Here is a 182070-nt window from a genome sequence, read left to right on the forward strand (position 1 = left end):
ATTGCTATATTCACACACTAAACACAAATAGCATTTAAACGAAAGTCAAATTTAATTGATATATGGGACGCAACTTATTAAAAAGAGAACAAGCGATAACCTTTGTTAAGGAAACATTTTCAACACATCTAAGACAAGCGTTAAACTTAATACCGATATCGTCTCCCTTGATTGTTTTGGACGGTACAGGGATTAATGACGATCTCAATGGAATAGAACGACCCGTTTCTTTTCCTATAAAATCATTAAACGAAGAAAGAGCAGTCGTAGTACACTCTCTTGCCAAGTGGAAAAGAGTACGTTTAAAGGAACTCGAACTCGAACCCGAAGAAGGACTAATTACAGATATGCGGGCTTTGCGTCCCGATGAAGACTATTCCCCCATACATTCTATCTACGTAGACCAATGGGATTGGGAGAAAGCCATACATACCAAAGACAGAAATCTTAATTATTTAAAAGAAACCGTCAAGAAAATATATTCGGCATTACTAGCCACAGAAAACGCGGTCGAACATCAATACCCGGAACGCAAAGCAATACTTCCTGATGAAATTTATTTCATTTCTTCCGAAGAGCTATTGGCGAGATATCCGGACTACACCCCCAAAGAAAGAGAAAATGCAATTGCCAAATCCTATGGTGCAGTATTTATCTACGGTATCGGTGCAGAGTTATCCAACGGATTTGCACACGACGGTCGCGCAGCAGATTATGACGACTGGAGCACATACAATGATGCCGGTTACAAAGGATTAAATGGAGACATCCTTGTGTGGAACCCTTTAATTAATAGCGCTTTCGAATTATCATCTATGGGTATCCGTGTTGATAAAACGGCTTTACTCCGACAACTTGAGATTCGTAACTGTATAGAGCGAAGTAAACTATCCTTTCATCAGATGCTCTTGAGTGATCTCTTACCGGAATCTATTGGAGGAGGTATAGGGCAGTCTCGCGTATGTATGTTTATGTTAAAGCTAGCACATATAGGTGAGGTCCAGGTCAGCATTTGGGATCCTGAGCGCAAAGAAAAACTAGCCAACGAAGATATATTTCTACTCTAATGCAAAAGGTCGGATTTTAAATCCGACCTTTTGCATTATTTCAACAGATTCACCGCATAAAGATCCTTACGTCTATCTTTCAAAGTTTTAACTGTACCATACTCGTGCAGATCCCTCAGTGCATACAGATCGACATCAGCGATTAATACCATTTCCGTATTCGGAGTTGCTTCAGCCTTGATCGCATTATTGGGAAAGGCAAAATCTGATGGTGTAAACACTGCCGACTGAGAGTACTGTATATCCATATTATTTACCCGTGGGAGATTACCAACCGACCCCGCTATCGCGACATAACACTCATTTTCGATCGCGCGGGCCTGTGCACAATGTCGTACACGCATATAACCATTTTGTGTATCCGTCATAAAAGGAACAAAAAGAATCTGCATCCCTTGATCAGCCAATATACGGCCCAGTTCCGGGAACTCCACATCATAACAGATCAAAAGACCTACCTTACCACAGTCCGTATCAAATACTTTAACCTCATTCCCTCCAGCCATACCGTAGTATTTAAATTCATTAGGCGTAATATGGACTTTGCGGAAAGAGTCCATTTTCCCGCTACGGTGACAAAGGTAAGATACATTATACAATTTATTCCTTTCATACAACGGCATTGAGCCTGCTATAATGTTAACATTATAAGAGACTGCAAGCTGTTGTATTTTATTAGCGATCTCCTTCGTTTGTCCGGCCAACTTTTCCATCGCTTCTCGTTCAGGAAGATCATTATAATAACGCATCAATGGCGTATTGAAAAACTCCGGAAACAAAGCGAAATCAGCACCATAATCACTGACTGCATCCACAAAGAACTCGACTTGATCGTAAAATTCATTCAGATCCGTAAACAATCGCATCTGCCATTGAATCAATCCCAAACGAATGGTCTGCTTAGACGCAGAATTGGATCGTGCATCCGGTTCATAATAGATGTTATTCCATTCCAACAGCGTAGCAAACTCCATGGATTCACTGTCCTCAGGAAGATAGTTCTTAAGTATTTTTTTTACATGAAAATCATTGGACAGCTGAAAAGTAAGTGTAGGATCGAAGATCTCCTTACGTTTCACCTTCTCGATATACACACGAGGGCTCATCTCTTCCGCAAAATTAAAGTAATTAGGGATACGTCCTCCAGCGACAATACTCTTTAAATTCAACTCCTCGCACAGTTCCTTCCTTGAATCATACAATCTTCTTCCCAGACGTAAAGACCTATAATCAGGATGTACAAATACTTCAATGCCATACAAGGTATCACCTTCATAGTCGTGCTTAGAGAATTTACCATCATCAATAATCTCATAATAACTATCGTAGATATTACTTTTCTTGGAATTAAGAATAATAGAAAGTGCACAGGCGACAACATGTCCATTTACTTCGACACACAGCTGTCCTTCAGGAAAAACATCAATCAGATCTACTATATTCTCACGGGTCCACAGCTCCCCTACCCCCTGATAAGCCTCAGACATAGATTTTTTAAGATCATTATAATCCTTCTTTGATAACGATCTTACTTTAATATCCATCATATCTTAAATGTTAACAATTTTCAATACTAATCTACATTCAAAAGTGATACCACTTATATCAAAAAGCGTCTTGTTCAGCTCGTATTATAAAAAATACAGCCCAACAAGACGCTACAGCACCCCAAATTGAATAGAACTAAGCTTCGCCTTTAGTTCCTCCAAAGTTTAAAGGAAAGGGAACATCTTTTGAGGATATCGCACCATTCTGACCTTCAAAACGGTTGACATTATCCTGTAAAGCGACCAATAAGCGTTTAGCATGTTCAGGTGTCAATATTATCCTAGACTTTACCTTAGCCTTTGGAATACCAGGCATGATACGCACAAAATCCAAAACAAACTCGGTGTTCGAATGCGTTATAATAGCTAGATTCGAGTAAATCCCCTCAGCAATTTCTTCGCTCAATTCAATACTAATTTCGTTATTATCGCCATTTGGCGTATTATTATCGTTATTCATTTTTTTATGTTTTTTTTGTTTAGAAGGTTAATAAAGTTTAGGACGTTAATATCCTACAACCCTAGCACCTCGTAACTTGATAACTTTTTAACCTTGTTAACTTCTTAACTTGATAACCTTATTACCTATTTCGTAAAGCTTCTAAAATCCTGACCGTCAGTAACGGTTAAAACCATCTCATAAATCAGACGGATCACATTATCCACATCTTCTTTATGGATCATCTCTACCGTCGTATGCATATACCGTAATGGCAGCGATATCAAAGCAGACGGCACCCCACCATTAGAATAAGCAAATGCATCCGTATCCGTACCTGTATACCTAGAAGAGGCCTGTCTTTGGAAAGGAATTTCATTTTTCTCGGCTACCTCTACCAAAAGACGATTCAAGTTAATCTGCACGGCAGGAGCATACGATACTACAGGCCCCTTACCACAAGCCAAATCCCCCTGAGTGATCTTATTGATCATGGGAGTTTGCGTATCATGTGTTACATCCGTAACGATCGCTACATTAGGCTTGATATAGTCGGCAATCATCTCCGCTCCACGTAAACCAATCTCTTCTTGAACAGAGTTTACGATATACAGACCAAAAGGCAGTTTCTTCTTATTCTCTTTCAACAATCGTGCTACCTCTGCTATCATAAAACCACCGGCACGATTGTCCAATGCCCGACCTACATAATACCGGTCGTTAAGCACCATAAATTCGTCCTCATAAGTCACCACAGAACCTACATGTATACCTAGCGCCTCAACTTCTTCTTTTGAAGTACACCCGCAATCTAAAAAAATATTCTTTAACGTAGGAGCTTCTTCCTTTTCACCGGAGCGTGTATGAATAGCCGGCCAACCGAAAACAGCTTTTACAATACCTTTGTCGGTATGGATATTTACGCGTTTAGACGGTGCTATTTGATGATCAGAACCACCATTACGAATCACATAGATCAAACCATCCTTCGTAATGTAGTTGACAAACCAAGATATTTCATCCGCATGCGCTTCGATTACCACTTTATACTTTGCTTTCGGATTTATGATCCCGACCGCTGTACCGTAATTATCGATATAAGTTTCGTCAACATAAGGCTTTAGGTAATCCAACCATAGGCGTTGCCCAGCCCACTCAAACCCCGTAGGTGAAGGATTATTTATATATTTCTCAAAAAATGCTAGTGACTCTTTGGTCACAACAGATTGATGTTTGACTTCTTTACTACTCTTCTTTGCCATATCTAGTTACTTTGCTCCCAAATTAAAAATAATTATGCTAATCCAAAAATTCTATCCTAACAATTGGCGAATGCCAAGCATTTTATCTAAGTTTACTCCGCTAAAAATTACTATATGGATTTTATTTTTAATGCTATTCACTGGAATATAGATCAGGAATTATTTAAAATCGGTTCATTCGGAATCCGATATTATTCCCTTTGTTGGCTATTGGCTTTCGCTGTTTCCTATATATTAATGCTTAAAGTATACAAGCGAGAAGGCAGAACTCAAGAAGATCTGGACAAGCTCAGTATTTATATCTTCTTAGGCACATTGATCGGAGCACGTGTCGGACATTGTTTATTCTATGAGTTTGACGTGTATATCACCAAGCCCTGGATGATATTTCTTCCTTTCCAGGTAGACGCCACTGGGGAATGGCATTTTACAGGTTTTCAAGGTTTAGCCTCCCACGGTGCTGCGGTAGGGATACTTACTGCACTTTACTTGTATGCTAGAAAAACAAAAACTGGTTTTGTATGGATTGCGGACCGATTAGTCTTAGTCGTACCATTGGCTGGGGCTTTCGTACGTCTAGGGAATTTTTTCAATTCCGAAATCGTCGGTAAACCGGCAGATAGCAGCCTTCCGTGGGCCGTAATATTTGAAAATGCAGGCTTGACCCCCGCCGAATTAAACATGTTACCTCGGCATCCGGCTCAGTTATACGAAGCGATTGGATACGTCATTTTATTCTTTATACTTTGGTCTATGTACCAAAAAAACAAAGATCCCAAACCAGGTCTGTTATTTGGTATATTTCTCGTCATCTTATTTGGTATTCGTTTCTTTGTCGAATTTTACAAAGAAAATCAAGAAGAATTTGAAGCAGGTATGCTATTCAATATGGGACAGTTGCTTAGTATTCCATTTATTATAGCTGGTATATACCTGATTTTCAGAAAACAAAAAAGCAATACCGTAAAATAATAATGAAAAGCCCCGCAAGGGGCTTTTATTTTGAATTAGACATGCACAAAAGAAACGACAAAGTAATCCTTCTCGTATTAGGCCTTTTATCGGCTATAGGTCCGTTTTCGATAGACATGTATCTTCCTGCTTTCGAAACCATAGCCCAGGATTTCGAGACATCCATAGACAAAGTCCAGCTATCGTTAACAGCCTTTTTTATCGGAATTGCAGTAGGTCAGATTATATATGGTCCCCTTCTAGATCGATTCGGTAGAAAGAAGCCAATGATTATCGGTCTCATCATATATATTATTGCCTCGGTATTCTGTGTCTTTACAAAAGACATAGAAAGCCTGATCCTTCTTCGCTTCCTACAAGCCCTAGGCAGCTGTGCAGGAATGGTGGCTTCTCGAGCAATGGTCCAGGACTATTACGAACCTAGAGAAGCCGCCAGAGTATTCAGTTTACTTATGCTAGTAGTAGCCATATCTCCCATACTAGCTCCTTCCGCAGGAGCTTTCTTAATGGAACACCTCGATTGGCACTATATATTCATCACACTCTGCGCTATTGGCACATTGATTATCACAGGCACCGTTTTCTTCCTTCCAGAGAGCTATAAAGGAAATCCAGACTTTTCACTCCTTCCTCCCGCTATTATCCGTCAATATTGGAGTGTATTTATAAATAGAACATTTATCAGTTATTGTTTGATTGGGGCTATCGCTTCGGCAGGACTATATGCTTATTTAGCAGGATCTTCCTTCATTATACAAGAACTATATGGTCTTTCAAAGAAAGAATATGGATTAGTATTCGCTTTTGTGGCTTCCGCGCTGATTCTAGCTACACAACTCAATCGTTGGTTACTAAAACGCTGGACAATGTCCGAAATCAGTAAGATTGCTAATATGGGTCAAGCCTTGGTAGGACTCGCTATGCTCTTATGTCTTTGGACACAAACCTTAGACCTACAGATATTGATTGCACTGGTTTTTGGATACCTGTTATGCCAAGGATTTATTTTCCCCAACACGTCAGCAATGGCACTCTCTCCTTTCAAAGATACTGCAGGTAGTGCTTCAGCCCTTCTTGGCTGTTTACAGATGGGATTGGGTGCACTTTCCTCAGGTATAGTAAGTCTCTTTCACGATGGCACAGAAACACCTATGCTACTTGTCATGTGCAGCTGTGCCTGTATAGCACTACTTATCCATCTTTTTGCTGTACCTTCATAAAAAGGAAAAAGGCCAAATAACCTGGAGTTCGATTAATGCAATAATAGCAATAATAATCCAACTAAGTTTAATAGACTTAGATTAGACTCTCTATAGCCAACCGGTAGCTATCTAAACCAAACCCTAGGATAACACCTTTGCAATTCTTGGAAAGATAAGAGTGATGTCTAAAAGTCTCCCGTTGATGTACGTTAGAAATATGCACCTCGACAACAGGTGTATTTATAGCAGCTATAGCATCCGCTAAAGCTAGCGATGTATGGGTATAAGCACCGGCATTGATCACCACCCCATCAAATTCGAATCCTACTTCATGCAGCTTATCAATCAGAGCTCCCTCTGAGTTATTTTGAAAGTAATACAAATCCACCGTCGGATACTTTGCTCTCAACGTTTCAAAATAGACTTCAAAAGATTGATCGCCGTATATGCTTCTCTCTCTAACCCCTAAAAGGTTGAGATTCGGACCATTCATTATTAATATCTTCATCATGCGTAAAAATAATTACTAAAGATATTAAATATCACCATAAAAACTACGGAACGACGAACGAAGTCCAAACGATATCACGCCTGATTTCTGGGTAGCCTGATCCGCTATCTTACGATACCGCTGCGTATATCCCAACTCAAAGCGTAAGTTATATTTAGGATTCAATACGTAAGAAGCCTTCGCATCTGCATAATACAGATTATTCTTTACCCCCTGTCCGATTTTATTGCCGTACATATTGGGGATGGTTGTATAAGACTGGAAGATATCACCGCCCATATTTGTACCATCGGCAGGGTCAGTACCATACAAACTATACAATCCCTGTAAAGAAAAATCAAATCGCTCCCAGGAATAATTGGCAATTCCGACCAATTCTCTAAAGTTTGCACCACGGGGATGTGCCAAAGGCTCGCCGTGATTGCTATAATTAGACGTTGAAGAAAAATGTTGGTAGGTATAGGGTCTAGCAAGATTGTATTCGCCCAGAAAGTTCAGATTTTTAACACCAAAGGCGTCAAATCCTCTCACACCGATCTGCGCTCCCCATTTGTTGTGCGCATAACCATTATTTGCAAAAAACTCTTTAGCGGTAAATTCACCCAGCAAGAATTGTCCATATACCGACACTTTATTCAATACTTTATACTTCGCATTCAAGCCTAAAAACATTTTATCCGGTGAAGAAGAGTTATTCGATTCGACAGGACGTAAAAAGATAACGGGATTGAGGTAATTAAAGTCGAAACCACGGTGTCCCCCTTCATTTTCATTAGCCCAGGTAATTGCCTGAAAAAAGCCCACCGACAAACGATTTGTCGCATTATAATCCAAGTATTGAAAAGCACCCCATTTAATTCCATCACCCAATCGAGCCCCTGGATTATTAAGGTCGACCCTAGGATTCTTTTGATCCAACATATAAGCCCATACCGATGTATACTGTACATTACCAATGGTACCGGTTAGTTTTAGGTGGCTGTAATTTGAAGAAAAATCAGACAACAGCATCGAACGATAACCATCACCGATATGATTTTTATCATAAGCTATCGTTGTTTGAAAATAGGGGCTAAAATCATAGGTAAGACTTGCCGTCGCATACATCCAGTCCTTTACATTTTTTGATTGGTTTTTTACTGTACCATGGCCCGGCATCACCCCATTAGCCTGTGCGTAATCATCAATATATTTCGGAAACACACCTTGATTTTCGAAAAAATTGGTATAAAAAGTAAGCTTATCTCCAATCGTAAGACCAGCCTGAAAACCTCTCGTATTTAACCATGTAGTACGTTTATCAGTATCAATCAATTCCGATCCGATTTGAAAATCAGGCAAAAAATCCATGTAAAACGTATGGTCTTCCTTTTCCACCTGCACCAGATGTTCACTAAATAGCTTGCGCATAAACCAATTATCAGAAGTCGTACCATTTGCAGATCCAAGCGAATCCTTACGTTCCAAAAGTCTTCCTTTAAACAAGAACGGTTTTGATGCGCTATGCAACCTTGTATCAGGACTGTACAAAATGTCGCTATATTTTTGAGTGTGTTGAAATGAATAGGGCAGATTACTTACCTGAGCTTTTAAGGCAATTGCCCCTCCCGACATAAATAAAGCCGCCAATACATACTTCGTCATATTTCAAATCTTTAAAATATTTGCTTCCTATTATCAAAATCTATTCCCAAAACCCGAGGCAAAGGTAACTTTTTTTGGAAAGATTTGATTATATAAGATTTTAAGGAATAAAATACAACTTCGCTTTGCTTATAATTTAATCAAATTTTAATGGAGGTAACCCCTCCCTTTTTCTGTTTTCGTTAATCTCCTTTTCTGAAATATAAGGTAAATCATACCGATCTGGATGATACCACAACTCACCCCATTCCCAAAACCGCCATAGATCCATTCTAAATCTACGGTATAATTGCTTGTCTTTTGTATCAGGATGATTCTTCAAATAGCTACCGAACACTCTATCTCTTCCTTCGTAAGATTTGCCTTTTAATTTATCCTCTGAATAAAAGAATGCACCATTGTGATTCGAATAAAAATAATTCCGTTTTAAAAAATAGCCAATCACCGTGACATTCAAAAAATAAACCAATAATCCAAATAAACTAAGGAAAGTTAGTAACCGTATTATATTCTTTTTTTTCATATGTGTTTAATTTTATTTCCAATGGTCATATGGAATATCCAAAGTATATTATGCACATTTTGTTGCAATTGGTGTCCATGCTGCTTCGCGGTCATTCGTGTTTGTGCAGTCTGTTCTACATGGATATTTCATAGGTGTATAATTATTTTATGATCCGCCAGCTGGCGGATCGGTTTTGATTTTCATCTGTCATTAGTTTGCGCCGACTTGTCGGGATGGAATATCCAAACTATATTATGCACATTTTGTTGCAATTGGTGTGCATGCTGCTTCGCGGTCATTCGTGTTTGTGCAGTCTGCGCTACATGGATATTTCATATATTTTTTCTTTTTTTAACAGGGACCATGGCTATTGGGTACAGATTGATTATTGGCCGTACTTATTCTGGTATCACCAGCACTCATTAATTGGCGCATAGGCCCGGCAAGGCCAGCAGGAGTAAAGGCGTCTATAACTACATAATCAGGAGGAGCAGGACTCGGACTAACATTTAGTATTACAACCGATTTCATTTCAAAAGGGACCGTTATTCCTCCAGCTGCACATGCATCCTTCACAAACTTTACACAGTTATTGTCAAATGCATGATACCAAGCAGGTGGAATCTTTATATAATCCCTGACCTGCCTAAACTTATTGCCATCATTGCCTATATTAAATTCCATCTTGACAGTGTATTTCAATGGATCATTTAAATTCCCATTATCCACCAATTTTGATGGCCCCGAAAACTCCTTAAAAATATTAGCACCTTCCGGATAAAATCCCAGCACTTGAGTAACAGACTGTCCATTAGAACCGATCTTTGTTAAACCAATAGCAGCATGTCCCACACCATTACCAAAAGCTTCAAAATGATCATCAGCATCGCCAGGGTTTGCTTCCTGCACATAAACAATAATTTTATAATTGGCTCCAAGTCTAAAGATTCTCATTGATACACATTAGAATTATATAAAGAGAAAAAATGACCACCTTCTAATCAAACACTATTGGAGGTAACCCCTCCCTTTTTCTGTTTTCGTTAATCTCCTTTTCTGAAATATAAGGTAAATCATACCGATCTGGATGATACCACAACTCACCCCATTCCCAAAACCGCCATAGATCCATTCTAAATCTACGGTATAATTGCTTGTCTTTTGTATCAGGATGATTACGCTGATAATATTGTAAAAGTTCTTGGCTACTTACATATATTGATCCTTTATGAGGTTCGGTAATCATATAAGTGCCATTATAATTGCAAAATTTATGATACCGTCTTATAAAATGATGAACTATAGTAAAATTTGTAATATAGACTACTAATCCAAATAAACTAAGGAAAGTTAGTAACCGTATTATATTCTTTTTTTTCATATATCAATAATTTGATTTTGGTTGTTATTAGCTTGCCCCGACTTTTCGGGATGGAATATCCAAACTATATTATGCACATTTTGTTGCAATTGGTGTGCATGCTGCTTCGCGGTCATTCGTGTTTGTGCAGTCTGCGCTACATGGATATTTCATATATTTTTTCTTTTTTTAACAGGGACCATGGCTATTGGGTACAGATTGATTATTGGCCCTACTTATTCTGGTATCACCAGCACTCATTAATTGGCGCATAGGCCCGGCAAGGCTAGCAGGAGTATAGGCGTCTATAACTACATAATCAGGAGGAGCAGGACTCGGACTAATATTTAGTATTACAACCGATTTCATTTCAAAAGGGACCGTTATTCCTCCAGCTGCACATGCATCCTTCACAAACTTTACACAGTTATTGTCAAACGCAGGATACGAAGCAGGTGGAATCTTTATATAATCCCTGACCTGCCTAAACTTATTGCCCTCATTTCCTATATTTAATTCCATCTTGACAGTGTATTGCAAAGGTTTACTTAAATTCCCATTATCCACCAATTTTGATGGCCCCGAAAACTCCTTAAAAATATTAGCACCTTCCGGATAAAACCCCACCACTTGAATAACAGACTGTCCATTAGAACCGATTTTTGTTAAACCAATAGCAGCATGTCCCACACCATTACCAAAAGCTTCAAAATGATCATCAGCATCGCCAGGGTTTGCTTCCTGCACATAAACAATAATTTTATAATTGGCTCCAAGTCTAAAGATTCTCATTGATACACATTAGAATTATATAAAGAGAAAAAATGACCACCTTCTAATCAAACACTATTGGAGGTAACCCCTCCCTTTTTCTGTTTTCGTTAATCTCCTTTTCTGAAATATAAGGTAGCTTATATTGATCTGAAAAATAGTAGAAATCACTCCACTCCCAAAACCGCCAAAGATCCATTCTAAATCTACGGTATAACTGTTTGTCTTCGATATTTGAATTTTGGCTTAAGAAATGAGCATATGACTTAGACCTTTGACTATCTGTTTCTCCTTTCAACCTATTTTGATAATAATAGTATGTTCCATTATAGTTGCTGAACTCGATTACTCTAATAAAAAATATCTTTAAATCTGTAAAATTTGTAATATAGACTAATAATCCAAATAAACTAAGGAAAGTTAGTGAACGTATTATATTCTTTTTTTTCATATATCTATAATTTGATTTTGGTTGTTATTAGCTTGCCCCGACTTGTCGGGATGGAATATCCAAACTATATTATGCACATTTTGTTGCAATTGGTGTGCATGCTGCTTCGCGGTCATTCGTATTTGCGTAGTTTTCGCTACATGATTACACCTTTCTTGGGGTCAATTATACGCTCCGCGACAGGAACAACTGGGATAGAAAATATATTTTCATCAGTTTGCTTATAAGACTTCCAATCTACAACTAACTGATGTCGGTTAAATAAAGGATTGTCCCCCCCCCGGTTGTAACAGGGTTAATCTGAGACTCGTAAAATGCCTTAGCTTCCGCAATGTTAAGTGCATCTACAAAAACATAAACACATGTATTGCAACTATTTAGAGTAAAAAAAAGTATAACTAAGGAAAATAGTGGCTTAAATTTTATATTCATAACTAGCTTAAAATAAGGTAAGTATTGTTTATAATGTCTGACCTAAAATACCAAATAAATAGTATACTACAAAATCATTTAGTAAAGATACCGCGTTTTACGTCGATGACCTACACACCCCTAACTACCTCCTAATAAACACATTGAAAAATACATAATATCGCTCTCCATTTTTTTATTTATAGAACCTGATTCTACATCAAAGCTTTCCAAATAGTGTTCGCTTACCGGGGTAAAAAGCATTCTTTGTCCAAGAAATAGATCGTAGGCTACACAGTCTTGATTTTTTTACTTAAAAAAACTCTTTCTCAAATCAACAAGACAAAATAACGATGCTAAAACGTTTTTTGTTGTTATTTTAAATAAATTATTGCATCTTGCTTTCTAAAGTTGAATCCTAAAAACCACATAAATTATAATGAAATACTCATGTTTTGCAAAGCACAAACAGTCATGATTATTCCATATGGCCATTAAAAAACAAATTAAATACATATGAAACGCAGAACTTTCATCCAGCAAAGTGCCGTATTAGGAGCTAGCGTATTAGCTAGCAAACTCTCTTTTGCTACAGCGGCAAATACGTTCCCCAATGTACGAGTAGCTGCAGACAAAAGACATTTCAGTAGCCCGGTCATTGAAGATGCCATCAAAGAGTTCCAGAAAAACGTAAAAAACCCAGAACTAGGGTGGTTGTTCAACAACTGTTTCCCCAACACATTGGATACCACTATATACGATGAGTCTACAGCCAATAAGAAGCTTACCTACGTGATAACAGGTGACATTGATGCCATGTGGCTTCGGGATAGCAGTGCCCAAGTATGGCCTTATATTCCTTTTATGAAAAAGGATCCTAAGCTTAAAAACCTTATCCTGGGCTTAATCAACAAGCAGTCCCAATGTATCAATATCGATCCATATGCCAATGCTTTTTACAACGACCCTACTAAAAAAGGAGAGTGGTTTTCAGATCACACAAAAATGAAGCCCGGCATACACGAACGTAAATGGGAGATCGATTCACTATGCTACCCTATCCGACTAGCACACCGCTATTGGAAAGAAACAGGAGACACTACGCCATTCGACGCAGACTGGGTAAAAGCACAGGAAAACACTTATCAGACTTTCGTCGAGCAGCAGCGAAAAGAGAACTTAGGGCCTTACAATTTTTCGAGAACTACCTCTCGTGGTACGGATACATTACAGGTAGATGGATGGGGGTATCCCGTCAACCCTGTTGGTTTGATCTGTTCCAGCTTCCGGCCTTCAGATGACTGTACAATATTCTTATTCTTGATACCGTCCAATCTATTTGCGATAAAGAGCCTACGCCAATCCGCAGAGATTTTACGTAAAATCAATAATATAGAACTAGCAAGCAGGATGGAACGTTTAGCAAATGAAGTTGAGCAGGCAGTACAAAAATATGGTATTATTGACCACCCACAACACGGGCGTGTATACGCATTTGAGGTCGATGGCTTCGGAAGCTATATGATGATGGATGATGCCAATGTCCCTTCTCTCCTTGCATTACCTTATCTCGAATCGGTAGATGTCAAAGACGAAGTATACCAACGTACAAGAAACTACATCTTGTCAAAAAATAATCCGTTTTTCTTTAAAGGTACCGCAGCAGAAGGCGTAGGCGGACCACATATAGGCCGGGATATGATATGGCCTATGGCAATCACTATGCGCGCTTTTACATCAACCATTGACGATGAGATACGTACATGTATCAAGACATTGGCAGCCACGCATGGAGGTACCGGCTTTATGCACGAATCCTTCCATAAAGATGATCCTAAAAAATTCACCCGTCATTGGTTCGCCTGGGCAAATACACTGTTTGGTGAGCTGTTATGGAAAACATATAAAGAAAAACCACATTTATTGGTTTAAAATAACGTTACATTTAATTTTTTTAAGGAGATTTGTACCATGAGTAAGGTACAAATCTCCTTATTTTTATAGCATATGATTAGCGGACCTATTGGCATTTTTGATTCGGGCTACGGTGGATTAACTGTATTTAAAGAAATACAAAAGCAACTACCTCAATATGATTACATATATCTGGGGGACAATGCCCGCGTGCCTTATGGCACCCGCTCCTTCGAAGCCGTTTACGAGTTTACCAAAGAATGCGTATTCAAACTATTCGACCTAGGTTGCAATTTGGTCGTCTTGGCTTGTAATACCGCATCAGCCAAAGCACTACGTACCATTCAACAACACGATCTTCCTCCAGGCAAAAAAGTATTGGGAGTCATACGTCCTACGACCGAGGTCGTAGACAAATACACCAAGACCAACAAAGTAGGCGTTCTAGCCACGCAGGGGACTGTTCTTTCCGGATCTTATAAAATAGAAATCCATAAATTTCATCCCGAAATTGAGGTCTTTCAACATGCCTGTCCCTTTTGGGTTCCACTGGTTGAGAACAATGAGATTTATAGTGAGGGGGCTCACTATTTTGTGCAGAAAGACATCGCCAGCATCTTATCCCTTTCAGATAGTATTGATACCTTAATCCTCGCCTGCACTCATTACCCTTTATTACTCCCTATTATTAAAAAGTATGTCCCGCAAGGCATAAATATACTTTCTCAAGGTTCGTTAGTAGCGAAAAGCCTGGCCGACTATCTCCTACGACATCCCGAAGTAGAAAATTTGTGCCGTAAAGGAGGCCAACTTACATTCTACACCACGGATAGCGCAAAAGAATTTGAAGAGAAGGCTACCATCTTCTTTGGCCAAAAAATCCAGGCAGACCATATTAAAGTATAAAACCTGCCTGAAAATCTGGAGATAGAATTACATCTTGGCATCCATCAACTTATCGGTCTTTGACGATGGAGCACCCAATTTCATTTTGATAACAAAAGCCCGGTTTGATTTAAATTGCTCAGGTAATAGGACATCATAATACGTATTTTTATCGAGATCCAGACCGACATCTGAATGCTTGACCTGTAACGACTTATTATTCGACAACAACGATGCCTCAACGGGGACTTCTTTGGTCTTTTTAGGAACAGCTATACGTACAATATTATTTACCGGTCTACTTATCACCGTGAGATACAGAACATCTCCTTTTTGGGTATAATAGCCTAACTTTGAAACCGGTAAATCGGCATGCCTAACGCCGTAGACAGCCTCCCCGTTTACCTTCATCCAATCACCCAACTCTTTCGCTATCTTATCCTCACCCACATGCATTTTACCATCACCATCAGGTCCAAAATTCAAGACAAAATTTCCATTCATAGAGACAGAATGCATTAACATATCAATGATATCATCAGTTGTCTTAATGTATAGTCCAGACCAATCTTTCATGTATCCCCAACCGTTAGGAGGTATCGTCATGACAGCATCCCAATCGTTACCATCTAGCCATTCAAACTCCTGAGGCAACTTGCGTTCCCAGCCCTGCTCATAGTCCCCAAGTAGCCTACCATTGGTATCAAAGTGTCTAGACCCGTTTTCATCATTTCTAAAGCGGGAACCAATAACCAATCCAGGGTGACGGTCTCTTAATTCCTTTTCCAGTTTATAGGTAAAGTCATAGGCTGATTTCCAGGAAGCATCCCAAGTGCCATCAAACCAAAAGCCTTTGATTTTTGAATAGTTATCAGATAGCTCTATCAATTGGTTGCGCGTATAATCCAAAAAACGGTCAAAACGTTGTTTTTCATCCGCTGTTTGGGGTACTTTACCCATATAATCAGGATTATTCCATTCCAGAATAGAGAAATAAAGATACACGTCTATTCCTTCAGCAGTATACGCATCCACTACCTCTTTTACGATATCTTTACCATACGGGGATTTTGTAATATTATATTCCGAATATTTAGTAGGCCATAGCGCAAATCCGTCGTGGTGTTTGGTTGTAAATATCATATATTTAGCACCCATTTCTTTCGCCTGCTTCGCCCATTTCTTTGCATCAAAGTCCTTCGCTGCAAATTGTTTGTACAGGTTATCATAGGTATTTTTCCAATCCTTTGGAGCAGTTGGTCCGCCCCAACTACGGATCCATTCAGAGGCAGCAGCACCACCACGGGCACTTACCCCTTCCCATTCATTTCCAGGGATAGCATACACCCCCCAATGTATAAACTGCCCCAAACCGTAGTCACGGAAAGCCACCATATTCGCATCGGTACGATGTGCAGGAGTAATCGGCCCATATTTAAGCTGAACCTGCTGCGTGGGCTTTTTCTTTGGCCCAGTCCATTGTGCATGTACAGCTAAACTAGCCATCAGCAGCGATGTTGTAAGTAATAATGTTCTTTTCAGTATTCTCATAATAAATTTAGTATTCAGGATAAAATTTAAAGTCCAACATGTTCATCTTTAGTTACCGATGGTTCACCAACGGCCCTTTTGTATTTGGGATCGTAGTTCCATTTGATTTCATCCCTCGTAACGGTACCATTTGCTGAGCTTTTAACTTCGGCAACAACAGTATTCTCTCCTAATTCCAACTTGACATTTTCAAAAATATAATGAACAGCTGTCGTACCCATTTTATAGCTTTTTACTTCCTTTCCATTCACCTTAAGTACAGGTACCCCTTGATTCGAATACACGGTTATTGGTGTAATCTCATTCCCCCTATTTACCACTCTTCGTTGTGTTATATATACTACAGCAGCTTTACTCCAATTGGCTTTATACCAATAGAAAGCGTCTTTTTTCACCTTTCTATCAAAGGTTACAATACCTTTATAGTTACGCGGATTGACATTTAAACCAGTAATTGGTGTAGCAAATTCAAACGTATTCCATAAGTAAGACCCTAATAAAGTTGGGGTTTTAGCGATAACGCCCCAATTGATCTCGTGGAATCTAGTGGCAAAATCTTCTGGAAAGAAATCGGGCCTACTGAACTGATTACCAAAATTGCCAGTTACCTCCGCTTGATCTTCAATAACAGCCTCCGCGCCATACTCCGAAAAAATCAATTTATAATCTTTAAATTCCTCAGAAATACGCTTTGCCCAGGTCTCAACATCATCATTTTTTTCCGACTGATTCTCTAACTCTCCGTTATACCAACCGAAGTAATGATTGATTCCCTGCACATCGGCATTGTTATTGACCGCATGATTAACCACGTTATACCCACTTACCTGAACGGTGTATCGGTCAGGATCTTCAGATTTCGCCAGATCATGTAGTTTTGTAGTCAGCTCCACTGTATACGTATTGGGGGTATAAACTTCATTATGTAGGCCCCAGATATAAATCGACGGATGATTAAAATTTTGGCGTATCAGCTCTTTCATTTGCTGCAGAGCATTGTTTTCTTCATACGTGGTTACACGATTTACAAAAGGAATCTCTGCCCATACGATCAATCCCAGGCTATCACACTTAGCGTAAAAATATTCCGATTGCTGATAATGCGCCAGACGGATACTTGTAGCACCCATTTCCTGAATAATAGCCAGGTCTTCATCGTGATCTGCATTACTCAAGGCTGATCCCTTCCCCAGTCTGTCCTGATGGCGGCAGACACCGTACAACGGGTACTTTATGTCATTCAGAAAAAAGCCTTTACTAGCGATTAGTTCAAACTTCCGGATACCCAGCGGCTCCACGATTTCATCAATCACCTGATTATCCTTCTTAATCTGCGTCACGACCTTATACAGATAGGGATCGTCCAATCCCTGCCACAGGTGCGGATTTTTAACATTAATCTCATACTTTACTTCTTGTCTGCCCTGAGGCAATAACGAATATGGCTCCTTGTAAAATGCCTTAACCTTGCCATCCTTTTCATATATGGTCGTTACGACCTCGATTGGCTGTATTTTTCCGGTCTTATTCTCTACTTTTACATTAAAGCCGATATCCGCATTTTTCTTGGATACATTTTTCTGGGTAATGTATACGCCTGAAGACGCAAAATCCGAAGTTGCAATACTTACAGCATCCGTTACAATCAGTTCTACAGGACGATAGATTCCACCATACATCGGAAACAGCGTATGGTTGACAGGAATAACCTGAGGCGTGGCCTCATTGTTCACTTTGACCAATAACTCATTTTCCTGTCCGTATGAAATCATTTCGGTCAGTTCAAATACGAAGGCCGAATACCCCCCTTGGTGACGACCTACAAATTGATAACTATTTGTTAGGGTCTGTTCCGTATAATTGACGGATCCCTTTTCTTGCTTGGTCACAGGAGCTTTTGTATTTAGGTATACCTCCGTATTCGTATTCACACCTTCAAACTTGACAAATACCCGCTTCCCTTTCCAAGATGCTGGCACCGAAAATGACTTTCTATAATAAGCATCTCCAATATAAAACCGTTCGTTGCGGGCAAAGCTACCTACCTTGATATCTTTCAACTGCATATCGTTGGCATTCCAGGTATGAGGTACCTGTACTGTTTGCCATTTGCCTTGAAATATGGCACCAAATTGCATTCTCTCATCGGCAAATGGCCCCTTCTTAAACGCCCAGTCCGAATTAAAAGGAATAACTTCTCGCGCAAAAGACCATTGAAGCAAACAAAACAAACACAAACTCAATAAGGAAGTAATTCTCATGTTTTAGATCGTAATAATAAATTTAGCTATAAAATTGTTTAAGGGTCACTCTCAAATATAATGACTACCGTATGAAAGTAAAAACAACAAGATTATCATCCTTGACTTTTGAGCGTTAAAACCTGCAAAATACACCTCCCAAAACCTATAAAACGAAACTATATCGTTTGAGTGGAATTTCGTAAAGTAACCGGAATGTTGCATTACTTGACAGGTATGGCGATATTCCACGATTTTGTTCCTTTATCGAACCCTCCAGATTCATCCATTGTGGCGAAAAACAAACAAATAAGCTTTTAATTATTTGTTTTTCCAGAAGAACAGGTCTACAAATTCGGAATCGATATACTTCCATACAATGGAAAAGTCCCTTTTTTAGGAGAGTCTAAATAGAAAAGCCTTCGAACAATGATTGTTCGAAGGCTTTTCTATAAAACCGATACAAATACTACCTATTCTGCAGGGCCAGGGCGTACAATTTCATCTGTTTGACCATAGACAACAAACCGTTCGCACGTGTTGGAGAAAGGTGATCCTTAAGCCCTATCTGATCGATAAAATACAAATCCGTATCAACGATTTCTTTCGGGGTATGCCCCGACAATACTTTGACCATCAAACTCACCAAACCTTTTGTAATCAACGCATCACTATCGGCGGTAAAATAAAGTTTTCCCTCTTTCAGTTCTGGGTACAACCATACTTTAGATTGACAGCCTTTGATAATATATTGGTCCTGTTTGTACTGTTCTTCAATCAGAGGTAACTCTTTACCTAACTGAATGATATATTCATATTTTTCCATCCAATCCGAATAGAAAGCAAAGTCTTCAATTAATTCGTCCTGTATCTCGTTTATTGTCATTTTCATTAAAAAGTTAGAAAGTTAAGGAGTTAGATACCAAGTACCAATCACTACTTTAGCATACTTAAAGCCCTTCTTAGTCCAGCCACCAAGGTATCCACATCTTCTTTGGTATTATACATAGCTAAACTAGCACGTACTGTACCAGGTATCTGCAATTGATCCATGATAGGTTGTGCACAGTGATGTCCTGTACGTACGGCAATTCCCAATTTATCTAAAATCACACCGATATCATAAGGATGTACACCGTCTACCACAAAAGAAATAACTGAAGATTTTTTGTCTGCCGTACCGATAAGACGAAGCCCTTCAACCTCGTTCAATCGAGCTGTGGCATAAGCCAATAGTTCATCTTCATAAGCCTTTATATTATCGATACCTATTTCCGTGATATAATCAATGGCAGCAGCCAGACATATACCTGCTTCAATATTAGGTGTTCCTGCTTCAAATTTAAAAGGCAATACATTGTATGTAGTCTTCTCAAAAGACACATCTTTTATCATATCGCCCCCACCTTGGTAAGGTGGCATCGCATTTAACCATTTCGCTTTACCATACAATACACCCACCCCTGTCGGCGCATACATCTTATGTCCAGAGAAAACCAGAAAATCTACATCCAATTTTTGAACATCAATTGCGATATGCTGTACTGCCTGTGCAGCATCCAATAGCACCGGTGTTCCATTTTCATGAGCCAAAGCGATAATCTCTTCTACCGGGTTAACAGTACCTAGTGCATTAGATACATAAGTGACGGAAACAATTTTCGTTTTTTCGGAAAGCAGCTTACGATAAGCCTCCATATCCAAAACACCACGTTCATTCATTGGAATCACCTTCAGTACAGCTCCCTTCTCCTCACACAACATCTGCCAAGGCACGATATTCGAGTGGTGCTCCATAGCCGAAATAACGATCTCATCTCCCGCGCCAATAAATGCTTTACCATAACATTGGGCGACCAAATTGATACTATCCGTAGTTCCTTTCGTGATAATAATCTCGACCTCTTCTTCAGCATTTATAAAGTCTTTCACTTTACGTCTGGTTACTTCAAAAGCATCCGTAGATATCTGGCTTAAATAGTGAACTCCCCGATGCACATTCGAATTCATATCCGAATAATAATGAATGATGGCATCGATCACCGACTGCGGTTTTTGCGTAGTCGCACCATTGTCCAAATATACCAAAGGCTTACCATTCACCTCTCGCTTTAACAATGGAAAATCAGCACGTACTTTATGTATATCAAATGTTTTCAAGACGTTTCTATGTAAATTTTGAGGTACAAAGTTACTATATATATAACCAAATAGTATCAAGATAGTGTATTCTTTTTGGTTTTTTACCATATTCCATAGTGTTATGAAAGGTATGTCATTTTTTTAAGGAGGTTTAAAATATCTTTTGTCCTTGCCAGGACAGGCCCTTCATTATTTTTCATTGTGTTTGTTTTTTAAAGGCATTCAAGAGCCTCTTCGAGGGTTTGCTTGATCAAAAAACGAAGCAAAAAAATCAAGACGGTGTACCCAATGTTCATCACAGCACGTAAAGCTATCAAGACGGTTTCCTAGGTCTCCATTGCGCTTGCCCATCCCGTGACTGGAACCGAGCTTGCGAGCTCACTGTAGGTAAATCCATATCTACTGCAAGATGTATCGTTGTGAAACGATAGCTTTACGGCCTTTGACTCCATATGCTACAAGGCTCTTTTTAATCAGTTTACATTGGTTGTTCGCGCTTCCTGACAGTTTAGCAAATGCCACCTTGGTGGGTTGCCAATAGTAGGAATGGTGATCCGTTGTGGCAAGCCGGCACAGTGACGAGTTTTTTGCATACTTTTTTGCGGAAAAAAGTATGGGCCAGTCACGGCCTAAGTGACAAAAGCAATGGTTCTTATAAAAACCCTATATACCCCCAAACCATACAATCAACCCAAAATTAACACATAAAGGTTTTTTTGCATGCATTATTGAATACAAAGCATTTTATGTAAATTTGTACTAATTATGCAAGAGAAACCCTTAAATATACCAGAAGGATCAAGGAAAGAAGTAATGACTTATCTAGAGCCTTTCATGCTCAACGAGATGAGTGAGTATTTAAAGCCTGTGGAGCAGATGTGGCAACCTGCCGATTTTCTCCCAGACTCCTCACGCAGTACCTTTTTTGAAGAGGTTAGGGATCTACAGGAAAGTGCAAAAGAACTTCCTTATGATTTGGTGGCCGTACTCATTGGTGATACCATCACCGAAGAAGCTTTACCAACCTACGAATCTTGGTTGACCATGGTGGAAGATGTAGAGAAAAACGAACAAGGTGGTTGGATGAAATGGGTTCGTGCCTGGACTGCTGAAGAGAACAGACACGGAGACTTGCTGAACAAATATCTCTACCTTTCAGGTAGAATCAACATGCGCGAATTTGAGATGAGCACGCAATATCTAATCGCTGATGGTTTTGATATTGGTACAGGTGCAGACCCTTACCGTAACTTTATATACACCTCTTTCCAAGAGCTTGCTACTAACGTTTCCCACCGCCGTGTTGCGGGAATATCCAAAAAAAGCGGAGATAAATTATTAGCCAAAATGTGTGGTGTTATTGCAGCCGATGAAGCAAGACATGCCAAAGCCTACATGTCGTTCATCTCAAAAGCAATGACCGTAGATCCAAGTGAAGTTATGTTGGCTTTTGAAGATATGATGCGCAAGAAAATTGTAATGCCTGCACACTTCTTAAGAGAATCAGGAGGTCCCCAAGGCGGAGCTTTCGCACATTTTTCAGATGCTGCACAACGTCTAGACGTCTATACGGCCCTAGATTATGTCGAGATCCTGAAAGAGCTCATCAACGAATGGAAAATCGATCAAGTAGCCGGATTGAATGAACAAGGGGAAAAGGCCAGAGATTATTTAATGAAACTACCGGATCGTTTGACGAGATTAGCCGACCGGATCAAAATACCAGATCTACAATACAAATTCAAGTGGATATATGGATAAAAGGAAAAGCTTCCGTCACTTATAAATGACGGAAGCTTTTTTATGCAACACACAAAAATCCTGTCCTAAGACAACTTCCTTTAGATTAGCAATATGGTAAATTTGCTAGTATAAACGATGAAGTTATGAACAATTTCTACAAAACTATCTACATCAATACAACCGTAGACAAAGTGTACAACGCATTAACCCGGCAAATCTCTTTGTGGTGGACGGTAATGTTTACCGGAAATGCCGACCACCAAGACTGTAGTTTTACCCTCCGATTTGGCAAGAATGTCTTTAAAACCATGCAAGTAAAACAACTGTCACCGGCCAGAAAGGTCGTTTGGGTTGTTACCGATGCTTTGCTGAACATTCCCGAGCTCAAAAATAAAAAAGAATGGATAGATACGATCATCATTTGGGAAATCGCTCCTCAGATAAATGGCAGCAAATTGCAGTTGACCCACCAGGGCTTACACCCAGCTGTTGAATGCTATACCATATGTGCGGATGGTTGGCGACAGTTCTTAAGCAGCCTACAACAATTTCTTGAAACAGGCAAAGGGAATCCCTATCAGACATCAAATTAAATCAGTAATACCTACCCCAATTTTTGAATAATACCCTTTACTGAATCAAATTCGATCCCTTTTCAATATATATAAATTCAAAACAAATAAAAACCTTTAAAATCTGTTCTTCTCTCATCAAGACATCGTCTCGAAGCAGCCCCCCATCCAACAAAGCCTCTGGGACTCCATCGCAAGAATAAAAACTTTTTTTTCACCTCATTCCAATCGCAAAAGAGATCAATAACCTCTGTATGTGAAATGTCACACCAATCAATTAATGAGTGCAGCCTTACACCCTTTGGGATAAAACCAACCGTACATTTTAGATAAGTCTTAACCTCAATATCAATCAGCTGATACAGTAGAAGCAAACCGGTATAATCCACCAGCAAAAGAGGAACACACTAAATCCTATGAGCCGGAGCCAAACACAATGATTAGCTTATTAAAAGCAATTAGAACTATTAGAAGAGACCAAACAACTTCAATCTGAAAAAATCGCGCGGTTAGAGAAGGAGTTAGCTGACTCAAAAATATAATCCTATATTGAATCACTCGTAAAAACATTCACTAAATGTGATACAGACCAAACCATCGGATAAACTAAAGCAGACTCAATGGACACAAAATGCAGCAGCTGATTTCGGAACGGCAAGTGCAGCAAGAGCGGTAATACCCCGTGCTTTTAGAGCAGTACATCGCGATATGTACGACAACGAAATGCACAACAAACTGGTTCAATACATGCTCCGAGTACTGCGTGGAAATAAGAAATGCAAGCAAGGTTTATTACAAGTCAAACACAGCAACATCCAACGGTTGGTCGACTTTCAGTTTAACAATAATTGCCATATCTATGACCGAATCTACTTTACGCCGCAGATAACATTTGCAAAAAAGGCAGTAAGACGGTAGAACTCCCCGCATTGGATGCGCAGCGAAACTTCAATATACCGAATAAATGTAGTCACCTCATCATGTAAATTGATGTCATAGCCATAGATTTTAGCATAAAACAGAGCACCTCTATTGGAAATATAGAGATCAAGTTAGCGCGTTATAGCGAAAATGATTCACATGTCAGTCCACAAACACATGTTTTCGAGGTCAAGAATAAACAATACGACTGCGTCCTGATAAACATGTCGACAATTTACCTTACACAGGAAAGTGGTTTTGATGCCCTACTTAACACCGCGAAACCTTTAATCCTGTAGGAATTATCGCCGCATACAATATAGGCTCATAATACAACAAAGCCTACCCTTAATCATTTTGACAGATAGGCGCCGTCATTGCCATCGAGCTAATAAGAAACCCATCCCTACTATAACAACGATAGTACCGATAAATGTCTCCGACAGTATTACGCTGGTATGACTTTTCATACCGTCAAAGTGAAAAACAATAATTATATTTGTCACACTAATTATTGTTATGCTAAACGAAAAATACAACCAGTACTCCTTTATACTGGATAGGACAGCGAAAAAAGTAAAACAATATGCACAAAGTGCATTTACGTTGTATCAGTTTGACCTTACAGTAGATCAGTGGACTGTACTACGTACGATTTTTGAAAAACCTGATCTGACGAACAAAGAAATGGCAGAGCTGTGCGGTAAAGACCAACCTACACTAACTAGAATCATTGATTTATTGATTAAGAAAGAGCTTGCTGAACGGATAACAAATACGTCGGACCGCCGGGCTTTACACTTGCAGATTACAGCAAAAGGAAAAAGTAAAATACAGGAAATTGCACCTAAAGTAGCTCACTTCCGCATGCAGGCATGGAAGAACCTGAACGACGATGATTTCGCTCAATTTACTAGGATATTAAATACCATATACGATAACTTAACACAAAAATAAAATCATGATACAAACGGATATTTGCATTATTGGTGCCGGGCCCGTAGGCCTATTTGCAGTTTTTGAAGCTGGTTTGTTGAAAATGCGTTGCCATCTGATCGATGTGTTACCACAAGTAGGAGGTCAACTCTCTGAGATATATCCACACAAGCCCATTTACGATATCCCTGGATACCCGATTGTCAAAGCACAGGAGCTGATAGACAATCAGATGGAACAGATAAAACCCTTCGACCCCACATTTACATTGGGCGAACGCGTAGATAAAGTGGAGAAGCAAGAAGATGGTTCTTATATCGTGACCACTTCCGATAACACACAGGTGCACTGTCAGGTCATTGCAATAGCAGGTGGTTTAGGTTGTTTTGAACCGAGGAAACCCGAACTGGAGGGTATTACAACCTTCGAACGTAGGGGGATAGACTATATGGTCAAAAATCCGGAAACCTACCGAGACAAAACGCTTGTCATTGCAGGTGGTGGCGATTCAGCCCTCGATTGGACAATATATCTAAGTGATTACGCAAAAAAAGTGACATTAGTACACCGTAGCGATAGCTTCCGAGGTGCACCGGACTCCGCTGATAAAGTATACGATCTGGCACAAAAAGGAAAAATCGATTTATTACTTTCTCATAACCTACTGAGTGCCCACGGCAATGGATCGCTATCGCATGTTAAAGTTGCAAATAAAGGAAAAGAAGAGTTCTTACTGGAGACAGACTACCTAATACCGCTATATGGGCTAACCCCGAAATTAGGACCAATTGCAGATTGGGGGTTAAACATCGACAAAAATGCAATAGAAGTCAACACGTTCGACTATTCGACTAATGTAGAGCGCATATATGCCATAGGCGATATCAACACCTACCCTGGCAAGCTAAAATTGATCCTATGTGGATACCACGAAGCAACACTGATGGTACAATCCGCATTTAAATATGTTTATCCCGATCAAAAACTAAGTTTTAAATATACAACTGTCAACGGAGTGAATGCTTTTTAGGGAAAAGTGATAAAGTTATAAGGTTACATGGTTATAAAGGTTACAAGGTTTTAAAAGACAAATAAATTAACTACCATACCCCTATAACTTCATAACCTCTATAACTTCATAACTACCATAACTACCAAAACTCAATTTAATAAAAATGGAAAACCACATCATCGAAATAGAAATTGAAGACCGCGATGGCAGTACAGAGACCATCGAAGTCCCTACGGATGTCAACTTAAGTTTAATGGAAATTCTCAAAGCATCCGGCTATGAAGTGCTGGCAACCTGTGGAGGGATGGCACTATGCGCCACCTGTCATGTCGAAATCAAAGCGGGGGCAGGCCAACTTCCCCATGCTGAGGATCAAGAGCTTGACATGCTAGACACCCTACCTGATACGGATAGCAACAGTAGGCTAGCCTGCCAAATTCGATTAACGGATCAAAATCAAGGGCTATCGATTAGACTACGCGGTGCATTGCAATAAAGTGTGTACAAAAAACACTAAGACATTCTTGTTTAAACAACTAGAATTGCCTTTATAGACTAGTCAACGCTGTTTTAATTGCAAAAACAAGGGCATATCAATAAAATTTTGCTATTGAAATATTATATTTTTTTAAGATATTTGCATTAAAATTTAAAACAATAAAACTAAACGATATATGTTGTTGAATCGTACAGAACGTTCTTTCCCTCGGGTAATCATTATTGGTGGAGGCTTTGGAGGTGTGGAAGTTTCGCGTAAGCTTAAAGACAAAGAGGTGGAAGTAGTGTTGATCGATCGAAACAATTTTCACGTGTTCCAACCGTTAATGTATCAAGTCGCTACGGGAACCTTAGCCGCTGATGCCATTTCTTTTCCGATCCGTAAAATGTTCAAATCACAGTCCAATTTCCGATTCCGTATGGCGGAAGTACTGCGTATTGACAAAGACAAAAAAGAAGTACACACTTCGGTAGGAACTTATGATTACGATTACCTGGTTATTGCAACCGGTGCAACATCAAACTTCTTTGGTAATACGGAAGTCGAAAAATACTCTCTTCCAATGAAAAGTATTCGAGAAGCTCTAAATATCCGTAGTTATGTATTACAAAATCTCGAAGAAGCAGTACTTCGCAAAAACATTTCTGATCGCGAACGTTACCTTAACTTTGTAGTAGTAGGTGGTGGTCCGACAGGTGTCGAGCTTTCCGGTGCTATCGCCGAAATTCAATTGCACATGCTGAAGAAAGATTATCCAGAACTTTCTGAAAATGAAATGAAGGTATATCTTGTAGAAGGTACAGGCAAAATATTAGGCGCACTTTCAGAAAAATCATCCCGTGATGCCGAACGCTACCTAAAAGAATTGGGAGTCAAAGTAATGGTCAACACACAGGTGACAGGTTACGACGGTAATACGATCACGTTCAACAACGGCGAAAGTATCGCAACCAAAACCGTTATATGGGGAGCAGGAGTAAAAGGACAATTCCCAGAAGGCATACATGCTGATTACATCGAAAGGGGAAATCGTATCCGAACCAATGGACAGTGTCAGGTAGAAGGATTTGATGGTATTTACGCTATCGGCGATGTATCAGCAATGATTACCGAGGAGACACCTCGCGGGCTTCCAGGTGTAGCACCAGCAGCACAGCAACAAGGTAAATACGTTGCCCAACACATCATGAACATCCTTTCTGGAAAGCCTAACGAAGAGAATTTCAAGTACTTTGACAAAGGGTCTATGGCTACAGTCGGCCGTAACAGAGCTGTTGTAGATATGGGTAAATTCCATATGAAAGGATTCATCGCATGGATGACTTGGATGTTTGTCCACTTGGTATCCATCTTCGGGTTCCGCAATAGATTAATAACTTTTGTCAACTGGACACTCAAGTTCTTCACGAAAAACTCAGGAATCAGATTGATTACACATCGTTACGACAGACCGCAACCAGTCAATAACGCAAAAGAACAGAAAGTTTAAGACCAGTCAAAGCAAGACCATTTTAACAGAAATAATAAAGGGGGGATTTTATAAAATCCCCCCTTTATTATTGATGACCCGATGTTAGTTAAAAGGTAATCGAATTGAGCTTTTTATCCACTAACAGACCGTCGACAGCCTTCAGATTAAAACTTACATTCCGTTTTGCTTTCAACTTAATCTTAAACAAAACTTCAGAGCCATTTAACGTCTCTTTGTTTCCAAGATTCACAAAAGTAGGGTACAAAAATTTACTACCATTGGTATGAAGACGGTCATTGGTATAATTATTCATCGTCTTCATATGGAGCGACTCCACACCTACAAATTCAAAATCTCCATTATTGTAAGGCAAGGCAAAACTAAGTGCATTGACAGCTTTGAGGTTTTCTCCCGTTACGCTCACCTCTACAATCTCTCCAGCTTTCAATACAGTTCTAGAGGGGAGCAATTTCAACACACCAGCTACCTGCTCGTCTTTGGCAGGCTTAGCCCCTCCTTCAATAACAACTGCGACATTCGAAATATCATAGGCATCTATTAGATTATTTTTATTCACATCACCATTACTTACATAACCCTCGAAATCACCATCTCCCATCCGTAATCCCGTATAATTAATATACGACGTCAGGTCATTCTGATCAATAAGACGGTCATTATTGATATCCCCCGGCAAATAACTCGAAGATCCCGGAACCTTAAAAACATAAAGCTCCCGACCAGATCCAAAGCCACCTACAGCTTCTGTAACCGATATTTTAATAAAACGCGCTACGGGGTGATTATTGAAATTAAAGCGCTTCATTTCCCCATCGCGCTTCCATTCAAAGCTACCTGCTTCTGTCCAGTTGCTTTTATCGTTACTATAAGAAACCGTCCCCTTTTGAAGGATGCCGTTTCCGCCATCTGTCCTCGGAAGATACTCAAACTTGTCTAACTGGTTGACGGACCTAAGATCCAAAACCAGCTCAAATGGAACAGCTTTTTGTCCCCATTTGGTATGCCACATATCTCCCTCATCGTAGTTAAACAGCTTATTGATTCCGCTTCCACCCTGATTATCCACCGACGTTTCAGCTTGAATGCCTTCGATAGCAAACTCCAACGGATTAGCTTTAGTTTTAGCCGTAAATGTACTCCAATCCGACACACCCGACCTATTCACCGCTCTAATTTTAAAAACATAGTCACTTTCTGCTTCCAGATTCTCGAAAAGTAACTGATTCCCCTGGATTGTCGAGTAAATCAAATCGATAAACGCAATTTCATAATAGTCGGCATTTGCTATCTTTTCCCATTGTGGCAACAATGTATAGGCTTGCCTACTACTATCTGGCACTACCGCTTTAGGCATAGCCAATGCTCCTGTCTGTGACAGGTATTTATCCACCGGTGCATACTCAAAACCGTCGACCTGTATTTCAAGGGTTGTCGCAGAAACATCTTGTTTACCAATACGCACCAAGACCATTGGATTTTTGATCAGACTGGTTTTCTCAAACTCGGAACCTTTAGTAGCAAATTGGTTTAAATCCGGCTGGGCATCATAAAAGTAAACGTTGTCCGTGTTATTAAACGCTGCCAACGAATGTACTTCCTGAAGCTTTACACCTTTTTTATTCACCTTCACAACAACTTTTTTGGGCGCTTCTGTTACATTGAAACGGACCTCCGTAGATTTCATTCTTTCAAATCCCTCAAAATCACCTTCGGATGGGGCAATCGTGAACAAGGCTTTATTTCCCGCCAAGACCGAAGTAATTTTCGTATGCACACCTTTTCCATAACGATAAGCTTCGGTCTTACCATCATCGTCATACTCCGTAAAATTCGAATTTCCGAACGGATAAACTTCATAAATACGGTGATCTTTCTTTATCTCCAATATGTTATTGTTCGGACTCGTCAATGGAATAATAGCCCCGTTTTTCACAAAAACAGGTAATTTCCAAATGGGAGTTTTAAAATCGTTAATAACACGGTTTCCCTCGTACTTATCGCCAGTGAAGTAATCTATCCATTCCCCCTCTGGCAGATAGATACCGTTGCGGATATCGTTACCTTCCTCATCTACATTTGTCTCTTTATAGATAGGCGCGACCAAAAAACTCGGTCCATACATATACTGATATTGTGTAGACTTGCCTAAAGTATATGGATTTGCCTGTTCTAAGAACATAGCCCGTATCATAGGTAGACCATCGATGGCCTGCTTAGCAAGACTATAGCTATAAGGAACCAGTTGTGATTTCAATTTTAGGTAAAAGCGATTGATCGAAGTAGCGGGTTCGCCCAACGCATGAGGGTATTTCTCATTGGAGCCCCAGCCGTCCATATTTAGTTCCATAGGCGTCCAGGTTTTCCACTGAAAGTCCCGAATATTGACCTTAAAATTTTTACCACCAAAGATCCCATCCATATCGGAAGTAATATTTGGTTGGCCTGAAAGCCCGGAGCCTATATAGGTAGGAATATGGAATCGTATGTACTCCCACACCCCTCCTGTCTGATCACCAGACCAGATTCCCGCATAACGCTGAGTTCCTGCCCATCCATCCAAAGAGATGATAAATGGACGTGCATTATTACCGTAGTAAGGCATAGTATGTCCTACATCTGCCACTCCATTCAAACCAAAGGAATACCCCGGGCCTACCCATGCTACGTCCGTCTTTAGCACACGTACCCCTGCATCGCGCACCTCTTTTACAATATCCCGCTGTAGTAAAGCACTAATACTATCCTTGGGGTGCAGATCAGACTGTGTCCACAACCCTATTTCCACGCCATTTTTACGCGCGTAATCACCAAATTCTTTTAGATTTTTGATATTCCCATCCAGCGTTTCAGTTTGACCATATCCTGCCCCATAGCCATCGTTGGGCAATATCCAACCCAAAGGCATATCATGAGCTTTATAACGGTCGATAACCGCCCGAGCTGAAAACTGGTAATTATTTTCTGCTCCATTCAATGATTCTTTAACACCGCCATTATCCTTTTGGCTCTCTTTATAACGCTTACCATCCTCGAAAAGAATTCCTTTTTCGTCCGCTATCCAGTAGTCTCGGTTATAGGCATTCAAGTGCCCCTGGTACAAACCAAATTTTGGTAGTAGAACAGGATTGCCCGTCAATTGATAAAAGTCATTCAACAAAGGAACAGCGCCATCGCTTATCATAAAAAAGACATCCAAATAGTCCGTATCGTGAGACAGACGCATGGTTCCTTTTGACTTCGCACCAAAGGCATAACTACCTTTTTTAAAAGTATGCCACATAAAACCATAGCCGTTGGTTGACCAAAAGTAAGGTGTAGGCGATGCCACGCCACCATCCGTCCAACTATTCTGGTTTTCAATCGCTATAGTTTTTCCTTTATGTGAAAATCTCCCATTCTGAACTCCCCCACCAAAAAAATACTCCTCCTCACCTTCCTTCAATTCGATGGTCACTTGCTTTTCTTCGAAAGTAATAGGTTTTAGGCTTTCTACAACTACCCGGTTATTCTGCCTGTTTAAAATCCGGAAATGCGAAGTCTCTTTGTCTATTGTAAATTCAATATCCTTTGTCGTTATCGTTACCTGATTCCCAGTTTCCTTTACTTCGAGTTGATCGACACCTCTGCGGGGTTGTTCAACCAGAATCTTGGCTTCCGGTTTTGCTTCCGGATCGCGGATGATTCCTCCCTTTACATCCTGAAACATTCTGAAAACATGATTACCATAAAAATCCAAAGTCAGTCTCTGAAGGTTGTCATATACAATCTCTACTGTTGTCGGATTTATTTTCTGAACAGCAATAATCTTACTGTTTTTATCGATACGCTGTACGCTAACAATAGGAGGATTTGCACTGAGTTTGGCAGGTTGAAAAATAAATGGAGAAGCCAATCCTACCAACAAACTGACTTGTGCTTTGGCAATCCAAAAAGATACCTTCATACGCGTGGTTTATAATAATGAATAGCCATTTTGTATTGTAATCCATGCGATACAAACACTTGGCTTTTATATTTAACGAAACAATAATACAATAGTATCTCCAAGTAAAAAAGCGTCAACAGGATGCAAACGATTGTCTAATAATAATGTTGCATACGCACTATCCTACCCCAAGTAATAAAAATAAAGAAGAAATCCTTCCTATAAAAAAAGAGATGTATTCCGAAACAACTTAAGTTTATTAACTTTGAATAACCTTCAAAATAGAATAGATATGGACAACAAAACGATAGCGCGCACCTTTAAGCTTTGCGGACAACTCATGGAACTACACAATGAAAATCCATTCCGTAGTAAAGCCATAGCTAGTGCTTCGTTCAAGGTGGACAAGCTACCCTTCCAAGCAGCAGAAGCAAGCCTGGAAAAACTAAGTGAGCAGCCGGGAATAGGAAAAAGTACTGCCGAGAAAATAAAACAGATCGTAACCACTTGTACTTTTCCCGAATTGGATGAACTTTTGACCAAAACTCCGGAAGGGATCTTAGAAATGCTCAAAATCAAAGGTCTTGGACCTAAAAAGATACAGATTATATGGAATGATCTAGCTATAGAGACCGTAGGTGAGCTTTATTACGCCTGCAATGAGAATCGCCTCATTGAAGCCAAAGGCTTCGGCTTAAAAACACAAGAAGATATTAAAAAGGCCATTGAATTTTCGATGGCAAACCAAGGCTGGTTTTTATATGCAAAAGTCATTGCATCAGCAGACACTGTATTAACGCATCTCAGAAAAGCCTTACCCGACAACCAAGTAGAGTTCACCGGTGAATTCCGCAGAAAATGTGAGGTACTGTCACAGGTAGAACTAATTATCGATACCGATATCGCGACTATCCGTAAGGCCGTGACTACACTCCAAAATGAAGTAGCTATCGAAGAAGACACCGATCAGCTTTCATTTAAGGATGAAAATACCTGTCCTTTCGTTATTTATTCCTCTACCCCTTCGTCCTTTGCGCACGACTGGCTGATACGCACAGGATCTGAAGATCATTTGGCTCTTTTAAAGGCGCTGAGCACAGCAATACCTACGGGCGATACAGAAGCTGATATCTATAAAAATCTGGGCTTAGACTACATCCTTCCCGAACTGAGAGAAGGTCTAGATGAGGTCAGCCTCGCTCATAGACAACAACTACCGCAACTTATCGAGTTTGGTGACCTGAAAGGCACGCTGCACAACCACTCCACCTACTCGGACGGCGTTCACTCGTTAAAAGAAATGGCACTATATTGCAAGGATAACTTGGGGCTTTCCTACTTCGGGATATGCGATCACTCTAAGACTGCCGTGTATGCAAACGGCCTGACGGTTGATCGCTTAGAACAACAGTGGGCGGAAATTGACAAACTCAATACCGAACTTGCCCCCTTCCGGATATTCAAAGGTATCGAGAGCGACATCTTATCCGATGGATCTCTTGATTATTCCGATGATATCTTGGCTAAATTTGACTTTGTTGTCGCTTCTGTACACAGCAACCTAAAGATGGATGAGGAAAAAGCTACTGCTCGTCTCATCAAAGCCATTGAAAATCCATATACGACCATATTGGGGCATCCTACAGGAAGGCTTCTTCTGGCACGTGCGGGCTATCCCTTAGATTTCAAAAAAATAATCGATGCCTGTGCTGCAAACCAAGTCGTCATTGAAATCAATGCGAACCCACTACGCTTGGATTTGGACTGGCGTTGGCATCGATATGCATTAGAAAAAGGCGTAATTCTCTCCATTAACCCCGATGCACACCGTACCGAAGGTTTACTAGACATGCATTACGGTATACACGTAGCCCGTAAAGGGGGCTTGACAAAAGAAAGGTGTCTGAATGGCTTTACGCTGCAAGAAATTTCGACTTATTTTACAAATCGCAAGGTTAAAATTTAAGAACACCGCTTATAAAAAAAGCCATCCGTTTGTTTCGGATGGCTTTTTTTATAAGCGGTAAAGTAAACTACTTATCCTTCAATACTTGGAATAGTAACCACTTCGTTAGTATCTGCTTCATAATTTACTTCAGGGAAGTTAAAGCCGAACAAATGGAAGAATTCGTCACGGTACCCTTGAATATCCGAAATTTCCTCTAAATTTTCTGTCGTCGCTTGTTCCCAAAGTTTCGCAACTTCTTCCTGTACATCATCGCGCATTTCCCAATCGTCAACACGGATACGTCCTTTTTCATCCAAAGCAAGTTGTCCATCAGCACTGTAAAGGCGCTCTGCAAACAAACGTTGCATCTGCTCAATCGTACCCTCATGGATTCCTTTTTCTTTCATTACTTTATAAAGCAAGGAAATGTACAAAGGAACTACAGGTATAGCCGAGCTTGATTGCGTAACCAATGCTTTATTGACAGAGACATATGAAACTCCGTTAAGATCTTTTAACAAGTCGTTGATCACAGGAACTGTACCTTCTAAATCATCTTTTGCTTTACCAATCGTACCGTTTCTGTAGATAGGGTAGGTAAGCTCAGGACCGATGTAGGAATAAGCTACAGTTTTTACACCGTCTGCCAATACACCCGCAGCCTTCATATCCTCAATCCAGAATTTCCAATCCTCGCCGCCCATTACTGCAATCGTGTTAGCAATATCTTCTTCGTTCTCCACCGGTTGAATCGAAATATCCGAAACCACACCCGCATGAAAATCTACTGTCTTATTGGTAAAAGATTGTGCTATAGGTTTTAAAACAGAAGCATGTGCTACACCTGTTTTAGGATGTGTACGTCTTGGAGAAGCCAAAGAGTAAACAATTAAATCTACTTGACCTAAATCTTTCTTGATCAACTCTATAGTCTGCTTTTTGATATCATCTGAAAATGCATCGCCATTGATACTCTTAGCATACAAACCTGCCGCGTGCGCTTCTTTTTCAAATGCAGCAGTATTATACCATCCAGCAGTACCTGGTTTACCCTCTGCAGCTGGTTTTTCGAAAAAGACACCGATAGTAGCTGCATCTGAACCGAATGCAGCACTGATACGTGAAGCCAAACCAAAGCCAGTAGAAGCTCCTACGACCAATACTTTCTTAGGACCATTACTTATTTTACCTTTCGATTTAACATATTCAATTTGGTTTTTCACATTTTGTGCCGTTCCTTCAGGATGTGAAGTCAAACAGATAAAACCTCTTACGCGTGGTTGAATAATCATATTTAATACTTAGATGTTAATGATGTTAACAAAGGTACAAACTTATATAAAATGCTTTGAATTCAAGCAATAGGTCGCACAAAAAGTTAACAAGGACATAAAATCAAAAGGCTTTCGAAAACGAAAGCCTTTTGATTTTATTGCTACTTTACGTGTGCTCTAAGCATCCATGCTGTTTTTTCATGCTTGGCAAGCACACCCACCAAAAAATCTTCCGTCCCGGCATCACCATGTTTATCCACCACATCAATATATTCACGGATGGTAATGATCAGGCTTTCATAATCTCCCAGTAACTCCTTAATATACCCTTGACTATCATTCTTACCATACTTCATCTCTGTAAGCTGCGTCAATTCTAAAAACTGCTTCATCGTGCCTACAGCATAGTGTCCAATAGCCCGCACACGCTCAGCGACCTCATCGATCAATTCAGCTAATTCATCATACAATCCTTCAAAAAACAAATGTTGTGCATGAAAATCTACGCCTTCAATATTCCAGTGTGCGTTACGCACCTTAATGTACAACACGTTTTCATCTGCCAACAACTTGTTCAATAGAGCCGCCACAGCAGCTGTATCTTTTTCTTTAATTCCTATGTTTGCTTTCATATAATTGTATTTAATTGTTAATGATTAATGTTTGTCCACTTCATGCCCCGTAACTTTGTCACTTTTATAACCTTGTCTCCCCTATCAACCTTAATAAGCACTAGCCTCATTCAATTTCTTTAAGCTTTCAGTATCTAGGCTGATATCGATTGCCTGTACAAAAGCATCCAAATGTGCTCCTTTAGTTGCACTTGCAATAGGAGCTGTAACCGTTCTTTGCGCCAACAACCATGCTAATGCTACCGCCGACACGGATATTCCATAAGTTAGCGATACATCATCCAATGCCTTCAAGATACGTCGCCCACGTTCATTCCAATATTTCTTCTGAATCCCCTCTCCCCGAACGGACTTTCCAAAATCAGCATCCGAAGTATACTTGCCTGTTAAAAAACCACTCGCTAATGAATAATACGGAATAACACCAATTTGTTTTTCAAAAGCTATTTTTTCGTACAAATTTTCGAATTTCGCACGATCATACAGGTTGTATTCAGGCTGTAATGAGACATAAGAAGCGATCTGTTTAGTATCCGATACCTCTAAACTCTCTATAAGACGCTCAGGAGATATATTTGAAGCTCCTATATAACGTACTTTTCCAGCATTAATCAAATCCTCATAAGCCCTTAAAGTCTCTTCTACAGCAGTAACCTCATCATCATAATGCGTTTGATAAAGGTCGATATAGTCCGTTTGCAATCGACGTAGCGAATGTTCAACCTGTTCTTTGATATAAGCACCCTGGACATTCGGCTTCGTATCATAGCCGAATCGTCCCCCCACCTTTGTCATAAGAACAACCTTATTCCTACATCCACGCCTGTGTAACCAATTTCCAATTATAGCCTCAGACTCACCTCCTTTGTTCGTTGGAACCCAATGTGAATAGTTATTAGCCGTATCAATCGCATTAAATCCCAAATCTAGAAAACTATCCAAGATATTGTAAGAACCCTCCTCATCTAATGTCCAGCCAAATACATTTCCACCAAAAATCAAAGGTGCTATAGTAAGAGAAGAGCTTCCCAATTGCCTTTTATCCATCATAAATCTATCGTTTTTCAAATATTACAAGTTACCGATTTTTCGAGTCATTTCAGAACTTACCATGTAATATTTAAGTCAGTTAATGATGCTATGATCATGTTCTCTTGTGGTCTACCTATCGAATTCACCTCATAATTAGATAATTAAACAACTTCATTCCTTGTTAACTCGATAACTTATTAACTACTTAACATATTTCTTTCTACTTTTGCACTTCATAATACAGGAATAACAAAATGAATAATTCGAATCCCTTTTTCCACCTTTTCAAACAAGATATCACCTCGCTGGAAAAACCAGATAAATTCACTTTCCCCTTTTGTTATGAACCACATCCATTAAGTCTAGTAGCCGCTCAAGAACTTCAAGACTATTTAACGCATCAACAGGATTTTGAACACAATTTTGGACTAGTAGACGGTCAACAAGGTAGCCCTATTGGAAAAATGTTTGGAGTACTCGTTGTTGAAGATCAACAGGGAACATTGGGGTATTTGGCCGCCTGCTCGGGAAAACTAGCTGGAACAAATCTACACAAACACTTGGTACCCCCTCTTTTCGATATGCTCGATCCCGAAGGATTTTTTCTTCAGCAAGAAGCAATAATCAACAAACTCAACAGAGAAATCGAAATCCTGGAAGAAATGCCCGACATCCCATTGTTACGTCAACGGCTACAAGAAACACAACAGCAGACAGCAGAAGAATTAAGCAATCTACGCACACGCCATAAACAAAATAAAAGCCAGCGGAAAACAATACGTCACGAACAAAAGCCGCTGCTATCCGAAGAAGATTATAAGGTACTAGAACAGGATCTCGTTAAGCAGAGCTACAGGGATCAACACGAGTATGATGTCTTAAAGCAAAAAAGTAAAGATATTATTGCTTTTCTAGAAAACCAACTGCAGGATCTACTGGTCCGGATATCAGACAAGAAGGAAAATCGAAAACAGCTTTCTGCCAATTTGCAGCAGCAACTCTTCGATCAATATGTTTTTCTCGACGCAAACGGTCATAAAAAGTCCCTGCTTCCAATTTTTGAAGAAGCTATTCAGATGCTTCCTCCTGCTGGTGCCGGAGAATGTGCTGCGCCCAAGCTGCTCCAACACGCCTACCTCAACAACCTCAAGCCGGTCTGTATGGCCGAATTCTGGTGGGGGGCATCACCTGCATCGGAAATACGCAAGCACCGGTATTTCTACCCAGCCTGCAAAGGGAAGTGCGAACCTATCTTAAACCATATGCTACAGGGACTACCACTAGACCCCAGCCCTCTTCTTGAAAATCCTGCAGACAACAAAGAGTTGCCTATCATTTTTGAAGACAACGATATAATTGTTGTAAACAAACCGGAAGAATTTCTTTCTGTCCCGGGCATTCATGTTCACGATTCGGTTCAGACACGCATTCTACAGCGTAATCCCGAAATAACAGGACCACTCATCATACATAGGCTTGATATGTCCACTTCCGGTATTTTAGTACTTGCAAAGAACAAAGAAGCACATCAGTTTATTCAAGACCAGTTCATCCGTCACACCGTAAAGAAAAGATACACCGCAGTGCTCGATGGTATAATTAATGAAGAAAAAGGTCTGATTGACTTCCCATTGCGTGTAGATCTAGAAGACCGTCCGCGACAAATGTTATGCTACGAACATGGCAAAAATGCACAAACGCAATATCAAGTCGTAGCGGTAGAGGGAAACAGAACACGCATTCACTATTTCCCATTGACAGGGCGCACACACCAACTACGCGTACATTCAGCGCACCAAAAGGGGCTCAACACACCTATATATGGAGATGATCTTTACGGCAGACGAGCGAACAGGTTACATCTGCATGCCGGATATATTCAATTCATACATCCCACTACAAAACAAAGCGTTAGCTTCGAGATCAACGACCCTTTCTAATAAGAATTATAGAATATTGATGCATTTCCTTAACTTGGAATAAATTTAAAACACCAAATGGAAGCACTACGATATGCCTATCAACACCCCCTATTAGAAGCCAAAGACTTTGAATTAATATGCGATGCACATGAAAAGAAAAGTCTATCAAAAGGAGACTTCTTGTTACAAAAGGGGCAGACCGCCAATGAATACCATGTGATCGAAGCTGGGCTAGTCCGCTCCTATCTCTACGATTATGAAGGCAATGAGATAACGATTGATTTTAAAGGCAATAACGAAGTCGCCATTGAGGTAGCATCACTTTTCCAACGTGTACCTACGCAGGAGTACATACAATGTCTCACCGACTGTACCCTTTGGAAAATTAAATTTGATGACTTTCAAGATCTTTTCCATCAAATACCAGCAATGCGGGAGTGGGGCCGCGCATGGATGGCTTTTGAGCTGTACCTAAGCAAAAAGAGAGCTACTGAAATGATTACAGAACCTGCGACAAAGCGATACCTTCAACTCATGCAGGAAAGACCCCAAGTAATCCAACAGGCACCGCTCAAACACATCGCAACCTACCTAGGCATCACCGATACCTCACTGAGCCGTATACGAAAGGAAATCGCACATATATAAACACACAATCACCGAATAAACCTATGTACAAGATTATCCCATGTTTAATAATCCTATTGATGAGCATTGCCTGCCAGAATCATCCTAAACAGCAGCAAACCGAAGACCGAGTTGCGGAGACAAAGAAAGAAAAGGAAAACCTTTTAAAAAGCAGATTAACTGCTCTGGGATTATTACCTGAAAATCTCAACGTCCTATTGCTAGCCTATAAAAGTTCAGATAAACTGGATTTATATGCCAAGAAAAAGACAGACACATCCTATACCCTATTACATACCTACCCAATATGTAAACGCTCAGGTGTGCTAGGTCCCAAAAAAGCAGAAGGAGACAAACAAGTCCCCGAAGGTTTTTATCATATCGATCGATTCAATCCCCAAAGCTTGTACTACCTATCCTTAGGGCTCAATTACCCCAACGAACTGGATAAAAACTTAGGATACACCGGATCCGATATTTTTATCCATGGAAAATGCGAAACCGTAGGCTGCTTGCCTATGACCGACGATCTTATCAAAGAAATATACTGTTATGCGCTATGGGCCAAAGAAAATGGACAGAAACAGATTCCTGTATACATCTTCCCGTTCGAGATGACGGATGAAAACATCGAAAAACATAAATCCGAAGTCGATGAAGCAACTTTAGCATTCTGGAATAATCTAAAAGAAGGTTATGACCTGTTTCATAAAAACTCAAAGGAACTCCAGTATTCCGTACAGAATGAACGATATGTGTTTGATTAGATCGCTGCGTATATTTTAAATGAACCATTAAAATATCTTTTGTCCTTGCCAGGACAGGGCCTTCATTATTTTTCATTGTGTTTGTTTTTTAAAGGCATTCAAGAGCCTCTTCGAGGGTTTGCTTGATCAAAAAACGAAGCAAAAAACTGACCGTAGGGAGCTCATGGACACCAAAATCAACAAAAGTCCATAAATCAAGACTGTTTAGCCTATGTTCATCACAGCACGTAAAGCAATCAAGGCGGTTTTCTAGGTCTCCCGGTTATTGGCCTACCCAAGACTGGAAAACCTTATCTATTGCAAGATGTACTGCTGTGCTACGATAGCTTTACGGCCTTTGACTCCATATGCTACAAGGTCGATCGTTCTACTTTACATTGATTGTTCGCAATTTCTTACACTTTTGAAAATGTCACCTTGGCGGGTTGCCAATTGTAGTAATGGTAATCTGTTGTGGCAAGCCGGCACAGTGACGCGCTTTTACCTCCTTTTGGCAAGACAAAAGGAGGAGCCAGTCGCGGCTTGAGCGACAAAAAGATATCGATAATAAACCTTCCTTAAACTTCTCCCCCCTCATCTCCTTAAGATTCAAAATATTTATCCCTCCCTGTCCCCTTATTCTCCTTAAATTTTAGCAGTTTTGCAGCACTAAAATAATATCACGGTGCCGAAAAAGAGTCCTATAATCGTTCTTAAGAGAATATCTTACCTATTTACTGGATTAATTGCCACAATATTATTGGCAATGCTTATCCTCCCCTATTTTTTCAAAGATCAAATCAATAATACCCTCAAAGAAATCGCTAATAAAACAATCCAAGGTACACTTGATTACCGTGGTGTCAATGTTAGCTTCTTTACTCATTTCCCATCATTGACCACCTCTATACATGATGTACAACTCAAAGGATCCGCTCCATATCAAGACAGTACACTACTGGCTCTAAAAGAGGTCAGCATCGGAGTTGATCTAATATCGCTATTCAGCGACAAGATTATTTTGGACAAGCTGATTTTGAGCGAAGGAAAGATAAACGTATTGGTGGATTCGCTGGGGGCGGCAAATTATAACATTTACAACAGTACAGACAGTACAGCACAAACCAATAGCGATTCCACAGGTGGTCAAATTGCGTTTAAATTGTTACGATTAAAAAATGTAGACCTGCATTACTTTGATGCTTCAATACCAATGGAAATTGAAGCCCAAAATATAAATTACGAGGGCAAAGGTGACTTAAGCTCCGCTATTTTTGACCTTAAGACCGATGCTAAAATTGAAGCTTTTTCATTCACATTCGACAACGAAAAATATGTAGAGCACAAGAGTATTGATGCACAGCTTATCACCCGCATCAATACCAACGACCTTTCTTTTCTCTTTGAGAAAAACGATATTCGTATCAACCGGCTTCCGGTGCGCTTTAAAGGAGCTTTCGCCTTCCTTTCCAACGGATATCACTTAGATTTCAAGTTAAAATCACAGGAAAGTACGCTCAACGAACTCCTATCGTTAGTTCCTACGGCCTACGCAAACTGGCTCAAAGACACGCAGGTAAAGGGTACATCAGAAGTCTTTATGAATCTGGAAGGTGACTATATCGCAGACGAACACAAAATGCCCAACCTAAGTCTGGGGCTAATCATCAATGATGGCTACCTATCCTACAACAATACAAAGACACCTATTACGGCTTGGAGTGCCAAGTTCAGAGTAGATCTCCCTCAGCTCAATCTAGACTCCTTGGCAATCGACCTGAAACAATTTGAATTCAAGGTCGCAAATGGATTTTTCAAAACAGAAGGACAGATTAAAGGAGTCGATCCCATGCAAATTCATTCAACAGTAAACAGCTCACTTGATTTAGGAAATCTATACCAAGCGATACAATGGCCAGATTTCAGCTTTGCTGGACAATTGGATCTAGATGGACATGTTGAAGGCACTTACTCGACAGATACATTGACCTATGGACTACGAAATAAAAAAGAAGTATACATATCATCCATTCCCACATTCAACATAAAAAACTCGTTGAAAAATGGCTATTTCAAACTAACGGCCTTACCCGTAGCAATAGAAAGAATAGCCTATTCGCTAGAGGCCTCAGGAACAGACAATCAGATCAAAAACGCAAAAATTGCGATAAAGGACATTGATATCGCTTCCCTAAACAATTTCATAAAAGGACATGCTGATATCAAGGATTTTCAAAGACTCCATCTCGATGCAAACATTCAGGCCGACATTGACCTTTCAGACATTAAGAAGATATACCCTATTGAAAGTGCTGAAATTGCCGGAAATGTATTTGTGAATATTATCTCGCAAGGCTTCATGGATCTGAAGAAAAATGTGATCCCCGAAACGAGTGCAACGGTTACGATGAAGAATGGCTATTTCAAGTCGACAGCCTATCCGATCCCATTGGAAGATATTCATGTAGAGACTTATATCAACAGCAAGAAAGGTTCCTTAGGCGATTTGAGCATAAAGATCCTTCCTGTTTCATTCAAACTGGCGAGCGAACCATTTTTCTTGCAGGCGGATTTTCAAAACTTCAACAATATCAAATATGCAGTTCAATCTAAAGGCAAGCTTAATCTGGGATCTATCTATAAGCTTTTTGCAAATGAAGGAACAGATATTGATGGCTATATCCGTACAGATATCGATCTAGCTGGATTGCAAAGTGATGCTATGCAGGGTCGATACAATAGGCTGAAAAATGAAGGGCAGGTGGATATCGGCAGTATAAGAGTCAACACAGAGCTCCTACCTCAGGATATTTATATTAAAAGCGGGAAATTCTCTTTCAAACAAGAAAAGCTCAATTTTGATAAGTTTGTCGCCCAGTATGGAAATAACGAAATCAGCATAAAAGGATATATCAATAATATCGTCAACTACCTGACCTTAAATACAGATATCCTTAAAGGCAGCTTCAATCTGCACAGCAGAAAAATTACGTTAGACGACTTCATGGCCTTCAGTACACCTAAAACAATGTCTAGTACATCGAATAGCAACTCAGGAGTGATATTGTTACCACAATTGCTCGACGTCGAGATCCTTGGCGCTGTAGATCAAGTCTATTACGAAAAAATTCTCCTCAAGAACTTCAAAGGCAATCTAAAACTAAAGTCCGGTAATCTCGCTATCGACAATACTGGTTTTGAACTCGCAGGTCTCAAAACAGACATGTCCATAAAATATCGTCCGCTAAATCCTTACAAAGCGCGATTTGATTTTACAGTGAAAGCAGACAGTTTTGACATTCAGCGGGCCTATCAAGAAATACCGCTATTCCAACAAATGGTAACTTCTGCTAAAGATGCCCACGGCATCATTTCTTTAGATTACCAATTGGCAGGACTGTTAGATGGTACGATGTCTCCTATCATGCCTTCGATACAAGGAAAAGGAACATTAAACCTGGATAAAATCCGATTTAAAAACTTCAAATTATTGAATGGTATCAGTCAGGCAACCTCGAAAGAAGGCTTTCTCGATGCAGATCTCAAGAAAGTTAAAATCCCTACCTTCATCAAGAACAATGTAATAACGATCGAACGTACGAAGATGAAAATGGCAGGATTTCGCCCCCGTTTTGAGGGACAGGTCACCTTGGATGGCAGGATGAACATCGGCTTTAGATTAGGACTGCCACCCTTCGGAATATTAGGTATCCCAATGCGAATCAACGGGACATCCGAGAATTTCAAAATAAAACTAGGGCGCTACAAAGAAGATGATCTGGACACTGAGATGGATGAGGAGGATAAAGCGAACTATGAGGCCTCTTTAAAAAAGGATAGCGTATCCAATAATTGATAAAGAAAAAGCCTATTTATTTTTAGGCTCTTTCTTCGGAAATCCCGAATCAAATACTTTGTCCCAAATAGCAGAACTGACTCCAAATCCTTTTTCCGGATCCGAGTAGTGATGCAACATGTGGTGGTCTTTTATTTTCTTAAACAATCCTGACTTAAAATTAGCATGGTGCATCGCATAATGACATTCGTCATAAATCAGATAACCGAATAAAAATCCCGCAAAAAAAGATGCTAATATAAATTCAGGAAAGAAAACATAAAAAATAAAATATATAATAGTCGCCATAGGAATACTCGCCGATAGCGGCATCACCAAACGTAGTCTATCTTTTGGATAATCATGGTGTACCCCGTGAAAAATAAAATGAATACGCAATCCTATTTTACTTTTGGGCACGAAATGGAATACCCAGCGATGCAGGATATATTCGGCAAATGTCCAAAATGCTAAACCCAGTAAAAAGTAAAGTAAAATACTACCAACAGACATGTCGCCAACCACATACGATTTGCGAATAAAATAGATGATAACCGGTATCCAAAAAATCAAGGGGACCGTAAAATGAACCTTGGTCAACGACTCTAGAAAATCGTTTTTAAACATCCGGGTGGATTCTGTTGAATTTGAAACGTAGTTTTTCTTTGCCATAACATCAAATAATCCAATTATCCCCTACAAAGTGATTTACAAATAGAGTTAACACAAAATTAATATTCGCAAATAACATTCGAAAGACTTATTCGTCATATTTATGTCCAATTACTGACTTTTATACCAATAAGGTTAGTTTTATGGGGTCAACGAACATTTCTTTGATATGCCCCCTTTCAATGCCGAAAATCACAAAGAAATTTGTAATTTTACCAAGTTAGAAACACCCCTTAAGACAGACTTAGCATAATTAAAGTAACGTAAATGATTGATGAAATAAACGGTTCTGAAGAGAACAATTTAGAAAACAACCAACAACAGGACACTGAACAAGCCAGCAACACGATTCCACTATCAGGACTGTACGAAACTTGGTTTCTAGACTATGCATCCTATGTTATATTGGATCGGGCAGTTCCTCATATCAACGATGGATTTAAACCCGTACAGCGTCGTATTCTTCACTCTTTGAAAGAAATGGACGATGGTCGTTTCAACAAAGCTGCTAACGTCATTGGAAACACGATGAAATACCACCCACATGGTGATGCTTCTATTGGAGATGCTATGGTACAGATCGGTCAAAAAGACCTTTTGATTGACTGCCAAGGTAACTGGGGTGATCCAGTAACCGGTGATTCGGCAGCAGCACCACGTTATATTGAAGGACGTCTTTCTAAATTCGCGAATGAGGTGGTATTTAATCCAGATACTACAGATTGGCAATTGAGTTATGATGGACGGAATAAAGAACCTATTACGCTACCTGTCAAGTTTCCTCTACTCTTGGCACAAGGAGCCGAAGGTATCGCAGTAGGTCTAGCGACCAAAATCATGCCGCACAACTTTATTGAACTAATAGATGGCTCCATTCAAGTACTTCAAGGCGAACGACCAAATATATTCCCCGACTTCCCCACAGGAGGTCTAGCTGACGTTTCCAACTACAATGAAGGACAACGCGGAGGGAAAATAAGAGTAAGAGCCAAAATCGAGGAGCGCGATAAAAAAACACTTGCCATCACCCAAATCCCTTTTGGTACCACCACAGGGGCTTTGATCGAAAGTATAGTCTCGGCCAATGACAAGGGAAAAATTAAAATCAAAAAAATAGAGGACAATACAGCTGAGAACGTAGAGATTATCGTTCACTTAGCCCCGGGCATCTCTCCAGATGTCACTATAGATGCGCTATACGCCTTTACATCCTGTGAATCGTCAATATCACCCAATACCTGTGTCATCAAGGAAAGTAAACCTTACTTTATGAGTGTCAATGACATTCTTATTGAAAACACAGTACAAACAAAGGCCTTATTAAAACTTGAACTTGAAATCCGTCTCCGCGAATTACAGGAGAAAATTTTCTTTAGTAACCTCTTAAAGATCTTTATCCAAGAGGGAATGTACAAGCATCCGGATTACGAAAATTCTGGAGATTTCGACACTGTAGTTCAAGTGTTGACTCGTCTTTTCACACCTTACTTCGACCAGTTCTACCGAGAAATCGTTGCCGAGGATTATAAAAAACTCATCGATAAACCAATGAGTAGCATCACTAGATTCGACGTTAAAAAAGCCGACGAACAGATGAGAGCACTGGAAGACGAGATTAAAGAAGTTAAGAAAAACCTTAGACAACTTACCGAATTTACAATCGCTTGGTTTGAACGCTTGCGCAGCAAATATGCCAAAGGACGTGAACGCAAAACCGAGCTACGTGTATTTGATAAAGTAGAAGCTGCCCAAGTTGCTTTAGCCAACGCTAAACTATATGTCAATCGCGCCGAAGGTTTTATCGGAACAGGTATGAAGAAGGATGAGTTTGTCTCTGACTGCTCAGACATTGATGATATTATTGTCTTCCGCGAAGATGGTAAATACAGTGTAGTCAAGGTGCAAGATAAGGTCTTTGTCGGAAAAGATATTATCCACGTCGCCGTTTTCAAAAAAGGGGACGAACGCACCATATACAATGCTATTTACGTAGATGGTCCTAATGGAACTACTTATATAAAAAGATTCTCCGTAACCGGTGTAACAAGAGACAAAGACTATGATATCACTAAGGGAACAAAAGGGTCCAAGCTGTTATATTTCTCAGCCAACCCCAATGGAGAAGCCGAAGTAGTAAATATCCAACTCAAGCCGCATACCAAATTACGGAAGACCACATTTGATCAAAATTTTGCAGAGATCGCCATAAAAGGAAAAAATTCGATGGGAAATATTGTTTCCAAATACCCCGTAAAGAAAATAACCTTCAAAAGTGCGGGAGTTTCGACACTTGCTGGACGCAAAATATGGTATGACGACATATTAAAGCGACTCAACGCAGACGAAAGAGGTAAATTCTTGGGTGAGTTTGATGGGGATGATAAAATATTGCTCATCTTTAGCGACGGTTCTTTCGAGTTATCCAATTTTGATCTCAACAATCACTTTGACGAAAAAATGATCCGAATAGAAAAACACTATCCGAATCATGTATATACCGCAGTACACCAAGACGGGAAGTCCGGTGCATACTATGTCAAACGGTTCGTGTTTGAGGATGTTCAGGTAGGCAAACGCATCTCCTTCATCAATGAAGAACCTGGATCTAAATTGATCTTATTGACCAATCATCCAGATCCAATAGTAAAAATTGATCAACTTAAAGGCAAGTCCCAAGTACCGGAAACAATAGAACAACCGCTGAATGAATTAATAGATGTAAAAAAAATCAAAGCTCAAGGAAATAGACTATCCTTTCATAATGTACACAAAGTCACCAGCCTTCGTGAAGAAATTGACCTAGCGGTAATTCCGGAAAAGGAAACAGATACGATTCCTTTTGAAATTACAAATCCAGAAGATATCCAGACCGACAATGACGGTCAGATCGGCCTATTTCAATAAAAAAACAAGAGGAGCTACATACGGCTCCTCTTGTTTTTGCCGCTGCCCACTACCAACTATTGACTTCACACAGCCCAATTATAGTTTTATTCCTGTTTTTCGATTTTAATCAAACTGTCAATAAAAAACCGCAAAAACATTTAATTAATACACTAAAAATTGCATTTCTTTGCATTTTTGTTGTAAATTAGACGTTGATTAAAGAGGCCTTCCACTATTGAGATTATGATTATGACAAAAAAAATCGCATACTTTTGTTTTCCTATATTAACTGTATTTTCATCGCTTGAAATCGCTGCTCAAGTTGATTCTACTACATACAAAATTGTTGTTGCTTCCATAGAAGCGGGAAAGTCAAAGTTTGCTCCAGATAAAAGAACGAAGTTAATCGAATTGACCACCGCAGACCTCCAAAAAAATTCATTTGTAGTACAAACAACCGAAGTCAACGCGGTTCCTTTTTTGGAAGAAAAGTTACGAAATAGTGGGGCGCAAATAAAAATACAACTCTATCCCGATACTTCGGTAGGGACAAAGTCGACAGGGATTATAAACTTATCGGTAGCTAATCTACGTACAAAACCAGGGCACGCCTCTGAAATGGCTTCTCAAGCTCTTTTAGGGACACAGGTAGATATTCTACAACGATCCAAAGGAGAATATAGAGTACGTACACCTGAAGGTTATATCTCCTGGGTCCCCACCTCTTCGGTAGTAGCTATGTCATCCCCTGAATTACAAAAGTGGAAGGCACAGAGAAAAATCATATACATCAGTGACTTTGGGAAATCTTTATCAAAACCAGATCCTAAAAGTGTACGCGTATCAGACTTAGTATATGGTAATATTCTGGCATTGCAAAAAGAAACCACTCAGTATTACGAGATAGCCTATCCCGACGGACGAATTGGATACGTACCTAAAAGCGAAGCTACCGATCTAAATACCTGGATAAAGTCTAGAAGCCTTACCGCCGACAACGTATTAAGTAGTGCCCAAAGCATGCTGGGACTTCCCTATCTTTGGGGAGGGACATCTGTCAAAGGAGTAGATTGCAGCGGTTTCACAAAAACCGCTTTCTTTATGAATGGCTATGTAATACCACGAGACGCTTCCCAACAAGTATTAGTGGGTGATCCAGTCGACATTCTAGACCAAGAGGGGCATTTTGATCCTTCCAAAGCATTAAAGAATCTAAAACCCGCCGACTTGCTGTTCTTTGCTGCCGGAAAGGCCAAAAGCCCCAATGCTCGTGTCACACACGTAGCACTATATATCGGCAATGGCGAATTTATTCATTCCGCAGGGACGGTACGCATCAATTCTATACTGAAAGATGCAAACAATTACGATGACTTCCAAACGAGGACTGTGGTTGCTGCCAAACGTTACGTAGGATCAAACGATAAAGCAATCGAACGCGTGCAGGACAATTCATTTTATAAAAAATAATTATTTAGCACAATCATAACACCATGAACACCACAGATTGGCAAACAAAGAAAATGGGGAAATTCACGTTGCGCTTTAGGCCTTATACCTTAGAAATGCGTCACGTTTTTACAGTTGCATCATTTAGTAGAACGACTACTCCCGTGGTATTGACCGAAATAGAATACGACGGCATCATTGGATATGGCGAAGCAAGTATGCCTCCCTATTTGGGCGAGTCACAGGAAAGTGTTTGCACTTTTTTACGAAAAGTAGATTTATCAGCTTTTTCATCACCGTTCGAGACAGAAGAGATCCTTTCTTATGTAGATCTCTTGGAAGAGAAAAATACAGCAGCCAAGGCATCTATTGATATCGCATTGCACGATTTATTGGGAAAAATAATGCAACAGCCCTTTTACAAGATATGGGGATTAAACCCCAATCGAATCCCCCCTACCTCATACACTATTGGTATCGATAGTGAGGAGATGATTCGTAAAAAAGTAAAAGAAGCGGAACAATTTAAGATATTAAAAGTGAAATTGGGTCTCGATACGGATAAGATGATTATTGACACCATCCGTTCGGTCACCGATGTACCCTTATGTGCCGATGTAAACCAGGGTTGGAAAAATAAAGAAGAAGCATTGGAAATGGCTTACTGGCTTAATGAAAGGAATGTAGTATTTTTAGAGCAACCTATGCCGAAAGAAATGCTAGATGAGAATGCCTGGCTTACCGCCCACTCCCCCATTCCAACCATTGCAGATGAGGGTTGTCAACGGCTGATCGATATACCGAAACTGCAAGGCGTGTATACAGGAATAAACATCAAATTGATGAAATGCACAGGAATGCGTGAAGCAAAACGGATGGCCGAACTAGCACGTGCCTTGGACTTGAAAGTCATGCTGGGGTGCATGACCGAGACCTCTTGTGCAATATCCGCTGCAGCACAGCTTGCACCACTAATCGACTGGGCAGATTTGGATGGAGCATTATTAATCGGTAATGATATCTATAGTGGAATGATAGTACAAGATGGTCAGTGTATACTGCCTGATCGTCCGGGGATAGGGGTATTGAAAAACGCCTAACACCAGAACCAAAAAAATCTCCGACCGTTAAGTCGGTCGGAGTAACCATACAAACTTAATAATTATAAACTAATAAGCCTTATTCATGAAAATTCATCTACTCACCACACTATGTGTGATGGCTAGCGCCGGTTTACAGGTTGTAAATGCGCAGCAGGTTTCAGTAGCTGGGAAAGTGACCGATCAAAATGGCACTCCACTTTCAGGAGTGACAATCACGGTCAAAGGGACCTCTACTGCAACTTCAACAAACTCCAGCGGTCTATTCTCTTTGAATACAGACCAAAATTCAACATTATTAATTTCTGCTGTTGGATACAGCCCGCAGGAAATAGAGGTAAGAGGCAGAAAGACGATAAGAATAACACTGCTATCAGGAGAAGAGGATATAGAAGAAGTTGTTGTAACAGCTCTAGGGATCCAAAGATCTCAAAAATCGTTAGGTTACTCTACCCAGAAAATTGGAGGAGATGATTTGACTTTCACAAAGGAAACTAACGTTTTAGGATCTCTAGCGGGAAAGGTCGCCGGTGCTCAGGTAACTGGTTCTTCGGGAGCAAATTTAGGAGGAACTCAAAAAATAAAATTAAGGGGGATTAATTCAGTGACAGGAGGGGGGCAACCCTTAATGGTAATTGATGGAACCCCCATCTCCAACTCAAATTTCAGTTCAAGTAATGGAAATGGAGTCGACCTAGGAAACGTAGGACAAGATATCAACCCAGAAGACATCGAAAACATCAACATACTAAAAGGCCCCACAGCGTCGGCGCTCTATGGTATCCGTGGGCAGTATGGAGTTATTATGATAACTACAAAAAAAGGCAAGAAAGGCCCTAAATCAGTAGCAATAGATCTTAGCTCTGCAACTTCATTCGAACGGGTTGGCAATTTTATGCCCCTACAAAACACATATGGAGTGGGCAATAACCAGAACTTTTTGAAATTGGCTTCAGGAGAATTCTACGTAAATGGTAATGATGAATCTTGGGGGCCAAAAATGGATGGAACACCTGTCCGAATGTTTTATAGCTTTTATCCTCAGGATCCAGATTATGGAAAGGCTAGCCCATTCGTACCACAACCTGACAATATCAAAGATTTCTTCAATACAGGGATAAATACCAATAACGGAATTACGATAAGTGGAGGGGCAGAAAACAGTGCTATTCGTTTTTCTTATAATAACGCATATATCAAAGGTACTTACCCTAATACATGGCTCAAAAGAAACAACTTTGCTGTTAATGGATCACTGGACATAACAGAAAAACTGACCGCATCTGCTAATATCAATTATGCCAACAACAAAGGACAACGCCCTACACAAGGTTATCAAGGATCCTTTACGGGGGCGACACAATGGTTTCAAAGAAATATAGACATCAACCGATTACGGAATTATAAGTATGCTGATGGTACCATTCTAAACTGGAATGTGAATCCAAATACAACTTCAGAATTAATAGTCAATAACACACCGTCAGACTGGAATAATCCATTTTTTGACGCCTATGAAAATCTAAACAATGATTCTAGAGATCGATTTTTTGGAGATGTTGGAGTAACCTACAAGATTTTTTCAGAACTTAAGGTCTCAGGTTTCATAAGAAGAGATCAATTTACACAAAACATCAGCAGAAGACTCGCTATCGGAGGACGATCAGAAAGTGCCGATGGTACTTTCAAATCAAATCAAGGATATAGTGTGGGCAAATACCAAAACGAAGAAAGCAATTATGAATTTCTTGCTCAATATGATAAAGTATGGGGAGACTTATCCCTCAATACCAACCTTGGTGGAAATATTTATATACGTAATTATGACTACCTCAGCCAACGTACACAAGGAGGACTGAGTTCAATTGGTTTCTATAACATCGAAGCCTCAATAGATAGGCCTGCTGTCGCCTCATACAAACTAAAGGAACAAACACGATCCGCATATATAATGACTTCTTTAGGCTACAAAGAAACCTACTTTATTGACGGATCTTTCAGAAGAGATATTTCTTCAGCATTGCCAAAAGACAACAATGCCTACAACTATTCCTCTGTATCTGGTTCTTTTGTATTCAGTAATTTGATAGAATCTTCAATCTTAAGTTTTGGTAAACTAAGAAGTTCATACGCTGTAGCAGGAGCTTCTGTCCCACCATATTCTACTATTTTAAATTACGAAATTGGATCCGTGTACACGAGTTCGAATGGACCGATAAATACACTTTATGTACCTGATGTTTTAAATAACCCTAGTTTGAAACCATCATTTGCGAATTCCTTTGAAATTGGTACAGATTTAAAATTCTTCAACAATAGATTAGGATTAGATTTCACTTATTACATGCAAAGAAACAAAGATCAAGTTATTGGACTCTCTTCTCCTGTAGCGACTGGATTCACTCAATTTAGGGTGAATGCAGGCGATATAGAAAATAACGGTATTGAGTTGTCACTGACAGCAACCCCAGTTCAAACTAGTAACTTTACTTGGAACACAACACTTAACGGGGCAAGAAACAACAGTATTATTCACGAACTGATAACAGGAATTGATTCCTATCAACTGGACAACAACACCTACTCAAGTCAAACAGTATATCTATATGCTAATAAAGGAGAAGCATTTGGTTCATTAGTAGGACCTGGATACAAAAGAGATGAGGCGACTGGAAAAATATTGCTAGACAACGCGAACTTACCGATTCAAGAGTTAAATAAGAATTTTGGTTCGGTTGTTCCAAAATTCACCGGTGGATTTATTAATAGTTTCAGATATAAAAACTTTGACTTGAATACCATGATAGACTTCCAATCGGGAGGAAAATTCTTTAGTTGGTCAAAAATGTTAGCAGTAAAGTCCGGTCAGGCTGAAGAAACTGCAGTTCTAAATAGCAAAGGTAAAAATGTCCGTGATCCTTTAGTTGATGGTGGAGGTTATGAAATCAACGGGATATCACAATCATCAGGACAAGAGGTAAACGCATTTATTGATGCAAGAACCTATTTTAGAAATCAGATTGGTACTAGAATTTATGAAGAGTGGGTATTCGATGCTTCGTATATCAAATTACGGGAAGTTAGTTTAGGCTATACATTCACTGATAATCAATTAGGCAGAACTCCTTTAAAATCAATACGAATTTCTGCTATAGCCCGAAATCCTTGGATGATTTGGCAAAAAGCGCCAAAAGGTCTTGATCCATCAGAGTTGTCTTCAGGTAGTGCGAACATCAGCTGGATAGAAAAAGGAGAATTACAGACCGTACGCTCCTATGGTTTTAATTTAAGTGTTAAGTTTTAAATAGAAAGTCATGAAAAAGCATAATATAATGAAGTATCTATGGATTGCTATCAGTCCAATGTTAATTATCTCCTGTACAAAGTTTGACGATTCATATTATGAGGATCCGAATAGACCAAGTAAAGCTTCCGGAACACAACTTATAGCTAATTCACAGCTCTATCTATCCAATGTGAGCTCAAGCGCATATGGTGTACATTACCCCCAATATCTTAGTCTAACAACTTTCACTGACAATTCAAGATTTATAGCAACTAACTTTAATTTTTCTACCTGGTATGCTGGTCCACTGATGAATCTTGAAGCAGTACTCCAAAGTGAGAAAGAGTTAAATGCCAATGAAGGACCTGTTGTCAATCAGATTGCCGTCGCAAAAACATTAAAGGCTTTCTTCATGTGGCACGTTACAGACCGATGGGGAGATGTCCCTATGAATGAAGCACTTAAAGGAATAGGGTTATCTAATCCAAAATATGATAAACAGGAAGAAATTTATAATAGCATATTCAAACTATTAGATGAAGCAAACAATAATATTGTTTTAACGAATGGAAATATCAAAAATGATATTGTTTACAAAGGTGATATTGCAAAATGGAAAAAATTAGGTAACTCTATCCATATGTTAATGGCATTACGCCTTTCTAAAGTAAATCCTGAAAAAGGAAAAGCGGAGTTTGTAAAAGCAATGGATGCTGGCATCTTAACTTCCAACAGTGATAACTTATCCTATCCTCACCTAGCAGAATCAGCTCATGAAAATTTCTGGTATAACTCGTTTACTGTCCTAAAAAGAAACTGGTATGCTTTAAGCAAAACTTTGGTTGATCATATGTTACCATATAACGACCCTCGTCTACCTGTTTTCGGCGATAAAAATAACACTGGAGGATATGCAGGCTTAGAGTTTGGTAAACTAGTCCCCAATCCTGATGTTGATATACCAAAAATATCACTTTTTGGCAGTTCAATTAGAAAGCAAGATTCACCTGTTCATCTAGTGACATATGCACAACTATTATTCGCTAAAGCAGAAGCTGCAAAGTTGGGATGGATAAGTGGGGGGGATAGTCAGGCAAAATCTTTTTATGAAGAAGCTATTAAACAATCTATCGCACAATGGACTGGTTCTACAACAGATGTAGCAACATATTTAACCAATATAGATATTGCATATAATGCAAATAAGGCAATTGAACAAATTGCTACACAACGTTGGATTCACTTATTCCCTTACGGATACGAAGGCTGGGCAGAATGGAGAAGAACAGGATACCCTAACTTAACAGTTGCAGCTGATATCAATGGTGGTCAAATGCCTCGTCGAGAAGGTTACCCAACACAAGAAGCATCAAATAACAAGACAAATTATGAGGCAGCTGTAAAGGCTTTCCCATACGGAGGAACTGATGGTTTAAACACTAGAGTGTGGTGGGATAAGCCATAACAATTTATAAAGGGACGATGTAATGTATCGTCCCTTTACTCTTTTCTAAAATATTGTCTTTGCAATCCCTCCATCCAAAGGAATAGCCGTTCCTGTAAGAAATGCCGCATACTCGGAAGCTAAAAATGCCGCTAAATACCCATACTCGCTCGGATCCCCCAATCGATGCATGGGTACCGATGCAATACGTTGTTGACGGATCTCGTCTACACTAACTCCCCTGCTTTGAGCCTGAGACTCCATCAAACTATTAAGACGATCCGTATCAAAATATCCCGTTAAGATAGAATTGACAGTAATACCTTCCGCTGCGACAGCATTCGACAAGCTTTTGCTCCAAGATACAAGAGCCGTACGCATCGTATTTGATAGAACAAGAGCATCTTGAGGCTCTTTAACTGTCATCGATGACACGTTAATAATCCGCCCAAAACCCTGACTTTTCATATAGGGCAATGCTAGTTGGCTAGTTAATACCGCATTTTGGAACAGCAAATCAAAAGCTTGCTGATAGTCAAACTCGTCTTTCGACAACACATCTCCGGCCTGCGGACCGTTGGTATTATTCACCAAGATATCTACCTTATGATTTGAAAAATAATCTTTCAAATTATCCCTATGCCTTTTCGGATCATTAAAATCGGTATGTAGATAGCCATGTTGTTGTCCAAAACTTACGTCCAACTCTTTCAACACCATCTCAAGTTTATCTACTGAGCGAGCCATTAAAGTCACCTCAGCACCACATTTTGCAAGCTCTATTGCAATGGCCTTTCCAATTCCTGAAGAACTCCCGCCTACCAGAGCCTTTTTCCCTATTAGTTTTATTTCCATAATTATCTCCTATTGCGCTATTAAAACCGGAATTTTAACGGTGTGACGTAATTTGTTTACCGTTTCTCCAAAAATAAGATCTTTAAAGCCGTTATGCCCATGTGACCCAACAATTAAAAGGTCAATATCCAATTTCTCAACTAAACCTTTAATGGCTTTAACCCTATTGCTATAGCCCAGTTCATATGATGCATTAAATCCGAATCCACGGAGCAGCTCTACATATTTACGGATATGCTCTTTGTCGTGCACAGATTCATAATCTCCCGTATCTTCACCGGAATAATTAACCGAGGCACTTTCTACGACATGTGTTAAGACAAATATAACATCATCTTTGTTGAAAGACAGCGCTTGGTTAATAACTGCTTCATCCGATTTAGAGAAGTCTAACGCCAAAAGTATTCTTTTTATTTGATTCGTCCGTCCAAACTCCAGCTCTTCAAAGGCAGAATGCAAGTCCAATGTCGCGGGCTTACCAACATTAGTATACGGATAAAAAATGGTAACCAGCAGTAAAGCCAACACCCCAAGACTGCCCGTTAACAACAAAATAGTAATCCAAAAATTTTGATATAAAGCAATCCACCCGGAAACTTCCTCATACACTAATTTGAAATTTAGAATCGAAATCACAACAGCAACAGTCCAAGATAATACCTTTACAGAAGGAGTGATGACAAATGCTCCCATTGTTTTTTTGTCGCTCACAAAGTGTATCAAGGGAATGATAGCGAATGCCAACTGCATACTCAACAAGACCTGTGAAAAAATCAACATCTGCCCGACATAACCTTCCCCAAAATGAAGTATCACCAAAATAGCCGGAACGACAGCCAATAATCGAGTAATAAGCCTGCGCAGTAAGGGGCTAATCCGCAACCTTAAATATCCTTCCATAACGATTTGCCCCGCCAATGTTCCCGTTACCGTAGAGCTTTGTCCCGCTAAAATCAATGCTATGGCAAATAATTTGGGCGCCCATTCCGTACCCAGTATATTTCCAAGTAAATGGTAAGCATCACCTAATTCGGCAACTTCATGCATTCCATTTTTGTAAAAAACAGATGCTGATAAAATCAGAATAGCAGCATTGACGAAAAAGGCCAAATTCAACGCTACTGCACTATCTAAAAAATTGTACTTAATAGCCTTCTTAATAGACGTAAAGTTTTTCTCTATTTTCCTGGTCTGCACTAAAGCGCTGTGTAGATAAAGATTGTGCGGCATCACTGTTGCCCCAATAATCCCAATAGCTAAATACAACCTTGCTCCATTGGGTATAGAGGGTATTAAACCTTTCGCCACCTCCTCCAAATCTGGTTTTGCTAAGAACATCTCCACAACAAAACAAGCGCCTATCAATGCAATAGTCCCTACAATAAACAATTCTAGCTTCCGCATGCCTAACTTTTGTAAATAAAGAAGTAAGAATGTATCCGCGAAACTAATTATAACTCCCCAAATAAGATCAATGCCAAAAAGTAAATTTAATCCGATAGCCATACCCAAAACCTCAGCCAGGTCGCAGGCTGCAATCGCTATCTCGGCAAGTAGGTACAAGAAAAAATTGGTTCGTTTAGGATATAGCTCTCTATTACATTGTGCTAAATCTTTTCCACGCACAATTCCCAATCGAGCGCAAAGACTCTGAAGTAGCAATGCAATCAAATTGCTTAACAGAAGCACCCATAGTAACGCATAGCCGAATGCACTACCACCAGCTAAGTCTGTCGCCCAATTTCCCGGATCCATATAACCAACCGATATCAAATAAGCTGGACCGAAGAAACTGAGTAAACGTTTTATCCTTGAACGCCCCTGATAAACGTGCACACTTTCGTGAACGTCTTCAAGTGATTTATGACGGTTAAATGACATAAAATGAGATTGCTTTACTAACCTCAACCAAAAATAGATCTATTTGTAAACAATGTAAAGATGTAACAAAAGCTTTTATCGAGGATACCCCTCCTCATCCAGATCATCTCTGAAATCTTCTTCATCTTTAGCTAAATCCCGATCTAGCTTAGAAACTTTCAGATTTTTCTTATTGGTAATCCGCATTCCCGAATTTTCAAGATCCTCTTGTTTTAAATCGTCTAAATCTGAATATTCCGAACCGACGAAAGGATTAGAAACATCATAGGTAGAAGCATCATCCTCCGCCCCCCTACTCAGTGTATCGTAGTCTGCAGGATGATCCCAATCGGGGTCATTATCCTCCACATCAAATCGATAACTTCCTTTTTCTTCGTCAAAAGCCAAATCGTTCACTTCTAACGCTTCTTTCTCATTTTCGTCAGAATCAAAATCCTCTTCTGGATCGACATAATGGTTGATCAACATGATATCCTCCTTTTCTTGTAGTTCCTCACGGCATAATAATCCGTATAATCTATATACAATTATGTTTATAAAATAGTTTTAACACTTCTGAATAATACGAATCCGACAGACTTCAAAATCTAAATCAAGATTTTTTAGCCTTTGAAATACAATCTGAATATCTTATATTTACTTAACCACTTTTATAAACACGAGCAGTTATGCAGACGAAAACAGAATTTTTGATCTGGGATAAAATAGTTAATAGTGCAAAAAAGCGTTTTGATTACGAGCTTTATGCCAATCGATTCAAAGGTCTAGACCCCGATATTTTTGATAAATTAATATTACATATCATCGTAGGTTTTGCTAGTGGCGAGTGTCATGAATCTATCTCAACAAATCTACACAATGAGCTTCAGCACATTGGTTTTGAAACTAGAGATGAAATAATAGATACGATTATCCAGGACAAACACATCGTATTCAGCTGTGAGATATATGCGGCCTATTTAACATTTTCCATGCTTGAAGATGGCGAAAGTGAAATTGAGATTTTAGGCTATGTTACCGACCTGTTAGAAAGTCCCCGGGTATATTAAACACGAAAATAAAAAAATCATAGTTACCATTCGTATATTCGTTTTAATTTCGGTTAACGAACAATAACATAATGATCAATTACATCTATTTTGCCTCGTTTTGGGCCTGTCAAATCATATCCAGTATCCTATTTAAGTGGGGCGGAATCAATCCAAAATATCATTGGCATGCATTGATTATTGGAAATATTATACTTCTTTCTGCAAGTTGGTTTTTGGTACAGTTATTCAAAAATGTGTCACAACCGATCGTAATTGCTTTATGCTCGGGCGGGACGTTTATCACTGTTCAACTTGCCATGGCTTTATATTTCAAAACCGCTATTTCCTGGATGCAGATTTTAGGCATTTTCGTCATCGTAGCAGGAATGATCATGATCACATTTGGCGATAAGAATCAAGTTTTTTAAGGCTAATAGTTTTATTAAATAGAAAGAGCTCAGTTAATCATCTGAGCTCTTTCTATTTATTATCCTTTTATCATGCTGATAAAGTCATCAAATAAATACCGGGAATCGTGTGGGCCAGGAGAAGACTCAGGGTGATATTGTACCGAGAAAGCATTCTTGCCTTTAACACGTATACCTTCTATCGAGTTATCATTCAAATTGATGTGAGTCACTTCAATATTTTCCGAATTTTCAATATCTTCCCTTACAACACCAAATCCGTGATTTTGTGATGTAATCTCACATTTATCCGCAATGATATTTTTTACCGGATGATTGATACCGCGATGACCGTTAAACATTTTTTGTGTACGGATACCATGTGCCAAAGCCAAAATCTGGTGTCCTAAACAGATTCCGAACATAGGCTTTTCTGCCGCCAAAATCTGTTGAACAGTAGTAATCGCATAATCCATCGCAGAAGGATCACCGGGGCCATTAGAAATAAAATAACCGTCCGCTCCCCAAGCTTCCATCTCTGCAAACGTAGTTTTAGCAGGAAATACTTTAGCATACACCTGTCTCGCATCAAAATTGCGCAAGATGTTTTTCTTAATTCCCAAATCCAATACAGCTATACGGGTGCTAGCTGTCTCATCACCATAGAAGTAAGGCTCTTTGGTCGTCACCGAAGACGATAATTCTAACCCATCCATAGAAGGCACTTTGGCCAACGCTGCTTTTAAAGAGTCTGCGTCAAGATTTTCGGACGATATAATAGCGTTCATGGCTCCTTTGTCACGAATATGACGCACCAATGAACGCGTATCAATATCCGAAATACCAACTAAGTTCTGCTCTTCAAAATAAGACTGAATCGACTCATCAGCCATTTTACGGCTATAGTTAATATTATAATTTTTACAAACCAGTCCTGCAATCTGAATTTTATCAGACTCGGCGTCATCTTCATCAATACCATAATTACCAATATGAGCATTGGTAGTCACCATAATCTGTCCAAAATAAGACGGATCGGTAAATATTTCCTGGTATCCCGTAGTGCCGGTATTGAAACAAATTTCTCCAGTAGTTGTTCCAATCTTTCCGGCTGCCTTACCGTGAAAAACTGTTCCATCTTCTAAAACTAAAATTGCGGGTAATTTACTGTAGCTGGTCATTTTTTATATTAAAAATACTAAATAATTTCAAACTGAGAATAAGGAATATATACCTTCTTCACTGTGGGTGACACTTCCTTATGGAAATCAAAGATCAATTTTTGGACATAAAAAAAGCCCAAATGGGCTATACGTATCAATCTCGTGATATTTCAATGTAAACATTGAACAAATTGTCTTTGGAAATCAAATCAGAAACATCAATTTTCACGAGGGACAAAGGTAGAAAGAAAAGTAACAAGTAAAAAATAAAAATAAAAAAATATCGCTAATCCTCCTCCAATATTTCCTGTACCCTACCAATCTGCCCATCATCCAACCGTACTTTGATACCACGGTGATGAACCGGAGCCGAAGTTAATAGATCTTTCACAATACCCTCCGTCAGAATACCTGTTCGTTGGTCTTTCTTTAACACGATATTAACTAACATCCCTGGCTTAATATCTGCTCTCGTTTTTCCGTTCTTCATATTCGTAAAGTTAAAAGTTTAAATGGACTACTTCAGCATTATACCCACTGACAGATTAAAATGTTGATGCTGAAAATCCTTTCTAAAAATGTTCTTCGTCAGTTGCTGATAGCCGTAACTGGCTGAAACCGTCCAATCGGTTCTACCCGGAGCTTCATGCAGATAGAAAAAACCTCCTTTGAATAAGAACCCATTATCATATTGTGGGCTCAGTCGAGGTGCATATCCGCCGTTAATCAGTAGACCTATTCTGGCGCTAGCTCCTATCTCGCCGAAAGGCAATCTACCATCAATAAATATGGGGAATAGATTCTGATCATAATTATATTTCTTTTGATCATCCTGATGTGGGTCATTCGTTCTGTAATTACCTTTTAACCGTTCGTTTCCCAAACCAAGCCCAAGGTAGGCTCTGTCGTCAAAGTTCTTTCCAAAGATAAAATGTAAGGAATAACCATTAAAGGCTCCTTTATAACCTTCGTTGGCAAAGCCCAAATTGCCCCCTCCTTGAATTACAGTATAGAATGACTGCGCACGAAGCCCCGTGTAACAAATGAAACCTAAAAAGAAAAGAAAAAGTTTTTCCATATGTGTATAATTATTCATGATCCATCAGTTTATGGATCTAGTTATCTCTTATCCGATGGGAAACGTTTTAACTGAGAATCTTGAATACCATCTCCCGCATCAACTCACCATCGTTGATGTTGGGGCCTGCATTTACCCCTTTAGACTTCAAATCATATTCCCGTAAAACAGCTAGTACATCAAATAGTTTACGACGATTAAAGTTACGCGCTGCTGCGTCGTATTCTTTCGTAAAAAAAGGATGCACACCGAGTTCCTTAGCCACCACAGCCGAGGATTTATCCGGTAAATAATGATACTTCAATAACTTCGTGAAATATCCAGCAACAGCACCTATTACAACAACAAAGGGATTCGATTTAGGGTTTGATGCAAAATAATCGACTATCTGAACAGCCTTCATTAATTCGCGCTTGCCCAAAGCAGAATTCAACTCAAAAACATTAAAATCTTTACTGATACCGATATTTTGTTCTATGTCCTGAACCGATATTTCCCGATCCTTGGGTACATTAAGTACAAGCTTCTGTACTTCATTAGCAATCTTCGATAGGTCCGTCCCCAAATAATCTGCCATTAAAGCTGCCGCCTGAGGATGTATCCTTTGCCCATTACGTTGCAATTCTTCCAAAATCCAAGGGGCAACTTTATTATCATAAAGCTTCTCGGATTCAAAGACAATACCCTTTTTTTCTATTGATTTATATAGCTTCGTACGCTTATCAAATTTGCCATGCTTAAAAGCGAAGACCAAAATAGTTGTGGGAGTAGGCTGATCTATATACTTTGTTAAGAATGCGTCATCCCCTTTCCATTTCAGTCCCTGTGCTTCCTTAATAATAATTACCTGATAATCGCTCATCATCGGATAGCGCTTAGCAGCACTCACTATCGTAGAGAAGTCGGTATCTTTACCATAAAGAATAGTTTGGTCAAAGCCCTTCTGTCCTTCATTGAGAACATTATTTTCGACACTATCTGTAATTAGATCTATGTAGTATGACTCTTCGCCATGCAATAAATACAGCGGTTTGAACTTACGTTGCTTTATATCGCTTAAGATGGATTGTGCACTCATGACCTTGCGAAAATACACATTCTACAGGAATATATAGGAAGTTGCTAAAATATTGATGTCTTTTAAAGAAGGTTTGAATTATCTTTTGTCCTTGCCAGAACAGAGCCTTCATTATTTTTCATTGTGTTTGTTTTTTAAAGGCATTCAAGAGCATCTTTGAAGGTTTGCTTGTTAAAAAAACGAAGCAAAAAACTGACCGTAGGGAGCTCATGGACACCAAAATCAACAAAAGTCCATAAATCAAGGCTTTGTAGCCTATGTTCATCACAGTACGTAAAGCTATCATGGCAATTTCCTCGGTCTCCAAACATTTGCTCCCCTAGACTGAAACCGAGCTTGTGAACTCACCGAAGGTAAATCCTTATCTACTGCAAGATGTACTGCTGTACTATGATAACTTTACGGCTTTTGACTCCATATGCTACAAGGTCGCTTTCTCAAAAATTTTATACCTTGTTCGCAGCTTCTTTCACTTTGGAAAATGTCACCTTGGCGGGTTGCCAATTGAAGGGATAGGAAGGCTTTGTGGCAAGCCGGTATAGTGACGCGCTTTTGCCTCCTTTTGGCAAGACAAAAGGAGAAGCCAGTCGCGGCTTGAGCGACAAGAACAAACGTTCTTTAAAATTAACCACTGTCCACCCCTCCATTTTGTTATACAGCCAAAATTCCGTAAATTTGCGTATGTTTAAGCCAGTACCATTAAACTTACCTCCTTTTCCTTTAAAGCTGACCCGTATTCAAAACAAAGTTTATGTATTTGATATCCTCAGAAAGAAAAATTTGGTACTCACACCAGAGGAATGGGTAAGGCAACATTGGGTACATTTTTTACATCTTCACAAAAAGTATCCCAAATCATTGATGCAAATAGAAGGGGGCCTGCTCATAAATGAGTTGCAAAAAAGAAGCGACCTTGTCATATTTAATAACAAAGGAGAAAAAATCTTACTCGCTGAGTTTAAAGCACCAGGAGTCAAGATCTCACAAAGTACTTTTGAACAGATTGGGAATTACAACAGCAAACACAAAATCCCGCTTTTATTAGTTAGCAACGGCTTGCAGCACTATTTTTGTAAAGTTAATTTTGAAAACAGTACCATAGATTTTATTTCAGATCTACCAATTTACAATAAGGAGACATAAATATTATTTGTATTTAAGAAAATACAATTTATATTAGTCTAATAATTTATAAAAGTAAAATCACCAAAAAATGAATATAGATAAAAACGAATTCAGAAAATATGCCATCAAACACCACCGCATTGGCTCTCAACATGTTGACGGATTTATTTCCCGTATAGAGACTCAAACACCAACCAATTTGACGCCTTACATCGTTGAGGAACGGCAGTTAAATGTAGCGCAGATGGACGTATTCTCCAGATTAATGATGGATCGTATCATTTTCTTAGGAGATGGGGTCAATGATCAAGTTGCCAACATCATTCAGGCGCAACTACTATTCCTACAATCCACTGATGCACAAAGAGATATACAAATATACATCAACTCTCCAGGAGGTAGTGTATATGCGGGATTAGGGATCTATGATACCATGCAGTATATCTCTCCAGATGTAGCGACTATTTGTACAGGTATGGCTGCTTCTATGGGAGCAGTTTTATTGGTCGCTGGAGCAAAAGGGAAACGCGCCGCATTAAAACACTCGCGTGTCATGATTCACCAGCCTTCTGGGGGAGCTCAGGGAGTAGCAGCAGATATGGAAATCAATTTGCGCGAAATGTTAAAGCTTAAGGAAGAGTTGTACACCATTATCGCGGAACATTCAGGTCAATCCTACGAATGGGTTGAGAAATCATCTGACCGTGACTACTGGATGAGGGCAGCAGAAGCGAAGGAATTTGGAATGATTGATGAGGTCTTAGCACCTAGAAAAGAAAGTAAATAAATGAGTAAGAACAATAAAGATATCCACTGTTCTTTCTGCGGGATCAGCAAAAACGAAGCATTGATGCTGATCGCCGGAGATGGAGCGCATATCTGTGATCGCTGTGTGACCCAAGCAGGCGAAATTTTAGCGGAAGAATTAAATCAGCGAAAAAATAAATCGCTACAAACCACGCTAAAGTTAATCCGTCCTTTAGAAATCAAACAGCATTTAGACCAGTATGTAATTGGACAAGATGATGCTAAAAAAGTTATTTCTGTAGCCGTATACAACCATTACAAAAGATTGAATCAAAAATCGAGTTCAGATGAAACTGAAATCGAGAAATCTAACTTAATCATAGTTGGAGAAACAGGTACAGGCAAAACTTTATTAGCAAAAACCGTCGCTAAAATTCTTAATGTACCTTTCTCCATAGTCGATGCCACTGTACTAACGGAAGCCGGATACGTGGGGGAAGATGTGGAAAGTATACTTACCCGTCTACTACAGTCTGCGGACTACGATGTAGCTTCCGCTGAAAGAGGAATCATCTATATTGACGAGATTGATAAGATCGCTCGTAAAAGCGATAATCCTTCGATCACAAGAGATGTATCTGGCGAGGGTGTACAACAAGCATTACTTAAAATTTTAGAAGGAACGAATGTAAACGTACCTCCCCAAGGTGGCCGAAAACATCCCGATCAAAAAATGATAACGGTAAATACGAGTAACATTTTATTCATCTGTGGTGGAGCTTTTGACGGTATACAAAAGAAGATTGCCAACCGCCTAAGAACACAGACCGTAGGTTATAAAATGATAGAAGAAGAGGAAGATATCGACCTTAATAATCTGTATAAATATATAACACCTCAAGACCTAAAAAGCTTTGGCCTAATTCCGGAGCTGATAGGCCGACTACCGGTATTAACGCATTTGAATCCGCTTGATAAAGAAACTTTATTAAGTATCCTCACAGAACCTAAAAATGCGTTGATAAAACAATACGTCAAGTTATTTGAGTACGAGGGAATAGAACTCAAATTTGACAAGGAGGTTTATAATTTTATCGTTGACAAAGCTTGGGACTTTAAGCTAGGCGCTAGAGGTCTACGAAGTATATGTGAGGCAATCATGCTCGATGCGATGTTCGAGATACCGACAAGCAAAGAAGAAAGTGAGGACACCACGCTACATATAACGCTCGATTATGCAAAGAAAAAATTTGCTAAATCAGATATCAAGAAATTGAAAGTAGCCTAATACAACGATCCCTCACCCATTCGGTGGGGGATTATTTTTTAATTAAAAACCACGGAACATGAAAAAAACTAAATCTGTAGAGACTCCAATAACACCTGGACTCAAATCAAAAGAAGATATTGTTTCAAATTGGTTGCCCCGTTACACAGGCAAACCTTTAGAAGAGTTTGGCGAATATATCCTCTTGACAAATTTCTCTAAATATGTTAAGATGTTCTCTGCTATGCATGAAGATGCCCCTGTTTACGGCGAAGACAAGGCCATGCAAGCATGCACCGCCAACGGGATAACCATCATCAACTTTGGCATGGGAAGCCCTATGGCTGCCACAGTAATGGATCTGTTATCGTCAATTAAACCCAAAGCTGTCCTATTTCTAGGAAAAACAGGTGGATTAAAAAAGAAAATTGCTGTGGGCGAATTAATACTGCCAATTGCTGCTATTCGGGGAGAAGGAACTTCAAATGATTATTTTCCACCAGAAGTGCCTTCCCTACCCGCATTCGCACTGCAAAAAGCAATATCCACTACAATTCGGGATCATGCCAGAGACTATTGGACAGGAACGGTTTATACTACAAATAGGCGGGTATGGGAGCACGATAAAGCTTTTAAAAAATACTTAAAGACTATACGTGTCATGGCCGTAGATATGGAGACCGCGACCATTTTCAGCGTGGGTTTTGCAAACAAAATCCCTACAGGAGCACTCTTACTCGTTTCGGATCAACCAATGATTCCAGAAGGCGTTAAAACAATTGAAAGCGATCTATCGGTTACCGCAAAGTTTGTCGAAACCCACTTAACTATTGGTATCGCCGCATTAAAGCAACTTATAAACAATGGACTAACAGTCAAGCACCTGAAGTTTTAAGGGCTTGACTACAACAGTTCGCAGAAACTTGTCCTATTTTTTTTGTTATTTAAAAGTTTGTATTATATTTGCTCTGCACTATCGATAGATAGTGTATCTAATCAACACCTTTCTAGTATAGGTCTTGGTTTATAAAGAAGCGGCGAGAGACTGGCTCAATGACCCGCTGGCAACCTTCAAAAAAGATTTGAAAAGGTGCCAATTCCTGTCCAAAGAAATAAATCTTTGGAGCATATAAATGAAAAAAGACGATGACATTAAATTTCACAAGACAATTAGCAATTGTTGCGAATAGTAAACCTACTCGCAAAATCTCCTTTTATACAACCAATATCAGTTGTATCTCTACCCGAATGCGCTAGTCGTCAGTATCTATTGCAGTCCCGAATAATAAGGTGATATGCAATTGACACTATAAATGACGACCAAAAACCAAATTTCTTTCGCATTTCCACATAATATCTTACAGCAAAAAAAAATAAAAATGGCTAATAATAAAAGTTTAAATTTCGAAACATTACAGGTGCATGCAGGACAAGAAGTAGATCCTACGACAGGATCCCGCGCGTTACCTATCTACCAAACCTCATCTTTTGTATTTGAAAATGCAGAACATGGAGCAAACCTATTTGCGTTGAAGCAGTTTGGAAATATTTACACCCGTATTATGAATCCTACGACCGACGTTTTCGAAAAAAGGATCGCAGCATTAGAAGGTGGTGTAGCAGCAGTAGCAGTAGCCTCAGGTCAAGCAGCGCAATTTATTGCACTAACAAATATTTTAGAAAGTGGAGAGAACTTCGTATCTAGCGCAAATCTTTATGGGGGTACCTATAACCAATTCAAAGTATCCTTCAAAAGACTGGGCATTGAGGCTAGGTTTGCAGCTAATACCGATGCCGAAAACATAGAAAAGTTAATAGACGATAAAACAAAAGCGATATACGTTGAGACAATTGGTAATCCGAGCTACAACATTCCTGATTTCGAAAAAATTGCTGCTGTAGCACGCAAATACGACTTGCCATTAATTGTAGACAATACTTTTGGAGCTGGTGGATATTTATTCAAACCACTTGAACATGGTGCCAACGTAGTCGTTGAATCAGCAACAAAATGGATCGGTGGACATGGTACAAGTATAGGAGGTGTGATCATCGATGGAGGTAACTATAACTGGGGGAATGGAAAATTCAAACAATTCTCCGAGCCATCTGAAGGATATCATGGTCTAGTATTCTCCGATGTATTCGGTGTAGACGGCCCCTTTGGAAACATCCAATTCGCGATTAGAGCCCGTGTAGAAGGACTGAGAGATTTCGGCCCGGCATTATCCCCTTTCAACTCATTTTTACTTGTGCAAGGATTAGAAACGTTATCCCTGCGTGTACAGCGTCATGTTGACAACACACAGGAAATAGCGCAATGGCTAGAAGCACACCCACAAGTAGAAGAAGTGAGCTATCCAGGGCTAAAAAGTCACCCTCATCACCTACTGGCTCAAAAGTATCTTAAAAATGGATATGGCGCTGTTCTCTCCTTCACCATAAAGGGTGGTGCACAGAAAGCAGATGAGTTTATAGACTCTTTAGAACTGATCAGTCACTTAGCAAATGTTGGTGATGCGAAGACATTAATTATACACCCTTCTGCGACAACGCACCAACAATTAAGTGCTGAAGCACAAAAGGCAGCAGGAGTTTACCCTGGATCACTACGCTTATCTGTAGGAATCGAGCATATTGACGATATAAAGGCAGATCTACAGCAAGCCTTTGACAAGATAAAATAACAAAAGAAATAGTAAAACTTAAATCACAGTATAAAAAAGGGAAATGAGTAAAAAGCTTACAATTGGTATGTTTGGGTTTGGTGTTGTAGGACAAGGGTTGTACGACATCATCAAAACCAAAAATCTCAATTTAGAAATCAAAAAGTTCGTTATCAAAAACGCTCAGAAAGAGCGAAGCTTACCTGCTGAACTCTTTTCGACGGATGCTAGCGCTATATTGGATGATCCCGAAATCAATACCGTAGTCGAATTGATCGATGATGCCGATGCTGCATTTGAAATCACAAAAAAAGCACTATCAACCGGTAAGAATGTAGTGTCCGCAAACAAAAAGATGATCGCTACCCATCTACAGGAACTTACAACATTGCAACAAAAGCACGGCACATCGTTATTATACGAAGGTGCAGTCTGTGGCAGTATTCCAATCATTAGAAACCTAGAGGAATACTACGACAATGAGTTGCTACATTCGGTAAGTGGTATCTTTAACGGTTCATCTAACTATATCTTATCCAAGATATTCAACGAAAACCAGAGTTACGATACAGCACTGAAAAAAGCACAAGAGTTAGGCTTTGCTGAAACCGACCCTACTTTAGATGTTGGAGGTTATGATCCAAAGTTCAAATTAGCAATCGTAGCATCGCATGCATACGGCTTATTTGTAGACCCAAACAAGATACTTAACTTAGGAATAGACAAGCTTAGCACAGCTGATATTCGATACGCTAAAGAGAAGAACTTCAAAATTAAACTTATCCCTCTAGCAAAAGAAGTAAGTAACAGCGAAGTGGTATTGTATGTAATTCCAAAGTTCGTCTCTAAGGATAGCATGTTATTCAATGTAGAGAATGAGAACAACGGGGTATTAGTAAAAGCTGCATTCGCAGATGAACAGTTCTTCTACGGCAAAGGCGCTGGAGGTCACCCTACAGGATCTGCTGTGCTTTCGGATATCACGGCACTTAGATACGACTATCGTTATGAATATAAAAAACACCTGAATGCACAAGAACTAGCGTATTCTACCAATTTTGATATCAAAGTATATTTCCGTTACGAGGATGAAAATGTTTTGGAAAACATAGCTTTCAAAAATATTTCTGAGCGGTTTTATGGAGAGGATTACAAATACGTGATCGGACACATCAATCTACAGGAGATCATTAACAAAAGAGAACTAATTAACCAATCGGGGTATTTCTTAGCGGAGATATCTTAACATATTAGCCCCTAAAATTATGAAGAAGGTGTCCCGATCAGGACACCTTCTTGTGTTTTAATAGACCTTCAAAAAAGACGCTAACTACCAAAAAAAGGAATTACTCAGATGTTAAAAAACTTTAAATCAATTGCTTTAACCAACAATATTGAGTATATTTAAAGGTTAACGATTTATATTAGTATTATGAGAAAATGGCATAGTGTGTTTTTCCTGATGTTGCTTTCTAATATGGGGTGGGCCCAGTCAGGAATTGATTCAGATCAACAATCACCTATAGTATTTATTATTATAGGAATTGTACTACTTATTATAGTAGTATTTATGTTATTTAATAAACAAAAACGAAAGTATAATGATTAAAAAAAGGGCTAATGCCCTTTTTTTAATCATTATACAATATTATATTTCCTTACTCGTTCACGAAGCCCATCTTCAGAAATACCCAAAAGCTTAGCTGTTCGCCCCGTATCACCACCATTTTTATTTAGCTTATATACCAAAAATTTCTCTTCCGCGAAAGTTAAAAAGTCTTCTAGATTATTCATTCTATCCAAATCGATCATAGCTGATCCTCCACCCAATCCATGATGCGTAGATATAGAAGGATTTGCAAAAGATCTAACTTCCTTTTCGGTTATCTTACGATCACTCAAAATAATAAGACGCTCTACCATGTTGCGTAATTCCCGAATGTTACCCGTCCACGGAAGCGCTTGTAGTGCTTTCATTGCTTCAGAAGTTATCTCTTTAGTCGGTATATTGTAGTCCGCACAGATCTCCTCACAAAAAGCCGTTGCTAAAGTAGGGATATCATCCTTACGATCTGCCAAAGAAGGCACATGGATTAGAATAACACTAAGCCTATGGTACAAGTCCATCCTGAAATTACCCGCATCGATTTCTTTTAAAAGATCCTTGTTTGTAGCAGCCACAACACGAACATCCACGGAGATCTCCTTTTCCCCGCCTACACGGGTTATTTTATTCTCCTGAAGAGCACGTAATACTTTTGCTTGGGCAGACAGGCTCATATCTCCAATCTCATCCAAAAACAACGTACCTCCACTAGCTTGCTCAAACTTACCTATACGTTGCTTCACAGCAGACGTAAATGACCCTTTTTCATGGCCAAACAATTCGGATTCGATCAGTTCGGACGGTATAGCCGCACAATTTACCTCGACAAGTGCAGATGAAGCCCTATTGGATTTCTCATGCAACCATCGAGCGACCAACTCCTTCCCTGAACCATTGGCGCCTGTGATTAGTACCCTCGCTTCTGTAGGAGCAACCTTCTCAATACTCTCCTTGATGAGTGAAATGCCCTCAGAATTTCCCAATATCTCCTTTGTTTTAGAAACTTTACGCTTAAGAACCTTTGTCTCTTTTACCAAAGACCCTTTTTCAAGAGCATTACGCACAGTAATCAATAAACGATTTAAGTCTAGCGGCTTTTCCAGAAAGTCATATGCCCCTTTTCGAGCCGCTTCAACAGCAGTCTCTATCGTACCGTGCCCAGAGATCATAATAAATGGCGTATCTGAAAATTCCTTAGCAGCAGTCAGAACCTCCATCCCATCCATTTTATTCATCTTGATATCACAGAGTGTGAGATCTATCTTTTCCTTTTTAAGAAGCTCTAAACCATCTATACCATTGTCTACATCAAAAACTTTATAATCCTCATACTCCAAAATATCACGCAAAGAACTACGGATAGGACGTTCATCATCAATTATTAAAACTGTAGCCATATTCACATTTAAATTAATGTCGAGCAAAATAAGAAAAAACTTTCAGGATTCCAATGAATCTCAAGCGGTCAGAAAAGTTCGTTACAGCACGTAAAGCGAACGCATTAATGTTAAATAAACCAAAAACAAATCCATAAAAATTTAGCCCCCTGAAGAGAACTATAAAAAGAGAAAAAGAAGCAAACCTTGTAAGCCGGGTTCTGTATCCCAATGTATTGGGATCTCTATCATTTATCTAGCCCCAAGATCACTCTTGGGGTCCATCAACCTACCCATTGCAGGTCCCGACAAGTCGAGAGAAAACGAGCAGCCTTCGATTCCTGCAACCTATTTGGTTTTTCAACACACGAGGTTTACCGTAATGCATGTCGCCATACAATACCGTGAGCTCTTACCTCACGTTTTCACCCTTACCCCGAAAATCGTGGCGGTATATTTTCTGTGGCACTTTCTGTACCCAATAAATTGGGTCCTTCCCGTTAGGAAGCGTGTTGCTCTTTGTTGCCCGGACTTTCCTCTCTTCCGATAATATCGAAACAGCGATAGAACCAGTTTGCTTCTCCTGCAAAAGTAGCATATTTTTAGTGACAAATATTTTAAAAAATTGTAAAACTTATCTTATGCTAAGTTGTTTTCTTTATCTCACTGATAACTTTAAGAAATAATTATCAGATTATAAACAGAAGAAGACCATGAAAATCGTAAAATTTATTATTTGCTTACTATTTGGCCTACTCTTTATAAATGCAGGGCTCAATAAATTTTTTATGTATATTCCTGTCCCGGAAATGCCAGAGGAACTTCGAAAAGTAAATGAAGCATTTGGCACCATCAAATGGTTGATGCCTCTAATTGCGACAATAGAAATTATCGCAGGTCTATTATTCATTATCCCTAAGACCAGAAACTTAGCCGCAATAATGATCTTCCCCATCATAATTGGAATATTACTACACCATTTCTTTTATGCCCAAGAAGGACTTCCAATGGCAATAATAATCTTTTTGATTAATATGTGGGTGATAATCGAAGGGAGAGAAAAATACAAAAATCTTCTTAACTAAAACCAAATACCATGAGCAATACCCTATTCGATATTGATAGAAATAAACATACAATCACTGTAATTTCTAAATATCAGGCATCCTTAGAGCTCCTTTGGGCAGCGTGGACGCAATCCGCGATGTTGGATAACTGGTGGGCTCCGCAGCCCTGGAAAGTAGAAACTAAAGAAATGAATTTTGTTCAAGATGGCAGATGGTTATATGCGATGGTCTCTCCCGAAGGGGAGAAAATATGGAGTTTAATCGAATATATAGAAATATCTCCACTTCAATATTTTATTGGAATAGATGCATTCTGTGACGAAAACGGTGCGAAAAATTACAGTCAGCATCCAGGAAGTAAATGGCACACCTCATTCGAACAAGGCAACAGAGAAACAACAGTTACCAACCTCATCAGCTTCGATTCTACTAAAGCAATGGACGATATGCTCGATATGGGCTTCCAAGAAGGCTTTCAGAGCGGATTGGACAATTTAGAAAAATACCTTTCTAATCAAACTAACAAATAAATACAACATGGCAAAGATTCATGCTTACTTAAATTTTAACGGCAATTGCGAGCAAGCATTTGCTTTTTACAGAACAATCTTTAACACGGATGGTGTAGGCACTTATCGATTTGGTGATATGCCTGCTGATCCCAACTTCCCTCTCGCAGAAGAAGACAAAAACAAAATAATGCATACCGCGCTAATGATTAATGCAGACAGTATGCTCATGGGATCCGATTGTATAGAACAGTTTGGCCATAAAGCCGTTCCAGGCACTAATACATATATCATGCTAGATGTAGAATCACCTCAAGAAGCTAAAAAACTATATGACGCATTGATTGTCAATGCCCAACATATAGAGATGCCTTTAGGAGAACAATTTTTCGCAGAATTGTATGCTTCTTTTACCGATCAATTTGGAATCTCTTGGATGATTCATTACGAAGGTAAAAATAAAATGAGTCAGTCATGAAAGACAAAGCTCAAATATCAATTGCCCTATGGTTTGACAAAGAGGCCAAGGAAGCAATGCATTTTTATGCATCAGCTTTCCCAAACAGCCAAGTCAATCATAGTGACACAGTAGTAACCACTGCAACACTATCGGGAGTTAAATTTACAGGAATAAACGGAGGGACGGCCTTTAGACCTAATCCCGCTATTTCTTTTATGGTCACTTTAGAGACAAAAGAAGAAATAGATACGATATGGAAAAAATTATTACCCGGAGGTAAGATACTGATGGCACTGGACAAATATCCATGGAGTGATTATTACGGTTGGCTAGAGGACAGATATGGTGTTAGTTGGCAGCTTTATTTGGGCAATTTAAAGGACGTAATCGGACAGCAGATAGTCCCGACCTTACTATTTACACAAGAGCAAAATGGCAAATGCGAAGAAGCGGTAGAATTCTATCAGTCGGTATTCCCGACATTTCATAAGTTTGGAATCCTGAGACACCAAGACGGAGAGCTATCTGGTAAGGTACAACATACTCAATTCTCGGCAAATAACTTCCTGTTAATGGCAATGGATGGAGGGTTGGCACACAACTTTGCTTTCAATGAAGGTGTATCTCTTGTTGTACACTGCGACAATCAAGAAGATATCGATTATTATTGGAATGCGTTTACGCACCAAGGAAAAGAAAGTATGTGTGGTTGGTGCAAAGATCCATATGGAGTAAGCTGGCAGGTTATCCCAAAAGGGATAGAAAAAATGTTACAAAACCCAAAAGCTACAACAGCGCTTTTGAAAATGAAAAAAATAATAATTAACGAATTAAAATAATTTCAAACCAAACTCCCAGTATAGTATATAGGGAGAAAACAAAACTATTGACGTATGAAGTTTTTTAAGTATTTTCTATTAACAATACTCGGTCTGATAGCTATCATTCTGATCGTTGCAGCCATAATGCCTAAGGATTTTCACGCTGGTAGTGAAATCGTCATTAACAAGCCTCAGCAAGAGGTCTTCGATTATGTAAAGCAAATAAAAAATCAAGGTAATTACGACAACTGGTCCAAACAAGACCCTCAAATACAAAAAGAATATACAGGTACCGATGCCACAGTAGGTTTTACTTATAATTGGAAAAGCAAAAAGGTTGGTGATGGGAAACAAGTAATAACCAAAATAGACGATGGAAAACGTGTAGAAATGGATTTATTTTTTAATGGTTCAGACCAAGCGAACAAGTCCTTTATTCAAGTTGACTCTATCGCTCCAAACCAAAGTCAAGTCAAATGGGCTATAGACGGAAAGATGCCTTATCCTTTTAATCTGATGACGCTATGCTATGATATGAATAAGGATTTTGACGAAGGATTAAAAAATCTAAAGGTAATCCTTGAGAAATAAACCGCACATTGCCCCCTACTTAAAAGAAGACATTTACTATTTCCTAGTCAGTACTTCACGTTCAAAACGAACTCCTGACCACCCATGCTTTAAAAATTGGCGTATATTTTGATGATCTCTCCCATCTGGATTATTTAATACAGATCGAAAATGTTCTCCAAAAAGACGCAATGTTTCCTCCTCCGTTAGCTGATTTAAATACGCTGCATAAAGTACACGGGCGCTTCCCTGATTTTCACTTTCTGCATTGTAATGATCTCCGTTTTTAAAAGCAGATGGTGTATACGCATAGCCATTCTTAATCAGTTCTAAAACATCCTCAAATTGAACTTCGTTCTTAAGCAATTCCAATAATTGAATATCTTTCATACTGCAAACCTACGTAAATCCACGTTTGCGTACAATAGCAAGGAGTCGCCAAGCCATCCATAACACGAAAAAATAAAATAAAAATCTGATTTCAATTTTAGGAAAAGAATATTAAAGGGTAACTTTTGCGAGTTAATAAAACAATAAGGAACAAAAACGGTTTCTTATAATAAAGCATCATTTACAATTTTTTTAAATATGAACAAATCACTTACTACGATTGCGCTATTTTCAATTTTGGCTGTGACAGCCTGTAATTCGAACACCTCAACAAACACACAACATCAGGATTCAACAGGACATCACCACAGCCACAACGATGGTCACAATCACGCTCATCCGGATGAACACAACTCCCAAAATTCTGTGGACTGGATGGGAACATACAAAGGCACGGTTCCATGTGCAGATTGCCCAGGAATCGAAACCGAAGTTAAACTCTATCAAGATGAAACCTTTTCCTATAAAGCCACTTATCAAGACCGAAACCTTACTGTTGCAGACACTGGAAAATTCATGTGGCATGATAACGGGGGTACAGTACACTTGAAAGGTAAAGAAACAGATATTAAATACAAAGTGGGAGAAAATGTATTAATACAGTTAGATACAGAGGGCAAAGAAATCACCGGTACACTGGCAGAAAACTATATGTTAAAAAAAGTACAACAATAGTTCTCAAGAAGTCCATTCCCATTTTAAGTTCACGATTACTGCCAAATGATCCGATAGCGGAAGACTAGTATCGTCTTTAAAAATAGTGCGATCAATAGCATACAAAGTAGGCTCGAACTTAAAATGGGTACTGTTTCGAAACATGATCTTAAGAAAATCAAACAGATTATCCAATCCATGGGCGTAATGCGCATTAAAGTCACCCATCACCAACAATGGCCTTTCAGAAGAATGATCATGTATATATCGCGCCAGCTGATCCAAATTCTTTCGACGGACCTGCGCAGACCGAACATTGTCATGGGCATTTGCATGAAGATTATAGACATCAATTGTAATCTTTTTGGAAAGCTGAATCTGACTATAGCTAAACCCTTTTGGAGTCAAACAATCCGAGCCATTCCAGGACGTCCAAGGGATACGTCGGTACTCCACAATAGGAAATCGAGACAAGGTACTCAATCCATCTCCAAAAAGCACTCTTCCCTTGTGTAAAGTCTTATAGCGATGTTCAGTAGTGCTGTATAAAGATTTATTATAATTGAAATCCTCCTGCAAATTCACAATATCGTATGAATTCAAATATTTACCGATCAAAGCTATGCTCGTTCGGCGCGGAGTGCTTGCACTAGAAATATGTTGAGGTAGTCCAGCGGTATTATAAGTCAGTACACGCAGCTCACCTCTCTGGAAATCATCTAAATCAAGAAGAGGTTGTTCTGCACAAATTGATATCTTTTTGGCATTCTTGAATTTCAAGAAAAACACGAATAGTAAAACAACAACACTATAGAAATATACCATTCAAATAATACATAAATTCCGCTGATGATCACATAATTAGTATTCCTCAGATAATTCCGTCGAGTTTTATTGTACGCTATTACGTATTTCCCAAGAAACCTTTAAAGATACGGCGCAGTGATCAGACAACTGTTCCCCAAACTCATTTTCAAAAAGTGCCCTTTCTACCTTATAAGCACTTGGTGTTAATACCATATGCTCACTATTTCTAAAATAAATCTTATCAATGCTCTCACAATGATCCGAAACACTAAGAGCATGCTTTGCACAAAAACTGCTATCAATCTCCGGAAACTCACCTTTATTCTGTAGCAGCACCCAACTATCAACAACATCCACATGCTCCTGAAAATCCTTTATCCATTCTCTTTCAAAAGAATAATGCGCATTAAAATCCCCCATAAGCAAAACCGGCTGACCATCAGAATGTTCTCTAATAAACGAAGCCAGTTGTTGAAGGTTATGCTTTCTGGCCACAGTAGCCCTAAGATCATCCTGAGCCGTAGCATGTACGTTATAGACATCCAAAAAGACATCCAAAGCCAATTGTACTCTCGCATAAGAAAACCCTTTAGGAGTTAAGCAATCCGCACCGTTACAATCCGCCCAGGCAACACGCTCAAATCTTGTAATCGGATACTTGGACAGCGTGCTTAAACCGTCACCAAAAGGTACTCCTCCCATAGTTGCTGTACGATAAGAATGTGTATTATCCGCATAAAGAAACTTATTATAATTGAAGTCTTCCTGGACATTCACCAGATCAAAACTATTTATTCTCTTTCCGATCATTTGGATGCTGGATTCACGAGGTGTCTTGGCACTAGACAGCAACTCAGGAAGTCCGGCAATATTATACGTCAAAATAGTCATCTCTCCGCTGTTAGCGACTGGAAGTGCAGAAACGATAGGTTCAAAGATCCTTTCTTGCGCCCCCCCCTCTGTTCTGAAAGCCTGTAGAAACCATGCTAGACAACATACAAACGATAGAATTAAAATCCTGATATTCCATTGCTTTCGATTTCTTTCATAAGATAAATACAACAACATAACTATTGATTCTGATCTAATACAAAATTAGAGCCCTCATGTAAACTCAACTTGACTTCAATATTATTTATACGTATGCTGTATATGCATAAAAAATGAACAGAAAAGAATTTAATCATAAATTATTCACATAATCTTAATCGCAACTTATCTTTAACATCATGCATGAGCAATATTTTTACGGGCAAAGCTTAAGAGATGAGAAAAGTAGCCTTCTTTACAGAAATATTGATAGCAGATTTTGATGGTGCTTCACGCACTATGTTCCAGCTAATAGATCGAATTGACAATACCGAATTCGATTATTTCTTTATCTATGGCAATGGTCCTGAACAATTCCGTAATTTTAAATCGTACAAAGTACCTTCATTCAGAATTCCGGTTAATGAAGATTACTGCTTAGCAATCCCACACTTTATAAAGGCGAAACTTGAATCGGCCCTGGATGAATTTGGTCCAGATACCATTCACATAGCTACCCCCTCATTGTTAGGCTTTTTTGCACTCAACTACGCAAAAAAGCGAGGTATCCCTGTGCTAACCATTTATCACACACATTTCATTTCCTATATAGATTACTATTTCAGGAATATGACCTCATTGGTAAAACCAACCCAACACTGGATAAAGAAGGCAATGCTCAGCTTCTATAACCGCTGTGGGATAACCTACGTACCCACCCAATCCATTGCTACCGAACTTTCCAATATCGGAATTGACCATCAAAAAATAAAGATTTGGCCCCGTGGTATTGATTGCAATCTATTCAACCCTTCCAAGAGCGACAAATCGTACCTGAGGGGTATAACCGGAAATACAAACCCAAACATACTATTTGTAAGTCGCCTCGTCTGGGAAAAGAACATAAAGACGCTAATTGAGATCTATCAAGCTCTAGAAGGATCAGGGCGTGACTATAATCTAATGATAGCGGGAGAAGGAACTGCCAAGTTCATCGCCATGCAAGAAATGCCAAAAGCTCATTTTTTAGGCAAGCAGAATCATGAACAGCTTTCCAAATTATATGCCTCGGCAGATGCATTTGTATTCACCTCTACATCAGAGACCTACGGAAATGTAGTCGTTGAGGCAATGGCTTCTGGCCTGCCCTGTGTCATTGCAAACGGCGGGGGGTCCGCCTCGCTGATCGTACACGGTATATCGGGATATAAATGTGCTCCCGAAAGTGCACAAGAATATGTTTACTTTCTAGAAAAGATCATCAACAACTCCACTTTGCGACAAAGATTCATAAGGGAAGGCCTTGAATTCGTATCGCAGCTCGACTGGAATAAATTATCCCACCAATATTTTCTAGATGTACAACAATTAAGCATCAAAAGCAATACCTCTGGTTTGGCATGGGCAAACTAAATACCTGGCTAAAATTCAGCAAGACTGCGTTAGTAATCATCGCTCTCCTATCTATAGCCCTATTTGTAATAAATACGGATTACAACACCTTGATAAACGAAATTAATCGGGTGAGTTTTAAATTCACTTACATGCTGCTCTTGACATTTACTGCCTATCTTTTGGGCACACTGGGCTGGCAAGTATGCATGGGTGACAAAAAGAAAAATATTGGTTTATTTCAGTTATTTGTTATTCGACAGATTGGTGAAACGTTAGCACTGTTCAATCCAACCAGTGTGGTAGCGGGCGATCTATTAAAAGCTAAACTACTCACTACCTACCAGATAGATTCCGAGACAGCCCTTAAATCAGTTACAGTTTCTAGAATAACCGCTACACTATCACAGCTGATGTTATTCATTATGGCAATGCTATGGCTACTTCTTAGCCAGCGTCAAAATATATTCTCTATAGAAGTAAAATTGTTGATCGCGGGATCAATAGGCATATTATTCATCATTAAAGTCGCTTTATTTATCTGGTTGGCAAAACCCCTAAAAGAAAAACCAACAGTACAGAAAAACTCGATTTGGAATAGAATAAAGTCATCCATAATTGCGACCCTTTATAACACAAAAATATGCTTTCAGCAAGAAAAAAAAATATTCTGGTACTCCTACTTATTCTTTACTTTACATTGGATTGTTGGAAGTCTAGAGTTTTACTTTCTGCTTTCGTTCATGGAAATTTCTATACAACCTATGCACGGACTAGTTCTTGATATGTCGGTTATCGTTATCAAAAGTATGGGGGCAGTTGTCCCAGGGCAGATTGGAATTGAAGAACTCGCTAATAAAATAACCTTAACAATAATTGGTATTCAAGGAGCTACCGTGTGGATTTCGATTTCTATACTTCGACGCCTAAGACAATTGACCTGGATTGCAGTCGGTATTCTGATGACTATTTTTCATAAAAAAGAGATAAAGCATGCAACAGCACTCTGATATTGAGGTATTATTTATAAGCCACAAATCACCTCCTGCAACAGGTGGAATGGAAAAACAAAGCTACGAATTAATCAACGGCACGGCTCTTTATCTCAAAGTACACACGCTTGTGTACAATCATAAAGAGCCTCTTTGGATATTCTTCTTCAAATTAAACGACCGGATAAAAAAACTTCTTAAAGCAAATCCTGACATTCAGATCCTACATTTCAACGATGGACTGCTTGCATCATTTGCTACCTTCCACAAAGGGTACAAGCACGTAAAGAAAACCGCAACACTGCACGGCCTAGATGTTGTCTTTCCGTTATCTTACTTCCAAAAAAAGATCATTCCCCGTTTTAACAACTTTGACGCCATCTTTGCCGTAAGTGAAGCTACGGCCAAAGCAGCATTGGAGAGAGGAATAAAGGCAGAAATTATTCAGATTATTCCAAACGGTGTTGATACCCCTCCGTTGATAGATCATGACAACGCACATAGCATATACCAGAGACATCCGGCGTTGCAACCCCAAAAAAAATACTTCATAACGCTCGGTCGCCCTGTAAAGCGCAAAGGGTTTTCCTGGCTAATCCAACATGTTGTCCCCCACTTAAAAGGAGATTTTCAACTCGTGATGTTAGGCCCTTATTCTTCCAAAAAAGTAATAAAAGACCTTATCCTCTCACTATTTCCAAAGAAACTACGTTCACTTAGCATGCTTTTTTTAGGATACCCATCTGACCAGAAAATGCTCCAAAAACTGCTCCCCAAACAAGCCCCAAAAGTGGTACATCTCGGCAAAGTGTCTCTCGACGATTTACAAACACTAATGAAAGGTTCTGTGGCCTTTCTCATGCCCAACATAGCTGTTCCAGGTGATATGGAAGGCTTTGGACTAGTCTGTCTCGAAGCATCTATAGCCGGTGCCCTTGTCCTAGCTTCTGATTTAGAAGGTATAAACAGTGCAATAAAACATGATAAAAATGGCTTACTCCTTCCATCAGAAGATGAAGTAGCTTGGGCGTCAATCCTCCAAGATCTAATCAATGACAGTGAATCTTTTCATAAACATATTGGTCCTTACACAGAATATACCCGGTTACATTACAGTTGGGATAAAATGGCGCGCGCTTATAGCTCTGCTTTTATTGAACTTTGTCGAAAGATGTAATTTGTAAGGCCTGTTTATTGTATATCTATATTTGACAAGAATTTTTTCATATGTATCAAATTTGTTTTTTTCCGTCATCCGCCAGCTAGCGAATTCATGCGGTTTGTGCTTCGCCTATACATGAGTATTTCAATTATTTAAAAAAAATATGTATTTTTACATCGAATGAGAAAGTCTCTGGTTATATGTCTTACGATACTCTTTAGTCTACTATCGTTGACTAAGTTTGTTTCTGCTTGCGAGCAAAGTAAGTCGATTACAAACACACTTTCTTGCTGTGACCACCAAGAAAACACCACAGAACATACTTGTTGCCTCTCTCAGGACAGCCCCAAACACGAACATAATGACCATTGTGACGGCAAATGTAAAGGCGCAGGCTGTCAGCAAAACAGTCCGAAATTCCAGTTGTTCATTGTCGCACAAAAAAACTATGAATGTCCTTTCTTTTTTGATAAAAAAGAGGGCTTTTACGACAAAGACAACCAGCTCTCGTCGGGTTTCTCTTCCATTTGGCTTCCTCCTAAAATAGGTTAATATATCCCCTTGCTAGCCATAGGTACGTCTATTCCTTAGGGGATCGTGCCAACACAGGCTCTATTCCACCATTTTTTATTCGATAGAGGACGCTTAATGTTGATACAATCGCGCACTTTCTATCGTAAAACTAAAAACCATATGCGGTGTTTATATATCTATACACCCCTATGAATATTAAAACTATAAAATAATATACATATGAACGCAAATTATTTTTGGATCAGTATCTCCAGCATAATACTATCCACAACCACTATATCAGCACAGGTTAAAAATTCAAAGACAGAAACCTTTCACGTTAATGGCAATTGTGGTATGTGCAAAGCTACCATTGAAAAAGCCGGAAACAAGAATAAGGAATCTCAAGTAACTTGGGATGCAGCAACGCAAAGTGCAAATATAAGCTACGATGCGAAAAAAACTTCCGCAGATGCTATTTTAAAACGTATAGCTCTAGCAGGATACGATAATGAAAAATACTTGGCCCCCGACGACACCTATGCTAAATTACATGGTTGTTGCCAATACGATAGGACGTTGAAAAGCAAAGAAGTTGCTCCAATAAAATCACAGCATGCAGCGCATAGTCCAAAGCAACACCACGACCATACGCAAATCAATATGGACAAACAAAATACGATAAAAGCTAGTAATGGAAAAGGTATTGAAACCATCATAACACCCTATTTCGACCTCAAAAATGCCTTCGTAAATTCAGATTCAAAAGCCGCTGCTACGCAGGCAAAAAAAATGCTTACAAATATCGAGGCCTTAAAGATGGAGTCTTTAACCAACGAAGCACACCAAGTGTGGATGAGTAATAAGAAGGAGATTAGCACATATGCAACCAAAATATCTACCAGTCAGGATATCGCCAGCCAACGCCAGTATTTTGCAACATTATCCTTAAAAGTTTATGCGCTTATAAAAGCTTCCCCCTTAGACAAGCCTGTATATTACCAAAACTGTCCGATGTATAATGAAGGCAAAGGAGCCAACTGGTTAAGCTTAGAACAAAATATAAAAAACCCCTACTATGGTTCTAAAATGATGACTTGCGGTAGTGTAAAGGAAAAAATTGATTAATATGACAGTAAGAGAAATCAAGATAATCCTGGCTATATTGCTATCCTTCATCACCTTTGCACAGGCGCAGCAAACCGTAACCTACCATTTATACCTTCAAGATACCGTAGTAACCTATGGAGGTGTTAAAAAAAGAGCGATTGCTGCAAACGGTCAAATCCCCATGCCAACATTAGTATTTACGGAAGGAGATACCGCCGAAATTGTTGTGCACAATCAATTGAAGGAAAGCAGCTCACTGCATTGGCATGGCGTGTGGCTCCCCAATCGGGAAGATGGGGTACCCTTTCTCACCCAGATGCCAATAGCTCCCGGCACCACATATACCTATCGCTTTCCGGTAATACAAAACGGAACATACTGGTATCATAGTCATTCAGGTTTGCAGGAACAAATAGGAATGTATGGATCCATCATCTTCCATAAGCAGAAAGGAGACCCTACTTTCCGAAAGGGTATCGATGATATACCGACGGTATCTGTACTGCTTAGCGAATGGACCAATACCAAACCCGAGACCGTACAGCGTATGCTTCATACCGGCAACGATTGGCCAGGCATCAAGAAAAATGCCGTACAAAGCTATGGAGAAGCCATAAAAGAAGGTCATTTTAAGACAAAAGTAACCAATGAATGGAAACGCATGGAGGCAATGGACGTGAGTGATGTCTACTATGAGCAGTTCTTGATAAACGGACAAGCTACAAGCCAACTCAGTCAATTCAAAGCTGGAGATCGCGTACGCTTACGAATAGCTAACGGCGGAGCTTCTTCTTACTTTTGGTTGACCTATGCCGGTGGAAAAATAACGGTAATTGCAAACGACGGTAATGATGTCGAACCTGTTGATGTAGATCGACTGATTATAGGCGTATCAGAAACATACGATATTATTGTCACTATTCCAGCAGAAAACACATCTTATGAGCTAGCCGCTACTGCAGAAGACCGTTCGGGCTCTGCATCACTTTTTGTCGGAAATGGCATTCGCCAATTAAAAGCACCATTACCTCGGCTACGCTATTTTGAAGGGATGAAGATGATGAACGATATGATGAAGATGAATGGCGATATGAATGACATGGGGATGCAAATGAATTTACAGAAAATGGACATGAATGCAGTCATGTATCCCGAAATAGCCGTATCACAGGAAACCACTTCTTCCTCACAAAACGCATCCGATCATCAAGGGCATGGAACGCCTAGCAACAGAAGTGATATAGTAACCCTAAATTACAGTATGCTAAAAGCAACCGAGAAGACAACACTCGATGCGAATGCCCCGGTTAGAGAACTTAAATTTGAGCTCACGGGAAATATGAACCGTTATGTCTGGAGTATGGACAATAAAGTGATGTCGGAAACCGACAAAATCCCTATAAAAAAAGGAGAAGTCCTTAGAATTACGCTTTATAATAATTCGATGATGCGTCACCCCATGCATCTCCATGGATTCGACTTCAGGCTGATCAATGGTCAAGGAGATTACGCTCCCATGAAGAATGTGATGGATATTATGCCTATGGAGACCAACGTTATTGAATTTGAGGCTAATCGTGAAGGAGATTGGTTTTTCCATTGTCATATCTTATATCATATGATGGCAGGAATGAATCGCGTATTTGAGGTCGGAAATTACGATAATCCCCTGCTCCCAAACAAAGAAAAGGCATATAAAACGCTACAAAAAGAAAGTAACATGGTTCACTTTATGGCCCAAAATGACTTTGCTACTAACGGAAATGATGGTGAAGCCATGGTACAGAATGCCCGTTGGAGTTTAGGAACGGAATGGCGTTTGGGTTATAATGACATTCATGGCTATGAGGTCGAAACCCATTTGGGAAGGTATATCGGTAAAATGCAATGGCTCATGCCTTTTATCGGATTTGATTGGCGCTATCGCAGAATGGGCGAAGACGAGCATGAAAAAAACATGTTTGGACAGGTAAATAAAAAAGACAATAGAAGTGCAGTTAGTTTAGGGGTGATGTATACCCTACCCCTATTAATCAACTTCCAGGCCGAGGTGTACCATGATGGTGTTGCTAGACTTTCCTTAATGCGGGAAGACATCCCTCTCTCCAGAAGATTGCGCGGTGGATTTATGGTTAACACCGATAAAGAATATATGGTAGATCTTAGATATATTGTTCATAAAAACCTGGGAATCCGCACACACTATGACAGTGATATGGGATTTGGGGTAGGGCTCGCTATCAATTACTAAAAATAATTACGATCAAACAAATTCGTTATCTCGATAAACAGATAGCGAATTTGTTGTTATGATTCCTTGTACGAACAATTAAAAACCTATTTTCACTATTTTTGTTTTTAGTGTAATGAGGCTTTTTAACCAAGTAGACTAAAAACAACAATAGATGAACAAGACATTATCTGCAAAGGCTTCAATTCAGATTCAGAAGCCCAAAGAACAAGTTTTTGACGCTATCATTTCTCCAGAAAAGATGAATCACTATTTTATCGAACACGGTACAGGGCGGCTAGAAACCGGTAAAATCGTTCAATGGAAATTCCCCGAATTTGAAGACCAATTTCCCGTAACTGGCCAGCAAATAAATCAAAACGAGTATATTTCCTTTGACTGGAGCGGCGGTGCCGAAGGCATGTTAGTAGAGATATTCTTAGAATCACAAGCAGACGGTAGCACAGTCGTCCGTATCAAAGAAAGCCAGATGACAGCCGATGAAAATGGGATCCAACAAGCGATTGGTCAGACTGAGGGATGGGCTAATTTTTTAGCCTGTCTAAAAGCCTACTTAGAATACGGAATAAATCTTCGTATGGGTGCTTTTGATTTTATGAAGAATATTAAACAAACAAGCGATCCCATCACTTAAACACAAATACGATGCAGACATCTTTCTCTTCCATAGACGAGTACATTCACAGCTTTGATCAAGAGGCCCAGCAAAAGCTCAAAGAACTACGTGAAATTATTCGTGACGCAGCACCAACGGATGCCAAAGAGACGATTAATTACGCTATGCCCACCTATCGTTGGCACGGTAACCTCATACACTTTGCCAAGTTTAAAAACCACATAGGAATATATCCCGGCCCAGCTGCAATAGTGGCTTTAGCAGACAGGTTAAGCTCCTTTAAAACGACCAAAGGCGCCATCCAAATTCCACTGGATCAAGAACTACCTAGAGAGTTAATCACCCAAATCGTCCATTTCAATACAGATCAGCTCAAAGACAAGCAGGGACCCATCTGGGATTCTCATCGTGACAAGTGGATAGACTGTGAAGAATTCATGAACCAGTTGATACTTCAAACCGAACTAAAAAAGGAATTCAAATGGGGAACAGCTATCTATACCTTTAACGGTAAAAATGTAATCGGATGGGCTGGTTTTAAAAATTTCTTTTCGCTTTGGTTTTACAACGGTGTTTTTTTAGAAGACCGCGATAAAGTATTGGTATCAGCATCTGAAGGAAAGACAAAAGCCTTGCGGCAGTGGCGTTTCAAAAGCGTAAAAGAAATGGATGCAAAAAAGATACTTAGCTACATTAGTGAAAGTATACAGACCATTAAAGACGGTAAGGAGATAAAGATTGAACGCTCTCCCGCTCAACCACCACAAGGATTTTTCAAAGAAGCATTAGAACAGGATAAAGCCTTAAAGAAAGCATTTGATAGTTTGACCCCTGGAAAACAGAAAGAGTATATCGCTTACATCAACGAAGCGAAACAGGACAAAACAAAACAAACTCGAATAGAGAAAATCACTCCTCTTATTTTGGCAGGAAAGGGGCTACACGACAAGTACAAACGCTAACAGTAATTCTTGTCTTATGTCAAGTACAGTATCAGATTCAGATCACTATATTTAATAATGAATCGCTAAAGTATTAATCTATCGTATAAACTCGATACGCTATTACCCAAGGATGTTAATCAATTTCAACAATTATACACCGTAACCATATGAGTAAAGATAAACCTAAACAGGGACAATTTTATTGGACGGACCTGACGGTGAATAACCCCACTGAATTAAAAGAGTTTTATAAAACACTATTTGGATGGCAAGAAATAGGAGTTGCTATGAAAGATGGTGATGAATCGTATGAAGACTATGCCATGGCCGTTGATACGGAAACAGCTGCTGGTGGAATATGCACACACCGAGGAGTCAATACAGGTATTCCTCCACAATGGATTCCCTATTTTTTTGTCGATGATGTTCATGAAAGCCTTTCCACCTGCCTACAACTTGGAGGTACACTACTAAAAGACAGTAAAAAACGAGACGGCACCCTCAACTATGTGATTGTAAAAGATCCACAGGGAACTGTTTTCGGAATGGGAAATATGTAAAAATAAGGATCATGAAAAATTTAAAAACATTATACTACAAAGCGAATATTGAAGCATCACCACTTCATGTTCATAAGGTAATGCTCGCAAAAGAAAGCTACAAAGACTGGACTTCATTCTTTGGTGAAGACTCGGACTTTAGGGGAGACTGGTCTGAAGGATCGAAAATATACTTCCTTTCAAAAGACATGAATGGAGATGAGATGGGCATGATCTCCATAATCGATAAAAATATACCTGGCGAACTTTTAACCATAAGATCAATTGGCATATTTTCAAAAGATGGAGAGCTCTATGAGGGAGAACACGTAGACGGATGGAAAAACTCATTCGAAATATATAGATATAAAGTTGTCGAAAATGGAGGTACTGATCTAATCTGCTCTGTAGAAGTAGACAGCGAAGAGCACGAGAAGATGTTTGAAGATATATGGCCCAAAGCACTGGAACGATTAAAAGAACTTTGCGAAAAATAAATTTAACATGGCTAAAAATAAAACAGAATACACAGACGAAGACGTCATTGCTTATATTGAAAAAGTTGAAAACCCGCAAAAAAAAGCGGATAGTTATCGGCTTCTAAAACTTATGGAAAAAGCCACAGGTCAATCGGCCAAAATGTACGGCCCTTCGATAATTGGATTTGGCAACTATTACTATAAGTATGCAAGTGGCCATGAGGGTGAAGCTCCCCTCCTAGGGTTTTCTCCTCGCAAAGCTGCCATTTCACTTTATGTTTTCACAGGAGCAGACGAACATGCCTATCTACTGGAAGGATTGGGAAAATTTACGATGGGCAAGGCTTGTATATACATCAAAAAACTAGCTGATATAGATGAGGAAAAGCTAATCCGAATGATGACTGTCTCTATAAATTTTATAGCTGAAAAATACAACAGACTCACCTAAATATGAAAATCATATTATTCTATCTTTTTCTAATCAGCATGCCTTCAATGACAATAGCACAAGTAAACTGGCTTAAGCTATTGCCTGGAACTTGGAAAGTCGAAAACAAAGAACGATTCGAACATTGGGACAAACTTAATGATAGCTCATTGAAGGGGTTTTCTTATTCCTCGAGCCAAGGCAATACATTAAATATCACAGAGTATTTATCATTAAACAAACAAAACGAACGATGGCGTTATGATGCCAGTCTTATCGGACAAAACAAGGGTAATACAATAGGCTTTGAGGGAGAGGCAAAAGACAGCACATTATCCGTAGCCAATCCGACACATGACTTTCCGAAGCTTATTTCCTATAAATACATCAATGACAACAGGTTGTTGGTTAGCATTTCAGATATGGAAACTAAATCGATGTCTTACTTTTTGGAACGACAGGTATCAAAAGATGATGACAAATACACACCGTATGATGAGGCACTTGCTAAATCACTAGGTGCCGACTCATATGGAATGAAATCCTACTTCCTAGTAATCTTAAACACAGGTAAAAACCCGTCAACAGACACCGAAGAACGAAAGAACAGTTTTGCACAACATCTAAAAAACATCCAAAAACTAGTCGAACAGCAAAAACTAGTGGTAGCTGGTCCTATTGCGAAAAATGATAAAAACTATAGAGGTATTTTTATCTTCCATAACCTTACAAGCGAACAAGAACTTAAAAACATCCTACAATCCGATCTGGCTATCAAAAACAACTATCTGGACTATACAATTTACACCTGGTACGGGTCGGCGGCGCTGCCTGTATATCTCGAAACCGCCCGAAAGATATCCAAAGAAACGCCATAACAAGATCTTGATTGCTTCTACATACATTTTCAGAAAAAACTTTCATGATTCCATTGAATCTCCAACAGAGATCAAAGTTCTTGATGGCCTCTGAAAACATATACTTTCAGAAAAAAGGCTTTCATTTTGAAAGCCTTTTTTTATTTCTTGATTTACTTCAGATTATCGCGGTATACCTTTGCCTTTTTTAATTCGGTTTGTATATCTTTACGTGCAGCGTCATAAGAAAGCACTTTTTCATAATCTGTCACCGCCTTATTATAGGCTTCAGTAGCTGCTACTTTATTGTAATTATCCGTACCGGCAGTTCCTTTTAAAATACCCAAATCACGATAAGCGACAGCCCTATTTTGATACAACTTGGCATCATTTGCGTTTACAGCAATAGCCTTTGTATAATCACCAACTGCTGATTGCAACAACTGTTCCTTTTGCGCATTAGAAAGTTTACTATTCTTTGCTACTGCCAATGTATTGTTAGCTTTCGCTTTGTAATAATAAGCATTTGCATTCTTCGCATCCAAAGCAACAACCTTACCAAATGACGTCACGGCCTTTTGGAAATCACCAGATTGAAATTGGGAGTACCCTAAAAGATAGAGAACATCTGGATCTTTTGACTCTGTAGGCATTGCTTTCTCTAAATGTGAAACTGCAGATTTGAAATCACCCTCAAGCAGTGCTTTCTGTCCCAATCGCACATTAGGGTTACTATGCTCCTGTTGCTGTGCTTGAGCTGTTAATGTCATCAAGGCCAAGGCTAATGCCGACATCCCCAACTTTAATGATCTCAATTGATTATTTGCAATTTTAATATTCATATCCTTGATTTAAATGTTTCTATTATACGTGTTAGAGTAAAAATGCCACAATAAGTTTAAGTCATCAATAAATACTTATAAACATTTCCACAATAATACATTTTCTTTTATTTTTACATCAACCTACTTTATCAAAATGCTGTCATAAATCCAAAACTTTATGACTATTTTGCAGGTTTCATAAGGAGTACAGCATAAATAATACCACTTTTTACGATTGGCATTCAGCTTGCATTATAAACATTCATAATCCATAACGGAAAAAGTACACCTAAAGTCTGACATGTTGTCGGATTTTAAACAAAACAATATATGAGCAAATTTGACACATTCGATTTCAACCAGGCTATTCCAATAATTAGTGAAGACACCGAATTCTTCCCCCTATTAAGCCCACAGGATGAAGACGAAATGCGAAACGAAGATATACCCGAGATCCTGTCCATTCTCCCACTCCGTAACACCGTGTTGTTTCCGGGAGTTGTGATTCCGATTACTGTTGGCCGGGATAAATCTATAAAACTCGTAAAAGAAGCCTATAAAGGCGATCGCACAATCGGTGTTGTCTCGCAAAAAGACATGTCCGTAGAAGATCCAGGCTTTGATCAGTTAAATAAAGTCGGAACCGTTGCCAATATTATTAAGATATTGCAAATGCCCGATGGAAATACAACGGTAATTATACAAGGGAAGCAACGTTTTAAACTTCAGGAGCTAGTTCAATCTGATCCTTATATAAAGGCTAAGGTCGAACGCTTCGCAGAAGAAAAACCAAAAACGAGCAGTAAGGAATTTAAGGCTTTAATTTCTTCTATTAAAGAACTGGCGTTACAGATTATACAATTATCTCCAAATCTTCCTTCAGAAGCTGGAATCGCAATTAAAAATATTGAAAGCCCCACATTTTTGGTAAATTTCATATCGTCTAATTTGGCTTTAGAACTTGCTGCCAAACAGGACCTATTGGAGCTAAAAGACTTTGTCAAACGCGCTAAACTATTGCTAGAACATCTAACTACCGAAGTACAGATGTTGGAACTAAAAAACCAGATCCAAAATAAAGTACGCATCGATTTAGACAAACAGCAACGGGATTATTTTTTAAACCAGCAGTTAAAAACAATTCAGGAAGAATTAGGCGGTAATACCCCTGACCTGGAAATAGAAGATTTAAAAAAACGTTCCAGAAGTAAAAAATGGCCTGAGGATGTCAAAAAACACTTTGACAAAGAATTAGAAAAACTAGCACGAATTAACCCAGCTGCTGCAGATTATTCCGTACAACTCAACTATTTAGAGTTAATGCTAGACCTGCCTTGGGGAGAATTCACAAAAGACAAGTTTGACTTAAATAGAGCCGTAAAAGTTCTAGACAAAGATCATTACGGTCTAGATAAAGTTAAGCAACGTATTGTTGAATACCTAGCTGTCTTGAAACTGAAGAACGATATGAAAGCGCCTATACTTTGTCTCGTAGGTCCTCCTGGGGTAGGTAAGACATCATTAGGAAAATCTATCGCCAAAGCATTAGGCCGTAAATATACCCGTATGGCCTTAGGAGGAGTCCGTGATGAAGCTGAAATCAGAGGGCACCGCAAAACGTATATAGGTGCTATGCCCGGACGTATTATTCAATCGCTTAAAAAAGCGGGAACTTCTAACCCTGTGTTTGTGCTGGATGAAATCGATAAGATTGGTTCTGACTTTAAAGGAGATCCATCTTCCGCGTTATTAGAAGTGCTAGACCCCGAACAAAACACACATTTCTATGACCATTACGTAGAAATGGAGTACGACTTATCTAAAGTCATGTTTATAGCCACAGCTAATTCATTAAACACAATCCAACCGGCTTTACTCGACCGTATGGAGATTATCGAAGTGAATGGTTACACCATAGAAGAGAAAATCGAGATAGCAAAAAAACACCTTCTTCCCAAGCAGCGTGAAATGCATGGGCTACAAAGTAAGGATGTGACATTAAACAATAAGGTGATCGAAAAGATCATTGAAGAATATACTCGCGAATCTGGTGTACGTGGTTTAGAAAAAAAGATAGGCTCTGTAGTACGCGGTATAGCGACTAAAATTGTCATGGAAAAACCTCATGCGTCGAGTGTTAACACAGATGTTGTAGAAGAAATATTGGGGGCTCCTATTTTTGACAAAGACATCTATGAGAATAATGAAGTAGCAGGTGTAGTAACCGGATTAGCTTGGACAGCAGTCGGTGGTGATATTTTATTCATCGAATCCAGTTTAAGTCCAGGAAAAGGCAAACTCAGTCTAACAGGTAACCTAGGTGATGTTATGAAAGAGTCTGCCGCAATAGCCATGGCGTATTTACGTTCACATGCAGAAGATTTCGGAATAGACTACCGTATCTTTGACCATTGGGATGTAAATATACACGTTCCTGCTGGAGCCACGCCTAAAGATGGGCCTTCTGCCGGTATCACTATGCTGACAGCACTTACATCGTTATTTACCCAACGTAAGGTCAAAGAAAAACTAGCTATGACAGGAGAAATTACCCTCCGTGGCAAAGTCCTACCGGTAGGTGGTATAAAAGAAAAGATATTAGCAGCTAAAAGAGCCAACATCAAAGAGATTATCCTTTGCAAATCCAATCAAAAAGATATATTAGAGATCAAAGAAGACTATGTTAAAGATATGAAGTTTTATTACGTATCCGAAATGTCCGAAGTGATTGATCTAGCGCTATTAAAAAGCAAAGTCAAACATGCTAAAGATATTAATAGATTCAATACAGATCCGGTAAAAAAATAAGAAAACACAAAAAGCATCATTTCACCAAATGATGCTTTTTTATTAGAAGTTAAAACTTAACTGACCAGCACCCAACAAACGCTCCTTCCCACCAAAAGGAATCTTAAAAAAAATATCGTACTGCTTTACATCGGGATTAAAGACCCGAATATATACCGAATCACAATAGAAGTCTAGGTCAATCTGCTTCAGACTACTTTTAGCGTCCTTAAGAGCCCCCTCTTCCAGCTTACGCCCTATCGATAAATGGGGCTCTTTAGAAATAGACTTTAACGAGAATCTATCTTTCAAGGCGTCAATAACCGCCGCCGAACGCTGGTTAAAATAATATTTGGATTGTACTGTTGGTACAATATAGTAAGTATAGGTATTTCCATGTTGAAAGATCGAATAATCATTAAAATAAACATGTTGAGCATGCTCGTACTGCAGTTTTTCTATAAGCAGACTAGCAACTCCCTTTAACTCATCCCGGGTAGTTTCAAACTCACATATCGTAACATGTCCCGCAGAGTTGCAACTTGAATACCAGCCTATCACTGATTTAAGATTTTCCTTTAAATTTCTAATTTTTGCATTAACACTTTCACAAGGTACAAATGCCAAAGATACCTTAACGCTTTCCATCACCTACAATTTATGGTCCATCTTAAAGATAAGAAATAAAACCATAACGTCCCAGTTAGAATGCGCTACTTAATTGCCTCACTAACCGCTATGGGTAAGTCCGATTCAAGTATACGCGCCCCGTCGGCAAATACTGCTCGGTATTTTTCTGCACGTTTATCTTTACTTGATAATTTGTCATATGTAGGCGCTGTAGAAATCATACACAACACCCCTTTCTCTTTAAAGAAATTATACATATCTTGATTTTCAGGCTTGATTTCAGGACCAATATAAACAATCATTCTATCATAAGGTAAGCCAGAATTCTTAAATGCTTCCAATGCCTTCTGATCCTTAATATGCATAGACATATACTGCTCGGGATTTTTTTCTAAATAAAACTTAGCCTGCTCCACCGTATGAACAGTGACCCACACCCATGCATAAGCCTTATGCTTACGGATGATTTCAGCCGTCACCTCCAAAGGCAGATCTTTTTTATCAAGATTTAAAATAGTCTTCCCTTTAGCCCACATAATCATTTCATCTAAAGTATTAATACGATAGATCGTTGGCTTGCCAGCATAGTCTTTCAAGTGGAGCTTTTTAAGCTCTTTCCAAGTATAGTCCGATACTTTCCCCTTCCCTGTTGTACTACGGTCCAATGTCGCATCGTGTATCATTACAGCGACCCCATCTTTCGTCAGCCGAGGGTCTACCTCAAAAATCGCAGAGGTATGCTTTAACACTTCGGTCATACCCGCTATTGAATTTTCAGGCAAGCCCAATTCAATAGTCCCCCGATGACCAGATATTATTTTTTTATCACCACTATATCTGAAATAATCGCGCATTTCTCTTGCACTTTCAAAGTTTAGTGTATGTAGGTTTTGCGCATGTAGCAAACTTAAGGACAATACAAAAAGAGCAGTAATAACCGAAACAATAAGGTTTTTCATTGAATTAGATTTTCTACAACAAAGCTAACCATTCTATCTTAAAAAATTGTTACCAATTTATTTAGTTTCGATAAATACTTTAGTAGAAACAAAAGATATTCCAATAAAACTTTCATGATCCGCCAGCTGGCAGATCACCAATAGAGATGAACCGATCTTGATATTATCGGGACAGCTCTTGAATGCCAGATTAAAAGAAAACATCATGAAAAAAGTTCTTAATGGTCAATAAGAACATAAACTTTCAGAAAAAAAAGGAACCCGATAGGGTTCCTTTTAATATCTAACAAATCGATTGCGATTTAAAACTAAACTATTTTACAGCGTCAATGACTGCTTTAAAAGCATCAGGATTATTCAATGCTAAATCAGCTAAAACCTTACGGTTTAAACCGATATTCTTAGCATTCAACTTACCGATCAACTGAGAATAAGAAATTCCGTGTTGACGTGATCCTGCATTGATACGCTGAATCCATAAAGCTCTGAACTCGCGTTTTTTGGTCTTACGGTCGCGATAAGCGTACTGTAAACCTTTTTCAACTGTATTTTTAGCAATAGTATATACTTTGCTACGTGAACCGAAATAGCCTTTTGCTAATTTCAAGATTCTTTTTCTTCTTCTTCTAGAAGCTACTGCGTTAACCGAACGTGGCATATTGATTAAAATTTAATTTGGTAAAAGGTGTTACGTTTTTCAGTAATCTTACAACCCTATACCCGGTCAAAAAATATTGTTTATTTAACTTAAGTCTGAAAACTATTTACCGATAGCTAACATACGTTTCACATTACCTAAGTCTCCGTCAGAAACATAAGTTGTTTGTGTTAGATTACGTTTTTGCTTCGTAGTCTTTTTCGTTAAGATGTGGCTTTTGAAAGCACTTTTTCTTGCAATCTTACCTGTTCCAGTCAATTTGAAACGTTTTTTCGCGCTGGAATTGGTTTTTACTTTTGGCATAATACTTATTATTTATATCAATCTGTTAGAATACTCTTATTTCTTTGTTGTTTTAGGTGCCAAGGTCAAAAACATACGTTTCCCTTCTAACTTTGGAAGTAACTCCACTTTCCCATAGTCTTCCAATGCTTGCGCAAACTTTAACAACAAAATCTCTCCCTGCTCTTTAAAGACAATAGCACGCCCTTTAAAGTGTACATAGGCACGGACTTTCTCTCCGGATTCCAAAAAACGCATTGCGTGTTTCAATTTGAATTCGAAATCATGCTCGCTCGTATTCGGTCCAAAACGAATCTCCTTAATAACTGTTTGTTTGGCATTAGCTTTGATTTCCTTTTGCTTTTTCTTCTGTTCGTAAATAAACTTGCTATAATCAACAATTTTACAAACAGGAGGAACAGCATTTGGAGAAATCTCGACTAGATCTAGCTCCAATTCATCGGCCAGCTCTAACGCTTTGCGGGTAGGATATACCCCTGGCTCAACATTATCCCCAACTAAACGTACCTCTGGCACACGTATGAATTCGTTGATACGGTGCTCCGGTTCTTTTTTCCTCATTGGTGGTCTAGGACCACTAGGTCTTTTTAATGCCAAATGTTTAAAATTTTAAACGGTTATTTCTTTTATTAATAAATCTCTAAATTCATCAGACGTCATTGAACCTAAATCCACTGAACCATGCTTACGAACAGAAACTGTGCCACTTTCCATCTCCTTTTCCCCTACAATAAGCATATAAGGCAATTTCTTAACTTCAGCATCACGTATTTTACGCCCTACTTTCTCGTCACGAAGATCGATTAGACCGCGAATATCGGAATTATTTAGCGATTCTAAAAGTTTTTGCGCATAATCTTCATATTTTTCTGACACAGGCAAGACGATAAACTGCTCAGGTGCAAGCCATAACGGAAACTGCCCTCCACAGTGTTCAATCAAAACGGCGACAAATCTTTCCATCGATCCAAACGGTGCACGGTGAATCATCACCGGACGGTGTTTTTGATTATCACTACCTGTATATTCCAATTCAAAACGCTCAGGCAGATTATAATCTACTTGTATAGTACCTAATTGCCATTTCCGGCCAAGTGCATCCTTCACCATAAAATCAAGCTTAGGTCCATAGAATGCTGCCTCACCATACTCCACTACCGTAGGGAGTCCTTTTTCAGCCGCAGCCTCAATGATGGCAGATTCAGCCAATGCCCAATTTTCATCTGAACCAATATACTTTGTTTTATTGTCCGGGTCGCGCAAAGAAACCTGTGCAGTGTACTCATTAAAGCCTAAGGCTCCAAACACGTAAAGCACTAGATCAATAACTTTCTTAAATTCCTCTTTTACCTGATCAGGACGGCAGAATAAGTGGGCATCATCCTGTGTAAATCCACGAACACGGGTCAATCCATGAAGCTCGCCAGATTGTTCATAACGGTATACTGTTCCAAACTCTGAAAAGCGCACTGGCAGATCCTTATAGGAACGCGGCTTAGTTTTATAAATTTCGCAGTGATGAGGACAATTCATCGGTTTCAACAAAAACTCTTCCCCTTCTACAGGTGTTTTGATCGGTTGGAATGAATCCGCTCCATACTTCTCATAATGGCCCGAAGTGATATAGAGCTGCTTATGTCCAATATGTGGAGTCATCACAGGCTCATACCCTGAGTTAAGTTGTGCCTTCTGCAAAAAGTCCGTTAACTTCTGACGTAAAGCAGTTCCCTTAGGCAACCATAACGGCAAGCCCATACCAACCTTTTCAGAGAAAGCAAAAAGCTCTAGTTCTTTTCCCAACTTACGATGATCTCTTTTCTTAGCTTCTTCGATAAACTTGATATACTCAGTCAATTCAGAAGCTTTCGGAAAAGTAACACCATATATACGTGTCAACTGCTTTCTGGTTTCATCACCGCGCCAGTAAGCACCCGCTACGTTAGTCAATTTTATAGCTTTAATAAAGCCTGTATTCGGAATATGTGGACCACGACACAAATCCGTAAAATTACCTTGCGAATAGAATGTTATAGATCCGTCCTCCAGATCTTTAATTAAATCAAGCTTATACTCGTCCCCTTTTTCTTCGAAATAAGCAAGCGCTTCCGCCTTCGACACACTTCTACGATCAAAGACCTCTTTCTGCTTCGCTAGTTCCAGCATTTTATCTTCAATCTTCTTAAAGTCATCAGAAGAAAAAATCTGATCTCCAAAATCAACGTCGTAGTAAAATCCTGTTTCAATAGCAGGACCTATACCAAATTTAATTCCAGGATACAATTCTTCCAAAGCCTCTGCCAATAAATGCGCAGAAGAATGCCAAAAAGTAGATTTGCCCTTATCGTCATTCCAAGTCAACAACTTGACAGCAGCATCCGAATCAATGGCACGGGAAGCATCCCATACTTCACCATTTACTTCTGCGGCTAAGACATTTCGAGCTAAACCTTCGGAGATAGAGAGCGCCACCTGCATAGCAGTAATTCCCTTTTCATACTGACGTACCGAACCGTCTGGGAGAGTAATGTTAATCATCTACAATTATGATTTTAAAATTTGTTAATGTTTTAGACACATCCACATACAGTGTGTACAATTACACTGTGCTACATGCAGCCACATCTAGTTATTTAATAATGTCCAAACATAGATAAAATGCTTGGTATTCTCGAATCCCAAATGGAAAAAAGGTCTCGACAACCACTAATTTTACGTTCACATGCAATTTAATAGCCTTACAAATGTACCTTTGTTCTTTAAACAATAGTAAATGAACATGATCCATAAAGGCGTTACTTCTTCAAAATTACATCCTCGAAACAAACATCGCAACGGCTACCAGATGGACAAACTGTGCAAAAGCAACCCTGCCCTTCTAGCTTATGTCTTTACAAATGATTTCGGTACACAGAGTATTGACTTTGCAAACCCGAAAGCGGTATTCGAGCTAAATAAAGCGTTACTCGTAAATGAGTATAAAATCAAAAACTGGCAGATCAGCCCAAACAGCCTTTGCCCTGGTATCCCTGGGAGAGCCGACTACATCCACTCCCTTGCTGACCTTTTGGCAAAAGACAACGAAAATCAAATCCCCACAGGCGAGAAGATCAAAATTCTCGATATCGGAACCGGATCAAGTTTGATCTATCCCCTCATAGGTGCACAAGAATACGAATGGAATTTCACTGCGACCGAGATTGATCCCAAATCCATTCAATGTGCAGAAATAAACATCAACAAAAACACTTGGCTCAAAAAGAAGATACAATTGAGATTCCAAGACAACAAAGAACATATCTTACAAGGAATCATATTCGAAAAAGACCATTTCGATGCCGTGATGTGCAACCCACCGTTTTTTAAATCTAGAGAAGACAACTGGAAAGTCAGTTCAAAAAAATTCCAGAACTTACATAAAGATAAAGAACAGCCCACTGTTCAAAATTTCTCTGGACATCCCAATGAGCTTTGGTATCCTGGTGGGGAAAAAGCTTTTATAGCTAAACTGATCTATGAAAGCCTCCAACTCAAAGACCACCTCAACTGGGTGACTACGCTTGTATCCAGCAAAGATCACATCAAACCACTAGTTGCTATACTAGAGTATCACAAAGCGACAGTGATCGAGATTATCCCTATGCAACAGGGGCAAAAAATTTCAAGGATTCTTGCCTGGAAATGGTAAAATAAAAAAGCCATCAACTAAAGTTGATGGCTTTAAAAAAATGGCTCCTGAAGCTGGGCTCGAACCAGCGACCCTCTGATTAACAGTCAGATGCTCTAACCAACTGAGCTATTCAGGAATCTTATCTTGTTTCCCTTTCGGTGATGCAATTATCGGAAGTTTAATTTGTCTTTGCAAATATTTCTATCAAAAAAAACGCAAGTCATTCATTGCCAAAAAAATAATTTACAACAACACTCCCGATAGAATAAGGGTAATAAAAGTAAAGTAAATCAACAGACCCGTTACATCGACCAAAGTCGATACAAAAGGTGCTGACGAACTCGCTGGGTCTGCCCCCAAACGTCTCAACAAAAACGGCAACATTGATCCGGTCAATGAACCCAACAAGACCACACCCACAAGAGACAAAGAAACTACTAACGCCACCAATGCCCAATGCTCTCCATAATTATCGGTAAAAAACTGCCATGTTGCAATCCTTATAAAACCTAGCACCCCCAGAATAACCCCTAAGATCGTACCGGATATTATCTCTCTTTTCATCACACGCCACCAATCAATCAGCGTTACTTCTCCCAAAGCCATGGCCTGAATAACCAATGTCGAAGCTTGTGATCCGCTATTTCCTCCACTAGAAATAATCAATGGCATCAGCGCAAACAAGAAAACCACTGATGCAACCTGAGTCTCAAAATGTTCAATAACCGTTGCAGTCAGGAGCTGTCCCAAGAATAGAACAATCAACCAACCAGCACGTTTCTTCACTAAATGCAAAATTGAAACATCCAAGTAAGGCTCATCCAAAGCCTCGGTACCACCGAAACGCTGCATATCCTCGGTATACTCCTCGTTTGCGACCCACAGGATATCATCGATTGTCACAATTCCCAACATTATACCCTGCTCATCTACAACTGGCAAAGCTACCCTATTGTTCATCCGGAAAATAGTGACTGCATCTTCCTGAGGATCGTTTGCATTCAAAGAAATCAAACGGTTGTCGATTAAATCCCCCACTCTCATATCAGGTTCGGCAAGTAGAATATCTTTGATACGGATATCATCTATAAGCTTACCGTCTGAATCAATCACGTACAGAACATCAATTGTTTCAGATGCTCCTCCATATCTTCGAATATGATCCAAGATTCGAGTTATACTCCAATGCGCTTTGACGGTAATATAATCAGGAGTCATCAGTCGTCCGACACTATCCTCTGGGTATCCCAATAACGACAGTGCTTCCTTTCTTTCTTCCGGTGAAAGCATAATGATCAGACGTTTCACAACGTCCCCCTTTAGCTCACCAAAAAAAGATGTCCGGTCATCCGGTGGCATCTCATTGATGATCTCTCGAATTTTTGTAGCTGATAATTTTTTGAAGATACGTTCCTGCGTCGGGAAGTCTAAAATACGGAATACATTAACAGCTCGCTTTAGACTAAGCGTCTCCAAAAAAAGCGCACCGTGCTCAGGAAGTTCATCGATCAATTCCTCGACGTCAGAAATATTAAGCTCATTCAGAAAAGTTTCTAGTTCTCCTAAATCGCCTTTTTCGATCAGCTGCTCTATATACACAACTTGCATTTCCAATTCTTCCATATTGCCTCCGATATTTATCCTACATGATTTACTTCTTTTGAAAGAGTATGTTAATTAGTGTGCACCTACTAAACACACCACAGTGGTTTAAGTACGTTGCAAAAGTCGCTTTTTTAAACCAAAAAATATAATCTTTTTTTTCGCCCAATACTTACTAAAAAAAGCTTCTCAGTGTTTAATAAAAGAAGACATTATGACATAACCCTAAAGAAAAAAAAAACTTAGAACCCCAATCCAAAGCCTTCATCCCTCCCGTAAAACGGAAAAAATATCCGACACTTAAAAAGCTCAAAAACCACAAGACAAAATCACAGGATGTCACAACAGGATATCTTCAAAGAACCCAACATTTCTACATCCTCAACTAACACACGATAACAAGAACTAACGCTTTCGATCGCTATCAACAAAAATACATCTGGATATATCCAGTTAACAAAAAAACAGTACATTAGTAAATCCATATACAACTAAAAATTATCCTAAAAAAAATAAGGACACACCATACTATAACAACAAATAAAACACAAAAACAAAATCATTTCATAAAACAATTAAACAATAATAATCAGATATTTAAATAAACAAAACTAAACAAACACTAAATAAAAACAAACACAAAAACACTAACAAAATTAGCAAAAAGCGATTACAAGACAATTAAAATAACTTAATATATGAAAATCAAAACATTAACCACTATTATATTAACTATTAATTTCCATATATTATTCAGTCAGGTTTTCGATCAAAGTCAAGCCCATTTTAACGTAAAATGGATGCAAATAACCACGGATCAATTCCGTCTCATTTTCCCCAAAGAGTTTAGTTCTGCCGCACCACAACTAGTCCATAATCTAGAAAAATACATCAAAAAAACGTCTTCCGATTTACAAAGAAAATCGCGTTTTATAAATATTATTGTCCAGCAAAATCACATTCAGCAAAACGGATTCGTACAATTAGCTCCTCGAAAATCAGAACTCTACTCTACCCCATCTGCTGTAGCTGACAACCAAGAATGGTTACCGAATCTAGCATTGCATGAATCCAGACACATCGCCCAATTTGACAATTTGACAGGAAAAATAAGAGGTCCTTTTGGAGAACAATTAGCACTTGCACTATTCGGTTTAAACCTACCCAGCTGGTACTTTGAAGGCGATGCTGTCCTACAGGAAACACTATTTTCTGAAGGAGGAAGAGGTAGGTTATCGTCCTGGCAGATGCCTATACGGACAGATATTTTAACTGGTCGATCTTATGATTTTAACAAATATGTACATGGATCTTTTAAAGATATCGTACCTAGTTTTTATACAATAGGGTACTTTATGAACAGTGAAATTTATCAGAAAGACCCCTTAATTCAAGGCAAGATACACCATGAAATGAATGGAAAACTACTCCGTCCATTCAATTTTCAACGGAGTCTAAAGAAGATTTATGGACATAAAGCAAGTGATATTTTTGACTTAACCATGGTCAACTTAGGTCAAAAATGGGGTGTAGATTCCCTAGATCTTTACACAGACAACGTGCCTAAAAGAGACAAGTATCCCACGAGTTACCTACTCCCACAATACGGGAATGGCACTGTTTATGCACTACAAGATGGGCCTCAAAAAACAACAAGAATAGTCCAGGTTAACCAAGATTCAACTCAAAAAAACAAGACAATCCTAACGCTCGGCATGCAGATTATGCCCTATTTTAATCTACGTGATGAGCTTATCACCTGGGACGAATATCGTAAAGACGCAAGGTTTGAGAAGCAGACCTACAATGTAATTATGCTATATGATGTCCTCCGGAAAAAGAAAAAACAAATTAGCAAAAACAGTAGATATTACAGTCCCATTATAGCTCCAAATAAGAAAGAGATTCTTTGTATTGAGGTTAATCTTGCAAATCAAACGTCCCTAGTACGACTAGATATACCGTCCTCCAAAAAAGTAGATTCTCTCCTTTTACCTGTAGGCACACACCTTCAACAGCCTCAATTTAACGCTTCAGGAACTGAGGTCGTAGCGATAGCAGTCAGCGAAAAAGGAACAAATTTACTACACATCAACCTTCAGGATAAATCATTCAGCACACTTTTAGACTGGTCAAACATTCAAATAGAACGACCTATTTTCGATAAGGAGGACATTATATTCAAAGCCAATTATGGCAATAAAGACGATATATTCAGATGGAGCAAAGGATCTTTGACACGACTCACCAATAGTCGCTTCGGTGCCTTTAACCCATCTCTACAAGGAGACACACTATGGTATAATGACTATACATCACAAGGCTATCAGGTAAGTTCTTTGTCATTATCGCAAATCCAAGAGCTTCCAGTTAAAGTGGAACCCATAAAAGCCCTTTATAGCAAACAAGATTTAAGGCCACATACTGCCTCATCAGATGACGATAGCGACATAAGAGATTACGCCATAAAGGAATATAATACACTAAAAAACAGCATTAACTTCCATAGTCTTACACTTAGCGGCAACGATTTTGAGAGTTTTGACAATCTAAAGCCGGGTATCTTTTGGCTTTCCAATGACCTTCTCAATACTACAAACCTTAAACTTGGTTACGAATACGATACGGATATCCGAAAAAGTAGTTATTCCGCTTCCCTTACTTACCAAAAGTACTACCCAAAGATAACGTTATCGTATACCGATAAAGGACAGATCGGTGCCGCAAAAAGCAATAATTCACCCCCTATCCCCTTCGATTGGAGAGAGCGCGTTATGGCACTAGACATCAGTATTCCCTTTAGTAAATACCGGGGCAACACCATCTATTCTTATGGATTTAACTTTGGCACATCCTACCTAAAAAGATATCGTATCAGTCTACCTAATCTCCAAAACTTCAATGATGAGATTGCCTTTCCATTAAATTATCAAATTTACTTTAATAAAAATTCACGTCGTGCCATTATGGATATAACTCCACGATGGGGGCAAAACGTCAGTTTCACATTACGACATTTACCTTTTGAAAGCGCTCTTACGGGGACAGCTTGGTCCGTTCGGACAAATTTCTATTTTCCTGGAATCCTATTGAATCATAGTTTACAGCTCAGATATGCGATGCAATCCAATACTGGCAGATACACTTACACTCAAGACATCCCTATGATTGAGGGGTTTTCATTTGTACCGTATGAAACAATCAAAAACACACTACTATTTGACTACAGACTTCCGACAAGCTATCCAGACCTATCAATCGGACAATTTGCATACATCAAGAGAATCAGAGCACGCATTTCAGCCAATTACCAAAATATTCATCATACTCAGCTAGCGCCTAAATCAAACAGCCTCGGCATTGACATTGATTTCAACCTTTTTAAGTACACGTTACCGCTATTTACAGCTTCCGCCCGAATTACTTATATAAATGACACTAACGCACAAAAACAAGTATTTCCTGCATTCGGATTAAATTACAATTATTAATTCGCGAAGCAATTACAACTTAGACAAAACAAACATCAAATCAATTTGTTACGTATTATGCACACACGATCTCAGCAACAGAATTATGGCACTGATACCAAAAGAAACAGAACTTCAAGTGGGACTCATGGCAATTTTCGACACTCTTCTTCTTAAGAAGGGGTACGTAAAAAGCGAACTCGTACACATGAGAGAAGAGTTCAATATCGCTTGTGACAAGCACATACAAAATGGCTTTACATCTGATCAGGGATGGATAAAAGCCAACATCTGTCATCAGCACAAATTCATGGAATACGAAATGTACTGTCACCTGATTGACATCATCAACGACTTCAAAGACATTTACGGTCAATTTCCGGACTACCTAGAAATGCATCAAACACTCAATCAACTTATGATACAGCTTGCTGAAGAAGAAAAATATGAACTTGCAGCCATCACAAAGCTATGGGTCGATAAGATCGAAAACACAATACATGAACACACCTACTGTTAATTCCAGTTAAACCTCTTCCTTTTTTCCAAAATGAAGTAATGAAAACAGAATATACAACACGAATACAAGCGGTATTGCGCTAACCTTTAACAGCAAAATAATCAGAAAAGAAATTATCAGAAAAAGGTATTTAAATTTATTTTCCCGCCAACCTAGAGAATTCAATTTCATGGAAAAAAGACGAAGCTCTGACACCAAAAGTAAACTGGAAACTAATGTCAATCCCAACAGAAAATAAACATTTTCCATCAAGTCGGGATACTGTACCGCAAGAAAAGGTAAGGAAACAATCAAAAAAGTATTCATAGGAGTATTTACCCCGATAAAATCCGATATCTGACGTTCATCAATATTAAACTTTGCCAAGCGAAGAGCAGAAAATACGGTAATCAAAAAACCCAAATACGGAATATAGCTATCCGTCGTACCCTGCTGCAGTAACATATACATTATAGTCCCTGGAAGAAATCCAAAGCTGACTACATCCGCAAGAGAATCCAGCTCCTTACCTATTAACGACTTCACATGAAGCAGACGAGCTACCATGCCATCAAAAAAATCAAAAATACCGGAAGCCAAAACGCAATACAAAGCAAGTGTAAACTCTCCCTTCAAAACAAACAAAACACCTATACAACCACTAAAAAGGTTTAAACAAGTTATAGTATTCGGTATATATTTCTTCATAAGTAATCCGTCTCTTTTATAAAAAAAGCCATCTAAAATTAGATGGCTTAAAAATATCAAATTAATACGAAATATCCATAAAACACTAACTTCACAACACGAATAAAATCACTTTGGATATTCCATATAACAATTAAAAAACTATTTACATTTGAAATTACCCGTTCATACTAATTAAAAACTCTTCATTCGAACGAGTTCCTCTCAATTGTTGCAATAAAAATTCCATAGCCTCAGTCGAGTTCATATCAGACAAGTGGTTTCGGAGTACCCACAAGCGCTGTAAGGCTTCTTTATCCATCAATAGATCATCACGACGAGTACTGGATGCCGTCAAATCAATTGCTGGGAATAATCGCTTATTCGCCAACTTACGATCCAACTGAAGCTCCATATTACCTGTACCTTTAAACTCCTCAAAGATCACATCGTCCATCTTAGAACCCGTATCAGTCAAGGCAGTTGCTAAGATAGTAAGAGAACCGCCGTTTTCAATATTTCGGGCAGCTCCGAAAAAACGTTTAGGTTTGTGCAATGCATTCGCATCAACACCACCTGATAAAATCTTTCCTGAAGCCGGAGCTACCGTATTATAAGCACGCGCAAGTCGTGTAATAGAATCCAAAAGAATAACTACATCATGGCCACACTCAACCATACGTTTCGCTTTCTCCAACACAATATTTGCGATCTTCACATGTCTATCAGCAGGCTCATCAAATGTCGATGATACCACTTCTGCACGCACAGACCTAGCCATATCAGTCACCTCCTCAGGACGTTCATCAATCAATAAAATAATAAGATAAACCTCTGGGTGATTTTTAGCAATCGCATTCGCGACTTCTTTTAATAAGTTAGTTTTACCGGTTTTAGGTTGAGCTACGATCAGTCCACGCTGGCCTTTACCTATTGGGGTAAACAAATCCATAATTCGCGTTGAATAATTGTTTGTACCTAAATCTAAATTCAACTTCTCATCAGGAAATAAAGGTGTTAAGAAGTCAAATGGCACGCGGTCTCTTATCTCGGCAGGATTTTGGCCATTTATAGATTCAATTCTCACCAAAGGAAAGTACTTCTCACCTTCTTTTGGAGGACGGATGCACCCTCTTACATTATCACCGGTTTTAAGTCCAAACAACTTTATTTGAGACTGAGAAACGTAGATATCATCAGGAGAAGTCAAATAATTATAATCTGAAGAACGTAAGAAACCATAGCCATCAGGCATTATCTCCAATACGCCTTCGTTGACAATAACATTATCAAAATCAGTATTCGCTGAAGAAGCACTTTCTGCTTTCTTACTTTCAACAACTCTTTCTTGTTCCTGAGTCGTTGGTACCGATTCGTTTGAAGTAGACTCCGTTGTAAATAAAGTTGGAGCAGATTGATCATCTGCTTTATCTCTACGCACTACAGGAGACGCTTCTGTTTTCAGTGTTCGTGTACGACGACGAGGCTTGTCAGCGTCATCGGTATCGTCTTCATTTTTAGCAGCCGCAGGTTGAGATTCTGCAACTGGTTGTTGTGCAATTTCAGCAATCTTATCAATTAATTCTTGCTTACGAAGCTTTTCAACCTCTACAATGCCTAACACCTTCGCTATCTCGCGCAATTCCGACACGAGTTTTGAATTCAATTCGTTAATATTCATTAATGTTGAATTATGATTGTATTTCTTTGGATTTTAATAATTTGAAATTTAGCCTTAAAACTTAAAAAACATTTTAATTTAAGTTATTAAATTCAAAACGAAAAAAATATCACTTTCTTATTCTGAATCAGGATAAACTTGAGAATGCACAAAGAAAACCATAAGATTTGATATTTCAAAAAAAAAAATAAAAATCTACCTGAGCACAAGTACTTATTGCACATATAGATAACACAATGAATCCAACATATTTATTTTTTTTGTAAGTTTAGCCCTTGTAAGTACGCCTAAGCCAAATGAATTGGTCTTGCAATCATAGATAAAGCACAAACCGAGTGAAACGAGCTCATTTATAAAATGAAATCAAACACTCATAAAATAACTAAACACGTATAATATTACTCATGTATAGCGAAGCACAAACATCCATGCGTATTCCATATAACCATTAAAAACAAACCGAGTGAAACAAGCTCATTTATACAGAAGAAAACAAACACGCATAAATAATTAAACACATATGAATAATAATAAGGAAACAAATTATTCCGCCCTATACACCTTAATTGTTGTATTCTTCTTTTGGGGCTTCATTGCCGCTGGAAATAGTATTTTCATTCCATTCTGCAAAAACTACTTTCATCTAGACCAATTTCAATCCCAATTAATTGATTTTGCATTTTACAGCGCCTATTATGTCGGAGCGTTATTACTATTTATCTTTGGCACATTATCCGGGAAAGACATCGTCGGAAAATGGGGATATAAAAAAAGTATCGTCTATGGACTCCTTTTTTCCGCGCTGGGAGCTGCTGCAATGATTGTCGCAGTAGAAGTAAACCTATATTTCGGCATGTTAATCGGTCTATTTATTGTCGCCCTAGGTTTTTCACTACAGCAAACAGCTGCCAATCCATTTGCCGTATTATTAGGCGACCCCAAAACGGGAGCTTCTCGGGTCAATCTAGGTGGCGCGGTCAACTCCTTCGGGACGACGATTGGGCCATTAGTGATTGGCTATGCATTGTTCGGAACCTTTGAAACAATCTCAGACACCGAGATCTCAAACCTTCCTCTTAATAAAGTAATTTACCTATACATTGCAGTAGGATTACTATTTATTCTAGCCGCAGCATTATTTCATTTCTCCAAAAAGGTACCAGCAGGTATCAACAACGAACCTATGGAATCTGCTAATAAGGCTAAAAACACACTGATTACAATGACCGTGTTATTGGCCTGTATGTTTATCCCTGTATTCTTAAGTTATAAAAGCGATACTGCACTTCAAATTGTTGGATTACAGGATCAGATTAAAGCAACTTCCGACGCAGGAATAATACAAGAACTAAAAGCTCAAATTAAAGAAACAGGACATACGTTAGAATTAAACCGAATGGCTCTTCTGTTTGGTGCTCTTATCGTGGTGGTTGGTTCTTTACTATTCGCCTATAGCAAAGCAAACAAAGCACCTGAAGGTTGGGGAGCAATGAAATACCCACAATTGGTACTTGGGATGCTCGCCTTATTTATATATGTCGGTGTAGAAGTTGCAATTGGAAGTAACTTGGGTGAGCTGCTGACTTTAGAAGAATTCGGCAGTCTTCAATCATCAGAAATCACTCCCTATATCTCTATGTATTGGGGCGGAATGATGATTGGACGATGGGCTGGGGCTGTTACAGCATTCAATTTCGCACAATCCACCAAACAGATTCTAGTTGCTACCATCCCATTCGTAGCATTTGGAATTATCTTAACGGTTAACTCCATCGCAGGATTTGACATGTCACATCTGTATTTCTTTGCCATTTGTATTGCCGTACAAGTGATCGCATTTTTCGTAAGCAAGGAAAAACCTGTGCAGACTTTAATAATCTTCGGTACACTGGGCGTACTTTCCATGCTTATCGGACTTTTATCCTCAGGCACCGTAGCGATTTACGCTTTCCTTACAGGTGGACTCGCTTGTTCCATCATGTGGGGATCCATTTTCTCGCTTTCCATAGTTGGAATCGGTAAATACACCGAACAAGGTTCCGCATTTTTAGTTATGATGATACTAGGAGGAGGGATCATACCTCCGATACAGGGAAAGTTAGCCGACATTATCGGAATCCACAATTCTTATATCATCCCGTTGATAGGTTTTTCTTACATTATAGTTTTCGCAATCCTTGCAAAGCGCTTCCTTAAGAAACAAAACATAGATATTGACCAAGTCGATAGTGCCACAAGCCACTAAGACGAAAAACTAATTGTACTTTTTACACTAAGTTTTAAATAAAAAAAACGCTCTAAATAACTCAATAAGGGCGTTTTTTTTATTTAAGCCGCTTTTAAAGTAAAATATTACAATAGTTTATCATGGATATTTGTTAATAAAAATGTATCTTCGAAGTGCATATAAACATTTGAATCACTGGACTAAAACAAACTATAATGATCATTATTGCAGATGGAGGTTCAACCAAAACCAATTGGTGCCTATTAGACGATAATCAAAAAAAAATCTATTTTAACACAGAGGGCTATAATCCGTACTTCGTAGGAAGTGACTACATCGTAAACTCTTTAAAGAAAGGGTTGCCACAAGATCTTCCTCTAGACAAAATAAAAGAAGTAAATTATTACGGAGCAGGAGTACATAACGAAGAAAAAGCAAAAATTGTTGAGGACGCTTTTCGTGTATTGTTTCCTAACGCTAAAATTGAAATCGGACACGATTTATTGGCAGCAGCACGCGCTTTATTAGGCAAGGAAGCTGGCTTTGCAGCAATATTAGGAACAGGAACTAACAGCTGTATTTACGATGGCAATGAAATCACCCATAACATCAATTCCGCAGCTTATATCTTAGGAGATGAAGGTTCGGGATCTTACATTGGAAAGAAATTACTAACAGACTTTGTTCGTGATTTAATGCCAAGCGATGTATCAAAAGTATTTTTTGACACCTACAAGCTGACTCCCGATGAGATCATGGACAATGTGTACACGAAACCTCTTGCAAATCGCTTCTGTGCTAGTTTTAGTAAGTTCGTATACGACAACAACGTTAATATCGAGTATACCCGCAAAATTGTTGACGATTCTTTCGAAGCTTTCTTCGCAAACTTAGTAAGCAAATACCCTAACTATCAAAACTATACATTCAACTGCATCGGTTCTGTAGGTTATAATTTCAGAAATGTACTCGAAGAAAAAGCAACACAATACGGAATGAAAGTAGGTAAAATATTACGTTCACCTATTGACGACTTGGTAAAGTTTCATATTGAAAGATCACTGGTCAACTAAATAAGTCGTGTATTAAATAATATAAAAAGGAGTATTTTTCAATACTCCTTTTTTTCTGATACTGTATATTCTCAGTGGCTATCAAGAACCTTCATGCCCCACCAACTTGCGGATCATGAAAGTTCTATTATAAAGTTATAGTCTCTCCCAATGCAGGCAGATGCAACACAACTCCCTCTCTAGAAAACAGGTCCTGGGCCTCCATTACATTTATAGAAATCGGGGTGAAAGTATTGTAATGAATCCCTACAATCTGTTTACAATTAATAAACCTAGCGGCTTTGACCGCATCATACATATCCATTGTATAATACCCTCCTATCGGGAGAAAAGCCCAATCCAACTCAAGATCTTCTAACAATTTCATTTCCAATGTCAATGCCGTATCCCCTGCAAAATAGATCTTCTTATCACCTACAAAGAAAACAAATCCACAAGGAACGCCAGCATATTCTCCATCGGGGGTAGAGTTTGTATGTAGCGCATATACCATTTTCACCTTTCCAAAAGGAAGACTCAATGTACCTCCAAAATTAAACTCGATCACCTTATCCTCAGAAATTCCCTGCCTTCTCACCCAAGCTGCAGTCTCAACTATTGCAGATACAGTAGCATCACTATTTTTCTGGATCTCAAACATATCAGCTACGTGATCCTGGTGTGCATGGCTCAGAAAAATATAGGAAGGACGTAGCGTATTAATATCCACTCCGCTGGCCATAGGATTAAAAGATACAAATGGGTCCAACAGCACTTTTGTTCCATTAAAATCAAACTCTACACAAGATTGGCCTAAGTACCGGGCCGACACAGAATTATTACTCATATATTTAAATCCTCTAGATACTATTTATTAAAAAGATTGCCTAAACCACCCAATCCACCAAACATATCCTGAGTAGCAGCTTGCATTTCGGTTTGGCTCACATTTTCAGCCTGTGCCAAGGCCTTATTTAAAGCCACCAATAGCAAATCCTCAATTTGCTCCTTATCCCCTTCCTTAAAAAGCTCTTCACTGATCACGACCTCTTTAATTTCCTTATTTGCGGTTGCTACAACACGTACTTTACCTCCTTCAGCCTCAGCTGATACCGAGATATTATCCAACCTATCCTTAATCTCCTGCGCTTTTTGTTGCGCTTGAAACAACTTATCAAACATAATACTTATCTCTAATTCGAATTTTACATTATCTACCAATAAAAGTATCTTAACTACTTTTCACCACCAAAATACGAAATCAAGATTGTAGCGCAAAATAACAATCATAATTAGGTTTATACCATATACCTGCTTAAATTTGTAGTATGACAAAATACAATGAGATTATTGCTACACTAAAGCAAAAAGACAGCCAATTGGCTGAACATTGGGAAGAAGAAATTGATACGATCGTGCATAAGTTAAAATTCCTTCCTTCAGACGCCATTCCTTCCGTCTGTATAGTAGATCAAAGCAATGATTTTCAAATTGTCTATTCCTTAGACCTTCAAGAAAAGGTTAAAATTGCCGGAGGAAAATTAGTCTCAGATTTCGATAAGAACATAGGTATATTTATTATTCTTCAGAAGGATGAAAGTCTATACAGCATCGTCCCTTCTTTCATCCAGAAACAGCAAGACACCAAAGCAATCATAAACAATAACCTCTACGTAATACATAGCCCGCAATTCGACGCAAACGATGAGAACTACTTACAGGATATCGAGATACTTGCAGAAATCATTCAGTCTAAATATTTCATATTTGGACGGGATGTGCACGACTGGATCAAATTTGATTTAGTATAAAAATACAAAGGGCATTAAAAGACGCCCTTTATATTTTTATTATTTAGTTTGAGAACTTCTTTCTCAAAAGCACGTAAAACTTGTCCACACTCTGCGGTTTCTCTGCCCATCCATTTTTCAACGCATAGTTCGACTGCAAGAATGCATCCGCCTCTGCCAAATTATTAAACCTATTTAACAGTTCTAAAGCTTCACTGTATGCCAAACTATAACCATTAAATAAATCCTTGATAAACAATAATTTATCATTCAAGCTTACCGCAGTTCTTAAATCCGTAACGCGTTCCTGAGCAGTTGATGTCTGAAACTGCTGCGTGATATTGACACCCGCCTGCCGCTGCTGTTGGATTAACTCATTTATAGTCAATGGTCGTGCCGGCTGTTCAGCTATCGTTTCCGTCTCAATGATTAAAACTTTCTCTTCTTCAACCACTTCACGGACGATAGGTTGTTCTGGAGATGCACCTGCAATAGATTCTTCACTGTTCGACGGCCTTTCTTCTTTCCTTTCGAATTCACTAAAAAATCCCTCTTGCACATTTCCTACATCGATTTTCTCTTCGTTGACTCTCTGTGGAGCTTCCACAATTTCTTCATACACAGGTTGCTCATCTATTTTCGCGATAATATCCGAAGGAGGAGTAAACACAACAGCCGCAGGTTCATATTCAGCTTCCTTTATTAATCCTGATCCTACAAAATAGCCCAACGCCTTAACACGATTAGACAGGTAGTGTATATCACCTTCCAACAACGTCAGTTCTAAAGCATTGAGTTCTTCATTAGACTTTAATATTTCATACTTAGAATTAATATCAAACAGAAGGTTATCTATTTTCGCGAACAATTGATCTTTAGATTTTGCCATGGGTATCGTAAAATTTTATAATGAACACTACTATCCTACATCTTATATATACCAAAAATAAGATATAATTTCGATATTCGTGCAGTCGTAAGTAAGCTTTTGTGATATATTAACAAATCTTCAAAGGCATTTTTTAAAAATATATGATGTTATTTTCTGAACAATATTTTAATAGAAGAGAGGGGCAGGTCGGCAGTATAGAAGTTATTTGTGGATCTATGTTTTCCGGAAAAACAGAGGAATTAATCCGTCGAATGAGACGTGCGCAATTTGCTAAACTTCCAGTTGAAATATTCAAACCCAGTATCGATACCCGATATGGAGACAAAGAAGTCGTATCACATGATAGCAACAGTATTCCATCAACCCCAGTAAACCATTCTTCGGCAATCTTATTATTGAGTAGCGACACAAAGGTCGTCGGTATAGACGAAGCCCAGTTTTTTGATGAAGAACTTCCTTATGTATGCACACAACTGGCCAATAGAGGAGTACGTGTTATTGTAGCGGGATTAGACATGGATTTTCAAGGCAAACCCTTCGGACCAATCCCCGCTCTCCTTGCTATTGCAGAACACATCTCAAAAGTACATGCAGTATGTGTACGTTGTGGTGCTCCCGCAACATATTCACACCGCACGGCTGAAAGCGCTAACCTCGTATTATTGGGAGAAAAAGAAAACTACGAACCACTATGCAGGTATTGTTATCATATAGCAAATGACATTTAACACAAACTTAATTTTAAATAGCCATAAATATGCAGGGAGCACCTTACTTTTGTAGTGTACTTCAAAAAGATGAGTTTCATCAAAATTTAGGTTAAAAATTGGTTAGTTTAAAGCACTCTTGCCCATCAAGAGTGCTTTTTTTATAACTGTCCCGTCAACACCATATCCATCGGATTCACCTGAGAGCGGTAACGATGGATAAGCTTTCCGTTTTCGTCAACTAAAAACTTTTCAAAGTTCCATTTGATCGCTCCTGTAAAATCAGGATTAGGTTGCTCGGTCAAAAATTTAAACAACGGATGGATTTGATCTCCTTTTACCTCCACCTTTTCAGCCATCAAAAAACTAACGCCATAATTCTGCTCGCAAAATCCTTTGATATCATCATTAGATCCAGGTTCCTGATTCCCAAAATTATTTGCTGGAAAACCAATGATGACCAGTTTATCACCGTACAACTTATGGAGTTCCTGAAGATCCTTATATTGTTTTGTAAACCCACATTTCGAAGCTGTATTCACGATAAGCAACTTCTTCCCTTTAAATTCAGAAAATTCAATCTTCTTTCCATCAATAGAAGTAAAAGAAAAATCATAAATCGATGGTTGCGGTGCAATGATATTAAGCACCATTATTAATGCTACTGTAAACATAATCTTGTCTCCTTATTAAATGGATTAATAACCTATATTACTTGTTTCTCTTTGAATAATAAAATGAAAGATCTCCTCTATCGGAGAACGTAAAATCTTTCCAACCTGTACGCCGTGAAGATTACAGACAGCGTGAAGATGCATATCAAAAACATAGGCGATACTGCCTACAAAATTGCATTTATATTCCCAAAAATTGGGATAAGTCATGATATTAGTACGCACAAATTCATCAAACCCATCCGTAAGAAGCTTATCGATAAACGGATGTGACCTATTCTCCGACATAAAAGGAGTAAATGAAGCCAGAAAAGAGTTCGGTCTATCGCGTTGATAAACATTTTTGATAACAATATCCTTGGTTATGCGATACTTCGTTTCAAAAATCTTTGCTAGATCCCTCGGCATGGTCCCATACAGAAAACTAGTAATCAGACGCTTACCAAACCAAGCTCCAGACCCTTCGTCGCCCAACACATAACCGTTGCCATGAACACTAGGCAACAGATTTTCTCCGTCATAATAACTGATATCCGAACCAGTACCCACGGTAGCAACCAACCCCTTTCCCATACCGCAAGTTGCAAACGCAGCCCCCAGCAAATCAGATTCAACAGCGATAAAAGCTTGGGGAAAAAGTAAGGTCAACGCATTAGAAACGATCTCTCTTCGGTCAGGAGTGATACAACCTGCCCCAAAAAAGTATACTTCTTTAACTTCTTCAATATACGGTATAATTTCAGGAACATCTTTTAAAACTCTCTCAATCTCCTTTTCATTGACGAAAAAGGGGTTAAGACCTTTTGTTTTAAAAAATAAGGGTTTACTATCGGGCACATTCAACATCCAGTCCGAACTCGAAGATCCACTATCAGCGACTAAAATCATTCTTTTTACTTAACAAATAACAATTCTTTTGTATGTCAAACTTAGATAAAATGCTTTGCATTCGCCAGTATCAAAACAAAAAATAACTTTAAAATACACCTTTTTATATCTCCGATATAATTTTGAACTCCACTTCATTAGCCCTACCTTTGATTTTGGTTTCAAAACAAGAACACACATCATATGTACCCGTCAATCCATTTTACACTCTCATTCAGCGAACCACAAGCACATTATGTAGAAGTACAGATGCACGTTAAGGGATTTTCCTCTGTTCATCACCTTGACATCAAAATGCCGGTATGGGCACCAGGATCTTATTTAATCCGGGAATATCCTAAAAATGTAGAACGTTTTTCAGCAACTTCGTTAAATGGACAAGACCTCGCAGCATATAAAACAAGTAAAAATACATGGAGAATAGAACACCAAGGTACAGATGTAGTTATAAAATATGCCGTGTACGCTTTCGAAACCTCTGTTAGGACTAGTCATATTGACTATTCTCATGCCTTTTTAAGTCCAGTAGGTGTGTTCATGTACGTTGACGGACACTTGGATCTTTCCGCCAAGGTAACCATCGAAATGCCTACCCACTGGCACAAAGTATCGACAGGACTTGAACCAACAAACAATGCAAAAGAATACAGCGCTGTTAACTTCGATATTCTATACGATAGTCCAATAGAAATTGGCAATCAAGATGTTTGGTCCTTCGAAGTAGAAGGTGTCCCACATGAGTTTGCAATGGTTGGAACCGCCGATTACGATAAGGAACAACTGACCGAAGACATAACAAAAATTATAAGTGAAGAAAATCGGATTTGGGGTTCTAATCCCAATTCGCATTACACATTCATTACCCACAATTATCAAAGTTCTACAGGAGGATTAGAGCATCTTAATTCTACTGTTCTTGCAGCATCCAGATTTGCTTACAGTCAGCCCAGCACCTACAAAAACTATTTAAGCCTTGTTGCTCACGAGTACTTCCATCTTTGGAATGTAAAGCGACTACGTCCCAGAGCATTAGGTCCATTTGATTATGAACAGGAAAATTACACCACAGCCTTGTGGATAATGGAAGGTTTTACAGCTTATTACGACAACCTGATTATACGTAGATGTGGTTTCTTTGATGAAAAAGAATATCTTCAACAGTTGGCCATAGACTTCAACACCGTATACAACCGTCCTGGGTATAAATTACAGAGTGCAGCGATGTCAAGTTTTGACACTTGGATTAAGCAGTATAGACCTGACGAGAACTCGCAAAACAGCAGCATATCCTATTATAACAAGGGGGCTATGTTAGCTGCAGCACTCGACATCCAGATTATCTCAGAGACACAGGGCAAACATAGACTAGATGATGTTCTTAAAGCTGCCTATCAGCAGTTCTATATTATAGAGAACCGTGGTTTTGAAGAAGATGAATTCCAGGAATTGGCACAAAATATCACCGGAGTAGATCTAAACGACATCTTTCTAGCCGCACATGGCTTATATGAGTTGGATTACAACCTCTATTTTAAAAAGGTAGGCTACCAATTAGTCGATCACAACGCGGGACAGCAAAGTGTGACACTAGGCGTAAAAACAGTTATCTCAGACAATCGAATCATTGTCAAACAGGTCGACCGCAACTCTGGCGCGTGGGTAGCCGGCCTTAACGTTGAAGACGAACTTATCGCAGTCAACGGCTATCGACTAGAATCACAAGGAAAAGCAATGGACTTTATACTTTCCCGGGCCAAAGATGGTGACCAATTGACCGTATTGATTGCGCGGGATGGTTTGATCAGTACATTGGAAATTCCAGTCCATTTATCAGATAAAAAAGCATACAGCATAGAAGCAGACCCCAATGCAGATCCTGCGGCTAAAACATTAGGTACTACATGGCTGGCTAAAAATTAACCCATCATCGTCATCTCTACCGAAGCGGAGAATCCGCCAGTTGGCGGACTCTCGAAACGAAAATCTAAAAACAAAGGCTAGTCCTTAATAGTTGATAGATACCTCCACAAGGTCAGTATGACGTTGATAGAAGGCTTTTCCCCTAATATCAATCTTTAAAATTTGTAACGGATAGAAAAACCAAAAGGGTCAATCAAACGAATACTTGATTCTTGAATAAAATCAAAATAAGGTTTAACATCCAAAGAAATAGACAAAGGGGTTGTAGGAATACTATATTCCACCCCAATAATACCATCCACACTCAAGGCGATCTCTGATTTTTTATCAAAACGATTACCGTTAGCATCTGTATAAGCTTTGTACGTATAGCTTCCTACACTACCACCAAAACCATAGTACCAAGAGAAAGCACCAGACAACGGTTTATGAAATTCATAAAGACCTACCACTCGAAAACGATTAGATCTAGAGTTACTTTGAATACTCATAATTCCTTCCACAGCCCGATCTTCCGATAATGTATATCGGTAATTAATACCAGTTGCAGAGCCAAATCTAGCTCCCAAAGCATGTTGACTATCCAGTTGAGCAAAACCATCTTTACCAACAAAAAGTAAAGCCACTACGAAAAAAAAACTACGTAAAATGTTATTCATATTAATATTATATCCCGATAAACTCCAAAATTAAAACAATTCCTTTGTAAAAAAAACCAAATGGTAAAGCGATTTTCCGCAAACTATATCCGGCCCCAACCTACCAACACCTCAGCTTAGGTATTATAACATATAACGCACAAAAAAAAGAATAGGTATATACCATTCAACTCTTTTTTACATTTTTTGATTTCAATTGTTCAGCCCTATTGACTATATTTATAGAAGCCACAGATATGGTTCGTACCATTTGTAAATTTCCAAATCAAGAATATTATGAGCAGTGCAACAAGATTATTTGATTATCTAAAAAACAATCACCCAACAGCAGGCCGTGAGCTCTTATTAGCAAAGAGACAAACTAACGGTTGGAAAGAGTACGATAAGAAAGAAATAATAGACCTTGTCGACAATCTAAGCAAAGGAATGCTCGTCAAAGGACTGAAAAAAGGAGACCGTGTTGCACTGATGTCTGGTAACAGACCAGAATGGAATCTCGTGGACTTTGCTTGTAATCAAATTGGCATTGCACTGGTCCCCCTCTATCCCACACTTTCTGCCCAAGACCTTACGTACATATTGAACGATGCCGATGTAAAGCTACTTTTTGTCAGTAATGAAGACCTAACCCATAAGGCGAAAAAAGTAACTCAGGACAATAATTTAAACATCGACCTGTATACCTTTGAACAAATAACGTCTTACAAGAACTTCAATGAGCTAATTGAAGAGGGTAAAAAACAAACTATTGACCTAACAAGCTACAATGATGCCGTAACCACCGATGATCTGCTGACACTCATTTACACATCAGGAACGACAGGCAAACCGAAAGGTGTCTGTCTGACGCACAAAAATGTCATCAGCAACGTAGAAGCCAGTAGACACCTACTTACTGATGACATTAATAAAGCACTTAGCTTTCTGCCTTTGTGCCATATTTTCGAACGGATGGTTGTCTATATGTACTTTTCCAAAAATGTCCATATCTACTATGCCGAGAATCTCGACAATATTGTCGTAGATATCAACGATGTAAAACCAGAGGTCTTCACCACTGTTCCACGTGTTTTAGAAAAAGTTTACGACAAAATCATCGAAAAAGGAAAAGCACTTACCGGTATTAAGAAATCACTTTTCTTTTGGGCTGTCAATCTAGGACATCAATACAAAGAACCTGCTTTAAATTCTGCCTTTTACAACTTTAAATTAGGTATAGCCCGAAAACTAATTTTTTCTAAATGGCAAGAAGCACTCGGAGGACGCATACGCTTTATTATTTCTGGGGGGGCAGCACTTCAGGAAAGATTAGCCCGTGTATTTTGGGCTGCTGGTATCAAAGTACTTGAAGGATATGGCCTCACCGAAACTTCGCCTGTTATTGCAGTCAACTCTTGGGATCCAAAAGATGTTAAATTTGGTTCTGTAGGCCGGGTGCTAAAGAACCTAGATGTCAAAATAGCAGAAGACGGAGAGATTTTAGTCAAGGGGCCCTCTATATCTTCTGGATACTACAAAAATGAAGAGGCCACCAAGGAAGCAATCGACGCCCAGAATTATTTCCATACCGGCGACATTGGCGAACTGACTCCGGATGGCTTCCTTAGGATTACCGATCGTAAAAAAGAAATGTTTAAAACCGCTGGAGGCAAATATGTTGCGCCTCAAGTATTGGAAAACAAGCTTATGGAATCTACTTTAATAGCCCAGGTAATGGTCATCGGCGAAAATCAACGCTTTCCCTCAGCTTTGATTGTACCTGCTTTCGAAGAACTGGAAAAATACTGCAAATTTAAAGGAATCCCATTCGAATCCAGAGAAAAAATCCTTGAAAATAAACAGATTTTAGAAAAGTATCAGCAAGAAGTTAATAAAGCAAATGTTAACTTTGGACATTGGGAGCAAATCAAGAAGTTCGTATTGCTACCCAAAGAGTGGACCATAGACAACGGTGAACTTACGCCAAAACTATCCTTAAAAAGAAAGGTCATCCTCCAGAAGTTTGAGACAACGATTAAAGGCATTTATGCAGCATAGTAAAGTAAAGGAAAAAGAATCAGTAATTCAGAAGATAAAGAGTTTTGGCCGCCTACTCGTTGATGCAGGAAACGGCTTTATAGAAGACAATTGTATGAAGCTCAGCGCTTCTCTAGCCTACTATACCGTTTTCTCCATTGGCCCACTGTTGATTATACTCGTGTGGGCCCTGGGATTTCTGTATGGCAGCCATTTAGAAGGGCCAGACGGCGCACGCGACACAGTAATGTCCGAATTAACCGAACTATTCGGTCCTGAAATATCTAAACTGTTGGAAAGCGCTATACAGAAGATCTCTTTTGAAAATAAATCCCACATTGGTCTTATTATAGGTTTTTCTACCTTAATCATCACCTCTACCACCATCTTTGTCGATATACAAAACTCCATTAATACCATATGGAAAGTTAAAGCAAAACCAAGAAAAGGTTGGATAAAACTGATTATCAACCGTCTAATATCCTTTTCCATGATACTTGGACTTAGTTTTCTCCTCATTGCATCCTTACTGATCAGTAGTGTCATTGGTATCTTGAGTAAGAATATAGAACGTATACTTGGTGGTTGGAATATAGAGCTTTGGGGATTAATTAATTCAGGGATAACCTTTGTCATCATAGCTGTATTGTTTGGATTCATCTTTGCATTCCTCCCAGATGCCAAGGTTCGCTTCCGTGATATAGTGGGAGGTTCTATTTTTACGACCGTTTTATTCATGATAGGCAAGTATGGCATTTCCTTATACCTATCTGTCAGCGCCACGGCTACTGCCTATGGCGCAGCAGGATCGATGATCATTCTTTTAGCATGGGTATATTACTCTGCTGCCATTTTATATTACGGTGCTGAATTCACCAAGGAGTATGCTATTAAATATGGCAAAGGGATATCCCCCTCTTCCTTTGCAGTGTTGGTAAAACAAACTGAATTGGAGATAGATCCCCAAACCGGAACACGTGAATTGGTAAAAAAACATAATAATCCAGTACAATAAGCCAGTGCAAGACAAAAGTGTTCAACACATGCTTTTAGCGGGATTTTTCTTTGCTATTATGAATGTATGTGTCAAATATGTATCACATCTTCCAACATTGGAAGTCGTCTTCTTTCGTTCAGTTTTCAGCCTTTGTGTTACCTATTATTTACTACGTAAAAACAACATTCCTCCGCTAGGTAAAAACAAAGTAACACTAACACTACGGGGTATAGCGGGCTGTCTCGGCTTGATCGGTTCCTTCTACACCTTACAACATATCCCCTTAGCCTCAGCAGTGACGATCAACTACCTATCCCCTTTCTTTACAGCGATATTAGGAATATTTATTGTCAGACAAAAAGTAAGAGCCCTACAGTTTTTATATTTTTCAATCTCTATAGCCGGTGTCATCCTATTAAAAGGATTTGACATCAGGATCAACACATTAGATCTAATCATCGGATTAAGCTCCGCCTTTTTTGCAGGCCTTGCTTATAATATGATCGCCAAAGCCAAAAACGATGAACATCCCCTCGTCATCATCTTCTATTTTCCTTTATTGACTATACCAGTAGCCGGGATATACTCCCTTTACAATTGGGTCACCCCAATAGCATTAGACTGGATTTACCTCTTATTCATTGGGATCTTTTCCCAATTGGCACAATATTACATGACATTATCCTATCAAACAGCAAATCTGGCAAAAGTAGCAAGTCTAAATTACTTAGGTGTAATTTATGCTTTAGGTTTTGGTTACATTCTCTTCGATGAAAGTTTTAATACCATGAGTTTTATTGCTATTCTCGTTATATTGACCGGCGTATTTCTTAATCTTTTTGATCAAAAAATCTTAATGAAGATACGGCCTATTAAACTGCAAAAATAAGGGGGCTTATTTGTTGTAAGCCCCTTATTTTTTACTTCACATTATAATGGTAGACAGTTCGACCGATTCTGCCGGCATTATCAATACCCTCTACCACAACTTTATATTTTCCATTACCATCTGCATTGAAATAATCCAAACTAATAGTTCCCTTCTCATCCAATAACACGTCTGGATTCCAATAAACCGTAGTTCGGTAATCATTTGTTGATTTACTTTGGTCCGTATCATACCTCGGCGTATAGAACTTACGTTCTTTAATATAGCCTAGTGGATAGAGATCAACAACATTAGATTTAGGTAATAAAGCCTCGATTTGTGCCATTGTCATACGTGGGCCCTTAGGCTTTTCTTTCTTGGTAATAATTGATACGACACCGTCATTCTGATACAATCTACTTACTGTACCCAAATCGTCGCGATTGAATATTTCAATCGCCTCGATCTCCATAGGTACTATGGAGTTCAATGTATTTTCATCAATAGGCATCCCGTTTAAAAAAAACTGTACGGGCACCCTACTGCCCTGATTATAATTTCGCGTCAAATAATATTTTAACGTTTGACTGTCGTAAGTAACCCCCGTCAACAAGGTATTCAAACACATTGTCAGCATATTACAACCATTTAAACGATCTCCTTCGATACGATGATCAGCCATAGATAATCCCGATAATGCCGAAAACTCTTTACTCGTGCGCACCTCTTTACGCGAAGCCGTTACTGTAACCTCATCAATAAGGTTAGATGTCCTGAATTCATTCTTACTGTTTGCAAGATAATCCACCATCTGTTTATCGATATTTAAGATATCATTTGCTTTATAAGGATTATTACTATCTATTTCTGGATAGAAAGACTGATCCAGATTGATCACCAAATTGCGATAATTGTCATTACTCCGAGCATTAATGGTCACTTTCACCGAATCAGGAAAATTTAAATCTTGAAATGCAAAACGGCCATCCTTGTCCGTATAGGTATCTTTTCGCAGAGCCCGTGCAGGAATAGAAAGCAACAATCCTCCATTAGGATAGGGCTTTCCAGTATTCAAGCGCAATGTTCCTGCTAATGTTATCCCCTGTTCTGGCATAAAGTTAACAGGAGGATATTTCTCTGCAACCAGTTCATCATAACTAAACCGACGAAATCCTTGCGTCATCAACAAGGCATCTAAGGCCTGCTTTCTATTGGAGACTTCTGGATCAAAATAATAGCCAGGTTTTTCAACAAATCCAGTCAAATCTGATGTCAATAATAGGCTACTTAGTATACCATTTTCTTGATGATCATCAAATGGCACTTTAGATTCATCAATAACGGCTACCGACAAAGAACTCAACAATTTTTCCGATGTACCATTACTGATATCCAACTTAACGTGCTCTTTTTTAGTATAACTTGCCTTATTAGACTTAACTTGAATCGTTAAGTTTTCAGCCAAATCATAAAACACCAAACGCTCACTCAGCGCTTTACCAGCTGGGCTCATCAACGTAAACTGAATAATACCATTAGGCAACTCTTTCACTGGAACAGACAACGCCAAGCTCGAGTTTTTCATCGTCGCCTGTGCGCCATAAATCAGCTGGCCATTCATCTGTCCAAAAATATAAAAAGGTTGATTTGCAATCTTTGAAAAATAGCTCTCACTAGCTACCAAGCCTACTTGTACCGCCTCTGCATCTATTTTTGAAATCACAACATTAATACCATCAGCTTTAACCGCAGGCAGGTCAAAAGATCTTTCCGTCCCACCTTCCGGTGTAACCAAGGCTTTATATTGCTCCCCCGCAAGAGGCAATAAGTTAAAATACCCCATCCCCAATCCAAGATCAGCAAATTCTACCACCACCTTCTTTTTGCTATCGACGATCTTACCGCTTAACTTCACCCCTTTACCATTGGTACCTAAAGCCTTAAAAGCTACATTTTTAGCTACTCCTTCCAAAAGATCCCCTCCCTCCGGAAAAAACTGCACATCTATTGCATCGGCCAAAGCATTCTTTAAAGGAAAGTCTCCCACCATAGATGACTCGCCCTCTACTTTGACAATCAAACGTCCCTTTTTCAACATTTCCTTGTCTTTTGATGAGAATGACAGAGTCACCCTTCCCATATCATCTGTTTCAGACTTCCCTTTATCAAACGGATCCCAACCATCAATCGCTTCCCAGGTCACCTTCTTCTTGCTCAACAATGCGCCTTTAGAATCCCTAAATTGAATAGTAGCTTTGGTCTTATTACCATCAGGGGTGTAGGTAATCTCTGTTCCCAATTTCTTATTTATAGCATCTCCTACGGTGACAACTTTATTGAAAAAGTAATTGACATCAAAATTCATCATCCATTTAGTATATCCTCTAATTCGATAATTATCCTGCTTTATAACCTGCGGATCAAGAACAAAATACCCTGCTCCACTATTATTCTTTAAAGGGATACGAAGGGTTTGAATCAAAGAATCTCTTCCATTAATCACATCCACATAAGCAATTTTACTCGGATCATAGGCAATCTGATTATGGTATAAATACGTTTTAAACCATAAGGTATCCCCCACAGCATAGTAAGGTTTATCAAAGTGTAAATGTACTTTTTCTAAGGGATATACCCCAAAGTACTTCTGTACACGCTCTACAACAGTGTTAATAGGTATTTTAGGCACTTCTTGCGCCTGCACCGCTTGAACAAATAAAAACAATAGAAATAAGGAATAAATAAGGTGTGTCTTTTTCATTTAATTAAGTTCTGTTAAACCGACTTACGGCATCATTAAAACAGGTATTCAGCTAAAGATAAAAAAATTAAATTCTATCTACTTCAAAACACCTAATTAAGCGCTTAATTTAACACATTTTTAGGTCTTATAATAGTGGCGCCATTAAGCGACATATCGAATCAGCCCCTCGTTTCCAGCGTGGACGATTTTTCCAATCTTCCAAAGTTAAAACCACACAGTCCCGCTTGTCCAGATCAAATTGTTGCTCACTTCGTAAACATAGTGAGGAGTCCGAAACGACAGCTGCAATTTCATAGTTAATATAGAAACTGCGTATATCCAGATTCACAGTCCCAATAAAAGTTAACTTTCCATCCACTGTCATCGTCTTGGCATGTAGAAAACCTTTTTGGTATAGAAGTACCTCTACACCTCTTTCCAATAGCGGTTTTAAAAAGGAAAACGAAGCATGTTGTACGAAATAGGAATCAGAGGTAGCCGGTATCATTAACTCCACCTTCACACCTGATGCCGCCGCTATAATGAGGGCCCGTTCTAATTCCTCACTCGGGATATAATAAGGTGTACAAAGCCGTACATGTTGATTCGCTTCACCAATAGCAATCAGCATAGCTTCCATGTTAAATGGACCTACAGAAGCTGGATCACTCGACACAAATCCGACTCCCGCTTCACCACTTTCCTCCCTATTCTTTCGTATCATATGCAGATACCCCTCTTCTAATAAAAAGGGAGCGCCATCCGTTTGATTCCAGGAACTCCAGAAATTTATCTGAAGCATATTAATTGCCAATCCCTCTATGCGAAGTGAAATATCCCGCCAATAAGTAGCCTTTCTATTGGCAGAAGTATTACTATATCTATCCGAAATATTGATACCACCGACGTAACCAACCACCCCATCTATCACTACGATTTTTCGGTGATTACGATAATTTGAATTAGCTAGAGAGGTAAATGTCACAGGAAGAAACGCATGGAAATCAATACCAGTGTTTTTATTCCGGCGCATATATTTAATCAAATCAGGCGAACCGAAGCTATCTACAATCAATCTAACCACAACACCTTCCGATGCCTTTTCCTCCAGGATATTCAAAATTTCGAGCCCCACATGATCAGGCTGAAAAATATAATACTCCATATGAATAGAATGCTTCGCCTGTCTTAAATCAACTTTCAAAGCTTCAAATTTTTCCTCCCCGTTAACCAAAAGCCGCACATCATTGTTCAATGTGGGAGATGACAACCGTTCTCGCTTCATCAATCGAAACACTTTAGATAAATCACCTATTTCATCATGAATATTCTGAATAAAAGATTCAATTACCGGATCCAACAATTCCCACTGCTTTTCTAAACGTCGTGCCTGCTGTTTATTAATTTTCTTTATTTTCTGAACTTTAACAAATTTTTGTCCGAAAAAATAATACAGAATAAGTCCCAAAAACGGAATGAATATAATGACGAGAATCCAAGCGATGGTTTTACTGGGATTTCGGTTTTCAATCAGAATAGCACTGATCACTCCGGTATAAAGTACCAATAGCGGAACCCAATACCAACTTAAAGCAAAATCAATAAATGGCTTTAACCCTTCCATATGCTGGATATTTGTATTTATAACTGAAATATAACAATTATTAAAAGTCTTACCAAAAAACAAAAGCCTATGGTCGACGACCATAGGCTTTTGTTTCCTTTGCAATTATTAAATCTCTCTTTCCTTATCCCAATTTTCAAGATAGTCTCCTACCCTTTTTAAAAATGTACCTCCTAATGCGCCATCAATAACGCGATGATCATACGACATCGTTAGGTACATCATGTGCCGGATAGCAATAACGTCTCCGTCTGAAGTTTCTAAAACCGCGGGTTTCTTCGTAATTGTCCCTACAGCTAGAATAGCCGCTTGCGGCTGGTTAATTATAGGCATACCAAAAATATTGCCGAAAGCACCGATATTAGTAAAGGTAAATGTCCCCCCCTGCGTATCATCGGGTTTTAATTTATTACCTCTAGCTCGATTAGCCAAATCATTAACGGCTTTACTAATCCCTACCAAACTCAGTTGATCGGCATCTTTGATTACCGGAACAATAAGATTTCCAGAAGGTAATGCAGCTGCCATCCCAACATTAATATGCTTTCTTTTGATAATATTATTCCCATCAACAGAGACATTAATCATCGGAAAATCCTTCAATGCCTTTGTTATCGCTTCAATGATCAATGGTGTAAATGTGATATTTTCACCCTCTCTCTTTTTAAAACTATCTTTAATTTTATTACGCCAATTCACTAGATTAGTCACATCAGCCTCAACCACAGAAAACACGTGCGGAGACGTACGTATACTATTCACCATATGATCTGCTATTAGCCGACGCATACGGTCCATCTCAATGATCTCATCTCCGTTTGTGGCCTTAACTACATCCACAGGTGCAGCAGCACTCCGCACTTCTGCATTCTGAACAGGCACAGAAACTGGGCCTGTAGGCATCGTGTCTTTACCGGCGGCCTTCAACCTTATATAATCCAACACATCCTGCTTCGTCACTCGTCCCTCGGATCCAGACCCAACGATCGCTTCCAACTCCTGTGCAGAAAGTCCCTCTTGTTGGGCAATACTTTTTACCAAAGGTGAATAAAAACGATCTTCCGAAGTACCTCTAGATACCGACGATGATTCTGAATCAGTACGTTCTAATATTTCAATCCCAGCAATTGGATTTTCAGACACAGAAGCTTCAAAAGTAGGAGCTACCATAGGGGCAGTATCCACCGCAGGCGCAATACTATCTTCTTCAACACTACCCTCAATTTCTAATAATGCGATAACATCACCAACCTGTACGACCTGACCTTCTTCAAATAGAATTTCTTTCAGTATACCCTGAACAGGTGAAGGAACCTCGGAGTCTACCTTATCCGTAGCAACTTCAACCACGGTATCATCTTCTTCGATACGATCCCCAACAACTTTCACCCATTTTGTCAATGTAGCTTCAGAAACACTCTCCCCCATCTTTGGAAGTACCAATTTGAATATTCCCATAATTATTTTGTGTTTTATCGTACTAAGTTAGAGAATTAGGAATGAAATCCCTAAAAACAAAATATAATATTTAAAATCATTTTAATAATGAAATTATATTTCAGGATTCAACACTATCCTGCTTATACAATTTCCACAACATATTTAAGGCTTGTCCTATACTACGTTCAATATTTATCTTTCTATCATTTCTAAAATGAAATACCTGCGTAGTAGTTCTAAACTTTCCACTTACCGCAATCCAAACTGTGCCTACCGGCTTGTCTAAAGTTCCGCCTCCAGGCCCCGCTATTCCACTCGTAGCAATACTATATTGCGCCCCACTTAATTGCTTTACCCCTTCGGCCATCTGAATAACGGTCTGTTCGCTAACAGCCCCATATTCACGCAACACTTCTTCTTCAACGCCCAATACCTGTTCTTTGATTCGATTGTGATAAGCCACAACACCACAGTCAAAAACAGCACTCGCCCCGGGTATCGCTGTGATAGAGCCCGCCAAAAGTCCACCGGTACAACTTTCGGCGATAGCTAGACGAAGCCCTGCTTGGGTAAATTCTTCAACAATAGCTTCTTCAATTGTTATATCTTTACGTGCCACCAAGTGATCGGACAAACGTATCCCGATCCGTTCTGCAAATTGATCGGTCTCTGCTTTTAAACTTTCCACATCAGTTCCAACCGCCGACAGCCGGAGTCGCACAGTACCCAATTTAGGAAGATAGGCCAATCGGATATAGGATGGCAATTCATTTTCAATATCTACGATCTTTTCCGCCAAAAAGGACTCCCCAATTCCCATCGTAATCACATGGGCATGATAAATAGCCCCATTAGGCCTATAATTGACCAACTTCGGCATCACCCGGTTTTCCATCAAAAATTTCATTTCAAAAGGAACACCCGGTAAAAACACAAAACATTTACCTTCATGCTCGACCCACATCCCCGGTGCAGTACCTACGTCATTAAAAAGCACCTCACTACATGCCAACACATCAGCTTGTCCATAATTCATAACAGGCATAATACGCCCAGTTTTCTCAAAAATAGACTTGACATGTGACAGGACTATTTCATCCCTTACCAGAGTAGTGTTAAAAAAAGAAGCGATAGTTTCCTTGGTAACATCATCCTTAGTAGGACCTAATCCACCAGTTACTATAATTAAATCAGAACGACCTGCCGCTTCACGCAATATACCATAGATAGCATCTTTACTATCCGAAATAGATGTTATCTGTTGAATAGATATGTGTAAGGAATCCAAGAGCTGCCCAAGCCATGCTGAATTTGTATCAACAATCTGGCCCAGTAGTATCTCATCTCCTATGGTTATAATTTCAGTTTTCATAGTTACAATAAAGTTATGAAGTTATATTAAGTGATGTACGTTATGGAGACGTCTTTTATAAATTACATAACCTTTATCACCCTTTATCACCACTATAACTTTATTTTAATAAGTATAATGGCTATTACGCTTTGTTAATTTCAGATCCTGTAGTACAGAAGCTTTAGCTCTGATCGTAATATTGTAACTCTGATAACGGCCAAATGGCACCCAACCCACAGACATATCCCAACAGTGCAGATCCCGATAAATGGAGAAACGGGTCATAGATACCTCCTTTTGTTTAAAATCATATCCAGAGTTGAATTGAATTTTCCACTTGGGAGTGACATTCACATCACCGTGAAGACCCAATGTCGCCGAGTAATCGCTGCGTTGTCGACGCAGCACCGGATCAAATTTCTTGAAATACTGAAAACTAAACGATCCTGCTAAGTTCCACGGCATATTAAAGTCAACAAAAGCATTAGGGTCGGTACTGATTCGGGCCAGCGCTTCCGACTGTTCCTTCGTTATATTTGGCATACGGTTACGCATCGAATCAATATTGCCATTACGGTTCTTCGAGGCATCCGGATTAAAACTATAATCAAAAGACAAACCGAAGTTCGTCAATCGAGCCAATTTACCATCTTCTATCGTAAAGCGATTTATGCGGGTATTTCTGTCATTTACTTGATAAGGATCAAAAGTTCCGTTAAAGTTCAGGTTTATTTTCTCATTAAATAGTGTCGTCCTACCCGAGAAACTGATTGTAGAGAGCTTCAAAGAGTCCGCCGCAAAATTGTAGTTACCACTAAATGTCAAGCCCTGAAGAATAGGAACTTTCTTAAAGCCTTTACCTGTAGTATCATTTTCCGTACGGATTTTAGCTTCGATATTATTATCTACCGAGAAGCCAATACCCATGGATTTACCCGAAGAAGGCCCTCCAAAAATGGCACCATCAAAGATTGAATACTCAGAAAGACGACCTGCTTGATCGATATAAGATTTATAAAAACCATATTTAGGGTCTGAAAAATCGGGTCTATAGTTAAAGTTGATCGAAGGAGTCACGACATGCCGTACAGCCTCTATCTTACCGATCTTAGGATACCTACCATACACCTTGGTCGACAAACCGCTAGAGAATGAGTAATCATAGGCTCTTCTAAATCCGGAAATTGTATCACGGATATCAACATAACCATTAATCTCGTTATCTAATCCTTTTCGGATAGTCTGCAAGTACCAACGCTCTGTATAATTCACCGAGGAGCTAAATTGAAAATATTTAAACGCATTTAAACTCAGACTGACCGGTATATTGTGTTGAAAGCCGTTTGTAAATTGCTTCAAAGCCTGCTTGGTAAAAAGCACAGAGTCACCAGTCGAAATAGAGTTTCTTCCCTGTAGACTGTACCCCACCGTAATACGTTGATACCATTTCTGCTCCCCTACCCGATCTTTGGAATCAAATGGATTAAATGTAGAAACGTTTAAGGCAAATGTCGGTAACTCTAGATCTACTTTACCTGAAGCCATATCTTGACGATGGCTCAAACTAGACGTAAAATTGACTTTACCATCGGCAAATACCTTACCATAACTGATGGATGAGGACATGTTATTACGTGTCAGCTGATCATAGTCATAGGTACTATTTGCACCCGTATTCTGAAAATAAGAAGCCGTACCAAAATTTACCGAAGCAGAAAAAGAGGTCCCTGGGTTAGCCTCTTGTCGTTGCGTATGGTTCCACGTGACATTAAAATCTTTATTACTCCCATAATTACTGGCTCCTTCTGTACCGACCTTGGTAGAAGCATAGCGAATATTAAACCCTCCACTATATTTATAGTTTACCAAATAATTCGTACGTATGGAAGACTCCCAAGAGCCTTTCGAATAAAAGCTACCACGAATCTCCGAGTCCCAGTAATCATTAAAGGTGAGATACCATCCTAAATCCCGCAAACCGAATCCCCGCGCCACGTCATCCCCAAAAGAAGGAAAGAGAAAACCAGAGGATTTTTTATCTTGCTTTGGAAAGAAACCAAATGGTAAAGCCAAAAACTTCATCGGAATTCCTTGAACGACTAAGTATGACGGCCCAGCAACAATCTGCTTATCCGTAACCACCCCTTTGGTAATATGAATACCAAAATGCGTATGAGGTTCAGGAAGATTACAGGTACTGTACAATGCCTTATGAATAGACATTTCGTCGTAGAGATTCTTTCGTAACACCTTAGCTTGGATAAATCCACCATCCACCTCAGTCATGATTCCAAACGTCTTTCCTTCCTGTGATTTGTAATTATAACGTAGAGAGTCTACGGCCTTCGGTGTATCATTTGGAAACAACACGACAGGTCGTCCCACATATTTTCCATTATGATCGACCACACCACTCGCAAAAAGCACATTTGTATTACGATCCAAACGGATATAATCGGCCGAAAGCTCGAATTCCTGATATTTAACTTTAGCACCTTTATACAGGTGAATAATATTTTTACTTACTTCATTCCAAGAAGAGTCATTGGCAACAATAGTTACTACTGTCTCCAGACCGCTATCCGTTTTCATGACAACAGTATCCTGACCACTTTTGCCCTTGAGATGATTTTTTGTGGTATCGTTGGTTATTAATGTAGTATCCTTCGCATTACTGCTTATAGGTTTCGTAGGGGTGACTTGAGAGAACACTGTAGCTGTTCCTAACCATAGGAACACAGATAAAAGTAAAATACGAGTTAGCGTTTCCAAAGTCGAAATACGAAATATTATTTTAGTCCTAAAAATAAACTATTATCGGCAAAAGTAGTCAAAATCATTAATAAAAGGTTCTTATTTTTATCATATACAATTAAACAACTATCTTTGTCAGTCCGTTATAAAATAGCTAAGACAAAAATGTAAAAAAAACACCGATGAAATTTTTAAATATTGTTAAAAAATTAAGCTTCTCTCTTTTCGCATCATCCGTACTCGTAGCATTCGTTTCCTTTACACCGGTTTCTAATGACCCTCCCGCTTCAAAAAACAAAAAAACATTCACCGTAGTGATTGATCCAGGACATGGTGGTCCTATTCCGGGAGCAGCGGGTCGAAGATCTTTAGAAAAAAATATCGTTTTAGATGTATCTAAAAAGCTTAAAAACGAACTGGAAAATAAACTAGCTATTAATGTCATTTTGACACGTAGTACCGATATAGATGTTCCATTTAAAGAGCGCTCCGAAATAGCTAATAGAAATAATGCTGATATTTTTGTATCCATCCATGCTAACTCCACCAGTCAACGGACGTCTAAAGCTAGTGGTACCGAAACTTTTGTGCTCGGGTTTCACCGGATTTCAGAGCAAGATGTAGCTATACGTGAGAATGCGGACATGTTGCTTCATAACGAAGATAACAGTGATTTGGGGGATTTCGACCCTAAAGACCCATCCAGTTATATTGTATTTAAAGTGATGCGTAGGCAATACCGTGACCGTAGCATTCGACTCGCGTCAATGATGCAACAGGAATATGTTAATTCACGACGTGTCAACAGAGGTGTTAAAGAATTAGGACTAGCCGTACTGGCCAGGGCCTCTATGCCAGCTGTGCTAACAGAAATTGGCTTTATCAACAATTCAGAAGAAGAAAACTACATGTTGTCGGATGAAGGTCAGGCCGAAATCGTGGAAAATCTATTCCAAGCAATAAAAAAATACAAAACATCTACGGAAAAATAAACATTTCTTATATTTAAAGTGTTTATAGGTTGTATTAAGCTAAACCCTTAAATTAACGTATTTTGAAGATATCAAACGAGACTAAAGTAGGCGCATTAACGGCAATAGCAATTGCCTTATTATTTATAGGATATAGTTTTCTGAGAGGAAATGATGTTTTCAGCTCAGATAATATGTTTTATACCGACTATGATAACGTCGATGGTCTCGCAACATCAAAACCCGTTATGGTAAATGGTTATCAGATCGGGCGTGTATCTCGGATGTATCTTATGGACAATGGTAAGATACGTACAGAATTCAAGATAAAAAGTGAGTACAGTATTCCTTCGAATACCATTGCTCGAATCGTTAGCGAAAGTATATTAGGAAGCAAAGTTATTGTCTTTGACTTGGGTAATAGCAGCACCATGGCTCGACATGGTGATCCTTTACAATCGGACGTACAGGCCAATCTAATGGAAAAAGTAGAGCCTCTGCAAAAGAAAATCGAGAACTTAGTCGTAAAGCTAGATTCTGTCCTCAGTGCCGTAAACACAGCCTTAGATGACGAGTTCCAACGCGATTTCAAAAACAGTCTACGTAGCATCTCGGTATCGTTGACCAATATGGAGAAAATAACGCGTGATGTTGAAAGCCTCATGGGTTCTGAACGAATTCGTTTAGCTAAAATCATGCAAAATTTAGAATCCATTACCAGCAACTTTAAAAACAATAACGAAAAGATAAATTCGATCTTGGCCAATCTTGACAATCTCTCGGACGATCTATCCAAGACCGAGATCAAGGCGACCATAGACAATGCCCATCAGGCAATGAAGGACGTTCAGGCCATAACCGGTAAAATAAATCAAGGGGAAGGATCCATCGGCTTGCTTCTCAACGACAAGCAGCTGTATGATAACCTCAATAGTGCATCGGCAAACCTGAATGAACTTGTCCATGATTTAAAAAACAATCCCGGCAAATATTTAAAGATTTCAATTTTTGGCAAGAAGGATACCAAATAATTTATTCAGAAGTTATAAAATTCGCGTATAAACGCGAATTTTATAACTCTCCTCACCCATTTAAATTTGTTATAGCGGAAATATCCCGGTTTTCGGGGAATAAAATGCGTTGTTTTTATGGATAACTTTGCTAAAACAAAAACGATAACTCAAAAGCAATGGACAACACATCGGTAAAAAACAGCGTTCAGGAAGGAAAAAACATAGCAATAATTTCCTATATCACCGTGATAGGATTAATTATAGCCTTTGTAATGAACAAAGACAAAAACAATAACTTTGCAAAATTCCATATCCGTCAAAACATAGGATTATTAATCGTGGGCCTTGTCTCTGGAACTCTACGTGTAGTTCCAGTAGCAGGAGAAACCATCGCTATGATTATCGGTACGATTTTATTAATCTTATGGATTATGGGATTAATATCTGCTTTCAACGGCAGTCAAAAAGAACTTCCATTTGTAGGTCACTTATTTCAAAAATGGTTTAGTACAATATAAAAAAATAAAGGGATCCAAAATGGATCCCTTTATTTTTTATAATGTCTCTTTGAGCCAATCAAAAAACTCACGCTGCCATACCTGCGCATTGTGTCCTGAAAGTACCCAATGATTTTCATCCGGCATATATACCAATCTACTTTTTACCCCCTTCATCTGGGCAGCCTGAAATGCTTCTAGTCCCTGTCCGATAGGTACACGATAATCCTTCCCTCCCTGAAATATCAAAATTGGTGTATTCCATTTATCGACATGTTTGATCGGATTAAAGTCGGTATACGTTTTTTCATTCTTCTTATCCCAATAGGCACCACCTAGATCGTGGTTCGCAAAGAAAAGTTCTTCCGTCGTACCATACCAAGAGGTCATATCAAACAAACCACAGTGCGAAATAAAAGATTTGAAACGTCCTTCATGAACACCGGCCAACATAAATACAGAATATCCGCCATAGCTAGCGCCAATGGCACCAATGCGGGATTTGTCTACATAGCTTTCTTTCGAAAAATCATCAATTGCGGAAAGGTAATCCCGTATAGCTTGTCCTCCCCAATCTTTCGAAATATCTTCATTCCATTTGACACCCCATCCTGGCATTCCTCTACGGTTAGGAAGGATGACAATATATCCCTGAGAGGCCATCAACTGAAAACTCCATCGAAAAGAATAGCCCTGTGTAGTTGCAGATTGAGGTCCTCCCTGACAAAACAACAATGTAGGATATTTCTTGCTAGGGTCAAAGTTTGGCGGATAAATTACCCATGAAAACAAATCCTGTCCATCGGAAGCCTTAGTAAACCTTCCTTCTACCTTCGTTTCATTCAGTCTTGCATAATGCGCATCATTGACTGTAGTCAAGGCACTCAGGTTCTTAGATTTAAAGGCATAGTGATACAACTCCGTAGCCTGCGTCATCTTCGTCGAGCTCACGACCAAACCATCTTTTAACTCCCCAACAATACCAGTGACATCAAATTGGCCGTCGCTGATCTGTTGAATCTTAGGCAATGATCTGACATTAAGATTGGCAGGGACATCAATTGAAAAAAGCTGAACCGTACCCCGGGTCGGGGCCACAAAAAAAATTTTTCGGTTATCTTTACTCCAAACAAAAGAGTTCACAGTTCCATCCCAATGCGCTGTAAGATTTACTTTCTGCGATGATGATGGATCTAATAGGACAATATCATTTTTATCAGCCTCATATCCATCCGTACGCATACTCAACCAAGAAAGGCGTTTACCATCAGGGCTAAACACCGGATTATTATCATACCCCAACATACCTTCGGTCATATTTTTAGTTTGACCCGTAGCGATATCGTATCGGTATATGTCCGTATTTGTACTGGTAGCGTACTCCTTTCCGAATTTCTTCTTGCATACGTACAAAACAGATTTTCCATCAGGGCTCCAGGTAAAATCTTCCACACCACCAAAAGGTGCAGTAGGACTGTAATAAGGTTCATCCTTCAACAGATCTACAGGTTCACCGATCTTACCATCAGAGTAACTAGCAATGAACGGATGATTAAAACGACCATCATTAAAACTATCCCAATGTCTGTAATCCAGATTGTCATAAACATAGATATTTGATTTTGATAGATCCTTATACTTGTCAGTGCTATGATAACTTTTGATCAACACAGACTTACTGAACAGGATATATTTTCCATCCGGCGAAAATTTGACATTCTCCAATCCACCTTCCACATCCGTCAACTGTACTGCATTCCCCCCTTGTAGACTTTTTCTCCAGATCTGACCTTTAAAGGTATAGATCACATCGCCATTGGCAGCAATCGTCAATACAGATTCAGCACCAGTGTCTACAGTAAACTGTTTAACAGATTTGTCGGTCAAAGAAAGAGCAAAGAGATTCTTTTCAGATTTGTTATCTTTCAATGAATAATAGGACACTCCGTACAGCAATGTCTTACCATCGGGACTCAAGCCTTCTGCAGACACACGTCCCAATTCCCACAAATCCATTGCGGTCATATTTTTCTTTCCAAACGATTCCTGTACTTTGGTGGTGATTAGCGATTTATCAAATTCAACTTCTGGCTTTTTTTGTGCTACAGCAGTCACACTTATAAGCAACCCTGCAGCCAACATGGATAATTTGTTCATAACCTTTTCTAATAAGCAAAGGTGCAAGATAAGAAATTATCCCAAGAGTAGTCCAACGGGCGTAAACCACAACTTTAAAATGGGATATAAAGATGCCTTAAAATTAACATGAGGAAGATAGACTTTGATTTATATCATTTGGATAAATTGTTGTAAAATTTTGGTGTCAATAACAAAATAACTTTCATGGCCTTGGAAACAAACGCTTACAAAAAAACGGGCCACTCTTGAGAGAAGTGACCCGTCCATCCATTAATTGAGGTATATGATTAGGTAGTTGTGTACGTTAATATCCAAATATTTCTTGTAAGGATAGCTTCCTAACCTTACCTAGGCTATCCAGATCTTCCTTTTTGAGGCTTGACTCATCAGCTACTATACAATAAATATAAGGTTTTTTGCTAAACTCCTTGCTATGAAAAGCTTTGACATCAGCAAACGTCAACACTGGAATCTTTTCATAAACGGTCTTACGAATATCGGTTTGATTTCCCAGACGCTCTGCGGCAAGATAACTATTCAGAATCCCCGTATTCGTAACACGCTCGCTTGCTATGGACTTCATCAGACTCAGCTTGGCTGTTTCGAACGATTTCGAAGACTCGGGCAATACATTAATAAGCTCGTTCATACCTGATATTGCATCCATGAATTTGTCGGACTGTGTACCGATATAAGCACCAATAGTGTAGTGATTTTCCTTTTTATAAGGTTGACCATAAAAAGCATAAGTCGAATATGCCAACGCCTTAGACTCCCGAATAGTCTGAAACACAATACTCCCCATTCCACCACCAAAGTATGTATTAAATAAAGATACGGTAGGTGTCAAAGCCGTATTATAGCTATCCGAATTTCTAAACCAGAAGATTTCTGCCTGCTTCATATTATAGTTAGAAATTAAAACCTGATTTTCGTTTGTAGGCAACTCTTTGAAAGATGCTCCCACAGGAATAGCCGTAAATGCACCTTTACCATTTTTTAACGCTGGTAAAACCGCTATCATCTGCGCCACTTTCTTAGGTCCGAAATAAAGCACACTGTGCTTGGTCTGTGCCAAATCATGCAATACCTTAACTAGGTCATCCGCCTTCAGTTGATCAAGCTCTGCATCGGTAAAAGTATAATTGAATGGATTTTTTGCACCATATTTTGCATAAGCTTTTAAGCCGTCCATAATAGCTCCTTTATTTTCCTTCGCATTGATACGCGTTTTTTTCAAACGCGCGATATACGCTTCAAAAGCTTCTTGATCGGCTACGCAATTTTTCAAGAGATCCTGAATCAGCTGTACCGAGGGGCCAAAATTACGGTCTAAACCAGCGATAGATACAGTGGTCTCTTCATTCCCGGCAGAAACAGAAAAATCTGTCGCTAGCTTATAAAAAGCTTTACTGAACTGTTCACTACTCTTATCTTTCGTCCCTAAGAACTCAAAATAACCGGCTGCCAATCCTAACAGTCTATTGTTCCACTTACCTAAAGGAAAACGATATACCAGGCTAAACAATTCATTATCCTTATTCTCTACAGCTAACACGTCTACCCCATAAACCGAAGACTTTTGAATGTCTTTGTTATAGTCCAACCACACCGGTTTGATCTCTTCCTCAGGCATCGCATTCACTTTAGTCAAAAATTCAGATTGGGCCTCACGATTGACAGTAACTGGCGTAATCTCTGGCTTGATCACTTTCACGACATTCTCATCCACCCCTTGACGTTTATAGATGGCAACATAGTTTTGATTACTCAGATACTTGTTTGCAAAATCAACAATATCCTTTTTCGTTACCGTCGCTAACCAATCTGTATTGCGTAACTCATTCGACCAATCCAATTCAGAAGTAAACGCCCCCATCAGTTCCTCGGCCCTGTCTTGGTAGCTTTCGTTTCGGGCGATTTGTGCTTTTCGTTCATTATTCACAATAGATGTGATTAAATCTTCCGAGAATTCTCCTTTACGTAGTTTTGCTAATTCAGCCAATAACAATTCCTTGACTTGATCCAAAGACTGTCCTTGCGATGGATTTCCTTGAAGAATCAACATCGAATAGTCTTTTAAGATATAAGGGAATGCGCCTGCGCCCAATAACTTTTGAGATTTCACTAAGTCCAAATCAATTAATCCTGCAGACCCGTTGGTAAGGATGCTTCCTAAAAGATTTAACATTTGTGCATCTTTGCTAGCGGCGCCAGGAAATCTAAATCCCAGGAATAAAAACTCGGCATTGGGTCCTTTTACTTCCTTTAATATAGGACTACTGATCGGCTTTTCTGGATCAAAAGTATAAGGCGGCACCTCTTTAGCTTTCATATAAGAGAATGCTGCTTCTATTTTTTTGATCATTACGTTAGGGTCGAAATCTCCAGACATAATAACCCCCATATTATTCGGGACGTAATAGGTCTCAAAATAAGCTCGAATCGCTTTTAATGATGGATTTTTAAGATGCTCAACTGTTCCTATAACGGTCTGTTGCCCATAATTATTAGTTGGAAATAATCCCTCAAACATCGCCTCGATGGCTTTACGGTTGTCTGTATCCAAACCAATGTTCTTTTCTTCATAGACAGCTTCTAACTCGGTATGAAACAAGCGAAAAACCGGACTTTTAAATCGTTCGGCCTGCACTGCAAGAAACTTATCAACAACATTATTGGGAATATCTTCTATATAAACTGTCTGCTCAAAGGATGTAAAAGCGTTTGTACCCTCTGCGCCCATATGGCTCATAAGCTTATCGTATTCGTTGGCGATAGCATACTTCGCGGCCTCTCCAGATACAGCATCTATTTCTTTATAAATAGCCTTACGCTTCACTTCGTCTTTTGTCGAGTTGTAGGATTCGTATAAACCATCAATTTTATCCAAAAGAGGCTTTTCCTTGGCCCAATCTAATGACCCGTATCGCTCCGTTCCTTTAAACAACAAATGTTCGAGATAATGCGCCAATCCAGTATGGTCTTTGGGATCTGTCTTACTACCTGCTTTAGTAGCGATATACGTTTGAATCCGAGGTTGCTTATTACTAGGACTCAAAATAACAGTCAATCCATTTTGGAGTGTGTAGAACCTGGAGTGTGTAGGATCATTTGACACATACTTGTAGGAATATCCCTCTTCTGATGCCTGTTTCCACTCGTAACTCGTTTGTTGCGCCTTTCCACTTCCAACAGAAGCAAGCAAAAACGCAAACACATAAAAAACTTTAGCTTTCTTCATATTTGTACTTAGCTGAGTTTACATACGCCAAATCGGCCTTCGTGGAGATTTGCGGGTTATGATCAAATTTAAGTTTAATATCATTTACTTCAGCTAAGATGATGATTTTTCGTAAATTTTTCGGCAAAACCCTTAAATCACACAAAAAAAATTAAAAAAATTCTTTTTTAAAGCAATATTTCGTGACTTATTCAGAAACAAACATGAGCAATGCTCGCTAAAACTATATTGCTTTAAAATTAAACTATAAGAGATTAATAAGTTTGTCACTAGTTATATAATAATAGAGATTTTATAGTGTATAAATAGAGGTTTTATAGAGGGTTCATAGAGGTAAATCACTATGAATACACTAGATTCACTCTATGATATTTCAATATAACCATAACTATATGTATATTTAGTAATAATTAATTATAAACTAACACCGGATATGTTTCGAGCGCGGTCTGGATTAGACAATCTTAAAACCAAAAAAAGATGGCAATACTAAAAGACGGAATCAATGGTCCATTCTCCGGAAAAGTAGGAAGTGTTGTAGGTTACGAATTAAATGGGCAGGCAATTATTCGTGGGCTTCCTAATTATGTAAAGCGTAAACCAAGTCCCTTGGCGCTAATAAACCGTAATCGGATGAAGGCCGTATCGAAGTTTTTAGCTCCGATCAATGAGACTATCAAGTTCGGTTATAAGAATTTGGCACCTCCGGGGAGCCGTATCGGAGCTTTTCAAAAGGCACAATCTTATATTTTTAAAACAGCGCTAGAATACAATGAGGATACTATTCCGTATGTCAACCCAGAAAAAGTATTGGTTTTCAGGGGAAATCTCCAGATTCCGATTGTCACTTCATTAAATAGAAATAAGAATAAATTGACAATAGCATGGGAGGCGCAGCGATATCAGGATAAGCACTACAACATACTGTTATTGGCATATGATATCGAAAAAGAGGTTAGTATTTATGACGGAGGAGCAAGCACTATTAGTGGACAACTGGAATGGCAGTTACCCGAACACTTTAGTAAAATAGAACAACTGCATATTTACTTTGGCGTATTAGACATGTTCACCGGAGAAATGTCCGACTCGGTGTACGCAGGCTGCATATAAATCAGTTCCGATTAAAAGCGTCTAATTAGCATCAAGATGTATGTTAAATACATCTTGATGCCTTGTGTTCCTAATCTCATTGCTTATCAAACTGATACCAGTTTATCTTGGTCGAGATACGCATCAGAATCGCAAGGATGATAAATATGCCTATTGTCCCTACGATCAACGAATAATCCCGGAGTTGCATCAAAACGAATATAAACCCATAGAACAAACCAAGAATTCCCATGAATAATAAAGCTGTCCGATTGTCTTTCGTTATCATCTTAATGAATGAAGCAATCAATCCGACGGTAGCAATTGCTGCTAAAAGATAGGCGACATTGAATCCCATATGCTCGGATATGGCTAATAACAACGAGTAGAATAGAACCATGGCCGCTCCAATAAGGATATACTGAATCAGGTGGATACGTTGCTTTTTTATTATCTCCGTAAAGAAAAGGGAGGCAAAGGTGAGTACGATTACTAAAATTCCGTATTTCGCAACGCGAGTTGTCTTTTGATAATTATTAACCTCAGGCAGAAAATTAATCTGCACCATATCCATATCTGTAGCAGCTTCTATACTCGTACTTGCAGCAGCTACTGCGGAAGCCGCAGCATCAGCTGTCCCTACATAAGTATCAAAGTCAGCGTCTGCTAGGGACATCCCAGAAAATCTATATAGCCGAGTATTCGCTCCAGACCATTGCTGAGGAACCTTTCTTCCAAAACTCGGAATATTCCATGAAGCATTAAAATCTTTATCCGATACCTCGCGTGCTTCAGGAAGATAAGCACCATTAAAGCTAGGATTTCCCCAACTTCCTTTCGCTTGTATCAGATTATGATTAGCTAATGGTAAAAAATTAACAGATTTTGAACCTCTTAACTTTACTTTAATCTGAAAGTCTGATTTTGTATCATCTATGTTAGCTAAAGGAACACTGGTTGTCATATTATTATTGAACAAATCAAAGTCCTTTACATTCATAGCTAATGTCAGCTTATCGTTGCCCCACATCACTGCAGGGTTAGAAGACAATCCTTTTACATCCTGTATACCAAATACTAACTGCGCCTCTTTCCACTTTATCTTATCCAACTCCACTGGCAGCTGTTTTGAATCAAACCCGTCAAAAGTTCCCTTTAGAGTAAGTTCCGAATTGTAGACTACTGATTGATAAATACCTCGCTTTAAACTTTCCGGTTTAATTTCTGTCGTTATTTGCGTATTACCAGGTAGCAGAAAGACCCAATCCCTATTAATTTGCTGGACTGTGTAATCTTTGCCCTTACTATCTTTTTCAATGACTTCACTTAGATATTCATAAGGCACTGCCAGTACTGGACTGGATACGACCTGATCTCTACCCCATTTGGCAGCGATTTCCGACGATACCTGCTGTTCCCTATTCTTTCGTTCACTGACCAGATCGTCTATCAATGACATCGGTATCATCATAATTAAAACCAAAATAAAGATGACGAAGAGTTTCAAGATAATTGAATTGCTAATACGTTCGAAGATTGTCATACTTGAACTCGGCAATTGTGGAGGTTTTTGTGATTCATTTTCCATGATTGTTGCTTTTTGTGTGATTAATTATATATTTTTCCTCTTTTATCTGCTTGTACTTATAATTGCAAACTTTCTGTTTAAAGAGAAAGAAAGTACTTTGGTTTTCAAAGTTGATAGGCAAAAAAAAGACCTAGTACTGCTGCTTTATCAAATTTTCTAACGCTGTTAAGTGATTTTCGAAAGCTCTTTGCCCCTTATCAGTCCTAATATATTTCGTATTAGGCTTTCTATCCACAAAACTCTTTTCGACCGTCAAATAGCCTTCCTTTTCTAAACTTTTAAGATTGGACGCTAGATTACCATCTGTCACCTGTAACAGCTCTTTCAGAGAATTGAAATCGTAATACTCGTTCGCAACCAATACGCCCATGATCTGCAAACGAACACGGTTCTCTAATACTTTATCATATAGGGATAAATCTAAACTCACTTTTCGTAACGTTGATGAACAATAACGCCATAAATAATATGCAATACGCCGAAACCTATCGCCCAAAACCAAAGACCATAACCAGGAAAGCATAGTGCTAGTAATCCCAAAAGAATATCCATAATACCTAGCCATCTCGCCTCTTTAAAGGTAAAGGTGCTGGCTGCGCTTAAAGCTAAACCGTAAAAAATAAGCAGTGAGGACGCAACCATACCGTAATCTCCTCTATACACAAGTATAATAGAAAGTATTCCGCCAGTTAGCAAAGGTACCAGCATCGTAGCCAATAATGCTTTGCTGGTGGCATTCCAAATCGCTTGCTTGTTCTTCTTCGCTTTGTGCTTGGCCATTAGGAATCCTGTCACAACAGAACACAGCAGCACGAGCGCTGCAATAAGGATCAACTTATTTATAATACCGTAATCCGTTATATAATTATCTCTATACCTAAAATCACTACGAACACCATATACAGTAATATAACCGAAAAATGCCCCTATTAAGGCATAACTTCCAATAAGAATACCAGAAAGTCCACTTATGGACATAAACTTCGATGATCGCTCCATCAGAGAGCGAATCTGTCCTATTTCCTTAATTATATCTTGACGCCCCATAAAAGTACTTTGATATTCAAAGTAACATAGAAAATATCAATGCTGCAAATATTTTTTTCGAAAAAAAGCGCGATCCCTCAATAAATCCTTTCCACTAGACGTTCTTCTTATCCCCCATAAATACATATATCTCCCCCTTTTTACCCATTATTCCTCTTGATTCTTCTCGAAATGAAATTTCAGTTTGATTTTTTTTAAAAAAAATCAAACTGAATCATAGGCTGTTATCTAAAATAAATATTATTTACAGTGTTTTTTTATAAAAAAGGCTTGACAAATATCGTTTTGAGTTCTATCTTTGTAGCACAAAAGAAATCCTAACTGCGGAAGTGGCGTAATTGGTAGCCGCACCAGACTTAGGATCTGGCGCCGCAAGGCGTGGGGGTTCGAGTCCCTTCTTCCGCACTTGATATCCTCCCGACCAAAAGACATCGGGAGGATTTTTTTTATAATGCGAAAATAACGCTTAAGAGAAGTATGAACATTTCACATCAGAAAACCGATGACATCAGCGCTAAAATTACCGTTGATTTAGCACCAGAAGATTATAATCCAGCAGTCGACAAAGCGATTAAAGATCAAGCAAAAAAAGCAAAATTACCTGGTTTCCGTCCTGGATTGGTTCCTGTCGGCCATATCAGACGTACCTATGGTAAAGCTATCTTGTTGGATGAAATCAACCGCGTTGTAAATGAAAAAATCTCCGCATATATTACAGAGCAAAAACTAGAAGTACTAGGCCAGCCTCTTCCTGTAGAAGGCGAAGATGACACCAAATACAATTGGGATTTTAAAGATACGTTCAATTTCAATTACGAAATCGGTCTTGCTCCTATTTTCGACATTCCTTTCTCTGGAGAAACTGAATTTACAGAGTATGATATTAAGGCTGACGAAGCGACTTTGCTAGAACGTACTAAAAACCTACGTCGTAGCTATGGAAAAATGACCAATCCAGAAGTATCTGAAGAAGGTGATGTATTGTACGCTACTTTAAAACAGGAAAAAGAAGAGGGTATCGAAAAAACAACTTCAATCCGTACAGATATAATTGAAGACGCTAAAATCAAGAAATCTCTTGTAGGCTTAAAGAAAGATGATAGCGTAAAAATCGATATTAAAAAGGCATTTAAAGTCGCTGATATCGCACGTATCCTTGGTATTACAGAAGAAGAAACTGAAAACCTTGACGTTACTAATTTTGAACTTACTGTTCAAAACATTAACCGTCTTGAAGAAGCAGATTTGAACCAGGAGTTCTTTGATAAATTGTTCCCTGCTGGAGAAGTAACTACAGAAGAACAATTTAATGAAAAGGTTAAAGAAGAAGTAGAAAACTTATTCAAACAGAACTCTGCACAAAAGTTACGTAATGATATGTATACTTTTGGTATGGATAAAGTAGAAGCTAAATTCCCTGAGGAATTCTTAAAAAGATGGCTACAGGCTACAAACCCGAACCTCTCTCCAGCAGAAATCGAAGAAGGTTTTGCAGACTTCTTGAATAACCTGAAATGGACAATTATCGAAAACCGTATTGTTACAGCGAATAATCTTGAGGTTAAATATGATGAGGTCGTTGATCTAGCGAAAGAGCGTATCTACGGACAGATCAAAATGTACAACATCAACGAAGAGCCTACTGACGAACAATTAGGTCAGTTTGCAATGCAACTTCTATCTGACAGAGAGCAGGCAAACCGCTTATTCGAAGAAGTGAAAGCTCTTAAAGTGTTTGATCATCTAAAAACAACTGTTAAGACAAAATCTAAAAAAATAGATTACGATAAATTCGAGAAATTAGAAGAGAAATAGTAATCTTTACATATAAAAAAAGGGTTAACAGTTATATGTTAACCCTTTTTTTTTGTGAGAGTATCCGTTTTAAAGGACATCAATAACTTTTATCTCTGTTGGTGATTCAATGGAATCATGAAAGTTTTTTTAACTTCATCATTTATATTTTAAACCCTATAACAATGCATATCCGTAAAGCAAAAAAAGAGGATGCCCCGCAGATTGCCGAATTGATGATATTGGCGATGACTGAAATCGTCTATCAGTTTATTGGCCAGGAAGACTTGGAAGAAGGGAAAAGGTTTCTGTGCGACCTCATACAGAAACAGAATAATCAATACTCCTACCAATACATATTCGTTGCTGAAAATGACGACGAAATAATGGGACAGATCTGCCTCTATCCTGGGGGCCAGTTACGGACACTTCGTCAACCGGTATTGGATCGCATCAAAGAAAATTATCACATTGATTATCAACCTGCGGATGAGACACAAGAGGGTGAGATATACATAGACACGATAGCAGTAAGTCCTCAGGCTCAAGGAAAAGGTATTGGTAGATTCTTGATAGAATTTGTCATTAAAGAATTTGTAAACAAAAGGAAGGATACGCTGGGGCTTTTAGTAGATTGCGATAATCCAAATGCCAAACGGCTCTATGAAAAGATGGGGTTTGTTGTCAAAAACAATCTATCTGTATTTGGCAAAAAGATGGATCATATGCAATATGAACCTTAGAATTGAATATTGTAGCCGATAGAAATGGATCCAAAGGGATATTCCCGATGAAAATCGGGATACTTTTCATCTCTAAACTTTCCTTCCAACGAAAAATAACCGGATCTCAAATTAATAGACCACCTTTTGAAGACACGAAGGCTAGCTTCTACAGTTCCTGCATGTAGGATATAATGTGAGGGGGTACCGCTGATCGTATAAAAAACACCTCCATTGTAATCGGCAGTAAACAATAATCTATTTAATACGCTAAGATCTCCCCTAAATCGATAAGATGCCCCTGACCCGTAGTTGTAGTTACGACTGGCACCATATAACAGGTATGGGTCCGGTACTGCCGCCAATAACACGGCACCAACGCCCATACTAAGATTTAACTTATTCTGGCTTTTATAAGTAAATTCGGATAACCAATTGTAGTTCAGACTTTGTGCTCCATAGAAAAAGGCATCATTATTATAAACATCATAATGCGCATTCAAAGACCCATAATGTTCTCCCTTTTTTGATTTAAAGAATTTAGCACCATAAAGTAATGCATGGACATTGATCGCATTGATAAACGTACTGTCGCCATTACCAGCTTCTAAATTTACGGAGAACTGATCAAAAGGACGCTTATAATTATGATCGCCGTTACTATACTTAAATCGTAGGCGCGTGTAAAAAGAGTCTTTTCCCTTAGACAGAAAGTCTCCTTCTTTGGCATCAAATCGTCTAAAGCCTGCATCAATCTCTGCACTGATAACAGAAGAGTCGACTGTATAATAGTCGTCTACACGCTTGCCCCATTTTCCATCCAGCAATCGATTTAGGCTATTTACCGGATTTACTAAAAGGGCTACAATTTCATTGCCTATCACATTATTCCCGTTTCGACTTCTAGCTAAAATGTTCCGGGAAACCCGATGAGTCATCTCCCCAAGGATAATCCCCCCAAAAGTAGTATTGACCAAATCATTAATGGATGGACTTTGGGTCTCTCCTGCGGTCTCCCAAATATAGGAGCCCGCCAATGTAGCTATGCTGGATTGGTAAAAGTTATACCCATTACTTCGAAAAGCATTAAAATATATCTGTCCATGGTAAGGATGATCAATCTGATTTGTCGTAAATTGATTATCATCCCAATCCCAAGCACTAAACCGCTGATGGTCTATAAAGTTCTTAAATGAAATGTATGAATAGGGATCTTTGGTAATGAAACGATTAAAAGTAGCGGGAAATGCCTGTGCTAAAAACCATTCAGTACCTGCTCTCCAAAAATGCTTAGGACGTTGTGGGTTGAGGATTTCCCGTGTGGTATCCTGAAAACTAACTGGAACGGGTTTCCATAACTTTATCGATGTTAACGCGGAATCTAATAAAGGTCGAGAAAGGGAATCGATGTTTCCAAAAAAACTGCCCGCCCAAACTAAACTGGAACATATCGTAAGTAAAACGAACAAGAATAAATATTTTCTCATCGGAATAGACGTTTTCAATTAACCTTCAAGATTGCAAATAGACAATGCTATAACCGAAACAATCTTCAAAATACATTGTTTTTGCATATCGATAAAAATATACAATAGTTGGAGTAGAGAAGAATTAAAACTCGGCTCTCAACTTACTCAAAAACTCAGGTGTGATACCAATATAGGATGCCACCGATTTTTGGGGTATCGTGTTGATCAATGTTGGATACATCGTGCAGAACTTCTCATACCTCACTTTGGCCGGAAGGCTAAGGTAATTAATGGTACGGTGATTACTAGCCGCGAGGGCATTCTCGGTAAGAATTCTAAAATAACGTTCCAGCTTAGGTATACGGTCAAAGATACTTAGCTGACAGGACCGGCTTAATAACAAAACCTTCGTATCCAAAAGCGCATCTATATTTAATTCGCTGGGTGTATTTTTAACAAAAGAATACATATCTGATATCCACCAATTGGCAGGGGCAAATTGCAAAATATGTTCAAAGCCATTCCGGTCTACAGCATAAGAGCGTAAGCATCCCTCGATCACAAAAGCCGAATATTGTGCGACTTCGCCTGCTCGGTGCAAAAATTGCTTACGCTGTAAAGTCTTCTCACGAATGAGTTCTTCTACAATAGCCTCTTCGTCCTTGGTCAAAGGCGTAATGCCATTTATATGTTGAATAAGTTGGTCTACCATTATTTTATTTCTTGGTAACTAACTCCCATATTCTGAAACATAAAAGCCCATTTATCGGCATGTTCGGCGATCTGCATGGCAGTAGACTTGCCTGCTCCATGTCCTGCATTGGTATCGATACGAATCAAAACGGGATTTTGTCCTACATTGTACTCCTGTAACCGGGCCGCAAATTTGAAAGAGTGGGCCGGTACCACGCGATCATCGTGATCGGCTGTCATTACCATTGTTGCAGGATAGGATGTATTGGGTTTTAAAGCATGGTATGGGGAATATTTATAAAGATATTCAAACATCTCTTTACTATCATCGGCGGTACCGTAGTCGAATGCCCATCCTGCTCCTGCGGTAAATTTGTGGTAACGCAACATATCTAATACTCCTACCGCCGGAAACGCGACTTTAAACAACTCCGGTCGCTGGGTCATACATGCGCCTACCAGCAATCCACCATTTGATCCTCCCGCGATCGCTAGCTTTTCGGACGAAGTGTATTTCTCCTTAATAAGGTACTCGCTTGCTGCTATAAAATCGTCAAACACATTTTGCTTGTTCAATTTCGTTCCTGCAACGTGCCAGTTCTCACCATACTCGCCCCCTCCTCTTAAATTAGCGACAGCATATACGCCTCCTTGTTCGAGTAGGATAATATTAGCTGTACTAAAGGCTGGACTAAGACTAATATTAAATCCTCCGTAACCGTACAGCATAGTTGGATTCTTACCATCCAAATTTGTACCCTTTTTATAAGTAATGATCATCGGTACTTTTGTACCATCTTTCGAAGTATAAAAAACCTGCTTTGACTCATATTGTTCAGGATCAAATTTGACATTAGACTTCTTGTACACATCTGATTTGCCTGAAGCAATGTCGTAACTATAGATGGTTCCTGGATTTATATAGGAAGTAAAGGTATAATATAGCGTCTTATCTTCCTTTTTGGCTCCAAATCCATTTGCTGTACCTACTCCCGGAAGGGTAATTTCCCGTTCTATTTTTCCGTTACGATCAAATTGCTTGACCAATGAGGTAGCATCTTTTAAATAGGATGCAAAGATCTTTCCTCCTCCTATAGAGGGGCTTAATACATTATCGGTCTCTGGAATTAAGTCTTTCCATGTAGCGGGCTTCGGATTAGCCAACACCGTCTCTACGATCTTACCGTTAGGCGCACCTAACTCGGTATAAAGAATAAGTCGATCGCCGTCATTGTCTAGAATGGCATGGTTCTTCTCAAAATTATCCACAATTGTGATGAAGCCTGCTGCTGGATTTGTAAGATCTTTAACATACAGCTCGTTACCCGATGTTGTATTGGCAGCTGTAACGATCAAAAAACGCTCATCCTCTGTCAATCCAGCCCCCACATATCTTCTCGGTGTCTTGACTCCGCCAAAGATCAATTCATCTGTGGATTGCGCGGTGTTTAACTTATGAAAATAAAGCTTGTGCTGATCTGTCATCGCAGACAGCGCGGAGCCAGATTTAGGTTTATCGTATGAACTGTAATAAAACCCGTCATTGCCCCTCCAGGCTAAACCGCTGAATTTAACATCGATCAATGTATCTCCGACGACTGTTTTATCTGCAGCACGTAAGACAATGACTTTACGCCAATCGGAGCCGCCTTCCGAGATCTGATAAGCGACCAAGGAACCGTCTTTACTGAATGAAATATCGGCCAATGAGGTCGTGCCGTCTGCCGAAAATTTGTTCGGATCCAAGAATACCTCTTCTGTCCCTTTATCTCCTTTTTTACGGTATAATACAGATTGATTTTGTAAACCGTCATTTTTATAGAAATAGGTGTATTCCCCCTCTTCAAAGGGTGCTGAGTACTTTTCATAGTTCCACAACTTTTCTAGGCGTTGCGTAATCGCCTGACGAAAGGGAATCTGCCCAAGGTATGCTTGAGTTACTTCATTTTCAGCTGTGACCCAAGCCTTGGTTTTGGCAGACATATCGTCTTCTAGCCAGCGATAGGGGTCTTCAACAGTAATACCGAAGTAGGTATCCTTTTGGTCTATTTTCTCAGTCTTTGGATAGAGCGTTGTTGTAATATCTTTCACGGGGTCAATCTTTTTATTTTGTTGACAAGCTACGAATGCCATAGATAGCATTATAAAACCAATATTTTTCTTCATAATTGATTGCTATTTATTCCAAAACTAATGAAATAATTCTTCCTTTGAAACTTTCATTCTGCATTCAATAAGATCTATAGGTACATGACATTTAATTAGCACATACCAAAGGGAAAGTAACTTCCAATGAATTATTTGTAAAATCAGGGCATTTTGGTAGTTTTACATCGACATGCGAATAGCTAATAAGATATACTTTGCTTCCGATTTCCATTTAGGATCTTATCCTAAAGAGCAGTCGGAACTTCGGGAAAGAGAAATTGTAAGATGGTTTGATCATATCAAGCAAGACGCATCCGAACTTTATCTCGTGGGAGATATCTTCGACTTTTGGTTTGAGTATAGCACGGTCGTTCCAAAAGGATATATCCGTTTTTTAGGTAAACTTGCAGAGTTGGCCGATCTCGGCGTCAAGATCACTTTATTTAAAGGTAATCATGATATGTGGATGTTTGGTTACTTAAAAAAGGAGCTTGGTGCTGTCATCATCGATAATGAACTGGAACTACATTTAAACGGTAAAAAGCTCTATATACATCACGGTGATGGTTTGGGACCTGGGGATAAAAAATATAAAATATTAAAAAGAGTATTCCGTAGTTCCGTTTGTCAATGGCTTTTTGCCCGGCTACATCCAAATCTAGGTATAGGAATTGCCCAAAAATGGTCTAAGCATAGTCGGATTTCTAGCCATACGGACGAACAGTTTTTGGGGGAGGAAAATGAATGGCTTATTCAATATGTGAAGGAAGTTTTAAAGGACAAACATTACGATTACTTTATTTTTGGACATCGTCATTTTCCTTATGAGATCCAAGCGGGTCCTGAGTCAAAGATTATCAATCTAGGGGAATGGATCAATTATTATACCTACGCGGTGTGGGACGGTCAAAATCTTAAATTGGAAAAATGGAATTTGTAGAAGCTATTCAACGTATCTACCCCTTGCCCCAAGAGGATCTTGAGAAGCTAATTGCTATAACGCAACAAACTAAAATAGAGAAAAACGCTACATTAATAGACAAAGATAAAACATCAAAGTATATATATATATTAAAAGAAGGCATCTGCCGGATCTTTTACCCGAAAGAAGAAAAAGAAGCCGTTTTAGATTTCTGTTTTCCAGGAGACGCTATATTATCGCTTAAAAGTTATATCCACGGTACTCCGGGGTACGAGATAGTCGACACTTTAGAAGACTGTGTATTATTCCGACTTCCTATCTCGAAACTTCAGAAATTATACAACAGTTCTCTACCTATTGCAAATTGGGGACGAAAATTAGCTGAACTGGAAACTTTAAAAATCGAACAACGATTAATGCAGACCCTGTTCAAAACGGCTTATGAGCGTTACCAGGATCTTTTGACCAAAGAAGCTAATGTCGTACAACGTATCAAATTGGGATACATCGCTTCCTATCTTGGAGTCACGCAGGTTACGCTATCGCGGATACGCGCGGAGATTAAGTAATTTCCACGCACTTTGGCATCGGAAGCTAGCCTCGTACAAACCCGTAGAATACTTGTTTTTTTAACAAATGTTAAAAAAACATCCTCCAAAACAGTGATTTTTGAGAAAGAAAAAAAATGAACTGGATTTTTTTAATATTAGGTGGTCTCTTTGAAGTAGGCTTTACGACTTGTCTAGGCAAAGCTAAAGAGGCTGCGGGTACATCGTCATTGTTATGGTACGGGGGATTTGTAGTATGTCTATTCCTCAGTATGGGCCTGCTCATTAAAGCTACACAGACATTACCTTTGGGGACCGCCTACGCGGTATGGACCGGTATTGGGGCTGTGGGAACTGTTTTGATGGGAATTATTTTCTTTAAGGAACCTGCTGAATTTTGGAGAATATTCTTCATCTTTACGCTAATCGCTTCGATAATAGGGTTAAAGGTTGTCTCAAGTCATTAATAATTCCTTCTTTTTAAACCATATTTTTCAGTATTTTTGCACATTCTAAAAGGAGGAAAATGTCCTTTTGGCACAAGAACCTTCAATAGTGCCTCATATTATTGGTGCTCAGGGGCTATTATTGCCCTTTTGACGTTGAAGGCAAATACTTATCAGACAGAATTATGTTAGAAAAACTACGAGCGATCAAAGAAAGATGGGAAGAAGTGGAAGCGGAACTGAGCAATCCTGAAACCATCAACGATATGAAACGTTTTGCGAAACTAAACAAGGAATATAAAGACTTGTCAAAAATCGTTGAACAGTATCATATTTACAAAAATATAGTCAGTAACATCGAGACCAATAAGGATATCCTTGTAAATGAGAAAGATCAAGAGTTGAGAGAGATGGCTAAGGAGGAGCAGGACATCTTACTGGATCAAAAGGAAGAGAAAGAAGAAGAAATCCGTCTTATGCTAATTCCTAAGGACCCTGAAGACAGTAAAAATGCGATTATAGAGATCCGAGGTGGCGCAGGCGGTGATGAAGCAGCTTTATTTGCGGGAGATCTTTACCGTATGTATACACGCTACTTCGAAACCAAAGGTTGGCGCAATGAAGTTATGGATGTGACTGAAGGTACTTCTGGCGGTTATAAAGAAGTAATACTTAAAGTTATTGGAGATGATGTATACGGTCAGCTAAAATATGAATCGGGCGTACACCGTGTACAGCGTGTTCCGGACACAGAAACTCAAGGACGTGTACATACATCAGCGGCTTCGGTAGCCGTTCTCCCGGAAGCGGAAGAAGTTGACGTGGAGATCAACCCTGGTGATGTAGAGATGCACACTTCCCGTTCCGGTGGTGCAGGAGGACAAAATGTCAATAAAGTAGAAACAAAGGTGCAATTGACGCACAAACCTACAGGAATTGTGGTGGTATGTCAGGTAGAACGTTCGCAATTAGCAAACCGAGAATTGGCCATGGAGATGCTTCGTACGAAACTTTATGAGATCGAATTGAACAAAAAGAACGGAGATATCGCCGCCAAAAGAAAAACGCTGGTCTCTACAGGTGATCGTTCGGCAAAAATACGTACTTATAATTATCCGCAAGGTCGCGTTACCGAACATAGAATTGGATTGACAATGTACAATCTACCATCTATTATGGACGGTGATATTCAGGGAATTATAGACGCGTTACAGTTTGCTGAAAATGCCGAAAAGATGAAGGAAGGCGCTGTAGAGTAAGTTTTTTTCAAAAAAAATTAGGAAATAAATAAATAAGCGCTATATTTGCACACCTTCTCACAAGAAGGGTTGAGGTCTGGTAGTTCAGCTGGTTAGAATACATGCCTGTCACGCATGGGGTCGCGGGTTCGAGTCCCGTCCAGACCGCAAAAAAACAAAGAAAAGAATAGTCTTTTCAAACGTTCTTAAAAATAGTAAAAAGATTTTAGTCTGATTATTTAAGATAATTTTAGGCGAAGAAAAAAAGGTCTGGTAGTTCAGCTGGTTAGAATACATGCCTGTCACGCATGGGGTCGCGGGTTCGAGTCCCGTCCAGACCGCTTTTTAAATCTTCTCCTAAATTAAAAGCTCTCGATTTGAGTTCAATGGTCTAAATATCTTTCAACAACAATTAAAATTCTTAGGTCTGGTAGTTCAGCTGGTTAGAATACATGCCTGTCACGCATGGGGTCGCGGGTTCGAGTCCCGTCCAGACCGCTTAAGAAAAACACAAAAGGTATCCCTATAGGATGCCTTTTGTTGTTTATAGCAACGGTTGTCTCTCCCTTTTCCTATCGCAAGACTTTAACTATATTCATACTTTGAATACACTTTTTACAATCGACATCGTATACTTAAATAACAAGTTATTCGTTAACAAGTCTATAACATATTTTTTAGATCCAACATTAGTTTTTAATCAAAAATACTATTAGGTTTGGTTGAGGTTTATTGAAAGGGCCTCTATTGAAGCACCAAGAAGCTTGTTGCATCAGGATAAAACAACGGGAAACTAGAAGAGCATACTTTTCTTAATTAAATTCGTTCCCCAAGGGTTACTATTTGAATTTTAAGGTATTAATTAGTGAGTAAAATAAGACAAATACTTCCACTTCCAACTGAGGCTTCAGATCAGGAAATTATAGATGGGGTATCCAAAGGAGATAGCAGGGCTATCAATAAGATTTATAAATCTTATTTTCCTTCGGTCTCACATATGATAATTAGCAATAACGGCTCTGAGGATGAAGCAAAAGATATCTTTCAAGAGGCAGTGATGGTATTGTATAATAAGATTACTCAACAAAAGTTTGAGTTAAGCAGTAAGCTTGGGACTTTTTTGTATGCGGTATGTAGAAGGTTGTGGCTAAAACAACTCACACGTAAAGGTAATACGGCTAATACATCGGACATTTCTGATTTCGAAGATATTTTGCATATAGAGGAAGATATCGAGAAACACGATGAGATAGAGAGCAGATTTGAACAGATGAATATCGCTTTATCAGAATTAGGAGAACCTTGTCGAACCCTGTTGAAAGATTTCTATATTGCCAACATGTCTATGCAAGATATCCGCGACAAATTTGGATATACCAGCGCAGATAATGCAAAGACACAGAAGTACAAGTGTCTGCAACGACTCAAAAAAATATTTTTTAATTCAACTCTTGAAAAATGAGTATGCAGCGACATAATTTTATAGACTGGGCAGATCAGTATTTACGAGGGGAGCTTGTACAGGACGATGCTATAGCTTTTGAAAATTTCTGTACATCAAACCCTGAATATGCTGAGCTATTTGAACAACACAAAAATTTTGTTCAGGACTGGCAAAAAACAGAATTGCGCAATGCCTTTCAACAAGCATTGATTGTAGAGGGCGATAAATTCAAACAGGAAAAAAATAACTCCGTACGGGGTAAAGTAGCTTCGCTATGGAGTAAGCTACAACTCAATGCTGGCGTAGCAGCAGCTGTAGCATTGGTATCTGTTTTTTCTACCTTATGGATCACGGGATACTTCACGAGTATACAGAAGGCCAACACAGATTATAGCGCACTACGTCGTGAAATGAATTCTGTTAAGAAAAATGTGAACGAACAGAATAAAGCTATTCAGAATATTAACAACGACAAGAACAAGAGCGCGTCGGCCATTCATTTCGGAGCGACAGGTTTTATGTTGACCAGAGATGGGTATGTGGTGACGAACTACCATGTTGTTAATGGCGCAGATTCAATTCATCTACAAAATGTAAAAGGCCAAGCCTATAGAGCACAGATCGTGTATACCGATGCACAAAAAGATCTCGCCATCCTACATATAGATGATGTAAATTTCAAAAACTTAAAAAATATACCTTATACATTTAAAAAACAGAGTTCAGAATTAGGCGAGGATATTTTCACTTTAGGATTTCCTAGGGACGAAGCGGTATACGGTCAAGGTTATTTAAGTTCAAACACAGGATATGCGGGTGACACCATAGCTTACCAAATCTCTATTCCCGTCAACCCAGGGAATAGCGGTGGTCCTGTGTTAGATAACCAAGGTAATATCATTGGTATCATTTCCGGTAAACAAAAAGGGATCGATGGGGCTGCTTTTGCCATTAAGACAAAAGAGCTTGTCGAGACACTCAATAAAATTCCAGCAGAATCATTAAAGGGCAACATCCTACTAAATAGCAAAAATACATTATCTGCTCTACCGAGAACAGAACAAATAAAAAAGCTACAAGACTATATTTACATTGTTAAAGTCTTTTAGTTAAACGTTTTTTCAATAAATCTGGGTTAAATTATTTCAACGAGGTAGTTTTTCTTGAAAAGATTTAATCGTAAAACAGGCCTCCTATAGAGGCCTGTTTCTTTTCAACGCCATTCCTCTTCTCAATTGCCATTAAAAAGCCGAGGCACAACTCGCTCAAAAATTTTGAGCTGATTTCAAAAAAAGACATCGTTAAACAACAAATCCTATTTACGAGCGTTTCATTGTATATACAACTTAATGTGTAACAAGAATGATATACTAAGAAACATGATTGTTAAATTAGCTATCCATCCGCTCCGTAACTCCCTTTTTGCTGGCCTCCAAAGGCTCCCTGCAAAATATTTATATAATTTTTTAACTTATGATGCTCAATTTTTATCGCGTATTTCTTTTAGTATGTACACTTATCATTTCTTATCATCAAGCAAACGCTGCCCCTCCCCCATTTCCTTCCCTTTCCGCGATTGATTCGATATCCATTTCCGGAAATGTTACCGACACATCTGAAATCTTTCTAGAACGTGTGGTTATTTTGGAAAAAGGTACTTCCAACTCTGTTGTATCTGACAGCGACGGTAAATTTAAAATATCGGCAAACCCCAATGGCGTACTGATTTTCATAAAATCAGGCTTTGCAGAATCCGAAGTCCACATCAACAATCAAAAACAGGTGAACGTCAAGCTTTCCATTGAAAAAGCAGATTCCTTACAGGAGATAGGAGATACAACAACCACGATTCCTACAAGGGATACCGTCAAAGCTGTGCCTGTAAAAGACCCCGACACCACAACAACCCAGGGTATAATCACGGGAGTGGTCAACGGCCCTTCTGGTCCGATAGCGGGTGTCTCCGTAAATGTAGAAGGCACTAAAACAACGGTCTTAACGGATGAATCCGGAAAATTCAGAATTGCAGCCAATGCTAAAAACAGGTTGCGTTTTTCCTCTATTGGCTACAAAGCGATCAGCCAAACAGTGGGCGCTAGAAATGTTGTTCAGGTTGTCTTAACAACCGAAACCAATACTATCGAATCGGTACAGGTTATTTCTGTCGGGTATGGTACCATGAAACGTACTACGCTACCTACTGCAGTCTCTAGTATCGGAGCTAAAGACATTGAAGACGAAATCCTCCCCAGTATCACACAAGCCATACAGGGCAAAGCAGGGGGCGTACAGGTGACCCAGAAGTCAGGATCACCAGGAGGAGGAGTAAGCATCCGTGTGCGCGGTACCACGTCTATAAACGCGAGCTCCGACCCCTTGTACGTCGTTGATGGTATCCCAGTCAATAGCACAACTAATTTTACAGGCGGATCCACATTTGATTTTGGCGGAGGAACGCAGGGTATTAATGTACTCGCATCTATAAATCCCTCGGATGTGCAATCTATAGAAATATTAAAAGATGCGGCTTCTTCTTCTATTTATGGTTCTAGAGCTGCAAATGGCGTGGTCTTAATTACAACAAAGAAAGGCACTTCTGGACACAGTCAATTTAACTTCAACATGTATGAAGGTTTCTCGCAGGTACCAAGAGAACGATACTATGATTTAATGAGTACGGAGCAGTATCAGGATTATATGCGGGACTATTACCGTATCCGACTTGAATTGGGTATTGATACGAATAAAGCGCCTGCGCAAATATTTGCCAACCCTGGCGTCAACACCAATTGGCAAGACGCTATATTCAGAAATGCGGCAATTAGAAACTATGAATTATCAGCCAGTGGCGGCAGTGAAAAGACCCGCTATTATACGTCTATTGGCTACATGAAGCAAGGTGGTGTACTTCTCGGGTCCGACTTCAATCGATTGAGCGGACGTCTTAATCTCGATCATCAGCACAGCGAAAAGCTTCGATTTTCGACCGCAATCAACCTCACCCGGGCCGTAAATCAACGTGTACAGGAAGAAAATTCTAAAGAAGGTGCTACCAAAGTTGGCATTTTCTCTCCTCCGAACCTCTCAGTCTTCGACGAACAAGGAAATTATGTGTACGATCAGGTACGTGTGACGCGGGAAAATCCGGCAGCAATGCTGCAATTACCAACCAATGAGGCACAGACTTTTCGGATATTGGCGAATGCTAGTGCCGAATATAACGTCGTCCCTGAGTTATTATTAAAAACAAGCTTTGGTACAGACGTTAGCTTCATCGATGAGACATTTTTTATGCCTCCTAGTGGGTTACGCTCTTATGTGAGCCAAGGAGGGATCGGTGCTCGCCGTAATACGAGAGATCAGCTCTGGATCAATGAAACCACACTTACATACGACAAGGTTTTTGGCGATCATAGTATAAACGCACTTGCAGGCTTCTCATTCCAAGAATCACGCCTCGATTTTGTCCATGCACAACGTTCCAATTTTCCGAGCAATGATATCCCCTATATCACAGCTGGTGGTGTGATTAATGGTGCAAACTCTTTTCCTGAAGAATGGGCCATTGCTTCTGGATTTGCACGCGCAACGTATATCTACAAAGACAAATACATCTTAAATGCTAATATTCGTACGGACGGCTCATCTCGCTTTGGTAGGGACAACCGCTGGGCTATATTCCCCTCTTTTGCAGGTGCGTGGCGCATCAAACAAGAGGGTTTTATGCAGGACTCCAAGTTGTTCAGTGATTTAAAGCTTAGAGCTAGCTGGGGTATTACGGGCAATCAAAACATCGGAAACTATGCTAGTCGCTCGCTGTATTCTGGAGGAAACAATTATATGGGGACACCTGGTTTTCTACCCAATATTTTGGGTGATCAGGGATTGAAGTGGGAAACTACACAACAATGGAATATCGGTGTGGATGCAGGCTTTTTAAACGATCGTATCTCCCTTTTGGCCGACTATTACCACAAGAAGACATCTGACCTTTTAATAGGCCTGCCTATTTTGGGCAGTTCGGGTTACAGCACCCGATTCACTAACTCGGGAGAGATAGAAAATAAAGGCTTTGAATTTGAGTTAACGACAAAAAATCTCGTGGGCGATTTTCAATGGTCAACTTCCCTTAATATGACCTTCAACCGAAATAAGGTACTGGCCTTACCCAATGGACTTACTGAAATGCGTGGTGGTGTCGGAGATCTGAATCGTGCCCGACCGGGAGAGCCGCTGGGTGTATTTTATGGTTGGCGATCCATGGGTGTAAACCCACAGACGGGAATGATCGATTACTTAGGGGCTGACGGGTCTATGGTACTACCGAAAGATTATTCAGATCATGTAATTATCGGCGATCCCAACCCCGATTTCTTCGGTGGTATTACCAATAATTTTCTATATAAAAACTTTGACTTGAGTATACTGGGACAATTTAGCTACGGTAATGATATCTTCAACTATAATCTTGCCTCGGGTTTAGAAGGTTTCAATCCCAGTTCAAACCAACTGGTTGACTTTGTAGACAGATGGCAAAAACCCGGAGATATTACCGATGTGCCGAGGCCGGCCCCAGGTGATCTAAACAACGGAGCCATATCCTCCCGGTTCATTGAAGATGGTTCTTTTTTTAGAATCCGGAATATTACGTTAGGCTATACCATACCTTCCATACTATCGGAAAAATTAAAAATAAAAAAACTCCGTTGGTATACTACCGTTCAAAATGCTTTTGTGTTCACAAAATATAGAGGTTATGATCCGGAAGTGAGTTCTAACCATGGTGGAGCTAATACGGGATTAATTTATGGTTATGATTACGGTAGTTATCCACAACCACGGATTTTTACGACAGGATTTAACTTAACATTTTAAGAAGAGCTGCTTTCATCAGCAACAAACATCAAATTTATACAGATGAATAAAAACAACATACTCTTATTATTCTTGGCGACAATTATCGGATTGACAACTTCCTGTAATAATTTTTTAGATCGTGCCCCCTTGGGGCAGGTAGCTCAAGAAGGATACTTTAACTCCGAAACCAACGCCAATGCTGCCTTAATGGGAATGTACCGTAGTATGATGAATTCGTTTTCATACGGTCAATCGACCATAATTGTTCCCGAATTCTCAGCCGGACACGTCAGACACGCTGCTGCATACCCCGAATATGAAAATTTTGGTGTACATCAGGTACAGACGATCAACCCTTGGGTCGCAAATATGTGGAAAGCACTATATACTACTATAAACTCATCCAACCAAATCATTGAAGAAGTACCTAACATGACTTCGGCGATGATCACCGATCAAAAGAAAAACATCTTTATTGGAGAAGCTAAATTTATACGTGCTTTTAACTACTTTTTTCTCGTTCGAGCTTTTGGACGTATCCCTTTAAAGCTAGCTTATACCCGCGAAAATAGCACATTGGCTATTGCACAATCGGAAAAAGAAGCGGTATATACACAGATTATCAAAGATTTGACTGAGGCAGCTGATCTCCTTCCTAAAGAAAATCCCTATACCGGCGATGCAGGTAGAGGTCGCGCTTCACACTGGGCCGCAAAAGCATTGTTGGCAAAAGTCTATCTCTATCAAGCAGCGTTCACTGCTGATTATAAACCTGCTGTAGACTTATCCGAGGAGGTTATTTCTTCCGGGAAATACAGTTTAGCATCCGATTTTTCAAGTATATGGACTACACAGAACACCAGCGAGGCGATCTTTGAAATACAATTTAATGATCAAGTTACGAATCCGTTAGCGGCTGTATCCAATGATAACGCCACTGTGTTATTCTTTGTAAAAGACACTACATTACTAGATCTGTACGAACAGGAAGATAAGCGAAAAGCATTTTCCATAAAAAAGGGAAGTAAAAACAACTACTTTATGGGAAAATTCCCCAACTTCTCTCCGGCGAGTCAAAATGTCACTGCACTTCGTCTAGCGGAACTCTTGCTTATCCATGCAGAAGCAAGGGCAAGAATCGATAATAGCGTGAGTCAGACTGCTTACAGTTCGCTGAAAAAAGTACAAGACAGAGCCGGTATTATATCATCCGTTGATACTTACCAAAATCTAACGGATTTTATCATTGCCGTACAGGAGGAAAAGGAAAGAGAACTATTGTTTGAAGGAGAAACTTGGTTTGACTATTGTCGGACAAAACTAGCACTGCAGAAATACAGCAGCCTCAAAAGTGAAACCCATTTCCTATACCCAATCCCGGCATCGGAAATAGGATTTGGTGATGGGCTGTCTCAAAATCCTGGCTATTAATAGCTGCCTAAAACGATAAAAGTCCTTTCTGCTCTTACGGAAAGGACTTTTACTTTTAAATTACCCTGTAATTATTTATTCGGCTGAGGCGTAACACGTAAGTAGGGCTTAATTTCCGTAAAACCTTTTGGAAATTTAGAAGGGATGTCTTCTGTCTTAATGGCAGGAACCACAATCACGTCTTCACCATCCTTCCAATCTGCGGGAGTCGCTACAGAATAGTCTGCGGTGAGCTGCAACGAATCGATAACGCGGAGGATCTCGTAAAAGTTACGACCTGTTGAAGCAGGATAAGTGAGTGTGAGTTTTATTTTTCTATCCGGTCCAATCACAAACACAGATCTTACCGTAAATGTTGTGGAGGCATTCGGATGGATCATATCGTATAACTCAGCGACTTTCCGGTCTTTGTCCGCAATAATCGGAAAATCAACAGTTGTGTTCTGTGTTTCATTGATATCCTTTATCCACTCGAGGTGATCCTCAACACCATCTACACTTAAGGCTAAGACCTTAACGTTGCGCTTTTCGAATTCGGCTTTTAACTGCGCTGTACGCCCTAATTCGGTTGTACAAACTGGCGTAAAGTCGGATGGGTGTGAATATAATACCACCCAGCTACCTTTTGTATAATCGTAGAAATCGATATTCCCTATCGATGTTTGCACCTGAAAATTTGGTGCATCGTCTCCTAATCTTAAACTCATAGTTGTAAATATTTAATACGCTATATATACTACTAATATAGTAGTCTTTATTGAGTCCGCAAAATAATTAAATATTTTTAACAAACTTACTATGCAAGCATAATAAAAATAGTTATATTTGATTTAACCAACAGACAGTATATCATGCATTTCGAACTTTCTGAAGAACATAAAATGATCCGCAGCGCTGCTCGTGAATTTGCACAAGAACTAAAAAACGGCGTAATACAACGGGATGAAGAAGCACAATTTCCTTATGAATTTGTAAAAAAAATGGGAGATCTGGGCTTTATGGGCATCATGACTTCTGCGGCATACGGCGGTGCTGGCATGGACACGTTGGCTTATGTACTGGCACTGGAAGAAATTGCCAAAATTGATGCTTCTACCGCAGTCATCATGTCTGCACACAATTCTCTGGTCTTATGGGGCCTTGAGACCTATGGAACAGAAGAACAGAAGCAAAAGTATCTTATACCTCTTGCTAAAGGTGAAAAGCTCGGTGCATTCGCATTATCGGAGCCTGAAGCGGGATCAGACGCTTCATCACAACATACGACCGCAACAGATCAGGGGGACCACTATCTCTTGAATGGAACAAAGAACTGGATCACGAATGGAGGAAATGCAGATATCTATCTAGTGATCGCCCAAACACACCCTGAATTGGGACATAAGGGCATCAACGTGCTAATTCTAGAAAAGGGAAGTAAGGGTTTTACGATCGGACCCAAAGAAAATAAAATGGGAATCCGAAGTTCGGATACACATTCTCTTTTATTTTCTGACGTAGTGGTACCAAAGGAAAATCGAATTGGTGAAGACGGCTTTGGGTTTAAATTTGCAATGAAAACATTGGACGGTGGTCGAATTGGGATTGCTGCACAGGCACTCGGAATTGCAGCCGGTGCCTATGATCTAGCCTTGGCCTACGCCCAAGAAAGGAAGACCTTTGGTACGCCTATTGCAAACCATCAAGCTATACAATTTAAACTTGCCGATATGGAAGTGGATATCGAAGCTGCGCGCTTGCTGACATACCGTGCAGCATGGACAAAAGACCAACAAAGACCCTATGGTAAAGAGGCTGCTATTGCGAAGCTTCACGCATCTGAGGTAGCGATGAAACATACTGTTGAAGCGGTGCAAATACATGGTGGCTATGGTTATGTAAAGGAATATCATGTGGAACGTCTGATGCGCGATGCTAAAATTACACAGATCTATGAGGGTACCTCTGAGATACAACGTTTGGTAATCGCTAGAGATATCTTACGATAAGAGCAAACCCGGCTGCTAGTTCAGGTGTTTTTTAATTTCATTCAAAAATCCGTAATCTTCAAATGAAAAGCTTCCAGTACAGCGCATATAATGTTCAAATAAAATTTTAGCTTTTGACAGCTGACTGTTATCCTTATGGATCAATCCGTCGTACATCAATAACTGTGCTAAGGGTCTCACCTGCTCTTGATCCAGCTGCATACTGTAATCGATAATTTCCTCCTCGCTGAGCGCAACAAAATAGGCCCGATCATGCCGGAAGAACTCTTCATATCCTTTCGCTATATCTACAGAAGGCGTCCCCTCTTCTAATCCTTTCCATTGTCTCACCACCAGACGAAGAAACTTCCCCATCTCGTTTATCCAGCTTAAAATCGTATCTTTTTCGTATCGAATTCCCATACCTGACTATCTAATCTGACCATCGCCGGTGACAAACCACTTTTCTGTCACCAACTTTTCTAAAGCAAATGGGCCACGTGCATGGAGTTTCTGTGTAGAAATTCCTATTTCCGCTCCAAGTCCAAACTCGCCTCCATCGGTAAAACGGGTTGAAGCATTGGAATATACTGCTGCGGCATCCACCAAGTTCATAAATGTCGTTATTTTATCTGAATTTGTAGAAACAATGCACTCTGAATGTTTGGAGGAATATGCGGCAATGTGTACTAAGGCTTCATCGAGCCCCGTAACAGTTTTGATAGTGCATTTCAAATCGAGAAATTCCCGCCCAAAATCGGTTTCCTTTGCCTTTTGCAGATAGGGATAATCTTCTTCCGAAAATAGCGTATATAGTTCATCTGCGGCAAATACTTCGACGTTGGCTTCTTTCAGCAATGGAATAAGCTTGGTGATAAAGTCTTTAGAAACGTTATTGTCTACTAAAACAGTATCCAGCGCATTACAGACCGATGGCCGTGAAATCTTGGCGTTGGCAACAATTTTAGCGGCCATATCCAGATCTGCAGACGATTCAACATAAGTATGACATACACCTGCACCCGTCTCGATAACAGGGACCTTAGCATGTTGACGTACGAAATCGATCAAAGACTGCGATCCTCGTGGTATTATAATATCTACATATGCTGTAGCACTAAGCAACTCGTGCATCAATGCCCGATCAGTAGGCAGCAATTGTACGATATTAGGCTCCACTCCATGATTGGATAATACTTGCTGAACAAGACCTACTAAATAGCTATTGGTATGCCATGCATCGCTCCCGCCCCGCAATATACAGACATTGCCCGACTGTATACACAAGGTAGCCACATCAATGGTTACATTGGGTCTAGACTCATAAATTACACCGACAACTCCCAGGGCTACTGTTTTCTTCTCGATCAATAAACCATTGGGTAGTACCTTCGTACTGAGTAACTGACCGGTAGGGTCTCCAAGTTCACTGATTCCTTGCACACTGTCCGCCAAACCCTCGATTCGCTCAAGTGTTAGCTTCAGTCGATCAAATTTCGGATCTGCTTCATCCATCTTTGCGAGATCCAGTTTATTCTGTGACTGGATAGCTTTACTGTTCGCTCTTAAAAGACGCGCAATATCAATTAATATTCGCTTTTTATCTTCTACTACTAAGCTGTTGATACTTATTTTTGCCCTGCGGCTATTTGCAAGTTGTTGGTGGATGCTTTTCATTTTTCTACTTTTTAAAATCGGTACTTTCTACAATAGGATGCCTATCGTTCCACATTGCGCTTTGTTCCTTATAAAAGCACGATGTCATCGGCATGTGCTATCGCCATATTTTTTTTAGCAGGAGTCGTCTTTAATGTAGATGAGTCAACCTTTGCTTTAGCGACAGCGTGGACTATCCCCACTGTGTCTGCGATCTGAAACACCTCGCCTACTACAAATTCTTCGACAATCTGTATCACTCCTACTGCCAAAAGGCTTTTTCTTGTCCGTATAGCTTCCAGCGCACCTTGGTCGACACGTACCATCCCTACGATTAAGCTTCCGCTGGCTAACCATTTATTGCGGGAAGAGACCTTTTTCTTTTGCGGCAAACAAACTGTTCCAGTCTCTCCTGCAATTGCTTTTAATATACCATCCGTCGTCTGCATACTAAAAATCACTGCTTTTATCCCCATTTGCGTAGCTAATCGTGCAAAATTGAGTTTGGAAGTCATCCCTCCAAGTCCTACACCTGTCTTCTCTTTTCGCGCCAATGCCAGTGCATCTTTGTCTACGATTTCGATTACAGGAATAACATTGCCTTGACTATCCAATACTCCGGGTACTGATGTGCTGAACAGCAACTGTTCGGCATCGAAACCTGCTGCTATTAACGTAGCAAGTTCGTCATTGTCCGAAAATTTCAATTCTTTATTACTTACCACATCATTCTCATTGGCTATAGGGATAACGTTGCTTTTCCAAAGGGTCTCGTATGTACTTTTCAATTGTAAAAATTGACTTCGATTGGAAAAATGATGCCGCTCACAGAGACTTTGTGCCAATGCAATCCGGAAAGGTTTAAAATAAATGGAATAAGTACGGATAAGTAAGGGATTACCAATGGCTGCTGCTGCCTTGCGTTGTGCTAGACTTCCTGTATATTTTGGGATAAACCGTTTACCGGCTGCTACCGCTCCCGAAGAGACGAGCACAATATTATATTTTGATTGTAGGACAGCACATTGTCGAGCGATCTCCAACACAATCCGTTCATCAATTTCACCGTCTGTTGTGATAGATGCTGATCCAAACTTAATAACCAAAACTGGCTTTTTCATTGACTTATATTTTGGTAACTTCTTAAAAAATCTATACATAGGAGAAGGCAATTCACTATTGCCATTTCTTAAATAAAATAAAGATTTTGTTTAAAAAAACATAAACTTATGTATTTAAAAATTAAAATACAATAAAAAAAAGACAAATATGTAATATACTGTCTGTACAAAAAAGGGTATTTAAGTCTTAATTTATACACAATCTTTCCACATCGCAAAAAGGGGAACATAAATTGTGCTACAAAACTCACGGGGACAAGTTAAGGGCCTTCAAAAGACAAACGCTCCGTCAACTGACGGATCACAAAGTAATTATTCAAATATGAAATACTCATGTCTTGTGAAGCACAAACCCCATGAGTCCGCCAACTGGCGGATGACGGAAGAGAAACAAACCGAGTGAAACGAGTTCATTGATAACAATGCGAACAGACACTCATCAATAATTATTCACATATGAAAACACCTCTGTTATTATTTTTTCTTTTAGCGCTTACTTTGGGAAGCTGCCAGTCATCGAAAGTAACATCTTCAAACCATACTACCGATAGTCTAACTCGTATTGGCGGGGATAAAGACAAGCACGGATGCCGCCGCTCTGCAGGCTATACCTGGTCTCAACTGCGGAGCGGCTGCATTAGGCCATTTGAGGAAGGGATAGCGCTACATACCCTAAATACTTCCGGTGCTTATCAAACTGCTGCTTATGTTGTAGTGGACAGTATCAAAAAACAAGCTGAGATATTTGTGCCCGAGGAGCATAACAGCATATTATTGACACAGAAAGAAGCTAAAAATTACTCTAATGGTAAGTTTCATCTAACGCAAGATTCAAATGGCTGGACCTTGCGTCTCAATGCGACTCCGCTTTACCGGGAGCAAAAATAGAAGTTAACGATTTGGATACCTTTTTATCCAAATCGTTCTTCATATGATTTCTCCAAGGCAAACATTTCATCCCGCAACTTTGCTGCTTCTAAGAAATCCATCTCTTTAGCAGCTTTGTCCATACGTTTGCGAACAGTTTCGATAGCTTTTTTAAGATCTTTTTCGCTCATATAGGCTATTAAAGGATCTGCAGCAACACTACTCGCCACATCAGACTCAATGTAAGGTTTTTGTTCTATCCCTTTGAAGTCTGCAACGGAAGTCTGCTCCAATATTTCTTCACGTGTCTTTCCTACTGTGCGCGGGGTGATGCCATGCTCGGTATTATAAGCGATCTGCTTCTCTCTTCGCCGATTTGTTTCATCAATAGTAATTCGCATACTGTCCGTCACCTTATCGGCGTACATAATGACACGGCCTTTGTCATTACGTGCTGCTCTACCGATAGTCTGTATCAACGAACGTACCGACCTCAGGAATCCTTCTTTATCTGCATCCAGTATCGCGACCAAAGTCACTTCAGGGAGATCAAGCCCTTCACGTAATAAATTGACTCCTACCAGTACATCAAATTCTCCTAAACGCAAACCTCGCAGTATCTCTACCCGTTCCAAGGTTTTAACTTCCGAATGTATGTACCGTACTTTGATGTTCAACCGGGTCATGTATTTGGTCAATTCTTCGGCCATACGCTTCGTTAAGGTAGTCGCCAACACACGACCTCCGTCCTTAATAGCTTTGTCCACTTGCTCCAAGAAGTCATCCACCTGGTTTATGGCAGGTCGTACTTCAATTAAAGGATCAAGGAGCCCAGTGGGCCTAATGACCTGCTCGACCACAACACCTTCGGTCTGTTGTAACTCATAGTCACCAGGAGTAGCGGACACATAGATCGTTTGATTGGTTAATGATTCAAATTCAGGAAAATTTAAAGGTCTATTATCCAATGCTGCTGGCAAACGGAAACCGTGTTCAACAAGTGCGATCTTCCGCGATCTATCTCCGCCATACATAGCGCGTAATTGAGGTAGCGTAACATGACTCTCATCGATAACTAACAAATAATCTTCGGGGAAATAATCCAACAGGCAGAATGGACGCATTCCAGGTTCTCTTCCATCAAAAAAACGGGAGTAATTTTCTATTCCTGAACAATAGCCCAGTTCGCGCATCATTTCCAGGTCGTAATTCACCCGCTCTTCTAAACGTTTTGCCTCGAGCATCCGGCCCTCTTCTTCTAGTTGTGATTTACGCTGTACCAACTCTTCCTGTATGGCCCAGATGGACTGTGTAAATTTTTCTTTGGGTGTAACAAATAGATTTGCCGGAAAAAGTGAAAGGGTTTCATGCTTCACCAAAGTCTTTCCGCTGACAGGATCTATTTCGCTCAACTCATCAATCTCATCACCGAAGAATGACACCCTATAGGCATTATCTAAATAAGCTGGATAAATATCTACCGTATCTCCTTTTACCCGGAAAGTACCTCTTTTAAAATCAGTGGTAGTCCTTGCGTATAATATCTCTACAAGCTTATGCAGGAATGCGTTTCTAGAAATAGTCGTACCTACACCGAACCTGAAAATTGATCTCGAAAAATCTTCCGGATTACCCATACCATAGATACAGGATACCGAAGAAACTATGATAACGTCGCTCCTACCGGACATCAGTGCAGAAGTACTGGCCAGCCGCAGCTTTTCAATCTCCTCATTGATCGCTAAATCCTTTTCAATATAGGTATTAGTAGAAGCAATAAAAGCCTCGGGTTGATAGTAATCGTAGTAAGAAACAAAATAGTTCACTGAGTTTTCCGGAAAAAACTGCTTGAACTCACCATAGAGCTGTGCTGCCAGTGTTTTATTATGGCTTAATATCAGCGTAGGCTTTTGTGTCTGTTGAATAACATTAGCTACTGTAAAAGTCTTACCAGACCCTGTAACACCTAGCAGCGTCTGATAGGGCTCGCCTTGTGTTACGCCTTGAACCAGCTCCTTAATAGCTTGCGGTTGATCTCCAGTAGGATAATATTCTGACGTAAGTTGAAATTTCATATGTATATAATTTGCTTTTTTAGGCCATATGGAATATCCAAACTATATTATGCACGACTTTATTACTGTTGGTTGGCATGCTGCCCCGCGGTCATTCGTGTTTGTGCAGCCCGTACTACATGGATATTTCATATGTGAATAAATTGACTTTTAATGGTCATCCGCCAACTGGCGAATCCAAAGTACTTCCATCGGTGTTTGTACAGTCTGTACTACATGGATATTTCATTTAGCTCCTTGTTATGTAAAAATACCAAATCTCAAGCTGCTTTCCCAGTAGTCGAGATTATTATGACCGAAAAGAAACTATGATGGGCTTTTTTTCGTAATTTGTACGAATAAATATAATACGCATGATTCACATCCTTACAAAACAAAATAGTATTGCCAATCATTTCATATCCGAACTGCGGCATACCGAAATTCAAAAGGACCGTCTTCGTTTTAGAAAGAATCTGGAGCGTCTCGGCGAAATTATAGCTTATGAAATCAGCAAAACACTCACCTATGCTCCCGAAGAGATCGAGACTCCACTAGGTATTTCGGAAATGCACACACTTACCGAACAACCTGTTCTGGTCACACTTATACGAGCGGGGCTTCCTTTTCACCAGGGTTTTCTAAATGTCTTTGACCAAGCAGACTCTGGATTTATTGCAGCATACAGGCATACTAAAAAAAGCGGTGAGTTTGAGATTCACCGAAAATATGAAAATACCCCTGACTTGGATGGCAAAATAGTCATCGTATCAGATCCCATGCTGGCCAGCGGAAAAAGTCTTGTTCTCTGTTGCAGGGAGCTCCTGAGCGCCTACAACATCAAAGAACTCCACATAGCTGCTATTATTGCTTCACAAGAAGGCTTACAACACGTGAGAGCATTTATCCCTGAAGCGCAGATATGGGTGGGCGACGTAGACAACGAACTCACCAGCAAATCTTATATTGTACCGGGGCTTGGCGACGCCGGAGATCTCGCCTATGGCTCTAAGGAACATTAGTGAGTAGGAGTAGTGAGTAGGAAGCCAGCAAACACAAAAAAAACAACATAACTTGATAACAACATAACTTCATAACTTAAAAACAACATACAATTAACAGAAAATGAACACTATACAACTATATTTATACAACAAAAATTTATTTTATGGAATGGCAAAAGTACAACGGCGAATATCTTCGTCTTCCTATTATGGATGCTGTTGAAGCAGCAATCCTTAGAGAAAACCAACTAGGCAACAAACTCAAGGTATTTATAGGGACCGATTCACAGGTAAAACGTGGAACAGTTGAGTTTGCAACCGTAGTCGTTTTCTTACGTAATCACAAAGGAGGCTTTATGTTTATCCATAAAGACCGAAAGAATCACAACATGACCATCAAAGAACGAATGCTTCTCGAGGTTCAAAAGTCCATAGATACCGCCTATCACCTCTGTCCTCTCCTCGATCAATACGAAATAGACCTTGAAGTTCACGCTGACATAAACACCAATCCTAATTTTGAATCAAATGTAGCGCTGAAAGAAGCCATGGGCTACATACTGGGAATGGGGTTTATCTTTAAAGCCAAACCAGAATCCTTCGCTAGCACGAATTGTGCGAATAGAATCGTACAGTAGATATAAAAAATGCTTAATATTGTTCTCGAATGAACAATACAGTAGATGTGTTACTAAAAATAGCAGTCGTCGGACCCGAGTCCACCGGCAAATCAACTATGGCTCAACACCTAGCCAGAGCCTTAGACTGCTCCTATGTACCTGAATATGCGAGATATTACTGTCAAAATCTCCAGAATCAATATACAATGCAGGATGAGACCAACATGTTTTATGGACAAGTAGCTTTAGAGGATGCGATTAAGTCGCAGCTAAAAAATAGCCTACTCATCTGCGACACCACAATAATGACAGTAAAGATATGGTGTGATCATCTCTTCAAGCATACACCTAGCGAAGTGATAAATGAGATCCAACTACGAACATATGATCTTTATCTCTTAATGGATATAGATCTTCCCTGGGAAAATGATCCCTTACGCGATTTTCCCGAAGAAAGAGCCTATTTTATGGAAATCTGGAAAAAAGAACTAGAAAGCTTACAGGCAGATTATAAAATCATCTCTGGTTCTGGAAACCAAAGGCTAGAAAATGGACTTGAAGTCTGTAAAGAATTCCTAAAAAAAGCAGCTAATAGATAAGCAGCATATAGCTAGTTAGTCTACATAGAAATCATCGACAAAACCCCCTTTACCTTATACACCGCTTTCACCGACGCTATACCAAGTATAAGGTCATCAAAGTCTTTCGCATTCTTAGCAACCAGCCTCCAGCTTTTATTATCTAAACCACGAATGAAACGAACCACATTTATCTTTTCGGAAATAATAAGATAAATATCCCCGAAGACAATAGCATCTTTGTCAACTTGCTTTACAAACACCACACTACCGTGCTCAATCTCCGGACTCATCGAATCCCCTTGATTAACAAACGCAAAGTCGCTTCCGGATAAGATAGGTATTTCCAACTCGTCAACAATCTGCATTTGGGATAAATCAACATTAAACTCATCCAAGCTCATATTATATAGTGGAATTTTAGATGCTCCCTCAGCAGCCTTAAGCATAGCTCCTTCTCCAGTAAGCAACCAAGCTTCGTTGATATCGGTAAATCGATCTACAATAATACCTGCAAGATTTTTACTTATATCGTAGTTTCCTTTTTTAATCTGGTACAAGCGCTCCGCTCTATTCAACCCAATCTCTTTCGCAAAAGAGTTAACATTCAAACCCAAATATTGTATTACTTGATCTAAACGACCCCAGTTAGACATAAAATTTATATAAACAGTATCAAAATATTTATTTTCTGCATTAAAACAACTTCATAAGAACACAAGTGTGCTTTAGCTCTCCTACGCTTTAATGCTGTTTTATCTCTAAACAGAGAGAGAACACACAGAAGCAGGCAAATATTAGGCCAAATTAAGCAAACGAAATTTAATAACAAAAAAAACAATTGATTATTGTAAAATACAATTTACTATTGTATGTTTGCGTAGTTTTATAACTACAACTAAATATACAGACGTGAAAAGACAAGGTTAAATAAAACAAAGTCATCAAACCAAGACCATTTATTAACCATTAACACCATGGATTTAAAAAGAAAAAATGAAAGCAAAAACATAACACCAGACGAGGCAAAAGAAATAACCGAAAAAGATATAATGAATCTTATAAGTCTCAAAAACATAAAAATAAAAGACAAAAAATATGCAGAGGAGCATTTAACAATCAAAAGAAAAAGCAAAAAGAGCACATTCGAAGTCAAAATAACAGATATAGACGGGCAAATGCACAGCTTCCAATTTGAATTAAAAACATATTCTTAAATATATTTTTCAATTTTTATTTGAAATTACAATATTACATTGTACTTTTACAGAATAATAATTAGCAAACATCATAATAGAATCAATTTTGAGCGTTAACCGAATTCAAATTTCAAAAGTAAAACATGAAAATTAGAAATCTATCCAAAGTCGCCTTAGCTATTGCCATAAGTAGTGCAGTAGTGCTCGAAGGCTGTAAAAAGTATGACGACGATATATCGCGTCTAGAACAAAGTATTAATCAGAACACATCTGACATTGCTTCTTTAAAAACGTCATTAGCGTCATTAGCGAGCAACATGGTTGTTGAATCGGTTACCTCTGTAACTGGTGGTTTTGACATCGTCTTCAAAAAGGCTGATGGAACTAAGCAAACTTATCAAATTAGAAATGGTGCAAACGGTACTAATGGAACTAATGGTACTAATGGCACAAATGGTACAAATGGATCATCACCATTAATCCGCATCGGAACAAATGGCAATTGGGAGATTGCCAACAATGGCACTACATATGTCGACACCGGCATCAAAGCTAAAGGTGATAAAGGTGATACAGGTGCAACTGGACCTACTGGACCTACCGGACCTACTGGGCCTCAAGGTCCTGCTGGTCAAGACGGAACTGTAGTGACTATGGTTACCGGGACTGACGGCAAACAATACTGGGCACTAGACGGCGCACAAACCACAGTACAGGCTTATGCTGGCGATATCGCGATGGTAGCTGTAGATGGTGGTTACAACGTGGTATTCACCGACGCAAAAGGTGTGACGTCTGACTCTATCTTCTTAGCTACAGAAGCTGTTGCAGTTAATAGCTTAGCTATTGTTCCAACTTTTACAAACAACAATAGCCCGGTAGTATTCTTCCCTCGTATCGTAGAGAGCAACACCAATAGAAACACACTATTACAAGGGTATGCAGAGATTAAGTACAACTTAAATCCATTTGGCGTAAAGGTTGAAAACTACGAAGCAACCGGTTTATTAACACAAAGCTCGGAAAAAGTAGAATTCCGTTCATCCGGAGGAACAGTTAGCTCGAACTTCTCAGCAGTAGGAGCTGCGGTAAAAACATTCGGTGATATCACTGTAAAATACCGTCCTTCAAACGCAAATTCCACATTCCCAACAGCAGCAGGCGCTACAGATCTATTCATTGCATTACAGGTAAACAACGCAAAAGCCGCTACCGGCCAGAAATTCGTTGCTTCACCTTTCAATATCGCGAAAGAAGAGATCGTTGAGAAAGACGAAATCACGATTGAAAAATCATCTAGAAATGCACAAGCAACAGGTGATAAAGTAACGCTACTTAACGGGGTTAATCCATTATTCACAGGAAACGGCGCTACAGCAGCATTCGCTGATGCAGGAAGTAGCAGCCAGTCTTTAGCACATACGAAAACACAAGCTGACGCTAGAGCCGACGCAAATTTCGAATTGCATTTCAAGAACGATGCTACGACAAACCTTGACAATAACACAGCTTATACAGGCGGTATTGTATTAGATGATAAATTAAATGGGTTCTTCGGCCGGGCGCAGGTCAACAACAACATAGTTTCCATGGATGATCATGGTTTATCAGACTACAACTTACGCTACGACATCGATCATTATGGCGCAAATGCTCCAGAAAGAGATTGGCTAACTTTAGATCCGCTTACTGGTAAAATTTCAGTTAAGATCTCAACAACAAATGGCAATCAGTACAACTCTGCTGCCACCAATAATTTTGCAGTAGTGAGAGTAAGCATCTTCCCTGGAACAGGAAGCACAAATGTAATTGCTCATCGCTTTATCAAAGTTAACTTTGTACAAAGCGCAGTGGCACCTGTTTCTGTAAACGGTACATTCACTCACGATGTTGTTTCGACTCCTTCAGTTAACAAAGGCATCATTTGGAGCACTCCATTAACTTTAGATGCAGCATACAATCACACACAAAAAACAGCTGCAGATTTCCATGCCGTGTATACCTTTACACCAAGCGGATCTAACCCTCCTGGATTTGCATTCATCACCGGCCCAGGTACAGGAATGAACAATCCTACGCAAGGGGCTGCACGCGAAGTATCCGTTGCCAACACAGTAATGCCAGGAACATATACATTGCATGGTACATACACATCATCTGTATCAACAGATCCTGTAGTAAATGTAACGATCAATGTAACCGTAACTGGAAATAACATCACAACACTGACTAAAGACTTACCATTCTGGGATACAAATCAATCGTTTGGAATCATTAATGGAAAATTGGTTAGTGGCAATTGGGAGCTTCACGCTAACTTATGGGATTACTGGACGGAAACGACAGTTTCTGGACCAAACGCACCTGTAATGGGCTACACATTTGGCGTCTCTCCAGCTGTAAACGGTATTGCTATAAGCGCAAATGAAGTACAGTTAGACGAAAACCAAACTGCTGCTCGCGCAAAAGTCAACAACGGTATGGTTTCCCTAAGCATCAATAGAACTGTAAATGGGGTTAATTACAACAACGGTCTTCAGACTTCGTTTAACGTGAAGTTCATAAACCCAGTAAAAGCTATTGAAGCTAAAACACCATACAAAGAGTTTACAGACAAAGAAGTTTCTGGAACGAATGTATCTGAAATCGATGTAAGAAGATTGATTACAATCAAAGATTTCAACAATACAGTAATTTATAACTTCACTGGAGGGTTCTCAAGTACGAAGAACGTTGGCTTAATTAGCGATTACGGTATCAATGGTATCTCCCCTATGTTTGGAAGTTACAATTTAACCAATGTATCATTCGTACGTTACGAAAACGCCAGTGGTACTGCAATTTCAGCACCTTCTGGAGCAAGTGCAAGTGTAAATGGCCAAGACCTTGTCTGGACTAACTCGGGTGCAAACCTACAACAGCCAATTTACTTGGTATACAAAGTAACAGTAACTAACAAATTCAACGTTGCCGGCCTGGCTGCAACTGAAGCTGAAGTTGTTAAAGAAATTAAGATCAGGGTTAATCCCAACATCTAATCTCACACTAACTTAGTAAAAACAGTTCATATCTTTTTAGAGGGCGGCAATAGCCGCCCTTTTTTAAATATGAACATCACCTGATCCAATTAACAACCATATAACCCATAAAATATGAATAGAGAACTCACAGAAACGCTTATACTATTATTAACCAGCAGCATAGGCCTATATTTCTCAACCCGGTTTTACACCAAACTCAAAAACAAAAAAATCATGTAATAAAGAAATTAGCCTTATATTACATTCAAAATCATCATAAGGATGCAAAAGATACTCTTATACCCCCTATTTTGTTTAAGCCTTGTATTCGCAGCATGCGGAAAGCCAAGTATAGAACCGGAGGCAAAACAAAAGTTCAGAACTGTACTCGTATACCTAGCGGCCAACAATAGCTTAGAAGACGACGCTTACAAAAACATGCGTCAGATGGAAGAAGCTATAGGTAATATCGACGGTAACTTGATTGTATATGCAAAACTAAAGACCGGCTCTCCAGCACTGTACGAAGTGACTAAAAAGACAGGAACGGAAAGTGGTTTAAAAAAAATAAAAGATTATCCTCCTTACAGCTCTTCTGACCCTATTGTAATGAAGAGCATCATCAAAGAAACACAAGAACTCTATCCTGCCGACACCTACGGGCTGATTCTATGGTCACATGCTACGGGATGGGTACCCGCCAACCAAAACGGAATCAAACTAAGATCCTTTGGCGATGACAACGGACATGTCATGGATATAACCGACTTAAACAATGCGCTCCCTAACAATTTCGACTTTATCATGTTTGACGCCTGCTCAATGGCAAGCACTGAAGTATTATATGAAATAAAAGATAAGGCAAAATATTTTATAGCATCACCCGGCGAAGTTGTATCCAATGGCATGCCTTATGATAAAATAACGAATGACCTGTTCTTACCAGGCCCAGAAGGCTACAAAGCCATTGCAGCAAAATATTACAATCATTACAACAGCCTATCTTCAGGAGCCTGGGCTACCGTCTCTGTCGTTGAAGCAACTCAGCTAAACAATCTTGCCCAACAAACCAAAATAACACTTCTCTCACAGGCACCTTTGCACACTGACCTTAATCGCTCCAATATACAACGAATGGACTTTGACCGCATCGGGAATCCACTGATAGCATTTGACTTTCTTGATTTTCTCAATCAAAACTACAGCAACAGCACCAATTACCAAAACACACAAAAGGCGCTAGAGCAAACTATTCTATATAAGGCAAATACAGATTTTTTCAATGGTTTTGAAATTAAAACCAACTCAGGTCTGACCTGCTACATCCCGAGTGCAGAGAATGCAGGCCCTGCTCACTCTTTTTACAAAACCTTAAAATGGTACAAAGACAGCGGATTTGACAGTCTTTTTTGAATTAAACAATTGAAAAATACTCATAATTGGGTATAGGATCCTCCCCTTTCATGTCTTAATTTTGTTAATATCAAACAGTTATTAATAAACTTAATACAGAACTCATGAGAAGGGGAGCATTATACAACCTGAAACACAAAAGCAACTTCTGCCCAGTTCTATTAAAAGAAATGCTTGAGGCATTAAAACAAAAAAAAATAGAGATAAACAGAAATCTTAAATATACGTTCCAAAATCAAGACACGAGGACAAATGCAAAAAATATTTTTACACTAACGAATAAAGAAAATCCAACTATTCAATTCGAATTAAAAACATATGATTGACCCTCTCTACAATCTGACATTATACTGAGGATGACTCCTTGGCGGGATCGGTTTAATAGTTTATCTTTGCAACTGTAAGTATGTTTTCAAAATTTAAAGATTGCTCTTTAAAGACCGATTACTTATGGTAATTTTTTATTTTAAACATTTAAATTCTAAAAACAGATGTATCCAGAATATTTAGTAGCCCCGATGCGCCAAGAATTAACAGACTCGGGCTTTCAAGAACTAAAGACAGTAGAAGAAGTTGACGCTGCAATTCCCGCTGAAGGCACCGTATTTGTGGTGGTAAACTCTGTTTGCGGCTGTGCCGCAGCCAATGCTCGTCCAGCAGCAAAAGCAGCTGTACAAAACGCAAAACACCCTACTAAATTAGTTACTGTATTTGCCGGAATGGAAAAAGAAGCTGTTGACAAAGCCCGTCAATACATGCTTCCTTACCCTCCATCCTCACCTGCTATGGCTCTTTTTAAAGATGGAAAATTAGTTCACATGATCGAAAGACACATGATCGAGGGTCGTTCAGCACAAATGATAGCAGACAACCTTGTTGCTGCGTTTGACGAATACTGTTAGTAACAGTGCTATTTTGATTTTTAAATACCAAAAAGGCTTCACGGATTTCGTGCAGCCTTTTTCAATTTATCAATCTAACAAAATCTTATTGAAAGCTAGTACACATAAATGCTATGTTTGTAATGACCGTTACCTTTTTTGTGCTGTTTCTTCTGTTGACCAGGAGCATGTCGCTTCGCTGATTTTTCACCGTACACTTTCTTTGCCTTTCCCGGAGGTACATGACCATGAGGATGCTTATTAACATAACAGGAACTTAAGCTTAAAGCAAACAACGCCAACAGGATAAAAATTTTTTGTCTCATCATAAAAACCTTATTTACCCCATATTTTACAAATATCAGACCAACATCTGCCAATACTCCTCAAATCGATAACAACCTTTTAAAAAACAAGACCCTCCCTAAGCAAACAGGATTACCTAAAAAAAAACAAGCCCCCCATATTGTAGCCTAAATTAAGACTTCTGCCTTCGTACATCCATTTTTTTTGTGAATCAAAGAATAAGTTTTTAAAGCTTCTTCCGATCGAACCAACGGTTCTCACCCCCCACAAACAAAAAAAGCTCCAACTTTCGTTAGAGCTTTTATGTCGGGGTGGCAGGATTCGAACCTACGACCTCCACATCCCAAATGTGGCGCGATACCGGGCTACGCTACACCCCGAAAAGGTATCACCTTTAAAGTGATGCAAATATAGGAACCTACTTTGACTATTCAAAGCGATCACCACAAAATAATAGAGAATATACTGATTTCTTGATAAATAATTTTCAACTCCCCCTTAATATCATAAATACAGACATCGCGCTGACCACAATATCAAAAAAAATCAAGAACTTTATACCTTGTTAATAGACGACTTGGAAGATGGAAAAGAAAGATATAACAAAACTTGAAGATATAAAACTACTCGTGGATACGTTTTATGAACATATCCGCCAAGACGAAATGCTAGGTATTATCTTTAATCAGAATATACAGGACAAATGGCCTGAACACCTCTCCAAAATGTACCGGTTCTGGCAGACACTTTTATTAAATGAATATACTTACGATGGCAGGCCGTTTCCTCCACATGCGCACCTTCCTATAGGTCAGCAACATTTCGATCATTGGTTGGCGCTGTTCAACCAGACTGTTGACCGTCTTTTTGCCGGCGAAAAAGCCGATGAGGCCAAATGGAGAGCCAATAAAATGGCAGTGATGTTCCAAAGTAAACTGGATTACATAAAAAAAAACCCTGATAAATCAATTATCCTCTAAGTAAACGCCACATGTCCCGTACATTACCCCGCCCCCCTAAAATAGTAGACTTGCACACAGACGCATTTATTGACGACATCGAAGAATACGATGCAGAGGAACTTATTGCTGCATCCCTAGACAAATTAAGAGCGTCACTAGATGCTGCTATTTATTGGGAGTATACCCAAATCGAATTTATCCATGGCAAAGGTAAAGGAGTGCTTCGAGAGGTCGTTTACGATGAGCTTGCCTATTACAAACGAAGTAGCAGTATAGCCTCATACCACCCCTCATATCGTAATCCCGATATTGTGGTCGTACATATTGGAGTCTAACAAACGTCTTTAATCGGGAATGCGATTATAGTGACTATCTAACAAATATAACAAAGATGCTAAAGCAGCTACTCCAGATTGGAGCTCACGCCTATCGACAGCTTCAAAAACATCCTTATCCGTATGATGCAAATCAAAATAACGATGTGGGTCTGGCCTAAAATTAAACATCATGGCTTTCGGGTGGTACTTACCCCAAACACCGGAATCTACGCCCGGACTTCCTTCTAGAAACCTAGAGACCCAATACGTCTGTTCAAATAAAGGCTTCCAGTAAGCTTGAATCCATTGTATTGCTTGCTTCCCTGCTTTTATATCAAATCCTCTTGGCGCGAATCCGCCGGCATCACTCTCTATGGCTGCAATCAGATTTTCGTTCTTTCCTTTAGCTTGTAATCCATATTGAGAGGCACCATGCACGCCGTTCTCTTCGTTCATGTAGAATACCAAACGAATAGTATGCTTCGGCTTATAACCCAGCTCCATAAGTGTCCTCAAGGCATCCAATGTACCCATCGTACCCGTACCATTATCATGCGCCCCCTCTCCAACATCCCAAGAGTCCAAATGTCCTCCCATAGTGATGACCTGTTCTGGACATTCTGTACCTGTCCATTCACCGATAACATTGTGCGAAAGGACCTCCCCTTTCCATGCACAACTCTGTTGCAGAAATACACGCAGTTTTGCGTTATGTTTAAGCGCAGCACTTAGTGTATTTGCTCCGATGGCAGAAATTGCCATTGCAGGAATACTATCGATACCTTGGGTATATCGTGTAGCACCTGTGTGCGGATAATCGTCAATACCTGACCCCAAGGACCGGAACAAATAGGCTACTGCCCCTAACTTAGCAGCCTCTGCGGGTCCTCTGCTACGCTGCGCGCTATTTAACCCATAAGCGACACCAGTTTCTACAAGAGATTCATCCCAGGGTTTGTTAACAAAAACAATCTTCCCACGCACATCATCTCCATACTTGCGAAGATCCGATAGCAACTCTACCTCAATTACTTCAGCTTCTATCCCTCCTGCAGGTGTAGCAACCGATCCCCCTAGGGCCAGTACATTCAGTTTCTCTCCAGATCCGACTATTATAGCTTGTTCTTTAGCACCACGGCTCCAATAAGGCACCTTGACATCCTGCAGATACACTTTATCAAACGGCAATTCTTGCATTAGCTTTTTAGACCATTGCACTGCTGCAGCTGCTTGCGGAGATCCCGCAATACGATGACCTATATCTTTAGTCAGATAACGCAAATTGGCATATGCTTCTCCTTTAAAAAATGACTGATGGTAAATTCTTGAAATCATAACAGAATCTGTATTAGCAAATGCACCATTCGCAAACAGCCCCATCACAAGAACAGAATAAAATATAGAACGTATCTGTAACATAATTAAAGTCAAAAAAAATGGTCTGTCAGCAATACGAATATTCTTAACAGACCATTAATGTAAAAATTACTTCTATTTCGCAGGAGTGATACTAATCTTTCTAAACTCAACTCCCGTATGGTCTCCTTGTAAATAGATTGGACCTGGTTCACCTTCCTTACTATCCAATGCTCCTCCCGTAATCCCTGGAATTTCTTGGTTATTAATAATTGTCTTTCCGTTCGAGACAATTGTCACCATCCTCCCCCGAAGCGTAATTTCATAGGTATTCCATTCATTCGCTCCATTCGTAGCCATCTCATTTGGAGCCAAGAAACCATAAACACCACCAAAATATAAAGCCCCTGGATGTCTATCTTTTGGAGAATCCTCTATCTGTACCTCATAGCGACCACGCAGATAGATCCCGGAATTCCCCCCTTCAGTATACCTAAATTCGGCCGTCAGTTTGAAATCTTCAAACTTTTGATCCGATATCAAATTTGCGCCTGCCTTTTGATTAACAAGCACACCATCTTTAACAGTCCATTGATTGTCTTCACTCGACGTAGTCCAACCGGTTAAATCTTTACCATTGAATAACTCTATTGGTTCACCCCATTTTACCTCTCCTGTACGGACCAGATAAGGAGCTTTTACTCCACTAAAATTAAAGACATTGCCCTTATTACTAGTTATTGTTCCCTTTATCTCTTCCCCAACAAGCTCTCCTTGAATCGTAAATACACCTTCTCCTCCTTCCCATTGAGGTGGAATCTCAAACGAAAACTTACCTTTATCTAACTTAATGTGGGATACTGGTCTACTGCTACCTGCATCAGCAACAAATGAACCAACCAACACATTAAAACCTGACAGCTTTACTTCTAACCAAGAAGGAACTTGCTTCCCTTCTTTCTCTACGGTGATGTCCCATCGACCGATTAATCCCTCTGCCTCTTTAGGGATAGTCTGTGTAGCGGCATTATGAATTTCTTCTTTTTCTGTATTTTGTGTCGCGCCTCCGCAAGCATTAAGTCCTGCAATAGCAAATCCTGAAATCAAAGAGTAAACAACATATTTTTTGATCATAGTAAATTAGTATTAAGGTTTAAGGATTATAATTAACAAACTTAGGGAAATTTGATTTTAAATCCAACAACCCTGTAATCGACATTTCGTGTATTTAAACCGGATTATGTAACTTTAAGTGTATCAAGCACGTTTTAATAGAAAACCATCATGATTTATTCAATCACATAGGGCAATGAATAACCGAGTGAAGTGAGTTCATGAATGCCGCTTAAAAAATATACTCTATGAATAAACCAGATTGCTTCATCACAAATAAAAGTATAAATTTAAAAAGATGAAAAATATATTATCCATTATTCTTGTTGCAGCTTGGTTTGCAGGCCTAGCCCAGACGAAACAATTGACCGGAGCCTTTACCGCGAAGCAAGGGGATACTACGCACTTATGGTTATTTGTGGAAAACTATGGTAGCCATACCATCTATACAGACAGTAAATATATTGGAACGGAAGGTGGCCCATTTACCCTTAACGATCAAATTATGACTCTACAAACCGAATACAACGATATCTCTCCACAACGTGTAGGTTCGGAGCTCAAGATACCGACCAATATACAAACAAATCAACTAATACTAGACGATACCATCTACGAAAAAAAAACTGCAAAACCACAGGATCTCGATGGTCTGTGGCGGATTACCGGACGACAATCTGATTCGCAAAGGAGTCCGATTCCAAAATCATCGCGTAAGACAATTAAAATAATGATCGACGGATTCTTTCAATGGATTGCAATCAACCCGGCTGTTAAAGGATTTTATGGTACAGGAGGCGGAAACTACAGTTTTTCTAATACAGCGTATACGGAGCATATCCTTTTCTTTTCACGAGATGACACGAGAGTGGGAGCTCAGTTAGACTTTAAGGGCGAACTCAAGCAGGGACATTGGCATCACTCCGGTAAAAGTTCGAAAGGTGATCCTATATATGAAATATGGAGCAAAGAGATATAAAAAAACCCCTCCAACATTTTCATGAAAAAGGGGCCATATATTAAACAATTAGTAAAGTACTATTTTGCTTTGAATGCATCGATTCCCGATTGCAGGAAGGCTATATACTTCTCAATGTCGTATACCGCTCCGCTTGTAGGAACCAATAGCTCACCCTCATTATCCAGCAGTGCATATAAAGGCTGTGAATTGCTCTGGAACTTAGAGATCTGGAAGTCTGCATTACGCTTGCTCACCGTATTGATTTTTTTACCTGTCTGTTTAGATACGTAGTGTTCGCTTT

General features: G+C 39.3%; 157 protein-coding genes, 6 tRNA genes, 1 other RNA gene, 1 pseudogene and 1 riboswitch. Of the genes and pseudogenes, 91 read left to right on the plus strand and 74 right to left on the minus strand.

Annotated elements, in window-relative coordinates:
- Positions 1-62 precede the first annotated feature (62 nt).
- Positions 63-1067, plus strand: a complete 1005-nt coding sequence (gene asnA, locus G7B18_RS05325) for an aspartate--ammonia ligase (protein WP_164108004.1) — start codon at positions 63-65, stop codon at positions 1065-1067.
- A 35-nt stretch (positions 1068-1102) separates the two neighbouring features.
- On the opposite strand, the gene G7B18_RS05330 is transcribed toward asnA, so the two are convergent.
- From G7B18_RS05330 to G7B18_RS05340, 3 genes are all read right to left on the minus strand, one after another.
- Positions 1103-2611 (minus strand): bifunctional GNAT family N-acetyltransferase/carbon-nitrogen hydrolase family protein, encoded by a 1509-nt coding sequence (locus G7B18_RS05330; protein WP_164108538.1) that lies wholly within the window; start codon positions 2609-2611, stop codon positions 1103-1105.
- Positions 2612-2750: 139 nt separating this feature from the next.
- Entirely contained in the window at positions 2751-3074 is a 324-nt protein-coding gene (locus G7B18_RS05335; RefSeq protein ID WP_164108003.1) for a DUF3467 domain-containing protein, read from the minus strand.
- A gap of 125 nt (positions 3075-3199) precedes the next feature.
- On the minus strand, positions 3200-4315 hold the full coding sequence (locus G7B18_RS05340; RefSeq protein ID WP_164108002.1) for a M42 family metallopeptidase: 1116 nt from the start codon (positions 4313-4315) through the stop codon (positions 3200-3202).
- 114 nt (positions 4316-4429) lie between these two features.
- On the opposite strand from G7B18_RS05340, the gene lgt reads away from it, so the two are divergent.
- Positions 4430-5287 carry a prolipoprotein diacylglyceryl transferase gene (gene lgt, locus G7B18_RS05345; RefSeq protein WP_164108001.1) on the plus strand — a complete coding sequence of 286 codons (858 nt, stop codon included), beginning with the start codon at positions 4430-4432 and terminating at the stop codon, positions 5285-5287.
- Positions 5288-5328: 41 nt separating this feature from the next.
- Positions 5329-6507, plus strand: a complete 1179-nt coding sequence (locus tag G7B18_RS05350; RefSeq protein ID WP_164108000.1) for a multidrug effflux MFS transporter — start codon at positions 5329-5331, stop codon at positions 6505-6507.
- A 76-nt stretch (positions 6508-6583) separates the two neighbouring features.
- Here G7B18_RS05350 and aroQ read toward each other — a convergent pair whose 3' ends face one another.
- From aroQ to G7B18_RS05385, 7 genes are all read right to left on the minus strand, one after another.
- Positions 6584-6997 (minus strand): type II 3-dehydroquinate dehydratase, encoded by a 414-nt coding sequence (gene aroQ / locus G7B18_RS05355; protein WP_205600168.1) that lies wholly within the window; start codon positions 6995-6997, stop codon positions 6584-6586.
- Positions 6998-7024: 27 nt separating this feature from the next.
- Complete coding sequence (locus G7B18_RS05360; protein ID WP_164122164.1) at positions 7025-8644, minus strand: gliding motility protein RemB; 1620 nt, start codon at positions 8642-8644, stop codon at positions 7025-7027.
- 136 nt (positions 8645-8780) lie between these two features.
- A complete protein-coding gene (locus G7B18_RS05365) occupies positions 8781-9167 on the minus strand; it encodes a hypothetical protein (protein ID WP_164107997.1) in 387 nt (128 codons plus the stop codon).
- A gap of 333 nt (positions 9168-9500) precedes the next feature.
- Positions 9501-10103: a hypothetical protein gene (locus G7B18_RS05370; RefSeq protein WP_164122165.1), complete on the minus strand. Its 603-nt coding sequence runs from the start codon at positions 10101-10103 to the stop codon at positions 9501-9503.
- A 43-nt stretch (positions 10104-10146) separates the two neighbouring features.
- Positions 10147-10395, minus strand: a complete 249-nt coding sequence (locus tag G7B18_RS05375; protein ID WP_164122166.1) for a hypothetical protein — start codon at positions 10393-10395, stop codon at positions 10147-10149.
- Positions 10396-10698: 303 nt separating this feature from the next.
- Positions 10699-11301: a hypothetical protein gene (locus tag G7B18_RS05380; RefSeq protein ID WP_164122167.1), complete on the minus strand. Its 603-nt coding sequence runs from the start codon at positions 11299-11301 to the stop codon at positions 10699-10701.
- A gap of 43 nt (positions 11302-11344) precedes the next feature.
- Positions 11345-11731 (minus strand): hypothetical protein, encoded by a 387-nt coding sequence (locus G7B18_RS05385; protein ID WP_164112735.1) that lies wholly within the window; start codon positions 11729-11731, stop codon positions 11345-11347.
- A 927-nt stretch (positions 11732-12658) separates the two neighbouring features.
- Here G7B18_RS05385 and G7B18_RS05390 point away from each other — a divergent pair.
- Both G7B18_RS05390 and murI read left to right on the plus strand, forming a co-directional pair.
- Positions 12659-14074 carry a glycoside hydrolase family 125 protein gene (locus G7B18_RS05390; protein WP_164122168.1) on the plus strand — a complete coding sequence of 472 codons (1416 nt, stop codon included), beginning with the start codon at positions 12659-12661 and terminating at the stop codon, positions 14072-14074.
- Between the two features lie 75 nt (positions 14075-14149).
- Positions 14150-14962, plus strand: coding sequence for a glutamate racemase (gene murI / locus G7B18_RS05395; protein ID WP_164112733.1), 813 nt, complete (start codon positions 14150-14152; stop codon positions 14960-14962).
- Positions 14963-14989: 27 nt separating this feature from the next.
- On the opposite strand, the gene G7B18_RS05400 is transcribed toward murI, so the two are convergent.
- From G7B18_RS05400 to G7B18_RS05415, 4 genes are all read right to left on the minus strand, one after another.
- On the minus strand, positions 14990-16492 hold the full coding sequence (locus G7B18_RS05400) for an alpha-L-fucosidase (protein WP_164112732.1): 1503 nt from the start codon (positions 16490-16492) through the stop codon (positions 14990-14992).
- 26 nt (positions 16493-16518) lie between these two features.
- Positions 16519-18753, minus strand: coding sequence for a glycoside hydrolase family 2 protein (locus G7B18_RS05405; RefSeq protein WP_164122169.1), 2235 nt, complete (start codon positions 18751-18753; stop codon positions 16519-16521).
- Positions 18754-19201: 448 nt separating this feature from the next.
- Complete coding sequence (locus G7B18_RS05410; RefSeq protein WP_262886572.1) at positions 19202-19624, minus strand: SufE family protein; 423 nt, start codon at positions 19622-19624, stop codon at positions 19202-19204.
- Between the two features lie 44 nt (positions 19625-19668).
- Entirely contained in the window at positions 19669-20892 is a 1224-nt protein-coding gene (locus tag G7B18_RS05415; protein ID WP_164122170.1) for a cysteine desulfurase, read from the minus strand.
- Between the two features lie 747 nt (positions 20893-21639).
- Here G7B18_RS05415 and G7B18_RS05420 point away from each other — a divergent pair.
- From G7B18_RS05420 to G7B18_RS05450, 7 genes are all read left to right on the plus strand, one after another.
- Entirely contained in the window at positions 21640-22635 is a 996-nt protein-coding gene (locus G7B18_RS05420) for an acyl-ACP desaturase (protein ID WP_164112729.1), read from the plus strand.
- 125 nt (positions 22636-22760) lie between these two features.
- Positions 22761-23210, plus strand: a complete 450-nt coding sequence (locus G7B18_RS05425) for an SRPBCC family protein (protein ID WP_164112728.1) — start codon at positions 22761-22763, stop codon at positions 23208-23210.
- 558 nt (positions 23211-23768) lie between these two features.
- Positions 23769-24107 (plus strand): hypothetical protein, encoded by a 339-nt coding sequence (locus tag G7B18_RS05430; RefSeq protein WP_164122171.1) that lies wholly within the window; start codon positions 23769-23771, stop codon positions 24105-24107.
- A 522-nt stretch (positions 24108-24629) separates the two neighbouring features.
- Positions 24630-25067, plus strand: a complete 438-nt coding sequence (locus tag G7B18_RS05435; protein ID WP_164112726.1) for a MarR family winged helix-turn-helix transcriptional regulator — start codon at positions 24630-24632, stop codon at positions 25065-25067.
- A 4-nt stretch (positions 25068-25071) separates the two neighbouring features.
- The gene (locus tag G7B18_RS05440; RefSeq protein ID WP_164112725.1) at positions 25072-26076 is read left to right on the plus strand and encodes an NAD(P)/FAD-dependent oxidoreductase; all 1005 of its coding nucleotides are present in this window, start codon (positions 25072-25074) and stop codon (positions 26074-26076) included.
- A 145-nt stretch (positions 26077-26221) separates the two neighbouring features.
- Positions 26222-26554, plus strand: coding sequence for a 2Fe-2S iron-sulfur cluster-binding protein (locus G7B18_RS05445; protein ID WP_164112724.1), 333 nt, complete (start codon positions 26222-26224; stop codon positions 26552-26554).
- A gap of 178 nt (positions 26555-26732) precedes the next feature.
- The gene (locus tag G7B18_RS05450) at positions 26733-28046 is read left to right on the plus strand and encodes an NAD(P)/FAD-dependent oxidoreductase (RefSeq protein ID WP_164122172.1); all 1314 of its coding nucleotides are present in this window, start codon (positions 26733-26735) and stop codon (positions 28044-28046) included.
- 88 nt (positions 28047-28134) lie between these two features.
- Here G7B18_RS05450 and G7B18_RS05455 read toward each other — a convergent pair whose 3' ends face one another.
- Positions 28135-31992: a TIM-barrel domain-containing protein gene (locus tag G7B18_RS05455; protein WP_164122173.1), complete on the minus strand. Its 3858-nt coding sequence runs from the start codon at positions 31990-31992 to the stop codon at positions 28135-28137.
- Positions 31993-32266: 274 nt separating this feature from the next.
- Here G7B18_RS05455 and G7B18_RS05460 point away from each other — a divergent pair, with 274 nt between their 5' ends.
- Positions 32267-33940: a DNA polymerase/3'-5' exonuclease PolX gene (locus G7B18_RS05460; RefSeq protein WP_164112721.1), complete on the plus strand. Its 1674-nt coding sequence runs from the start codon at positions 32267-32269 to the stop codon at positions 33938-33940.
- A gap of 71 nt (positions 33941-34011) precedes the next feature.
- Here G7B18_RS05460 and fabV read toward each other — a convergent pair whose 3' ends face one another.
- From fabV to G7B18_RS05475, 3 genes are all read right to left on the minus strand, one after another.
- A complete protein-coding gene (fabV, locus tag G7B18_RS05465) occupies positions 34012-35214 on the minus strand; it encodes an enoyl-ACP reductase FabV (RefSeq protein ID WP_079642060.1) in 1203 nt (400 codons plus the stop codon).
- 143 nt (positions 35215-35357) lie between these two features.
- The gene (locus G7B18_RS05470) at positions 35358-35828 is read right to left on the minus strand and encodes a Dps family protein (RefSeq protein ID WP_164112720.1); all 471 of its coding nucleotides are present in this window, start codon (positions 35826-35828) and stop codon (positions 35358-35360) included.
- A 90-nt stretch (positions 35829-35918) separates the two neighbouring features.
- On the minus strand, positions 35919-36878 hold the full coding sequence (locus G7B18_RS05475) for an aldo/keto reductase (RefSeq protein ID WP_317164255.1): 960 nt from the start codon (positions 36876-36878) through the stop codon (positions 35919-35921).
- Positions 36879-37114: 236 nt separating this feature from the next.
- Here G7B18_RS05475 and G7B18_RS05480 point away from each other — a divergent pair, with 236 nt between their 5' ends.
- The 4 genes from G7B18_RS05480 to G7B18_RS05495 all read left to right on the plus strand — a co-directional run bounded on the left by G7B18_RS05480 (position 37115) and on the right by G7B18_RS05495 (position 44011).
- Positions 37115-38800: an RluA family pseudouridine synthase gene (locus tag G7B18_RS05480; protein WP_164112719.1), complete on the plus strand. Its 1686-nt coding sequence runs from the start codon at positions 37115-37117 to the stop codon at positions 38798-38800.
- A gap of 57 nt (positions 38801-38857) precedes the next feature.
- Positions 38858-39430 (plus strand): Crp/Fnr family transcriptional regulator, encoded by a 573-nt coding sequence (locus G7B18_RS05485; protein WP_164112718.1) that lies wholly within the window; start codon positions 38858-38860, stop codon positions 39428-39430.
- Between the two features lie 59 nt (positions 39431-39489).
- Positions 39490-40176 carry a murein L,D-transpeptidase family protein gene (locus tag G7B18_RS05490; RefSeq protein WP_205600297.1) on the plus strand — a complete coding sequence of 229 codons (687 nt, stop codon included), beginning with the start codon at positions 39490-39492 and terminating at the stop codon, positions 40174-40176.
- A 664-nt stretch (positions 40177-40840) separates the two neighbouring features.
- Positions 40841-44011 carry an AsmA-like C-terminal region-containing protein gene (locus tag G7B18_RS05495; RefSeq protein WP_164122175.1) on the plus strand — a complete coding sequence of 1057 codons (3171 nt, stop codon included), beginning with the start codon at positions 40841-40843 and terminating at the stop codon, positions 44009-44011.
- Between the two features lie 12 nt (positions 44012-44023).
- On the opposite strand, the gene G7B18_RS05500 is transcribed toward G7B18_RS05495, so the two are convergent.
- Positions 44024-44662: a sterol desaturase family protein gene (locus G7B18_RS05500; RefSeq protein WP_240452774.1), complete on the minus strand. Its 639-nt coding sequence runs from the start codon at positions 44660-44662 to the stop codon at positions 44024-44026.
- Between the two features lie 267 nt (positions 44663-44929).
- On the opposite strand from G7B18_RS05500, the gene G7B18_RS05505 reads away from it, so the two are divergent.
- The 5 genes from G7B18_RS05505 to G7B18_RS05525 all read left to right on the plus strand — a co-directional run bounded on the left by G7B18_RS05505 (position 44930) and on the right by G7B18_RS05525 (position 54848).
- A complete protein-coding gene (locus G7B18_RS05505; protein ID WP_164112715.1) occupies positions 44930-47566 on the plus strand; it encodes a DNA gyrase/topoisomerase IV subunit A in 2637 nt (878 codons plus the stop codon).
- A gap of 231 nt (positions 47567-47797) precedes the next feature.
- Complete coding sequence (locus G7B18_RS05510) at positions 47798-49018, plus strand: C40 family peptidase (RefSeq protein WP_164122176.1); 1221 nt, start codon at positions 47798-47800, stop codon at positions 49016-49018.
- Between the two features lie 23 nt (positions 49019-49041).
- Positions 49042-50097, plus strand: coding sequence for a dipeptide epimerase (locus G7B18_RS05515; RefSeq protein WP_164112713.1), 1056 nt, complete (start codon positions 49042-49044; stop codon positions 50095-50097).
- Between the two features lie 85 nt (positions 50098-50182).
- Positions 50183-53401 (plus strand): SusC/RagA family TonB-linked outer membrane protein, encoded by a 3219-nt coding sequence (locus G7B18_RS05520; RefSeq protein ID WP_164112712.1) that lies wholly within the window; start codon positions 50183-50185, stop codon positions 53399-53401.
- A gap of 10 nt (positions 53402-53411) precedes the next feature.
- Positions 53412-54848 carry a SusD/RagB family nutrient-binding outer membrane lipoprotein gene (locus tag G7B18_RS05525; RefSeq protein WP_205600265.1) on the plus strand — a complete coding sequence of 479 codons (1437 nt, stop codon included), beginning with the start codon at positions 53412-53414 and terminating at the stop codon, positions 54846-54848.
- Positions 54849-54893: 45 nt separating this feature from the next.
- Here the strand turns inward: G7B18_RS05525 and G7B18_RS05530 are convergent, their stop codons facing one another.
- From G7B18_RS05530 to G7B18_RS05540, 3 genes are all read right to left on the minus strand, one after another.
- Positions 54894-55682, minus strand: coding sequence for an SDR family oxidoreductase (locus G7B18_RS05530; RefSeq protein ID WP_164112711.1), 789 nt, complete (start codon positions 55680-55682; stop codon positions 54894-54896).
- A 9-nt stretch (positions 55683-55691) separates the two neighbouring features.
- Positions 55692-57563, minus strand: coding sequence for an Nramp family divalent metal transporter (locus tag G7B18_RS05535; protein WP_164112710.1), 1872 nt, complete (start codon positions 57561-57563; stop codon positions 55692-55694).
- A gap of 75 nt (positions 57564-57638) precedes the next feature.
- Positions 57639-58031 carry a hypothetical protein gene (locus G7B18_RS05540; protein ID WP_164112709.1) on the minus strand — a complete coding sequence of 131 codons (393 nt, stop codon included), beginning with the start codon at positions 58029-58031 and terminating at the stop codon, positions 57639-57641.
- A 200-nt stretch (positions 58032-58231) separates the two neighbouring features.
- Between G7B18_RS05540 and G7B18_RS05545 the strand changes: the two genes are divergently transcribed.
- The gene (locus G7B18_RS05545) at positions 58232-58612 is read left to right on the plus strand and encodes a hypothetical protein (RefSeq protein WP_164112708.1); all 381 of its coding nucleotides are present in this window, start codon (positions 58232-58234) and stop codon (positions 58610-58612) included.
- A 71-nt stretch (positions 58613-58683) separates the two neighbouring features.
- The gene (locus tag G7B18_RS05550; protein WP_240452775.1) at positions 58684-59022 is read left to right on the plus strand and encodes a hypothetical protein; all 339 of its coding nucleotides are present in this window, start codon (positions 58684-58686) and stop codon (positions 59020-59022) included.
- A gap of 59 nt (positions 59023-59081) precedes the next feature.
- Here the strand turns inward: G7B18_RS05550 and carA are convergent, their stop codons facing one another.
- The 5 genes from carA to G7B18_RS05575 all read right to left on the minus strand — a co-directional run bounded on the left by carA (position 59082) and on the right by G7B18_RS05575 (position 62967).
- A complete protein-coding gene (gene carA, locus G7B18_RS05555; RefSeq protein ID WP_164112707.1) occupies positions 59082-60182 on the minus strand; it encodes a glutamine-hydrolyzing carbamoyl-phosphate synthase small subunit in 1101 nt (366 codons plus the stop codon).
- 268 nt (positions 60183-60450) lie between these two features.
- Positions 60451-60654, minus strand: a complete 204-nt coding sequence (locus G7B18_RS05560) for a YwbE family protein (RefSeq protein ID WP_079642089.1) — start codon at positions 60652-60654, stop codon at positions 60451-60453.
- A 27-nt stretch (positions 60655-60681) separates the two neighbouring features.
- Positions 60682-61260, minus strand: a complete 579-nt coding sequence (locus tag G7B18_RS05565; protein WP_164112706.1) for a hypothetical protein — start codon at positions 61258-61260, stop codon at positions 60682-60684.
- 49 nt (positions 61261-61309) lie between these two features.
- The gene (holA, locus tag G7B18_RS05570; protein WP_164112705.1) at positions 61310-62320 is read right to left on the minus strand and encodes a DNA polymerase III subunit delta; all 1011 of its coding nucleotides are present in this window, start codon (positions 62318-62320) and stop codon (positions 61310-61312) included.
- 446 nt (positions 62321-62766) lie between these two features.
- On the minus strand, positions 62767-62967 hold the full coding sequence (locus tag G7B18_RS05575; RefSeq protein WP_164112704.1) for a hypothetical protein: 201 nt from the start codon (positions 62965-62967) through the stop codon (positions 62767-62769).
- Positions 62968-63001: 34 nt separating this feature from the next.
- Between G7B18_RS05575 and G7B18_RS05580 the strand changes: the two genes are divergently transcribed.
- The 6 genes from G7B18_RS05580 to G7B18_RS05605 all read left to right on the plus strand — a co-directional run bounded on the left by G7B18_RS05580 (position 63002) and on the right by G7B18_RS05605 (position 69371).
- Positions 63002-63463: a type I restriction enzyme HsdR N-terminal domain-containing protein gene (locus tag G7B18_RS05580; RefSeq protein ID WP_164112703.1), complete on the plus strand. Its 462-nt coding sequence runs from the start codon at positions 63002-63004 to the stop codon at positions 63461-63463.
- A gap of 70 nt (positions 63464-63533) precedes the next feature.
- On the plus strand, positions 63534-64232 hold the full coding sequence (clpP, locus tag G7B18_RS05585) for an ATP-dependent Clp endopeptidase proteolytic subunit ClpP (protein WP_164112702.1): 699 nt from the start codon (positions 63534-63536) through the stop codon (positions 64230-64232).
- A complete protein-coding gene (gene clpX / locus G7B18_RS05590) occupies positions 64233-65480 on the plus strand; it encodes an ATP-dependent Clp protease ATP-binding subunit ClpX (RefSeq protein ID WP_164112701.1) in 1248 nt (415 codons plus the stop codon).
- A gap of 58 nt (positions 65481-65538) precedes the next feature.
- Positions 65539-66354 carry an AMP nucleosidase gene (locus tag G7B18_RS05595; RefSeq protein WP_164112700.1) on the plus strand — a complete coding sequence of 272 codons (816 nt, stop codon included), beginning with the start codon at positions 65539-65541 and terminating at the stop codon, positions 66352-66354.
- A gap of 126 nt (positions 66355-66480) precedes the next feature.
- Positions 66481-66595, plus strand: a riboswitch (SAM riboswitch).
- Positions 66596-66838: 243 nt separating this feature from the next.
- Positions 66839-68146: an O-acetylhomoserine aminocarboxypropyltransferase/cysteine synthase family protein gene (locus G7B18_RS05600; protein ID WP_164122177.1), complete on the plus strand. Its 1308-nt coding sequence runs from the start codon at positions 66839-66841 to the stop codon at positions 68144-68146.
- A 43-nt stretch (positions 68147-68189) separates the two neighbouring features.
- Positions 68190-69371 carry a homoserine dehydrogenase gene (locus G7B18_RS05605; protein WP_164112698.1) on the plus strand — a complete coding sequence of 394 codons (1182 nt, stop codon included), beginning with the start codon at positions 68190-68192 and terminating at the stop codon, positions 69369-69371.
- 392 nt (positions 69372-69763) lie between these two features.
- Here the strand turns inward: G7B18_RS05605 and G7B18_RS05610 are convergent, their stop codons facing one another.
- Together G7B18_RS05610 and rnpB are read right to left on the minus strand one after the other, a co-directional pair.
- Positions 69764-71128 carry a sigma-54-dependent transcriptional regulator gene (locus tag G7B18_RS05610; RefSeq protein ID WP_164112697.1) on the minus strand — a complete coding sequence of 455 codons (1365 nt, stop codon included), beginning with the start codon at positions 71126-71128 and terminating at the stop codon, positions 69764-69766.
- 173 nt (positions 71129-71301) lie between these two features.
- An RNA gene (rnpB, locus tag G7B18_RS05615) (RNase P RNA component class A) lies at positions 71302-71687 on the minus strand.
- Positions 71688-71820: 133 nt separating this feature from the next.
- On the opposite strand from rnpB, the gene G7B18_RS05620 reads away from it, so the two are divergent.
- The 5 genes from G7B18_RS05620 to G7B18_RS05640 are packed head-to-tail and all read left to right on the plus strand — an operon-like array spanning position 71821 to position 74555.
- Positions 71821-72192: a MauE/DoxX family redox-associated membrane protein gene (locus G7B18_RS05620; RefSeq protein ID WP_164112696.1), complete on the plus strand. Its 372-nt coding sequence runs from the start codon at positions 71821-71823 to the stop codon at positions 72190-72192.
- Between the two features lie 11 nt (positions 72193-72203).
- Positions 72204-72704, plus strand: coding sequence for an SRPBCC domain-containing protein (locus G7B18_RS05625; protein WP_164112695.1), 501 nt, complete (start codon positions 72204-72206; stop codon positions 72702-72704).
- Positions 72705-72711: 7 nt separating this feature from the next.
- Positions 72712-73161, plus strand: coding sequence for a VOC family protein (locus G7B18_RS05630; protein WP_164112694.1), 450 nt, complete (start codon positions 72712-72714; stop codon positions 73159-73161).
- Positions 73158-73982, plus strand: coding sequence for a VOC family protein (locus G7B18_RS05635; RefSeq protein WP_164112693.1), 825 nt, complete (start codon positions 73158-73160; stop codon positions 73980-73982). Before G7B18_RS05630 ends, G7B18_RS05635 begins: the two co-directional genes overlap by 4 nt.
- A 54-nt stretch (positions 73983-74036) precedes the next feature.
- Positions 74037-74555: an SRPBCC family protein gene (locus G7B18_RS05640; RefSeq protein ID WP_164112692.1), complete on the plus strand. Its 519-nt coding sequence runs from the start codon at positions 74037-74039 to the stop codon at positions 74553-74555.
- A gap of 36 nt (positions 74556-74591) precedes the next feature.
- Here the strand turns inward: G7B18_RS05640 and G7B18_RS05645 are convergent, their stop codons facing one another.
- Positions 74592-74924: a HopJ type III effector protein gene (locus tag G7B18_RS05645; protein ID WP_164122178.1), complete on the minus strand. Its 333-nt coding sequence runs from the start codon at positions 74922-74924 to the stop codon at positions 74592-74594.
- A 198-nt stretch (positions 74925-75122) separates the two neighbouring features.
- Here G7B18_RS05645 and G7B18_RS05650 point away from each other — a divergent pair, with 198 nt between their 5' ends.
- A complete protein-coding gene (locus G7B18_RS05650) occupies positions 75123-75599 on the plus strand; it encodes a copper resistance protein NlpE (RefSeq protein WP_164112690.1) in 477 nt (158 codons plus the stop codon).
- 3 nt (positions 75600-75602) lie between these two features.
- On the opposite strand, the gene G7B18_RS05655 is transcribed toward G7B18_RS05650, so the two are convergent.
- Positions 75603-76403: an endonuclease/exonuclease/phosphatase family protein gene (locus G7B18_RS05655; RefSeq protein ID WP_164122179.1), complete on the minus strand. Its 801-nt coding sequence runs from the start codon at positions 76401-76403 to the stop codon at positions 75603-75605.
- Between the two features lie 66 nt (positions 76404-76469).
- Positions 76470-77453, minus strand: a complete 984-nt coding sequence (locus G7B18_RS05660) for an endonuclease/exonuclease/phosphatase family protein (protein ID WP_240452777.1) — start codon at positions 77451-77453, stop codon at positions 76470-76472.
- Positions 77454-77651: 198 nt separating this feature from the next.
- Here G7B18_RS05660 and G7B18_RS05665 point away from each other — a divergent pair, with 198 nt between their 5' ends.
- The 12 genes from G7B18_RS05665 to G7B18_RS18945 all read left to right on the plus strand — a co-directional run bounded on the left by G7B18_RS05665 (position 77652) and on the right by G7B18_RS18945 (position 88720).
- Positions 77652-78827: a glycosyltransferase family 4 protein gene (locus G7B18_RS05665; protein ID WP_164112688.1), complete on the plus strand. Its 1176-nt coding sequence runs from the start codon at positions 77652-77654 to the stop codon at positions 78825-78827.
- Positions 78815-79816, plus strand: a complete 1002-nt coding sequence (locus tag G7B18_RS05670; RefSeq protein WP_164112687.1) for a lysylphosphatidylglycerol synthase transmembrane domain-containing protein — start codon at positions 78815-78817, stop codon at positions 79814-79816. Before G7B18_RS05665 ends, G7B18_RS05670 begins: the two co-directional genes overlap by 13 nt.
- Positions 79800-80975 (plus strand): glycosyltransferase family 4 protein, encoded by a 1176-nt coding sequence (locus G7B18_RS05675; protein ID WP_164112686.1) that lies wholly within the window; start codon positions 79800-79802, stop codon positions 80973-80975. Before G7B18_RS05670 ends, G7B18_RS05675 begins: the two co-directional genes overlap by 17 nt.
- 165 nt (positions 80976-81140) lie before the next feature.
- Positions 81141-81512 (plus strand): hypothetical protein, encoded by a 372-nt coding sequence (locus G7B18_RS05680; RefSeq protein ID WP_164112685.1) that lies wholly within the window; start codon positions 81141-81143, stop codon positions 81510-81512.
- 201 nt (positions 81513-81713) lie between these two features.
- The gene (locus G7B18_RS05685) at positions 81714-82601 is read left to right on the plus strand and encodes a DUF3347 domain-containing protein (protein ID WP_164112684.1); all 888 of its coding nucleotides are present in this window, start codon (positions 81714-81716) and stop codon (positions 82599-82601) included.
- A 1-nt stretch (position 82602) separates the two neighbouring features.
- The gene (locus G7B18_RS05690) at positions 82603-84834 is read left to right on the plus strand and encodes a multicopper oxidase family protein (RefSeq protein WP_164112683.1); all 2232 of its coding nucleotides are present in this window, start codon (positions 82603-82605) and stop codon (positions 84832-84834) included.
- Between the two features lie 154 nt (positions 84835-84988).
- Complete coding sequence (locus G7B18_RS05695) at positions 84989-85468, plus strand: SRPBCC domain-containing protein (RefSeq protein ID WP_164122180.1); 480 nt, start codon at positions 84989-84991, stop codon at positions 85466-85468.
- 11 nt (positions 85469-85479) lie between these two features.
- Entirely contained in the window at positions 85480-86412 is a 933-nt protein-coding gene (locus tag G7B18_RS18940; RefSeq protein ID WP_205600266.1) for a DUF1801 domain-containing protein, read from the plus strand.
- 149 nt (positions 86413-86561) lie between these two features.
- Complete coding sequence (locus G7B18_RS05710; protein WP_164112681.1) at positions 86562-86954, plus strand: VOC family protein; 393 nt, start codon at positions 86562-86564, stop codon at positions 86952-86954.
- Positions 86955-86965: 11 nt separating this feature from the next.
- A complete protein-coding gene (locus G7B18_RS05715) occupies positions 86966-87430 on the plus strand; it encodes an SRPBCC domain-containing protein (RefSeq protein ID WP_164112680.1) in 465 nt (154 codons plus the stop codon).
- A 7-nt stretch (positions 87431-87437) separates the two neighbouring features.
- Positions 87438-87863, plus strand: coding sequence for a DUF1801 domain-containing protein (locus tag G7B18_RS05720; RefSeq protein WP_164112679.1), 426 nt, complete (start codon positions 87438-87440; stop codon positions 87861-87863).
- A 2-nt stretch (positions 87864-87865) separates the two neighbouring features.
- Positions 87866-88720: a YciI family protein gene (locus tag G7B18_RS18945; protein WP_205600267.1), complete on the plus strand. Its 855-nt coding sequence runs from the start codon at positions 87866-87868 to the stop codon at positions 88718-88720.
- A 152-nt stretch (positions 88721-88872) separates the two neighbouring features.
- Here the strand turns inward: G7B18_RS18945 and G7B18_RS05730 are convergent, their stop codons facing one another.
- Positions 88873-89541, minus strand: coding sequence for a tetratricopeptide repeat protein (locus G7B18_RS05730; RefSeq protein WP_164112678.1), 669 nt, complete (start codon positions 89539-89541; stop codon positions 88873-88875).
- Positions 89542-89853: 312 nt separating this feature from the next.
- On the opposite strand from G7B18_RS05730, the gene lon reads away from it, so the two are divergent.
- Complete coding sequence (gene lon / locus G7B18_RS05735) at positions 89854-92331, plus strand: endopeptidase La (RefSeq protein WP_164112677.1); 2478 nt, start codon at positions 89854-89856, stop codon at positions 92329-92331.
- 42 nt (positions 92332-92373) lie between these two features.
- Here lon and G7B18_RS05740 read toward each other — a convergent pair whose 3' ends face one another.
- The 7 genes from G7B18_RS05740 to thrS all read right to left on the minus strand — a co-directional run bounded on the left by G7B18_RS05740 (position 92374) and on the right by thrS (position 97395).
- Positions 92374-92958 (minus strand): 2'-5' RNA ligase family protein, encoded by a 585-nt coding sequence (locus G7B18_RS05740; protein WP_164112676.1) that lies wholly within the window; start codon positions 92956-92958, stop codon positions 92374-92376.
- Positions 92959-93023: 65 nt separating this feature from the next.
- Positions 93024-93899 carry a glycerophosphodiester phosphodiesterase family protein gene (locus G7B18_RS05745; protein ID WP_164112675.1) on the minus strand — a complete coding sequence of 292 codons (876 nt, stop codon included), beginning with the start codon at positions 93897-93899 and terminating at the stop codon, positions 93024-93026.
- Between the two features lie 57 nt (positions 93900-93956).
- Complete coding sequence (locus tag G7B18_RS05750; RefSeq protein WP_164122181.1) at positions 93957-94106, minus strand: hypothetical protein; 150 nt, start codon at positions 94104-94106, stop codon at positions 93957-93959.
- 106 nt (positions 94107-94212) lie between these two features.
- Positions 94213-94557: a 50S ribosomal protein L20 gene (rplT, locus tag G7B18_RS05755; protein WP_079642146.1), complete on the minus strand. Its 345-nt coding sequence runs from the start codon at positions 94555-94557 to the stop codon at positions 94213-94215.
- A gap of 102 nt (positions 94558-94659) precedes the next feature.
- Positions 94660-94860: a 50S ribosomal protein L35 gene (gene rpmI / locus G7B18_RS05760; RefSeq protein WP_164112674.1), complete on the minus strand. Its 201-nt coding sequence runs from the start codon at positions 94858-94860 to the stop codon at positions 94660-94662.
- Positions 94861-94896: 36 nt separating this feature from the next.
- Positions 94897-95421: a translation initiation factor IF-3 gene (infC, locus tag G7B18_RS05765; RefSeq protein ID WP_370626398.1), complete on the minus strand. Its 525-nt coding sequence runs from the start codon at positions 95419-95421 to the stop codon at positions 94897-94899.
- A gap of 48 nt (positions 95422-95469) precedes the next feature.
- The gene (gene thrS / locus G7B18_RS05770; protein WP_164112672.1) at positions 95470-97395 is read right to left on the minus strand and encodes a threonine--tRNA ligase; all 1926 of its coding nucleotides are present in this window, start codon (positions 97393-97395) and stop codon (positions 95470-95472) included.
- Between the two features lie 235 nt (positions 97396-97630).
- Between thrS and rlmF the strand changes: the two genes are divergently transcribed.
- Entirely contained in the window at positions 97631-98545 is a 915-nt protein-coding gene (gene rlmF / locus G7B18_RS05775; protein ID WP_205600268.1) for a 23S rRNA (adenine(1618)-N(6))-methyltransferase RlmF, read from the plus strand.
- A gap of 41 nt (positions 98546-98586) precedes the next feature.
- Here the strand turns inward: rlmF and G7B18_RS05780 are convergent.
- Both G7B18_RS05780 and mgtE read right to left on the minus strand, forming a co-directional pair.
- Positions 98587-98663, minus strand: a tRNA-Asn gene (locus tag G7B18_RS05780).
- 107 nt (positions 98664-98770) lie between these two features.
- A complete protein-coding gene (gene mgtE / locus G7B18_RS05785; RefSeq protein ID WP_164112671.1) occupies positions 98771-100150 on the minus strand; it encodes a magnesium transporter in 1380 nt (459 codons plus the stop codon).
- A 677-nt stretch (positions 100151-100827) separates the two neighbouring features.
- On the opposite strand from mgtE, the gene G7B18_RS05790 reads away from it, so the two are divergent.
- Together G7B18_RS05790 and G7B18_RS05795 are read left to right on the plus strand one after the other, a co-directional pair.
- Entirely contained in the window at positions 100828-103620 is a 2793-nt protein-coding gene (locus G7B18_RS05790) for a hypothetical protein (RefSeq protein WP_164122182.1), read from the plus strand.
- A gap of 85 nt (positions 103621-103705) precedes the next feature.
- On the plus strand, positions 103706-104119 hold the full coding sequence (locus G7B18_RS05795; RefSeq protein WP_164112669.1) for a hypothetical protein: 414 nt from the start codon (positions 103706-103708) through the stop codon (positions 104117-104119).
- A 6-nt stretch (positions 104120-104125) separates the two neighbouring features.
- Here G7B18_RS05795 and pssA read toward each other — a convergent pair whose 3' ends face one another.
- Positions 104126-104806 carry a CDP-diacylglycerol--serine O-phosphatidyltransferase gene (pssA, locus tag G7B18_RS05800; protein WP_164112668.1) on the minus strand — a complete coding sequence of 227 codons (681 nt, stop codon included), beginning with the start codon at positions 104804-104806 and terminating at the stop codon, positions 104126-104128.
- A 157-nt stretch (positions 104807-104963) separates the two neighbouring features.
- The gene (rho, locus tag G7B18_RS05805) at positions 104964-106466 is read right to left on the minus strand and encodes a transcription termination factor Rho (protein WP_164112667.1); all 1503 of its coding nucleotides are present in this window, start codon (positions 106464-106466) and stop codon (positions 104964-104966) included.
- A gap of 520 nt (positions 106467-106986) precedes the next feature.
- Between rho and G7B18_RS05810 the strand changes: the two genes are divergently transcribed.
- Together G7B18_RS05810 and G7B18_RS05815 are read left to right on the plus strand one after the other, a co-directional pair.
- Positions 106987-108711 (plus strand): sugar MFS transporter, encoded by a 1725-nt coding sequence (locus G7B18_RS05810; RefSeq protein ID WP_164112666.1) that lies wholly within the window; start codon positions 106987-106989, stop codon positions 108709-108711.
- A 197-nt stretch (positions 108712-108908) separates the two neighbouring features.
- Complete coding sequence (locus tag G7B18_RS05815) at positions 108909-109766, plus strand: N-acetylglucosamine kinase (RefSeq protein ID WP_164112665.1); 858 nt, start codon at positions 108909-108911, stop codon at positions 109764-109766.
- Positions 109767-109893: 127 nt separating this feature from the next.
- On the opposite strand, the gene G7B18_RS05820 is transcribed toward G7B18_RS05815, so the two are convergent.
- Both G7B18_RS05820 and G7B18_RS05825 read right to left on the minus strand, forming a co-directional pair.
- The gene (locus tag G7B18_RS05820; RefSeq protein WP_240452778.1) at positions 109894-110592 is read right to left on the minus strand and encodes a metal-dependent hydrolase; all 699 of its coding nucleotides are present in this window, start codon (positions 110590-110592) and stop codon (positions 109894-109896) included.
- Between the two features lie 20 nt (positions 110593-110612).
- Positions 110613-110927 (minus strand): YbaB/EbfC family nucleoid-associated protein, encoded by a 315-nt coding sequence (locus tag G7B18_RS05825; protein ID WP_164112740.1) that lies wholly within the window; start codon positions 110925-110927, stop codon positions 110613-110615.
- Between the two features lie 146 nt (positions 110928-111073).
- Here G7B18_RS05825 and G7B18_RS05830 point away from each other — a divergent pair, with 146 nt between their 5' ends.
- Positions 111074-111556, plus strand: coding sequence for an ABC transporter substrate-binding protein (locus tag G7B18_RS05830; protein ID WP_164112664.1), 483 nt, complete (start codon positions 111074-111076; stop codon positions 111554-111556).
- A 43-nt stretch (positions 111557-111599) separates the two neighbouring features.
- On the opposite strand, the gene G7B18_RS05835 is transcribed toward G7B18_RS05830, so the two are convergent.
- The gene (locus G7B18_RS05835; protein WP_164112663.1) at positions 111600-112424 is read right to left on the minus strand and encodes a hypothetical protein; all 825 of its coding nucleotides are present in this window, start codon (positions 112422-112424) and stop codon (positions 111600-111602) included.
- Between the two features lie 146 nt (positions 112425-112570).
- Between G7B18_RS05835 and G7B18_RS05840 the strand changes: the two genes are divergently transcribed.
- Entirely contained in the window at positions 112571-113155 is a 585-nt protein-coding gene (locus tag G7B18_RS05840; protein WP_164112739.1) for a thymidine kinase, read from the plus strand.
- Positions 113156-113295: 140 nt separating this feature from the next.
- Here the strand turns inward: G7B18_RS05840 and G7B18_RS05845 are convergent, their stop codons facing one another.
- Both G7B18_RS05845 and G7B18_RS05850 read right to left on the minus strand, forming a co-directional pair.
- Positions 113296-113808, minus strand: coding sequence for a glutathione peroxidase (locus tag G7B18_RS05845; protein ID WP_164112662.1), 513 nt, complete (start codon positions 113806-113808; stop codon positions 113296-113298).
- Between the two features lie 24 nt (positions 113809-113832).
- Entirely contained in the window at positions 113833-114696 is an 864-nt protein-coding gene (locus G7B18_RS05850; RefSeq protein ID WP_164122183.1) for an N-acetylglucosamine kinase, read from the minus strand.
- Positions 114697-114879: 183 nt separating this feature from the next.
- Here G7B18_RS05850 and G7B18_RS05855 point away from each other — a divergent pair, with 183 nt between their 5' ends.
- Positions 114880-116616, plus strand: a complete 1737-nt coding sequence (locus G7B18_RS05855) for a M61 family metallopeptidase (RefSeq protein ID WP_164112660.1) — start codon at positions 114880-114882, stop codon at positions 116614-116616.
- A gap of 155 nt (positions 116617-116771) precedes the next feature.
- Here G7B18_RS05855 and G7B18_RS05860 read toward each other — a convergent pair whose 3' ends face one another.
- Entirely contained in the window at positions 116772-117275 is a 504-nt protein-coding gene (locus G7B18_RS05860; protein ID WP_240452779.1) for a hypothetical protein, read from the minus strand.
- 276 nt (positions 117276-117551) lie between these two features.
- Between G7B18_RS05860 and G7B18_RS05865 the strand changes: the two genes are divergently transcribed.
- Genes G7B18_RS05865 through G7B18_RS05875 form a run of 3 tightly spaced genes read left to right on the plus strand, consistent with a single transcriptional unit; the run spans position 117552 to position 121177 of the window.
- Positions 117552-119312: an AMP-dependent synthetase/ligase gene (locus G7B18_RS05865; protein ID WP_164122184.1), complete on the plus strand. Its 1761-nt coding sequence runs from the start codon at positions 117552-117554 to the stop codon at positions 119310-119312.
- On the plus strand, positions 119302-120306 hold the full coding sequence (locus G7B18_RS05870) for a YihY/virulence factor BrkB family protein (protein ID WP_164122185.1): 1005 nt from the start codon (positions 119302-119304) through the stop codon (positions 120304-120306). Before G7B18_RS05865 ends, G7B18_RS05870 begins: the two co-directional genes overlap by 11 nt.
- 28 nt (positions 120307-120334) lie before the next feature.
- Positions 120335-121177, plus strand: coding sequence for a DMT family transporter (locus G7B18_RS05875; protein WP_164122186.1), 843 nt, complete (start codon positions 120335-120337; stop codon positions 121175-121177).
- A 31-nt stretch (positions 121178-121208) separates the two neighbouring features.
- On the opposite strand, the gene G7B18_RS05880 is transcribed toward G7B18_RS05875, so the two are convergent.
- From G7B18_RS05880 to G7B18_RS05900, 5 genes are all read right to left on the minus strand, one after another.
- Entirely contained in the window at positions 121209-123917 is a 2709-nt protein-coding gene (locus tag G7B18_RS05880) for a carboxypeptidase regulatory-like domain-containing protein (protein WP_164122187.1), read from the minus strand.
- Positions 123918-124044: 127 nt separating this feature from the next.
- Entirely contained in the window at positions 124045-125523 is a 1479-nt protein-coding gene (gene cls / locus G7B18_RS05885) for a cardiolipin synthase (RefSeq protein ID WP_164112655.1), read from the minus strand.
- Positions 125524-125631: 108 nt separating this feature from the next.
- Positions 125632-126981: a dihydrolipoamide acetyltransferase family protein gene (locus tag G7B18_RS05890; protein ID WP_164122188.1), complete on the minus strand. Its 1350-nt coding sequence runs from the start codon at positions 126979-126981 to the stop codon at positions 125632-125634.
- Positions 126982-127081: 100 nt separating this feature from the next.
- Entirely contained in the window at positions 127082-128335 is a 1254-nt protein-coding gene (locus G7B18_RS05895) for a competence/damage-inducible protein A (protein WP_164122189.1), read from the minus strand.
- 105 nt (positions 128336-128440) lie between these two features.
- Positions 128441-131056, minus strand: coding sequence for a putative LPS assembly protein LptD (locus G7B18_RS05900; protein ID WP_240452780.1), 2616 nt, complete (start codon positions 131054-131056; stop codon positions 128441-128443).
- A 197-nt stretch (positions 131057-131253) separates the two neighbouring features.
- Between G7B18_RS05900 and G7B18_RS05905 the strand changes: the two genes are divergently transcribed.
- The 3 genes from G7B18_RS05905 to G7B18_RS05915 all read left to right on the plus strand — a co-directional run bounded on the left by G7B18_RS05905 (position 131254) and on the right by G7B18_RS05915 (position 133573).
- A complete protein-coding gene (locus G7B18_RS05905) occupies positions 131254-132063 on the plus strand; it encodes an N-acetylmuramoyl-L-alanine amidase (protein WP_164112652.1) in 810 nt (269 codons plus the stop codon).
- A 62-nt stretch (positions 132064-132125) separates the two neighbouring features.
- Entirely contained in the window at positions 132126-133073 is a 948-nt protein-coding gene (locus G7B18_RS05910; protein ID WP_164112651.1) for an MlaD family protein, read from the plus strand.
- Positions 133074-133231: 158 nt separating this feature from the next.
- Positions 133232-133573 (plus strand): DUF4870 domain-containing protein, encoded by a 342-nt coding sequence (locus tag G7B18_RS05915; RefSeq protein WP_164112650.1) that lies wholly within the window; start codon positions 133232-133234, stop codon positions 133571-133573.
- Between the two features lie 36 nt (positions 133574-133609).
- On the opposite strand, the gene G7B18_RS05920 is transcribed toward G7B18_RS05915, so the two are convergent.
- Both G7B18_RS05920 and G7B18_RS05925 read right to left on the minus strand, forming a co-directional pair.
- Positions 133610-135709: a S9 family peptidase gene (locus G7B18_RS05920; RefSeq protein WP_164122190.1), complete on the minus strand. Its 2100-nt coding sequence runs from the start codon at positions 135707-135709 to the stop codon at positions 133610-133612.
- A gap of 286 nt (positions 135710-135995) precedes the next feature.
- The gene (locus G7B18_RS05925; RefSeq protein ID WP_164122191.1) at positions 135996-138935 is read right to left on the minus strand and encodes a M16 family metallopeptidase; all 2940 of its coding nucleotides are present in this window, start codon (positions 138933-138935) and stop codon (positions 135996-135998) included.
- Between the two features lie 480 nt (positions 138936-139415).
- Here G7B18_RS05925 and G7B18_RS05930 point away from each other — a divergent pair, with 480 nt between their 5' ends.
- On the plus strand, positions 139416-140048 hold the full coding sequence (locus G7B18_RS05930; protein WP_164112647.1) for a DUF6266 family protein: 633 nt from the start codon (positions 139416-139418) through the stop codon (positions 140046-140048).
- Between the two features lie 76 nt (positions 140049-140124).
- Here the strand turns inward: G7B18_RS05930 and creD are convergent, their stop codons facing one another.
- From creD to G7B18_RS05945, 3 genes are all read right to left on the minus strand, one after another.
- Complete coding sequence (gene creD / locus G7B18_RS05935) at positions 140125-141615, minus strand: cell envelope integrity protein CreD (protein ID WP_240452781.1); 1491 nt, start codon at positions 141613-141615, stop codon at positions 140125-140127.
- A 130-nt stretch (positions 141616-141745) separates the two neighbouring features.
- Positions 141746-142045 (minus strand): winged helix-turn-helix domain-containing protein, encoded by a 300-nt coding sequence (locus G7B18_RS05940; RefSeq protein ID WP_164112646.1) that lies wholly within the window; start codon positions 142043-142045, stop codon positions 141746-141748.
- Positions 142042-142662, minus strand: coding sequence for a hypothetical protein (locus G7B18_RS05945; protein ID WP_164112645.1), 621 nt, complete (start codon positions 142660-142662; stop codon positions 142042-142044). Before G7B18_RS05945 ends, G7B18_RS05940 begins: the two co-directional genes overlap by 4 nt.
- Before the next feature lie 323 nt (positions 142663-142985).
- Between G7B18_RS05945 and G7B18_RS05950 the strand changes: the two genes are divergently transcribed.
- The 3 genes from G7B18_RS05950 (at position 142986) to G7B18_RS05960 (ending at position 145199) form a co-directional block, all read left to right on the plus strand.
- Positions 142986-143067, plus strand: a tRNA-Leu gene (locus tag G7B18_RS05950).
- A 72-nt stretch (positions 143068-143139) separates the two neighbouring features.
- Positions 143140-144477, plus strand: coding sequence for a trigger factor (locus G7B18_RS05955; protein ID WP_164112644.1), 1338 nt, complete (start codon positions 143140-143142; stop codon positions 144475-144477).
- Positions 144478-144641: 164 nt separating this feature from the next.
- Complete coding sequence (locus G7B18_RS05960) at positions 144642-145199, plus strand: GNAT family N-acetyltransferase (RefSeq protein WP_164112643.1); 558 nt, start codon at positions 144642-144644, stop codon at positions 145197-145199.
- Here the strand turns inward: G7B18_RS05960 and G7B18_RS05965 are convergent.
- The 3 genes from G7B18_RS05965 to G7B18_RS05975 form a co-directional block, all read right to left on the minus strand.
- The gene (locus G7B18_RS05965) at positions 145196-146665 is read right to left on the minus strand and encodes a DUF3943 domain-containing protein (RefSeq protein ID WP_164122192.1); all 1470 of its coding nucleotides are present in this window, start codon (positions 146663-146665) and stop codon (positions 145196-145198) included. The two genes, G7B18_RS05960 and G7B18_RS05965, sit on opposite strands and share 4 nt — an antisense overlap.
- A gap of 124 nt (positions 146666-146789) precedes the next feature.
- Complete coding sequence (locus tag G7B18_RS05970; RefSeq protein WP_164112641.1) at positions 146790-147359, minus strand: Crp/Fnr family transcriptional regulator; 570 nt, start codon at positions 147357-147359, stop codon at positions 146790-146792.
- On the minus strand, positions 147359-149506 hold the full coding sequence (locus tag G7B18_RS05975; protein WP_164112640.1) for a prolyl oligopeptidase family serine peptidase: 2148 nt from the start codon (positions 149504-149506) through the stop codon (positions 147359-147361). Before G7B18_RS05975 ends, G7B18_RS05970 begins: the two co-directional genes overlap by 1 nt.
- Positions 149507-149678: 172 nt before the next feature.
- Here G7B18_RS05975 and G7B18_RS05980 point away from each other — a divergent pair, with 172 nt between their 5' ends.
- From G7B18_RS05980 to G7B18_RS06030, 11 genes are all read left to right on the plus strand, one after another.
- A complete protein-coding gene (locus tag G7B18_RS05980; RefSeq protein ID WP_164112639.1) occupies positions 149679-150428 on the plus strand; it encodes a UDP-2,3-diacylglucosamine diphosphatase in 750 nt (249 codons plus the stop codon).
- Positions 150416-150979: a Crp/Fnr family transcriptional regulator gene (locus G7B18_RS05985; RefSeq protein ID WP_164122193.1), complete on the plus strand. Its 564-nt coding sequence runs from the start codon at positions 150416-150418 to the stop codon at positions 150977-150979. The genes G7B18_RS05980 and G7B18_RS05985 overlap by 13 nt, the downstream gene beginning before the upstream one ends.
- Before the next feature lie 116 nt (positions 150980-151095).
- Entirely contained in the window at positions 151096-151425 is a 330-nt protein-coding gene (locus G7B18_RS05990) for a DMT family transporter (protein WP_164112637.1), read from the plus strand.
- Between the two features lie 164 nt (positions 151426-151589).
- Entirely contained in the window at positions 151590-152663 is a 1074-nt protein-coding gene (gene prfA, locus G7B18_RS05995; RefSeq protein ID WP_164112636.1) for a peptide chain release factor 1, read from the plus strand.
- A 73-nt stretch (positions 152664-152736) separates the two neighbouring features.
- A tRNA-Asp gene (locus tag G7B18_RS06000) sits at positions 152737-152810 on the plus strand.
- A gap of 99 nt (positions 152811-152909) precedes the next feature.
- A tRNA-Asp gene (locus tag G7B18_RS06005) sits at positions 152910-152983 on the plus strand.
- 83 nt (positions 152984-153066) lie between these two features.
- Positions 153067-153140: transfer RNA gene (locus G7B18_RS06010), tRNA-Asp, on the plus strand.
- A 367-nt stretch (positions 153141-153507) separates the two neighbouring features.
- A complete protein-coding gene (locus G7B18_RS06015; protein ID WP_317164258.1) occupies positions 153508-154104 on the plus strand; it encodes an RNA polymerase sigma factor in 597 nt (198 codons plus the stop codon).
- Entirely contained in the window at positions 154101-155195 is a 1095-nt protein-coding gene (locus G7B18_RS06020; RefSeq protein ID WP_164122194.1) for a S1C family serine protease, read from the plus strand. Before G7B18_RS06015 ends, G7B18_RS06020 begins: the two co-directional genes overlap by 4 nt.
- Positions 155196-155559: 364 nt before the next feature.
- Entirely contained in the window at positions 155560-158961 is a 3402-nt protein-coding gene (locus G7B18_RS06025; RefSeq protein ID WP_164122195.1) for a SusC/RagA family TonB-linked outer membrane protein, read from the plus strand.
- Positions 158962-159003: 42 nt separating this feature from the next.
- Positions 159004-160374 (plus strand): RagB/SusD family nutrient uptake outer membrane protein, encoded by a 1371-nt coding sequence (locus G7B18_RS06030; RefSeq protein ID WP_164122196.1) that lies wholly within the window; start codon positions 159004-159006, stop codon positions 160372-160374.
- A gap of 71 nt (positions 160375-160445) precedes the next feature.
- Here G7B18_RS06030 and G7B18_RS06035 read toward each other — a convergent pair whose 3' ends face one another.
- Positions 160446-161081 (minus strand): peroxiredoxin, encoded by a 636-nt coding sequence (locus tag G7B18_RS06035; protein WP_164122197.1) that lies wholly within the window; start codon positions 161079-161081, stop codon positions 160446-160448.
- Positions 161082-161225: 144 nt separating this feature from the next.
- Here G7B18_RS06035 and G7B18_RS06040 point away from each other — a divergent pair, with 144 nt between their 5' ends.
- Entirely contained in the window at positions 161226-162362 is a 1137-nt protein-coding gene (locus G7B18_RS06040; RefSeq protein WP_164122198.1) for an acyl-CoA dehydrogenase, read from the plus strand.
- A 15-nt stretch (positions 162363-162377) separates the two neighbouring features.
- Here the strand turns inward: G7B18_RS06040 and G7B18_RS06045 are convergent, their stop codons facing one another.
- The 3 genes from G7B18_RS06045 to proB form a co-directional block, all read right to left on the minus strand.
- Positions 162378-162764: a hypothetical protein gene (locus G7B18_RS06045; RefSeq protein WP_164112630.1), complete on the minus strand. Its 387-nt coding sequence runs from the start codon at positions 162762-162764 to the stop codon at positions 162378-162380.
- 6 nt (positions 162765-162770) lie between these two features.
- On the minus strand, positions 162771-164018 hold the full coding sequence (locus tag G7B18_RS06050) for a glutamate-5-semialdehyde dehydrogenase (protein ID WP_164122199.1): 1248 nt from the start codon (positions 164016-164018) through the stop codon (positions 162771-162773).
- A gap of 68 nt (positions 164019-164086) precedes the next feature.
- A complete protein-coding gene (proB, locus tag G7B18_RS06055) occupies positions 164087-165118 on the minus strand; it encodes a glutamate 5-kinase (RefSeq protein ID WP_164112628.1) in 1032 nt (343 codons plus the stop codon).
- Between the two features lie 456 nt (positions 165119-165574).
- Here proB and G7B18_RS06060 point away from each other — a divergent pair, with 456 nt between their 5' ends.
- The gene (locus tag G7B18_RS06060; RefSeq protein WP_164112627.1) at positions 165575-166006 is read left to right on the plus strand and encodes a hypothetical protein; all 432 of its coding nucleotides are present in this window, start codon (positions 165575-165577) and stop codon (positions 166004-166006) included.
- Between the two features lie 23 nt (positions 166007-166029).
- Here G7B18_RS06060 and uvrB read toward each other — a convergent pair whose 3' ends face one another.
- On the minus strand, positions 166030-168060 hold the full coding sequence (gene uvrB, locus G7B18_RS06065; protein WP_164112626.1) for an excinuclease ABC subunit UvrB: 2031 nt from the start codon (positions 168058-168060) through the stop codon (positions 166030-166032).
- A gap of 353 nt (positions 168061-168413) precedes the next feature.
- Here uvrB and upp point away from each other — a divergent pair, with 353 nt between their 5' ends.
- The 3 genes from upp (at position 168414) to G7B18_RS06080 (ending at position 170262) form a co-directional block, all read left to right on the plus strand.
- Positions 168414-169061, plus strand: coding sequence for a uracil phosphoribosyltransferase (upp, locus tag G7B18_RS06070; protein ID WP_164122200.1), 648 nt, complete (start codon positions 168414-168416; stop codon positions 169059-169061).
- 146 nt (positions 169062-169207) lie between these two features.
- The gene (locus tag G7B18_RS06075) at positions 169208-169681 is read left to right on the plus strand and encodes a ribonuclease H-like YkuK family protein (protein WP_164112624.1); all 474 of its coding nucleotides are present in this window, start codon (positions 169208-169210) and stop codon (positions 169679-169681) included.
- 29 nt (positions 169682-169710) lie between these two features.
- Positions 169711-170262 (plus strand): AAA family ATPase, encoded by a 552-nt coding sequence (locus G7B18_RS06080; RefSeq protein WP_164112623.1) that lies wholly within the window; start codon positions 169711-169713, stop codon positions 170260-170262.
- 20 nt (positions 170263-170282) lie between these two features.
- Here the strand turns inward: G7B18_RS06080 and G7B18_RS06085 are convergent, their stop codons facing one another.
- Positions 170283-170897 (minus strand): helix-turn-helix transcriptional regulator, encoded by a 615-nt coding sequence (locus G7B18_RS06085; RefSeq protein WP_164112622.1) that lies wholly within the window; start codon positions 170895-170897, stop codon positions 170283-170285.
- A gap of 321 nt (positions 170898-171218) precedes the next feature.
- Here G7B18_RS06085 and G7B18_RS06090 point away from each other — a divergent pair, with 321 nt between their 5' ends.
- The 5 genes from G7B18_RS06090 (at position 171219) to G7B18_RS06110 (ending at position 176775) form a co-directional block, all read left to right on the plus strand.
- Positions 171219-171458 (plus strand): hypothetical protein, encoded by a 240-nt coding sequence (locus G7B18_RS06090; RefSeq protein WP_164122201.1) that lies wholly within the window; start codon positions 171219-171221, stop codon positions 171456-171458.
- 125 nt (positions 171459-171583) lie between these two features.
- The gene (locus G7B18_RS06095; RefSeq protein WP_164112612.1) at positions 171584-174478 is read left to right on the plus strand and encodes a hypothetical protein; all 2895 of its coding nucleotides are present in this window, start codon (positions 171584-171586) and stop codon (positions 174476-174478) included.
- A 264-nt stretch (positions 174479-174742) separates the two neighbouring features.
- A complete protein-coding gene (locus G7B18_RS06100) occupies positions 174743-175873 on the plus strand; it encodes a clostripain-related cysteine peptidase (protein ID WP_164122202.1) in 1131 nt (376 codons plus the stop codon).
- A 104-nt stretch (positions 175874-175977) separates the two neighbouring features.
- Entirely contained in the window at positions 175978-176199 is a 222-nt protein-coding gene (locus G7B18_RS06105) for a hypothetical protein (RefSeq protein ID WP_164122203.1), read from the plus strand.
- Between the two features lie 165 nt (positions 176200-176364).
- A complete protein-coding gene (locus G7B18_RS06110) occupies positions 176365-176775 on the plus strand; it encodes a BrxA/BrxB family bacilliredoxin (RefSeq protein ID WP_164112619.1) in 411 nt (136 codons plus the stop codon).
- Positions 176776-176870: 95 nt separating this feature from the next.
- Here G7B18_RS06110 and G7B18_RS06115 read toward each other — a convergent pair whose 3' ends face one another.
- Together G7B18_RS06115 and G7B18_RS06120 are read right to left on the minus strand one after the other, a co-directional pair.
- Positions 176871-177083, minus strand: a complete 213-nt coding sequence (locus G7B18_RS06115; RefSeq protein WP_164112618.1) for a hypothetical protein — start codon at positions 177081-177083, stop codon at positions 176871-176873.
- Positions 177084-177366: 283 nt separating this feature from the next.
- Positions 177367-177440, minus strand: a tRNA-Pro gene (locus tag G7B18_RS06120).
- A 204-nt stretch (positions 177441-177644) separates the two neighbouring features.
- On the opposite strand from G7B18_RS06120, the gene G7B18_RS06125 reads away from it, so the two are divergent.
- Complete coding sequence (locus tag G7B18_RS06125; protein ID WP_164112617.1) at positions 177645-178040, plus strand: group III truncated hemoglobin; 396 nt, start codon at positions 177645-177647, stop codon at positions 178038-178040.
- Positions 178041-178051: 11 nt separating this feature from the next.
- Positions 178052-178357 carry a Smr/MutS family protein gene (locus G7B18_RS06130; RefSeq protein ID WP_164112616.1) on the plus strand — a complete coding sequence of 102 codons (306 nt, stop codon included), beginning with the start codon at positions 178052-178054 and terminating at the stop codon, positions 178355-178357.
- Positions 178358-178366: 9 nt separating this feature from the next.
- Here the strand turns inward: G7B18_RS06130 and G7B18_RS06135 are convergent, their stop codons facing one another.
- A complete protein-coding gene (locus G7B18_RS06135; protein ID WP_164122204.1) occupies positions 178367-179758 on the minus strand; it encodes a M20/M25/M40 family metallo-hydrolase in 1392 nt (463 codons plus the stop codon).
- Positions 179759-179830: 72 nt separating this feature from the next.
- Positions 179831-180829 (minus strand): DUF1080 domain-containing protein, encoded by a 999-nt coding sequence (locus G7B18_RS06140; protein WP_164112614.1) that lies wholly within the window; start codon positions 180827-180829, stop codon positions 179831-179833.
- Between the two features lie 277 nt (positions 180830-181106).
- Between G7B18_RS06140 and G7B18_RS06145 the strand changes: the two genes are divergently transcribed.
- Positions 181107-181787, plus strand: a complete 681-nt coding sequence (locus tag G7B18_RS06145; RefSeq protein ID WP_164112613.1) for a hypothetical protein — start codon at positions 181107-181109, stop codon at positions 181785-181787.
- A 59-nt stretch (positions 181788-181846) separates the two neighbouring features.
- Here G7B18_RS06145 and G7B18_RS06150 read toward each other — a convergent pair.
- Positions 181847-182070 (minus strand): annotated as a pseudogene (locus G7B18_RS06150) (hypothetical protein); the annotation flags it as partial.

The organism is Sphingobacterium sp. xlx-130 (genome assembly GCF_011007405.1).
Lineage (GTDB): Bacteria > Bacteroidota > Bacteroidia > Sphingobacteriales > Sphingobacteriaceae > Sphingobacterium > Sphingobacterium luzhongxinii.

Bases quoted from the DNA above. Each gene is read 5' to 3' on its own strand.
- mgtE (WP_164112671.1), bottom strand. From the start codon at position 100,150: ATGGAAGAATTGGAAATGCAAGTTGTGTATATAGAGCAGCTGATCGAA.
- cls (WP_164112655.1), bottom strand. From the start codon at position 125,523: ATGGAAGGGTTAAAGCCATTTATTGATTTTGCTTTAAGTTGGTATTGG.
- G7B18_RS05880 (WP_164122187.1), bottom strand. From the start codon at position 123,917: ATGAAAAAGACACACCTTATTTATTCCTTATTTCTATTGTTTTTATTT.
- G7B18_RS06030 (WP_164122196.1), top strand. From the start codon at position 159,004: ATGAATAAAAACAACATACTCTTATTATTCTTGGCGACAATTATCGGA.
- G7B18_RS06060 (WP_164112627.1), top strand. From the start codon at position 165,575: ATGAAAACACCTCTGTTATTATTTTTTCTTTTAGCGCTTACTTTGGGA.
- G7B18_RS05605 (WP_164112698.1), top strand. From the start codon at position 68,190: ATGAGTAAAAAGCTTACAATTGGTATGTTTGGGTTTGGTGTTGTAGGA.
- G7B18_RS05820 (WP_240452778.1), bottom strand. From the start codon at position 110,592: ATGAGTAATAATTCTGTGTCGGCCCGGTACTTAGGCCAATCTTGTGTA.
- prfA (WP_164112636.1), top strand. From the start codon at position 151,590: ATGTTAGAAAAACTACGAGCGATCAAAGAAAGATGGGAAGAAGTGGAA.
- G7B18_RS05510 (WP_164122176.1), top strand. From the start codon at position 47,798: ATGACAAAAAAAATCGCATACTTTTGTTTTCCTATATTAACTGTATTT.
- G7B18_RS05690 (WP_164112683.1), top strand. From the start codon at position 82,603: ATGACAGTAAGAGAAATCAAGATAATCCTGGCTATATTGCTATCCTTC.
- G7B18_RS05650 (WP_164112690.1), top strand. From the start codon at position 75,123: ATGAACAAATCACTTACTACGATTGCGCTATTTTCAATTTTGGCTGTG.
- G7B18_RS06135 (WP_164122204.1), bottom strand. From the start codon at position 179,758: ATGTTACAGATACGTTCTATATTTTATTCTGTTCTTGTGATGGGGCTG.
- G7B18_RS05450 (WP_164122172.1), top strand. From the start codon at position 26,733: ATGTTGTTGAATCGTACAGAACGTTCTTTCCCTCGGGTAATCATTATT.
- G7B18_RS06020 (WP_164122194.1), top strand. From the start codon at position 154,101: ATGAGTATGCAGCGACATAATTTTATAGACTGGGCAGATCAGTATTTA.
- G7B18_RS05380 (WP_164122167.1), bottom strand. From the start codon at position 11,301: ATGAGAATCTTTAGACTTGGAGCCAATTATAAAATTATTGTTTATGTG.
- clpP (WP_164112702.1), top strand. From the start codon at position 63,534: ATGAATATAGATAAAAACGAATTCAGAAAATATGCCATCAAACACCAC.
- G7B18_RS05505 (WP_164112715.1), top strand. From the start codon at position 44,930: ATGATTGATGAAATAAACGGTTCTGAAGAGAACAATTTAGAAAACAAC.
- G7B18_RS05370 (WP_164122165.1), bottom strand. From the start codon at position 10,103: ATGAGAATCTTTAGACTTGGAGCCAATTATAAAATTATTGTTTATGTG.
- G7B18_RS05675 (WP_164112686.1), top strand. From the start codon at position 79,800: ATGCAACAGCACTCTGATATTGAGGTATTATTTATAAGCCACAAATCA.
- G7B18_RS05500 (WP_240452774.1), bottom strand. From the start codon at position 44,662: ATGGCAAAGAAAAACTACGTTTCAAATTCAACAGAATCCACCCGGATG.
- G7B18_RS05790 (WP_164122182.1), top strand. From the start codon at position 100,828: ATGAAAATCAAAACATTAACCACTATTATATTAACTATTAATTTCCAT.
- proB (WP_164112628.1), bottom strand. From the start codon at position 165,118: ATGAAAAAGCCAGTTTTGGTTATTAAGTTTGGATCAGCATCTATCACA.
- lgt (WP_164108001.1), top strand. From the start codon at position 4,430: ATGGATTTTATTTTTAATGCTATTCACTGGAATATAGATCAGGAATTA.
- G7B18_RS05830 (WP_164112664.1), top strand. From the start codon at position 111,074: ATGACAAAATACAATGAGATTATTGCTACACTAAAGCAAAAAGACAGC.
- G7B18_RS05975 (WP_164112640.1), bottom strand. From the start codon at position 149,506: ATGAAGAAAAATATTGGTTTTATAATGCTATCTATGGCATTCGTAGCT.
- G7B18_RS05750 (WP_164122181.1), bottom strand. From the start codon at position 94,106: ATGATGTTTTCTTTTAATCTGGCATTCAAGAGCTGTCCCGATAATATC.
- G7B18_RS05815 (WP_164112665.1), top strand. From the start codon at position 108,909: ATGATCATTATTGCAGATGGAGGTTCAACCAAAACCAATTGGTGCCTA.
- thrS (WP_164112672.1), bottom strand. From the start codon at position 97,395: ATGATTAACATTACTCTCCCAGACGGTTCGGTACGTCAGTATGAAAAG.
- carA (WP_164112707.1), bottom strand. From the start codon at position 60,182: ATGACCAGCTACAGTAAATTACCCGCAATTTTAGTTTTAGAAGATGGA.
- G7B18_RS05475 (WP_317164255.1), bottom strand. From the start codon at position 36,878: ATGATGGATAAAAGGCAATTGGGAAGCTCTTCTCTTACTATAGCACCT.
- asnA (WP_164108004.1), top strand. From the start codon at position 63: ATGGGACGCAACTTATTAAAAAGAGAACAAGCGATAACCTTTGTTAAG.
- G7B18_RS05420 (WP_164112729.1), top strand. From the start codon at position 21,640: ATGCAAGAGAAACCCTTAAATATACCAGAAGGATCAAGGAAAGAAGTA.
- G7B18_RS05930 (WP_164112647.1), top strand. From the start codon at position 139,416: ATGGCAATACTAAAAGACGGAATCAATGGTCCATTCTCCGGAAAAGTA.
- G7B18_RS05400 (WP_164112732.1), bottom strand. From the start codon at position 16,492: ATGAGAATACTGAAAAGAACATTATTACTTACAACATCGCTGCTGATG.
- creD (WP_240452781.1), bottom strand. From the start codon at position 141,615: ATGGAAAATGAATCACAAAAACCTCCACAATTGCCGAGTTCAAGTATG.
- G7B18_RS05665 (WP_164112688.1), top strand. From the start codon at position 77,652: ATGAGAAAAGTAGCCTTCTTTACAGAAATATTGATAGCAGATTTTGAT.
- G7B18_RS05715 (WP_164112680.1), top strand. From the start codon at position 86,966: ATGAAAAATTTAAAAACATTATACTACAAAGCGAATATTGAAGCATCA.
- G7B18_RS05600 (WP_164122177.1), top strand. From the start codon at position 66,839: ATGGCTAATAATAAAAGTTTAAATTTCGAAACATTACAGGTGCATGCA.
- G7B18_RS05550 (WP_240452775.1), top strand. From the start codon at position 58,684: ATGATCAATTACATCTATTTTGCCTCGTTTTGGGCCTGTCAAATCATA.
- G7B18_RS05710 (WP_164112681.1), top strand. From the start codon at position 86,562: ATGAGTAAAGATAAACCTAAACAGGGACAATTTTATTGGACGGACCTG.
- G7B18_RS06035 (WP_164122197.1), bottom strand. From the start codon at position 161,081: ATGAGTTTAAGATTAGGAGACGATGCACCAAATTTTCAGGTGCAAACA.
- G7B18_RS05855 (WP_164112660.1), top strand. From the start codon at position 114,880: ATGTACCCGTCAATCCATTTTACACTCTCATTCAGCGAACCACAAGCA.
- G7B18_RS18940 (WP_205600266.1), top strand. From the start codon at position 85,480: ATGCAGACATCTTTCTCTTCCATAGACGAGTACATTCACAGCTTTGAT.
- G7B18_RS06085 (WP_164112622.1), bottom strand. From the start codon at position 170,897: ATGTCTAACTGGGGTCGTTTAGATCAAGTAATACAATATTTGGGTTTG.
- G7B18_RS05520 (WP_164112712.1), top strand. From the start codon at position 50,183: ATGAAAATTCATCTACTCACCACACTATGTGTGATGGCTAGCGCCGGT.
- G7B18_RS05640 (WP_164112692.1), top strand. From the start codon at position 74,037: ATGAAGTTTTTTAAGTATTTTCTATTAACAATACTCGGTCTGATAGCT.
- G7B18_RS05350 (WP_164108000.1), top strand. From the start codon at position 5,329: ATGCACAAAAGAAACGACAAAGTAATCCTTCTCGTATTAGGCCTTTTA.
- G7B18_RS05720 (WP_164112679.1), top strand. From the start codon at position 87,438: ATGGCTAAAAATAAAACAGAATACACAGACGAAGACGTCATTGCTTAT.
- G7B18_RS05635 (WP_164112693.1), top strand. From the start codon at position 73,158: ATGAAAGACAAAGCTCAAATATCAATTGCCCTATGGTTTGACAAAGAG.
- G7B18_RS05890 (WP_164122188.1), bottom strand. From the start codon at position 126,981: ATGGGAATATTCAAATTGGTACTTCCAAAGATGGGGGAGAGTGTTTCT.
- G7B18_RS05445 (WP_164112724.1), top strand. From the start codon at position 26,222: ATGGAAAACCACATCATCGAAATAGAAATTGAAGACCGCGATGGCAGT.
- G7B18_RS05575 (WP_164112704.1), bottom strand. From the start codon at position 62,967: ATGGAGGGGTGGACAGTGGTTAATTTTAAAGAACGTTTGTTCTTGTCG.
- infC (WP_370626398.1), bottom strand. From the start codon at position 95,421: ATGAGGAAAAAAGAACCGGAGCACCGTATCAACGAATTCATACGTGTG.
- G7B18_RS05390 (WP_164122168.1), top strand. From the start codon at position 12,659: ATGAAACGCAGAACTTTCATCCAGCAAAGTGCCGTATTAGGAGCTAGC.
- lon (WP_164112677.1), top strand. From the start codon at position 89,854: ATGAGCAAATTTGACACATTCGATTTCAACCAGGCTATTCCAATAATT.
- holA (WP_164112705.1), bottom strand. From the start codon at position 62,320: ATGAGTGCACAATCCATCTTAAGCGATATAAAGCAACGTAAGTTCAAA.
- murI (WP_164112733.1), top strand. From the start codon at position 14,150: ATGATTAGCGGACCTATTGGCATTTTTGATTCGGGCTACGGTGGATTA.
- G7B18_RS05365 (WP_164107997.1), bottom strand. From the start codon at position 9,167: ATGAAAAAAAAGAATATAATACGGTTACTAACTTTCCTTAGTTTATTT.
- G7B18_RS05375 (WP_164122166.1), bottom strand. From the start codon at position 10,395: ATGATTACCGAACCTCATAAAGGATCAATATATGTAAGTAGCCAAGAA.
- G7B18_RS05545 (WP_164112708.1), top strand. From the start codon at position 58,232: ATGCAGACGAAAACAGAATTTTTGATCTGGGATAAAATAGTTAATAGT.
- G7B18_RS05925 (WP_164122191.1), bottom strand. From the start codon at position 138,935: ATGAAGAAAGCTAAAGTTTTTTATGTGTTTGCGTTTTTGCTTGCTTCT.
- G7B18_RS05670 (WP_164112687.1), top strand. From the start codon at position 78,815: ATGGGCAAACTAAATACCTGGCTAAAATTCAGCAAGACTGCGTTAGTA.
- G7B18_RS05680 (WP_164112685.1), top strand. From the start codon at position 81,141: ATGAGAAAGTCTCTGGTTATATGTCTTACGATACTCTTTAGTCTACTA.
- G7B18_RS05875 (WP_164122186.1), top strand. From the start codon at position 120,335: ATGCTTTTAGCGGGATTTTTCTTTGCTATTATGAATGTATGTGTCAAA.
- G7B18_RS05870 (WP_164122185.1), top strand. From the start codon at position 119,302: ATGCAGCATAGTAAAGTAAAGGAAAAAGAATCAGTAATTCAGAAGATA.
- G7B18_RS05540 (WP_164112709.1), bottom strand. From the start codon at position 58,031: ATGTTGATCAACCATTATGTCGATCCAGAAGAGGATTTTGATTCTGAC.
- G7B18_RS06125 (WP_164112617.1), top strand. From the start codon at position 177,645: ATGGAAAAGAAAGATATAACAAAACTTGAAGATATAAAACTACTCGTG.
- G7B18_RS05990 (WP_164112637.1), top strand. From the start codon at position 151,096: ATGAACTGGATTTTTTTAATATTAGGTGGTCTCTTTGAAGTAGGCTTT.
- G7B18_RS05385 (WP_164112735.1), bottom strand. From the start codon at position 11,731: ATGAAAAAAAAGAATATAATACGTTCACTAACTTTCCTTAGTTTATTT.
- G7B18_RS06145 (WP_164112613.1), top strand. From the start codon at position 181,107: ATGAAAAATATATTATCCATTATTCTTGTTGCAGCTTGGTTTGCAGGC.
- rplT (WP_079642146.1), bottom strand. From the start codon at position 94,557: ATGCCACGTTCGGTTAACGCAGTAGCTTCTAGAAGAAGAAGAAAAAGA.
- G7B18_RS05945 (WP_164112645.1), bottom strand. From the start codon at position 142,662: ATGGGGCGTCAAGATATAATTAAGGAAATAGGACAGATTCGCTCTCTG.
- G7B18_RS05460 (WP_164112721.1), top strand. From the start codon at position 32,267: ATGGACAACAAAACGATAGCGCGCACCTTTAAGCTTTGCGGACAACTC.
- G7B18_RS05850 (WP_164122183.1), bottom strand. From the start codon at position 114,696: ATGATTTTAGTCGCTGATAGTGGATCTTCGAGTTCGGACTGGATGTTG.
- G7B18_RS05895 (WP_164122189.1), bottom strand. From the start codon at position 128,335: ATGAAAACTGAAATTATAACCATAGGAGATGAGATACTACTGGGCCAG.
- G7B18_RS05660 (WP_240452777.1), bottom strand. From the start codon at position 77,453: ATGTTGTTGTATTTATCTTATGAAAGAAATCGAAAGCAATGGAATATC.
- G7B18_RS05645 (WP_164122178.1), bottom strand. From the start codon at position 74,924: ATGAAAGATATTCAATTATTGGAATTGCTTAAGAACGAAGTTCAATTT.
- G7B18_RS05580 (WP_164112703.1), top strand. From the start codon at position 63,002: ATGTTTAAGCCAGTACCATTAAACTTACCTCCTTTTCCTTTAAAGCTG.
- G7B18_RS05810 (WP_164112666.1), top strand. From the start codon at position 106,987: ATGAATAATAATAAGGAAACAAATTATTCCGCCCTATACACCTTAATT.
- rpmI (WP_164112674.1), bottom strand. From the start codon at position 94,860: ATGCCAAAAGTAAAAACCAATTCCAGCGCGAAAAAACGTTTCAAATTG.
- G7B18_RS06075 (WP_164112624.1), top strand. From the start codon at position 169,208: ATGGAATGGCAAAAGTACAACGGCGAATATCTTCGTCTTCCTATTATG.
- G7B18_RS05985 (WP_164122193.1), top strand. From the start codon at position 150,416: ATGGAATTTGTAGAAGCTATTCAACGTATCTACCCCTTGCCCCAAGAG.
- G7B18_RS06140 (WP_164112614.1), bottom strand. From the start codon at position 180,829: ATGATCAAAAAATATGTTGTTTACTCTTTGATTTCAGGATTTGCTATT.
- G7B18_RS06130 (WP_164112616.1), top strand. From the start codon at position 178,052: ATGTCCCGTACATTACCCCGCCCCCCTAAAATAGTAGACTTGCACACA.
- G7B18_RS05835 (WP_164112663.1), bottom strand. From the start codon at position 112,424: ATGGCAAAATCTAAAGATCAATTGTTCGCGAAAATAGATAACCTTCTG.
- G7B18_RS06045 (WP_164112630.1), bottom strand. From the start codon at position 162,764: ATGGGAATTCGATACGAAAAAGATACGATTTTAAGCTGGATAAACGAG.
- G7B18_RS06095 (WP_164112612.1), top strand. From the start codon at position 171,584: ATGAAAATTAGAAATCTATCCAAAGTCGCCTTAGCTATTGCCATAAGT.
- G7B18_RS05335 (WP_164108003.1), bottom strand. From the start codon at position 3,074: ATGAATAACGATAATAATACGCCAAATGGCGATAATAACGAAATTAGT.
- G7B18_RS05425 (WP_164112728.1), top strand. From the start codon at position 22,761: ATGAACAATTTCTACAAAACTATCTACATCAATACAACCGTAGACAAA.
- G7B18_RS05685 (WP_164112684.1), top strand. From the start codon at position 81,714: ATGAACGCAAATTATTTTTGGATCAGTATCTCCAGCATAATACTATCC.
- G7B18_RS05845 (WP_164112662.1), bottom strand. From the start codon at position 113,808: ATGTTTACAGTAGCATTAATAATGGTGCTTAATATCATTGCACCGCAA.
- rlmF (WP_205600268.1), top strand. From the start codon at position 97,631: ATGAACATGATCCATAAAGGCGTTACTTCTTCAAAATTACATCCTCGA.
- G7B18_RS18945 (WP_205600267.1), top strand. From the start codon at position 87,866: ATGAAAATCATATTATTCTATCTTTTTCTAATCAGCATGCCTTCAATG.
- rho (WP_164112667.1), bottom strand. From the start codon at position 106,466: ATGAATATTAACGAATTGAATTCAAAACTCGTGTCGGAATTGCGCGAG.
- G7B18_RS05840 (WP_164112739.1), top strand. From the start codon at position 112,571: ATGTTATTTTCTGAACAATATTTTAATAGAAGAGAGGGGCAGGTCGGC.
- G7B18_RS05525 (WP_205600265.1), top strand. From the start codon at position 53,412: ATGAAAAAGCATAATATAATGAAGTATCTATGGATTGCTATCAGTCCA.
- G7B18_RS05965 (WP_164122192.1), bottom strand. From the start codon at position 146,665: ATGAGAAAATATTTATTCTTGTTCGTTTTACTTACGATATGTTCCAGT.
- G7B18_RS05330 (WP_164108538.1), bottom strand. From the start codon at position 2,611: ATGGATATTAAAGTAAGATCGTTATCAAAGAAGGATTATAATGATCTT.
- G7B18_RS06025 (WP_164122195.1), top strand. From the start codon at position 155,560: ATGATGCTCAATTTTTATCGCGTATTTCTTTTAGTATGTACACTTATC.
- G7B18_RS05560 (WP_079642089.1), bottom strand. From the start codon at position 60,654: ATGAAGAACGGAAAAACGAGAGCAGATATTAAGCCAGGGATGTTAGTT.
- upp (WP_164122200.1), top strand. From the start codon at position 168,414: ATGATTCACATCCTTACAAAACAAAATAGTATTGCCAATCATTTCATA.
- G7B18_RS05410 (WP_262886572.1), bottom strand. From the start codon at position 19,624: ATGAAAATGACAATAAACGAGATACAGGACGAATTAATTGAAGACTTT.
- G7B18_RS06050 (WP_164122199.1), bottom strand. From the start codon at position 164,018: ATGAAAAGCATCCACCAACAACTTGCAAATAGCCGCAGGGCAAAAATA.
- G7B18_RS05970 (WP_164112641.1), bottom strand. From the start codon at position 147,359: ATGGTAGACCAACTTATTCAACATATAAATGGCATTACGCCTTTGACC.
- G7B18_RS06090 (WP_164122201.1), top strand. From the start codon at position 171,219: ATGGATTTAAAAAGAAAAAATGAAAGCAAAAACATAACACCAGACGAG.
- G7B18_RS05440 (WP_164112725.1), top strand. From the start codon at position 25,072: ATGATACAAACGGATATTTGCATTATTGGTGCCGGGCCCGTAGGCCTA.
- G7B18_RS06110 (WP_164112619.1), top strand. From the start codon at position 176,365: ATGTATCCAGAATATTTAGTAGCCCCGATGCGCCAAGAATTAACAGAC.
- G7B18_RS05490 (WP_205600297.1), top strand. From the start codon at position 39,490: ATGAGCATTGCCTGCCAGAATCATCCTAAACAGCAGCAAACCGAAGAC.
- G7B18_RS05905 (WP_164112652.1), top strand. From the start codon at position 131,254: ATGAAATTTTTAAATATTGTTAAAAAATTAAGCTTCTCTCTTTTCGCA.
- G7B18_RS05745 (WP_164112675.1), bottom strand. From the start codon at position 93,899: ATGAAAAACCTTATTGTTTCGGTTATTACTGCTCTTTTTGTATTGTCC.
- G7B18_RS05435 (WP_164112726.1), top strand. From the start codon at position 24,630: ATGCTAAACGAAAAATACAACCAGTACTCCTTTATACTGGATAGGACA.
- G7B18_RS05955 (WP_164112644.1), top strand. From the start codon at position 143,140: ATGAACATTTCACATCAGAAAACCGATGACATCAGCGCTAAAATTACC.
- G7B18_RS06115 (WP_164112618.1), bottom strand. From the start codon at position 177,083: ATGATGAGACAAAAAATTTTTATCCTGTTGGCGTTGTTTGCTTTAAGC.
- uvrB (WP_164112626.1), bottom strand. From the start codon at position 168,060: ATGAAATTTCAACTTACGTCAGAATATTATCCTACTGGAGATCAACCG.
- G7B18_RS05530 (WP_164112711.1), bottom strand. From the start codon at position 55,682: ATGGAAATAAAACTAATAGGGAAAAAGGCTCTGGTAGGCGGGAGTTCT.
- G7B18_RS05595 (WP_164112700.1), top strand. From the start codon at position 65,539: ATGAAAAAAACTAAATCTGTAGAGACTCCAATAACACCTGGACTCAAA.
- G7B18_RS05920 (WP_164122190.1), bottom strand. From the start codon at position 135,709: ATGAACAAATTATCCATGTTGGCTGCAGGGTTGCTTATAAGTGTGACT.
- G7B18_RS05960 (WP_164112643.1), top strand. From the start codon at position 144,642: ATGCATATCCGTAAAGCAAAAAAAGAGGATGCCCCGCAGATTGCCGAA.
- G7B18_RS05405 (WP_164122169.1), bottom strand. From the start codon at position 18,753: ATGAGAATTACTTCCTTATTGAGTTTGTGTTTGTTTTGTTTGCTTCAA.
- G7B18_RS06040 (WP_164122198.1), top strand. From the start codon at position 161,226: ATGCATTTCGAACTTTCTGAAGAACATAAAATGATCCGCAGCGCTGCT.
- aroQ (WP_205600168.1), bottom strand. From the start codon at position 6,997: ATGAAGATATTAATAATGAATGGTCCGAATCTCAACCTTTTAGGGGTT.
- G7B18_RS05655 (WP_164122179.1), bottom strand. From the start codon at position 76,403: ATGGTATATTTCTATAGTGTTGTTGTTTTACTATTCGTGTTTTTCTTG.
- G7B18_RS05625 (WP_164112695.1), top strand. From the start codon at position 72,204: ATGAGCAATACCCTATTCGATATTGATAGAAATAAACATACAATCACT.
- G7B18_RS05630 (WP_164112694.1), top strand. From the start codon at position 72,712: ATGGCAAAGATTCATGCTTACTTAAATTTTAACGGCAATTGCGAGCAA.
- G7B18_RS05980 (WP_164112639.1), top strand. From the start codon at position 149,679: ATGCGAATAGCTAATAAGATATACTTTGCTTCCGATTTCCATTTAGGA.
- G7B18_RS05730 (WP_164112678.1), bottom strand. From the start codon at position 89,541: ATGAATATTAAAATTGCAAATAATCAATTGAGATCATTAAAGTTGGGG.
- G7B18_RS05360 (WP_164122164.1), bottom strand. From the start codon at position 8,644: ATGACGAAGTATGTATTGGCGGCTTTATTTATGTCGGGAGGGGCAATT.
- G7B18_RS05480 (WP_164112719.1), top strand. From the start codon at position 37,115: ATGAATAATTCGAATCCCTTTTTCCACCTTTTCAAACAAGATATCACC.
- G7B18_RS05740 (WP_164112676.1), bottom strand. From the start codon at position 92,958: ATGGAAAGCGTTAAGGTATCTTTGGCATTTGTACCTTGTGAAAGTGTT.
- clpX (WP_164112701.1), top strand. From the start codon at position 64,233: ATGAGTAAGAACAATAAAGATATCCACTGTTCTTTCTGCGGGATCAGC.
- G7B18_RS05860 (WP_240452779.1), bottom strand. From the start codon at position 117,275: ATGAATAACATTTTACGTAGTTTTTTTTTCGTAGTGGCTTTACTTTTT.
- G7B18_RS05825 (WP_164112740.1), bottom strand. From the start codon at position 110,927: ATGTTTGATAAGTTGTTTCAAGCGCAACAAAAAGCGCAGGAGATTAAG.
- G7B18_RS05795 (WP_164112669.1), top strand. From the start codon at position 103,706: ATGGCACTGATACCAAAAGAAACAGAACTTCAAGTGGGACTCATGGCA.
- G7B18_RS05610 (WP_164112697.1), bottom strand. From the start codon at position 71,128: ATGGCTACAGTTTTAATAATTGATGATGAACGTCCTATCCGTAGTTCT.
- G7B18_RS05470 (WP_164112720.1), bottom strand. From the start codon at position 35,828: ATGAAAGCAAACATAGGAATTAAAGAAAAAGATACAGCTGCTGTGGCG.
- G7B18_RS05515 (WP_164112713.1), top strand. From the start codon at position 49,042: ATGAACACCACAGATTGGCAAACAAAGAAAATGGGGAAATTCACGTTG.
- pssA (WP_164112668.1), bottom strand. From the start codon at position 104,806: ATGAAGAAATATATACCGAATACTATAACTTGTTTAAACCTTTTTAGT.
- G7B18_RS05865 (WP_164122184.1), top strand. From the start codon at position 117,552: ATGAGCAGTGCAACAAGATTATTTGATTATCTAAAAAACAATCACCCA.
- G7B18_RS05340 (WP_164108002.1), bottom strand. From the start codon at position 4,315: ATGGCAAAGAAGAGTAGTAAAGAAGTCAAACATCAATCTGTTGTGACC.
- G7B18_RS05620 (WP_164112696.1), top strand. From the start codon at position 71,821: ATGAAAATCGTAAAATTTATTATTTGCTTACTATTTGGCCTACTCTTT.
- G7B18_RS06105 (WP_164122203.1), top strand. From the start codon at position 175,978: ATGAGAAGGGGAGCATTATACAACCTGAAACACAAAAGCAACTTCTGC.
- G7B18_RS05915 (WP_164112650.1), top strand. From the start codon at position 133,232: ATGGACAACACATCGGTAAAAAACAGCGTTCAGGAAGGAAAAAACATA.
- G7B18_RS06100 (WP_164122202.1), top strand. From the start codon at position 174,743: ATGCAAAAGATACTCTTATACCCCCTATTTTGTTTAAGCCTTGTATTC.
- fabV (WP_079642060.1), bottom strand. From the start codon at position 35,214: ATGATTATTCAACCACGCGTAAGAGGTTTTATCTGTTTGACTTCACAT.
- G7B18_RS05535 (WP_164112710.1), bottom strand. From the start codon at position 57,563: ATGTCATTTAACCGTCATAAATCACTTGAAGACGTTCACGAAAGTGTG.
- G7B18_RS05695 (WP_164122180.1), top strand. From the start codon at position 84,989: ATGAACAAGACATTATCTGCAAAGGCTTCAATTCAGATTCAGAAGCCC.
- G7B18_RS05565 (WP_164112706.1), bottom strand. From the start codon at position 61,260: ATGAATAATTATACACATATGGAAAAACTTTTTCTTTTCTTTTTAGGT.
- G7B18_RS05485 (WP_164112718.1), top strand. From the start codon at position 38,858: ATGGAAGCACTACGATATGCCTATCAACACCCCCTATTAGAAGCCAAA.
- G7B18_RS06080 (WP_164112623.1), top strand. From the start codon at position 169,711: ATGAACAATACAGTAGATGTGTTACTAAAAATAGCAGTCGTCGGACCC.
- G7B18_RS05455 (WP_164122173.1), bottom strand. From the start codon at position 31,992: ATGAAGGTATCTTTTTGGATTGCCAAAGCACAAGTCAGTTTGTTGGTA.